Genomic DNA, 230,686 nt, shown 5'->3' with positions numbered 1-230,686 from the left:
CCGCTTCGATCAGAAGGCGTATCTAAAATCAACTGAAAGGACTCAGACATGAAAACATTAAAAAACTTTGTCGCCGTCGACTGGCGTGCAGGAAAAGATAGAATTTACTTTTTCTTCAAGGATGACAACACGTACAGCCGATTCGATATTGGTGAAAACGCAACACCCGATGAGTATCCTGCGCCGGCCAACTACAATAACTGGCACGACTTTCACAAGCACGTTAAAAATCTGCGATTTGGATTCACGACCACCAATATTGAGAATGAACCTTCAGGTGGAAGTGACCAGGATCATCTTTGGCTCTTCTATTATGAAGGCAGTACGCCCATGGTCTGCAAATATGACCAGGATGCTGACAAGGTCATCAGAAACTATCGCGTCGAATCTTCAGTATGGCACACCCTCCTTCCTTACTTTGATCGTATCGTCGCAGGAGTATGGTGGCGAACGTATGCTCCCGGCATCTCGGGAAAATTTCGATTCCTGATGAATGATGGCAACTCACTATTTCTTGATTTTAACTTCCCGCAGCGTCCGCCCCACTTCAAAGAAGGGATTCACGAACTGACAATAGCGCCCATAACCAACACCACATGGCGTGGGCTTTCGCCCTACAAGCATCGAATGATCAGCGCAGCACAAAACGATCGAACATTTGCCGACAGCTACCTGTATATATTCCTGACTGACAACGAGTATGTCACCTATAACATCGATGAGGACAAACTCGAATACGGTCCGAAAACAGTCGATGACCACACCTGGCCCGGACTGTTACGCGACTGAGCTTCCCAAGCCCATGGCAGCATTGCGCGGCGGTTAATCACCGGTTAATCGCCGCCCGCCATTGTGCACCTCACTTGCACAGGGACAAGGCTTACCCATGCGTCGACTGTTTCTATTTTTCGTTCTCCTGATCTCGGGCCTGGCCCAGGCCGGGACCAATCCGTTCGAAACCAAACCTGACTTTCTTCCCGTCGGCAAGGCGTTCGTCTTCACCTCTGAACGCCTGGAATCCGGGGAAACCCAGCTCTATTGGCAGATCGCGGATGGCTACTACCTGTACCAGCAACGGCTCAAATTCGATGGATTGCCGACAGAACACAAACCTGTACTGCCAGAGGGCGAATCGCACAGCGACGAGTTCTTTGGCGAGCAGCAGGTCTATCGCCAGGGCCTGGAGCTGAAGATTCCAGCGGGAGCCACGGGCCAGATCAAGGTGGGCTTCCAGGGTTGTGCCGACGCCGGACTGTGTTATCCGCCGCAAACCCAGATGGTGGATCTGGGTGGGAGCCCTGACACATCGGCCGTTGACGAAGCACCTGATCAAGCCTTGGCCAGCGGCCTGCAACAGCGAGCATTGGGCTGGAGCCTGCTGGTGTTCTTCGGTCTGGGGCTGCTGCTGGCCTTCACCCCTTGCACACTCCCCATGCTGCCGATCCTCGCCGGTTTGATTGTCGGCAGTGGCGCCACGCCCCGACGCGGGTTTGCCCTGGCCAGCAGCTATGTGATCTGCATGGCGCTGGTGTATGCGGCGATGGGAGTACTGGCGGCGCTGCTGGGCGCAAACCTGCAGGCATTGCTGCAGAATCCCTGGCTGCTGGGCACCTTCGCCGCGGTGTTCGTGCTGCTGGCGTTGCCGATGTTCGGATTCTTCGAGTTGCAATTGCCGGTAGCCGTGCGCGATCGCCTGGAAAATGTCTCTCGCAACCAGCGCGGCGGCAGCCTCATCGGCGCTGGCGTCCTGGGGGCCGTCTCCGGTTTGCTGGTTGGCCCCTGCATGACCGCTCCGTTGGCCGGCGCTCTGCTCTACATCGCGCAAAGCGGCAATGCGCTGCATGGCGGGCTGATTCTGTTCGCCATGGGCATCGGCATCGGCGTACCGCTGCTGTTGCTGGTGACGGTCGGCAATCGCTTCCTGCCTAAACCAGGCGCGTGGATGAGCCTGCTCAAAGGCGTGTTCGGTTTCCTGTTCCTCGCCACTGCGCTGCTGATGCTGCGTCCGGTGCTGGCACAATCGCTGTGGGTCGGGCTGTCGGGTGCATTGTTGTTGATCGCCGCCTACAGCGCCTGGAAGCAGTCGGAAGGGTTCGGGCGCATCGCTCACCTGTTCGGTGCCAGTTCGCTGTTGCTGGGTATATGGGGCAGCCTGCTGCTGATCGGTGCCGCAGGCGGCAGCGATGATCTGTTCAAGCCGTTGCAGGTCTACAGCGCTACAGGCTCAAGCAGCGCCGCAAGCCCTGTCGGTCACGACGCCTTCACCACCATCAAGGACCCCGCCTCCCTGCAACGGGAGCTCGATGCGGCACAGGCACAAGGCCAATGGGTGCTGCTGGACTACTACGCCGATTGGTGTGTGTCGTGCAAGGTCATGGAAAAACAGGTGTTCGGCAAAGCCCATGTACTGCAAGCATTAAGCGATGTGCGCTTGCTACGGCTGGACGTCACCGCCGACAATGCCGCCAGCCGCGAACTGCTCGGCCGTTATAAGGTGCCGGGGCCACCGAGCCTGCTATGGATCGGCGCCGACGGCATCGAGCGCCGCAGCCAGCGCATCACCGGCGAGGTCAATGCCGACACCTTCCTGCAACGTTGGACCACCACCCGAGACGCCCGTTAATGCTGACCTTTACCCTCGGCACCTTTGCCATTGCGCTTAATCACCTGCTGTTGATCGGCGCCCTGGCGCTGGCGACCTTTGTCGGCTGGCGGGTGGCCAAGCGCGGTGGCGAGAACCCCGAGTCGGTGCTGTTCAGTCTGTTCCTGCTGGGCATGCTGGCGGCGCGAGTGGGGTTTGTCGTCCTTTACTGGACCCATTATCGGGACGATCCGTGGCAGGTGATCGACCTGCGCGACGGCGGCTTTCTTGCCTGGCCGGGCGTGATCGTGCTGCTGCTCGCCGGCTTGTATCGAGGCTGGCGTCGCCCGGGCCTGCGTCGCCCCCTGGGATTCGGCGTGGCCAGCGGTCTGGCGTTCTGGCTGCTGGCGACGTTCTCCCTGACGATTTACGAGCAAGGCACACGCCTGCCGGAAATCACCCTGCGCAATGCCGCTGGCGAAACCGTGCAATTGGCCGACTACCAGGGCGGCCCGCTGGTCATCAACCTGTGGGCCACCTGGTGCCCGCCCTGTCGCCGGGAAATGCCGGTGCTGGAAGACGCCCAGCAACAGCGCCCGGACCTGACCTTCCTGTTCGTCAACCAGGCCGAAAGCATGCAAAGCGTCAGCACCTTTCTGGAAACCCAGGGCCTGAGCCTGTCCAACGTCTTGTTCGATGGCAGCGGCCGATTGGGCCAGGCCGTCGGCTCCATGGCATTGCCGACTACGCTGTTCTATAGCCCCGAGGGTCGCTTGCTGGGCAGCCATCTGGGAGAACTGTCGGAAGCCAGCCTGGCCCGCGCCCTGGAAAACTTCGACACCTCTAATCCTGCCACACCAGCCACTTCTTCAAGGAATCCGCCATGCCCCGCCTCCGCCACCTGTTGACGCTGACCCTGGGTGCCACCCTGCTGCACCTGCCGTCGGTGCAGGCTGCCGAAGAACTGCCCGAAGCGATCAAGAAGATCGAAGCCAAGGGCGCGAAAATCATGGGTCAATTCGACGCACCCGACGGTCTGCGTGGTTATGCCGCGCAGTATCAGAACCGTGGCATGGCACTGTACCTGACCCCGGATGGCAAACATGTGCTGCTGGGCAATCTGTATGACGCCCAAGGCAATGACCTGAGCAGCGCGCCGTTGCAGAAACTGGTTTACGCTCCGATGGCGAAAGAAGTCTGGGGCAAGCTGGAAACCAGCAGCTGGATCGCTGACGGCAACAAGGACGCACCGCGGGTCGTCTATATGTTCAGCGACCCGAACTGTCCTTACTGCAACATGTTCTGGGAACAGGCGCGGCCGTGGGTGAAGGCCGGCAAGGTGCAATTGCGTCACATCATGGTCGGCATCATCCGTGAAGACAGCCCTGGCAAATCTGCGGCGCTACTGGCCGCCAAGGATCCGCAGAAAGCGCTGCAAGACCACGAAGGTGCCGGCAAGGGCAGCTCGCTCAAGGCCTTGAAAGAAGTGCCGCCGGCGATTCAGGCGAAGCTTGCTGCGAACATGCAGTTGATGGAGGAGCTGGAGTTGTCCGCAACCCCGGCGATTTTTTATATGGATGACAAGGGTGAGCTGCAACAGCAACAAGGCGCGCCATCGCCGGACAAGTTGGTGAAGATTCTCGGGCCTAAATAATAGTTCGGCCGTTGGATTTGTGGTGTCAGCAATAACGCCATCGCGGGCAAGTCGGATCGCCGCACCGCACGCTCCCACAGGTTTTGTGTCGTTCACAATATTTACAAACGACACCCTACCTGTGGGAGCGTGCGGTGCGGCGATCCGACTTGCCCGCGATGGCGTCTGTGTGACCGACTAATTTCTCTCAGCCAAAAACGTCAGCAATGCATCTGTGACGAACGGCGGATTCTCCAGATTGGAGATATGCCCCGCCTCCGGCACCAGCACGTACGGGCAACCGATCAACTCGGCCATTTCGATGGTTTCCGCCGGTGGCCGCGGTTGATCCTGGTCACCACAGATCAGCAGCGTGGTGTCAGCGTTCAACTCGCCCAGGCGCGGCAACAGATCATCCCGGCCAAACGTAATCCGCCCCATCGGCACGATGCTTGTGCGCAGGCGATCCGACGGCAGCGCCGCCAACGAAGCACGGAAGTCCTGATAAAGCGCCGACTGCGGGTCGATACCGGGACGGAAGAAGATCGGCACAATGATATCCAGCAGCTGTGGCGTGATCACGCCGGCCTCTTCGATCTGCCTTAACAACGAGAAATAATATTCACGGGTCGGATCCGGCTCGTGACCGAGATAGGTGTCCATCAGCACCAGGCCGTCGACTCGCCATGGCGCCGACAAGGCCAGGCGCGCGCCCCACATGCCGCCGACCGAAAGCCCCACCAGCGTGACGCGTTCGATGTCCAGATGATCGAGCAAGGCCAATCCCTGGCGCGCGATGTCATCCAGTGACGTGGTCGTCTGCGGTATGGGCCCGGACTTGCCATGGCCCCACAGGTCCGGGGCGATCACCCGGTATTGTTGCGACAACGCGGCGATCTGTGGCGCCCACATGGCCTGGTCCCACAGATAGCTGCCAGCCAGCAGCACTGCCGGGCCTGTACCTTGATCGATGTAGTGAAGCGGTTGTCCATCTATTGTGACGAAGGGCATCGGCTGATTCCTTGGTGAAATTGGATTCACTAAAAGAGCAGAGGCAGCCTGAGCTGGCCGCAAACAGCAGTCAACGCGCAAATATGCGCAAAATGTGCCGGCCCCTTCGCGAGCAAGCCCGCTCCCACATTTGAACGCGTACTCATGGAGCATACGGTCTAATGTGGGAGCGGGCTTGCTCGCGAAAGGGCCCTTACAGACGCTAAAGAATCAAAACCCCTCCAACTCCGCCATCAGATCATTGAGGCGATCGACCTTCTCCTCGGTGATGTCACTCGCCGCCAACCCTTCGATGTACTCCGCCAATTCCTCCACCGTGCTGCACTCGAACATCGCACGCAGCGGCACATCGCGTTGCAAAGTTTTCTGCACCCGCGAAGCAATCTGCGTCGCCAGCAGCGAATGCCCGCCCAGCTCGAAGAAATTGTCGCGAACGCCGACCTTCCCGACCTTCAGCACTTCGGCCCAGATATCAGCCAACGTCTGCTCAAGCGTATTACGCGGAGCCTGGTAGTCCTGGCTCTGCAACTGACCGATCTCCAACACCGGCAGGGCCTTGCGATCGAGTTTGCCGTTGGCGTTGAGCGGCATCCGCTCGAGCCACAACCAGTGCAGCGGCACCATGTATTCCGGCAGCTCGGCGCGCAGGCGCTGCTTGATGCGCTCCAGGCGTTCGCTCGGACTCAGTGGCGATTCCGCCGCCACCAGGTAACCCACCAGATGCTTGCCGTTGCTGCCCTCCTGCACACCCACCGCCGCCTCACGGACTTGCGGTTGCTCGTGCAGACGCGCTTCGATTTCACCCAACTCGATGCGGTAACCGCGAATCTTCACTTGATGGTCGATGCGACCCACGTACTCCAGCACGCCGTCACTGCGACGACGGGCCAGGTCACCGCTGCGGTACAGGCGTTCACCCGGCGCACCGAACGGGTTCGGCACAAACACCTGGGCGGTGCGTAACGGGTCGCTGACATAACCGCGACCGACCCCGGTGCCTGCGACACACAACTCGCCCACCGCACCCAACGGCACCAATTCCAGTGCGCCATCGAGCAGGTATAAACGGTTGTTGTCAGTCGGCGTACCGATCGGTAGATAACTGCCACGCGTCGACGCCATGTCCACACGGAAGAAGGCCACGTCATCCGAGCATTCCGCCGGGCCATAGGCATTCACCAGTCCGATGTCCGGGTAACGCAGCAGCCATTGGTGTGCGAGTTCCGGCGGCATCGCTTCACCGGTCGGCAGCATCCAGCGCAGACCGTCGAGGCTCATGCGTTCCTGGGCGAGCATGCCCTGGATCAGGGACGGCACGCTTTCCAGCACGGTGATGCCCTGGCTCTGGACATGGGCCAGCAAACCTTGCGGGTCGTGGGCGATGGTGTTCGGCACGATAGCCACCCGCGCGCCGAACAACGGCGCGGCAAGGAACTGCCAGACCGAAATATCGAAGCTTTGCGAGGCGGTCTGGGCGATCACATCGGCTTCGCTCAGGTTCAGGTATGGCACCTTGCTCAGCTGGTTGTTGAGCATGCCGCGCTGCTCGACCATCACCCCCTTCGGCAAACCGGTGGAGCCCGAGGTATAGATCACGTAGGCGAGATTGTCCGGGCCGCTGTAGAGGCCAGGATTCACCACCGATACATCGCTCGCTTGCACCTCTTCCCAGACCAGCAACTTCGGTCGATTTGCGCACCCGAACTCATCAAGCAATGCCTGTGCCTGCTCGCGGCAAGCTTGAGTGCAGACCAGCAACGGCGTGCGGCTCAGGTCGATGATCCGGCTCAAACGCTGACTCGGCAGTCCCGGGTCCAGTGGCAGGTAACCCGCGCCCGCCTTGAAGCTGCCGATGATCATGCCCAGCAGATCGAGATTACGTTCGGCCAGCAACGCCACCGGTTGATCCAGCCCGACGCCGGCCGCGACCAGCGCATGGCCGAGGCGGTTGCTGCGCTGGTTCAGCTCAAGGTAACTGTGTCGCTGATCCAGGCAACTGGCGGCCATCCGCTGCGGATGCCGAGCCACCTGCGCTTCGAACAACTCGACGTAACTCTGCTCCAGCGGATAATCGTGCTCGCTCTGGTTACAGCCATTGATCAGGAACTGCTGTTCCTCGGCACCCAACAGCGGCAAGTCAGCCATGTCGCCATGGAAGCCTTCAACCAGTGCCAACAGCAAACGCTTGAACTCCCCGAGCATGCGCTCGACGGTCGACTCGTCGAAATAACGTTGGTCGTAGGACAGGTGCAGCCCGAGGTCATCGCCCGGATAGCACACAGCGGTCAGCGGGAAATTGGTGTGGGTACGGCCCGAATCCGAGGTCGCGTTGAGGCTCTGCGCACGGTCCAGCACCGAGACTTCCACCGGCGCATTTTCGAACACGAACAGGCTGTCGAACAACGGCTGGCCCTTGGGCAGCTCGCTGTTTTCCTGAATGTTCACCAGTGGCAGGTATTCGTACTCGCGCAGTTGCATGTTGCTGTCGAGCAAGCCGCTCAGCCACTGGCGCACGCTGCAACGCTGGTCGTCTTCCGGCATTTTCACCCGAAGCGCGATGCTGTTGATGAACAGGCCGACGGTGCGCTGCATCTCCGGCATCTCCACCGGACGTCCGGCCACGGTAACGCCGAACAGCACGTCGCGATCGCCGCTCAAACGCCGCAATACCAAGGCCCACGCCGCCTGGGCGAAGGTGTTGATGGTCAACTGATGCGCCTGGGCCAGCTCGCGCAGTTGCACGCCGTCACGGGCATCAAGTCTGGTGTAGCAGTCACCGACGATCATGCCACCGCTGTCACCGGCATGTTCACGCAGGAACGGCCGGTCACTCGGAATCGGCGTGGTGCGTTCGAAACCTTGCAGGTTGGTTTTCCACCACTGCCGTGCCTCGGACAGGCTCTGGCGTTGCAGCCAGCCGATGTAATCGCGATAACGCGACGGCACCGCCAGCTGCGCTTCCCGACCTTCGTCGAGGGCGGTATAGATCTCGAAGAAATCGTTCATCAACAGCGAACGGCACCAGGCATCGATCAGGATGTGATGGTTGCTCATCATGAACCAGTAGCGCGCCGCGCCGACCCGGATCAGGCGCAGGTGGAAGGGTGCCTGGTTGAGCAGATCGAAACCGGCCTCGCGCTCGCTTTTGAGCAGCGCCTGCAACGTCGGCTCTTGTTCGGTTTCAGCCATCGCCGTCCAGTCCAGGTACTCGATCGGCGTGTTGCCCGGTTTGTGGATCACTTGCAGCATGTCTTCGCCGACGTTCCAGCAGAACGACGCTCGCAAGGCTTCGTGACGGGCGATCACCGCTTGCCAGGCCTGGGCGAAACGCTGCGGGTCGAGCTCGCTGTTAATGCGGTAACGGTCTTGCATGTAGTAGAGGCCGGTGCCCGGTTCCAGCAGGGTGTGCAGCAACATGCCTTCCTGCATGGGCGTCAGTGGGTAGACGTCCTCGATGACGGCGGCGGGAACCGGCAGCGCATCCAGTTGCGGCTGGGTCAACCTGGCCAGCGGGAAGTCCGACGGCGTCAGGCCGCCCGAGTCGTCCTGCAGGCAATGCTCGATCAGGCTCTGCAATTGCGCGAGATAAGCCTGCGCCAATTCGCTGATGGTCTGCGGGTCGTGGCGTTCGGCGCTGAAGGTCCAGCGCAGCACCAGCTCACCCCCGTAGACCTGACTGTCGACGCTGAGCTCGTTGGGCAGCAGCGCTTTCGGATCGTGCGCGGCACCGACCGGCTCATCCAGCGGACGGAACATTGCATCATTGCCGAAACTCTGGTCGAACTGGCCGAGGTAGTTGAACGTGATCGGCGCCACCGGCAGTGCAGCCATGGCCTGGCGGCACAGATCATCGGCCAGGTAGCGCAATACGCCGTAACCCAGACCTTTGTGTGGCACCGCGCGCAGTTGTTCCTTGATCGCCTTGATCGAGGCGCCCTGCCCGGCGGCTTCTGCACTGTCGACTGGCGTCAGGCGCAGCGGATAAGCACTGGTAAACCAGCCGACGGTGCGGGTCAGGTCGATCTCGTCGAACAGGGTTTCGCGGCCGTGGCCTTCGAGTTGAATCAGTGCCGATTGCTCACCACTCCAGCGGCACAACACGCGGGCCAATGCCGTCAGCAACAGGTCGTTGACCTGGGTGCGATAGGCACTTGGCGCCTGCTGCAGCAATTGCCGGGTGCGGTCGCTGTCGAGGCGGACGCTGACGGTTTGTGCATGGCGATTCTGCCGACTGCCCTCGGGACGTTCACAGGGCAATTGCGCGGCCGGCCCTGCCAGCTGCGACTGCCACCAGCTCAGTTCTTCGCGCAGGGATTCGCTGCCGGCATACGCCTGCAAGCGTGCGGACCAGTCTTTGAAGGCACTGGTTTTTGCAGGCAGTTTGACCGACTGTTGCGCGGTCAATTGGCGATACGCGGTTTGCAGGTCGTCCAGCAACACCCGCCAGGAAACCCCGTCCACCACCAGGTGGTGAATGACGATGAACAGCCGTTGCCGATCCCCGGGCGCATCGACCAGCAATGCGCGCACCAGCGGTCCCTGCTCGAGGTCAAGGCTGCGCTGGGCATCGGCGAACAGCGCGGTGCATTTATCCATGGAGGATACGTACACTTGCCAGAGCACCGGCGCCTCGCAAACCGCCTGGTGTTCTGCCGTCCATTGCCCTGCCGCTTCAGTAAAACGCAAGCGCAAGGCGTCATGCTGATCGATCACGGCCAGCAGTGCCGCTTCAAGTCGATGGGGTTCCAGGGCCAGGGTCGGTTCCAGCAGCAACGCCTGGTTCCAGTGCTGACGCTGTGGAATTTCAGTGTCGAAGAACCAGTGCTGGATCGGCGTCAACCGCGACTCGCCGGTGATCAAACCCTGTTCGGCGCTGAGCTGCTCGACACGGGTCGCCACGGCCGCCAGGGTCTGCACGGTCTGGTGCTGGAACAGGTCCCGCGGACTGAAGTGGATGCCCTGCTGCCGCGCCCGGCTGACCACCTGGATCGACAGAATCGAGTCGCCGCCCAGTTCGAAGAAGTTGTCGTCGAGCCCCACCTGCTCGACGTTCAGCACTTCGCACCAGATGTCAGCCAGGGTCAGTTCAAGCGCGTTGCTCGGCGCCACGTACTGCTGGCGGTTCAGCTCCGGATCCGGTGCCGGCAGTGCGCGACGGTCGAGTTTGCCGTTGGCGTTCAGCGGCCAGTGAGCCAGCAAGATCAGGTGCGTGGGCACCATGTAATCCGGCAGTTGCGATTTGAGGTGAGCCTTGAGGGATTCGCGCAGTCGGGCCTGTTGCCTTTCGTCCTGCTCGGCGACCGCGGTGACCACGTAGCCCACCAGTTGTTTACCACTGGGTGCATCGAGCGCCAGCACCACCGCTTCACGTACCGCTTCGTGTTCCAGCAGACGGGTTTCGATTTCGCCCAGTTCGATGCGGAACCCGCGAATCTTCACTTGATGGTCAATACGCCCCAGGTACTCCACCAGACCATCGGCGCGCTGACGCACCAGGTCGCCGGTGCGGTACAGACGCCCGCCATCGACGGCGAACGGATCGGCGACAAAACGCTCGGCCGTCATGCCCGGACGCTGGTGATAACCCTGCGCCAGACCGGCGCCACCGACATACAACTCACCGGTCGCGCCTTGCGGGACCAGCGCCAGATCGGCGTCGAGGATGTAGGCCACGCGTGCGCCGATCACACTGCCGATCGGCACGCTGCCCAGCCCTTCCTCCAACTGTTCAGGCGCCAGGCTGGCCAGCGGCATGACCACGGTTTCGGTCGGGCCGTAGGCGTTGAAGAACAGGCTCGGCTTGAACGCCGCGCGGATCCGCTGCAGGTGTTCACCGGTCAGGGCTTCGCCGCCGGTGATGCACATGCGCACCGGTAGCGTCTCGTTTCGAGTCGCCAGCCATTGCGCCAACTGGCTGCCGTAGCTCGGAGTGAAGCCCAGGACGTTGATGTGGTGGCGACGAATCAGACCGCAGATTTCTTCCGCGTCCCACTGGCCTTGGGCGCGCAGAACGACCTGCGCGCCGCTCAACAGCGGCACCAGCAACCGTTCGGTGGCCGCGTCGAAGTTGATCGAATAGAAATGCAGCTCGCAATCGTCCGGGCGCATGCCGAAGCGCTCGATCACCGCGCGGCAGTGCATGGCGATTTCGCCGTGGGACACCACCACGCCTTTGGGTTTGCCGGTGGAACCGGAGGTGTAGATCAGGTAGGCCTGATGTTGCGGCAGACTGATAAACGGCAGCTCGGTAGCCGGGTAATCGACCAGATCTGCGGCGTCCTCTTCCAGGCACCAGCGGGCGACAGTGGATGGCAACTCACCGAGCGCTTCGAACATCACCGCATCGCTGAGCAGCAAACCGATGCCACTGTCTTCGATCATGTAGTGCAGGCGATCCAGCGGGTATTCCGGATCCAGCGGCACGTAGGCGCCGCCAGCCTTGAGGATCGCCAACAAGCCGATGACCATCTCCAGCGAGCGTTCCAGCGCCAGACCCACCCGGACCTGCGGCCCGACGCCACGCTCGCGCAACATCCAGGCCAGGCAATTGGCGCGGCTGTCGAGTTCGGCGTAACTCAGGGTTTGTCCGGCAAAGGTCAGTGCCGGTGCATCCTTGCGCACCAGCGCCTGCTCGCTGAACAGATGATGGATGCATTGATCCAGCCGATGCTCGCCCGTCTCGACGCCAAGGCTGTCGAGCAGGTTTTGCTGTTCGCTCGCTTCCAGCAACGGCAGCTCACTGAGGCGCTGTTGCGGATCCGCCAGCAACGCTTCCAGCACATTGCGCCAATGCCCGGCCATGCGCGCAATGCGCGGTTCGTCGAACAGGTCGGTGCTGTAGGTCAGGCAGCAACCCAGGCGGTGATCGAGGTCGGTGACTTCCAGGTTGAGGTCGAACTTGGTCGCGCGAGCATCGTTGGCCAGGTACTCCACGGTCATGCCGGCCAGGGTGCGGCTCTGTTGAAACTCCCAGCGCTGCACGTTGCACATCACCTGGAACAGCGGGTTGTAGGCAGCGCTGCGCGGTGGCTGCAAGGCTTCCACCAGATGATCGAACGGCAGGTCCTGATGGGACTGGCCTTCGATCACGGTGTGGCGAACCTGCTCGAACAGCTCGCCGACGGACATCTGGCCGTCGAGCTGGCAACGCAGCACTTGGGTGTTGAGGAACGCACCGATCAGCCCTTCGCTTTCCGGACGAATCCGGTTGGCGACAGGGGCACCGATGCGCAGATCGTTCTGGCCGCTGTAGCGGTACAGCAGCACGGCCAGCGCGGCGGTCATGGTCATGAACAGGGTCAGGCCGTTTTTTGCGTTGAAGGCGCGAACCCGGGCGGCAAGCTCATCGCTGAGGTCGAAACGGAACAATTCGCCCCGATGACTTTGCACCGGCGGACGCGCACGGTCAGCGGGCAATTCCAGCAGCGGATGTTCCAGGCCCAGTTGTGCGGTCCAGTAGTCGAGCTGGCGCTGCCGTTCGCCGGACTCCAACCACCGGCGCTGCCAGACGCTGTAATCCAGGTACTGCACCGGCAGCGGTGCCAGCGGCGATTCGCGGTCCTCGACAAAGGCTTCGTAAAGCGCGCTCAGCTCACGGGCGAAGATGTCCATCGCCCAGCCTTCGGTGACGATGTGGTGCAGGGTCAGCACCAGGTAGTGTTCCTGCTCGGCGGTCTTGACCAGGCAAGCGCGCAGCAGCGGTCCGGTTTCCAGATCGAACGGCCGGTGAGCTTCGTCATCGGCCAACTGCTGGACCTGCCATTCGCGGCCATCGGCATCCAGCGCGGTGAAATCCTTCCAGTCCAGGCGCATGCCGGTTTGCGGATGAACCTGTTGGCGGGCCACGCCGTCGATACTCGGGAATGTAGTACGCAGGGTTTCGTGGCGCATGATCAGCGCCTGCAGCGCCGCTTCGAAGCGCCCGACATCGAGCACCCCGCGCAGCCGCGCCATGCCGCCGACGTTGTAGGCCGGGCTGTCCGGTTCCATTTGCCAGAGGAACCACATGCGCTGCTGGGAATAGGACAGTGGCACCGGTTGGCTGCGGTCGACTGTTTCAATGGGCGGCTGTTGGTTGGTGTTGCCATTGGCCTGGATCAGTTGAACCTGATCGACGAATGCGCCCAGTTCACTGTTCTCGAACAGCGCCCGCAGCGGCAACTCGACGTCGCAGGCTTGTCGGGTGCGGGAAATGATCTGCGTGGCCAGCAGCGAATGACCGCCGAGGGCGAAGAAATCGTCGCGCAGACCGACTTGCGCAAGGCCAAGGACTTCGCGCCAGATAGCGGCGATTTTCTGTTCCAGCGCGGTCACCGGTTCGACGTGTTCGCGCACTTGCCACTGCGGCTCCGGCAAGGCACGACGGTCGAGTTTGCCGCTCGGGCCCAGGGGCATTTCGTCCAGGCGCATGAGCTGCGCCGGGACCATGTATTCAGGTAACTCGGCCGCCAACGCGGCTTTCAGGCGTGCGGTTTGAGCATCAATTTCTTCAGTGGCATCGGTTGCGGTGTAGTAACCGATCAACTGTCCACCGGCCGCTGTCTCGCGTACCAGCACCACGGCTTGAGCGATGCCATTACAGGCCAGCAATCGCGCTTCGATTTCTTCGGGTTCAACACGGAAACCACGCAGTTTGACCTGCTGATCGAGACGGCCGAGGTATTCGATCACGCCGTCGGCGGTCCAGCGTGCACGGTCGCCGGTGCGATACAGACGCGCGCCTTGCTCGTCCAGCGGATCGACCACAAAACGTTCGGCGGTCAGGCCTGGACGACCCAAATAGCCCCGAGCCAAACCGATGCCGCTGATGCACAGTTCGCCCGGCACACCGGCCGGAACCGGATTGAGATCATTGTCCAGCACCCGGCACACCACATTGCCCAGCGGCCGACCAATCGGCGAGCGTTCGCCATCAGCGGCCGTGCAATGCCAATGAGTGACGTTGATCGCTGTTTCCGTCGGACCGTAGCGGTTGTGCAATTGCACCGCCGGCAGGTGTGCCAGCACCCGGTTGCGCAGCTCGGCGGGCAAGGCTTCACCGCCGGAGAAAACCCGACGCAGGCTGGTACATTCGGCGGCCAGCGGTTCGTCGATGAATAACGCCAGCAACGGTGGCACGAAGTGCAGCGTGGTCACACCGTACGTTTGAACGAGTTGCGCAATGTGGTGCGGATCGCGGTGTTCGCCGGGACCGGCAAGCAGCAACCGACTGCCGGTGATCAGCGGCCAGAAGCATTCCCACACCGACACGTCGAAGCTGATCGGCGCCTTTTGCATCAGCACGTCGGTGTCGTTCAGGCGATAGGTGTTTTGCATCCATTGCAGGCGTTCGGCGAGGGCCGCATGGGTGTTGCCCACGCCCTTGGGCTGGCCGGTAGATCCTGAGGTGTAAATCACGTAGGCAAGGTTGTCGCCGTGCAAGTGCAGGTCCGGCGCATGGCTCGGCCAGCCATCCAGATGCAAGGCGTCCATGGCGATTACGCTGACGCCATCGGCAGCCGGCAAACGGTCGAGCAACCCGGTCTGGGTCAGCAGTAATTCGACGCCGCTGTCGTTGAGCATGTAGGCCAGGCGTTCGGCCGGATAATCCGGGTCCAGCGGCACGTAGGCGCCACCGGCCTTGATAATCGCCAGCAAGCCGATCAGCAGTTGCGGCGAACGCTCGGCGGCAATGGCCACGCAGACATCCGGCCCGACGCCTTTGTCGCGCAGGTAGTGGGCCAGACGGTTGGCCTGGGTGTGCAGCTCGGCGAAGTCGAGTTGGCCGCCGTCCCACATCAACGCGATGCGCTCGGGAGTCAGGCGCGCCTGTTCGTGGAGCAGCTCCGGCAGCCACTGGCTGGCCGGGGTGCAGGGTGCGGCGCTCCAGCTGGCTTGCTGCGCGTGCTCGCTCGGGGTCAGCAATCGCAGGTTGGCGATGGCGGTTTGCGGCTGGGCGCAAACCGCTCGCAGCAGGTTGCAGAAATGCTCGGCCAGGCGCTCGATGGTCGCGGTGTCGAACAGCTCGCTGGCGTAGTCGAAGGACAGGCTCAGTCGACCCTTCTGGTCTTCCTCACTGTGCAGTTGCAGGTCGAACTTGGCTTCGCGACTGTGCCACGGCAGTTCTTCGGCGAGCAGCCCCGGCAGACGTTTCAAGGCGCCGAGATCCCGTTGCTGGTGGTTGAACATGACCTGGAACAGGCCTTGTTCGCGCGCCTGCGGGAAGGCTTCGAGCAGTTGTTCGAACGGCAAGTCCTGATGGGCTTGCGCACCCAATGCCGCCTCACGGGTTTGCGCCAGCAGCGTCACGAATGGCAGGCGCGAATCCACCTCGGCGCGCAGCACCTGGGTGTTGATGAAGAAGCCGATCAGGCCTTGGGTTTCCAGGCGCGGACGGTTGGCATTGGGCACGCCGATGCGGATATCGCGCTGGCCGCTGTAGCGGTGCAGCAGGCTCTGGAACGCCGCGAGCAACAGCATGAATGAAGTGGATTGGTGAGCCTGGGCGGTCTGGCGAATGGCATCACTCAGGGTCGCGTCCAAACGCCGGGTATGGCGGGCGGCGCTGTGAGTGTGTTGCGCCGAACGCGGGTGGTCCGTGGCCAGGCTCAGTGTCGGATGCTCATCGCCCAACTGCGCTTTCCAGTAGGCCAGCTGACGCTCGCCCTCCCCTTGCGCCAGCCATTGGCGCTGCCAGCTGGCGTAGTCGGCGTACTGCGTGGGCAATGTCGCAAGCGTCGCTGTCTGTCCCTGGGAAGCGGCGGCGTACAAGCGCGAGAACTCGTCGATCAGCACGTTCAGCGACCAGCCATCGGCGATGATGTGGTGCATCGTCACCAGCAGCTGGTGATCCTCATCATCGAGGCGCACCAGCGTCACCCACAGCGGCGGGCCTTGCTCCAGGTCGAACCGGGTGCGGGCTTCGTCCTCACGGATTTGCCGCGCACGGGCTTCACGCTCGGCGACAGGTAAATCACTGATGTCGATCCGTTGCAGATTGAAGGCGGCGGCATCGACCTGTTGCAGCGCCACACCGTCACGCTCGAAAAACCGCGTGCGCAGGGATTCGTGGCGTTCGATCAACTGCTCAAAACTGGCACGCAACGCGTCTTCATCCAGTTCGCCGCGCAAGCGCAAGGCACCGGGAATATTGTAGGCAGTGCTTTGCGGGTCGAGCTGCCAAGTGATCCACAGACGGTTTTGCGCCAGGGATTGCGGCATGGCTTCGCTGCGCGACAGCGTGGCGATCGATCCTTGGGCCAGGCCACCGTCCTGTTGCTGTTGAACAACTGCAGCGGTAAATGCACCGAGGGTCGGCGCTTCGAATAACAGGCGCAGGTTCAGCTCCAGGCCAAGTGCTTCGCGCAGACGCGCGACCACTTGAGTAGCGGCGATGGAGTTGCCTCCCAACAGGAAAAAGTGATCGTCAGCGTTGATCTGCTTGACCTGCAATTGCTCGCACCAGATCTGGCCGATCAGGGTTTGCAGTTCGCAGGCTGATTCAGTTGCAGATTGACTGTCGATGTCTGCCGACGGGAACAGCGCATAACGGTCGAGGCTACCGTCTGCCAGACGATTGCGGCACGCCGAGCGTTGCAATTTGCCGCTGGACGTCTTGGGCAGCGCACCCGGATTGAGCAGCACCACCACGCTCGGCGCTTCCTGATACGCCTCGGCCACCGCTTGGCGAATGGCTTTGATCAACGCCTCGGGCGGGAGGATTTTTTGCACGCTGCGGCTGATTTCCGCCGCGATGCCGATGCCTTCTTGCCCTTCAATGTTCACGGCGAACGCGGCGACGCGACCTTTGCGCACCACTTCCACTTCGCGCTCGATCGTTTGTTCAATGTCCTGCGGATAGAGGTTGTGCCCGCGCACGATCAGCATGTCTTTCAGGCGCCCGGTGATGAACAGCTCACCGGTGCGCATGAAGCCCAGGTCGCCGGTGCGCAGCCAGGTGCGGCCGGCGTGCTGGACGAAGGTCTTGGCGGACGCTTCAGGGTTGCGCCAGTAGCCGTGGGCGATGCTCGGGCCGCAAGCCCAGACTTCGCCGACGGTGTTGTCGGCCAGTTCGTTGAGCGCGCAGGGATCGACGATCAGTACAGCGTGATCTGGTTGGCTGATGCCGCAGCTCATGATCGCGCCGCCCTCGCCCGGCTCGACCCGGTTTTGCGCCAACGCTTGATCGTCCACCCGCAGGTGGCCAATACCCTGGCTGCGAGGGCTGCCGGCGACGAACAGCGTGCCTTCGGCCAGACCATAGGACGCCATGAAACTGTCCGGGGTAAAACCGCTCGCCGCGAACTTCTCGGCAAAGCGTTGCAGCGTGTCGAGGCGAATCGGTTCGGAGCCGGAATACGCCACGCGCCAACCGCTCAGGTCGAGGCGCTCCAGGGCCGATTCGCTGACCCGTTCGCTGCACAGCCGATAGGCAAAATCCGGCCCGCCGCTGATGGTGCCGCCGTACTCGCTGATCGCCTCCAGCCAGCGCAACGGCCTTGCGAGGAAGTAGGCCGGCGACATCAACACGCAGGGCACACCGCTGAAAATCGGCTGCAGCAGACCGCCGATCAGCCCCATGTCGTGGTACAGCGGCAACCAGCTGACGATCACGTCGTCCGGGTTCAGATCGATACCGAAGCCGTGGCGAATCAGCAGCTCGTTCGCCACCAGGTTGCCATGGCTGACTTGCACACCTTTGGGCAAGGCGGTGGAGCCGGAGGTGTATTGCAGGAAGGCGATGTGGTCGTCTTGCAGGTCCGGCGCGACCCAACGCTCGGCCAGGGCGCTGTCGAGGGTATCGACGCACAACAACGGCGGCGCGCCTTCGATTTGCGGCAACGCATCGCGCAGATCGGCGCTGGTCAGCAGCAGACGCGGTTCGGCATCGCTGATGATCGACAGCAAGCGTTCCTGATGATGACGACGGGTCGACTCCGGCGGATAAGCCGGCACCGCGATCACACCGGCGTACAGGCAACCGAAAAATGCCGCGACGTAATCCGGGCCACTGGGGAACAGCAGCACCGCGCGATCGCCAAAATCAGCCTCGGCTTGCAAGGCGCCGGCAATGATGCGCGCTCGCTGGTCCAGTTCGCGATAACTGAGCACCACAGCCTGATCCTCGGTTTCGGCGAGAAAACGCAAGGCCATCCGGTCCGGCGTCAGGGCCGCGCGGCGCTGGAGGGCTTGGACCAGTGTGCTGGGGAGTTCGAACGCGTCGGTCATGGGGTTTCCTGCCTGAATTCGGCTGTAGGAGCGAGCTTGCTCGCGAAAAACCGGAGAACGCCGCGGGGTGTCAGGTGCCCATCGTCATTGTTAACGACCTTCGCGAGCGAGCTCGCTCCTACAGGGTTATGAGGATTGCGCTGTGCTATTCACCAATGAGAACGGATGACATCTGCAAATAATTAGTCGACAGGCCGAATAGCCAGACCCGCTGCTGTGTCGCAAGCGAGCGCGTCAGCGTGTCGCAGTTCTCACTTTGCACCTTTGGAGAGCATTAGTTCTCTTTCTCAATTGACAATCATTATCATTCAGCATAATTTGTCGCTCGATGTGTAGGACGGCCCCGGTCTTCCAGGCGTCCCACTAACCTATTTGCAGCAGGGTGATTTCCATGACGGAACAAGTGTCCACAAGCAGGTGCGATTCACCGCTACTTCAGGCATTCGTCGACAATCGATTGATTCTGGTCAAGATTGCAGCCCGTATCACCGGCTGCCGCTCGCGTGCTGAAGACGTAGTCCAGGATGCGTTCTTCCGCCTGCAATCGGCGCCGCAGATCACGTCCTCGTTCAAGGCTCAACTCAGCTACCTGTTCCAGATCGTGCGTAACCTGGCGATCGATCACTACCGTAAGCAGGCACTGGAACAAAAGTATTCGGGGCCTGAGGAAGAAGGCCTGAACGTGGTGATTCAAGGCGCTTCGCCGGAAACCTCGCACATCAATTTCTCGACCCTGGAAAACATTGCCGATGCGTTGACGGAGCTGCCCAGCCGCACCCGTTACGCTTTCGAGATGTACCGCCTGCATGGCGTGCCGCAGAAGGACATCGCCAAGGAACTGGGGGTCTCGCCGACCCTGGTGAACTTCATGATCCGCGATGCTTTGGTGCACTGCCGCAAGGTGTCGGGGAGTCGGGTGGATACCTTTGCCCGGCGTTGAGATCCGAAATTTGTGTCGCCCCATTCGCGAGCAAGCCCGCTCCCACAATTGGATCACCTGTGTTCACAAATTCTGTGTTCAATGGAGATCAAATTGTGGGAGCGGGCTTGCTCGCGAAGGCGGACTCAAGATCACAACGAATCTTGAGCCCTACACTTCAAACCAACTCACACCGATCAAAAAACCGCTCCCGCCCCAGCACCATCAACGCCGCGCGCTTATGCGGAAAATCAAACTCTTTCTCGCAATGGAAACGCTGACCCTGCATATACCCGATCATCTTGCCGTTGTCGGCCCGAGGCTCGGCCACCACCCGCCGGGTACGCGGGTCATCGAGAAACAGGTAATGCACCAGCGCCGATAACCAGCTCGCCACCTTGTGCGGGCCGCGGTGATGCTCTTCACCGACCAGCATGTGAATGCCCCGGTCGTAATCGTGCGCGTCATAGAAGGGCGCGATGCGATCTTCCTTGGCCCAATAGGCCTCGAAATAGGCAAACGGCTGATCATCGAAACAGCCGATCAGGGTCAGGGTGTGGGGGTCGGCCTCGAGCTTGCCCAGGTATTCGCGATGCTGTTCGAGACTGCCCTGCTCCTGCCAGAAACTCGCGACCCGCGCACTGTTCTGCCAACGATGGAACCGTTCAAGGTCATGGTCGATGTCCACCGTGCGCAGGGAAATCCACGCGCCCAGCCGTGCATCGAAACGTCGATAGACCTCACCTTGTGGTTTCAGCGGTCGCAACGGATGACGCTTGCCACCACTGATGACCATTTGTTGCGGATAGCTGCTGGCCAGGGACTGACCGAGCCAGGGCTGCGGCAACTGCCAGAACAGGGTGCGCTCGCAGCGATACTGGCCCGAGGTTTCAGTGGCGACCAGCAAGCCGTTGCGCAAGGCTTCGGCGGGAACGTCTTCCAGCTGCCAGGTCAGGCGATGACAGGCCGGATCGCGGGCAAACAGCCAATAACAGGCGGTGCGCAGTGCATCGCCATCGGGGCGGTCGAAGCCTTGCTCCAGCTGCACCAGCAGTTCGGGTTCGCGGGTCAGACGCAACCTGATCAGCGGCTGCCCATCCAGGCCGAGGCTCAGCCGGTTTTCGGTTTCATCAGCTACAAGACGGCTTCCCGTGGGCAACGCCAGGGCAGTCAGGTCATTCGGATCGGGCATGGGTCGGGCTCACGTTAATCGTCGACAGTTCAACGAGGTGACGTGAGCCAAGGCAGGAAATTTAAGAGAAGTCGGTCAATACGCGATCTGTGGCGCGATATCAGTTATCGAGCACCGGCACCACGGCAATCCTGTACGGATCGAAAATCTTCAGCATCTGGCCGTTTTCGCGCAAGTCTTGCAGCAACTTGCCAAATGCAGCACCGCTGATGGGCGCCGTCGGGCGGAGGATGGCGTAGTGGTGATAGATCTGATCGACCCGCTCGGACACCAGCAACTGATCGGCGACCTTTTCGTTGCGCAGCAGGTAATCGCTCAGGTACGAGCGCGTCACCAGGGCAATGTCCGCTCGCCCGCGCAGCACCATCAGCAGGTTGCTGTCATGGGAATAGGTCAGCGTGGCGTTGTAGTTCTGCGCGAGAAATTTCGGGTCGGCATTGAAATTGGAAAATTCGTAGTGATAGCCGCTGAACAGCGCCAGGCGTTTGCCGGTGAGGCTGGCAAAATAGCTTTGCTGACGATCGGGCTCGCGTTGCGCGACAAAAATCTCGGCGTCTTCCAGCCCCATGTCGACGGTGGTGTGGGGGATGCCCCTCCAGCCCCAGTCCGGGTTCTCGAAGATCGCCATGTCCACCCGGCCTTGCTTGAAGTCGCCGAAGCGCCGGGGAATGGAAGTCGGCACCAGGACAAATTGATAGTCGCTCTGCAAGGCATTGAGCGCCTCGACCAATTGCGGCAACAGGCCGGTGTCGACACCGGTTTCCGGGCGAACCGTGTAAGGCGGGAAATGCGCGGCGCCGATCCGCACCAGCTGTGCAGCCTGGGACGGTACTGTCCCTATCGACGAAAGCGCCGCCAGCAAAAGCACCGAGGCCGTCCGAATTGGCGAAGACATCAAACAACCCACTCCCCGGAAAATACGCTTCAATGCATTCAAGGCAGGCGTTTCAGCCACTTCACCAGTGTAGTTGTGTTTCGGACAACACTAGTGTTTCTCTGCCAGCACCAGAATCAACGCTTCATCGGCCAATTGATCGAGGCTCAGGCTGCCGCCGGCGCGAAACCAGGTAGTGGTCCAGGACAGTGCACCGGTCAGGAACCGCCGGGTAATGGACACATCGCCGCGGATAAACCCGGCGTCCTTGGCCTCGCCCAGCACCTGCAGCCAGAGGTCTTCATAGATGTCACGCAGGGCCAATACCCGCGCCTGCCCTTCTTCGGAGAGCGAACGCCATTCGTACACCAGCACCGCCATGGCCTCGCCGCTGCCGCCCATGATCGACTGCAATTCGCAACGAATCAGCGCCAGCACCCGCTCGCGCACGCTGCCGGCCTCGGCCAGTTCCGCACGCATCAACGCCGTGTTATAGCGAATGGTCTCCTCCATCACCGCTCGCAGGATCTCGTCCTTGCTTTTGAAGTGATGAAAAATACTGCCGGACTGAATGCCGACGGCACTGGCCAGATCCCGCACGGTGGTGCGCTCGTAGCCTTTGTTGCGAAACAGGTGAGCCGCCACTTGCAACAGTTTGCCGCGGGCGCTGTCCGGGTCGGTCAATTGGCCGTTATCGACCAATTCGCGCATGACCCTCAGGGCTTTTTGCTCGTCCACCCGTTCTCTCCTACAGTCGATCAATCCAATTTGCCGCTTTACCGCCAGAACAGCGGGGTTGCGCGGGCAATTTAAGCTGGCGGGAACGACCAAGCAAGCGCTCGGGCAGAAGATAGTTTAGTCGTTTACAAACCAAGCGCTTGCTTGGTAGTCTCGATCTACTGCTGTCGGAGGTGGCTATGGCGTTGACGGGGTCCAAAACAATTCGCATCGGTTGTGCCAGCGCCTTCTGGGGCGACACCTCGACCGCCGCCGCCCAACTGGTGGCAGGCGGGCGCCTGGACTATCTGGTGTTCGACTACCTGGCCGAGATCACGATGTCGATCATGGCCGGCGCGCGAATGAAAGACCCCCGGGCCGGCTACGCCAGCGACTTCATCGAAGTCCTCAGCCCCCTGCTCACTCAGCTCGCCGACCAGAACATTCGCGTCATCAGCAATGCCGGCGGGGTCAACCCACACGCGTGCGCCACGGCCCTGCAGGCAGCCTGCGACCAGGCCGGGGTGGCGCTGAAAATCGCCGTGCTGCTGGGTGACGACCTGCAACCGCAGTTCAAACAGCTGAGTGGCCTTGGCCTGCAGGAAATGTTCAGCGGCGCGCCACTGCCGCCGATGTGCGTCTCGACCAACGCCTACCTCGGCGCGCCGGGCATAGTCGAGGCCCTGCGCCTGGGCGCGGACATCGTGATTACCGGGCGCGTGGTCGATAGCGCCGTGGTCAGTGCCGCGCTGGTGCACGAATTCGGCTGGTCCTGGCACGACTACGACAAACTCGCCCAGGCCGCGTTGGCTGGCCACATCATCGAATGCGGCGCCCAGTGCACCGGCGGCAACTTTACTGATTGGCGCGACGTTCCCGACTACGAACACATTGGCTTTCCCATCGTTGAAGTCAGCGCCGACAGTCGGTTCATCGTCAGCAAACCCGAAGGTTCCGGCGGCCTGGTCACACCCCTGACCGTCGGTGAGCAACTGCTGTATGAAATCGGCGACCCGCAGGCTTATCTGCTGCCAGACGTGATCTGTGATTTCACTCAGGTAAAACTGGTGCAACAAGGCAAGAACGCAGTTCAAGTGCACGGCGCCAAGGGCTTTCCGCCGACCGGTCAATACAAGGTCAGTGCCACGTTCCCGGACGGCTTTCGTTGCACCGCCAGTTGCCTGATCGCCGGGATCGATGCGGTCGACAAGGCGCGCCGGGTCAGCGCAGCGATCATTGACAAGACCTCGGAAATCTTCAGGCAGCACGGCTGGGCGCCTTACAGTGAAGTGAACATCGAGCTGCTGGGCAGCGAGGCCACCTATGGCCCCCATGGCCAGCGCCAGGACAGCCGCGAAGTGGTGATCAAGCTCGCCGTGCGCCATCCGGACAAACAGGCACTGATCCTGTTCTCCAGGGAAATCGCCCAGGCCGCTACCGGCATGGCCCCCGGGCTGACCGGGATCGTCGGCGGGCGGCCGACGGTGTATCCGCTGATCCGGCTGTTCTCGTTCCTCATCGACAAAAGCGCTTGCACACTGGAGATCGACCTCGCCGGCCAGCGCCATCCGTGTGCCCTGCCCGCCGTCGATAGACTCGACACCGCGGATTTGCCCATCCCCCTGGCCCCACCCAAACCCACGGGCCCGGCCGATGCCAGCGTCGCCCTGATCAAACTCGCGGTGGCGCGCTCCGGCGACAAGGGCAATCACAGCAATATCGGGGTCATGGCACGCGAAGCCGACTACCTGCCGTGGATCGCCGAAGCCTTGACCCCGGAAGTGATCGTCGACTGGATGAGCCATGTCCTCGACCCGGTCCACGGACGTGTCGAGCGTTGGTACCTGCCCGCCACCCACAGCCTTAACTTTCTGCTGGAAAATGCCCTGGGTGGTGGCGGTGTGGCCAGTCTGCGCATCGATCCGCAAGGCAAGGCTTTTGCCCAACAACTGCTGGAAATCCAGATTCCGGTGCCTCAGCGCATCGCCGACCAGGTCAACTAGCCATGCCCGTGATCAAGTCGCAAGTGGACCCGTTCAGCGCACAGTTCGCCCGTCATCGTGCGGCGATGCTGGCGGGCATCGAGCACGTCCGCCAACTCGAACAAAACCTGCTGGACAAGGCTGAAGAAGCCAGGCCCAGGTTCGACAAGCGCGGACAACTGCTGCCCCGCGAACGCCTCAACCTGCTGCTGGACCCCGGCGCCCCCTTCCTCGAACTGGCGAGCCTGGCCGGCTATAAGTTGCACGACGACAAGGACGGCAGCTCGGCCGGTGGCGGCCTGATCGCCGGGATCGGTTACGTGTCCGGTGTCCGGGTACTGGTCGTGGCGAACAACAGTGCAATCAAGGGCGGGACCATTTCCCCCAGCGGTTTGAAAAAATCCCTGCGCCTGCAACAGATCGCCATGGAAAACAAACTGCCGGTGATCACGCTCGCCGAAAGCGGCGGCGCCAATCTCAATTACGCGGCGGACATTTTCGTCGAAGGCGCGCGCAGCTTTGCCAATCAGGCGCGGATGTCGGCCATGGGCCTGCCGCAGATCACCGTAGTTCACGGTTCGGCCACCGCTGGCGGGGCTTATCAACCGGGGTTGTCGGACTACGTGGTGGTGGTGCGCGGTAAAGCCAAGCTGTTTCTGGCCGGCCCGCCGCTGCTCAAGGCGGCCACTGGCGAAGTCGCCACCGATGAAGAATTGGGTGGCGCCCGGATGCACGCGCAAATCGCCGGCACCGCTGAATACCTGGCCGAGAATGATGCCGACGGCGTGCGCCAGGTCCGCGAGATTGTCAGCCTGTTGCCGTGGAATGCGCGGCTGCCTGCAATCCCTGCGCGACAGTGGGAAGAACCGCTTTACCCCATTGATGAGTTGCTCGGGTTGATTCCCGATGATCCGAAAAAACCTTACGACGTGCGCGAAATCATCGCGCGGATGGCCGACGGTTCGAACTTCCTCGAATTCAAGGGCGAGTTCGATCAGCACACCGTCTGCGGTCATCTGCAGATTCAGGGCCACGCCTGCGGCTTCATCGGCAACAACGGCCCGATCACCCCCAAGGGTGCGAGCAAGGCGGCGCAGTTCATTCAGCTCTGCGACCAGAGCCAGACGCCGCTGCTGTTTTTCCACAACACCACCGGGTTCATGGTCGGCACCGAAGCGGAACAGCAAGGCGTGATCAAGCACGGGGCCAAAATGATCCAGGCGGTGGCCAATGCCCGGGTACCGAAACTGACCATCGTTGTCGGCGGCTCCTATGGCGCCGGCAACTACGCGATGTGCGGCCGTGGCCTCGACCCGCGCTTCATCTTCGCCTGGCCCAACAGCCGCACGGCGGTCATGGGTGGCGCCCAGGCCGGCAAAGTGCTGCGCATCGTCACCGAGGCCAAACAGCTCAAGGACGGCCTGGTACCCGATCCGAACATGCTCGACAGGCTCGAACAGGTCACCGCGCAGAAACTCGATAGCCAGGCCACCGCGCTGTATGGCAGTGCCAGTCTGTGGGACGACGGGCTGATTGATCCGCGGGATACCCGGACCTTGCTCGGGTATTTGCTGGACATCTGTCACGAGGCCGAAGTGCGGCCGTTGCAGGCCAACAGTTTTGGCGTAGCCCGCTTCTAAGGGCGATCACAGGAGAACAATAAAAATGATCTTCACCCAGGAACACGAAGCACTGCGCCGCACCGTCCGCCAATTCGTCGACCACGAGATCAACCCTCACGTCGAAGAATGGGAAAAGGCCGGGGTTTCCCCATCCACGAGATTTTCCGCAAGGCTGGCGAGATCGGCCTGCTGGGGATTTCCAAGCCGGAAAAATTCGGCGGCATGGGGCTCGACTACAGCTATTCGATCGTCGCCGCCGAAGAGTTCGGCACCATTCATTGTGGCGGGATTCCGATGTCCATCGGTGTGCAGACCGACATGTGCACCCCTGCCCTCGCCCGTTTCGGCTCCGATGAACTACGCGAAGAATTCCTCCGCCCGGCGATCACCGGCGAACAGGTCGGCTGCATCGGCGTCTCCGAAGTGGGCGCCGGTTCCGATGTGGCGGGATTGAACACCAGCGCCCGCAAGGACGGCGATGACTACGTGATCAACGGCAGCAAGATGTGGATCACCAATTCGCCGAGTGCTGACTTCATGTGCCTGCTGGCCAACACCTCGGACGACAAACCGCACCTCAACAAGTCGCTGATCATGGTGCCGATGAACAGCCCCGGGATCAGCCTCGGCTCGCCCCTGGACAAGCTCGGCATGCGCAGTTCGCAAACCGCCCAGGTATTTTTCGACAACGTGCGCGTGCCGCAACGCAACCGCATCGGCCACGAAGGCGCGGGCTTCATGATGCAGATGCTGCAGTTCCAGGAGGAACGCCTGTTCGGCGCGGCCAACATGATCAAGGGCCTGGAATACTGCATCGACAGCACCATTGACTACTGCAAGGACCGCCAGACTTTCGGCAATGCGCTGATCGACAACCAGGTGATTCACTTCCGCCTGGCCGAACTGCAAACTGAAATCGAATGCCTGCGAGCCTTGGTCTATCAGGCCACCGAGCACTACATCAAAGGCCAGGACGTCACCCGCCTGGCGTCGATGGCCAAACTCAAGGCCGGTCGCCTGGGCCGGGAAGTCAGCGACAGTTGCCTGCAATACTGGGGCGGCATGGGCTTCATGTGGGCCAACCCGGTGGCCCGGGCTTACCGCGATGTGCGGCTGGTGTCGATCGGCGGCGGGGCCGACGAGATCATGCTGGGGATCATCTGCAAACTCATGGGCATCCTGCCGGGGAGAAAGCCATGAGCACCTTGCCGGTTTGCCAGACCCTGCTGCTGGAACTGCACAACGGCGTCCTGCACATCACCCTCAACCGCCCCGACAGCCGTAACGCCATGAGCCTGCAGATGGTCGCCGAACTGCGCGCGGTGCTGGCGGCTGTACAGGATGATCGCGCAGTTCGTGCCCTGGTCGTCGGCGGTGCCGGCGGACATTTCTGTGCCGGAGGCGACATCAAGGACATGGCCAACGCCCGCGCTCAAGGCCCGACTGCCTGCCGCGAGTTGAACCGTGCGTTCGGCACGCTACTGCAAGCAGTGCAACACGCGCCACAGGTGGTCATCACCGTACTGCAAGGCGCCGTCCTCGGCGGTGGTTTGGGCCTGGCCTGCGTCAGCGATGTCGCCCTGGCCGATCATCAAGCGCAATTCGGCCTGCCGGAAACCAGTCTCGGTGTGCTGCCCGCGCAGATCGCGCCGTTCGTGGTCCAGCGGATCGGGCTGACCCAGGCTCGTCGACTCGCCCTGACCGCGGCGCGCTTCGATGGCACCCAGGCCAAGCGGATCGGCCTGGTGCATTTTGTCGAACATGACGCGCAAGCCCTGGCCGAACGGCTCGATGAGGTGCTGGCCCATGTGTTGTGCTGCGCGCCGGAGGCCAATGCGCGGACTAAACAGCTGTTGCTGGCGAGTGCGGGGCAGCCGGCGGATGCATTGCTCGATGAAGCGGCCGAGTGGTTCAGCGAAGCGGTGACCGGGGCTGAAGGGGTCGAGGGGACCCAGGCCTTCGTGCAAAAGCGTAAGCCGGGGTGGGCCGTTTAAAAGCTTCGCGGGCAAGCCTCGCGCCTACAGGTCTTGTGTTGTTCACACATCCTGTAGGAGCGAGGCTTGCCCGCGAAGAGGCCCTCAAAATCACCGCAAGACGAAGGGAACAAACCATGCCCGCCCTCAAAAAAATCCTCATCGCCAACCGCGGTGAAATCGCCTGCCGCATCCAGCGCACCGCCCAGGCCCTGGGCTATCGCACCGTCGCGGTATTCAGCGATGCCGACGCCGATGCCCTGCATGTGCAGATGGCTGACGAAGCGGTGAACATCGGCCCGGCCCCGGTGCAGCAGTCTTACCTGAACATCCCGGCAATCATCGACGCCGCCCTGCGCACCGGGGCCGACGCGATCCACCCCGGCTACGGATTCCTCTCGGAAAACGCCGGCTTCGCCCTCGCCTGCCAACACGCCGGCATCACCTTCATCGGCCCCAGCCCCGACGCCATAGCGTTGATGGGCAGCAAACGCCTGTCGAAACTCGCCATGATCTATGCCGGTGTGCCCTGCATCAACGGCTATCAGGGTGCCGAACAGGACGACGCGACCCTGAGTCGCGAAGCCGCGCGCATCGGCTACCCGCTGATGATCAAGGCCAGTGCCGGCGGTGGTGGGCGCGGCATGCGCCTGGTCCAGGATGCCGGTCAATTGCTGGAGCAGATCCGCAGCGCGCGCTCCGAAGCGCAGCACGGGTTTGGCAGTGACGAGCTGATCCTCGAACACGCGTTGATGGATCCCCGGCACGTCGAGGTTCAGCTATTCGGCGACCGGCACGGCAACCTGATCCACCTCGGCGAGCGCGACTGTTCGATCCAGCGTCGCCATCAGAAAGTCATCGAGGAAGCGCCCTGCCCGGTGATGACCACCGAACTGCGCCAGGCCATGGGTGAAGCGGCGCTCAAGGCGGGGCGCGCGGTGAGTTACGTCGGCGCTGGCACCGTGGAATTCCTGCTGGATGCCAGCGGACAGTTTTACTTTCTGGAGATGAACACCCGGTTGCAAGTGGAGCACCCGGTGACCGAATTGATCACCGGCCTCGACCTGGTGGCCTGGCAGCTACAGGTCGCCGCAGGGCTGCCACTGCCGCTGCGTCAGGAGCAGCTGCAACTCAATGGCCATGCCATGGAAGTGCGCTTTTATGCTGAAGACCCGGCCCAGGGTTTTCTGCCACAGACCGGGCGCATCGCAACCTGGGAGCCCGCCTTGCAGGACGGCGTGCGGATCGACCATGGTCTGATCGAAGGCCAGAACATCAGCCCCTTCTACGACCCCCTGCTGGGCAAGCTCATTGCCCACGGCGCCACCCGCGAAGAAGCCCGGCGCAAGGTGTTGCGCGCCGTTCAGGACAGCGTGCTGCTGGGCGTACAGAGCAATCAGCGCCTGCTCGCCAGCTTGCTGCAACACCCGCAGTTCGTCAGCGGCGAGTTCAATACCGGCTTCATCCCCAGGTATTTTTCCGACCATGACTGCCTGCGTCCCCCGGTACCCGCAGCCGAAGAACTGGCGATCGCCGCGGCCCTGTTTTATCAGGCGTCGGCGCGGCACCACCGTGCACCCCTGGCCGGTTGGCGCAACAACGCCAGCGTGCCGTTGCACTATCGCATCGGCCTGGAAGATCAGGATTGCCCGGTGCAATTGCACGCAGTGCCTGGCAAACCCTACCGGATTCAAGTCGCCACCCGCACCCTCGAATTGAAGGTCGTTCAGTGCGACGGACGCTGGGCCACCCTGGAAATCGATGGCATCCGCCAACGTTATGCCTATCGTCTCGAATCCGCGCAGCTCTGGCTGTTCACCCGGCCCGGCAGCCTGCAGCTGGTGGATCGGACTCAAGCCCTGGTCAGCGCTCAGGCCAGCGTCAGTTCCGGCACGCTCAAGGCTCCGATGGCCGGTGCGATCGTCGACGTGCTGGTCACCGAAGGCAGCCCGGTCAGTAAAGGCCAGTTGTTGGTGGTGCTGGAGGCCATGAAAATGGAGCATCCCCTCAAGTCAGGCATCGACGGCGTGCTCAAACGCCTGCAGGTCAGGGTCGGCGACCAGGTGAAAAATCGTCAGATATTGTTGGAGGTCGAATAAGCCGCTAGGCGGATCCGCCGGGTTTGGCTACGCTCAAGCGCTATCAGGACGCGGATACCAGGAACCCTGCGATGCCTCACTGGCTGGTGATTGATCTGGAGGCCACCACCGATGAGGGGGGATGGCCAGTTACGGAAATGGAAATTATCGAAATCGGCGCCACGCTGGTGGATCGCAAGGGGCGAGAACTGGATGCATTCCAGCGCTTCGTGCGGCCACTGCGTCGGCCCTTGCTGACACCGTTTTGCCGGGAACTGACGCACATCACCCAGGCCAACGTCGACGGCGCCGAGTCGTTGAGCGAAGTCTGGGCGTCGTTCGAACGCTGGCTCGACCAGCATCACGCGCGGCTGGAAGGCTGGGTCAGTTGGGGCGACTACGACCGCAAGCAACTGCTTCAGGAATGGCAGCGCTTGCAGCTCGATAGCGCCCTGAGTCGAGTGCCGCACATGAACCTCAAGCAGCGCTTTGCCAAGGCCCGTCGGCTGGAACGCCCGCTGGGGCTCAACGGCGCCCTGCAACTGGCGGGCATGCAATTCACCGGGCAACAGCACCGGGCGCTGGAAGACGCGCGCAATACGGCACGCCTGTTACCCCTGGTGCTCCCCTCTAGCACGTGACGGCGCCAAGGGCCTTGTGCATACTGGCCAGCCCTTTTCAGCCCTTTTCGAGGAATCGCCCATGTTTAAAGTCAACGAGTACTTCGACGGCACCGTCAAGTCGATCGCCTTTGGCACTGTAGAAGGTCCGGCGACCATCGGCGTCATGGCTCCGGGCGAGTACGAATTCGGCACCAGCCAGCGTGAAATCATGCATGTGGTGACCGGTGCCCTGACCGTCAAACTGCCCGACAGCAGCGACTGGGAAACCTTCGCCGCCGGCAGCCAGTTCAACGTGCCCGCCAACAGCAAGTTCCAGCTGAAAGTGGCGGTCGACACCGCTTACCTGTGCGAATACCGCGGCTAAACCCCAGGGTTCACCGCGCAAAAAAATGCCCGTGTTCCAGGACACGGGCATTTTTTATGGTCGCGTTTAATCCAGGATCGTCACCGGCATGCCGATTTCGAGCTGACCATTGCCATCATTGACCAGATTCTGGCCGAACATCGCCCCCTCTTCCTGGGCACGGTATTTCTGCAAGGTCGCCAGAGGCTCGCGATCGTCGCTGCGTAACCCGGTTTGCGGGTCGACGGTGGTCAGAATGCAGCGCGAACAGGGCTTGACCACACGAAACTCGAGATCGCCGATACGGATACGCTTCCAGCCATCTTCAGCAAACGCTTCGCTGCCTTCGATCACCAGATTCGGTCGAAAGCGCAGCATCTGCAGCGGGCGCCCGACTTTTTGCGAAAGATCTTCAAGAGAGGCCTGCCCGATCAGCAACAGCGGGAAGCCATCGGCGAAGGCTACCTGATCGTCATCCTTGCCGTAGCCCGCCTGAGTGGTGCGCGCGCGATCAAGCGGGATTTGCACCAGGCGAGTCGGCTTGCCAATGAATTCACTGACCCAGGCACCCGCCTCATCACCGGCATCCGGGACCCGCAAACTCTCTCGGAAGATGGTCACGCCCCGCAGCTCGGCGTCACTGCCGGGCAAGGCGATATCAATCGCTTCGCGGCCCGGCGCACTCAGGGTCAAGCCGCCTTCGGCATTCCACAACGCCGCCAGCTGACTCATCTGCCCCACTACGCGCTGGCTCAGGAAACGCCCGCTGGCTTCGTCCACCAGCATCCAGCGTCGATCGCCTTCCAGCCCAAGCTTGTCGAGACCCACCTGTTGCAGGATCTCGCCCTTGCCGGATTTCAACGGATAACGATAAAGCGCGCTCAGACGCAGCATGGCCAGCTCCCTGGAGGGTAAAAACGCCACCCTATACGACCTCCAGCGCCGAATCAAAGGCTGAGAACGGACACGGTCTACGTTCGAGTACCGCCGAGCAGCGGCGAGTTTTCCGGCAGATGCACGCGCAGTGCCGCCGCCCGTGCAGAGAACCGCAGACTGTCGCCTTCCAGAGGTTCGCCATCAAGGTTGATGTACAGACCTTCCGCGACCTTGATCTCGACCCATGGCAAACGGGCGCGCACAAACATGTTGTCGATACCGAAACCGTCAGCCAACAGTGTTTTCAAGGTGCCGACCAGTTCCTGCGGCGCAGGCAAGATGCTGATATCCAACAGGCCATCGTCTGCCAGTGCGTCCGGGCACAACACATGCCCGCCGCCAGCCTGCCGGCCATTGCCGATACCCAATGCCAGCAGCTCGCCACTCCATTGGAAATCAGGGCCCTGCAACTCGCCGTAGGCCGCATGCAACTCACTGAAGCGAGATAAACCGGTGAATAGATAAGCCGCGCCGCCAAGGATTTTTTTCAGATCCTCGGAGGTATTGGCCGTCACCTGGCTGCCAAAGCCGCCCGTGGCCATGTTCAGGAACACCTGTCCGCCCACTTCGCCCAGATCGATGGCGCTCGGCGCGGTGTCCAAAAGATCCAGGGCCTGATCCGGTTCCAGAGGTACACCAGCGGCGCGGGCAAAATCATTGGCCGTCCCCAGAGGCATCAATACCAGGCTGGCCTGCGTCGGATGTGCGGCCATGGCCTCGGCAATATCACGCAAGGTGCCGTCACCGCCGCCGGCGATGATTTGCCTGTAGCCTGCCGTCAATGCCTCCTCTACCAGCCGTTGTGCGTCTCCGGCTTCCCAGGTCAGTCGAACGGCCAGTTCCCAACCCTGTTGGCGCTTGCCCTCGACGGCGGCGCGAACCGACTCGTTGAGCGCCTGCTTGCCATGCAGAATCAATAGCGCCCTGCGTTCGCTCATTGTGCTCACTCCCATGAATTGAATTCCGTACGGGAGATATGACCTCATCACCCTTCAGAAAAGTCGATGGAAGTTGAATTAATTCAAATCGAGCAGTGTTGCGCCTTGCAATAAGGAATTTTCTTACAAAACGTTAGGAATCGGCTCAATTGACCAGCCTGCCGTGATTGGTACAACGTGGCGACTGCAATTATCAGTCATCAGCAGAAACAAACAGGGACGTGCCATGCAAAACCATGACATCAGGCCACCGCTCAATACGGTCACACCACTCGCAGAAAAACGTTCCAGTCATCAGGCTGAATTAAAGAACAGCGCAGCACCCACCGGCGGGGTTGCCATGGACCCTCGCGTCACTGAAATGGAGACTCACCTCAACTACATTCGAAGAGACATGGATGAAATGCGTGACAACGTCAAATCAATCAAGCACCGGCTCGTTTATTCAGCTGGCGGAACAGCCGTGGTCCTCGGGCTTCTGGTGTGGATCGGCAATAGCCGTTTCGACCAGCTCGTGACGCTTCTTCTAGGTCGATAAGGATTCGCCATGAACGCACAATCCGCCGCCCCCGACCATGGATGGCCGATGGCGGCGGGCCCACGGAGCAGGACCGGAGCGGATCTCAGCCCAGGACTTCACTCAATGGGATGAAGCTGACCCAGTCCCCCTCGACCAGCGTGCGATCTTCCAGCACTTCAACCAGACCATCCGCCCACGCGGCGCTACGCAGCACCCCCGAACTCTGGTTCCTGTAAATGATGGCCCGGCCGTTCTCCAGCCGTCCGCGCAAATACTCGCGCCGATTCCCGGCTTTGGACCAGACAAATCCTGCCGGAACCTGAAACTTCAAGGGCTCGACTTCCTTCACCCCCAGACGGCGCATCAGATAGGGCCTTGCCAACAAGGCAAAGGTCACCAGGGTCGATGCCGGGTTGCCGGGCAAGCCGATCACCGGGACGCCGCGAAAATGCCCGACGGTCAACGGTTTTCCTGGCTTGATGGCAAGCTTCCACAAGGTCAACTCGCCCTCTTCCCGCAAGGCGATCCCGAGAAAATCGGCTTCACCTACCGAGACACCGCCCGTCGAGAGGATCAGGTCGACATCCTTCAACTCACCCAGACGGGTGCGAGTAGTCGCCAGGTCGTCCGCAAGAATACCGGCGTCTATCACCTCACAGCCCAGGCGCTGCAACCAACTGCAGAGCAACACTCGATTACTGTTGTAAATCTGCCCCGGCCCCAGCGCCTGACCCGGTTCAAGCAACTCATCCCCGGTAGACAAGACCGCAACGCGAACCTTGCGAATCACCTCCAGCTCTGCGCAACCCAGCGATGCCGCCAACCCCTGCTCGATCGGCCCCAGGCGCGTGCCGGCAGGCAGAATCAGTTCACCGACGGTGGTTTCCTGGCCTTGCGGACGGATGTTTTGTCCCGGGGTCATGGGTTCGATGAAACACACTCGCTCATCCGCCTGGACCTCGGCGTTCTCCTGCATCTCGACGCAATCGGCACCGGCGGGAACCGGCGCACCGGTGAAGATTCGTGCACAAGTGCCTGGTTTCAAAGGGCCCGGAGCCTGGCCTGCAAAAATCTTCTGACTGACCACCAACGGCTCTCCCGTCCAGTCAGCCACACGCAAGGCATAACCGTCCATGGCACTGTTGGGCCACGGCGGCAGGTCAAGCGTCGACACCAGGTCAGCGGCCAGTACGCGGCCCTCTACCTGCGCCAACGGCAAGCATTCACGCTCGCGAATCGGTGAGGCCTCGGCCATTTCGAGCAAGCGGGCCAGGGCCACCTCGACCGCCATCAGGCTGCCGGTCTTGCCTGGCTTACCCACGGGATTCACAGGGTGCCGCCTGTTTCAAATGAGGCACGAAATTGCACGGACGGTGCCGCGAATCCAGCTGCTCGGCGAGAATGCCGTCCCAACCGGTGCGTACGGCATTGGTCGAACCGGGCAAGCAGCAGACCAGCGTGCCATTGGCCAGACCGGCCAGGGCCCGGGACTGCACGGTCGAGGTGCCGATATCGGCCACCGATATCTGCCGGAACAGCTCACCAAAGCCGTCGACCTGCTTGTCCAGCAGGCAACCCACGGCTTCAGGGGTGCTGTCGCGTCCGGTAAAACCGGTGCCACCGGTGATCAGCACGACCTGCACGACATCGTCGGCAATCCACTGGGCGACTTGCGCCCGAATTTTGTAGAGGTCATCTTTGAGCAATACCCGGGCCGCCAGGTGATGGCCGGCGGCAGCCAGGCGGTCGACGAAGAGCTGGCCTGACGTATCGGTTTCCAGGTTACGGGTATCGCTGACAGTCAGCACCGCGATGTTGAGCGGCGCAAAGGGTACTTCAGCCTTGGCTTTCATAGGCTCGTCCAGTTGTAGGAGAAACAGCCCGGTGTTATATCACAGCACCTTATTTTTTTGCCGCCCCCAGGGAGACCTGCCATGACTTCGACTATGGATTTGCCGCCCTGCTCCATTCTGCTCCTGGCAGGTGGGCGCGGCCAACGCATGGGCGGTCAGGACAAAGGCTTGCTGGAGTGGCACGGTGAACCACTGATTGCTCATCTGCACCGCAAGACCCGCGCATTGAGCGATGACCTGATCATCTCCTGCAACAGGAACCCGGAACAGTACGCACCCTACGCCGACCGGCTGGTCCATGACGACGAAGGGGACTTTCCGGGGCCTTTGGCCGGTATCCGGGCAGGCCTGAAGGCCGCCAGGCATGCGCAGCTGATGATATTGCCGTGTGACGTCCCCCGCATCGATACCGCGTTGCTCCAGAGCATGCGCGAAACCGCCAGCCAGCATCCGGACAAACCGTTGATGCTGCGCCAGGGCGAACATTGGGAGCCCTTGCTGTGCATCATTCCCGTGGCACTTTCCAACGCGTTTGAACGTGCCTGGCACGACGGTGAACGCAGCCCGGGTCGTCTCATGCGCAAGCTGGGGGCCACTGCCCTGCAATGCCCCGACCATGACCCTCGCCTGGCCAACCTCAATACCCCGCAACTGTTAAGTAGCCACAACACTGTGTCAGACTGACATTAGCCATGGAACTTGCACTCGCTGTATACGTCTCAAGCACCGTAACCAAAAGAATTCAAATTCGGAGACACACTCATGACTCAACGGACCCTTGCCACTTTCATGCTCGCACTGGGCCTCGCCACCCTCGCCGGTTGCGCCTCGCCTACAGTGATCACCTTGAATGACGGTCGCGAAATCCAGGCCGTCGACGCACCAACATACGATGACGAATCAGGTTTCTACGAATTCGAACAACTGGATGGCAAGCATAACCGCGTCAACAAGGATCAGGTTCGTACCGTCAAGGAGTTGTAATTGTTGCGGTGACGACCGGAGACACAAAGCCCGCTCCAAGCGGGCTTTTTCGTGACCGAAGAACAGTGCTCACCACTGCAACGTGATCGCGCTTTCGAAGTTTCTTTCCTGCCCGCTCACCGGATCGACAAACTTCAGCCCCTGGGCGAGCAGCTTCAAGGGATTGGCATAGTCATCCACGACGTCCTTGAGCACCTGAGGATAGAAGGGGTCGTTGCAGATGCTCGCGCCCAGGGCGGTCATGTGCACGCGCAACTGATGTTTCTTGCCCGTCACCGGGTACAGCGCATACCGCCACAGATCACCGTTCATCTCCCGGACCTCGACCGCCGTCTCGGTGTTGCTGGCTCCAGGACCTTCCTGCATGCGGAAAAAAGGCTCGCCATCGATGAGCCGGCTCTTGTGCACCAGTGGAAAGGAGAGATCAGGCAATGCCCTGGCAATCGCCTCGTAGCGCTTTTCGATCTGCCGCGCGGGAAACAACGACTGATACGCCGACCGGCTCCGAGGGTTGGCTGAAAACAGCACCAGCCCCGCCGTATGCCGGTCAATGCGGTGCAATGGCACCAGATGCGGGTTATCCAGGCGGCGAATCAACCGTCGCAGCAGGGTCTGCTCCACGTATTCGCCGGCCGGCGTCACTGGCAGGAAATGCGGTTTGTCCGCCACCACCAGATGGTCGTCCGCGTACAGGATCGACTCGACCACCGGGATCGGCTTTTCGTCCGGCACCTCTCGAAAATAGTGAATCCGCAGGCCTTCCTTGTAAGGCAGATCGAGGGTGATCGGTGCGCCATGCCCGTCGAGGACGCGCCCACGGGCGATTCTGTCCAGCCATTGTTCACGGCCAATGGCGCTGAAGTGTTCACACAGGCAATCGAACACGGTCTGCCACGGACCCGGCGGCAAGTAGAGCGTGCTGGCCTGATTGTGTGCGGCAGAAAAAGTTGAAGTGGACATACGAACGTTCTGACCCTCGATACAGGGCGGCATTATCCGACAGCAGCCGGATCGAACCTAGAAGAGAATTCTCAAGCCGTTGAAACGAGAACGGCGACGGGTGGGCCGTCGCCGATAGCGTCCGGTCAACGCAGGAGTGCTACCACCTGTTCGGAACTGAATGGCCAGGCCAACTCGGCGCCGGTATCGACCCGCCGTAACACCGGGATTCGCAAACTGTAGGCTTCGAACCATGTTTCGTCTTCAGCGATATCCACCAGCTCCACCAGCAGACCGCGCTCGACGAATTCCATCAGCATGGCTTCGGCCACTTCACAAAGATGGCACCCCAAGGTGCCGAACAGCTGACATTCAGGAAGCATGAGCGCTCAACCGAAAAATTAAGTGACTATTCTAGGCCTGCCCTGAAAAGTCGTCGAGCCATTGAATTGGCTGCCCTGGAGAATGCTCGGCTACGACTGCGGCAAAACCCTGACGCACATCAGTCGCACCGAATGCCTTTTACGCGATGCTCAGGTTTTTTTGCCTCTACGCTTGAATAGCCGGCGCCCATACCTGGAGTTTCCTGTGTTCGCCAACCTGTTGATCATCTTCGCCGCCTCCCTGGTGGTGATTGCCCTGTTCCAGCGCCTGCGCTTGCCGCCGGTGCTCGGCTACCTGTGCGTGGGGCTGATGATCGGGCCGTCCGCATTCAATTGGGTCAATGAAAACGAAGACTTGCCGGACCTCGCCGAACTGGGGGTGGTTTTCCTGCTGTTCTCCCTCGGGCTGGAGTTTTCCCTGACGAAAATGCTCGCGTTGCGCCAAGTGGTGTTTGGCCTCGGCAGCCTGCAGGTGCTCGGCACCGCAATGTTGCTGGGTGGTTTTCTGATGTTGCTCGGCATCTCGACCACGCCTGCGTTGTTACTCGGCGCCGGCTTGTCCTTGTCCTCCACCGCCATCGTCAGCAAGGAGCTGGGCAGTCTCGGCGAGATTTTCAGCAGCCACGGCCAGAATGCCATCGCCGTTCTGCTGTTCCAGGATGTGGTGGCGGTGTTGCTGCTGACGATGGTGCCCGTGTTCGCCGGCAGCAGCGACCAGGCCTGGTACTGGGCGCTGCCACTGACGCTGGGCAAGACCGTGGTGCTGTTCGTCGGTCTGCTGCTGGCCAGTCGCTGGATACTGCCGCGGCTGTTCCATGAAGTAGCGGCGGCCCGCTCCGCCGAGCTATTCGTGCTGCTGGCGCTGGTCATCGTGCTGCTGACGGCCTGGTTGACTCACCTGCTCGGCCTCTCCCCTGCCCTGGGTGCATTTCTGGCCGGCATGTTGTTGGGGGAAAGCCACTACCGGCATCAGATCGAGGCCGACATCCGCCCCTTCCGCGACATCCTGCTCGGCGTGTTCTTTGTCAGTATCGGCATGCTGATCGACTTGCAGTTGTTCGCCAGCCACGGCCTGCTGATTCTCGGCCTGACCCTGGGGTTGTTGCTGCTCAAGGGCAGCGTCGTTGCGCTACTGGTCAAATGGCGTGGCAGCGATGGCGAAACCGCCTGGCGCAGCGGACTGGCATTGGCCCAGGGTGGCGAGTTCTGCTTTGCGCTGATGGCACAGATGCAGCAGGACAAACTGCTGCCCGCCGATTTTGGCGGCCTGCTGCTGGCGGCAACCTTCTGTTCGATGCTCGTCACGCCGTTGTTATTGCGCGCCGCGCCTCACCTTGCGACACGCCTGCACCGCAAGCCCAATGAAGAAGCGAAACTCGAGGAAATCAGCGCACTCAACGCCGACTTGCATAACCATGTAGTGATCTGTGGCTATGGTCGTGTAGGCCAGTCAATCGGACGCGCACTGCGCAATGCGCAGCAACCCTATATCGCACTGGATGCTGATCCGATGCGTGTCCAGGAAGCCGCCGTGGGTGAAACCTGTGTGCATTATGGCGACTCACGCCGCGGTGAACTGCTGGTCGCCATAGGGCTGGAGCGCGCCAGGCTGCTGGTGATCGCGGTGGATCAGACCGACATCGCTTTACTGATCCTCAAGCAAGCGCGGCGACTCAACGCGACCGTGCCGATACTGGTGCGCACGCGCGACGACAGCCAACTGGCCGAGTTGAAAGCATCCGGAGCCAGCGAAGTCGTGCCCGAACTGCTGGAGTCGAGCCTGATGCTCGCCTCCCACGCGCTGATCATGCTGGGATTACCCGCGCATCAGGTACAGGAGCAGGCCGACCGGATTCGGCAAGACCGCTATCGCCTGCTGCACGGGTTTTATCCCGGTGCAGACGATGACGCGCAGTGACTCAGTCCTGGCTGACAGCGCCGATCTTGTGCACCGACAAGTCCGCGCCGTAATACTCTTCTTCCTGACTCAGGCGCAAACCATGGAACGCCTTGATCACGCCATACACGACAAAGCCACCGACCAGCGCCACCACCACGCCCAGCGCGGTGCCGATCAATTGGCTGACCAGGCTTACCCCGCCCAGACCACCCAACGCGCCCTGGCCGAAAATGCCGCAGGCGATTCCGCCCCAGACGCCGCACAGGCCATGCAAGGGCCACACACCCAGGACATCGTCGATGTGCCATTTGCCCTGGGCCGCGGTAAAGCACCAGACAAACAGCGCACCGGCGACGGCACCGGTCACCAGCGCACCCACCGGGTGCATCAGGTCGGAGCCGGCGCAGATCGCCACCAACCCGGCCAGCGGGCCGTTATGCAGAAAGCCGGGGTCATTGCGCCCGACGATCAGCGCGGCCACGGTGCCACCGACCATGGCCATCAGCGAATTCACCGCCACCAGCCCGCTGATACCTTGCAGGGTTTGCGCACTCATCACGTTGAAACCGAACCAGCCGACGATCAGGATCCACGACCCCAATGCCAGGAAAGGAATGCTCGAGGGGGCGAACGCGACCAGTTTTCCGTCGCGATAACGACCATTGCGTGGCCCGAGCAACACCACCGCCGCCAGTGCCAGCCAGCCCCCCATGGCGTGGACCACCACCGAGCCTGCGAAATCATGGAAGCTGGCGCCAAAGCGTTCCAGCAACCAGGCTTGCAAGCCAAAGTTGCCGTTCCAGATCATGCCTTCGAAAAACGGATAAATGAACGCTACGATCAAGGCCGTCGCGCACAACTGCGGGACGAACCGGGCTCGCTCGGCGATCCCGCCGGAAATGATCGCCGGAATCGCCGCGGCAAACGTCAGCAGAAAGAAAAACTTCACCAATCCGTAGCCATGATCGGCATTGATCACCGCCGCCGGTTGCATGAAGCTGACCCCATAGGAAATCCAATAGCCTATAAAGAAGTAGGCCAAGGTCGAAATCGCGAAGTCGCTGAGGATCTTCGACAGGGCGTTGACCTGATTCTTTTGTCGGACCGTGCCGACTTCCAGAAAGGCAAAACCGGCGTGCATGGCCAGCACCATGATCGCGCCGCCGAGAATGAACAATGTGTTGGAGCTATGGATCAGACTGTCCACAGCGCTTTGCAGATTTTCCATGGATTGGCAGACCTGAAGGCTAAAAAAGCACCAAAGCAGTTCGCACAGACAATTCATGCACCAAGTTGCAACCTTCCTGGGTCGGCACAGGGATCCGATGAGCCACTTTGGCGCACAAGGTTGGAGCCTTTGCGCGAGTTTTCTTTATTTGAGATAAGGTTTTGCTCGAATCATGCCCGGCAACAGCGCAACGGTGCTGGCGGGACGCACCACGACGTAGCAAAAGTTGTACCAGTCATTTGTACTGAACCTTCACGCAAGGCTCATACTCGAACGCAACAGACGCCACTTACGGAGATCCACCCATGGCCAGCATCAAGGCAAAGACTGCTCAAGAAATTCTGATGAATGACTTTCAAACACTGGTCAGCGACACCGAGCGGTTGCTGGAACACACGGCGACGCTGGCAGGGGATCAGGCCGATGAATTGCGCTCGCAAATCCACGACAGCCTGCTGCGTGCCCGGGAAACCTTGAAACTGACTGAAGACTCCCTGCGCGAACGCGGCAAGGCCGCCGTAACCGCGACCGAAGACTATGTTCAGGCCAACCCATGGCAGTCAGTGGGAATAGCGGCTGGCGTGGGCTTCCTGATTGGCCTGCTGGCCACTCGGCGCTGATTATGGCGATCGGCGAATCCGGCTCGTCCGCGACGGGCCCAAGCTCCTCACCGCGGCGCCTGGGTGCCGCTTTTCTTGGATTGCTGCACAGCCATGTCGAACTGTTCGGCATCGAATTGCAGGAACAAAAGGCCCGCACCGTCAGCCTGTTGCTGTTCGCCGGCCTGGCGCTGGTGTTTGCCTTGCTGTTGCTGGTGGGCTTGTCGACGCTGGTGTTGATCCTGTTTTGGGACACCTATCGCCTGCCGGCCATCAGCGGGCTCTGCGTGTTCTATTCCCTCGCGTGCGTTTTCTGTGGCATGCGGTTGAGAGCGGCGATTTTCGATGAGTCCTCGCCTTTTCACGGCACGCTGGAAGAATTGGCCAATGATCGGGAGCGCCTGCTGCCATGAGCCTGCCTGCATTGCCTCAAAACAACTCGCGCACGGAAATGCGCAAGGCCTTGATCCGCCTGCGCATGGAAATGCATCGCCAGGAAATCCGCCACGAATCCGCGCAACTGCTGCAACCCTTGCAGCGTGTGCGCGGGATGACGCAAAACCTGCATGACGGCTTCGGCATTAAACACGCCCCGCTCTGGGGCGTGGCGGCCGTGACCTTGCTGGGTTTTCTGACCGGCAAGGGCGCCAGGAGTGGCGGCGCCAGCAGCCTGACCCGACTGGTTCGGCTGGGGACCACGCTGGGCCCGCTGATCAAGCTGGTCATGCAAGGCTCCTCGCGCAACCACTAGGCCACCCTCTGGCTGCATGCTTGCAACGTCACCGGAATGAACCTCTTTATCGAGGGGTTCATCCCGGCGTGCCTCCCCGGTCTCGGGTCTTTCGACAGTGCAGTGCCTGACACGCCGTCATCGCCGGCAAGCCGTGGGCCTACAGGTGTGTGCGTGTTTTCCCCTTGCAGGCCAAGGCGCGAACCCGGAAGCTTAAGGATTCAGTCACCTGACGGAGAGCACCAGCCTTGGATTGGCAAACCTTGCTTACTCGCGAACGCCTCGGAAAGCCACTGCACAGCCCGGAAGAACTCGGCCGCAGCCCTTTCCACAAAGACCACGACCGCATCATTTTTTCGGGAGCGTTTCGCCGCCTCGGGCGCAAGACGCAGGTTCATCCAGTCTCCAGTAACGATCACATCCACACACGCCTGACCCACTCGCTGGAAGTCAGTTGCGTCGGCCGCTCGCTGGGCATGCGCGTCGGTGAAACCATCCGCGGAGCCCTGCCCGACTGGTGCGAACCCAGTGACCTGGGGATGATCGTGCAATCGGCCTGCCTGGCCCACGACATCGGCAACCCGCCCTTCGGCCACTCCGGCGAAGACGCCATCAGGCACTGGTTCCAACAAGCCGCCGGCCGTGGCTGGCTGGATGCCATGAGCGAAGTCGAACGCGATGACTTCCTCAATTTCGAAGGCAATGCCCAAGGCTTCCGGGTCCTTACGCAGCTGGAATATCACCAGTTCGACGGCGGCACCCGACTGACCTACGCCACCCTGGGTACTTATCTGAAGTATCCATGGACGGCAAAACACGCGGACTCACTGGGCTACAAGAAGCACAAGTTCGGCTGCTATCAAAGTGAATTGCCGCTGCTGGAGCAGATCGCCCATAAACTCGGCCTGCCGCAACTCGAGGAACAGCGCTGGGCGCGTCACCCGCTGGTATACCTGATGGAGGCCGCCGATGACATCTGCTACGCGCTCATCGACCTGGAAGACGGCCTGGAGATGGAGTTGCTCGAGTATGCCGAAGTCGAATCGCTGCTGCTGGACCTGGTGGGTGACGATTTGCCGGAAACCTATCGCCAGCTCGGTCCGCAGGACTCGCGCCGGCGCAAACTGGCGATCCTGCGCGGCAAAGCCATTGAACATCTGACCAATGCCGCGGCCCGCGCCTTCGTCGAGCAACAGGACGCGTTGCTGGCGGGCCTGCTGCCCGGCGATCTGGTGGAGCACATGCATGGCCCCGCCAAGCGATGCGTGTTGAATGCCAAGGACATGGCGCGCAAAAAGATCTTCCAGGACAAGCGCAAGACCCTGCACGAAATCGGCGCCTACACCACGCTGGAAATCCTGCTCAATGCCTTCTGCGGCGCCGCACTGGAACAGCATGCCGGTCGCACGCCTTCCTTCAAGAGCCGGCGCATCCTCGATCTGTTGGGTAACAATGCGCCCGATCCCTGCGGTCCCTTGCACACTTCGTTTCTGCGCATGATCGATTTCATCGCGGGCATGACCGACAGCTATGCCAGTGACATGGCATTGGAAATGACCGGTCGCTCCAACCATTGACAGCAACCGTTGATCGGCCATTTCACCACCCGAAATGGCTGATCAACGCTTGAAAATCCAAGTACATTCAACGCTCGCTGAATCCCCCTACAGCTCGTGGTAAGTGTACTGATCGTCTATCCGGGATTCTCGCTCAATAATCACACTCCACTGTACTCGACAGATGAAGCGTGAGTAATCCTATGTTCGAAGACGATCTGCGCATCCTGCTGGTAGAAGATCACCCTTTTCAGCTCAGGGCGACCCAGTGCCTGCTTGAGAGTTACGGCTTCACTCAATTGACCCCCGCCGACAGTGCCGAAGGCGCGATGCAACATATGTTCAAGGCTGCGCAACCCTTCGATATTCTTCTATGCGATCAATGCCTGCCCGACCTTCCCGGCCTCGAGTTGATCGAGTACGCCAGTCACCGGGGAATGATCAGGCAAGCCATACTTCTAAGCAGCCTGACAGCCGCTGAACTGGACGGATTAAAACAATTGGCCAACGAACATCGGCTGCCATTATTGGGCTATCTGATCAAGCCGTTGAAACAATCCGAATTTCTAAATTTGTTGACCTTGGCCTCACGCTAAACAAAGTTGAAATCCAGACACTAAAACCCCGACTGAAACACAATTTGAAACTTCCGAAACAGAAGTTCAGATACCTCGTCTAAACATCCGCCATTGTCACCATCTCCACAAAAAATCCAGTTGATACGTAGTCCTAATCTTTTTTACCTGTAGGAATCTTCCTAGATTGCTGCAGCAGGTACGTCAGTTCATGCGTCACCTCAACTATCTGGGCTAAGGTGCGCGCTTTACTCGCGCTCGTATGGGATTTGATTATGAACTCCGTTTTTATCGTCGACGATCACCCTGTCATCCGTCTTGCCATCCGAATGCTGCTCGAACATGAAGGTTATAACGTCATCGGCGAAACGGATAACGGGGTCGATGCCATGCAGATGGTTCGCGAATGCATGCCTGACCTGGTCATTCTCGATATCAGTATTCCCAAACTGGACGGACTGGAAGTTCTCGCTCGTTTCAACCAAATGTGTACTCCGATAAAAACACTGGTACTAACGGGCCAATGCCCGAAACTGTTCGGTATTCGCTGCATGCAATCCGGCGCCTCCGGGTATGTGTGCAAACAGGAGGAGCTGAGTGAACTGGTCAGCGCCATCAAAGCGGTATTGTCAGGTTACAACTATTATCCGAGCCAGGCCCTGAACCCTGTTCGTGGCGATGATGCGCTTTATGCCGACCTGGAGTTATTCAAGGCAGTCAACGATCGCGAACTGATGGTATTGCAACTCTTTGCCCAAGGCCGCTCCAATAAGGAAATTGCCAAAGGCATGTTCCTGAGCAACAAGACGGTCAGCACCTATAAAAAACGACTCATGCAAAAACTCAAGGCCAAATCCCTGGTTGAACTCATCGAGATGGCAAAACGTAACGCGTTAGTGTGAGAAGCCGGATGCCCAGCCGCATAAAGGACTATCTGATACTCATCGCCGCTGGTTTAAGCCTGAGCACCTCGGTGCCCGCTGCACAGACCTCCAGCAAAAATCTCACGCTGCTCAGTCGTTCATCGGCCGGACACCTGGAAGTGCAACTGGATCAATCCCAACGACAATGGATCAAGAACAAGCGTGAACTGATTCTCGGCACTTCGGCCCCGGATTATCCGCCCTTTGATCTGACCCTCAGCGGTCACGAGTATGAAGGCTACACTGCCGACTATGCCGGCATCCTGGGCAAGTCCACCGGTTTGACCATCAAGGTCCAGCGCTTCGAGTCCCGGGGAGCTGCGATCGAGGCACTTGAAAACGGCGAGGTCGACCTGCTCGGCACCGCCAATGGGTTCGAAGCTCACAATGCCGACATCGTCCTGTCCGAACCCTACGCCGTGGATCAACCGGTGCTGGTGACCCGGGAAAACGAAAGCCGGTCCCTGAGCAATGGTCTCGCCGGTCTGCGGCTGAGCATGGTGTATCACTATTTGCCACTGGAGGAAGTCAGGGCCGTGTATCCCAAGGCGATCATCACGTCCTATCCGTCCTACCAGAATGCGATCAATGCAGTGGCTTTCGACCAGGCTGACGTCTTCCTCGGCGATACTATTTCAACCCACTACATGATCAACAAGGGCTATCTGAACAACATTCGCATGGCCAATTTCGGCAAACACGAAGCCCAGGGTTTCAGCTTTGCCGTGAACAAGAACAATCCCGAACTGCTCGGGATTATCAATGCGATGCTGATGGCTGTCCCCACCAGCGAGCGAGAAAACATTGCCAAGCGCTGGAGTGCTGGCAGTGACATTTTGCTCACCGATCAAAAATTGCAGCTCAGTGACAACGAAGAACGCTGGCTGGCGCAACACCCGGTAGTGCGTGTGGTGGTCAATGAAGCTTTTGCGCCGCTGACGTTTTTCGACAACGACGGCAACTTTCGAGGCATTACCGCAGATCTGCTCGAACTGATCAGGCTGCGTACAGGTTTGCGCTTCGACATCCGGCGCAGCCGCAGCGATGGCGAGATGATCGCGCAGGTCAACAACCAGCAAGCCGACCTGATCGCCGCCCTGCTCCCCAGCGCCCAACGTGAAGCGAACCTGAGCTTCACCCGTCCGTATCTGCAAAACTCCTTCATCCTGCTGACCCGAAAATCCGCCACTGGCCCGACAAGCCTTGCTCAATTTCAGAACAAACGCCTGGCCATCGCTCAAGGCAATCCAATGGTGGATGACTTGCGCCGCGAATTCCCGCAGATCGAGCTGATTGAAACCCCGGACACCTTCAGCGCTGCGGAATTGCTGGCCGAAGGCAAGGCACAGGGTGCGGTGAGCTCACTGGTGGTTGCCAACTACTTCCTGTCATCGCGGATTTTCGAGCACACACTGCGGATCAGCAGCACCCTCGGAACCCGGCAAGCCGCATTTTCCCTGGCTACCGGCCGGGACGCCCGAGAGCTGAACGCCATCCTCGACAAGGCGCTGCTGAGCATCACGCCGGAAGAACTGGGCATCATCAACAGTCGCTGGCGTGGTTATTCGGCGACCTCGCAAAATCCCTGGCGCAACTATCACCGACTGTTTTTTCAGATCGTCATCGGCGCCGGCGTGCTGCTGCTGATATCCGTTGCCTGGAACGCTTATATGCGTCGACAGATAAAGCAGCGTCAGGCGGCCGAGCGAGCGTTGAACGATCAATTCGAATTCATGCGATCCCTGGTCAACGGGACACCGCATCCCATCTATGTGCGCGATCGTCAAGGGCTGCTGCAAAGCTGCAACGACAGTTACCTGGAAGCCTTTTGCGCGAAACGTGAAGAGGTCATCGGCAAAAGCGTCATGCAGGGCAACATGAGCAACGCTTTCGAAGCGCGGGAGTATCAAGCCGACTACCAGCGCGTCGTGGCCGAAGGCACACCGCTGATTCTCGACCGGCCGCTGCACATCGGTGGCCGCCGGCTGACAATCTACCACTGGATTATCCCCTACCGCGATTCAAGCGGTGAAGTGCGAGGCATCATTGGCGGCTGGATCGACATCAGCGAGCGGCGGCAACTGTTCGATGAGTTGCGCTGTGCGAAAGACCGGGCCGATGAAGCCAACCGGGCCAAAAGTACGTTTCTGGCGACCATGAGTCATGAGATTCGCACGCCGATGAACGCGGTCATCGGCATGCTCGAACTGACGCTCAAGCGTATCGATCACCAGCACCCGGACCGTCCGGCGATCGATGTGGCGTACAACTCGGCAAAAGACCTGCTCGAACTGATCGGAGACATTCTCGATATCGCGCGGATCGAGTCCGGGCGCCTGAGCCTGAGCCCGGAACGCGTCAATCCCGCAGAAATAGTGACATCGGTGATACGGATTTTCGAAGGTCTGGCGCGTCAGAAAAATCTTGAACTGCTGTTGGAGTTTCACCCTGCCAACCCGCCGGTCGATGTCGTATTGGACCCGTTGCGCTTCAAGCAGGTGTTGTCCAACCTGGTCAGCAACGCCATCAAGTTCACAGAGCTTGGTCAGGTCAGGATCAGCGTGGACCTGCAACCCACCGACGACCCCGAGCGCGTCCGGATGTTGTTGCACGTCCAGGACAGTGGCATCGGCATCAGCGAACAGGATCGGCAACGGTTGTTCGAACCCTTTGCCCAAGCCGATCACTGTGAACGGTCAAGCAGAGGTGGCGCAGGGCTGGGCCTGGTGATCAGTCGCAGTCTGTGCGAGATGATGGGCGGCAGCCTGCAATTGAGCAGCCAGCCGGGTGTCGGTACCCGGGTCCAGGTTTCGCTGTGCCTGGCAACACTGCCACGCGAGCAGCTTCCTGAGGCTGTTGAAGCGCCCATTCATTGCGCAAGGTCTCCCCTGAACGTTCTGGTGGTCGACGATCATCCGGCCAATCGCTTGCTCATGTGTCAGCAGCTTGAGTTTCTGGGGCATCGATTCAGTGTCGCCGCGGATGGCGAAGCAGGATTCGAGGCGTGGACAGCACAGACGTTCGACCTGGTGATTGTCGATTGCAACATGCCGATCATGAACGGCTACGAATTGGCCCGCGCCATTCGCCGACAGGAACAACACACGCAACGCCCACCCTGTACCGTCCTGGGGTTCACCGCCAACGCACAGCCGGAAGAAATTCAGCGCTGCAAACAAGCGGGCATGGACGACTGCCTGTTCAAGCCCCTGACGCTGACAGCGTTGAGCCAATGGGTTGAAGGCATCGAGCCCACCGTCCGCGATCCGGCCTTCAGCCTGAAAGGGTTACACCAGTTGACGGGAGGCAACCCGGTCCTGGAACAGCGACTGTTGACTGAACTGTTCAACAGCAACCAGCTGGACCGACAAGCGCTGCTGGCATTGTCCAGGTCCGGGGATCGGCAGTCATTCCTCGATATTGCCCACAAAATCAAGGGCGCGGCCCGAATTGTCCAGGCTTCCCGCTTGATCGACAGCTGCGAGGCGCTGGAGAACGCCTGCCATGAAGTGTTCAATCGCGCCAAAGTCACCGAATGCAGCAAAGCCATGGACAGCGCCATGCTCGAATTGGAGCAGGCGCTGCAACAGCAACTTCGACAAAACGACAACAGCACAATGAAGGAGGCTTGACTGGCTGACCAGGGTAGTGCCGGGCCAGATCGACGCGGTGAACCCCTCAAGCCTGCTGGCCAAGGCAGGCTTGAACCCATGATCAGCAGTCGGTCAGGCGCAGGAAAATCGCCGCCAGTCGTTCGATACCGGCTTGATCTTCAGCAGTAAACCGTGCGAGCTTCGGGCTGTCGAGGTCCAACACGCCGATCAACCGGCCGTTTTTGACCAGCGGCACCACCAGCTCGCTATTGGACGCGCTGTCGCAGGCGATATGCCCCGGGAACGCGTGCACGTCTTCGACCAACTGGGTTTGCAAGGTCGCCGCCGCAGTCCCGCACACACCGCGACCGAACGCAATTCGCACGCAGGCGATCTGCCCCTGAAACGGACCCAGCACCAGCTCTTCATTGCGATTGAGGTAGAAACCGGCCCAGTTCAAATCATCGAGCTGGTTGTACAGGAACGCCGAAAACTGCGCGGCGTTGGCAATGAAATCCCGTTCATCCGCCAGCAATGACTCCAGCTGCGCCCACAGCATGCCGTAGCCTTCGAGGCCCTGGCCGCTCCTTTGCAAATCGATCATGCCTTGTGCTCCAACAGCTTGAGCCCCACCCAATAGCGGGCAAATTGATAGGCGCATCGTCCGTTGCGATTGCCCCGCCCCGTGGCCCAGCGCACGGCGAGGATGTCCAGAGCTGCATCACGCTGCCACTTGAGGCCGGCCTTGTCGGCCAGTTGACCAATCCAGTGCTCGACGACGTCGAGGAAGTGGTCCTGGGTAAACGGATAGAACGACAGCCACAGGCCAAAACGATCCGACAGGGCAATCTTGTCTTCCACTGCCTCGCTGGGATGGAGTTCGCCGTCGACCCTTTTCCAGTTTTCGTTATCGCTTTCCTTTTCCGGCACCAGGTGGCGGCGGTTGGAGGTCGCGTAGAGCAACACATTATCCGGCGCCTGTTCGAGAGAACCGTCGAGCACACTCTTGAGCACGCGATAATCACCTTCGCCCGCCTCGAACGACAGGTCATCGCAGAACAGCACGAAGCGCTGGGGCAATTTGCCAATCTGTTCGACTACCCGTGGCAAGTCCGCCAGGTGATCGCGTTCGATCTCGATCAGCCGCAGCCCCGCCTGGGCGTGTTCGGCCAGCAAGGCGCGCACCAGGGACGATTTTCCGGTGCCGCGCGAGCCCCAGAGCAAGGCGTGGTTGGCCGGCATGCCATCGAGGAACTGTTGGGTATTGCGCCCCAATTGCTCCACCTGCCGATCGACACCGATCAGGTCGGACAAACGCATGTCGAGGCTGACTTGCAGCGGCAGCAGAAAACCGCTGCGCCCTTCGCGTTGCCAGCGTGCGGCCAGGCAGTGCGTCCAGTCGATGGCTCGCCGGGGTGCAGGCAGCAGCGGTTCGATACGGGCCAGCACGGCATCGGCGCGTTCAAGAAAAGCATTCAATCGGAAATCCACGTCTTCTCCTCGGGCACGTTCACAGTAATGATGCGATACAGCGACGAAACACAGCGTACGATGTCCTGTTCAGCCCTTGAACAAGGGTTGTGCGCGGACATCGGGGTCCATGCATGATCGACTATGCTTGAGCAGCGAAGAGAGACGGAAGTGGTTCAACACCCCATGGATATCAAGTTCACCCACCGACTGTCCTACAAGCAAGCCCGGTTGACCGTGCTGGTCGGCTTCATTCTTGGCACGCTGCTCAGTCTGCTGCAAATAGGCATCGATTATGCCAGTGAAGATGCCTCCATCAACCGCGAAATCCTGTCACTGCTGGAAATCAGTCATAACCCCGCGTCGCGCATCGCCTACAACATCGACGCCGAACTCGCCCAGGAACTGACCCTGGGCCTGTTGCGCTCGCCCGCGATCATTGGCGCGCAATTGATCGACAACAACGGTACGGTGCTGGCCAAAGTCAAACGCCCTGGCCTGCAAAGCGGTTATCGGGTGATCAGCGACTTCCTGTTTGGCGCCAACCGGCACTTCGAAGACCGCCTGTACCTGGATCATCTACCTTCCGAATCCCTCGGCACCCTGCGCCTGGATGTCGACACCTTTTCATTTGGCAGCCGGTTCCTGAGTCGGGCCGAAGTGACCCTGCTCAACGGCTTCACCCGTAGCCTGCTGTTGACCGGCATTCTGCTTGCACTGTTCTATGTGATGCTGACCAAACCCTTGGTACGGGTGATTCGTGAACTCAGCAGCCGCAATCCGCGCAGCGTCGAACCGACGTGGCTGGAGTGCCCGGTCGGACATGAAAACGATGAGATCGGTGTGCTGGTCAAAGTTGCGAACCAGCAATTCGAAAACATCGCCACCGAAATCCAGCAGCGGCGCAACGCCGAAAACCGTCTGACCGACTACCTCGGACAACTGGAAAACATCGTTTCGGCCCGTACCGCGGAACTCAAGGCGATCAACTCCCGGCTCAGCCAATCCAATCAGGAACTGGAAGTCGCCCGCCGCACCGCCCTGGACATGGCCGAAGCGCGCTCGGTATTCCTGGCCAACATGAGCCACGAAATCCGCACGCCCCTCAACGGTCTGCTGGGGATGATCGCGCTCTCACTGGATGGCCCGCTCAATGCCGAGCAACAGCAACAGCTGTCCATTGCCCATGACTCGGGAAAAGTGCTGGTGGAATTGCTCAACGATATTCTCGACCTGTCGAAATTCGATGCCGGTCAACTTGAACTCGAACACATTCCGTTCGATCTCGGTTCGCTGATCGAAGACACCGCCAACCTGCTGTCGCAGAACGCCGCGCCCAGCGTCGAGCTGACCTGCCTGATCGATCCGCACTTTCCGGCGCTGGTGCTCGGTGACCCGACCCGGGTCCGGCAGATTGTCAGCAACCTGTTGTCCAACGCCCTCAAGTTCACCCGGTTCGGTCGGGTCGATGTACGCCTGTCTACGTTCGGGGACGGTGTCAGAATCGAGGTCTGCGACACCGGCATCGGCATCGCCCAGGACGCCCAGGTCAAGATCTTCCAGCCCTTCACCCAGGCGGGTGCCGGCATTACCCGACAATTCGGCGGTACCGGCCTGGGCCTGGCACTGACCTACAACCTCTGCGAAGCCATGCAAGGGCGCCTCACCATCAGCTCCGAAGCCGGCTTCGGCAGCCAGTTCTGCGCCGACCTGCCGCTGCCTTGCCACACCCGCGCCCTGGTGCCGGCAACGTTACCGGGCAAGGTCATCGCGATCACCGCCGCCAGCAGCGGCCTGGCAGAATTGCTCAAGAACCTGTTGCCGGGTTGGGGCCTCGACTATCAGCAACGTTCGATCGACGACTCGTTGATCGGACTGGACCCGGATGTGGTGATCACCGACTGCCCCGAATGCCTGTTCGGCCTGCGTCCCACCTGCACGGCGCCGATTTTGCTGGTGACCGCCTACGGCAGTTTCATGCCCACCGAAGAAGCCAGCGCCCTGGCGCCCTTGCAGCAACAGGCGCGGCCTCTGGCGCGTAATGCGCTGTACCAGACTCTGCGGCGGGTGTTGCAGCCGGACATCAACTCCATCAACGATGCCCGGCTCGATAATCGCTCACCCTTGCGACGCGGACGGGTGTTGTTGGTGGAGGACAATCCGGTCAATCAACTGGTGGCCAAGGGCATGCTTGGCAAACTCGGCTGCGAGGTGATCGTCGCCGCTCACGGTGGCGAGGCCCTGGATCAACTCGAGCACAGTGACTTCGATCTGGTGCTGATGGACTGCAACATGCCGGTGATGGACGGTTACGAAGCCAGCCGGCACATCCGTCGCAGCGGGCGCTGGCCACAGTTGCCCATTGTCGCCCTGACCGCCAATGCGATGTCCGAAGAACGCGAACGCTGCCGTGCCGCGGGCATGAGCGATTACCTGGCCAAGCCGTTTCGCCGTGAAGAGCTGGCCGCCCTGCTGGATTTGTGGATGCCGGCTACGACAGTGCCTTGATCTGGCCCAACAGATGATCGAGACCCTCCCGCAGATCATGCAGGCGATCCAGATCGACACCGCTGTCGCACAACAGACGCGCCTTGAGCGGCCCCACCTGGGCGCGCAACGCCTGGCCGCGAGGTGACAGGCTCAGGTGCACTTCACGCTCATCCCGCGCCGAACGCTGACGCTGCACCAGCTGCAACTGCTCAAGCCGCTTGAGCAGCGGGGTCAACGTGCCGGAATCCAGCGCCAGGCGTTCGCCCAACGCCTTGACCGTCGGCTGCTCCGGGGTCGCTTCCTGCCACTCCCACAACACCAGCATCGCCAGGTATTGCGGATAGGTCAGGCCGAGCTGATCGAGCATCGGCTTATAGGCGCGGATGACCGCCCGGGAAGCGGCATACAACTTGAAGCAGAGCTGGCTGTCGAGCTTCAGGGAATCGACGGACAAGGTATTCATTTGAGCAGGGCTTCGATCTCGCGGCTCAGGTCCTGCGGCTTGGTCGCCGGAGCGAAGCGCTTGACCAACTGTCCGTCCTTGCCAATCAGGAACTTGGTGAAGTTCCACTTGATGCCCCGGGAGCCCAGCACGCCCGGTGCGCGCTTTTTCAATTGCACGAACAGCGGATGGGCGTCAGCACCGTTGACTTCGATCTTTTTGAACAGCGGGAAGCTGACGCCGTAGTTCAACTCGCAGAATTCGGCAATTGCCCCTTCGTTGCCCGGTTCCTGCTGGCCGAATTGGTTGCAGGGAAAGCCGAGCACCACCAGACCTTGATCCTTGTAGGTCTGCCACAGCTCTTCCAACCCTTTGTACTGCGGGGTGAAGCCGCATTTGCTCGCGGTGTTGACCACCAATACGGCTTTGCCGGCGAAATCCGCCAGGGTCTTTTGCTCGCCCTTGATGGTGGTGCAGGGAATGCTCAGCAGGTTGTCGCTCATGATCTGGACTCTGAAGGTAAGGCAGGTCTGATTAACATAGCGAGCAATTGAATTGTGTGCAATTTAATAAATCAATAGTCGGCCGGGTTCGCTTTCTGTGGGAGCGTGGCTTGCCCGCGATGGCGTCCTGAAGGGCGATGGGTATGTTTGACCGTGTACATATCCGTTTCTACGGTCACGGGCACTTAGGGTTCCGAGGGGGCGTGCACCGCCAAAGCCAAAGCGAGGCGGCCTACGGGCCGACCTGTCCTTCAAGCGTACGAGTTCTCCTGTAGGAGCTGCCGGAAGGCTGCGATCTTTTGACTTTGATGCCCCACACCAGACTGCGATCGAACGAGCTTTTGATCTTCGTTCGCTGTTCAGAATCGGCCTACACAAAACAACGAAACATCTGATTTATCTGCCTTCACCGCCTCGCTTAGCGTGCCTGTCCCTTCGCTCAAACAAGGACATGCACCGCATGATGCGCTATCACATCACCGTCGGGGCCAAGACCACCGTCGACGGCACCGTGCTCACCGGCTGGGAATACAGCACCATCAATGGCCAGGCGATGGCCCGCGAGGGCGATGAAGTCAAATGCCCGGAATGCGACAGCACCGGGAAGATTGTCTGCGACGGTCCGCGTCTGGTGGATCTGCTGGATGGGCGTAATGCTGCCTTGGACGGCGACCTCTGCCACTGCAAGTGCGACCCACCGCCGCGGCTGATTGCCAACCAGACTTTCAGGTGTCAGGTGATCGAAGATGGGGCCATAGTGCCACGCGCTCAAACCGCCGCCCAACCGTTCACGCCTGCCGCAAACAGTCCCTCGCCAACGGCGCCGCGCCCCTCCGGCGAACGCGAGAGGCAGGAGACACTTCAGAAATACGAGCAAGCGCAACGGGACTATCAGCAGGCCCGCCGCAACAACCCAGTACCGAGCATCGACCTCAGGCGCGATGGTGAACCGTTGTCGTTCGTGCAACGGCAACTCCAGCATGTATACGAGATGCTGGCGATGGGCAATACAACGCTGTTTCTGGATGTGTTTCCGCTGCATGTTTTTTATCAGGAGCGGGGATTTACGTCGCTCAAGACTTGCCTGCGCTCACGGAGCAACATTTATGGGCATGATCAGCAACCAGTGCTTTGACCGGTAGCGCAGGGAAAGCTGGAGTTCGGTTATGACTACAAGGAAATCCTGCAAACTTTCGAGGCCATTGAGACTGGCAATATCGCCAAAAGTGTTGAGCATCTCGCCAAGCACGAACAGGTCAACATCTTGCAACCGGCAATGTACAGCGACCCGCAATTGGTACGTTTGCTTCGTGGCAACCATGTTTTCTACGTTACTGGCTTGCTCTCCAGTGCCACTCAAGCCATAGAACTTACCCTGGCCAGGCAGTGCCATCGCGTCGATGACGAGCGCACCATTGGCTTTGGCAGCAACCCCTTCGCCGATCTGTCCGATATCAATCAACGCATGCCTTTCGTACTTAAGGCCGCTGCGCAGTTTGACGAGCTATTGCACGACAGCAATCGCTACCTGATCGAACAGGCCATTCGAGATATCGAAGCGGGCCGGGGCGTGCGATGAGCGTGATGAAGCGTGTGGGCTGGAGACGTGGCATATTGGCGTTGGCGGGCGTAACCCTTCTTTCGGTTGCGGCCATCCAGGCGCTATCGGGTGAGCCAGAAATTGCACTGGTGATTGGCGAACCGTACGAGGCTATGCGCCAGCGTTCCAGCGCACCCATTGGCCCAGCTATTCCGGGTCACTCTTGGTTCAGTATTCCCAAGTCGGATGCCCGCCTCCGTTTTGTAGATACCCAATTCGGATTCGTGACCCCTCTGGCCCGCTATTTCACAGTTATGTTCGATGATGAATTGATCAACGGTGTGCGTATGTCCCCGCAAATCGAACCGCTGTTGCTCGACGATACGCTAAAGGTCGTACTGGATTTGCAGGCGCAATGGCGCAAAGGCGGCTGGAAGCCAATCTGGGTCACTGACTTTCCATCGTTTGCCGACACATCGCAATGGCGTGCCCAATTGCAAGACGGGCATAGAATCAGCAAAGCTTACTGGCAAGCGGACAACCAGTATCAAGTGATGCTGGCTATTAGACGCTTTAAAGATGATAAGCGCCCCACAGACGAGCGCTACCTCATCACGCTGGCACTTGCCAGTCCATGGGGTGAGTTTTGACCCTGCACCTGAATGATGGGCGCACCATTTAACAGCGCCAGGCCGGCCCGGTAGGCCGCCTCGCTTTTGCTTTTGCTTTTGCGGTGCACGCCCCCTCGAGAGGCCGAGCGCAGGTTCTGCGCAGTGGGCAACCCGGCATGGGGGTTAGCCGCGCACGGCCATGGATGGCCGATCGCGGCGGGCCCACGGAGCAGGACCGGAGCGAGGGCATGCCGAGCCTAGGCGAGTCACCGAACGACAGGGGCAAGAGCGCTTGGTTACTTGGCGCTTTTCCAAGTGACCCGCCGTAAGGGCGGAACCCTAAGTCGCCGTGACCGCAGAAACGGATATTGACAAGATCAAAAGCCCCGTCACCCCTGAGGACGCCTTCGCGGGCAAGCCTCGCTCCTACAGGTATTCGGGGCGTACACAAATTTCGAGTCGACAAAGTTCAATTGTGGGTGCGAGCCGGCTCCGGGCGGCGTTCCGACGAATGCGGATTCACACCCGATATTGATGTCGACTGCCACGCCCCCTTCGCCGGCAAGCCGGTCTCGCTCCCACAGATGGCCTGATCCCGTATTACTCGCGTGGCACCAGGTCCAGGCACACCGAGTTGATGCAATACCGCAGCCCGGTCGGCGGCGGACCATCCGGGAACACATGCCCCAGGTGCGCATCGCATTTGGCGCAAACCACCTCGGTGCGGATCATGCCGTGGCTGACATCCCGGATCTCGACCATGGCGCTGTCGCCGATCGGCGCGTAGAAACTCGGCCAGCCGCAGCCGGAGTCGAATTTGGTCTTCGAGTCGAACAGCGGCTCGTTGCAGCAGATGCAGTGGTAGACACCGTCGACCTTGCTGTCATTGTATTTACCGGAAAACGGACGTTCGGTGCCCTTGAGGCGGCAAACGTTGTACTGCTCCGGATCGAGCATCGCCTTCCATTCTTCCAGGTTTTTTTCCAACTTTTCCATCATCACACCTCGGCAGCTGAAAAAGCCCGATCTGTACCTTTTCCACGGATCGGGCGGCACGTATGATTGCGCCTCGTCAAACGCCAGTCTGGCAGCCAGACCACGCGCATTCAAACGGATTTATGGGTGCCGCTTCTCAAGGCGTCAGGCCTGTGTGAATACGCAGGATTCCCAGCACGGTCGTTCACACGCCGCCTGGATCGTTCATTTTCGGGAACACATCGCCATGCAGGTCAGCAAATCGAACAAGCTCGCCAACGTCTGCTACGACATTCGCGGCCCAGTGCTCAAGCACGCCAAACGCCTGGAAGAGGAAGGCCATCGCATCCTCAAGCTGAACATCGGCAACCCGGCGCCCTTTGGTTTCGAAGCGCCGGATGAAATCCTCCAGGACGTGATCCGCAACCTGCCGACCGCCCAGGGTTATAGCGACTCCAAAGGCCTGTTCAGTGCGCGCAAGGCCGTCATGCAGTACTACCAGCAAAAGCAGGTGGAAGGCGTCGGCATCGAGGACATCTACCTGGGCAACGGCGTTTCCGAGCTGATCGTGATGTCGATGCAGGCCCTGCTCAACAATGGCGACGAAGTGCTGGTGCCGGCCCCTGACTACCCGCTGTGGACCGCTGCGGTGAGCCTGTCGGGGGGCAACCCGGTGCATTACCTGTGCGACGAGCAGGCCAATTGGTGGCCGGACCTGGCCGACATCAAGGCCAAGATCACCCCCAATACCAAGGCGCTGGTGATCATCAACCCGAACAACCCGACGGGTGCGGTGTATTCCAGAGAAGTCCTGCTGGGCATGCTGGAACTGGCCCGTCAGCACAACCTGGTGGTGTTCTCCGACGAAATCTACGACAAGATCCTGTACGACGATGCCGTGCACATCTGCACCGCGTCCCTGGCGCCGGACCTGCTGTGCCTGACCTTCAACGGTCTGTCCAAGTCCTATCGAGTGGCCGGTTTCCGTTCCGGCTGGATCGCCATTTCCGGCCCGAAACACCACGCCCAGAGCTACATCGAAGGCATCGACATGCTGGCCAACATGCGCCTGTGCGCCAACGTGCCGAGCCAGCACGCAATCCAGACCGCCCTCGGCGGTTACCAGAGCATCAATGACCTGGTGCTGCCGCAAGGTCGCCTGCTGGAACAGCGCAACCGTACCTGGGAGCTGCTCAACGACATTCCGGGCGTGAGCTGCGTCAAGCCGATGGGCGCACTGTATGCGTTCCCGCGGATCGATCCGAAGGTCTGCCCGATCCACAACGACGAGAAATTCGTGCTCGACCTGCTGCTCTCCGAGAAGCTGCTGGTGGTGCAAGGCACGGCCTTCAACTGGCCATGGCCGGACCATTTCCGAGTCGTGACCCTGCCGCGGGTGGATGACCTGGAGATGGCCATCGGACGTATCGGCAATTTCCTCAAGTCCTATCGCCAGTAAGCGGACTGTCACCGTGCGAGCGTATTCGAGTCGCACGGTGATTGATTCAGCAACATATCTTTGTCCCCTGCCTTTCCTCATGCCTTCCACGGCTGATTGAGGACAGGTTGCCTGCTCGCGCCCAACAACGACGGGGCCTGCGACGTTAATGGGCTGACAGACACTTCCCCCTGTCGCCGTCGGAAATGTCCTTCAACCCGCTAGACTCTTGCTGTAGGACACAGTTTGAAATAGTCACTTGGTTGAATAGCCCGGTGCAGCACCTTATATACCCCGCAGTACGCTACATCTTTAGCATGAGGAGATTTCTACAACCATGATGCGCATCCTGCTGTTTTTGGCCACTAACCTGGCGGTCGTGCTGATTGCCAGCATCACCCTGAGCCTTTTCGGCTTCAACGGGTTCATGGCGGCCAACGGGGTTGATCTCAACCTCAATCAGCTGCTGATTTTCTGTGCGGTCTTTGGTTTCGCCGGTTCCCTGTTCTCGCTGTTCATCTCCAAGTGGATGGCGAAGATGAGCACCAGCACCCAGATCATCACCCAGCCGCGCACACGTCACGAGCAATGGCTGCTGCAAACCGTTGAGCAACTGTCCCGGGAAGCCGGGATCAAGATGCCGGAAGTCGGGATTTTCCCGGCCTACGAGGCGAATGCCTTCGCCACCGGCTGGAACAAGAACGACGCGCTGGTCGCGGTCAGCCAAGGCTTGCTCGAGCGATTCTCGCCGGATGAAGTCAAAGCCGTGCTGGCCCACGAGATCGGCCACGTGGCCAATGGCGACATGGTCACCCTGGCGCTGATCCAGGGCGTGGTGAACACCTTCGTGATGTTCTTTGCACGGATCATCGGCAACTTTGTCGACAAGGTGATCTTCAAGAACGAAGAAGGCCAGGGCATCGCCTACTACGTGGCGACCATCTTCGCCGAACTGGTCCTGGGCATCCTGGCCAGCTCCATCGTCATGTGGTTCTCGCGCAAACGGGAATTTCGTGCCGACGAAGCCGGTGCACGCCTGGCCGGCACCAGTGCAATGATCGGCGCTCTGCAACGCCTGCGGGCGGAACAGGGGCTGCCGGTGCACATGCCCGACACTCTGAATGCCTTCGGCATCAACGGTGGCATCAAGCAGGGGTTTGCCCGCATGTTCATGAGCCACCCGCCGCTGGAAGAGCGCATTGACGCATTGCGTCGTCGGGGCTGACAGGCTTCGCACTAAAAGAAAAGGCCCGCAGTGAATGCGGGCCTTTTTTTGTCTGCTGATTTTTGCAGTGTTCATTCGGACTCCATCGCGAGCAAGCTCGCTCCCACAGGTTTTGTGTTGTTCACAATATTGGCGAACGACACAAAAACCTGTGGGAGCGGGCTTGCCCGCGATGAGGCCCGAATGATCAACACAAATCTATCGGCTGGAAACCCGATACACCCGCTCTTCAAGCCGCGTCACACCGCTCTCGATAAACTTCCAGCTCTCACCCAGAACGTCTTGATCCTCGAGAATCTTCAATTCCCACGACGCCCCGAACAGTTTTTGCACTTCATCATCCAGCACGGCAAATGGCGGCCCGTCCATTTGCGCCTGGTCGTAATCCAAAGTAATCAGCAGCCCCAGCGAATCCTTCGGAAGAATCCGCTTCAGATGCTCGGCGTATTGCTCGCGCATTGTCGGAGGCAAGGCAATCAATGCAGCGCGGTCGTACAACGCACTGCAATCAGCGACATCGCCGGCCGTCAACGCGAAGAAATCACCACACCAGATCTCGATCGAGCCCGCCCGATAGACAGTGAAGGGGCCTTGGTCGCTGACGTCCGGATCAAATTGATGCTCGTGGAAAAAGTCTTCCACCGCTTTTTCCGACAATTCGACGCCCAGCACTTCGTGACCGCATTTTGCCAGCCACAGCAGATCCAGGCTTTTCCCACATAACGGCACCAGTACGCGCGAGCCCTCTTCCAGGCCCAGCTGCGGCCAGTACCGTTGCAGATATGGATTCACTTCCGGCAGGTGAAAGCCGATCTGATTCGACGTCCACCGCTTGTGCCAAAACTCCGGCTGCATAATTAATCCCGAAAATTCGATCAAAAGACCCTAAAACTTATATTAGATTTAGATCAATGATCTGACTGAAGATGATGCCATATTACCCCTCAGGAGCTCATTCATGTTCCCCAGCCTGTACATATCCCATGGCTCGCCCATGTTGGCACTCGAACCGGGCGCCAGCGGGCCCGCCCTGGCGCGCCTGGCCGCCGAATTGCCGAAACCCAGGGCCATCGTCATTGTATCCGCGCATTGGGAAAGCAATGAACTGCTGGTCAGCGGCAATCCACAACCCGACACCTGGCATGACTTCGGCGGGTTTCCACAGGCCTTGTTCGAGGTGCAGTACCCGGCGCCCGGTGACCCACTCCTGGCGACAGACGTTGTCGAACGGCTGGAGAACGCGGGCCTGCCTGCACGCGTCGACGCCAAGCGGCCGTTCGACCATGGTGTCTGGGTGCCCTTATCGTTGATGTACCCGCAAGCCGATATCCCGATTGTGCAAGTCTCACTGCCCACCCGCGGCGGCCCGGCCCTGCAAACCCGGGTAGGTCAAGCCCTTGCCGGCCTGCGCGAACACGGCGTGCTGCTGATCGGTTCCGGCAGCATTACCCACAACCTGCGCGAACTGGACTGGCACGCCGGACCGGAAAGCGTCGAACCCTGGGCCAGGGTATTTCGCGACTGGATGGTCGAGAAACTCGAGGCGAAGGATGACGTCGCGTTGCACGACTATCGTCGGCAAGCGCCGAACGCCGTGCGCAGCCATCCGAGTGATGAACATTTGTTGCCGTTGTACTTTGCCCGCGGCGCCGGAGGCAAATTCAGCGTGAGCCACGAGGGATTCACCCTGGGCGCCCTGGGCATGGACATTTATCGCTTTGGATGATGTAAAGAACGTGCAGCCTGGGGCGGCCAGGCTCAGACCACATCAACCCCGACATGAATTGCATCATGCCGCCAGAACTCCAGATCACAATCGATCAGCCGTTGATGCTGATCGTAATTGACCCGGGCAATCCGCAACCCCGGACTGCCCACTGACACCCGTAAAGCCGCCGCCGCATCCACCGACAGCGCCGTCGGCACGATCTCGAATCGCACCCGCCCGTAATGCAAATCGTAATGCCGGGCGTACAGCTCGGTCATCGACTGATTCAAATCAAACGCCAGAATCCCGGGGAAAAACTGCGGATTCAAATAGTGCTCCACATACAACACCAGCCGCTGATCAATGCGCCGCGCCCGGCAAATCTGAATCACGCTCGACAATGCCGGCAATTGCAACCAGGCACAGACTGCCGCCGATGCCGGCTGCAGCCGCGCCGAAATCACCTCGGTGGACGGTACTCGCCCCTGGGCGCTGACCATCGCGTGAAAATGACTGCGCTGCATCAGGTTATAGGCCAGGCGCGGTGGCGACACGAACCAGCCCCGGCGCTCCTCCCGATAAATCTGGCCCTGGGCTTCCAGCTGTAACAGCGCCTCACGCACGGTGATCCGTGTGGTACCGAACAACTCACTGAGCTTGCGCTCGGCCGGCAACTTGCTCCCGGGCGCCAACAGGCCATGGTCGAGCTGTTCCTGCAGGACCTGCCCGATCGCTGTCACCCCCTTGGTTGTTTCGATGCGCATCAACGTTACCTATCTGGACTAGACCAGCGCTGTTTCAGGGCAGAGCCGCGCGTCAAACCGGCTCCATCAGCTCTGTGCAAGCCTAGGCACTGCACATGACTGATAGATGACAAAGTTGCCGAACGGTTGCTCCAGTCACCTGCAATTTCATGGCCAAGTCCTTTCATTTCAGCCCTTTAGCCATGGTCTACGCTTATCTCCAATCCTGAGATTTCCTGCGCAGGAAATAGGGGCAGGCCAGCGATCGACATCAAAATGTCATCCCACCCGCCTAGATTGGCTCAGGTATTGCTGACCTAGACCAACACAACCGCAATCGCAGCGTTGAAAACGCCCAAAGGAGCTTCGGATGAAAAAGCTTTTCCTGGCATCACTGTTAGGCTCGACCATTGCCATGTGCACTGCCGCCATGGCCGCTGATACCGACCTGAAAACCCTGGAAGCCGCGGCGAAAGCGGAAGGTGAAGTCAATAGTGTCGGCATGCCCGATAACTGGGCCAATTGGAAAGGCACCTGGGACGATCTGGCCAAGAATTATGGCCTCAAACATATCGACACCGACATGAGTTCGGCCCAGGAAATCGCCAAGTTCAAAGCTGAAAAAGACAATGCCAGCGCCGACATCGGCGACGTCGGTGCAGCCTTTGGCCCGATTGCTATCAAGCAAGAGGTTTCGCAGCCTTACAAGCCGAGCACCTGGGATCAGATTCCCGGCTGGGCCAAAGACAAAGATGGCCATTGGGCTCTGGCCTATACCGGTTCCATTGCGTTCATCATTAACAACAAACTGCTGCACGGTTCTGACGCCCCCAAAAGCTGGGCTGATCTTGCGAACGGCAAGTACAAGGTCACCATCGGTGACGTGAGCACCTCCGCCCAGGCCATCAACGGCGTGCTGGCAGCGGCGCTCTCCCAGGGCGGCGACGAAAAGAACATTGAACCCGGCCTGCTGTTCTTCGCCGAACTCGCCAAACAAAAACGTCTATCGATGACGGATCCAACGATTGCCAGCATGGAAAAGGGTGAAGTCGAAGTCGGCGTGGTCTGGGACTTCAACGGCCTGAGCTACAAGGCCAAGATGGTGAATCCGGATGACTACACCGTCGTGATTCCATCCGATGGCTCGGTGATCTCCGGCTACACCACCATCATCAACAAATACGCCAAGCACCCGAACGCCGCCAAGCTGGCGCGCGAATACATCTTCAGCGATGCCGGCCAGATCAACCTGGCGCGCGGCAACGCCCGTCCGATCCGTGCCGAGCACCTGACCCTGCCGGCTGAAGTACAGGCCAACCTGTTGCCGAATGAACAGTACAAGCACGTAACGCCGATCAAGGACGCCGACGCCTGGGAGAAGACTTCCAAGTCCGTTCCTCAGAAGTGGCAGGAAGTCGTCATCATCGAAATGCAATGACACGGTATAGCTAACACCGGAGATCTAATGTGGGAGCGGGCTTGCTCGCGAAGACGGCGGCACATCCAACATCAATGTTGAATATAAGCCCGCCTTCGCGAGCAAGCCCGCTCCCACAGTGGACCGAGTGAATCCGAACACCTGTATTGCGGAGTTCCGCCCCTATGAAGCACAACGTCATCCTTGTCGTGCTCGACGGCCTCAATTACGAGGTCGCCCGTCACGCCATGGGCCATCTGCAGGCTTACGTCGGCGCAGGACGCGCGGCGCTCTACAAACTGGAGTGCGAACTGCCGGCCCTGTCCCGACCGCTGTATGAATGCATCCTGACCGGCGTCACGCCGATCGACAGCGGTATCGTCCACAACAATGTCTCGCGCCTGTCCAACCAGCGCAGCATCTATCACTACGCCAGCGATGCCGGCCTTACAACCGCCGCCGCGGCCTATCACTGGGTCAGTGAGCTGTATAACCGTTCGCCATTTGTTGCAGCACGGGATCGTCACACCGACAGCCCTGACTTGCCGATCCAGCACGGTCATTTCTACTGGAACGATCACTACCCGGATTCGCACCTGTTCGCAGACGCCGAAAATCTGCGACTGCGTCATGGGCCGAACTTTTTACTGGTCCACCCCATGAACATCGACGATGCCGGGCACAAGCACGGCCTCGACACCCCGCAATACCGCAACAGCGCCCGCTCGGCCGACATTATTCTGGCCGACTATCTGCACACCTGGCTCGACGCCGGCTATCAGGTGCTGGTGACCGCCGACCACGGCATGAACAACGACCGCTCCCACAACGGCCTGCTGCCCGAAGAACGAGAAGTGCCATTGTTCGTCCTCGGCAATGCTTTCAGTTTCAACACCAGCGCCGCACCGAAACAGACTGAAATCTGCGGCACCGTCTGCGAATTGCTGGGTGTGTCACACGACAAGCCTGTGTGCCGGGAGCTCCTCAAGTGAATGCCATGACTCGCGGAAAATGGCTGGCGGCGCTGTGCCTGGTGCCCTTCGCGCTGTTCTTTATCGTATTCGAGATCGCTCCGTTGATCTGGGTGATGATCAATAGCCTGCAATCGGAAGAGTTTGGCTGGGGCATCGCCAACTTCAGCAAAATCTTCAGCTCGAAGTTCTATCTGCAGGCGATCCGGCTCAGTCTCGAGATCAGTTTCTGGTCCAGCGTGTTCGGGATCATCATCGCAGTACTTGGCGCTTACTCCCTGCACCGGGTCGACTCGAAACTGCGCAACTTCGTCAACGCCTTCGCCAACATGACCAGCAACTTTTCCGGCGTGCCTTTGGCCTTCGCGTTCATCATCCTGCTGGGCTTCAACGGCAGCTTCACCCTCATGCTCAAGCAGGCCGGGATCATTCAGGACTTCAACCTGTATTCGAAATCCGGGCTGATCCTCCTCTACACCTACTTCCAGATTCCATTGGGCGTGTTGCTGCTCTACCCGGCTTTCGACGCCGTGCGCGAAGACTGGCGTGAGTCCGCCCAATTGCTCGGCGCCAACGGCTGGCAGTTCTGGCGGCACATCGGCTTGCCAGTGCTGACCCCGGCGCTGCTGGGCACTTTCGTGATCCTGCTGGCCAACGCCCTGGGCGCCTACGCCACGGTCTACGCGCTGACCACCGGCAACTTCAACGTGCTGCCGATCCGTATCGCCGCGATGGTCTCCGGTGATATTTCCCTGGATCCGAACCTGGCCAGCGCCCTGGCCGTAGTGCTCGTGGCGTTGATGACCCTGGTGACAGTCGTGCATCAGCTGCTGTTGAAGAGGAGCTACCATGTCTCGCGCTGAACCGGGCCCTGTCGGTATCTACCACCGGGTGGTGGTGTACCTGCTGTTTGCCATTCTGCTATTGCCGCTGATTGGAACGCTGATTTACTCAATCTCCACCAGTTGGTCGGCAACGATCTTGCCCAGCGGCTTCACTATCAAATGGTATGCGCAGTTGTGGAGTGATCCGCGATTTCTCCATGCGTTTGGTCAATCGCTTCTGGTCTGCGTCGGCGCGCTGATTTTGTCGGTGGTTTTGATTCTGCCGTTGCTGTTTGTGGTGCACTACCATTTCCCCAAACTTGATGCGCTGATGAACATCCTGATCCTGCTGCCTTTCGCGGTACCGCCAGTGGTGTCGTCGGTGGGTCTGTTGCAGCTCTATGGTTCGGGACCGTTCGCGATGGTCGGGACGCCGTGGATCTTGATCGGTTGCTACTTCACCGTGGCGCTGCCGTTCATGTACCGGGCAATCACCAACAACCTGCAAGCGATCAACCTGCGCGACCTGATGGACGCCGCCCAACTGCTCGGCGCCAGCACCTTTCAAGCGGCGTTCCTGGTGGTGCTGCCAAACCTGCGCAAGGGTTTGATGGTGGCGTTGCTGCTGTCGTTCTCCTTCCTGTTCGGCGAGTTCGTGTTCGCCAACATCCTCGTCGGGACCCGCTACGAAACCCTGCAGGTCTACCTCAACAACATGCGCAACAGCAGCGGCCACTTCACCAGTGCGCTGGTGATTTCCTACTTCTTCTTTGTGCTGGTTCTGACCTGGGCGGCCAATATCTTGAACAAGGACAAAAGCGAATGAGCTATGTCAGCGTCCAACATCTGCAAAAGAGCTACTTGGGCACCACGGTATTCAGCGACATCAACTGTGAAATCAAAAAAGGTGAGTTCGTCACCCTCCTCGGTCCGTCCGGTTGCGGCAAATCCACGCTGCTGCGCTGCATCGCCGGGCTGACCTCGGTGGACGGCGGCAAGATCCTGCTCGATGATCACGACCTCGTTCCACTGAGCCCGCAGAAACGTGGAATCGGCATGGTGTTCCAGAGCTACGCGCTGTTCCCCAACATGACGGTGGAACAGAACGTCGCCTTCGGTTTGCGCATGCAGAAGGTCAACGCCGACGACAGCCGCAAGCGCGTCGCCGAGGTGTTGAGGCTGGTGGAACTGAATGACTTTGCCGCCCGCTATCCGCATCAACTGTCCGGTGGCCAATGCCAGCGTGTCGCCCTGGCCCGCTCTCTGGTGACCCGTCCGCGCCTGTTGCTGCTCGACGAACCTCTGTCGGCGCTCGACGCGCGCATTCGCAAGCACCTGCGCGAACAGATTCGTCAGATCCAGCGCGAACTCGGCCTGACCACGATCTTCGTCACACACGATCAGGAGGAAGCGCTGACCATGTCCGACCGCATTTTCCTGATGAATCAGGGAAAGATCGTACAGAGCGGCGATGCCGAGACCCTTTACACCGCGCCAGTCGATGTCTTTGCCGCCGGCTTCATCGGCAACTACAACCTGCTGGACGCCGACAGCGCCTCGAAATTGCTGCAGCGGCCGATCACCCACCGCATCGCGATTCGACCGGAAGCCATCGAGCTGAGCCTCAATGGCGAACTCGACGCGCAGGTCCGCAGCCACAGCCTGTTGGGCAATGTGATTCGCTACCGGGTCGAAGCCCGGGGCGTGGAACTGGTGGTGGATGTGCTGAATCGCTCGGCGGCCGACCTGCACCCCGATGGTCAGCGCCTGGCGCTTTCCATCGATCCGACGGCCCTGTGTGAGGTGGCTTGAAAGCAGCGGCAAGCTTCAAGCCGCAAGCTTCAAGTTGTAGACTGCTGAGCACCTCAATCCATTCCTGCAGCTTTAAGTTTGAAGCTGTTCTCGAAGAGACCCCCACTAATGGCCCTGGCAATTTTTGATCTGGACGAAACCCTGATCCACGGCGACTGCGCCACCCTCTGGAGTGAGCAAATGGGCCGCCTGGGCTGGGTCGATCCCGAGTTTTTCATGCGTCGCAACAACGAAATGATGGACGCCTACAGTCATGGCAAGCTGGACATGGAGGCGTACATGAGCTTCAGCCTGGAGCCGTTGATCGGACGCACGCCCGACGAAGTCGCGCACTTGGTGGCGCCCTGGGTGGAAGACTACATCGAGCCGATTATCTTCAGTGACGCCACCAAGGCCATTGCCGCCCACCGCAAGGCTGGCGACCGGATTCTGGTGATTTCGGCTTCAGGAACGCACCTGGTCGGGCCCATTGCCGAACGGCTGGGTATCGACGAAATCCTCGCCATCGCGCTGGAAGTGGCGCATGGGGTGTATAGCGGCAATACCCTCGGCACCCTGACCTACCGCGAAGGCAAGATCACCCGTTTGCTGGAATGGCTGGATGCGGAGGAGGAAAACCTGGAAGGCGCGAGTTTCTACTCGGATTCACGCAACGATTTACCATTGCTGTTAAAGGTGGATTTTCCACACGTGGTAAACCCCGATCCGGTCCTGCTCGAACACGCCGAAAAAGCCGGCTGGCCGATCCATACCTGGAAATAACCCGCGGTCCTGTAGGAGCGAGGCTTGCCCGCGAAGGGCGCGACACGGTATGTCTGTCAGACCGCATTGCGCCCTTCGCGGGCAAGCCTCGCTCCTACAGGGGGGGTTACCTCAAGCTCTCGTCGATCAGCAGCACCAACTTTCCCGCCACCTTATTGCTCGCCAGCTCCGCAAACGCCGCTTCGGCATCCTTGATCGGAAAAGTCTTCGCCAGCTGCGGGCTCAAACGCCCTTCGGCAAACAACGGCCAGACATGCAGGCGTAGATCACTGAACAAATCCGCCTTGAACCGATCGTCGCGACTGCGCAGGGTCGAACCCAACAACTGCACGCGCTTGCCCAGCACCTGAGCCAGGTCCAGTTTAGCCTCACGCCCCCCCATCAGCCCGATCAATACCCAACGGCCATCCAGGGCCGACACCTTCAGATTCAGCTCGGCATAGTTGCCACCGACCGGGTCGAGGATCACATCGAACGGCCCCAGATCGCTCAAACTGTTGAGGTCGCCGTTGCGCACGACACCACCCTGAGCACCCAGCGCTTCACAGTAAGCCAGACGTTCGGCGGAACCGACGCTGACCCAGCACGGGTTGCCAAACGCCTTGCACAGCTGGATGGCCGCTGAACCGATTCCACTGGCTCCGGCGTGCAGGAGAACTTTCTCACCCGGTTTGAGCGCCGCAAGTTGAAACAAATTCAGCCAAACGGTCGCGTACACTTCGGGTAGCGCTGCCGCCTCGGCCAAGGACAAACCTTCGGGAACCGGCAACACATGCCGTCCGTCGACAACCACCTCTTCGGCCATCCCGCCCCCGGCCAGCAAGGCGCAGACCCGATCGCCGACCTGCCAGGAGGAGCCCGGACCCACCTCGCTGATCACTCCCGAACACTCAAGACCCAGTACCTGACTGGCTCCCGGCGGTGGCGGGTAAAGACCGGCCTTCTGTAACAAATCGGCGCGATTGAGACCCGCTGCCGCCACACGAATGCGGACTTGTCCTACATCACACGTAGGACTGGGCTCTTCCGCCCACTCCACTCGACCTTCCACGCCTTGCAATGCTTTCACAGTGCCTCCATAGTGAGTCTGGACTGAGCCCGTAGCTGTAGCGCCGGGCTTTTTGCATTATGCGACCGGCCTTTACGGAACCGGCGACTTCAAAGACGGCCTAATATGCGTTATCAATTGTCCCCGCGTCGAATCAGCATGAAGCATTTGTTCCCCAGCACCGCCCTTGCCCTGTTCATTGGTATCTGCCTGATGCCGATGTCGAGCAATTCATTCGCAGCCAATAGCTGGGACAAGCTTCAGCCTGACCGTGACGAAGTGATCGCCAGTCTGAACGTCGTCGAATTGCTCAAGCGTCACCACTACAGCAAGCCGCCGCTCGATGATGCGCGCTCGGTCATCATCTATGACAGCTACCTCAAGCTGCTGGATCCGTCGCGCAGCTATTTCATGGCCAGCGACATTGCCGAATTCGACAAGTGGAAAACCCAGTTCGACGACTTCCTCAAAAGCGGCGACCTGGACGCCGGGTTCACCATCTACAAGCGCTACCTGGACCGCGTCAAGGCGCGTCTGGACTTTGCCCTGGTCGAGCTGAACAAAGGCGTCGACAAAATCGACTTCACCGCCAAGGAAACCTTGCTGATCGATCGCAAGGATGCCCCTTGGCTCAAATCCACCGCGGACCTCGACGAACTGTGGCGCAAACGCGTCAAGGATGAAGTCCTGCGGATGAAGATCGCCGGCAAGGACTCCAAGCAGATTCAGGAAACCCTGACCAAGCGCTACAAGAACCAGCTGGCGCGCCTGGACCAGACCCGTGCCGAAGACATCTTCCAGGCGTACATCAATACCTTCGCCATGTCCTACGACCCGCACACCAACTATCTGTCGCCGGATAACGCGGAGAACTTCGACATCAACATGAGCCTGTCCCTCGAGGGCATCGGCGCCGTGTTGCAGAGCGACAACGACCAGGTGAAAGTCGTGCGCCTGGTGCCTGCCGGCCCGGCCGACAAGACCAAGCAGGTCGCACCGGCCGACAAGATCATCGGTGTAGCCCAGGGCAACAAGGAAATGGTCGACGTGGTCGGCTGGCGCCTGGACGAAGTGGTCAAGCTGATCCGTGGTCCGAAAGGCACCGTGGTGCGCCTGGAAGTGATCCCGGCCAGCAATGCGCCGAACGACCAGACCACCAAGATCGTGCCGATTACCCGCGAAGCGGTGAAGCTTGAAGACCAGGCGGTGAAGAAGTCGGTCCTCAAGCTCAAGCAGGATGGCAAGGATTACAAGCTCGGCGTCATCGAGATCCCGGCGTTCTACCTGGACTTCAAGGCCTTCCGTGCCGGTGATCCGGACTACAAGAGCACCACTCGCGACGTCAAGAAACTGCTGACCGAGTTGCAGAAAGACAAGGTCGACGGCGTGGTCATCGACCTGCGCAACAATGGCGGCGGCTCCCTGCAGGAAGCCACCGAGCTGACCAGCCTGTTCATCGACAAAGGGCCGACCGTGCTCGTGCGTAACGCCGATGGCCGGGTCGACGTGCTTGAAGATGAAAACCCGGGCGCCTTCTACAAAGGCCCGATGGCGTTGCTGGTCAACCGCCTGTCGGCCTCGGCTTCGGAGATTTTTGCCGGTGCCATGCAGGACTACCACCGCGCGTTGATCATCGGCGGCCAGACCTTCGGCAAAGGCACCGTGCAGACCATCCAGCCGCTGAACCATGGCGAACTGAAACTGACCCTGGCCAAGTTCTACCGGGTTTCCGGCCAGAGCACCCAGCATCAGGGCGTACTGCCGGACATCGACTACCCGTCGATCATCGACACCAAGGAAATCGGCGAAAGCGCCCTACCGGAAGCCATGCCGTGGGATACCATCCGTGCGGCGATCAAGCCTGCGCTCGACCCGTTCAAACCGTATATCACCCAGCTCCAGTCCGAGCATGACGTGCGCACGGCCAAGGACGCAGAGTTCGTGTTCATCCGCGACAAGCTGGCCCTGGCGCAGAAACTGATGGCGGAAAAAACCGTCAGCCTCAATGAAGCCGACCGTCGTGCCCAACACGCCGATATCGAAGCCAAGCAGCTGACCATGGAGAACCTGCGTCGCAAGGCCAAGGGCGAAGAGCCGCTCAAAGAGCTGAAGAAAGAAGATGAAGACCTGATCGCAGCCGAGCCGGACAAGACCAAGCCGGAAGACGATGCCTACCTGAGCGAGACCGGGCGGATTCTGCTGGATTACCTGAAACTCAACACGGCGGTGGCCAAGCACTAACTTGATTGCAATTTAATACTGACGCTCCCCGGAGCGTCAGTAGACAGTCATTCATCAAGTCGTGAATAAAGGACTGGGTGCACCTTGCACCCGGTCCTTTTTTTTATCGATTGATAGCCTCGCGGGGCTTGGGCGAGAGGATGAATTTCTGATAGGGCAGCGCTGATTGGTCGGACGCCTTCGCGGGCAAGCCCGCTCCCACAGATTTAGTGTCGTTTATAAATATTGCGAACGACACAAAACCTGTGGGAGCGGGCTTGCCCGCGAAGGCAATAGATCAGACACCTAAAACTTCTGAGGCTAATCTGCCGCTGACCGAGCCCGCAACCGCCGCCCAATCACATCCAGCACATCGCAGCCATCGCGCAATGGAATGGCACAGAGCAAAGAAAAGTCGCTGAGGATGAAGGAATCACACTCGATAGAACCGCGCATTGCCAGGTTCTCCAGCACTTGGGTTACCGCGCGAATTCGGTAGTTTGCTGCCTCATACAAAACATCAAGCGGCGCGTGGGTATCGACGAACAACGTGGGCATCTCGCTGCAGTTGCTGGTAAGCGCCATGAAGCGGTTTTCAGGGAGGGGAATTGGTTTTTCGTAGGGTGGATCAGGTGTAATTGCTGTCATCGCTTGATTCCTAACGTATGGAATGGAGCCGCCAGAAATCACTTCCACGCAATTGGTGGCGGCTGTACGCAGGTGTGGAAGACCGGGACGTTAGGCACCCGGCGCACTCGAAAGCGCCCCGCGCACAGCCACCATAAAACACAGACGGTAAAAAACGCCGGACTGGTGGCGCTTATGCGCCTAACGATAGAAGGGCTTCCACGCCCTGTCACTGAATTTGCAGTGACAGCCAAAAGACTATCGATGGACCCAGCTGCGCACCAGTTCATGCAGATCGCTACAACTTGAAGGAAATCTCCGACGAGCCTGTCCGGAATTGGCGCGCAAGACATTGAGGGGAATCAAACAGAAAAGAAGTCAGAAAGGGATGATGTTGATGTAGGGCAAATCTTTAATTCGCCACCATAAAAATGAATAGCCAGAAACGCAGACGTGGCGAGAGGTTCCCCTCACGCCACGTTTGTTTGCCAGATGCACAGATGGTTAATCCGCAGCACCGCGAGATGCCAACGCTTTAAGCTTGATCTCAGCCAACGGATGCCCAGCCTTCGCCGCCATCTCCCAGAACCGCGCCGCTTCAACCGGATCCGGCGCCTTGCTCGCCGTACCTGCCAGGCTGATCACGCCCACCTGATACGCCGCCTTGCCATCCCCCGCCAGCGCCGCCAGGCGCAACAAGCGCACGCCTTCCTCGCGTGCCCCAAGACCAACGCCGCGAAAGGTCAGGATGCGGCGGCGACGCCATCGGATGGCCCGCAAAAACGCCCCAGACGTTCTACACATTCAAAAAAGCCGGTGCGCGGCAGGCGACTGGCGCCCAGGCTGATCACCAGAGAACTGCGCAAAGGCTGTTCGGACTTGGCATCTAGCGCGGCCAGATGCTCAAGGGCGGCGGTCAAGGTTTGCATGGCTTGCAGAGACTACAATGGCAGCTTTTCTCCCGAGGCAAATCGATCAACACGCACCTCACCAGTTTGCTCTGTGTAGATATAGGCGTGTGCGCCAGGGAGTGAAGTGAAGACTTGAGCGCTATCATTATCCCAGAAGATTGCAGCCCCATTGTCACAAGCAACGGCCGTCTCCCCGGACGAACGAACAAGATTCAGCAGAGGTTCATGCCTCTGTTCTTTATCGAGGTGAGGGCAGAAAACGCCTGGCAGAAAGCCCAGCGCTTCAAGCCGCTTCAGGCTCCAGCTTGAAGCATCACTAACGGCGAAACGATCCGAGTCGCTAAGCCCTGCCTCATACCAGCAAATGGCTCCTGCACTCAGACCAGACAGAACGGTGCCATTTTGTCCAGCTTGGCGAAGGGCCACATCGATCCCGTGATCTCGCCATATTGCGAGCATCTTTTGTGTATTTCCGCCCCCGACATACACAAGGTCTGCATTAAGAATTTTTTGTATCGCATCTTGTTGGGAGAAGTTTGATTTTGTAGCCAGGAGAAAATCAACGTTGCATCCAAGCTGCTCGCCATAGACATGCTGAAAGGATTTGCAATATCCCTCAGCGTCGCCACTCGCGGTTGGGATGAAGAGGGCGTTCGGTTCTCTTTTACCTGTCTGGCTGCAAATAAAATAATCTAGTTCCAATGTTTCGAGTTGGGAAATTTCACCGCCGCCAATTGTTATAAGTTTCATTCTCACTCCTAACTCAAGAATGCTTCACGACGGGAAAATGGAATCCAAGATAAGCTAAGCCCACTATTTTTTTCACGCCAATATATACTTTCAGGGAATCCTATCGCATGAATTGCGGACGATGCGACCACACCGGCCACCTCTACATTTATCGGCCCAAAACTTGGGCCAATAAAATTTGGAGTCCTTGCCCATTCAATTGTGCAAGAATCATCATCTGCTTGAGCTTCCGACTTGCCGAACACTTTCACCAATGCTGTGCTCTGGTAATAGCCGCAGGAAATGGTTAAAAAATTCCTTTCCCGTGATAACTCCTGCAATTTTACTTGAGCAACGCCCAATGGTTCATCAGCCGACAACACAACCAAATCTACGTCCCTGGTCAACTCATCAAGTTGACTGTCGCTAACTTTCTGCACGAGCGCACGACAACTCCTCAATGAATAGCGACATTCTAAGGCATTTTTAAGCACTTCGACTTTTGGTCGACCAATATCATTTATTTCCCACAGGAATTGCCGATTTAGGTTACTCGCTTCAATAATGTCGGGATCAACAAGAACCAGATCTTCAATGCCGGCGCCAGCAAGCTGCATAGCAACTAGCGAACCGATCCCACCACATCCGACTATTAATGTCCGAGCATTTTTGATACGTTCAAAGGCGCTAATTAGCTCTTGGCAATTGCGAGAGACACAGCAAAAATATGATGCAGTTCTACTGGTCTTTTCATTGCGCAGCAGCTCACGTGCCGCGAAAACCTGCTCTTCATCTCCAAAAAGAATAGAGCGCGATAAAACCAGAGCTTCAAAGACGGCTTCCTGAGTGGCTGGAAGGGGGAGCTCTATAATTCCTTCTGGTCCAGCAATGTAGGCCGACTCTGTGCCCTTGCAACCCTCAATAACGGCCGGACGCACTATGCCGACCACTTCATTTTGCGCATAGACAATAGAGTCGAATATCCGTTCATTTCCGACGGATAGAGACTTGAATAGAGATTCCATTCCAGATTTCCATTAATATAAAGGAGAGGCCAGCAACTGCCAGCCTCGAGTGGCGCAAGCTTAGTTGCAGGCGAGCGGGTGCGGCTTCATGAACAGCTTGCAAGTAGTCCCAGCAACCATCTGCCCTACTTGTTGCTGACCTGGGGGAGTGCTTTTAGATGTAGGATTGGTAACCAAGACTTGCGACCGCTCCTTTACAATATTTTTGTCAAACGAAGTCTGATTTTCTGCCATAGCAGCAGCGTGGGCTGAAAGAAGGAGGGTTGCAGCAAAAGTTACCGATTTAACATGCATCTTCTATCTCCTGATAACGAATTGTTTGTTTGAATGGTACGTCCGCAGCGAAACTGAGGCACTCCAACTTAGCCACGTCGAAACGTGCCCCGCACACAGTCGGCATGAATGAGCACAGACACGAAGTGACGCTCAAACGCCAGCGATGATGCGCGTTGAAGTCTAAGGGTTCTTACACCTTACCCCTGTCTTGCAGTGACCGCTAAAGACTATCGATATATTCCACGTTCCGCCAGTTCACGCAAACCACTACAACTTGAAGGAAACTTCCGACGACCTTGTCCAGAAAATTCCTGGAAAGACATCAATGCTTCTGCAGCACAAACACGCGCGCCAATTTGTAGTCGATCGTTCAGGAAAGAAGTCAGTAAAATCGCATCTGTGCGTAGGACAAATTCCCAATCACCCGTATGTCAGAATTAATGGGGCGATCCACGCGATGCCAGCTCTTGCAGCTTCATCTGCGCCAACGGATGCCCCGCCTTCGCCGCCATCTCCCAGAACCGCGCCGCTTCAACCGGATCCGGCGCCTTGCTCGCCGTACCTGCCAGGCTGATCACGCCCACCTGATACGCCGCCTTGCCATCCCCCGCCAGCGCCGCCAGGCGCAACAAGCGCACGCCTTCCTCGCGTGCCCCAAGGCCAACGCCGCGAAAGGTCAGGATGTGCCCATAGAAGCTCTGGGCGCCAACGTCACCCAGGTTCGCCATGCGTGCGAACTGGCCCTCGAGCCAGCTCCAGCCACGGGGCTGGCGGACGAACCATGACCAGTGAAACAAGCGGCGCGCCAGCCAGTAACCGGCCCGCGCCTTGAGTCGCATAAACATTCAGGCTTCCGCCGACTCGGGGTATTCGTACTCGAACACCCGCACCACTTCCGAGGCATGCCAGGATGCAGCAGCGACACCATCGGACGGCCCGGAAAAGCGCCCCAGGCGTTCGACGCATTCGAAGAAGCCGGTGCGCGGCAGGCGACTGGCGCCTTGGCTGATCACCAGCGAACTGCGCAAGGGCTGTTCGGCCTTGGCGTCCAGCGCGGCCAGATGCTCAAGGGCAGCGGTCAGGGTTTGCATGGCCGGCGTCGGAAGCTGCAAGCGCTCCAGCACTGCGCGATAAGTCAGAAGGTGACGCTGACGACGCGCCTGGTCCAGCTCGCCGAGTAATCCGTCCCAATGGTGACGACTGATGCGTACGCTCACGATTCATCCCTCCACCCTGGCACCTTCAATTCCCAGGCCAGACTGCGGCGAATCGCAGCGTCGGGTTGACGCTCGCCACTTTCGATCAAGGCCAGATAAGACGGACTGATGCCTACCGTGCGGGCCAGCGCCTCAATGGCGATGCCCTTCCCTTCGCGCAAACTGCGTAGTTGATCCAGACCTGGAAGAATCGGGTCTGGTGGTGCCGCGTGACGCACTGGAGGCTCACTCGGCGGTTGCGATTTTTCGTTGATGCCTGCTGCTTTCAGTAGAGCCTGATACTGAGCCCACGGCAAAACCGCATACTCGGGCTCGCCTTCGCGTGTGATTATCTGAATATCCATGACTTCCCCGTAGGACAACGACACTTAGCGAGTCGGCACTTTTCCCTAGATGGAGTGTAATCCTAACAGCGGCCAAGGTCGCGAACCAAGGTTGCGAGGAGTTTGAATATAAGGACGTCCTGAATGGGCTCAGTGTTTTTTCGGGCGCTGAAGCTTGAGTTGCTCCGGGGTATCGGGCAGGCGCTCGACAATGGCGAGCTTCTCCGGCAGCTGGCGTTTGCGCCAGGCGCGGAACGCGTTGAGTTCGTCGTCGAGGACTTTCATCAGCCAGGCCAGCACGGCAATGTCATCGAGCATGCCGAACATTGGAATGAAATCAGGAATTGCATCCACCGGACTGAGGAAATACATTAAGCCTGCGACCACCGATATCAGCGCTTTCGGGCTGATGGCACGGTACTCGCCTCGCCAATAGGCCAGGCACAGCGCCTGCAACAAGCGCAGATCATCTTTGAGCTTGCCCAGCCGGTTGCCCTGACTGGCACCTTTGCTGGCGACAGCGAACAGCAAGGTCGGCAAACGTCCACGAGCGAGCAGACGTCCGGCGAGTGGCAGAAAACGAGCGAAAGTCCAGGGTGCTTTCATAATTCCTCCCACTGAAATGTTATCCACACAAATTGTGGATAACCTTGTGAACAGAGCTGCTTTTCGCGGCTGAAGGCCCCGTTTCATAAGGGCTGAACTCAGATCGGGCGTTTTTCACTCACATAAAAAAACCCAAGATTTCATTGACTTGGCGCTCTGGCGCGGATAGCACGGGCATCCTTAATGGCTATGACTCCAGCGTTCAGCATCCGTTCGCATTGTTTACCCTTGCTGAACGTCAGATGCAACAACGCCTCGCATAAACGAGGCGTTGTCGTTGGAACAGACGCCGATTACTTGGCAGCGTCGTCCTGTTTTGCCGGATCCTTGATCGCCAGCAGTTCCAGGTCGAATACCAGCACCGAGTTGGCTGGAATCGCCGGGCTCGGGCTTTGGGCGCCGTAAGCCAGTTCGCTAGGAATGTACAGCTTGTACTTCTCGCCGACATGCATCAGTTGCAGGCCTTCGACCCAACCCGGGATCACACCGCTGACAGGCAGATCGATCGGGCTGCCACGCTCGACGGAGCTGTCGAAAACGGTGCCGTTAGTGAGGGTTCCGGTGTAATGAACGGTCACTACATCGGTCGGCTTTGGCTGTGCGCCATCGGCTTTCTTGACCACTTCGTACTGCAGGCCCGAAGCCGTGGTGGTGATACCGGCTTTCTTGGCGTTGTCTTCGAGGAACTTCTTGCCGGCGCTTGCCGACTCTTCGCTCATCTTGGCCATACGTTCTTCAGCACGCTTTTGCAGTGCTGCGAAGGCTTCGACCAGCTCTTCATCCTTCAGCTTCTGTTCTTTCTTGCCAACGGCATCTTCGATGCCCTGGGCAACGGCTTTGGAGTCCAGATCATCCATGCCTTCCTGAGCGAGACTCTTGCCCATGTTCAGGCCAATCCCGTAGGAAGCTTTTTGCGCCGGGGTTTTCAGCTCTACGCTGGTCTGCGAATCACAACCCGCGAGTACCAGGCCAACCAGGGCCACCGCCGCCGCCAACCGATGCTGTTTCATGCTATTTCCTTGTTCATGCGCCTAAAGGGCAATCGAGTAAAGCCGCGAGCTTATCAGGCGGCCACGACCAATGGCTACCGGCATGAGAGCAGGAAATGACTGATAAGTTCAGGTGTTTCAACGCATTTCTGGAATCGGAGGGTGAAGCTTCTGTCATCTTCGCCTGTAGGAGCCGGCTTGTCGGATCGCCGCACCGTGGGGAAGGCGCCCATCCGGCCAGTGCATGCCTTGAGGCCGCCTTCGCCGGCAAGCCGGCTCCTACAGGTCGTATGGCCGTTATCTGCGGGACGCCGGCAAAAAGCTAATCTCCAGACAGCAAAAAGCCCGCACTAGGCGGGCTTTCCGTGTGGTTATCTGGCGTTCAGCATTCCAGATGACCGAATATGGCGCAGCGGACGGGACTCGAACCCGCGACCCCCGGCGTGACAGGCCGGTATTCTAACCGACTGAACTACCGCTGCGCGTAGCGTTGAAAGTAAATGGTGGGTGATGACGGGATCGAACCGCCGACATTCTGCTTGTAAGGCAGACGCTCTCCCAGCTGAGCTAATCACCCTTTACCTTCGTTGCGGGGCACATTATGCCACAGGTTTTTATAAAGTGTTGATTTAATTGATAAATTTTCAAAAAAATCTAAAAACCGGTGAAACAACGCTTCCTGCAGGAACTTCAGACAGAAAAAAACCCGCGTGAGCGGGCTTTTCCGTGGTGACCTGGCGTTCAGCGTTCCAGGTAACCGAATATGGCGCAGCGGACGGGACTCGAACCCGCGACCCCCGGCGTGACAGGCCGGTATTCTAACCGACTGAACTACCGCTGCGCGTAACACTGAATGCGAATGGTGGGTGATGACGGGATCGAACCGCCGACATTCTGCTTGTAAGGCAGACGCTCTCCCAGCTGAGCTAATCACCCTTCACGTTCGGTGTGGCGCGCATTCTACGGAGCAGCCCCACCTCTGGCAAGCACTTTTTTAAATAATTTTTGCAGGCCTTCCAAAGGCTTAGCTAAGGGTTGGCCTATGGCGCCGCGAAGAGAATAATGCCCCCCTTTGTATATAAGGAGAGACTCACCCCATGTGGTTCAAAAACCTGCTTCTCTATCGCCTGACCCAAGATCTGCCTGTTGATGCCGAGGCGTTGGAAACTGCACTGGCCACCAAACTGGCGCGTCCATGTGCAAGTCAGGAGTTGACCACCTACGGTTTTGTCGCGCCGTTCGGCAAGGGCGAAGATGCGCCGCTGGTACACGTCAGCGGTGACTTCCTGCTGATCAGCGCCCGCAAGGAAGAACGCATTCTGCCGGGCAGCGTCGTGCGCGACGCAGTGAAGGAAAAGGTCGAAGAGATCGAAGCCGAGCAAATGCGCAAGGTCTACAAAAAGGAACGTGACCAGATCAAGGATGAAATCATCCAGGCCTTCCTGCCCCGCGCCTTTATCCGTCGCTCGTCGACCTTCGCCGCCATCGCGCCGAAACAGGGCCTGATCCTGGTCAACTCGGCCAGCCCGAAACGTGCCGAAGACCTGCTGTCCACCCTGCGTGAAGTGATCGGTACGCTGCCGGTGCGTCCATTGACCGTGAAGATGTCCCCGACGGCGACCATGACGGAGTGGGTCACCACCCAGAAAGCCGCGGACGACTTCTTCGTGCTGGACGAGTGTGAACTGCGTGACACCCATGAAGACGGTGGCATCGTGCGTTGCAAGCGCCAGGACCTGACCAGTGAAGAAATCCAGCTGCACCTGAGCACCGGCAAAGTGGTGACTCAATTGTCGCTGGCCTGGCAAGACAAGCTGTCGTTCGTCCTCGACGACAAGATGGTGGTCAAGCGCCTGAAATTCGAAGACCTGCTGCAAGACCAGGCTGAACAGGATGGTGGCGAAGAAGCCCTGGGCCAACTGGATGCCAGCTTCACCCTGATGATGCTGACCTTCGGCGACTTCCTGCCGGCGCTGGTTGAGGCGCTGGGCGGGGAAGAAACTCCGCAGGGGATCTAAAGCCTGGTGATCACCCACTGTGGGAGCGAGCTTGCTCCGGGCGGCGTTCCGACGATAGCGTTGTAACAGTCAGCAACTATGTCGACTGACACTCCGCCATCGCGAGCAAGCTCGCTCCCACAATGGTTTTGTGGTGAGAAAGCAGACAGGGCGACAGCGGCCAAAGAGGCCACTGACTGATCCATGAACTTGATCCCCTGGTTAATATTGGGCACTATTCCGCGCAACGCGAGGACGACCTCGCGGCTCGATCGAGTCATTAATCTGGGGACGACCCCGTCAATCGATGGAGGTCTCTCATGTCCTGGATCATTCTGTTTTTTGCCGGCCTCTTCGAAGTCGGCTGGGCCGTAGGCCTGAAGTACACCGACGGATTCAGCCGCCCTCTCCCCACCGCCTTGACCGTTGCCGCCATGGCCATCAGCCTTGGCTTGCTGGGTCTTGCCATGAAGGAATTGCCGCTGGGCACCGCCTATGCGATCTGGACGGGTGTGGGGGCAGTCGGGACAGTGATCGCCGGGATCATTCTGTTTGGCGAATCCATGGCGCTGTTTCGACTGGCCAGTGTGGCGCTGATCATTGCCGGTCTGGTTGGACTGAAAGTCAGTGCCTAGCTATTCGCAGCAGTAACTGAAAAGCCCGCCTCCCTGCCGACGGACAGGGGGAGCGGGCTTTTTCAGTACGGTGAGTAACGGATCAGCTTTCGGCCAGCGCCATTCGCTCACGCATCACCGGGGCCTTCTGCTCATGCTCAAGCTGCATACAGCGCTCCAGAAACAGGAACATGTAGTCGTAGCTCTTGCAGACGGCCTGGCGCAACTCCACTTGCAGGGACTTGCTCGGGTTCATGCCCGCCAGCGTGCAGATGATTTCCAGCGCTTCCCACGGATGGGCATCGTCATACTGGGCATGCATCTTCAGCCACTTCATGGCCCGCTTGCGATCTTCCTCGGGGAACGATGCCGCGTAGACGCCACTGGAACATACCAGCGCCGACCACTCCCCGGTCGCGCCTTCGATGGCGTAGTTGGTGGCCGCAATGGCAACGATCAGCGAATCCGCCGAACTGGTGTGCCAACACCAGTGGCTCAACGCATGCAGTTCCGGGGCAACCTGTTGCGCTTGCAGATCTTCCAGGCTGACACCGTGCGCACGGCTCCAGTGCACCCAGTAATCGGCGTGATTGAGTTCCACGCGAATATTGCGCATCAGCCAGCGACGTGCCATGTCTTCGCCTGGATGGCGGGCAAAGCGCGTCTTGGTCAGGTTTTGTGCCATGTATAAAGCGAACTGTTCAACCACCGGCCAGCCACCTATCAGGTAGTGGCGCATGGTCTTTGCACTGAGTTTGTTATCACGCAGACGCTGGTACAGTTCGTGTTCGACAACCCGGCGCTTGCTCTCGCTGCAATCCTGGATCAGGCGCTGAGCCCAGGCGGGATAACTTGCAGCTTCCATGAGTGGTCCGGTTCTGTTGAATGTGTCGATCACTGTCGAGCTCCTTTTGATTGTGATTGTAAGGACCAGCGGGAGATTTCAGCGGAACGTGCCCGGCGCCTTGAACAACAAGGGCCGAGGCCGCGCAGGACGACTTTGCAGACTATCGCAGGTAAACGGATGCGGGCGTTCAATCACATACCCTTGAGCGTAATCCACCCCGATCTCCAACAATGCCTGCTCGATCTGGGGTGTCTCGACAAACTCTGCAATCGTGCGCTTACCCATGACATGCCCGATGTGATTGATCACTTCGACCATGGCGCGGTTAATCGGGTCGTCCAGCATATCCTTTACGAAACTCCCGTCGATCTTCAGGAAGTCTACAGGCAAATGTTTCAAATATGCGAATGAGGACATTCCGGCGCAAAAATCGTCCAGCGAAAAATGGCAACCTAACCCTTTGAGTTCATTGATAAATTTTATTGCACTCGACAGATTTGAAATCGCGCTCGTCTCTGTGATTTCAAAACAAATCATTTCAGGCGGAATCGCATATGCAACAAATTGTTCACGCAGGAAGTCCAGGAACGCCTCATCTCCAATAGTTGTGCCTGACAGATTTATCGCACACATGGCCAACGGCGGGCAGTTGCGCTTCTCGGCCATGCATTGGGCAATGATCTTGAACACGTTCTCCACGACCCAACGATCAAGGGACGTCATCAGTCCGTAACGTTCGGCGGCCGGAATAAAACTGTCGGGCAAAATCATCCGCCCGGCTTCGTCATGCAGGCGCAACAGGATTTCGATATGCCCGCCGTCGTGATCGGCATGGCCAAGGGGGGCGATTTCCTGGGCGTATAAACAGAAACGATTGTCTTCCAGCGCCATGTGCAAACGTTGCACCCAGGCCATCTCGCCAAAGCGCAGGGACAGCTCCGAATCGTCGGCATGATAGACCTGAACCCGGTTGCGCCCCTTTTCCTTGGCCATGTAGCAGGCCATATCCGCAGCGCGCAGCGACGTTTCGAGGGTGCTCGGGCTCTGCGTGACATGCACCAGGCCGATACTCACCGTGGTCATGAAGGGTCGGCCTTTCCAGACGAAATGCAGGTTCTGTACGGTCTGGCGCAACACCTCGGCAATTTTCTCCGCGGCTTGCGGGGCACAGTTTTCCAGGAGGATGCCAAACTCGTCACCACCCAATCGAGCCAGGGTATCGCCCTCGCGCAGGCTGGATTGCAACAACGCACAGATATGCCGCAGCAACTCGTCACCGGCCGCGTGACCGCAGGTATCGTTGACCAGTTTGAACTGATCCAGGTCAAGGAACATCAGCGCATGACGTCCCGAATGCCGCGTCAGATAGTGCAGCGCCTGCTCCAGGCGATACTCGAACTCGCGGCGGTTGACCAACCCGGTCAGCGCGTCGTGGGTCGCCTGCCAGGTCAGATTGGCAATGTATTGCCGCTCCTGGGTCATGTCGTGCAGTACCAGCACGGTGCCACTGACCTTGCCGGCATTGCGGATCGGCGCACCGACCAGCGTGACCGACACCGTACTGCCGTCCAGACGTTGAATCAATTTGGACTGTTCCCTGCCACCGCTGAGCTGTCCGCTCAAAATGTGCTCGATCAAGGTAAAATCGTCAGCCTCAGCGTTCTCATCGAGCAGATTGAACAGCGCTGCCAGCGGCAACCCTGTCGCCTGTTCCGCCTTCCAGTGCGTCAACGCCTCGGCGGCCGGGTTCATGTAGGCGATCGCGCCTTCTACATCCGTGGTAATTACGCCATCGCCAATCGATTGCAGCGTGATCTGCGCCCGGTCTTTCTCCAGTTGCAGAGCGTCGGCGAACGCATGGCGCTGCTTGAGCAACTTGTGGGTGCGCATCAGCGCCAAGACAATCAAGCCCAGGGCAGTGGCAAGATTGATCACCAGCAACAGCCGCAGTATCACCCGCGAACCTTCGCCCAAGGCATCACTGAACGCCTTCGCCGCCGGCGTCACGCCGTCATTGATGGCGAATATCTGCGCCTTCCAGTGTTTGATGTCAGCCTCTGTGGCTTGACTGGCGGCGATGCGCCGGTGCATCTGCTGCGCAACGTCATCGAGGCGCACCAGATAGGCGTCACCGTCCCTCCAGAGGTCGATGGCTTTTTCCAGGTAGCTGAAGTGCCGGAAGTTGAGGTACAGCCAGATCACACTGGAAACGTCATCCGGGTGATTGCCACCCTTGAGAATCGCCAATCGCGCCGCTTCGATGTTCGGTGGCTGACGATCCAGCGCCAGACGCAACTCGTGCCCACCCTCAGGCACGGCAATGGCGTCCTGGTATTTGCGAAAAATCGTTTCGTCACGACTGTCGGCGTAGAGGTTGAGGTAATAGATGGCGTCTTTTTGGCCCTTGGACCACAGGCTTTCACCGGCAACGTAGCCGCGAACCGCGGAAAGCGTGTACAGACTGACGCCTCCCAACAGCGCCTGAAACAGCACGACGGCGATAAACGGCCAGACGATGCCCAGCAGCCGTGGCGTTCCGAGAGTCCGAGATTGATTCATGAGGTCCCTTGCATTCGCACTGCCCGTTCGTCGTCCGGACGAAATCGCTACAGCTAGACTAGGGGGCGTTCACTCTCCCGGCAAGCCATAGCCACAATTTCCGGATTCCCCACGCACGCCCCGGCCGACTCGCACAGTTTATACGCGTTCCAGAAGGCATAACCCGAACAGGCAAAGGGACGCGTAGTAATACCTCCGAGCAACGACCCTTAAACCACCACGCCCATGCCCCGCACTCGACTTCACAATATATATATCTACTGCATTTTTTATTTTCCTGCTGGTACAACTCTTTACGCGCCCCACTATAAAAACCCACCTAGCTCTTTGTCGCATGCGCAACCCTCACAAATAAACCAAGCGAGAGATCACTAAAATGGATCTAACAACATCAGAATTGAGTGAGCACTCAATAACAGCTGCTTCAACACTCTCTGCCGCAATGGAACACCAAGGCACGCTGTTCGACTATGGCACAATGATTACCCACTTAGATACTCCCAACATCTCGTTAGCGGTTCTGCAAAGCATTCGCATAGTTCCCCACGCCTATTCTCCACTCGCGGGCCTCGGTGCCCCGGGCCAAAAACTATTGGAACCGCTTGTAAAAAATCCGGAATATCGAGCACATTGTCAGCAATCAGGTGCCAATCCCGATACGTTGGTGCTAACGGTCGACGGTAACAAGGTCAAGTACGAGGCCACCTCGGAAGATGGTACGCGAACGGTGATATTGGGCCTGCCGACCAAGCAGGAGTTGATTGACCTTATGCCGGCCATTAACCTTGCTGCGGTCAAACTGGGCGGCGTCATTCGCAGCGATGGTGCGATCAAGCTAGTGCAGATGATTAACTATTATGGCATTCTTCCCTGGAATCCAAAGGACACCACCGAACATCGCGCCACGATCCATAATCTGGAAGAAAAACGCGCCCGCCACTCGCTTCAGCTAGGCATCGGTGTCGATATCGACGCTTGCCCTCGTACGCCCAACCAGCACGACAAAAAAACGCTAAAAGCAATACAGCGAGTCAAACCAACGTTTACAATGGACAACCTGACATCCCAACTTACCAATAGTAAGATCACGGACATCGTTAAACAATTTCTTCCCAAAACAGAAAGTTCGCTGTTCCACCACCTCGAAAAAAACACATCCCCCAGAGCGACTGCCGATAAAGTCCGGACAACGCCAACCGTCGTTCTCGAGGACATCTTGCGTTCTCCCGAGTCCGAGCGATTGGGAAATGCATTACTGGAAGGCTTAAATTGGTACGGCGGCCAGCCGGACGAGGATGCCTCTGCGGAGGTTCGGATCAAACTGATCAGTAAAGCCATTCGTTTATGGACAAATATGTCAAGCAATGACAGCCCGGAAGATATCGCCGGTTACCCTTGGCACAAGCGTTCAAATTGGGGAAAAAGTTACCCACGTATTTGGGCCGAGTTCGAACGGCATCTATTCGACTCCAAACGAGCCTCTTCCATGACCGAGGCGCGCTTGCTCGCCCGGTTGTTCCAATCCGAGTTCCCCAGGGAGTTCCAGATTTCTGACACACCCGCCGATCTGCCGTACAGCAGTTCCGTTGTCTGGGTAAACTTCGTCCATGGTGTATTGATCGCCGAAGCCATGGAACCTGACCTGCTCCAGCGGATGACCTTTCAGCAATTGGTCGATTTACCGCTTCAGCGGTCTATGCAAGCCACTGCGGAAGAGCTGGAGCTTATCGCGCTGGCGAGAATTCCCCCGACTTTGGAATGGGCCATCACCAATGACGTCATCTTCGAGAGAGCCGATTCGGATTACTCACAGGAAGAAATAGAACGATCCGTCAAAGCGCTCGACGAGCACACGGATGCATTGAGAAAAGCCATCATTCAATTGGATGTCATGCATCCGGAAAGATCGGCCATCACCGAACGAGAAATGAAAGCCTATTTCGGGGGCGAACACCCTATCTCCTCTGCCACTATATTTGGAGAAACGCGGACAGTTTCTGGCAATATAAACACCAGTTCCGCGTTCACTTCGGATGGACGAAAACTGATAGAGGATTTCGGACCAATTGGTGGAGGGCGCCCAACTCGTCCTTTAGCAGACAAAGTCTACTCATTTAAAGATGTTTACATGTCGTGGAAATGGACAAAAAATAAAACCTGGTTCATAACCACAAGTGACGGAGTAAGCAGAAGCAAACACCGAATTAGTTTTAACGCGGACCGAACCATAAAAACCACCGCCCACTGGCTTCCTGAAACACTGACGCGAAACCCCTTACCCGACATTGAAAAAATATTTGAATCGGAATTTAATAATTACCTGACACTCACGAAAAGCGCCTATCAGACACTACTGAAAAGTCAGTTTTTTTCACTCCCCTACGATGATCGACAAGCCATCGAAAAAGGAGAGATCAAGATGTTCACCTTGAGAAAACCTACCGACGAGATAGGCAAAGCTAACGAGACGGCAGAAATCACACTCCCACTTCGACTCCGAATGGGATTCATTCTTCAGGTCGACTATAAAACAAAGATTTCCTATTATGAATGTTTACCGAAAGCCGGAATCATTCGAGAACGTACAGACGTTTCAGCATCCATGCTCGGTGGAAAAGAAGAAAAAGAACAGATCGAGGGGTCTTTCGTTCCCGATGTACCAGTCGTACGGGGAAAAAGTGTTCCATTTGATTGGGACGCTCATGAGACCGGTACCCCCCCAAAAAAAAATGCAACATGCACAGCCATTATTGATCAGTTTGGAGAAACGTTCTCGGCCCCATCACCAAGCCCAGACAGCGAGTATTCCTCGTCTGGAGTCTCGGGCTTTTCTCAAGCCTTGAAGCTCGCTGATTATATTGCCCATCATTTTTTCTATTATGACGAAAAACAATTTTACGCCGTGGCCAGAGGTACAACCGAGATAGAAAAAGTTAAAAACCGTCCTTATTTTACTCAGCGTATCAAAGATTTTATTCCGTTTTTTGGAAGTATCAGCGATCTGCTTTCCAACGACCCCAACAAACAACTTTGGGGTTTTTATGGATTGTTTTTCGATGTAGCCTCCTTTGCATTCCCTGTGGGAAAATTTACCTCAGGCTCCATGAAGCTGGCCTCCACAACAGTCCGATCCGGTATACGCGCTGCACTTCCGGAGTTCCGCATGCTTGTGACAAAGCTATCCATTTCACTCGTACAGAACACAATCCCGTTCTATGGTCTTCCGACACTCGGCCTGCGACTCTTGAGGGGGGCATTGCGGGGATTATATACAGGTTTTAAATCTCTGCTCAGGCCTGCATATAAGAGCATTCAGAACGCCGCTGGCAGAGCTGGTAGATACAGCGTCATCTCAGGTTTGCCTCAAATTGATCCGGGTCGCTGGACGCCCCTCACAAATAGTGACCGACTGGCGACTTTGCGAGGACTTCCAGACGTCCCTGTACGCAATGTCGGATCACCCACCAGGTCAGCCCATTATTTGATCGATCCCCTATCCGGCAAACCCTACGGGCGCAGATTGAAAGTGTCTGAAAGCGAATTATCCATCGGGCCATCGTTGTATCCAACCGTTGGCAAAAACAGCGATAGCGTGCTGTGCAACATCCCGGAAAATACACGCGTTCGAGAAATGCCTGAAGTCGATGGCCGGACCACGATGTATCTCGATGACGTCGCCTACCGGTTGGATGGCAACATCTTGCGCCGAGTCAGCCTGATCGATGACAGCGAAGCACTGAAACTGGTCCCGTGCCGTCTGACGCGAGTGATAGCCGAAACTGTCTGCATCAATAGTTTTGTCAGTACAACTCCCGCTCCGACCCCCTCGATCGGCTCAATCGACGAAACCAAGGGTTATGCACTGTGGTTTGGCGACCAGCTCTCTACACCTCAAACATGGCACCAGAATCAGTACCTCACACGCGATGGCGGGCTCTACCGAATTACGAACAATGTACCTCGCCGCGTTCATGACGATCTGAGAACCTTGGGTTTCAGCCAAAACTATCTGGTGCCCCGCAGGACAATTACCGCCACCATAGAGTTTCGAAAGGGTATTTACGCTCGCATTAACATTCCTGGAACCTATGAGCAGGCCACCGACATTCAACGGGTCGCGGCCGTTGTGGTTCCCGCCATCGATGATACGGCTATCCACGTTTTTACCCGGGTCAACACCGACAAGTACTATCTCGCGACAGTACCCAAGGGCAACAGTCTGAGCGAACCACTGAAATTCAAACGCCTGACGCCGGCCGAGATGGCCGACGACATGCTCGGCGGGGAACTATCACGGGTATATACCGGCTCGCTGAATGCAAACAACACCGCCCGACTCCACGGAGTCGAGGCCGTCGAACGCGCCATGAGAACCATGGAAGACATCGCGATCCCGCTTGGCACAGCGGCTGATCCTGCCCGTAATATGCGATGGCTGAAGGTGGACACCAGCCCGGGAGAGGCTTTAATGTTCGATCACTCGACCCGAATGATCGTCACCTCCCTACCGGAAGGGGCCGCTACCTGGACACGCAGTGGGGTAGCCTCACAACCCTTTCGGCAAAAAACAGCAGAAATCCTGGATACGCTTTTTCTGTCTCCAATAATCAAACCCAGGCTTGCCGATCCTTACTTACGGATCCAAGACACAATGTCTAGACTTCACCACCTGTTACCCAGATATGCACGCCCGGTCAATGCCAGAAACATTGCCTTCGCCGACGTGACGACTACTTCGGGGCAAAGGGAAATCTACGTCAGTGTTTCCGGGGCTCAGGGCAGCACCCTATTTGCCGTTGTTTCGGAGCTTGGGTGCCAATCAGGTACGGCAGGGTAATGCAACGTACTTCAACATCGACTTCAATCAGACTTTCCCGAAAACGAACCTCAATGTCACGCCAGAGGGAAAGATATTGGCCGTCCCCCTCACTATCAAAGATATCAAAACCTATAAACCAATAGATGCAACCCGGCCAACCTCGCTGGACAGCGAAAGCAAATTAATCAGGGTTATTCGTGAGAAGTATCCCGACCCGACGCAAATCCGCTCCATCGACATAGTGACGACCATGCGGCCCTGTGAGTCGTGCTCAGTGGTCATGCAACAATTCGGACATGATGGCGGAAGAGACGCGCTCAAGGTGCTCTGGAACTGATCTACATCTGCTGCAAATGCCCATACAACTTGGCGTACAACCCACCATCGGCAATCAATTGCTGATGGTCGCCATCCTCGGCAATTTGCCCGCCGTCGAACACCAGCACCCGGTCCGCCTGTTTCACCGCGGACAACCGGTGCGCAATGATCAAGGTGGTGCGATTGCTCAGGAACCGCGCCAATGCCTGGTGCAGGTTATATTCGGTGGCTGCATCCAGGGCGGAGGTGGCCTCGTCGAGGATCACCACCTTGGGCTCGGCCAGCACCATCCGCGCAATCGCCAGGCGTTGACGCTGTCCGCCGGACAAGCGCACGCCGGAACGGCCGACGATACTGTCCAGGCCATTGGGCAATTCACGAACCGTGGCGTGCAGCTGCGCAATTTCCAGCGCCTGCCAGCACGCCTCGTCGCTACGTTCGCGACCCATGGTCAGGTTGGCGCGCACGGTGTCGTTGAACAGCGCTGGATGTTGCAGGACCACGGCGACATTTTCCCGCACGGTTTCCAGGCCGATCTCCTGCTGGGTCGAACCGCCGAAGCGGATGGTCCCGGCAAGCGGCGTGTACAGGCCCAGCAGCAACTGCACCAGGGTGCTTTTACCGCCACCGCTGGCGCCGACAATCGCGACCTTTTCACCGGGGGCGATCGACAGGTTCATCTGATTCAGCACCAGCTCGTCGCCGTAGCCGAAACTCAATCCCTGGACTTCGATGCCGACGGTTTCGCGACCGTTGAACGGGTCGACACCCCCCGGATATTCAGGCTCGTCGGCCCGGGCCAGCAACTCGTTGATCCGCGACAGCGCGCCACCGGCAGCGTAAAAGGCGTATTGCAGGTTCAGCAGTTGTTCCACCGGACCGATCATGAACCACAGGTAGCTGAACACCGCCAGCATCTGCCCGATGGAGAGGTCGGAAAACAGTACGGTAAGCATGGCGGCGGCACGAAAAATATCGATACCGAACTGAAACAGCAAGCCGCTGGCACGGTTCGACGCATCGGTTTTCCACTGCGAGCTCACCGCGTAGTCGCGTACTTCACGAGCCCGTTGGCCGAGGCGCCCAAGGAAAAAGCCCTGACGGTTACCCGCGCGCACTTCCTGAATCGAATCGAGGGTTTCGGTCAGCGCCTGGGTGAAACGCGAGGTGCTGTCGTTCTCGAGTTTCTTCAGGTGCTTGACCCGCTTGCCCAACTGCACCGTGGCATAGATCACCAGCGGATTGAACAGCAGGATCAACAGCGCCAGTTTCCAGTGCATCCACATCAGAATGCCGGCGGTACCGACCAGGGTCAGCATGGCCACGAGGAAACGACTGAGGGTTTCGCCGACAAACTTGTCCAGTGTGTCCAGGTCGGTGACCAGGTGCGTGGTCACCGTGCCGCTGCCCAGGCTTTCGTATTCACCCAGCGAGATGCGTTTGAGTCGCTCGATCAGGCGTACACGTATGCGATACACGATGTCCTTGGCCAGCGCTGCGAACAACTTCGCCTGCACCACGTTGAACAGCAGCGCAGCGCAACGCAGGCCCAAGGTCACCAATAACATCAGACCTATATAGCCCGCGGCTTTCTGCCAGACTTCGGGCAGCGCGTGGTTCATGATTTTCAGCGCGGTGTCGCCGTGCCCCAGCAACACTTCGTCCACCAGCAGCGGCAGAAGCAAGGGGATGGGTACGCTGCACAGGGTCGCCAGTACAGCCACGCCGTTGGCGATCCACAATGACTTTTTATGCTGAAGGGCCAGACGCCGGATTTCCGCCCAGCTCAGACGATCGACGCGCTTGGGGACTGGCGCGTCATCGGGCAGGTCATGCACAGGCAGCACGCTCCAGCCAGCGACCGAGCAGCGGGGACAACACCTCCAGCGGCTGATAGCCATTGGTCAACAGCGCCAACTGACCATTACGCTCGGCCAGCAAGGTCGGGAAACCGGCGATGCCCAGGTCCTGGACCCAGGTGAAATCGGCCGCCGTAGCGGCATGCTGATCCGCACGATCGAACGCGGCGGCGAACTCGATGCGCGGCAGACCGGCTTGCTCCGCCAGTTCCACCAGCACGCTGGCATGCGTGACATCGCGCCCTTGCGCGTAGAACGCGTGCTGAATCAGCCCGAGCAGCTTCCACGCGCAATCCGGCGCCAGGCTGCGCGCCGTCACCAGTGCCCGACACGCAGGCTCTGTGTCGTAGACAAAGCCCTCGGGCAACGCGCCTTCCTGCTTGAACGGCTGGCCGGTGGCTTCGGTCACCGCCTGCCAGTGTTCAAGGATATAGCGCCGGGTCGTCGGTTCCAGCGCCGCGCCACTGCCGGTGCGCAAACCGCCGACCACCAGGTGCACCTCCACCCCCGCTGCGTGCGCCTGCTCGACCAGCGCGTTGGCCACCGGGGCAAAGCCCCAGCACCAGGAACACATCGGGTCCATCACATAGAGCAGGCGTTGCGCAGACATGGTTCAGGCCTCGGAAGGGGTTTGCTTATAGTTGTAGCCGATCGGGTGAGGCAGGTTGCGCGCCTTGGCCAATTCGATCTGCTTTTGCCGGTCAATGGCACTGCGACGGGTCTTCTCGCTCAGCTTATCCCAGCAATGCGGGCAACTGATGCCGGCCACGTAGTGCTCGGATGTGCGGTCTTCGACGCTGATCGGTGTGCGACAGGCATGACATTGATCGTAGTCGCCTTCGCTGAGGTCGTGACGAACGGTCACGCGGTTATCGAACACGAAGCAGTCCCCCTGCCATTTGGTTTCTTCCTGCGGTACCTCTTCCAGGTACTTCAGGATGCCGCCCTTGAGGTGATAAACCTCGTCGAAACCCTGGCTGAGCATATAGCTCGACGCCTTTTCACAACGAATGCCGCCAGTGCAGAACATCGCGACTTTCTTGTGCACGGCCGGGTCGAAATGGGCTTTGATGTAGTCGGGGAATTCGCGAAAACTGGTGGTCTTCGGGTCGATGGCGCCTTCGAAAGTGCCGATCGAGACTTCGTAGTCATTGCGGGTGTCGATCAACAGCACTTCGGGATCGCTGATCAGCGCGTTCCAGTTCTCCGGATCGACGTAAGTGCCGACCTTTTTGTTCGGGTCCACGCCTTCGACGCCGAGGGTGACGATTTCTTTCTTGAGTTTGACCTTGGTGCGATAGAACGGCTGGTCGTCGCAGTACGACTCTTTGTGGTCGATGTCGTCCATGCGCGGGTCGTTCTTGAGCCAGGCCATCAGCCCGTCGATGCCTTCGCGGCTACCGGACACGGTGCCGTTGATACCTTCTTCGGCGATCAGCAGTGTGCCTTTGATGCCGTTGTCGACCATCGCTTGCAGCAGGGGCTCGCGCAGGGCGACGTAATCTTCCAGGGTGACGAACTTATACAGTGCCGCCACGACAATCTGTTGTGTCATGGGTGATTCTCCAGGTGGCTACCCTCGTAAGGGGTGAACCGGATGCGAAAAAAAACGCGCCGGGTGAGCGGCGCGTTGCGGATTCTAGCAAAAATAACACCATCGCTGTAGGAGCCAGGCTTGCCGGCGAACCAGGCGCTGCGGTGCAACTGCTGTACCGCATAATCGTTCTTCGCCGGCAAGCCTGGCTCCTACAGGGAGGGTGTATCAGGATTTGCTGCCGCCAGCACAGGTCGGCGAGGCCGGGGCCGCGTCGATCCGGGTCCATTCCTCTGGCGTGTAGGTATGCAGCGCCAACGCATGGAACTCGCCCATCAGCTCGCCGAGCGTGCCGTAGACTTTCTGGTGACGCTTGACGCGATTGAGCCCTTCGAACTGCGCGCTGACCACCACAGCCTTGAAGTGAGTCTGTAACCCACGGCTGTGCATGTGGCTTTCATCCAGCACTTGCAGATGCTCGGGCTGTAACAGGCCCAGCGTCGATTCGATGCGTTGTTGCATGGTCATACCGAACTCCGCTTACGGCTTTTTCTTGGCTGGAGCGGCGCCTTTAGGCTCCAGCTCGGCAGTCATGTCGGCCAGCAGTTTGTTGACTACAGGCACTGCGCTTTCCAGCTTGGCCTGGGTCATCTGGGCGGATTGCTGGGTCAGCTGCGGCATTTTTTCCAGGACTTTCTTGCCCAGTGGCGACTGGTAGAACGCAACCAGGTCCTTGAGCTCGGATTCGCTGAAGTTAGTGGTGTAGAGCTTGACCATGTCCGGCTTCAGCTTGTTCCAGCCGATGGCTTGGTCCAGAGCGGCGTTGGCCTTGGCCTGGTAGGTTTCCAGCAGGGCTTTTTTCGACTCGGGGGCTTTGGTCTGTTCAAAGCGCTGAGCGAACATTTGCTGCACTTGCATGTACACCGGAGTGCCCAATTTGTCAGCGTGCGCCAGGGTCAGGAAAGCCTCGGCACTGGCGTTGTGGCTGGCGGTATCGGCAAAAACAGGGCCGCTGGCGCAAACCAGTGCAACCGCGGTACAGATGGCACGAAGACGAGTCATCGAGTTTCCTTTTCTAGCAGGCGAGGTAAAACCCCAAGGGCGACCATTCTGCGCCTAAAAAACCGTGTGGCTCAACCCCAAGCCTTGCGGGGCCTGATTTAGAGGGGGTGAACGGTCAAATTCCAGACTGATGGAACCACAGTGACAGATCACGGCCTAAACTGCGCTATCAGACCAACAGGAGTGTGCACGATGAGCCGTATCGAAACCGACAGCCTTGGCCAGGTTGAAGTCCCGGATGAAGCCTACTGGGGCGCTCAGACGCAACGCTCGCTGGTTAATTTCGCCATTGGCAACGAACGCATGCCGCTGGCGGTGCTGCATGCGTTGGCGCTGATCAAGAAAGCCGCGGCGCGGGTCAATGACCGTAACGGTGACCTGCCCGCCGACATCGCCCGGCTGATCGAACAGGCCGCCGACGAAGTGCTCGACGGCAGTCACGACGACCAGTTTCCGCTGGTGGTCTGGCAGACCGGCAGCGGCACCCAGAGCAACATGAACGTCAATGAAGTGATCGCCGGTCGTGCCAATGAACTGGCCGGCAACCCGCGCGGCGGCAAGACCCCGGTGCACCCCAACGATCACGTCAATCGCTCCCAGAGTTCCAACGACTGCTTCCCCACTGCGATGCACATCGCCGCGGCCCAGGCCGTGCAACGGCATTTGCTGCCGGCGATCAGCGAACTGTCCGGTGGGTTGGCCGAGTTATCCGTGCGGCACATGAAGCTGGTCAAGACCGGCCGCACCCACATGATGGACGCTACCCCCATTACCTTCGGCCAGGAACTGTCGGCGTTCATCGCGCAACTGGATTATGCCGAACGGGCGATCCGCAGCGCGCTGCCGGCCGTCTGCGAACTGGCCCAGGGCGGAACCGCCGTCGGTACCGGCTTGAACTCGCCCCACGGGTTTGGCGAAGCGATCGCCGCCGAACTGGCCGCCCTCTCCGGCCTGCCGTTTGTCACCGCACCGAACAAATTTGCCGCACTGGCCGGTCATGAACCCCTGACCACCCTGTCCGGCGCGCTGAAAACCCTCGCCGTCACCCTGATGAAAATCGCCAACGACCTGCGCTTGCTGGGTTCCGGACCGCGTGCCGGTTTTGCCGAGGTGAAACTGCCGGCCAACGAACCGGGCAGTTCGATCATGCCTGGCAAGGTCAATCCGACCCAGTGCGAAGCGCTGTCAATGTTGGCTTGCCAGGTCTTGGGCAACGACGTCGCCATCGGTTTCGCGGCGAGCCAGGGCCACCTGCAACTGAACGTGTTCAAACCGGTGATCATCCACAACCTGCTGCAATCGATCAGGCTGCTGGGCGATGGTTGCAGCAACTTCCAGCAGCATTGCATCGCTGGCCTGGAGCCGGATGCGGCGAAAATGGCGGAGCATCTGGAACGTGGACTGATGCTGGTGACGGCGCTGAATCCGCACATCGGTTATGACAAATCGGCGGAGATTGCCAAGAAGGCTTATGGCGAAGGGCTGACCTTGCGGGAAGCGGCGTTGCAGTTGGGGTATCTGACCGATGAGGAGTTTGATGCCTGGGTAAGACCGGAGAATATGCTGGAGGCCGGGGCCAAGGGCTGAGCCATGTAGCGCCTGGCAGTCAGCCTTCGCGGGCAAGCCTCGCTCCTACAGGTCATGTGTCGATCCTGAATGTTGTGAGCGACGCAAAACCCGTAGGAGCGAGGCTTGCCCGCGATGAACGATAACGCGGTCTAACGACCGATCGCCATCCGCATCCGCCGCGCCCTGATCCCGGCCATCAGCGAAGGCCCCAACGCCACCAGCGCCGACCCCAGCACCACCAGCACCGCCCCGCCATACCCCAAGCCATTGATCGTCTCGGCATGCACATACTCCGGCCACAACCACGCCGCCACAGCCACCGCAGCAAAGGTCACCAACGGCGTGATCGCCAGGGTGGCACTCACTCGCGAAGCTTCCCAATGCGCCAACGCCTCGGCAAACGCGCCATAGGCGATCAGGGTGTTCATGCAACACGCCAGCAGCAGCCAGCCTTGCAACGGACTGAGTTGCAGCGCCTCCAGCGGATGCACCCACGGCGTCAGCAACAACCCGCAAAACAGGTAGATCACCATCATCACCTGAAACGAATTCCACACCGTCAGCAATTGCTTCTGCCCCAGGGCATAGAAGGTCCAGACGGTGGAGGCCAACAGCACCAACAGGACGCCGGCCGTATAGTCAGTCAGGGACGTGAGCAACTCGACCAGCCGCTCGTTGAAAAACAACCCGAAACCGACCAGCAGCACCAGCAGGCCAATCCCCTGCCCCACGCTGAACCGCTCCTTGAACACAAACAGGCTGGCAATGAGCAGCATGATCGGCCCCGTTTGCACCACCAGCTGCGCGGTGCCTGGGCTGAGCAGGTTCAACCCCATCAGGTACAACACGTAGTTGCCCACCAGACCGAGCACCGCCATCAACACCAGCCAGCCACCGCGCGGGCCGAGAACCTTGCGACTGGGCAGGCGCCTGGTCGCCGCCAGGAAAATGAACAGGCACCCGCCGGACACCATCAGACGAAACCAGGTCACCGTCACCGGATCCATCACCAGCAGCACTTGCTTGAGCTTGATCGGCAGGATTCCCCACAACAACGCGGTCAAGATGGCCAGGAACAGACCATAAACCCAGCGACCCGATGAAATGTGCATGCGAACCCCGAAACCCATTGGCGAGAACCGCCATTCTAGGCGCAGAGCCGCTCGGCACACAGGGACAGTTGGCCACTGGCCGCGAATGAAACTGTGCAGGTCGCAACATTCAATGGGCGATAGGCCGTCGATCGGTTGGCGAGGCGTTGCAAGTGGTTCGTGCATAAGCTCATTGGATCCTTCAACGGCAACACCCTTCAGGAGATCGCCATGTACGGCATGCGCGCCCAGGACAACGCCCCCGCCACCCACTTTCGCAGTGACCGGATGTGCCGTGTGAACGGGGAGTTGTACTTCAGCACCCGGGAAAACACCCTGGAGGGGCCGTTTGAAAACCTGGAGAAGGCTGAGTTGGAGATTCAGGCTTATATAGAGCGGATGCTGCTTTTGCGGATGGACCGATAAACCGCGGCGCCTGCTTCGCGAGCAAGCCCGCTCCCACACTGGATCCCTGTCGCACACCAGATCCCTGAGGGAGAGCCTGACTCCACATTGGATCTGTGTTGCACACCAGATCCCTGTGGGAGCGGGCTTGCTCGCGAAAGCGGTCGATCAGACAACAAATATTTCGAATCTAACGCACCGCCTCAAACAACCCGGTAGCCCCCATCCCCCCGCCCACGCACATGGTGACAATGCCGTAACGCAAACTACGCCGCTGCAATTCCCGCACGAGATGCCCGACCTGCCGCGATCCGGTCATGCCAAACGGATGGCCAATAGAGATCGAGCCGCCATTGACGTTGTACCTGTCGTTATCGATCTCCAGCCGATTGCGGCTGTACAGGCATTGGGACGCGAACGCTTCGTTAAGCTCCCACAGATCGATGTCGGCCATCTGCAAGCCCTTCGCCTTGAGCAACCTGGGCACCGAAAACACCGGGCCGATGCCCATTTCATCAGGTCCACACCCGGCCACGGCAAAGCCGCGAAAGAAGGCTTTGGGCTTCAATCCCAACTCCAGGGCCTTTTCCAGGCTCATCACCAGGGTCATGGAGGCGCCATCGGACAGTTGCGAAGAATTGCCGGCGGTCACCGAGCCGTCTTCGGCAAAGACCGGTTTCAACCCGGCCAGGCTTTGCAGCGTGGTGTCCGGGCGGTTGCAGTCGTCGCGCTCGACGATGCCGTCGACGATCTGCACTTGACCGGTGGCCTTGTCATCAACCCGATACTTCACCGCCATGGGCACGATTTCATCATCGAACAACCCGCCAGCCTGGGCCTGAGCGGTACGTTGCTGGCTTTGCAGGGCGTACAGGTCCTGTTGTTCGCGGCTGATGTGGTAACGACGGGCGACGATTTCGGCGGTCTGGCCCATCGGGAAGTAAATACCCGGCATCTGCTCTTGGAGTAGCGGGTTGATCAGGTTGTCGGTGTTGACGCTTTTCATGGTCAGGCTGATGGACTCGACACCACCGGCGACGATGATGTCGCTGCACCCCGAGGCGATCTGGTTGGCGGCGATGGCGATCGCCTGCAAGCCCGAAGAACAGAAGCGGTTGAGGGTCATGCCGGCGGTGCCGACGCCCAAACGCGAGAGCACGGCGACATTGCGACCGATGTTGTAACCCTGGGCGCCTTCGTTGGAGCCGGCGCCGACGATGCAGTCCTCGACGCTGGCCGGATCGATCCCCGTGCGTGTCAACAAGGCGTCGACACAATGCGCCGCCATATCGTCCGGCCGGGTCATGTTGAACTTGCCGCGAAAGGATTTGGCCAGGCCGGTCCGCACGCTGTCGACGATCACCACTTCACGCATGGCATACCTCATTGTTGTTGTCGGTTTAGAGTGGACCGAGCATAAGTCCACCAAATGACCAACTGCGACAATCATTCACCTCGCGTATGCGCAACCATTGACTTAGCCCTTGTGTTTTTTCACCTTCTTGTCGGATTTCCTGAACGCTTGTTCCAGCGCCTGATTGATGGTGCGCAACACCTTGACCCGGGCCCAGCGTTTATCATTGGCCTCCACCAGGGTCCAGGGCGAGATCTCGGTGCTGGTGCGATCGACCATGTCGCCAACCGCGGCCCGATAGTCGTCCCACTTTTCCCGATTGCGCCAGTCATCTTCGGTGATCTTGAAGCGTTTGAACGGCGTCTGTTCACGCTCCTCGAATCGCTCCATTTGCGTCTGTTTGTCGATGGCCAGCCAGAACTTGACCACGATCACTCCGGCATCGGCGATCTGCTCTTCGAAGTCGTTGATTTCACCGTAGGCGCGTAACCAGTCTGCCGCGCTGCAAAAACCTTCGATGCGCTCCACCAGCACCCGGCCATACCAGGAGCGGTCGAACACGGTGAACTTGCCCCGCGCCGGAAGATGGCGCCAGAACCGCCACATATAGGGATGCGCCCGCTCTTCTTCAGTGGGGGCGGCGATTGGCACGATGCTGTACTGGCGTGGGTCCAGCGCCGCAGCCACCCGGCGGATGGCCCCGCCCTTGCCCGCCGCGTCATTGCCTTCAAACACGGCGATCAGCGCGTGGCGGCGCATGCGTTTATCGCGCAGAAGTCCGGAGAACCGCGCCTGCTCGGTGATCAACTGTTCTTCGTAATCGTCCTTGTCCAGATTCAGGGTCAAGTCCAGGCTGTCGAGCAGGTTCATCTGGTCGACGCTGCTGGCCAATGGCGCGGCGCTGACTTTGTCCGGGTGAATCCTGGAGCGCTTCAGGGCGCCTTGCAGGCCCTCGAGCAGAATCTTGCCCACCGCCAGACTGCGATAGCGCGGGTCCATCCCGGCGATCACATGCCACGGCGCGTAGTCGCGACTGGTGCGACGCAGAATGCGTTCGCCGTATTTCACGAACTTGCCGTAGGTTTGCGACTGCTGCCAGTCCAGCGGGCTGATGCGCCAACTGTGCAGCGGATCATCGGCCAGGGCCTTGAGCCGTGCTTTCATTTGTTTCTTCGAGAGGTGGAACCAGAACTTGAAGATCAGCGCGCCTTCGTCGCACAGCATCTTCTCCAGTCGCTCGGCGGCGTTGATGCCTTGATCGAGCCGCGGATTCTTGAATACGCCATGGACCCGGTCTTGCAGCATCTGGCTGTACCAGTTGCCGAAGAAAATCCCCATGCGGCCCTTGGCCGGGAGCATCCGCCAGTAGCGCCAGGCCGGTGGCCGCGCCAGCTCTTCGTCGGTCTGTTGATCGAAGGTGCGAACCTCGATCAGGCGCGGGTCCATCCATTCATTGAGCAGCTTGACCGTCTCGCCCTTGCCCGCGCCTTCGATCCCGTTGATCAGGATGATCACCGGGAAGCGCTTCTGCTGCTGCAGTTCGAACTGTGCCTCAAGCAAAGCCTGGCGCAGCGCCGGCACTTGCGCTTCGTAGGTTTCTTTGTCGATGACATGACCGATTTCAGCAGATTCGAACATGGACGGCTCCCTTCCCGGATTGAGCAAGACTAGCGGATTGGGCCATTAGTCAGCAGGGAAAATTCCCTGTGGTCGGCTAGAATGGCCGCCTTGCCGTTGCCGAGCCTGCCATGAAACCTGTATTGCCCCACGCCCAGCTCGACTGGGACGACCAGGGACTCCCGCGTTCGCGGGTGTTCGACGATGTCTATTTTTCGGATAAGTCGGGCCTCGATGAAACCCGTTACGTATTCCTCGAGCAAAATAATTTGCGTGAACGCTTTGCCGCGTTACCGGTGGGCGGCAGGCTGGTGATCGGTGAGACCGGTTTCGGCACCGGATTGAATTTTCTCTGCGCCTGGCAGTTGTTCGAACAGCACGCGGTGGCGGGTGCGCGGTTGCATTTTGTCAGTGTCGAAAAGTATCCGCTGAGCCTGCCGGACCTGCAGCGGGCGCTGGCCTTGTGGCCTGAACTCAAACCCTTTGCCGAGCAACTACTGGCGCACTACGTGGCGATCCATCCAGGCTTCCAGCGCCTGATCCTGGACAACGGCCGAGTCGTCCTGACCTTGTTGATCGGTGATGCCCTGGAGCAATTGCCGCAGCTGGATGCACAGATCGACGCCTGGTTTCTCGACGGCTTCGCCCCGGCGAAAAACCCCGACATGTGGACCGCCGAACTGTTCGCCGAGCTGGCGCGCCTGGCCGCGCCTGGCTCGACCCTCAGCACGTTCACCAGCACCGGTTGGGTGCGCCGGCTGCTCAATGCCGCAGGCTTCAAGATGAAGCGCACGCCAGGCATCGGCCACAAATGGGAAATCCTGCGCGGCACCTTCCTCGGCTGGCCTGAACAAACCCAGGCACCCGCGGTTGCCAAACCCTGGTTTGCACGTCCGACACCGCTGAGCGGCGAACGTCGGGCGCTGGTGATCGGCGCCGGCCTGGCCGGCTGTGCCAGCGCCGCCAGCCTGGCTGCGCGAGGTTGGCAAGTCAGTCTGCTGGAGCGACACGATGCGCTGGCGCAGGAAGCGTCGGGCAATCCCCAGGGCGTGCTGTATCTCAAGCTTTCAGCTCATGGCACGGCGTTGTCGCAATTGATCGTCAGCGGTTTTGGCTACACCCGACGCTTGCTCGAGCATTTGCAGCGGGGCGTCGACTGGGACGATTGTGGCGTCCTGCAACTGGCTTTCAACGCCAGGGAAGCCGAGCGTCAGGCGCAATTGGCCGCAGCCTTTGCGCCAGGCCTGGTGCACTTGCTCGATCAACCGCTGGCCGAGGCACAGGCCGGCATCGCCCTGGAGCATGGCGGATTGTTTTTCCCGGAAGGTGGCTGGGTGCATCCGCCAGCGTTGTGCCAGTGGCAGGCGTCCTCGGCGAACATCCAGTGGCTGCCCCATCGCGATGTACTGGAACTGCGCAAGGTTGACGATCAGTGGCAAGCCTGGGACGGTGATGATTTGCTGGCCAGTGCCCCCGTGGTGATCCTGGCCGGTGCCGCCGAGATCAAGCGTTTTCCACAGAGTGCCCAACTGCCCCTCAAACGCATTCGTGGCCAGATCACCCGACTGGCGCAAACACCGCAAAGCCAGAGCCTGACCACTGTCGTCTGCGCCGAAGGCTATGTCGCACCGGCTCGACTGGGCGAACACACACTTGGCGCCAGCTTCGATTTCAAGAGCGATGACCTGACCCCGACCCTCACCGAGCACCTCGGCAACCTGGCGTTACTCGAGGAAATCTCCCCCGACCTGGCCACTCGACTGCAGGCTCGGGAACTGGACCCGCAGCAGCTTGAAGGACGCGCCGCGTTCCGCTGCACCAGCCCGGACTATCTGCCGATCGTCGGCCCGTTGGCCGAGCCAGCAGCGTTCGCCGACGCCTACGCCGTACTGAGCAAGGACGCCCGCCAAGTACCGGGCACTGCATGCCCCTGGCTCGACGGTTTTTACCTCAACAGCGGCCACGGTTCTCGCGGCTTGATCACCGCGCCACTGTCAGGCGAACTGCTCGCGGCATGGATCGAAAACGAACCTCTGCCCTTGCCCAGGTCAGTCACCGAGGCCTGTCATCCCAACCGTTTTGCTGTGCGCCAATTGGTCCGCGGAAAAGTCTAAACTCTGCGCTTATAACTTATCGGTCTAAAACTACGGGGATTCACCCGGGTCAGTTTCTGAGTACCCGCATTTTTTGCGCGGTATCGCTTGACCCTCCCCAACGGAAAAACCGGTAAGGACTTTATGTGCGGATTAGCTGGCGAGTTACGTTTTGATCATCAACCTGCAGACCTTGCAGCCGTTGAACGAATCACCCATCACCTGGCCCCTCGCGGCCCTGACGCATGGGGCTTCCAGGCCCAGGGGCCGATTGCCCTGGGCCATCGTCGCCTGAAAATCATGGACCTGTCGGACGGCTCGGCGCAGCCGATGGTCGACAACCAGCTGGGCTTGTCCCTGGCCTTCAACGGCGCCATCTACAACTACCCGGAACTGCGCACCGAGCTGGAAAGCCTGGGCTACGCCTTCTATTCCGGCGGCGACACCGAAGTGCTGCTCAAGGGTTATCACGCCTGGGGCGAAGCGCTGCTGCCCAAACTCAATGGCATGTTCGCCTTCGCCATCTGGGAGCGCGATGCCAAACGTCTGTTTATCGCCCGCGATCGTCTGGGCGTGAAGCCGCTGTACCTGTCGCGCACCGGCCAGCGCCTGCGCTTTGCCTCGTCCCTGCCGGCGTTGCTCAAGGGTGGCGACATCCGCCCGATCCTCGATCCGGTGGCGCTCAATCATTATCTGAATTTCCACGCCGTGGTCCCGGCGCCGCGCACTTTGCTGGCGGGCATCGAAAAACTGCCACCGGCCACCTGGATGCGCATCGAAGCGGATGGCACCACCGAGCAGAAAACCTGGTGGACCCTGCCCTACGGCCCACACGCCGACGAGATGAACCTGACCCTCGAAGACTGGCGCGACCGGGTGCTCGACAGCACCCGCGATGCGGTGGCGATCCGTCAACGTGCGGCGGTCGATGTCGGCGTGCTGCTGTCCGGCGGTGTCGATTCGAGCATGCTGGTCGGCCTGTTGCGTGAAGTCGGCGTGGAAAACCTGTCGACCTTCTCCATCGGTTTCCAGGATGCCGGCGGCGAGCGTGGCGACGAGTTCCAGTATTCGGACCTGATCGCCAAGCACTACAACACGCAGCACCACCAACTGCGCATCGACGAAAAAGAGATCATCGAGCAACTGCCCGCGGCGTTCCGCGCCATGAGCGAGCCGATGGTCAGCCATGACTGCATTGCCTTTTACCTGTTGTCCCGGGAAGTGGCCAAACATTGCAAGGTGGTGCAGAGCGGCCAGGGCGCGGACGAGCTGTTTGCCGGTTATCACTGGTATCCACAAGTCGACGGTGCAGACGATCCTTACGCCGCCTATCGCGATGCGTTTTTCGACCGCAGCTATGACGACTACGCCGCCACCGTGCAGCCGAAATGGCTGACCGCCAATGACGCCGCGGGTGACTTCGTCAAAGAACATTTCGCACAGCCCGGCGCCGATGCGGCGGTAGACAAAGCCTTGCGTCTGGACAGTACGGTGATGCTGGTGGACGACCCGGTCAAACGCGTCGACAACATGACCATGGCCTGGGGCCTGGAAGCGCGCACACCGTTTCTCGACTATCGCCTGGTGGAATTGTCGGCCCGGGTGCCGGGTAAATTCAAACTGCCGGACGGCGGCAAGCAAGTCTTGAAAGAAGCGGCGCGGCTGGTGATTCCCAGTGAAGTGATCGACCGCAAGAAAGGTTACTTCCCGGTCCCTGGCCTGAAGCACTTGCAGGGCGACACGCTGAACTGGGTGCGTGACCTGCTGCTCGATCCCAGCCAGGATCGCGGTCTGTTCCAACCGCAGATGCTCGATCGCCTGCTAACCGATCCACAAGGACAGTTGACCCCGTTGCGCGGCTCCAAGCTGTGGCAATTGGCGGCCCTGAACCTGTGGCTCAGTGAACAAGGAATCTGATCGATGAAACCCCATGCCACGGCTTATAGCCAACGCCTGTTGCGCGGTCAGGCGCCCTCCTACGAACGCTTGCAGGCACGCCTGGCCGAAGACCGCAGTGAATTGGGCGCGGCGCCGATCGCCGTGCATTGCGGCTGGGGCCGGTTATTGATCGGCCACACCTTTGCCGACCCGGCGAGCCTCGCCCTGGAGTTGCTCAACGAGCATCCCGGCGAGCGCGATATTGCGCTCTACGTCGCCGCGCCCCAGCAAGTGCTGGGGCTGGAGCCGGCGCAATTGTTTCTCGACCCGTCCGACACCCTGCGTCTGTGGTTCAGCGATTACCGGCAGTCCACCCGGGTGTTTCGCGGCTTTCGCATCCGCCGGGCCCAGAGCGAGGCGGACTGGTCGGCGATCAACCGGCTGTACCAGCTGCGCGGCATGCTGCCGATCGACCCGAGTCTGCTGACCCCGCGTCACCAGGGCGGCCCGGTATTCTGGCTGGCCGAAGATGAGGACAGCGGCGCGATCATCGGCAGCGTCATGGGCCTCGATCATCACAAGGCGTTCAACGACCCGGAAAACGGCAGCAGCCTCTGGTGCCTGGCCGTCGACCCGCAATGTTCGCGGCCAGGCGTCGGTGAAGTGCTGGTGCGGCACTTGATCGAGCATTTCATGAGCCGCGGCTTGAGTTACCTGGACCTGTCAGTGCTGCACGACAACCGCCAGGCGAAAAGTCTTTATGCCAAGCTGGGGTTTCGTAACCTGTCGACCTTCGCCATCAAGCGCAAGAACAGCATCAATCAGCCGCTGTTCCTCGGTCCGGGTCCCGAAGCCGAGTTCAATCCGTATGCGCGGATCATCGTCGAGGAAGCGCACCGGCGCGGCATAGAAGTGCAGGTCGATGATGCCGAGGCCGGCCTGTTCACCTTGATCCATGGCAGTCGTCGGGTACGTTGCCGTGAATCCTTGAGCGATCTGACCAGTGCCATCAGCATGACCTTGTGTCAGGACAAGAGCCTGACCCACAAGGCGTTGAAAAAGGCCGGCCTGAAGCTGCCGGCGCAACAGCTGGCGGGTAACGCGGACGACAATCTGGCGTTTCTCGACGAGCACGAGCGGGTGGTGGTCAAACCCCTGGACGGCGAACAGGGTCAAGGGGTCGCGGTGGATTTGCGGACCATCGAAGAGGTCCAGCAAGCCATCGAGTCAGCCCGCCTGTTCGACAGCCGCGTGTTGCTGGAAAGCTTCCACGAAGGCCTCGACCTGCGGATTGTGGTGATTGGTTTCGAAGTGGTCGCCGCCGCGATCCGCCGACCGGCGCAAGTGGTGGGTGACGGTCAGCATTCCATCGCTGCGTTGATCGAAGCCCAGAGTCGACGGCGTCAGGCCGCCACCAGCGGTGAAAGCAAAATCCCGCTGGACCATGAGACCGAGCGCACCCTGCAGGCAGCGGGCTACGATTACGAAAGCCTGCTGCCGGCCGGCGAGCATCTGTTCGTGCGGCGCACGGCAAACCTGCATACCGGTGGCATTCTCGAGGATGTCACGGCAATCCTGCATCCGACCCTGGTCGATGCGGCAGTGCGCGCGGCGCGGGCGCTGGATATTCCGATGGTCGGACTTGACCTGATGGTGCCCGCGGCCGATCAGCCGGAGTATGTGTTTATCGAAGCCAACGAGCGCGCCGGGCTGGCCAACCATGAACCGCAGCCGACGGCGGAGCGGTTTGTGGATTTGTTGTTTCCCCATAGTCAGTCGGCGGTCCCTTAGTGGTGTAGTGCCTGGACTGGCGCCTTCGCGGGCAAGCCCGCTCCCACAGGGGAATGCGGTCAACTGTGGGAGCGGGCTTGCTCGTGAAGGCGGCCGGACAGGCAACACAGATTCATTCCCCCTCATCGAAACCATCGATGTGCTTAACTCATCAGGAGTTTCCATGACCCAAAAAATTCCCGAACCAGACCTCAATTACCTGCAAAAAGTCCTGCTGGAAATGCTCGCCATTCCCAGCCCGACCGGGTTTACCGACACCATCGTGCGCTACGTCGCCGAACGCCTTGAAGAACTTGGCATTCCATTTGAAATGACCCGCCGCGGGACCATCCGTGCCACGCTCAAGGGCAAGAAGAACAGTCCGGACCGGGCAGTGTCCGCGCACCTGGACACCATCGGCGCGGCGGTTCGCGCGATCAAGGACAACGGCCGCCTGACCCTGGCCCCGGTCGGGTGCTGGTCCAGCCGTTTTGCCGAGGGCAGCCGGGTCAGCCTGTTTACCGATAACGGTGTGATCCGCGGCAGCGTGTTGCCGCTGATGGCTTCCGGGCATGCGTTCAATACCGCCGTGGATGAAATGCCGATCAGCTGGGATCACATCGAATTGCGCCTGGACGCCTATTGCGCCACCCGTGCCGATTGCGACTCCCTGGGGATCAGCGTCGGCGATTTCGTCGCCTTCGACCCGTTGCCGGAGTTCACTGAAAGTGGCCACATCAGCGCCCGACACCTCGACGACAAGGCTGGTGTCGCTGCACTGCTGGCAGCGCTGAAAGCCATCGTCGACAGCGGCGAAGAGCTGATGATCGACTGTCATCCGCTCTTCACCATCACCGAGGAAACCGGCAGCGGCGCGGCGGCAGCGTTACCCTGGGATGTCAGCGAATTCGTCGGCATCGACATCGCTCCGGTCGCGCCGGGCCAGCACTCCAGCGAACACGCCGTGAGCGTGGCGATGCAGGATTCCGGCGGGCCGTATGACTATCACCTGTCGCGCCACCTGCTGCGCCTGGCCAGTGACAATGAGTTGCCGGTGCGCCGCGACCTGTTCCGTTACTACTTCAGCGATGCGCACTCGGCAGTGACCGCCGGCCATGACATTCGCACCGCCCTGCTCGCCTTTGGCTGCGACGCCACCCACGGCTATGAACGCACCCACATCGACAGCCTCGCCGCGCTCAGTCGTTTGCTGGGTGCCTACATCCTCAGCCCACCGGTATTCGCCAGCGATGCCCAGCCGGCGAAGGGGTCGCTGGACAGGTTCAGTCATCAGATCGAACATGACACGCAGATGGAAAGCGACACCCGGGTGCCGTCGGTGGATAGTCTGGTGGGGCAGCGGTCGGAGAGCTGACCCGGGCTTCTCATTGCCTGAGAGATTGCCTTCGCGGGCAAGCCTCGCTCCTACAGGTTTCGCGTCGATCACAATATCAGGTGTCGGCACATGCCCTGTAGGAGCGAGGCTTGCCCGCGAAGGCGGTAGATCAGGCGACATATGAGCCGCAGGCTAGCCGCAACCTGTCATTCGCCGTAGCATCGCGCCATTGTTTAGCCGAGGTGCCCATGCTGATCCCCCATGACCAACTTGAAGTCGACACCCTGACCCGCCTGATCGAGGACTTCGTGACCCGTGACGGCACCGATAACGGTGATGACACGCCGCTCGAAACCCGCGTACTACGGGTTCGCCAGGCCTTGACCAAGGGGCAGGCGCTGATTGTCTTCGACCCGCAAAGCGAGCAATGCCAGTTGATGCTCAAGCACGACGTGCCCAAGCATCTGTTCGACTGAAATCTTCAGTGCGCTTTGTTTTTCGGCAGTTTGAGCTGGATGCGTTCGTAGATCTCGGATCGGTGCACGTTGACGTCTCGTGGCGCTTCGACGCCAAAGCGCACCGTGCCGCCGTTGACCGCTACAATGCGCACGGAAATGTCGTCACCGATAGATATCAATTCGCCCACAACGCGACTGAGTATAAGCATGGCATTCGTCCTTCAGGATTAGTTGGCCCTGAAGATGCCCGGCGCACGGTAGGTCTTCAATGCGTCGGCGGCAAATCAGACCTCCCCTACAGCGCAAGAAGTAGGCCGACGAAGGAAAGGTCTGACAAATCACCGCAGTTGTAGGACCTATCCGTCAGGATGCGGCAAAGCGCGGCCCGAACAGGATGACACTGGCCCCGATCACGCACAGCGCCACTCCGACCCAGTCCGAGCCCAACGGACGAATCCGCTCGACCACCGCCAGCCAGCCAATCGACGCAATGATGTAGATACCCCCGTAAGCGGCATAGGCACGACCGGCATAGGTCGCTTCGATACGGGTCAGCAGCAGCGCAAACACCGTCAGGCTGAGCAACGCCGGCACTATCCACCAGGCACTCTTGCCCTGGCGTAGCCACACCCAGAAGGCGAAGCAGCCGGCGATTTCAAACAGCGCAGCGAGGAAAAACCACAGGTAATTGAGCATGCAAACGTCTCGCCAGGATGACCGGTTGCGGCCACCCTAGCGACGGTGATGCCCAAGGGCAAGTTCAGCCTGCGGTTTGCCTGGCCTTGGCGCGCATCTTGTCGGCCATGACGGTCATTTCGTCGTAGAGCAGTTGCGGGTTCTTCTGCTTGAGCGCCCAGGCCATACGGCCCTGCTCATGGGGCAGAATCATGAATTCGCCGGCGCCGACCTGTTGATGGATGTAGTCGGCAATGTCGGCAGCGCTGATCGGCGAGCTTTCCAGCAATTTACCGACCTGGGCCTTCATGGCCGGCGTCGGGCCACGGAAGGAATCGAGCAGGTTGGTCTGGAAGAATGACGGGCACACCACATGCACGGCGATTTCCTGCTGCGCCAGTTCGATCAGCAGGCTTTCGGACAAGGCCACCACGCCCGCCTTGGCGACGTTGTAGTTGCTCATGGCCGGACCTTGCATCAGAGCGGCCATCGACGCAATGTTGATGATCTTGCCTTTGCTTTTTTCCAGCAGCGGCAGGAAGGCCTTGCAGCCCTTGACCACGCCCATCAGGTTGATCGCGATCTGCCAGTCCCAGTCCTCCAGGGACAGCTCACTGAAGAACCCGCCAGAAGCGACGCCAGCGTTGTTGACGATGACATCGATGCCGCCCAGCTTCTCTTCACAGGCTTGGGCGAAGGCGGTCAACTGGCTGTAATCGCGTACATCGCAACGCTGGATGAAGCCGTCGCCACCGGCTTCGCGAACCTGTTTCAGGGTTTCTTGCAGACCGGGCTCGCTCACATCCGACAAGGCCAGTTGCCAGCCTTCACGCGCCCAGCGCAGCGCGATTTCGCGACCCAGGCCAGAGCCCGCACCAGTGATCATCATGCGATTTTGCATAGCAAACAGCCTTGTTGTTCCGGGGAAGATGTGTCGAGTGTAGCGAAGGACATTGCCCGACCCACGCTCCATCAGATTGCTGAATGGTCCAGGCAAACCCTGGAAGTGCCCCAACCAACTAATGCACTAAAACGAAATAAGCCTTTGTTCGAAAAACATTAAAAAAACTTGGAATTTTTGCTCACAGGCAACAGTCGGATTTTGTAAGCAGCCTGGTTTTATGGCATCGCGGCGGACCATTGAATGCCAGGTAGTTCCAGAACACTTCCAACAAGGAAATAAACATGGGCACAATTCTGATCATTATCCTGATCCTCCTGCTGGTGGGTGGTTTACCGGTCTTCCCGCACTCCAGAAGTTGGGGTTATGGGCCGTCGGGTATCATCGGCGTGGTGTTGGTGGTGCTGTTGATCCTGCTGTTGCTGGGTAAGATATAAAGGTTTAACAGGCAAAAAAAAGAGGCCCTTTTCAAGGGCCTCTTTTTTTATTTCGTTTCGACTATTCCGTCTGGCTTGCCGTCTACTACACCGGCGGTGTTGTCGATCAGGCTCTTGGTCGCCGTTTGCAGGAACGCTTCGAGCTTGAGTTTCAGCTCCGCCGTTCGTGACGCATCCGCAACGACCTCGGCGTGCGGCGTAGCACCGAGTTCATACCGGTACATTTTCGGCGCCATGTCCTTATCCTTCGGCAGCACCAGAATCTGGTCGGCCGTGATAATGGCCGTGGTCTGCTCGCTGCCCGACGGTTTGATCACGCCAAAACCGGTGTCGCCTTCGGGAAGGTTGAGCAGGTCACGCCCCCAGCACTGATGGCGCACTTCGCCACCGATCCGGCCCATGATGGTTGGCACGATGTCGATCTGAGTGCCCACGGTGTGGTCACGCTGGCCAAACTTTTCCTGGATACCCGGTGCGATGAACAGCATCGGCACGTTGAAGCGGCCCAGGTCCATTTCGGTGATCTGACGCTCGTTGCCAAACCCGTGGTCGCCCACGACGACAAACAAGGTCTCCTTGAAGTACGGCTCCTTGCGGGCCTTTTCGAAGAACTGGCCCAGCGCCCAGTCCGAGTAGCGCATGGCGGTCAAATGCTCGTTGAGGCTACCGCGATCGGTCACGCGCTCGACCGGCAAAGGTGTCGGCAAGGCGTAGGGCGTGTGGTTGGACAGGGTTTGCAGCAGGGCATAGAACGGCTTGCCGTTTTCCCGCGCCTTGAGCTCGACCAGACCACGGTCGAACATGTCCTGGTCGGACACGCCCCAGGTCGGATCGGAGAACACCGGATTGACGAAGTCGTTACGACCAATGAAGTTGGTCATGCCCTGGTTGCTGAAGAAACCCGACTGGTTATCCCAGGCGAAGTCACCGTTGTAGACGTACACGTCGTCGTAGTCACGGGCGCTGAGCAATTGCGGCAGGCCGGACAGCTTGTGGCTGCCCTCGGGCGTTTGCATCAGGTATTCGAAACCCGGCAGGTTCGGGAAGCAGGCCATGGTGGCGAACATACCCTGGTGGGTATGGGTGCCGTTGGAGAAGAAACGGTCGAACAACAGGCCTTCCTTCGACAGCTGGTCGAGGTATGGCGTGATATTGCCTGGGGCACCCAGCGCGCCCACCGAGTGACCCGCCATGCTTTCCATCAGGATCACGACGACATTCTTGATCGGCAGGGTCTTGTCGGTCGGCGGCGTGTAGTCGCGACGCACGGCGGCCGTCTCGACATCCACCAGCTTGTCATCCGGCATCACCAGCATGTCACGCACGACTTGCTGGGCTTGCGGCTGCGGCAGCGTGGCTTTCCAGATGTTGTCGCGGTCTTCGGACATCCGGCTCTTGGCCGCGGCGATCAGCGACAATGTACCGTTGAGGCCCAGCTGGTTGGCGAAGTTGGAGTCGGTGGTGTAGACGTCACCCCAACGCATCGGCGGGCCCTGGCGCAGGGTGCCACGGGCAGCGACTACGCAGACCAGCAGGCAGACCACGAACACCGCGATGCGCGAATACCACGGCGCGATCTGGCGCGTGCCGACGCTGCCGCCGCTGAATGGGCCGCGGGGACGGGTGGCCCGGTCGGCGCCCTTGAACGCCAGGGTCAGGATCACGGTGCCCACGGCCCAGGCCAACAGGTAGCGAACCACAGGGAAACCGTACCAGAGCATGCTGGTCACGGTTTTCGGGTCTTCCTTGATGTACTGGAACACCAGGCCGTTGAGGCGCTGGTGGAACTCGCGGTAGAAGTCCATCTCCATCAGGCCGAGGAACAATGCAATGCTCGAGACGACGGTCAGCCAGAGACGGAAGAACCCGCGGGCAGCCATGGCCCGGGCACTGAACAGCGCCAGCACCAGCGGAACGCTGAAGTAGACCACCAGTCGCAGGTCGAAACGCAGACCGTTGGTGAACGCTTCGAAAAAGGTCGAGGCCGGTGTGTCGAGCATCATCTCGCGGTTGTAGACCAGCAGCGCGACGCGCAGCAGGGTGAACATGACCATCATGACCAGGGCACACAGCAGCGTGTAGGCCAGATGCGATTTGACGGTCGGTTGCAGCAGGCGACTAGAAGCTCGCTGCTGACTCAGGGCGTCCGGGTTTGCCATGTCGTTTTAGGACCCATTGGAAGTTGAAGTTGCAAAAATACAGCGGCGCCTTGCCCTCTGTTGGCCAGGTTCTCGGCCCCGGGGCTTGCGCGGTGCGCAAATGTTGCACGATCGTCCGCGGCATTGCCATTGATTACTGCCCGGTATGCGCGGCGCGGGCATTGTCTTGGAGGGTTTGTGAAAATTTCGTGCAACGCATATCCGGAAACAAAATAATGGCCGTTGCGCCTATCCCCCTGTAGGAGCCAGGCTTGCCGGCGAAGAACGATAACGCGGTATAACAGATACACCGCAGCGCCTGGTTCGCGGGCAAGTCGGATCGCCGCCCGCTCGCTCCTACAGGCGAAGAACGGTAACGCGGTATTACAGATACACCGCAGCGCCTGGTTCGCTGTAGGAGCCAGGCTTGCCGGCGAAGAACGATAATACGGTGTATCTGATACACCGCGTCGTCTGGTTCGCGGGCAAGCCTCGCTCCTACTTCTCGGCGCGTTCTTTCAGGGCTTTCAAGGTATTGAACGGCGCATCGACCACAAACTTGTTGGCCACCATCGACGGGATGCTGCCGCCCGGCTCTGTGTGCACCTGATAAGTCACTTCGACCTGGTCGCCCTTGGGCACGAACTTCCAGAAACCGTCGACCTTGGTGACACGCACAAAGCCTTTTTCTTCGGGAAGGTACTTCGGTACGCCTTCGAGCTTGCGGGTCAGGCTGCCATCGGCGCCCTCGACGGTGGTGACATGCATCACCGAGTCACGCGGGGTAACCGGCCAGGGCGTATTGAACTGGGTGTAGGTCCAGCTCTGATTGCCTTCGTGCTTGAGCAACTTCAGGCTCTTGCATTCATGAATCCAGGCGCAAGTGCCTGGCAGGTCTTCCTGCAATGCACGCAGTTTGGCAATGGTGGTCTTCATCAGGGTGACGCCCTGGTAAGCCTTGTAATCGGAGCCAGCCACTTCACTGAGAGAGATCTTGATCCCGTCTTCGTTCTTGGCGACTTTCCAGTCTTCGGCCTGGGCGACCGATGTGGCCAGCACAACCGTCAACCCACAGAGCACAGCCATACGATGCAGCGAACCCATAATCTTATTCCTTATTGTTGAAGTTCCGTTCGTTGACCCCATCACGCCGCCGTCATTTGCTCCCACCATCCCAGCAATTTGATCGCTTCATCACTGCTGCTTCCGCAGACTTCGACATCGGCTGCAAACGCCGAACACACGGCAGGACGTTCCGCCTTGCCAAAAATACTGCACAAATTCTCCGCAGACAGCTGAACGCAACGTTCTCCCGCGGCCTTGCCATTGGGCATGCCGGGAATCGGTGAACTGATGGAAGGGGCAATGCAACAGGCGCCACAGCCTTCACGGCATTTCATGACGACGAGCTCCTCGCGACGGGCGACGGGTTAAAGACGAGGCACAGGGTAACCGTTAAAACGATCGTTTTAAATTGCCTGAACCCAGGTTTTTTCGCTCAAACGAACATGACTGACCAGTCTCCGACAAAGTGTCTGGCCAACAGGTCACAGATGGACGGCAATTACCGCTTGAATTCGAATTCCAGCGCAGCGCCTTCGACTTCCCGACGCTCTTCGTTACGCAGTTGTAACTGCATTTCGTTACTGATCAGCCTTCCGTTGAGCTGGAACGGCGTGCTGTCGGCCTTGTCACCGAACATTTGCGGCAATACCGGGTCGCGTCGTGGCAAGGGTACCGAACCGATGGGTTTCAGTTCCTCGGCCATCTCCTCGGGAAGGCTCAAATCCAGATGGGCCGAAGGCAGTTTGGTCTTCATCACTTCACTGGAGGGTTTGGACTTGGAAGCAATCGGCGCGCGTTTTTTCACCTTGGCCGCTTTCTTTTTGACCGCTGCGGCCTTCTTGGTCGGTGCCGGTTGTTTAGAGGTGGCGTTGGCTGCCGGTTTTTCTTGGACGGGAGCTGCCATGATGCTTTCTGCCTGAACAGTCATCAGCAGGCATATCGATAGCCATACGGCGGGGAAAATCGCTTTCATGGACCCAACGGCACAAACGGCACAAACGGCAGGAGTCATATGCTGGCCTGTTGCACGCAACAAGACAAGCACAGCCTGTCCCCCCGTCAAAAACCGCCGGCCATCTCCTGGCAGAGCTGGGTGGCGAGCATGCCCAAGGTCATCAATGCACGCTCGGCTTCCCGGTTCCAGGGGATGCCGCAGTTCAGGCGAATGCAGTGATTGAACTGCTCGGTATTACTGAAAATCAGCCCCGGCGCGATGCTGATGCCCTGCTGCAACGCGCGCACATGCAGTTCCTGAGTATTGACCCTTCCCGGCAGACTGACCCACAAAATGAAACCGCCGGTCGGTCGGGTCATCTGCGTGCCTTCCGGAAAATGCTGTTGCACCGCCAGCTGGAAGGCGCTGAGGTTCTTGCGGTACTCCTGGCGGATGTAGCGCAAATGCCGGTCGTAACCACCGTTCTCCAGATACGCTGCAATGCCCATCTGCGTGACGCTGCAGGCCGAATGGGTGCTGAAGGTCTGCAAGCGCTGGATTTCCTGCTGGTACTTGCCGGCAATCATCCAGCCGATCCGCACGCCCGGCGACAGGGTTTTGGAGAAGCTCGAGCAATAGATCACCCGATCCAGCCGATCGTAGGCCTTGAGCGCTTTGGTGCGACCCTGCTCGAACATCAGTTCGCCGTAGATATCATCTTCGACAACCTGAATATCGAAATCCGAGGCCAGCCGCAGCAGTTGCTTCTGTCGCTCTTCGGGCATGGTGCCGCCCAGCGGATTGCTCAGACGAGTGGTCAGCACCAGCGCCTTGATCGACCACTGGTTGGCCGCCAGTTGCAGGGCTTCGAGGCTCATGCCAGTCGCCGGATCGCTGGGAATCTCGATGACCTTGAGGCCCAGCAGGTCAGCCAGCTGCAGCAAACCGTAGTAGGTCGGCGACTCGGCGGCGATCAAGTCGCCCGGCCGGGTCAGGACGCGCAGGGACATCTGCAAGGCATCGACGCAGCCGTGGGTGATGACCACTTCCGAGGGATCGACCACCACGCCGGCGTCACGCATGCGAATCGCCACTTGGCGCCGCAAGGGTTCGAAACCGGGGCTGAACATGTAGCTGAATGCCCGCGGACTATGGAAACGGGTGACTTTGGCCAATTGCTGATGCAGCGCCCTTACCGGTAGATAATCGACACTCGGTACTGCTGCGCCCAAGGGAAACACACCCTCGCGGCGGGATTCGACCAGCACTTGCTGAATAATGCTGCTGCGGGTGACCAGGCCGGGACGCTCGACCCTGGCGATGTCCGGCGTCGGCGCGGTCAGCGCGGGGGTCTGGTGCACGTAGTAACCCGACTGCGGCCGGGCACGGATCAGCCCCTGATCCTCGAGATTGGCGTAGGCCTGCAACACTGTCGCATGGCTGACGTTGAGCTGCGAGCTCATCTTGCGTACCGAAGGCACGCGCTCCCCCGGTTGATAGACACCACGGCGGATGTCTTCGGCCAGTTGTTGAGCAATACGTTGGTAAAGCAAGAGATTGGTCATGACGCAGCACTCGATTTCACAGGCATTTTATTCTTGTGTGAAACATACCGGAACAGTTTAGAAGTGTACGGGGACAGTTGCCACAATAGTCGACAGTACAGTGCTGTGTCAGCAAAATCTGTACTGCTTTATGGGTTGGGCGCGAACGATTGTCAGACGCAAAAAAAACCCGGCGCTGCTGGGCAGGCCGGGCTCTCCAGGGACGCAACCCTTAGCGGGTAGCGCCGAGCTGGCCTGTTTCGTCGGAGAACACAATTTCCACCCGACGGTTCTGTGCGCGGCCCCGTTCCGAGGCATTCGCATCCACCGGGTATTCATCGCCGTAGCCTTCCACCTGGATACGTTTGTCGTCGATGCCCAGGTCCATCAGCACGTTCGCCACCGATTGCGCACGGTCGCGGGACAGTTTGAGGTTTTCCTGCTTGCCGCCGGTACTGTCGGCATAGCCTTCGATGCGCACGACGCGCTTGGGGTTGAGCTGCAGGAACTGCACGATTTTCAACGCCACGCGGTTGGCCGAACTTTTCAACTCCGCTTCGCCAGTGTCGAACAGCACATCGCCCAGGGTCATCACCAGGCCACGGTCGGTCTGGGTGGTGGCCAGCGCGAGAATCTGTTCTTCAAGCCACTTGCCCTGCTGTTGCACGCTGAGCAATTTGGATTCGCGCAGGGCCAGTTGCAGGCGCTGACGCTCCAGTTCGAGCTTCGCCGCGCGCTCTTCGTTGAGCACCTTGTTGGTGTGCTCCCGGGCGATTTCGCTGTAGCGCTGGCTCAGATACGCGTAATGCTGCACGTCGGATCCGCTGCCCCAATAACTGGACAGGCGATCGGCGCGGGCCAGGGACTCACCGGCGCGGATCACGTCCTTGGGCGCGATCCGCAGCACGCTGGAGTCTTCCTTGACCTTCTGGAAATCGACACCGGCCTGCTGCAACGCGGCCTCGCTGTGCTGACCGGCACAGCCATGGAGGCTTGCACAGCCTGCCAGGAGCAAACCGCCGAATACCTTGCTCTTGAGGCTCATTGGGCATCTCCCAATTGCTTGCGCAAGCGGGTGATGCGGGTATTGAGTACGTTCAACTGCTCTTCGCTCTTGCGGGTCAGGACCCGGGCTTCGGCCAGACGTGCGTCCAGCTCGGCCTGCTCGGCCCGCATGCGCGCATGTCTGTAGGACTGATCGGCCATGTCGCCCTGGGCTCGGCTGAATTTTTCTTCGGCCAGTTTCAATTCCGGCACGTCATCGACGGTGGCCCCCACGGCCTTGGCTTGTACAAGCGCCTGTTCGGTCAGGCGTATTTGTTCATTCGGCGCCGGATCGGCTGCACAACCCGCCAGAGCCAGAACGGCCAGGGCAGCGAAAAGAGGTCGAATACTCACTAAAAATCCCTACTGTTTTGGGGTACTGGCGGGTAGTTGCTGCTGCAGCTTCCAGCGCTCGACATTGCGCTGCAATGCCGCTTCCGTCAGTCCGGACGCGGGCAATTCTGTCATCTTTTTGGCCAGCTGTCCGCGTAACCACGGATCGTTGCAGGCAGAGTTATGGGAGACCGCGAGGAACAGGCCGGGTTTATCGACCGGTTGTGCACGCGCGACCAGGTCATTGGCCATGCTCAGCGACTGCGCGGCCGCCATGCCTGAGTAGCGTCCCGCAAGGACAAATTCCACCTCGCCCAACAGCAACTTCTGAAGGGCCTGGGTCAGGTTCGGCGTGCGCGCGAGGGTCAATTGCTGCTCGGCGAAGGTGTCGAATGCCGGGGTCATCCTGGACTTTTCCGACAGGGCGCCGGGATGACCGTGAAGGTCCTGCGCCTGGTTGTAGACCAGTGCCGAGTCTTTTCGGGTCCAGACCAGGTAATCGTTTTCCAGCAATGGCGGATGAATGTAATCCATGGACTCCAGCCCGCTCACCGTCAACGGCGCATCGGCCAGCATGTCCATGCGCCCGCTGCGCACTTCGTCCAGGGCCTGGGCGCGTTTGCCGGCGTAAAGCAGTTCGACCTTGATCCCCAACTCCCCCGCCACGTGCTGCAACAGATCGGCACTGGCACCGATCAGGTGTTTGGGGTTCTGCGGGTCTTGCCACAGGTAAGGTGGCGCATCGGGACTGCCGGTCACTACCAGGCGTTCACACTTGCCCGCGGCAATAGACAGCATCGGCAACACCGTCAGCCCCAACAGCATTGACCAACCGAACATGCGGCGCAGATCCATGGCAATACACTCCCCTTCAAACCCGGTTATATCTCCCTGTAGGAGCGAGCGGTGCGGCGATCCGACTTGCCCGCGAAAGCGTTGTCACAGCCAACATAAGTGTTGGCTGTGACGCCCCCTTCGCGGGCAAGCCTCGCTCCTACAGAAGAACAAAAAAAAAGCCCGACCAAAAGGTCGGGCTCTTTATAAGTCAGGCCGCTGGATTAGACCAGCTTCTCAAACTCGGGGATCGCTTCGAACAGATCCGCCACCAGGCCATAATCGGCCACCTGGAAGATCGGCGCTTCTTCGTCCTTGTTGATCGCAACGATCACCTTGGAGTCTTTCATGCCGGCCAGGTGCTGGATCGCGCCGGAGATACCGACGGCGATGTACAGCTGTGGCGCAACGATCTTGCCAGTCTGACCGACCTGCATGTCGTTCGGTACAAACCCTGCGTCGACCGCGGCGCGCGATGCTCCGACGGCAGCGCCCAGCTTGTCGGCCAGGGCGTACAGGTGTTTGAAGTTGTCACCGTTCTGCATGCCGCGACCGCCGGAAACGACGATCTTGGCAGCGGTCAGTTCCGGACGATCGGATTTGGCCAGTTCTTCGCCAACGAAGCTGGAGATGCCAGCGTCGTGAGCAGCGCCAACCGCTTCAACGGAAGCGGAACCACCTTCGGCGGCAACCGGGTCGAAACCGGTGGCACGCACGGTGATCACTTTCACTGCAGCGTTCGATTGAACGGTAGCGATGGCGTTACCGGCGTAGATCGGGCGCTTGAAGGTGTCGGCGCTTTCGACCGAGATGATCTCGGAGATCTGGTCAACGTCCAGCTGAGCGGCAACCCGCGGCAGGATGTTTTTGCCGTTGGACGTGGCGGCAGCCAGGATGTGGCTGTAGCCCTTGCCAAGCTCTGCGACCAGCGGAGCAACGTTTTCCGGCAACTGGTGAGCGTAGGCGGCGTTGTCGGCCACCAGCACTTTAGCCACGCCAGCGATTTTCGCAGCGGCTTCAGCCAAGGCGCCAACGCCCTGACCGGCAACCAGTACGTGCACGTCACCGCCGATTTTGGCAGCGGCAGCAACGGTGTTCAGCGTGGCCGGGGCCACTGCTTTGCCGTCGTGTTCAGCGATTACCAAGATAGTCATGATTAGATTACCTTCGCTTCGTTTTTCAGTTTCTCGACCAGTTCAGCCACCGACTTGACCTTGATACCCGCGCTGCGTGCAGCAGGCGCTTCGACTTTCAGGGTCTTGTTGGTGGAGGCGGTGGAAACGCCCAAAGCGTCCGGAGTCAGCACTTCGAGAGGCTTCTTCTTGGCTTTCATGATGTTTGGCAGGGACGCGTAGCGCGGCTCGTTCAAACGCAGGTCGGTGGTGACGATGGCCGGCAGTTTCAGGGAAACTGTCTGCGCGCCGCCGTCGACTTCACGGGTTACAGCAACGCTGTCGCCGCTGATTTCGACTTTCGAAGCGAACGTGCCCTGACCGTAGCCGCTCAATGCAGCGAGCATCTGGCCAGTCTGGTTGTTGTCGCTGTCGATGGCTTGTTTGCCAAGGATCACCAGCTGCGGCTGTTCCTTGTCGACAACAGCTTTCAACAACTTGGCAACGGCCAGGGAAGTCAGATCTTCGGCGGATTCGACAAGGATGGCGCGATCGGCACCCAGCGCCAGCGCAGTGCGCAGTTGCTCTTGAGCGGTGGACGGGCCGACGGAGACTACGACGATTTCAGTCGCAACACCTTTCTCTTTCAGGCGTACGGCTTCTTCCACTGCGATTTCGCAGAACGGGTTCATCGACATCTTGACGTTGGCGAGGTCGACGCCGGAATTGTCCGCCTTGACGCGAACTTTCACGTTGTAATCCACAACGCGTTTGACAGCTACAAGAACCTTCATGGATTCCTCGTTACTCTCCGGTGAAAAGAAGTCGCCTAGGCGAACCTGGCGGTTTGATGCTCATCGGCGCAAGGGCACCTCTAAAAACGCTGGCAGGTGTATCGGGTGAACCTTGCTCACGAGGTGGATGACCGTTTATCAGTGGTGACTGACGAGTCATTCATTAACGCGGCGTGTAAACTGCGCCCCTGGAGTCGCAACGCTTCACCTTGTACGGCCATCGCCCTGTCTTTAGAGGTGCTCTTGAAACCAACAGTCAGCCTACGGCGAGCGCAAAACCGCCCGTATATTGACCGGAACACCTATTCCGGTCAATACGGCAAAATGGCCAGAGATAAGCCGCGTGACTTTGATTTCTCTGGCCTCGCACCGATTCAAACAAACGTTTGTATTGGACGCTGAGAGCGGTGTAGATATAATGCGCCACCTTAGAGAGAAAGGTGGGTTATCGATTGTCCTTTTCCTGCCTCGAGCAGGCATTCATGGATGCGACACCAAACCTCCAATTAGAAAAAAAACTGTTGAGCCTTGAGTAGGAGATAACCTGTGGAACGCGAATACATGGAATTCGACGTGGTCATCGTCGGTGCCGGCCCCGCGGGTCTTTCCGCCGCCTGCCGCTTGAAGCAGAAGGCCGCCGAAGCCGGTAAGGAAATCAGCGTCTGCGTGGTCGAAAAAGGCTCCGAAGTCGGTGCACACATTCTCTCCGGCGCGATCTTCGAACCCCGCGCCCTGAACGAATTGTTCCCGGACTGGAAAGAGCTCGGCGCCCCGCTGAACACGCCGGTGGCCCGCGATGACATCTTCGTGCTCAAGAACGCCGACAGCGCGCAGAAAATTCCTGACTTCTTTGTGCCCAAGACCATGCACAACGAAGGCAATTACATCATCTCCCTGGGCAACCTGTGCCGCTGGCTGGCCCAGCAGGCCGAGAACCTGGGCGTAGAAATCTACCCAGGCTTCGCCGCTCAGGAAGCACTGTTCGACGAGAACGGCGTGGTTCGCGGGATCATCACCGGCGATTTGGGCGTTGACCGTGAAGGCCATCCAAAAGAGGGCCTGTACACCCCGGGCATGGAACTGCGGGGCAAGTACACCCTGTTCGCCGAAGGTTGCCGCGGTCACATCGGCAAGCAGCTGATCAAGCGTTTCAACCTCGACAGCGAGGCCGACGCCCAGCATTACGGCATCGGCCTGAAAGAAATCTGGGAAGTCGACCCGGCCAAGCATCAGCCAGGCCTGGTAGTGCACACTGCCGGCTGGCCGCTGGACATCATCGGCACCGAGAACACGGGCGGCTCGTTCCTCTATCACCTGGAAAACAACCAGGTGGTGGTCGGCCTGATCGTCGACCTGTCCTACAGCAACACCTTCCTGTCGCCATTCGACGAATTCCAGCGCCTCAAGCATCACCCGGTGCTCAAGCAATACCTGGAAGGCGGCAAGCGCATCAGCTACGGCGCGCGTGCCATCTGCAAAGGCGGCCTGAACTCGCTGCCGAAAATGGTGTTCAAGGGCGGCGCGCTGATCGGTTGCGACCTCGGCACCCTGAACTTCGCCAAGATCAAAGGCAGCCACACCGCCATGAAGTCCGGCATGCTCGCCGCTGAATCGGTGGCTGACGCGTTGTTCGCCGACAAAGATGGCACCGAAGAGCTGACCACTTACGTCGACGCGTTCAAGAACAGCTGGCTGCACGAAGAACTGTTCGCCAGCCGCAACTTCGGCCCGGCGATCCACAAGTTCGGCGCCATCGTCGGTGGCGGTTTCAACTGGCTCGATCAGAACATCTTCGGCGGCAAGCTGCCGTTCACCCTGCACGACACCAAGCCGGATTACGCGTGCCTGAAGCTCGCGGCCGACTGCAAGAAGATCGACTACCCGAAACCGGACGGCAAGATCAGCTTCGACAAACTCAGCTCGGTGTTCATCTCCGGTACCAACCATGAAGAAGAACAGCCGTGCCACCTGAAGCTGACCGATCCGAGCATACCGATCGCCAAGAACCTGCCGCTGTACGATGAACCTGCCCAGCGTTACTGCCCGGCCGGCGTATATGAGGTGGTAACCAATGAAGACGGCGAGAAGCGCTTCCAGATCAACGCCCAGAACTGTGTGCACTGCAAGACCTGCGACATCAAGGACCCTGCACAGAACATTACCTGGGTGGCGCCGGAAGGTTCCGGCGGCCCGACTTATCCGAACATGTAAGTCGCATCGCTGAACATCGAGGCTCCCGGAATGGGGGCCTTTTTGTTGCCCGGGATTCAAGCAACAATACCATTCAACTGTGGGAGCGGGCTTGCTCGCGAAGACGGTTTATCATCCAACATTGATGTTGACTGACACACCGCTTTCGCGAGCAAGCCCGCTCCCACAGGGGATCTGTGGTGGATCAGGCGGCGCGTTCGTCGCCGGGACTGCGCTCGAAGTAGCGCTTGTACTCGCGACTGAACTGCGACGTGCTCTGATACCCCACCCGATGCGCCACCTGTGCCACGCCCAACCCTTCGGCCACCAGCAACGCAGCAGCCGTTCCACACAGCGGATCGACGGTTCGTTGTCTTCCAGATCGAAAGCGTAACCGCCCGCAACATACTCGAGCATGCGCGGCTCAACCTGCTCCCAGGACTGCTCCGGGTGCTGCGGCCAGAATTGATTTTTCCCTCCTGCCGGCAGGCTGACTTCGTACAGACGCTGCCATTCTTCCTGCCTGTCATCCAGCATCAGCGCCTTGCCGATCCCGGTACGCGCCAACGGCATGCGGTGGCCGATCCGCGAACGCATTTCCGGGCCGTTGCGCCCAAAAGATCGCAGCCTCCGCCAGCTCCTGCACATTCGATGCACGCCACAATTTTGCGGTCGTTCACGAACCGTGCAGGAGCTGCCGCGTGCGATCAATTACCCGAAGCGAACCCCCTCAACACCGCCCCATCCATCCGATACCGCACCCACTCTTCTTGCGGCTGCGCGCCAAGGGATTTGTAAAATTCGATCGCCTGTTTGTTCCAGTCCAGCACGCTCCACTCGAATCGCCCGCAATCATTGGCGCAGGCGATTTTTGCCAGATGGCGCAGCAAAGTCTTGCCCGCGCCGCCACCGCGCTGTTCCGGGGTGATGTAGAGGTCTTCGAGGTACAGGCAGTTGCTGCCGAGCCAGGTGGAATAGCTGAAGAAAAACACCGCGAAACCGATTGGCGTTCCATTGCGCAGGCAGATCAGACCGTGGGCCGTGGCGCCTTCGCTGAACAGGCTGCGCTCGATGTCGGCGACACTGGCGATGACTTCGTGCCGGGCACGTTCGTAGTCGGCCAGCTCAGTGATGAACCCGAGGATTTGCGGTGCATCGCTGGGGGTCGCCGGGCGTATCTCGATGGTCATGGACGTGCCTTCGTCAAAATTGAAAACGCCATACTAAGTCGCCGCGCGGGTTGTGGCGAGGGAGCAAGCGCCCTCGCCGCAAAAGCTCTTCTGCCGGGTTGAACCGTTCGTCGCTCATCAGGCACCAATCCAAATCGGGGACGGACCAATATCAGGTAAGGACTCAGGGCAACCACGCGGGCCGACAAGGTGACATGAACCAGCCGGACACCCGGACACCCGACAACGCGCCGACACCGGCGTCGGCTCGAAAACCACCACCGGTGGTTCCGGCTCCGAAGGTGGTGTCCGCCAATAGTTAGTTCGCCCACGCGAGCGACTTATCCACCTGCATGAAGAGGTAAGCATGAACGTCGACAAAAACCTTGAAAAAGAAGTCCTGACCCGCCTGCTGCACGCCCATCCGAATGGCTTGGGCAAGGAGGTCCTGGACAATTACCGAGGGGAGAAAGTCGTGGCCAGCACCCTCGCCACGCTGCAGGAACGCGGGTTGATCCAACACGGTCATGTGAGCTGCAACGAAGCCGGTGAGCACTCGCTGAACCTGCCGATCAAACTCAGTGCCGCCGGGGTTGAAGCAGCGCGCAAGCTGGACATCTAAACGTTATGCAGGAGCTGGCGAAGCCTGCGATCGTTTGACCCTCGAGCATCAACGGCAAAAGATCGCAGCCTGCGACAGCTCCTGCGAGCATCAGGAGAAATCCCATGCCTCGTGGAAGCAAAGACAAGTACACCGCCGAACAGAAGCGCAAGGCCGAGCACATTGAAGACAGCTACGAGAAAAAAGGTGTCTCCAAAGATGAAGCAGAAGCTCGCGCCTGGGCGACGGTCAACAAGCAGTCGGGCGGCGGTGAGCGCAGCGGGGGTTCCGGGCGCAAGAAACCGGCGAGTGCCAAGTCCGAAGATCGCAAGGAATCCTCCCGACGCGCAGTGGCCAGTCGTGAAGGTCATTCGCGTAACAGCAAAGCTTCGCGCGATACCCAGACCGTGGACAGCTTGAGGAAGGAAGCCACGGCGAAGAACATTCCGGGGAGGTCGAGCATGCGCAAGCAGGAGTTGATCGAGGCGTTGCGCAAGACTGGGTAAGGCCAGAATTTGTATTGAATCTGAGGGCCCCTTCGCGAGCAAGCCCGCTCCCACCTTCGATCGCATTTCTTCAGGAAGAACTCGGTCAAATGTGGGAGCGGGCTTGCTCGCGAAAGCGGTCTGTCTGACACATGAATGTTGGATGTGCCGACGCTTTCGCGGGCAAGTCGAATCGTCGCACCGCCGCTCCTACTGGGGTGATGTGTTACGGCTCCAGACCGATGGGGAAGAACTCGCCACCACTCCACACACCCAACCAGCGCTGCCCGCCGATCTCCCGAGTCACCGCCAGTTCCACCAACTGATAGAACACATTGCGGTGGATCAGCGCTTCAAGGTTGGTGCGCACATGTACGTAGGGGGCCGGCTCTTGCGTCACCGGGTCGATCACTACCCGCATCGGGTGTTCGGCACCGGCCTCGGCGGTTTCCTCGACATTGGTGGTGAAGCGCAAGACCTGCGCCTCACCCTCGCCTTCCACCTCCACGGCAATCGCCACGAAAGGCGCATCGTCGACCTTGATCCCGACTTTCTCGACAGGGGTGATGAGGAAGTAGTCATCGCCATCGCGGCGCATGATGGTGGAGAACAGCTTGACCATCGGCTTGCGCCCGATCGGCGTACCCAGGTAATACCAGGTGCCGTCGCGGGCGATGCGCATGTCGATGTCGCCGCAGAAGTCGGGATTCCACAGGTGAACCGGTGGCAAGCCTTTGGTTTTGGGGATTTGCCCCAACAGGTCGTTGGCTTTTTGCGGGCCACTCATGGCGTTCTCCTTTTGAGTTACTGGTCGCTGAGCCCCAGCAAGCTACGAGCATAGTGCTCCAGCGGCGGGCCCATCAGGTCTTCCGGCTTGGTGTCGTGGAACGTCAGCAAACCGCCACGACTCTTGATACGTGCAGTATCAATCAAATACTGGGTGCTGGTCTCGATCAACATGATCTGAATGACGCCACTGTCGATACCGAGTCGATCCACAGCTTCCTGGTCGAGCCATTCGTCCGAGTTGCCGATACGATCGTCGGACTTGGCGAAGCGGGTATAGAGCAGGTAATGCGCACCGGCGGCACGGGCGTCCCGCATGGCCTGGTCGAGACCTTCGGGCATGCGGGCACGGCGCACCATCGGGAAGTATTCGATAAAGCCATCGAAGGCGACTTCGGCTATCACATTGGGTCGCGGATAGGCACTGCCCGGTGGTGCGAAGGCGCCTTGGGCGATGTAGACGAAGGAGTCCGGCTGAATGCGCAGATTATTGGCGCGGAGGCTGTCGCTATGGTCGAGCAGGCCCGCGTCGCTCATGTGGTAGCGAGTGCCTTCGGCCATGTCGCTGACATTCATGCAGCCACCGAGCGCTAAAACGGCCAGCAGCAAAACCAGGCTACGCATCCTTCTCTCCGGAGGCCGGTGACGGAAAACCGGCGAATGGGTTTTTGATGCAGCTTCCGCGCCAGTCCGGGAGTAGCGTCGCCTGATCCGACGCCATCGCGGGCAAGCCTCGCTCCTACAGTTCGTGCTAATCCCTGTAGGAGCGAGGCTTGCCCGCGAAGGGGCCGGATCAGCCGCCGATGATCTTCATGATGGTCGCGCCACCGGAGAACGCTACTTCCTGCTTGTCCCCCAAAGCCTTCACCAGCAATCGCTGCAACGCCGGCAATGCCTGATGACGAGGTTTGTCGAGCAGATCACCGACATAGTGCCGGTTACTCGATGACAGGCAGCCATGCAGCCAGCCAGTCGACGACAGACGCAGCCGTGAACAGGTCCGGCAGAACGGCACGCTTTCATTGGCGATCACGCCAAAATAGCCCTGCCCCGGAACCTCGTAGCGCACCGCCGTGGCGTCGACGGGGGCATCGGCCTGCAGGTATTCGTAACGCTCGCCGATCAGGCTCAGCAACTGCGCAAGACTGACGAACTGCTGCAGGAAGGCATTGGAGTCGCTGGCCAGGTGGCCCATGCGCATCAGCTCGATGAAACGCAACTCATAGCCGCGTTCCAGGCAGTAATCGAGCAGCGGCATCACCTGATCGAAGTTCTGCCCGCGCAGCGGCACCATGTTGACCTTGATTTTCATCCCGGCGGCGCTGGCCTGGTCCATGCCGTCGAGCACAGTCGCCAGATCGCCGCCACGGGCGATGCTGCGGAATGCACTGGCATCCAAGGTGTCGAGGGAAACGTTGATGCGATGAATTCCAGCGTCCACCAGCAGCGGTAGCTTCCTGGCCAGTAATTGGCCATTGGTGGTCAGGCTGATGTCTTCGAGGCCCAGCTGCCCGACAGCCGTCATGAAGGCTTCGAGTTTCGGGCTCACCAGCGGTTCACCGCCAGTAATGCGCAAGCGCTCGATACCTGCAGCTTCAATCAGATAGGCAACACCCCGTGCCATCGCTTCGGCCGACAATTCATCCTGCGCAGCCACCAATCGCTTGCCGTTGGGCACGCAGTAGGTACAAGCATAATTGCAGGCTGAGGTCAGACTGATACGCAGATTGCGAAAACGCCTGCCTTGACGGTCAACGATCATGATCACTCCGGCAAAAGGAAATTCGGACGTGCAAAACTTGACTCACAAATCAAGTTTTAGCAAGTCCTATGCCTGAGTATATTCCTGAGGTACTGCACCATGTAGCTAAATCATGGCGCCATAAGGCGACTGAATGGCTCAGCTGCCTGGGGTGTCGGTATCGCGCTTGCGTTTGTTGCCCATGCGCACGCCGATGTCCATCAGGAACTGGAAGAAGCCTTCCTGATCTTCCAGCACATTGCTCCAGAACGGCGAGTGATACAGCGCCACGGCACCGTGCACCAGCGCCCAGGACGCGCAGTAATGAAAGTAAGGTGGCACGTCTTCGAGTTTGCCTTCGCTGATCCGGCCCTTGATCAGCAGGGTCAGGCGCTCGAAGTTCGAGGCGCGAATCTTGTGCAGTTCCTCGACCATCTCCGGCACCTGGTTGCCCTTGACCACCTTTTCTTCCAGGCGGTCGAACAACCGATAGCGTTGCGGGTCACGCATGCGGAATTCGAAATAGGCCCGGGACAGCGCCTCCTTGTCCTTGTCGACATCGGCCGAATGCAACAGCTCGTTCAAATCGCGCTCGTAATCGAGCATCAGGCGCAGATAGATCTCCGCCTTGGACTTGAAGTGCTTGTAGATCGTGCCTTTGCCGATACCGACGGCATCAGCGATCATCTCGACGGTGACACTGTCTTCACCCTGGTCGAGGAACAGCTTGAGCGCGGTATCGAGAATTTCTTGCTCGCGGCGACGAAACTCACGGACCTTACGAGGTTCTTTATGCATAAGAAAAGGTCTGTAGGGGTCAAAATTCGAAGCCGCGTATTATGCCTAACTTGCGCCAAAATGCACGGATCATCCGACCATATCTATGTTTCATGATGATTTCTCGCCGATTGCCAGTTGATGAGAACGCTTCCGAAGCGGGCGTATTCCAAAATTGTTTAAAAATTCGCTCTGGTAAACTGGACTCGGCGCGATACTGATCAATACTTCAACTGTCGGCGAGGCATCTCCCCCAAGTGTCGCGCCGATATAGGTACCAACGGACCGCGTGCCTTTGTTTTACTCCTAATGGTCTTAACCCGGATTCACCCCCCAGAACCCGGGTTTTTTTTGCCTGCAATTTGACCTTGCGGGGGGCGAGCCTGCTCGCGAAGGCGGCTTTGAACCCTAAACTGATTTCACATGCGCCAACGGGAATAACCGCTTGAAGTTCTCCGTGGTCTGCTCGGCAAACCGCTCATAGGGCTCACCGCGCAACATCGCCAGAAACTCTGCCACTTCCCGCACATACTGTGGCAGGTTCGGCTTGCCACGATAAGGGATCGGCGCCAGGTACGGTGAGTCGGTTTCCACCAGCAAGCGATCGGCTGGAACCTTGCTCGCCACGTCGCGCAACGCGTCGGCATTGCGAAACGTGACAATCCCGGACAGGGAAATGTAATAACCCATGTCCAGCGCTGCCTTCGCCATATCCCAATCTTCAGTGAAGCAATGCAGGACGCCCGCCTGAGGCAGCGCCGCTTCACGCAACAGACTCAAGGTGTCGGCACGGGCGCCTCGGGTGTGGATGATCACCGGCTTGCCGGTCTGCTGCGCCGCTTGCAGGTGCAGGCGAAACGACGCCTGCTGCAACTCGGCCGCTTCCGGCTCGTAGTGATAATCCAGGCCGGTTTCACCGATCGCCACCACTCGCGGGTGGTTCAGTTCCTGCAGCAACCACTCCAGCGCTGGCGCCGCACCGGGTTGCACATCCAGCGGATGCACGCCCACCGAACAGTCGACGTCGTCGTATCGCTCAGCCAGGGCTTTGACGTCGGCGGCGTTGTCGACGCTGACGCCGATACACAGAAAGTGACCCACCCCGCGCTGGCGGGCGGCATCGAGCGCGGCATCCAGAGATCCGTCGTGGGCGGCGAGGTCGAGGCGATCAAGGTGACAATGAGAATCTACGAGCATAAAAGGGCTGCAACTTACATCGTATGGGTAGGACGGTCGGACTTCAGGGCTCCGGCCAGATGGGTTTCGATTCGACTGCGTGCGGTATTGTCGCCGTCATTGAATTGTACACCGACCCCCGCGGCCCGGTTGCCCTGGGCACCTTTGGGGGTGATCCAGGTGACCTTGCCGGCGACCGGGATTTTTTCCGGCTCGTCCATCAGGTTCAGCAGCATGAAGACCTCATCGCCCAACTTGTAGCTTTTGTTGGTTGGGATAAACAGGCCGCCGTTCTTGATAAATGGCATGTAAGCCGCATACAGCACGGATTTGTCCTTGATCGTCAGGGACAAGATGCCGTTGCGCGGCCCCGGATTGACGGCTTCATTCATACTGATCTCCACGGCTGATGTTCAGAGTCTAGGCGCGAACGGTCACTTCTGGCCAGGCAAGGACGCCCATTGCACCAATAGCGCCTCCAGCAACAGCGCCGGATTCAGGTTCGCTTTGTTCATCACTTTCTGACGCTGGGTGAGAATCCAGTCCTGAATGGCGAGCACTTTGTCCTGCGCGGCTTTCTGCGCGAGGTATTGAATGACCTTGCGCATGTCGGTCAGGCCCAGACCTTCTTCATCCTGGGTCAACTGGTAGCGCAGGATCAGGCTCGACCAGTCGCAGAACCAGTCGAACAACAGCAACTGCGGTATGGTTTTCCATTCTTCGGCCAGCTGGGTCGGCGACTGTTGCTGCTTGAGCAATTTCTTCACGCCGTCGACCACCAGCGCCCGCTGTTCGCGTACACCCCGGGCCTGCAACTTGACCGCGGCCAATGGGGACCCGGCGGCGAGTGTCAGCAACTCGACGCGTTCCTCTGGCGAACAGTCCGGCAGGGCCTTCGCCAGCCACGCCAGACTCATCGCCTCACTGGGCAGCGGACACGCCTGCTGCTGGCAGCGGCTCTTGATGGTCGGCAACAAACGACTGGTCTGGTGGCTGACCAGCAGCAACACGGTATCGCCGGACGGCTCTTCAAGGCTTTTGAGCAAGGCATTGGCGGCGTTGACGTTCATCGCCTCGGCCGGCTCGATCAGCACCACCTTGCGGCCGCCCATCTGCGCGGTCTGGACCACGAAGCCGACCAATTCGCGAACCTGATCGACCTTGATCGCCTTGTCCGCTTCTTCCGGTTCCAGGATGTAGTTGTCGGGGTGGCTGCCGGCCTTGAGCAACAGGCAGGATTTGCATTCGCCGCAAGCGCCCTGCGCGGTCGGCCGCTGGCACAGCAAACTGGCCATCAAGCGCTCGGCCAGCGCGCGCTTGCCGATCCCGGCCGGGCCATGCAGCAGATAGGCGTGAGCATGCTGCTTGCGCCCGACCAACTGCTGCCAGAGGCTGTCCTGCCACGGATAGGCTTCAGCCACGGGTCAACTCCAGCAAACGCGGGAGCAAGGCATCCAGCGCAAGCTGCACGTGCGCCAGCGGCTGGGCGGCATCGACCAGCACATAACGCGCCGGGTCCGCTTCAGCACGCTTGAGAAAGGCACTGCGCACCGCATCGAAAAAAGTCCGGCCTTCAAGTTCGAAGCGATCCAGACGACCGCGAGCGCTGGCCCGCGCCAGGCCCACTTCAACCGGCAGATCGAAAATCAGCGTCAGGTCCGGGCGCAGGTCGCCCTGGACAAAGGTTTCCAGGGTCGCGATGCGCTCCAGCGACAATCCGCGACCGCCGCCCTGATAGGCGTAGGTCGAATCGGTAAAGCGATCGCACAGGACCACGGCACCACGGGCCAGCCCCGGGCGAATCACCTCGGCCAGATGCTGGGCTCGCGCGGCGAACACCAACAGCAATTCGGTGTCGGGGTTCATGACTTCGTCGACGGGCGCCAGCAGCACCTCGCGGATCCGCTCGGCCAACGGCGTACCACCCGGCTCGCGGGTCAGCACCACCTCGATACCGGCGGCGCGCAGGCGCTCTGCCAGGTATTCGCGGTTGGTGCTCTTGCCGGCGCCTTCCGGCCCTTCCAGGGTAATAAACAAGCCAGTCACAGGCAGTCCTTAGTCAGAGTCATTGCGGGCTTTGCGGCGCGGTCGCATCCGGCTCGGGCACGGGCACGGGTGCGGCAGCGGGTTCTTGAGCGGGTTCTTGCGCCGGCGCTGGTAACGGCGCCTGTGGCAGCTCATCGACAGGCGCTGGTGATCCGGGTGACGCCACCTGAGCAGGCGCTTGCGGCAACACTGGCGACACTGGCGACAAAGCTTCAGGAGCTATATTGGGCGAAGCAGCCGGAATCGACATCTGCTCGTCCGGCGCTTCCGGCGCGATCGCAGGTGCCGGGCTGGAGCGGTAGTCAGCGCGGCGATTGAGCTGGAACTCACGCACCGCGTTGTTGTGGGCGTCCAGATCATCGGAGAACACGTGACTGCCATCACCCCGGGCAACGAAATAGAGGCTGTTGCCCGCCACCGGGTTGAGCGCAGCATGGATCGCTTCGCGCCCGACCATCGCAATCGGCGTCGGCGGCAGGCCGGAAATCATATAGGTGTTGTAAGGGGTCGCTTCCCTGAGGTGGGCACGGGTCAATTTGCCGTTGTAACGGTCACCGAGGCCGTAGATCACGGTCGGATCGGTCTGCAACAGCATGCCAATTTCCATGCGCCGCACAAACACGCCGGCGATCTGCCCGCGCTCCTGGGGCACACCGGTTTCCTTTTCCACCAGCGAAGCCATGATCAGCGCCTGATAAGGTTCTTTGTACGGCAGGTCGGCCGAGCGCTGCCCCCACTCCTTGGCGAGGACTTCGTCGAGGCGGTCGTAGGCTTTCTTCAGCAGCTCGGCGTCGGTCATGCCACGCACGTAGCGATACGTGTCGGGGAAGAATCGGCCTTCCGGAAAAATCCCGTCGTGACCGAGCTTCTCCATGACCTGGCTATCGCTCAAACCGGCGAGGGTCTGTTCGAGTTTTTCTTCTTTGGCCAAGGCCGCGCGGACCTGGTGGAAATTCCAGCCTTCGACCAGGGTCAGGCTGTACTGAACTATTTCCCCGCGCTTCCACAGGTCGATCAGCCCTTCGACAGTCATGCCGGGTTGCATGCGGTATTCGCCCTTGTGCAAGGGTTGCCGGGCGAGGTTGAAGCGCCAGTAAACCCGCAGCCAAAAAGCGTCCTTGATCACGCCATCGGCTTCGAGTCGATAGAGGGTACGGGTCGGCGTGGTGCCTTTGGGCACCTCCAGCAGTTCTTCCCGGGTGATATTCAGCGGCTGTTGCAGCGCCGAATGGATTTTCCAGGCGCCAGCGCCCAGACACAGCCCCGCCAGAACCAGTCCGGTTTCCAGCAGCAGCAAGAATTTACGTCTCACGAATCAAGTATCCAGTAGCGCGCGGGCAATAATTTGGAGTTTACGGGTGAGCGGCCCAACCGGCCAGCTCAGTGCTGCATAGGCGCGCACCGGCCAAACGCCATACACACTGTTGCAGACAAAGACCTCATCGGCCCATTGCAGCTGATCGAGGCTGATGTCGGTGATTTGCGTGGGGATTGCCAATGACTCGGCTTGAAACAATAATTCCGCACGCATCACACCGGCCACGCCGCAGCGCTTGAGATCGGCCGTGATCAATACCCCGTCGCGCACCAGGAACAGGTTGCTGAACACACCTTCGATCACGCGACCGACCTGATCGAGCATGAGGCCTTCTGCGTGGTCAGTGTCTTGCCATTCGGAACGGGCGATAACCTGCTCAAGGCGATTCAGATGTTTGAGCCCGGCGAGCAGGGGCTGTCTGGACAGGCGCGTCGAGCAGGGGAAAAGACGCACGCCCTGCTCCGCATTCGCCACTGGATACGCAGCGGGAGGATTGCCTTGCAGAATGCGCCGTGCCTGCGCCGAAGGATCCGGTGCGTAACCGCGCAGACCGTCGCCACGGGTGACGATCAGCTTGAGCACGCCGTCACCCAACGCTTGGGCATAGCTCGATAACTCGGTGCACAGCGCACTGTGGTCGAGGTTGATCGCCAAGCGCTGGCAACCCTTGGCCAAACGCACCAGATGCCGGTCCAGCAGCACCGGAGCGCCGTTGTGCACGGCAATAGTCTCGAACAGACCATCGCCGTAAGCCAGGCCGCGATCCTTCAGCGACAAAGCGTCAGCCGGCTGACCGTCGACCCAGCTGTCCATCAGTCGGCAAACCGGCGGAACACCAGCGAGCCGTTGGTACCGCCAAACCCGAAGGAGTTGGACAGCACCACATCGATCTCCATATTACGCGCGATGTGTGGCACGAAATCGAGATCGCAGCCTTCGTCCGGCTCATCGAGGTTGATGGTCGGCGGTGCGACCTGGCTGTTGATCGCCAGCACACTGAAGATCGCTTCGACCGCGCCCGCCGCACCCAGCAGGTGACCGGTCATGGACTTGGTCGAACTGACCGCCAGCTTGTAGGCGTGATCACCGAACACCGACTTGATTGCACAGGCTTCGGCAAGGTCGCCGGCCGACGTCGAGGTGCCATGAGCGTTGATGTACTGGACCTGATCGCTGTTGATCTTCGCGTCACGCAAGGCATTGGTGATGCAGCGAGCGGCACCCGCACCGTCAGCCGGCGGCGAAGTCATGTGGAAGGCGTCGCCACTGGTGCCGAAACCGATCAGCTCGGCGTAGATGGTCGCGCCACGCGCCTTCGCGTGTTCCAGCTCTTCCAGAACCAACGCACCGGCGCCATCGGACAACACAAAGCCGTCACGGCCCTTGTCCCATGGCCGGCTGGCGCGGGTCGGCTCGTCGTTGCGGGTCGACAGTGCGCGAGAGGCACCAAAACCGCCCATGCCCAGACCGCAGGCCGCCATCTCGGCGCCGCCGGCAATCATCACGTCGGCTTCGTCGTACATGATGTTGCGTGCCGCCATGCCGATGCAGTGCGTACCGGTGGTACACGCCGTGGCGATGGCGTAGTTGGGTCCCTGTGCGCCCAAATGGATCGACAGGAAACCGGAAATCATATTGATGATCGAGCCAGGCACGAAAAACGGAGAAATCCGCCGTGGGCCGGTCTCATGCAGCGTGCGGGCGGTTTCTTCGATATTGGTCAGTCCGCCGATACCCGACCCCATGGCCACGCCGATGCGTTCACGGTTGGCGTCGGTGACTTCCAGGCCGGCATTGCGTACTGCCTGGAAACCTGCGGCCAGACCGTACTGAATGAACAGGTCAAGCTTGCGAGCTTCCTTGACCGACAGGTATTCCTCGACATTGAAGCCCTTTACCGAGCCGCCAAAACGGGTGGAATAGGCAGAAAGGTCGGTGTGTTCGATCAGACCAATGCCACTGCGGCCAGCCAGAATGCCCTGCCAACTGCTCGGCACATCCGTGCCCAGTGGCGACAACATACCCATACCGGTGACTACGACGCGTCTACGCGACACAGCACTCTCCTTTTTCAAATGACGACTTTGCATCAGGCCTAAAGAAAAAACCGCACGCCATGATGGCAGTGCGGTTTTTCCATGACAGCAAGCAACGACTACAGGCTATTACGCCTGGTGGTTGGTAACGTAGTCGATTGCAGCTTGTACAGTAGTGATCTTCTCGGCTTCTTCGTCAGGGATTTCGGTCTCGAATTCCTCTTCCAGAGCCATCACCAGCTCAACGGTGTCAAGGGAGTCAGCACCCAGGTCTTCAACGAAGGAAGCAGTGTTGACCACTTCTTCTTCTTTAACGCCCAGTTGCTCGGCAACGATTTTCTTGACGCGCTCTTCGATGGTGCTCATACCTTGTTTTCACTCCTAATGGACAAATTCAGGCAGCTGGCCAGTGGGTAAGTGTATAGAAAGACTTTTCAGTTTTTCAACTGAAAGCTTCACTCCTCAAACCCGGTGGCCCTCTGCCTATAAATAGATTGCAGCTTTATAACGGATTTTAGACAGCTCGTATGACATTTTTTTGAAACGGTCCGTCACATTTAACTCATGTACATCCCGCCGTTCACCGGGATTGTAGCCCCAGTCACGTAAGCCGCACCGTCGGATGCAAGAAAAGCGACCACAGACGCGATCTCTTGAGCTTGTCCCAGACGGCCCAGCGGAATCTGCGCCTGCAAGGCTTCACGCTGTGCCTCGGGCAGTTCGCGGGTCATATCGGTGTCGATGAACCCTGGGGCCACCGAGTTTACCGTAATCGAACGCGAACCGACTTCACGGGCCAGTGCACGGCTGAAACCTTCCAGGCCGGCCTTGGCGGCAGCGTAGTTTACTTGGCCTGCGTTGCCCATGGCACCCACAACCGAACCAATACTGATAATTCGTCCCCAGCGGGCCTTGGTCATGCCGCGCAAAACACCCTTGGACAGGCGGAACAGACTGTTCAGATTGGTATCGACGACGTCATGCCACTCGTCGTCTTTCATCCGCATCATCAGGTTATCGCGGGTGATGCCGGCATTGTTGACCAGGATCGCCGGTGCACCGAACTGTTCCTGAATGCTCGCCAGGACAGCAGCGACGGATTCATTGCTGGTGACATTGAGCTCCAGGCCAGTGCCCTGAATACCGTTTTCCTTCAGCGTAGCGGCGATGCGCTCGGCACCCGAAGCGGTGGTCGCGGTGCCGACAACGATGGCGCCCTGACGACCCAGCTCCAGGGCGATAGCCTGGCCGATACCGCGGCTCGCACCGGTGACCAGTGCAACTTTACCTTGCAGACTCATGCAAGCTTCTCCTGATTCAGGCCAGCGCTGCACGGGCGGCAGCGAAAGCGTCTGGGGTATTGAGGTTGGATGTCGATACGCCTTCGGCGCAGCGTTTGTTCAGACCGGCCAGTACTTTGCCGGGGCCGCATTCGACCAGTTGGGTCGCGCCTTTGGCAGCCAGCGCCTGGACCGACTCGACCCAGCGAACAGGCTTGTAGAGCTGCTCAAGCAGATCGCGCTTGAGGGTTTCCAGATCCGCCGGCACGTTGGCGCTGACGTTTTGTACCACTGGAATCTGTGGTGCCTGCCAGTCGATCGCAGCGATCGATTCGGCGAAACGTTCGGCTGCCGGACGCATCAGCTCGCAGTGCGACGGCACGCTGACCGGCAATGGCATGGCGCGCTTGGCGCCACGAGCCTTGCAGCCTTCGATGGCGCGCTCGACCGCCGCCTTGGCACCGGCGATAACCACCTGGCCTGGGGAATTGAAGTTGACCGCGCTGACCACCTCGCCTTGCGCCGCTTCGGCACAGGCCGCCAGCACGTCGGCATCTTCCAGGCCGAGGATCGCGGCCATGCCGCCCTGCCCGGCCGGAACGGCTTCCTGCATCAGCTGACCGCGGCGCTCGACCAGCTTCACCGCGTCGCCCAGGCTCAGGCTGCCTGCGGCCACCAGTGCGCTGTATTCGCCCAGGCTGTGACCGGCCACATAAGCCGGACGCGCGCCGCCTTCAGCCAGCCACAGACGCCACAAGGCGATCGAGGCGGTCAAAATGGCCGGCTGGGTTTTATCGGTTTGATTGAGTTGTTCTTCCGGCCCTTGCTGGGTCAGTGCCCACAGGTCGTAACCCAGGGCATCGGAAGCTTCTTTGAAGGTGTCGAGGACGACCGGATGTTGCGCGCCCAACTCGGCCAGCATGCCGAGGGACTGCGAACCCTGTCCCGGAAAGACGAATGCGAGGGATGCAGACATGTAACAAGCCCCTAATGATCTTGTCGCCGAAGAATTGGCGTCCCGCCCGGGGACGCAAGAAAACTGACAATTGGATAGCCAATCTAACCGAGCGGTCACATTTAAGCATTGTCCGACGAAAACGCCTAAAGCAACAAATCCTCCAGACGACCGTGAATCCTTTCCGGCAGGTTTTCCTGAATCTCGATCAACGCCCGGGCAATGGCACTCTGAAAGCCCTGAACCCCGGCCGAGCCGTGGCTTTTCACGACGATCCCCTGCAACCCGAGGAAACTGGCGCCATTATGCCGCGCAGGCGCCAGATCGGCTTGCAGCCGCTTCATCAGCGGCAGCGCCATGGCGCCAACTACTTTTGATGCAAGGTTTTTTTTGAACAGGGCTTCGATGCGCCCGGCAATCATGGTCGCCAGGCCTTCGCTGGACTTGAGCAGGATGTTGCCGACAAACCCGTCACACACCACCACATCCGCCTCGCCGCGGTACAGACCGTCACCCTCGACAAAACCGATGTAGTTGATGCCGCGGGCGCTCTGCAACAAGGTCGCTGCCAGCTTGACCTGTTGATTGCCCTTGATATCTTCGGTACCGATATTCAGCAACGCGACCCGAGGACGAACGATACCCAGGGTTTCTGCCGCGACCGAACCCATCACCGCAAACTGCAACAGATGCTCGGCACTGCAATCGACGTTGGCACCCAGATCGAGCAACTGGCAGTAACCCTTCTGTGTCGGAATCGCCGCCACCATGGCCGGCCGATCGATGCCCGGCAGGGTCTTGAGCACAAATCGCGACAACGCCATCAACGCGCCGGTGTTGCCGGCACTGACGCAGGCCTGGACCTTGCCATCGCGCAACAACTCCAGCGCCACGCGCATCGACGAATCAGGCTTGCCACGCAAGGCCTGGGCCGGTTTTTCGTCCATGGTGATGACTTCGCTCGCCGGCACAATCGACAGGCGCGCGCGATCCACAGCCGATTGGCCAGAGAGCAATTCTTCAAGGAGTGAGGGTTGACCGACAAGGGTCAGGTGTAACGAGGGCGTGGCATTCAGACAAGCAAGGCTGGCCTGGACAATGCTGCGGGGACCGAAGTCCCCGCCCATTGCGTCAATCGCGATGACTTGAGCGGACAAGGATTACTCGTCAGCGCCCTTGTCGATCACTTTACGGCCACGGTATACGCCTTCTGGCGATACGTGGTGACGCAGGTGAACTTCACCGGTGGTTTTTTCTACAGACAGCGTGCTTGCCGTCAGGGCGTCGTGCGAACGACGCATGTCACGGGCAGAGCGGGATTTTTTGTTCTGCTGAACAGCCATAATTGATTAACTCCTAAACGTTTGGGTCACGCTTTAACTGCGCCAATACACTGAACGGGTTGGACCGCGTTACCTCGTCCTCGCTCGGTTCGGGCTCATCGAGACCCGCCGGCTGCTGGCATTCTTCCGGATGATGAGCAGGCACAATGGGCAAGGCGAGCAGAAGCTCCTCCTCGATCAGTGACTGCAGATCCAATGGATCTTCGCCCAGTTCCAGCACGTCATAACCTTTCGGCAACGACTGGGTATTCGCACCCTCCTTCACCACAGCATAACTGCATTCGCTATGGATCGGCAGGGTGACCAGCTCAAGACAACGCTGGCAAACCATTTTGACCTCGGTGTCGATAAAGCTGTGGATGACCACAGACTTACGTTCATCTCGTTCAAAAACGAATTTAGCCTGCACCGTACCGACAGTATCGGAAAGCGGGTCGCAGAGTCTCTCCAAATCGGCCAGCAGCAGTTCACCTTGAAGGGTGGTGCCACGGTCAGCCAATTTGCGCGGGTCAACGTGAGGTGGAATCGGGTCATTCAACATAGGCGCAGCATTATAGGGATGCCCCCGGGCATGTCAAAGGAAATTCAGCCCTGTCCGTCACTTGGTCACCTCGTTAGAATTCGCACCTGCCTTATGGAGATGCGCATGCTGCCTTTATTACTCGCTTCAAGCTCGGTTTATCGCCGGGAGTTGCTGGCCCGCCTGCAGCTGCCGTTTACCTGCAGCTCACCGGATATCGACGAAAGCCATCGCCCGGAAGAGTCCGCGATCGAGCTGGTAAAACGCCTCGCCGAGGCCAAGGCCCGCGCACTGGCCGATAGCCATCGCGATCACCTGATCATCGGTTCCGACCAGGTCGCCGTGCTGGGCGAGCGGATCATCGGCAAGCCCCATACGTTCGACAAGGCCCGGGAGCAGCTCCTGGCCGCAAGCGGTGCCAGTGTCACCTTCCTGACCGGCCTGGCCCTGCTCAACAGCCAGACGGGCGACTGTCAGGTCGACTGTGTGCCGTTCACCGTACATATGCGCCCACTCGATACCGCGCGCATCGAACGCTACCTGCGCGCCGAACAACCCTATGACTGCGCTGGCAGCTTCAAGGCCGAAGGGTTGGGGGTGAGCCTGTTTCAAAGCACCGAAGGCCCTGACGCCACCAGCCTGATCGGCCTGCCGCTGATTCGCCTGATCGATATGCTGCTGGCCGAAGGCGTGCAGATTCCATAAATAACAAACCGCCCGCCCTGCAGGAGCTGGCTTGTCGGATCGCCGCACCGCAGCGAAAGCGTCCGTCCAGGCGATGAATGCGTCAATTGATCCACCGCTTTCGCTGGCAAGCCAGCTCCAGTTAACCGGTGCAAGGCCCAAATGGCGAGGCTACGGACAGCCCCCCACCAGACAACGATAAAATCAGCGCAGCGACGGCCCCTGAAACCCCATCCACATCGCCAAATGCTCAGCCACACTGGCACCGAGCTTTTTCGAGAAGCGATCGAACGGCGACTCCTGAACAGTGAAGTCCACCAGCTCTTTCTCGCCAATCACATCACGCGCCACGGAACTGGCACTGCCCAGGCCATCGATCAGCCCAAGCGGTAGCGCCTGCTCGCCAGACCAGACCAGGCCGGAGAACAGCTCCGGATGTTCCTTGTCCTTGAGGCGGTCGCCACGCCCTTTCTTGACGCTGGCAATGAACTGCTGATGAGTGGTATCGAGCACACCCTGCCAGAACTGCGTTTCTTCAGGCTTCTGGGGCTGGAACGGATCGAGGAACGACTTGTGCTCGCCCGAGGTGTAGGTACGCCGCTCGACACCCAGCTTTTCCATGGTGCCGACAAAACCATAACCGGCCGCCGTCACACCGATGGAGCCCACCAGGCTCGCCTTGTCGGCATAGATCTGATCGGCCGCACTGGCGATGTAGTAAGCGCCGGAAGCCCCCAGGTCGGAGATCACCGCGTAAACCCTGGTATCCGGATGCAGACCGCGCAAGCGAAGGATCTCGTCATAGACGTAACCCGACTGCACCGGACTGCCGCCCGGACTGTTGATTCGCAGGATGACGCCCTTGACCTTTTCATCCTCGAAGGCGGCACGCAGGCTGCCGACGATGTTGTCAGCGCTGGCGGGCTCCTTGTCGGCAATCATGCCGGTCACGTTGATCAGGGCGGTGTAGTTGCCACTGCGAGTCGCGGCTTTTTCCATGTCCATCAACGGCGTGAACAGGATCAGCGCGCCAATCAGGTACACAAAGGTCAGCAACTTGAAGAAGATCCCCCAGCGACGGGACCGACGCTGCTCCTGCACGCTGGCCAGCAGAGTCTTTTCCAGCAGCTTCCAGCTTTTCTCGTCACCGCTCTCTGCGCTCGCCTTGGCGGGCGCTTTCCATTCGTCAACCATGACATCTACCCCAGCAAAAACCTGTTAGACCCGCTGACTCAGCCAGGTATGTAATTCTGAAAATCGATCGATAGCCAGGCACGGCTCGAACAGCTTCAGCGCCTCGATCGACTGGGCACCGTAGCTGACGGCCACCGAGTCCATGCCGGCGTTGCGCGCCATCTGTAGATCGAAGGACGAATCGCCGACCATCAACGCCTGCTCCGGACGGACACCGCAATGCGCGACAATCTGCTCCAGCATCAGCGGATGGGGTTTACTGGCCGTTTCATCGGCGGCCCGGGTGATATCGAAATAATCTTCCCAGCCATGGGACTTCAGCACCCGATCCAGCCCCCGACGGGCCTTGCCTGTGGCAACTGCCAAGTGATACCCGTCGGCGCGAAACGCTTCCATCGACTCGACCACACCCTCGAACAATGGCGAGGGCACGGCTTCGGAGGCGATGTAGTGGTCGGCATAGTGCTGACGGAAGGCGACCAATTCATCATCGCCAATTTCCGGATACAAGGTACGAATCGCCTCCGGCAAGCCCAGGCCGATGATGCCCTTGACGGCAAAATCATCGCGCAACTGAAACCCTGATCGCTCGGACGCTACGTGCATCGCCTCGACGATCCGACCAATGGAGTCGGCCAGCGTGCCATCCCAATCGAAAATCAGCAGCTTGTAATCAGATGGGCGCACTCAATCGCTCCACGGTCTTGGCCCACATCTCGTCGACCGGTGCCTGTAATTTCAGTTCGCCACCATCGGGCAACGGCACGGTCAACAGATAGGCGTGCAGGAACAGGCGCTTTCCGCCCAGATCGCGAATCTCTTTACTGAAACCTTCATCGCCGTACTTGGTATCGCCAGCGATGCAATGCCCGGCATGCAAGGTGTGAACCCGAATCTGGTGGGTGCGGCCGGTGATCGGCTTGGCTTCGACCAGGGTGGCAAAGTCGCCGAAGCGACGCAGGACCTTGAACACGGTCACAGACTCCTTGCCCTCCTCCTCGTCGACCTCGACCATGCGCTCGCCGGAGCGCAAATTGCTCTTGCCGAGCGACGCTCGGACTTGCTTGATCGAGGCCGCCCAGTTACCGCGAACCAGCGCCATGTAGCGCTTGTCGACACCATCGCCGCGCAAGGCAGCGTGCAAGTGGCGCAACATGCTGCGCTTCTTGGCGATCATCAACAGGCCGGAGGTATCACGGTCGAGACGGTGAACCAGTTCGAGCTCCTTGCAATCGGGACGCAACTGACGAAAGGCTTCGATCACCCCGTAAGTCAAGCCGCTGCCACCGTGAACCGCGATGCCGCAAGGCTTGTTGATCACGATCAGCGCCTTGTCCTCGAAGACAATCGAGGCTTCGAGTCGCTGCAGCAGGCCCTGGGCCAGAGGCACCGGCTCATCGCGCTCAGGCACCCGAACCGGCGGCACGCGCACGATATCGCCCGCCTGCAGCTTGTATTCGGGCTTGATCCGCCCCTTGTTCACCCGCACTTCGCCTTTGCGCAAAATGCGGTAAATCAAGGTCTTGGGCACGCCTTTGAGCCGAGCGAGAAGGAAATTATCAATACGTTGGCCGGCATATTCCGGCGAGACCTCCAGCAGTTGTACCGCTGGGGTCGAAGGGGCAGTAGTCGTCATGCCGCGATGATAACAATTTTTTATGGAATTGAAGCACTTAATCATTACTGCTATAGTCGCGAACGCCGCCAAAAGTGGCATGGACAGCGGACCAACGGTCAAAAACCGGCCCTGACCATCGCAATTCACGAGGACGAGAGGCCGTCCTACGGGGCTTTCGCTACGTAACGGTAGAGTTTGCAGTTGTAACAAGCGCAGGTGACATGAGGCCTGAATCACGCCGCAAAGCAGAGTGTTCACTCGCCTTGCGAGCAAATATTCACGGCCAGTTCACAAAGTGCAGTCAGCTACGAACGACCCCGAGCGAACGCTTCGGAAACAACGCCTAAATTAGCCATGATGCGTGACCTCCCCCTTCGGAGCTCACGGTAAATGCCAACCCGCTGCGGATTCTGCGCGCGGCAGCACCCGAATTATCAGGGATACGTGTAGGGTGGAGATGCACAACCGCTGGACTGTGTAGCACTAGGCTTTATCAAGACGCTTCATCTCGTCCACAGCCGCCGGTTGATTCCTCCTCCTGACTGAGTGCTTAAGTAGCCACAGCAAGCAGGACGCGTACGTCGCGATCAAGGCCCACATTGGCCGGACTTCGCTGGACACGGGAATGGCCAACCACTCCCGACGCACCTGACACCGACCATGAGAAGTCGTGTGTGCCGAACGCCGTTTCCGGCAGCCCGGAAACCGACGGTACTACATGAAAAGAATGCTGATTAACGCAACCCAACCCGAAGAGTTGCGTGTTGCACTGGTAGACGGCCAGCGCCTCTATGACCTGGACATCGAATCCGGTGCACGCGAGCAGAAAAAGGCCAACATCTATAAAGGCCGGATCACTCGCATTGAACCAAGCCTGGAGGCTGCCTTTGTCGATTTCGGCTCTGAGCGCCATGGCTTCCTGCCCCTCAAAGAAATCTCCCGCGAATACTTCAAGAAAGCCCCCGAAGGCCGCGTCAACATCAAGGACGTCCTGAGCGAAGGCCAGGAAGTCATCGTTCAGGTCGAAAAAGAAGAACGTGGCAACAAGGGCGCCGCCCTGACCACCTTCATCAGCCTGGCCGGTCGCTACCTGGTGCTGATGCCGAACAACCCGCGTGCCGGCGGTATCTCCCGTCGCATCGAAGGTGAAGAACGCAACGAACTGCGTGAAGCCCTGAACGGCCTGATTGCCCCGGCTGACATGGGTCTGATCGTGCGCACTGCCGGCCTTGGCCGCAGCAGCGAAGAAATGCAGTGGGACCTCGATTACCTGCTGCAACTCTGGACCGCCATCAAGGAAGCGTCGCTGGATCGTTCCGCGCCTTTCCTGATCTACCAGGAAAGCAACGTAATCATCCGCGCCATCCGCGACTACCTGCGCCAGGACATCGGCGAAGTGCTGATCGACAGCGTTGAAGCCCAGGACGAAGCCCTGACCTTCATCCGCCAGGTGATGCCGCAGTACGCCAGCAAGATCAAGCTGTACGAAGACAGCGTTCCGCTGTTCAACCGTTTCCAGATCGAAAGCCAGATCGAGACCGCCTTCCAGCGCGTCGTCGAACTGCCTTCCGGCGGCTCCATCGTGATCGATCCGACCGAAGCCCTGGTGTCCATCGACATCAACTCGGCGCGCGCCACCAAAGGCAGCGACATCGAAGAAACCGCCCTGCAGACCAACCTTGAAGCCGCCGAAGAAATCGCCCGTCAGTTGCGCCTGCGCGACATCGGCGGCCTGATCGTCATCGACTTCATCGACATGACCCCTGCCAAGAACCAGCGCGCCGTGGAAGAGAAAGTCCGCGAATGCCTGGAAGCCGACCGCGCTCGCGTGCAAGTCGGTCGCATCTCGCGCTTCGGCCTGCTGGAAATGTCCCGTCAGCGCCTGCGTCCATCCCTGGGCGAAAGCAGCGGCATCGTTTGCCCGCGTTGCAACGGCACCGGCATCATCCGTGACGTCGAATCGCTGTCGCTGGCGATCCTGCGCCTGATCGAAGAAGAAGCCCTGAAAGACCGTACTGCCGAAGTTCGCGCTCAAGTGCCGATCCCGGTGGCTGCGTTCCTGCTCAATGAAAAACGCAACTCGATCACCAAGATCGAACTGCGCACCCGTGCCCGCATCGTCATTCTGCCGAACGACCACCTCGAAACGCCGCATTTCGAAGTTCAGCGTCTGCGCGATGACAGCCCGGAAGCCGCAGTCGGCCAGTCCAGCTACGAAATCGCGGCTGCCGCCGCCGAAGTCGAAGAAGTCCAGCCTGCCGCGGCGACCCGCACCCTGGTTCGCCAGGAAGCCGCGGTCAAGACAGCTCCGGTCCGCGCCAACGCTCCGGTTCCGGCCGAAGTCGTCGCTGCCGCCCCGGTTGCCGCACCGGCCGCCGTGCCAGAGCCAAGCCTGTTCAAAGGCCTGGTGAAATCGTTGGTCAGCCTGTTCGCTTCCAAGGAAGAGCCGGCCGCTCCGGTTGTGGTTGAAAAGCCAGCGACCACCGAGCGTCCAGCCCGCAACGAAGAGCGTCGCAGCGGTCGTCAGCAAAGCCGCAACCGTAACGGTCGCCGCGACGAAGAACGCAAGCCTCGTGAGGAACGTGCACCGCGTGAAGAGCGCGCACCCCGTGAGCCACGCGAAGAGCGTCAACCACGCGAAGCCCGTGAAGAGACCCCGGTCGTCGTCGCTCGCGAAGAACGCGCTCCACGTGAAGAACGTGCGCCGCGCGCCCCCCGTGAAGAACGTGCACCACGTGTTCCTCGCGAAGATCGCAAGCCCCGTGGCGAGCGTGAAGAACGGGTTCGTGAACTGCGTGAACCGCTGGATGCCACCCCCCCGGCCGTTGCTGTTGCCGCTGCCGCTACTGCTACCGCCGAAGAGCGCCCGGCACGCCAGCCACGCGAAGAACGTGCTCCACGCCCACCGCGTGAAGAACGTCAACCGCGTGCAGAGCAAGCCGCTGCTGCCGTGGCCGAAGAAGAACTGACCGGCAACGAAGAGCAACTGCAGGAAGACGGTCAGGAAGGCGCCGAAGGCGATCGTCCGCGCCGCCGCTCCCGTGGCCAGCGTCGTCGCAGCAACCGGCGCGAGCGTCAACGCGATGCCAATGGCAACGTGATCGAAGGTTCGGAAGAATCCGAGTCCGCCGAAGGCGAAGCCAGCGAAACCCGCGAAGCGCCAAGCGCTGCCGATCTGGCCGCCGGCCTGGCGGTTACCGCAGCCGTTGCCAGCAGCGTGATCAGCGCGCCAGCCGAGGCCCAAGCCAACGAGCAAGCCGAACGCGCCACTGCCGCCACACTGGAAACCGCTCCAGTAGAAGCGCCAGTCATTGAAGCGACCACGCCTGTGGAAGCGACTTCCGCGCCGGAAATCGAAGTGGCACCGGTTCAAGAAGCACAGCCTGAAGTCGAAGCTGCCGCTGAACCAGCCTTCGTTGCTCAAGCCCCTGCCGTGATTGCAGAGCCAGCCGTTGAAACCGTCGCTGAAACAGTGACCGAAACGGTTCGTGAAGTTCGCGAAGAGCAAACAGCGTTCAACTGGGTTGCCGAGGCAGCTGTTGTCGAAACGCCAGCTCCAGCGCCAGTCGCTGAGAGCGAGACGACGCAAGCCATGGTTTCCGAGCCCGTCGTGGCTGCTGCCGAACCTGCTCCGGCGGTTGAAGCGCCGGTTGTCGCTGAAGCGGTTGCACCGGTAGTTGAAGCTGCCCCGGTCAGCGCCCTGACGCCAAGCGGCCGTGCGCCGAACGACCCACGTGAAGTGCGTCGTCGCAAGCGTGAAGCCGAACGTCTGCAGAAGGAAGCCGAACTGGCTGCCGCTGCTGCACCGGCTGTGGTCGAGGCCGCACCGGTTGTTGCTGATGTGGTCGAGGCGGCTCCTGCCCCGGCTGCTGAAGTCGCCGCCGAGCCGGTTGACTCCGCGATCGACGAAGCGCCGCGCTCCGTTCAGGAAGCGGTAGAGCAACGCGAGCAAGCCCTGGAAAAAGAGCACGAGCCTAAACCTCTCGTCTGATTCCATCGGCCATTAAAAAGCCCCGCCTGGTGATCCCGGGCGGGGCTTTTTTTATGTCGGCGTTTAAATAGGTAAACCGCGTTATCGTTCTTCGCGGGCAAGCCTCGCTCCTACAGGACCCAGGCGTTCGCATGATGGGTGAACGACACGAACCTGTAGGAGCGAGGCTTGCCCGCGAAGACGGTCTGTCAGGTAAATACTAATGCAGCAGGCACATCCACATCCCACAACACCCCGGGATCATCCACCGCCACCTCAACCATCCGCGCCTGCGCAAGCAACGGCTTGGCCCCATGATCACCCGATAACGCCATCAACCCCGGCCCGAACGTTCGCCCAAACCCCACCGGATGCCCGTACTCACCGTCCTGCACCGGCACACTGACAGCCTCATCGGCCATCCCGCTCAGCACCCGTTCGATGCTCGACGGCAGGACAAACGGCATATCCCCCAATACAATCAGCCAGCCACCAAGCTGCGGACACGCCGCCACCCCGGCCGCAATGCTGTCACCCATGCCGGTGGACTCGATCAGCACAACCTCACAACCATAAGCCTGGGCCATGCGAATCACTTGCGGGCGGTCTGCGGTCGTCACCAGGACACGCTTCTCGAGACTAGCCGGTAAATTGACCAGCACCTGTTCGATCACCGAATGAACAGCGCCATCCCGCCCGGCACAGTCCGCCAACAACTTGTCCTTCCCGGCACCCGCCACCTCTCGGAAACGGTTGCCCTGCCCCGCCGCCAGCACGATCACGCCGATGGGTTCGCTCATACGTCCTCCTGCAACGGCCTCTTCTGCTTCAGCTCGATACCGTTCTTTCCCGTCGAACGTCAGCGCATCGGTCTTGCTGGCCGGTTGCAAAACCACGCTTCAATAACGATTAGGCTCCATTTCCAGGTCGACATGGAAACGTTCGGAAATGTCTTTCTGAATGCGCTGCGCCAGATGCAGCAGTTGCAGGCCGGTTGCGTTGCCGTAGTTGACCAGCACCAGCGCCTGCAATTTGTGCACACCGGCGTCGGCATCGCGGAAACCTTTCCATCCCGCACGCTCGATCAGCCAACCCGCCGCCAGCTTCATTTGCCCGTCGGGTTGCGCGTAGGCCACCAGGTCCGGGAATTCACCCTTCAACTGCGCCACCAGTGCGGCGGGCACCAAGGGGTTCTTGAAGAAGCTGCCGGCATTGCCGAGCACCGCCGGGTCCGGAAGCTTTTCGTTGCGAATGCTGCAAATCGCCTGGCTGACATCGGTAGCGGTCGGGTGATCGATGCCCTGCTCGGTCAGGCGCTGACGCACCGGGCCGTATTCCAGATGCAGGTGTGCGGCGCGGTCCAGGAGGAAACGAACCCGCAGGATCAACCAACGCCCCGGCTCCTGCTTGAACAGGCTGTCGCGGTACGCGAAATTGCATTCGGCCAGTGTGAAGTCCCGCAGTTCACCGGTGTGGCGATCCAGCGCGGTCAGGCCGGCGAACACGTCCTTGATTTCCACGCCGTAGGCGCCGATGTTTTGCATCGGTGCCGCACCGACGGTGCCGGGAATCAGGCTGAGGTTCTCCAGCCCCGACAACCCTTGGGCCAGGGTGTGCTGCACGAACGGATGCCAAGGTTCGCCAGCCTCGGCCTCGATCACGACCTTGCTGCCATCGTCGCTCAGGAGGCGAATCCCGCGCGTGGCCATGCGCAGCACCAACGCCTGGATATCGGCGGTCAGCAGCAGGTTGCTGCCGCCGCCGATCACCAGCAATGGCACCGCATGCTCCGCCGCATAGGCCAAGGCTTCGCGCACGTCGGCGTCGCTGTGGGCCTCGGCGAACAACCGGGCCTGAACGTCCACCCCGAAGGTGTTGAAGGGTTTGAGCGATACCTCGGGCAGTACCTGCAGACTCATAACCGCCCCTTCAATTCGATCACCAGCCTGTCGGTCGCGGCTTCGATCAGGTCCAGCACCTGTTCGAAGCCCTGGTCACCGTCGTAGTAAGGGTCCGGCACTTCATCGACTGGCGACTGGTAACGACGCAGGAACAGGTCCAGCTCGGCCTTGCCCTTGGCCGGTTGCAGGGCCTCGAGATTGCGCAGGTTGCTGTGGTCCATCGCCAGGATCAGGTCGTAGCTGGCGAAATCGGCACGGCTCACTTGCTGGGCTCGCTGGGCGGACAGGTCGTAGCCGCGCAGCTTGGCCGCAGCCTGGCTGCGCCTGTCCGGGGCCTTGCCGACGTGCCAGTCGCCGGTGCCCGCGGAGGCGACTTCGATGTGATCGGCCAGCCCCGCTTCGCGCAGTTTATGCCGCAGCACCCCTTCCGCCGTGGGAGAACGACAGATATTGCCCAGGCACACGAACAAAACCCGCATCAGGCCTCCAGCAGGCGACGAACGCGCTCGAGGTCTTCGACGGTGTCGACACCGGTGGGCGGTGCGATCAGTGCGTCGGCGACGTGGATCCGCACGCCGTGCCACAGGGCCCGCAGCTGTTCCAGGGATTCAGTGTTTTCCAGCCAGCACGGGCCCCAGCTGACGAAGTCATGCAGGAAACCGGCGCGGTAGGCATAGATGCCGATGTGGCGGCGATACGGCACGCCTTCCGGCAGTTGCTCGCGGCTGGTGGCGAAGGCATCACGGGCCCATGGCAACGTGGCACGACTGAAGGTCAGCGCCAGGCCGTTGAGATCGCTGACGACCTTGACCACGTTAGGGTTGAACAGGGTTTCCACGTCTTCGATCGGCTCGGCCAGGGTGGCCATGCGCGCTTCGGTGTGGGCGGCCAGGTTGGCGGCGACCTGATCGATCACGCTCGGCGGGATCAGCGGTTCGTCACCCTGGACGTTGACCACGATCGCGTCGGGCGCCAGGCCCAGTTTCGCGGCGACTTCGGCCAGACGATCGGTGCCGGAATTGTGGTCTTCACGGGTCAACACCACCTCGGCGCCAAAGCCCTTGCAAGCCTCGACAATGCGCGCGTCGTCAGTGGCGACCACCACGCGCTCGGCACTGCTCTTGCTGGCCTGTTCCCAGACGTGCTGGATCATCGGCTTGCCGGCGATCAGCAGCAGCGGTTTGCCCGGCAAACGGGTGGAGGCGTAACGCGACGGGATGACAACGGTAAAGGCTGTGGTCATTTATCCAGGCGCTCGTCGGTGGTCAGGGTGCGAGCTTCGGTTTCGAGCATCACCGGGATGCCGTCACGAATCGGGTACGCCAGACCCGCGCCTTTGCTGATCAGCTCGGTCTTGTCGGCGCTGAGTTTGAGCGGGCCTTTGCAGACCGGGCAAGCGAGGATATCGAGCAATTTGGTGTCCATGAGCATTCCCTGGATAAAAACGGATTAAGGCAAAAGACGAGCCGGCAACAGGCGCATCAGCTGCGTATCGAACCAGGCCACGAAGGCCGGCGATGGCGCAGCATCGACCGCCAGGTACCACCAATCGGCGGCGGCGAAGGCACGGCACTTCACCGCGTCCTTTTCGGTCATCACCAACGGCAATGACGGAGTGAAATTCAAGGCCTGGACGCTGTATTCGGCGTGGTCGGCAAACGCATGGGGCACGGGCTGCCAGTGTAGCGTTTCGAGGGTCGTGAAGAAACGCTGCGGATTGCCGATCCCGGCCACCGCATGCACGGCCTGGCCGGCGGCAAAGTGGTCGAGGGGACGCCGTTCGCCGCTGTGCAGGTTGACCAGTGCGGTAGGCCGTAGCTGGAAGGCAAAACCGTCGTCGCGGTCGTCCGTGGCGCCGTTGTAGAGCACCGCGTCGACGCTTTGCAGGCGCTCGACTGGCTCGCGCAACGGCCCGGCCGGCAAGCAGCGTTTATTTCCCAGGCCTCGGGCGGCGTCGATCAGCACCAGTTCCAGGTCGCGGGCCAGGCGATAATGCTGCATGCCGTCGTCGGACAGGATCAGGTCCAGCGGCTCACTCGCCAACAAGGCTTTGACCGCGCGGCTGCGGTCCGGGTCGATCATCAACGGCACGCCGGTGCGCTGGACGATCAACAAAGGCTCATCCCCGGCGATGTCGGCGCCCTGCTCGGCTGCGACCCGCCACGGCAGGTGCGGTGGTTTGGCGCCGTAACCGCGGCTGACCACGCCGACCCGCAACCCGCTGCGCTGGCAGTGCTGGATCATCCACAGAATCAAGGGCGTCTTGCCGGTTCCGCCGACGGTGATGTTACCGACCACGATCAACGGCACCGGCGGCTGGTAGATCTCGCCCTCACCCGCCAGAAAGCGCTTGCGCTTGTTCATGACCACGCGCCGATACAACCACTCCAGCGGCTGCAACAGCTTCAGGGCCGGATGACCTTCGTACCACGCGGCAAGCAAGCGATCGGACATGGCCATCAGGGCGCGGGCGGCGCCGCCTCGACAGTGGTCATGCGCAGGTGACTGAAGCCGAGTTTGCCGGCGGCGTCCATGGCGGTGATGACCGCCTGGTGCTGGGTCTTGCCGTCGGCGCTGATGGACAGCGGCAGGTTGGTGTCACCGCTGGATTCTTTCTGCAGCGCGTCCATCAAAGTGGCCAGATCGTTCTTCGGCAGGATCTGGTTGTTCACCGAGAACACACCCTCGGCACTGATTGCGACGTCCAGGTGCCTGGTCTGCTGGTCGTCGGCGGGCGCGCCGCTGACCGCTTCCGGCAGATCGACGCGCAACTGGGTTTCACGGGTGAACGTGGTGGTCACCACGAAAAACAGCAGCAGGATAAACACCACGTCGATCAGCGACGCGAGGTTGATGTCCACATTCTCCCGTTGCTTGCGGCGGAATTTCACGCTTTTTTGCCCTCGGACAGGTCCACGTCACGGTCGCCCTGTACGACTTCGACCAGCTTGATCGCTTCCTGCTCCATGCCCACCACCAGTTCGTCGATCCGGCGTTGCAGGAAGCGGTGGAAGAATACTGCCGGGATACCGACCATCAGACCCGCAGCCGTGGTGATCAGGGCTTTGGAGATACCACCGGCCAGCACCGAGGCGTTGGTGGTCATGCCCGTGCCCATGAACGCACTGAAAATATCGATCATGCCCAGCACGGTGCCGAGCAAGCCCAGCAACGGGGCCATGGCGGCGATGGTGCCCAGGGCGTTGATGTAGCGCTCGAGTTCGTGAATGACCCGCGCGGCAGCCTCTTCGATGCACTCTTTCATGATCTCGCGACCATGCCTGGAGTTGGCCAGGCCTGCCGCCAGGATCTCACCCAACGGCGAATTGGCGCGCAGCTGCTTGAGCTTATCTTTATTGAGTTGCTTGTCCTTGATCCAGACCCAGACCTGCCCGAGCAAGTGCTCCGGGGTCACGCGGCTGGCGCGCAGGGTCCAGAGACGCTCGGCGACGATCGCCATGGCCGCGATGGAACTCAGGATGATCGGCAGCATCATCCATCCGCCGGATTTGACCAATTCCCACACAGTGACAGTCCCCTCGAAAAAGTGCGCCACTCTACCATAGGGGGTGGGCGCACCGAAGACCGGGATGTCGCATCCGGTCGGGCTTCGTTAGCTCGCGATCAGGGTGCAGGTCGCCAGAAACGCCGTTCCTGGCGCACTGCCCACGCCGGCTTGAATTGCCCCAGTTGCAGACGGATGGCACCTTGTTCGGCGCTGTCATGGATCGCCATGCCACGCTGTTTATAGCGCGCTATTACCGTGGGATGGGGATGGCCGAAGGCATTGCCCTGGCCACGGGAGATCAGCGCCGCCGCGGGTTGCAACGCGGCAAGCAGCGCCGGCGAAGATGAACTGCGACTGCCATGATGCGGCGCCTGCAACCAATCGGTGGTCACCGCCAGGGGACTGTCGAGCAAGGCTCGCTCGGCCGCGGTGTCGATGTCACCGGTCAGCAGCAGCCGCTCGCCGTTGGCTTCGATCTGCAACACGCAGGATTTTGGATTGCTTTCGCGGGCTGCTGCCCATTGCCAGAGCGCGAACTGCACACCGTCCCAGGTCCATTGCCGGCCGCTCTCGCAGGCCTCGGCTTGCAGCACGGCGGGCAACTCCAGGGGTTCGCCACTGAGTACGCGCATCACCGGCAACCCTTTGGCGACAGCCTGCGCCCCGCCGGCGTGATCGGCATGGGCGTGGCTGATCAGCATCAGGTCGACAGCATTCACGCCCAGCTTGCGCAGCGTCGGCAGCACCACGCGCTCACCGAGGTCGTTATCACCGAAACGTGGCCCGGCGTCATACAACAGCGTGTGATGACGGGTGCGCACCAGGATGGCCAGCCCCTGGCCGACGTCCAGTTGCCAGATTTCGGCCGTGCCCTGCGGCAGCAGTTGCCGGGGTGGAAATACCAGCAACAGCAGCAGCGGCCAACCCAGCAGGCGAATGGGCACGCCTCGAGGCATTAACAGCAGCAAGGCACCCAGTGCGCCCAAGCCCCCTATCCACACCGGCACCGCCGCCGGTACCCACGCGGGGAAACGCCCGGCCATCAGTGCAAGCCCCTTGAACAATAGATCGATCAAGCCACCCGCCACCCACAGCAAGCCTTCGCCGACATAAGGAACGGGCAACAGCAGTGTCCCCAGCAAGGCTGGCGGCAGCACCACCAGACTGATCCAGGGCACGGCCAGCAGATTGACCAGCGGCCCGCTGAGACTGATCGGCAACCCCAGTAGCAGCAATATCGGGCCCAGACCGATCGCGATCAGCCACTGGGCGCGGGTCCAGGATTGCCACCAGCGCCAGGGACCCAGGCGGCCGCCGAAAATGAAAATCAACACGGCGACCGCCGCAAAAGACAGCCAGAACCCCGGTTGCAGACTCGCCAGCGGGTCCAGCAGCAGAACGCCGTTGAGCGCCAGCAACAATGGCCACCAGGCACCGAGGTGACGAAAGCGCAGCCGCCACAATAGCACCAGGCCGATCATCACGCAGGCGCGCCGCACGGGCACGTCGAAGCCGGCCAGCAACCCATAACCGAGCGCTGCGCCAAAGGCCAGCCCGCAGGCCCATGGCAGCCAGGGCCAACGGCTTGGCCACAGGCCATAACGGGCCAGGCCGGCGATCAGCAGGTACACCAGCCCCGCCAGCAAGCCGATGTGCTGCCCGGAAATCACCAGCAAATGCACAGTGCCGGTGTCTTGCAACACCTGCCAATCCGCGCGGCTGAGCCCGGCGCCATCCCCCAGCACCAAGGCCGTCAGCGCCCCCGTTCGACCTTGGGCATCCACGGCCTGCAAGCGTTGGCGGATGCCGTCGCGCCAGGCCCATCGGGCTTCCTTCAGGCGCACGCCATCCTTGACCGTCCCGGTGGCGCCGATGCGTTGTGCCAGCAGCCAGGCGTCGTAATCGAAGGAATGGGGATTGAGCAGCCCGGCAGGACGTTTGAATTTCACCGCCAGTCGCCAGTGTTCGCCGCTGTTGACCGGGGGCCCGCCGTACCAGGCCAGGCGCAACAATGGCGGGACAGTCTCGCGTCGCGAGCGGGCGTCCGCCAATTCGAAACGCACCACCGCCTCTCCGTTCTGGGGCAATCCCACCACCCGCCCTTCCACCCAACGGGTTTCGCCATCCAGATTGATGGGCAGGCGATCATCCAGGGCCCACTGCGCATTCGCACATGCCCAACTGAAGCCGAACAGGAAAAAGGCCAATGGATACGTCCGAAACGGCAGCAACATCAAAGCCGCTACCGGCAACGACAGCCAAAACCAGACCGGCGGTAGTACCGGTAAAAAACGCAGGGTCAGCAGACCCAGCGCCAGCGCCATCATCCCTATGCGCATAAGCCCGTCCTTGAGAGTTCCATCCCTAGGCATAGCTAACTTATCGCACGACCACGGTTATCAATTGTCACAAAGTCTGAATGGGCGGTTCATGGAATCCAGACATACTTGCCGCCTTGACCGACCGAGAAGCCTTATGCCCCGGCGCTTATTCAAACGTTACATGCCAGACCCGACGAGCATCAGGGAACACAAGTCCTTACGCTTTCTCGGCACTCTGCTGCATGACCCGAACCTCTGGCACCTCAACCGACACTCCGTCGCCCGGGCCATGGCAGTGGGTCTGTTCGCGGCTTTTCTGCCGATCCCCTTGCAAATGCTGGTGGCCGCCATCCTCGCCATCATCGTGCGCGGCAACATGCCGATCGCCGTCAGCCTGGTCTGGCTGACCAACCCGATCACCATGCCGGCCGTGTTCTTCTGCACGTACCAGACCGGTGCCTGGTTGATGGATGTCCCTGCCCGGCATTTGCCGGATGCACTGACCTGGGAGTGGATCAGCGGCCAACTCTCGACATTGTGGCAGCCGTTTTTGCTGGGATCGGTGGTGGTGGGGCTGGTGCTCGGAGGCTTGGCTTATTGCCTGGTGATGATGTATTGGCGCTGGTGGGTGAGTCGGCAATGGGCGCGGCGCAAGAAAAAGCGGATGCAGTGAATGCAAAACGGCCTCCTTGTTGGGGAGGCCGTTTTTTTGTGGTGTCCGGGCTGACGCTTTCGCTGTAGGAGCGAGGCTTGCCCGCGAAGCAGACGACGCGGTCTCTCGTCAGGTACGCATCCCGCGCCCACTCACCAGCAACCGCGCACAACCGATATACAACACCACAGTCGCCACCAGCATGAAGGTAATCGCCACGCTGATCCGGATATCCGAAACGCCCAGAATCCCGTAGCGGAAAGCGTTGACCATGTGCAGCACCGGGTTGGCCAGTGACACGGTCTGCCAGAACGGCGGCAGCAAGCTGATCGAGTAAAACACCCCGCCCAGGTATGTCAGCGGCGTCAGCACGAAGGTCGGGATAATCGAGATATCATCGAAGTTGCGCGCAAACACCGCGTTGATGAAGCCCAGCAGCGAGAAAATCGTAGCGGTCAGCACCACCACCAGAATGGTCACCCCCAGATGATGCACCTGCAAATGAGTGAAGAACAGCGACAGCAGCGTCACGATGACCCCGACCATCAATCCGCGCAGCACGCCACCCAGGGTGTAGCCGATCAGAATCGTATGCGGCGACACCGGCGACACCATCAATTCCTCGATGGAACGCTGGAACTTGCTGCCGAAGAAACTCGAGACCACGTTGCCGTAGGAGTTGGTGATCACCGACATCATGATCAGTCCCGGCACGATGTACTCCATGTAGGTGAAGCCACCCATGTCGCCGATCTGCCGACCGATCAGATTGCCGAAGATCACGAAGTACAGAACCATGGTGATGGCCGGCGGCAGCAAGGTCTGCGGCCAGATCCGGGTAAAGCGCCTGACCTCACGGTAGACGATGGTATTGAGTGCAACGAGATTGGGTTGCAGCTCGGAACTCATACCGCCACCTTCGACAGATTTTTCTCCACCAGGGACACGAACAACTCCTCGAGGCGATTGGTTTTGTTACGCAGGCTCAGCACTTCGATGTTCTGCTGCGCCAGCTGGGTGAACAGCGCGGTGATGCCCATGGCCTTGTCCACCTGGACTTCCACGGTGTGGCTATCGAGCAGCCTGGTCGGGTAACCGAGCAATGGCGGCGCGACACTCAGATTGTTTTTAATGTCGAGCAAGAAGGTTTCGACATGCAGTTGGCCGAGCAACTGCTTCATGCTGGTGTTCTCGACAATGGTGCCGTGGTCGATGATGCCGATGTTGCGGCACAACTGCTCAGCCTCCTCCAGGTAGTGGGTGGTGAGGATGATGGTGATGCCTTTCTTGTTCAGCTCGGTAAGGAAGGTCCACATCGAGCGACGCAGTTCGATGTCCACACCCGCCGTCGGTTCATCGAGGATCAGCAGGCGTGGTTCGTGGACCAGCGCACGGGCGATCATCAGTCGTCGCTTCATGCCGCCGGACAGCGAACGCGATGGCACATCGCGCTTGTCCCACAGGCCAAGCTGGGTCAGGTATTGCTCGGCGCGCTCCTTGGCGATTTTCGGCGGGATCCCGTAGTAACCGGCCTGGGTCACGACAATGTCGAAGGTCTTTTCGAACTGGTTGAAGTTGAATTCCTGGGGCACCACGCCTATGGAGCGCTTGAGCTGCGCCGGGTGCTTGTCCAGGTCGTTGCCGAAGATATTCACCGTGCCGCCGGTCTTGTTCACCAGGGTCGAGAGAATGCCGATGGTCGTGGATTTGCCAGCGCCGTTAGGGCCGAGCAAGGCGAAAAAATCACCTTCGGCGACGTCCAGATCGATACCACTCAAGGCCTGGAAACCGTTGCCGTAGGTTTTGGTTAGCTGCCGGATGGACAGAGCGGAACTCATATCGGATTTACGCACCAAGAAGTGAAGAAAAGAATAAACAAGGGCGGGCGGCGAGCAATGCAACCGCAGCGCATGGACGCAATGGTGCTTGTCGCCGCCACACAAGTACAGTCAAGTGTGTCGATAGTGAGTATTAAGTCAACGCGGTCATGACGGCTTTCTTGTAGGCCGGACGCTGCTTCAGTCGTGCGTACCAGCCTTCAAGATTAGGCTGTGGCGCACGCTCGATCGGCATCTCGAACCAGGCATAAATGAAACTGCCGAGGGGAATGTCGCCCATGCCGATTTCATCGCCCGACAGGTAAGGTTGGGTCGCCAGCGCTTGATCGGCCATCGATAGCAGATCGTCACACTCCTTGATCGCAGCCTTGATGGCGGACCAGTCCTGCTTGTCTTGCGGCGTGCGCAATACGCCCCAGAACACCGTGCGGAACGGGCCGGCAAAACTTGAAGTGGTCCAGTCCATCCACTTCTCGGCGGCCGCGCGGGCTTGCGGATTCTCCGGGTACCAGGCAGTGCCGTTCGCGTGCAGGGCCATCAGGTAACGCACGATGGTGTTGGATTCCCACAGCACGAAACCGTCGTCTTCAATCACCGGCACGCGACCATTGGGATTCATCGCGCGGTACTCCGGTGTATCGACTACACCAAAGGCGCCGCCGGCATCGATCGCTTCATAGGCCAGGCCCAGCTCCTCGGCGGCCCACAAAGGTTTTCTGACATTCGACGAATTTTTCCGACCCCAGATCTTCAGCATGACCGCCTCTTTATGGATGAATGCGCAGGCAGCATACGCCGGATCAGGCGCGACTCAAATCGCTCTGCATAGCCCCCGGCAGCACCGGCAGTTGCTCGCTGAACAGATGCGGGTAGCACTTTTCCAGGTGCTCGAAAAAGAACGTTTCAGGGGCGCGACTACTGCCCCGATGTTTTTCGGCGAACTCCACCACCGACGGGTGGTCACTATCGAGGAAGCGGCCGGGACTCGCCCATCAGTCCTACAAAATTCATCACGGTTTCCTACGAATTCAATCACATCGCTCTGACCACCCTGTTTTACGGATGCCGTCTAAGCTCTGAAGGCTGGTTTTGCCCTGGTTTCACGGAGGATTAAATATGCTGCTGTTGTGGATACTGGTTCTGGTTGTCGGGATCGCTTATTTGGCTCACCGCCGCATCGCCCCGCTGCCCGCCATGGGCATCGTTGCTGTCTATCTGTTGGCGATGGGCATTTTCAGCCGTGCACCGGGTGGGTTGCTGCTGATTTTCTGGGTGTTGCTCGCGGCCACCGCGGCCCCGCTATTGCTGCCCGACCTGCGCCGCAAATATTTCAGTGCGCCGATGTTCAACTGGTTCCAGAAAACCCTGCCGCCGATGTCGCCAACCGAACGCGAGGCCATCGACGCCGGTACGGTGTGGTGGGACGGTGAACTGTTCAGCGGTCGTCCGGACTGGGACAAACTGCTGTCCTATCCCAAAGCGCAACTGAGCGAAGAAGAACAGGCCTTTATCGACGGCCCGACCGAAGCACTGTGCGCCATGGTCAGCGACTGGCAGATCGGGCAAGACATGGACCTGCCGCCAGAAGCCTGGGCCCACATCAAGGAAAACGGCTTCTTCGCCCTGATCATTCCCAAGGAATTCGGCGGCAAAGGCTTCTCTGCCTATGCTCACTCCCAGGTCGCAATGAAACTGGCTACCCACAGCGGCGACCTCGCCTCCACGGTGATGGTCCCCAATTCCCTCGGCCCGGCCGAACTGTTGCTGCATTACGGCACCGACGAACAACGCAACCACTACCTGCCACGACTGGCACGGGGTGACGACATCCCCTGTTTCGCATTGACCGGCCCTCTGGCGGGTTCCGACGCTGGCGCGATGCCCGACACCGGGGTGATTTGCAAAGGACAATGGGAAGGCCAGGAAACCCTTGGCCTGCGCCTGAACTGGGAAAAGCGCTACATCACGCTGGGCCCTGTAGCCACCCTGCTCGGTCTGGCGTTCAAGGCCTACGACCCGGATCACCTGCTGGGCGGCGAAGAAGATCTGGGCATCAGCCTGGCGCTGATCCCGACCGACACCGCCGGCGTCGAAATCGGCCGCCGTCACTTGCCCCTGGGCGCTTCGTTCATGAACGGCCCGAACTCGGGCAAGGATGTGTTCATCCCTCTGGACTTCCTCATCGGCGGCCAGGAAATGCTCGGCAAAGGCTGGATGATGCTGATGAACTGCCTGTCGGTCGGGCGTTCGATTTCGTTGCCGGCAGTGGGCACCGGCGCGGCGAAGTTCACCAGCCTGGTGACCGGCCAATACGCGCAGGTTCGGGAGCAGTTCAACGTGCCGCTGTCGGCCTTCGAAGGTATCCAGGAAGCCATGGCGCGCATCGGCGGCAATGCCTGGATGATGGACGCCGCGCGGATGCTGACCGCCAACGCAGTGGACCTCGGTGAGAAACCGTCGGTACTGTCGGCGATTCTCAAGTACCACCTCACCGAACGCGGTCGCGAGTGCATCAGCCACGCCATGGACGTGCACGGCGGCAAGGCGATCATCATGGGGCCGAACAACTACCTCGGTCGCAGCTGGAATGGCGCGCCGATCTTCATCACCGTGGAAGGCGCGAACATTCTCTCGCGCAACCTGATGATCTTCGGCCAGGGCGCGATTCGCTGCCACCCTTTCGTGCTCAAGGAAATGGCCCTCGCCAGCCGCGAAGACAAGGACCAGGCACTCACCGAGTTCGATGGCCTGCTGCTCAAGCACATCGGTTTCGCCGTGGGCAACGCCGCCAGCACCCTGGTGCTGAACCTCGGCCTGGGGCATTTCGAACACGCGCCCGGCAACACGCTCAGCCAGGGTTACTTCCGTGCCCTCAATCGCCAGGCCGCTGCGTTCGCCATGCTCGCCGACCTGAGCATGATGCTGCTGGGCGGTGAACTGAAACGCCGCGAACGCTTGTCGGCGCGCCTGGGGGATGTACTCAGCAACATGTACCTCGCCTGCGCCGCACTCAAGCGCTACCACGACCTCGACTCACCGGACCATATGGCACCGTTGTTTACCTGGGCCATGGAAGAAAGCCTGGGGCAGTCCGAGCGCGCACTCGATGAGCTGCTGAGCAACTTCCCGAACAAGGTGCTGGGTTGCCTGCTGCGGGCGATCGTATTCCCGCTTGGTCGTCGTCACAAAGGCCCCTCGGACAAGCTCGGCGCAGAAGTCGCGGCGGTGATTGGCCGGGCCAAGGGCGATCCGACCCTCGAAGAATTGCTCGGCGGTTGCTACCGTCCGCAATCGGCCGATGACGCTGTCGGCGCACTGCAACACGCCTGCAACCTGTTGAACGCGGCGCAGCCCTTGCAGAAAAAACTGCATGAGGCGCTCAAAAGCGGTCAGGTCAAACCGGCGGTGGGCGAACCTGTCATCGATGCAGCGCTGGAAGCCGGCGTGTTGCAGCCTGTGGAGGCGCAAACCCTGCGTGATGCCGAAGCAGCGCGGCGCAAGGTGATCGATGTCGATGATTTCGACAAAGAGGAACTGGCGCTGACCAAAGGAAAGGTCCGCTGATCCCGTCCACCATGTAAAAAACGGCGCGGGCGCTTTATACTCCCGCGCCCGTTTTGCTCTTGAGGACTTATCTCGTGTCCAACATCGTTGCCGATCATCTCGTTTTGCTCGACCACCTGCGCAGCATCCTGGTCGCCGTAGGTGAGGCCGATCAGGTTCCCGAAGAAAGCCATGCCTTGTTCCTGGAGCGCTTCGACGAACTGCGCGCGTTGCTGCCGGTCGATCCGATCGAAAGCCAATACCTGGGCCAGGACATTTTGTGCCAGGTGATTACCCGCTATCCGCAAATCGCCCACCTGGTCCCGCGCGACCTGCTGTGGTACTTCGCCGGTGACTGCCTGCACTACATGCCCGACGATGAGATCGACCTGTACCAGGCACTGGAAGAGCGTCGTTTCGAAGCCGAACAGAACGACGAACCCTTCGACTGGAACCAGGAAAAACAGCTGCTGGCGATGTCGAACGACGACAGCAAGCACTGATTCGCGGTCAGCAATCAAAAGGCCTGCATGGTGATTCATGCGGGCCTTTTTTTGGCATTGCCGAATTATGCAGTGACCGGGCGGGCGCCTTCGCGGGCAAGCCTCGCTCCTACAGGTTTTGCGCTACCCCTGTAGGAGCGAGGCTTGCCCGCGAAGGGGCCCGTCAGAACAACCCATCACTCTCGGGCAACTCATATTGCGCCGCGACTTTGGCCGACGCCCCTGGCTTGCCCGGCTTACTTAGGGTCGGCTCCTTCTCCAGGCACTCCACCAGATAATCGATCAACACCCGAAGCTTGGGCGGTAGATAACGGGTCGGCGAATGCAGCAGCCAGGCACCGCCGTGGTAGGACGCGAGGAAGGTCCAGTCCGGCAACACCTGCACGATGAGCCCCTGCTCCAACGCATAACGCGCAGTGAAATACGGCAGGCTGCCAATCCCGATGTGCTGCAGCACTGCGCCCAGTCGCACACCGGTGTGATTGGCCGCATAACGTCCGCGTACACCGACGGTCACAGCCTTGGTGCCTTTCTTGAATTTCCACCGCGCATCGCTCGGGGTTTCGCCCAGGTAGATGCAACTGTGCTCGAGCAAGTCGTGGGGGTGGGTCGGCGTGCCGTGTTCGGCCAAATACTGCGGCGTTGCGCAGAGCAAATGGTCGATGGTCAGCAGTTGCCGTCCCACCAGACCGGCGGGTGGCCGATCGGTAATGCGAATCGCCAGGTCGACGTTGTCGTCGATCAAGTCCACCTGACGGTCTTCGAGCAACAACTCCACATCGACTTTGGGATAACGCCGCAAAAATTCCGGCATATGCGGATGAATCACGAACCGACCCACCGCTTTAGGCACGCTGACGCGCACCAGCCCTTGCGCTTCGTGGGTGAACTGGCCGCTGATTTCCATCACCGACTTGGCCGCGCTGACCATTTCCTGGCAGCGCTTGAACACTTCCTCGCCACCGTCGCTCAGGCGCAATTTACGGGTGGTGCGTTGCAGCAAACGGGTGGCGAGCGCCTTCTCCAGACGCGAAATGCTGCGACTGATTGCCGAGGGCGAGGAACCCAACTGGCGAGCGGCCTCGGAGAAACTGCCGGTCTCGACGACCTTGACGAAAATCGCCATTTCACCCAGCAGTGGCAGTGGAAGATTTATGCTCAAAACGCAACAGTCCTTTGATGTTTGAACGGATTATCACGCAATTGTGCTCTCCATATAATAAAAAATAGAAACTTCAATAAGGTCATGGACTATGACGCTTCGCCTGTTTTTCCATAGTGATGATCTCAAGGCCGACGTGGAAGTGCTGGATTGCACGCCCTGCGAGCACGAATTCGCGGTGGTGCTGCGCGCCACGCTGTTTCATCCTCAAGGCGGCGGACAGCCCTTCGACACGGGCTGGATCGGTGAAAGCCAGGTGTTGCGCGTGGTTCAGGATCCGGGCCGGATCATCCATTTCGTCGATCGCCCGGTAAAACTCGGCATGGTCCAGATTCGGGTCGACGAACAGCGTCGCCAGTTCAACACACGCATGCACTCCGCCGGCCATCTGATCGGTCACTTTGTTCAGGCCATGGGCTGGATGCCGATCAAGGGGCATCACTGGCCAGGCGAAGGACGAGTGCAGTTCAAACCCGAAGATTCGGCACAGGACGTTGATGCCCGGACTGTTCAGCACGGCATCGAGCAGTGGATTGCCCACGACCTGCCACGCCTGACGTCATTGCGCGAAGGCGCCAGGGAAATCGGTTTCGGTGACTTGCCTGCCTACGGTTGCGGCGGCACCCATGTACGTAGCCTGAAGGATCTGGGCTCGGTTTCGATCGCTGCCGTTTCGCAGAAGAAGGGCACGCTGTCAGTTCACTACGATGTGAACTGAGCATTTTGGCGATGCCGAGCCGGCATCGCCTGACGCCGGCGCAACCCGCATCCGCAGGTTCCGCTGCCTCTGATAGATGGACCTGAACCATGATGCTTGACGTCGAGCGTCTCGATGAGACGTGCATAAAAAAACTGGCCCACGAAGAAGTCCTCGCCATTCGCGTCAAAGGCTTGCTGCCCCGATCGATGGCGATTCAGATTGGCGACAAGATCCTCGCCCCCGGCTTCGAAGGCTACATCAACGCGCCCAGCATCGGTCGCATCGGCATGGCGTTTTATGAAGCGGAAAACCGGCCGCTGTTGATCGAGGATTATTTCGCACGCGCCACCCGCAACATGGCGGAATTGCGCAACCGATGTGCGCCCTACTCGTCCCCGGTCGACACCCTGCGCTGCATGCTCGACGAATCCTGGCCAGCGGGTGCGCACCTGGAAAACCTTTACGGACGCAAAATGTTTGTCGGGCTGTCCCGGGTGGTGAAGCCTGGCGTGTGTTTCCTCGCCCACCATGACATTTTCGCCAAGGACGCCCCGGACAGTTACCAGGCCAGAAGCCTGGAAGCACAATTCGCCTGCAACGTTTACCTGAACATGCCCACCGAGGGTGGTGCATTGCAGATGTGGGACGACGACATTTCCCCGGACCAATTCGACGAGATGCGTGGCGACAGCTACGGCATCGACCCGTCCCTGCTCGGCCCTGCGACTCTGGAGATTCGCCCTGAGCCCGGTGACTTCATCATGTTCAACTCGCGCCGCATGCACTCGGTGACGCCGGGAGTGGCCGACCCGCGCTTGAGCCTTTCCTTCTTTGTCGGCTATCGCGGCAATGCTTCACCCCTTACTTTCTGGAGTTGAGATGCTTTCGAATTACCTTGGCGAGTTTCTGGCGCTGGCGACCATCCACTTCCTCGCCGTGGTCGCACCCGGACCGGACTTCGCGGTGACCATCCGTCAAAGCGTGCGTTTCGGCCGCCTGGTCGGGATCTGCACGGCGCTGGGCATCGGTGCGGGCATTTCCGTGCATGTGCTTTACACCCTGCTCGGTGTCGGCGCATTGATGCACTCCACCCCCTGGCTGTTGACGGTGGCCAAGGTGGTGGGCGGCGCCTACATTCTGTACCTCGGCGTCAGCCTGGTGCGCAGCCAACCCAAAACCGTACTGGAAGGCGACAAAGGTGCGGACCAACCGGTGATCGAGCAAACGCTGTTGAAGGCGTTCACCACAGGTTTCCTGACCAACGCCACCAATCCCAAGGCCACGTTGTTTTTCCTGGCGATCTTCACCAGCCTCATCAGCGCCACGACACCTCTGAAGATTCAGGCACTGTATGGCGTCTGGATGTGTTTCGTGAATGCCCTGTGGTTTGTCATCGTCGCCCTGTTTTTTTCCAGTGCCCGGGTGCGATTGCTGTTCATGCGCATGGGGCACTGGTTCGAGCGGTCGATGGGGGTGATTCTGATTTTGTTTGCCGGGCGTTTGATTCTGTCGATGTAGAAAACACCGAACATGCAAAAAGCCCGCACAGTCTGACTGGCGGGCCTTTTTTATTGTCGCGGCTATATATCGCGCGCAAACAAAAACGCCGCTCCATGAGCGGCGTTTTTGTGAAATTGGAGCGGGAAACGAGACTCGAACTCGCGACCCCGACCTTGGCAAGGTCGTGCTCTACCAACTGAGCTATTCCCGCAAATGGCGTCCCCTAGGGGACTCGAACCCCTGTTACCGCCGTGAAAGGGCGGTGTCCTAGGCCACTAGACGAAGGGGACACGCTGCCCGGAACACATGGTGTGTGTTTCGGTGCCCAGACCCGCATCCGAAGACTTGGTTCTGGTTTCACTCAGCCCTGCCCGAAAGCAACGCTGTTTAAAAATGGAGCGGGAAACGAGACTCGAACTCGCGACCCCGACCTTGGCAAGGTCGTGCTCTACCAACTGAGCTATTCCCGCATTGGCGTCCCCTAGGGGACTCGAACCCCTGTTACCGCCGTGAAAGGGCGGTGTCCTAGGCCACTAGACGAAGGGGACACACGTACAACATTCACTCCCTACCGCGTTTCGCTGTTTGCTTTCCGCTGTAAGTGGCGCGCATTCTATGGATGGATTGAGGGGTCGTCAACCCCCAGATATAAATTTATTTAAATCAATGACTTCGCCCTGCTTTCGGACACCGACCCGGCTTGTCCGTGGCCCGCTGTTTGACGTCTATATTCTGACGCCTGCCAAGGCGTTATAGTCCACCCACGGCTTGAATGATGGCAATATGCCCATCAACCTACTATTACTTACATAAGCAGGGTTGCAGCCGATACAAGCACAACGGTAACCGATCCACCCCGTCGAGCGGTCCTGGGCGCTCCCTGCCAAGCCACTAAACTCGCACGCGAACCCCATAAAGAGGCCTTACCCGTGACACCACTCATGATCACCTTGCTAGCCATAGCCGGGATCGCACTATTGATCGCCATTGGCTACATGAACCATGTGGTGGAAAACAACAAACTGGAAAAGGCCCGTACCCGGATCGAGCTGAACGATCGCCTGCGCCGCTGTGGCGAAATCACCGAGACTTTTCCCGGTCAGTTGATGACACCTGCACTCAAACTGCTGTTGACCCGTCTGGAACTGAACGTCTGCCAGCGCCTGCTCAACCTGGAAAAATCCAACACCACGATGAAGGCACGGATTGCCGAACTGGATGCCTTGGTCGCCCAGGGCGAATCGATCCCGGTCAACAATCCTCCGGCACCGATCCAGACCGAAGCCAAAGCCAGGGACGTACGTTACCTGCTCGAAGCCCTGCACGGCCAGATCACCCGCGCCGCACATGATGGCTTCCTGCCAACCAACGAAGCCAAGCGCTGGATCCGCGAAGTCCGCCACCTCCTGGTCCTGCTGCACATCGAACTCTTCAATAACCTTGGCCAACACTCCCTGCAACAGAACCAGCCCGGTCAAGCCCGCCTGGCGTTCGAACGCGGTGTGCAATACCTGCGCAAACAGCAGGAACCCAAGGTGTATGCCGAACAACTGGAATACCTGGAAAAGCTCCTGGCCCGGGCCAACGCCCAGGTCATGGATAACATCACGCTGGCTGAAGGCGAAGTGAACCAGCTGACCGAAGGCCTCAAGGACTTCGAGGCTGATGCGGACTGGAAGAAGAAAGTGGTTTACGACTGATTCGCGTAGGAGCCAGGCTTGCCGGCGAAGGCGTTTTGCCAGTTCCAGATAGATCCCACGTTACTACGTCGCGGGGTCACGGCTACCAGGCCGCCAAGTTCAAAAGACCGCATCAGCGCCGAAAGTGCGCTGTCAGAACGCTTGAGGTCGATCCACAGTGGTGGCTTGAAAAAACGCCCGGGCTCGCGGATCACCGGCATAGGCCACATTGATACGCTGCCAGTCACCGGGCTCGCCGGTGGGACTGAAGGCCGTCGCAGAAGACAGCAGGACGCCGAAGCGCTGTGCCTGCGCCCGCACCTGAGCGTAGTCGGCCATCCGCGATCGCGCCCAGATGAACAAGCCCCCGGCGGGCTTGCCGAAGACCTCCCACTCGGCGTCTTCGAGCACTTGCAAGGCGGCCTCGCGGTCGCTGTTCAAACGCTGGCGTTGTCGCTGTACCAGCTTGCGGTAGGCACCACTGGCCAACAGGCAAGCCAGCACCGATTCGCAAAACCGTGAGGTGCCCATGCTGCTGATCATCTTGACCTCGGCCAGTCGCGAAACAACCCCGGTGCCGGCTACTACAAAACCGACCCGCAACGAGCTGCTGAGGGTTTTGGAGAAACTGCCGACGTAGATCACGATGTCCGCGGTATCCAGCGCGGCGAGCCGCGTACCGGGTCCGCTGGATAAATCCGCATAGACGTCATCTTCGACGACCAGCGCACCGTGGGTTTTCGCCAGTTGCAGAACCCGCCGGGCCACCTTCGGCGCCAGGCTGCTGCCCGTTGGATTGTGATAGAAACTGTTGATGAACAATACACGGGGCCGGTACTGCAGGAGCAGCGCCTCGAGCACTTCGATATCGGGCCCGCTCGGCGTTCGCGGCACCTCGATCATGTTGACGCCGTGCAGCCTGAGCAGCTCGAACAGCGTCGAGTACCCGGGACTTTCCACCACCACGCACTCCCCCGGCTTGAGCAAGGTGCGCACAATCAGATCAAGCCCCTGGCTGGCGCCCGCCGTTGTCAGGACCTGGCGCTCCTGCACGGCGATATCCAGTTGTAGCAGGCGCTTGATAATTTGTTGGCGCAAGGCTGGCAGACCCAGCGGGGTGCCGTAGTTGAAAAGACCCGCCATGTCGGTGCGACTGACCTGACGGATCGCGTACCCCAGGTCGTCAGTCTCGCGCCAGCTGACGGGCAATCCACCACAGCCCAGCTTCAGTTCACCAAAGACGCCATCGTGCCTGACCGCCGCGCCTTCGAACCAGGGGTAATCCCGTTGCCTGCGAACAGCCAATGCCGGGTCGGCAACAAAAAAGCCGCTACCCTGACGCGACGCCAGTACCCCTTCAGCGACCAGGCGCTCACACGCCTCAACGACGCTGGACTGACTGAGCAGATTATCCCGCGCGATTTGCCGCGCAGAAGGTAAACGCGTGCCCGGCAATACCTCGCTTTGACGGAGCCAGCCCGCCAGCGCATCGACAATTTGCTGGACGAGCGGCACCAAGGCCTGTCGATCGATTCTCAATTCCATGAGCATGCAACTCCTGTTTGTTCTGCTGGAACAGTTAATCACAGGAATGCTGAACGGGACGTGCGACAACGCCGCCAGAATCTTCGGTTCTAACCATTGGAAACACATTGTCCGGCGCCATCGCCGAAGCTGAAAATCACATGAAGGTGGGTAATACCCTGTAGGAGCAGCCGGTCGACGCTCGATTGCTCGCGAAGAACCAGAGGGCGACGCGTTCTTCCAGACAGCACGCGTCATCGTTAACGTCCATCGTCGGAACGCCGCCCGGAGCAAGCTTGCTCCTACCCCCCGGCAGTGCCTGGTCAGAATGCCGTGACACCTCCGTCCACCGCCAACGAGTGGCCGGTGGTGAACGCTGCACCGTCGCTGCACAGGTACAGCACCGCGCTGGCAATCTCCTCGACCTTGCCAATGCGACCCACCGGATGCATGGCATTGGCGAATTCGCCCTTCCTGGGATCCGCCTCATGGGCGCGGCGGAACATGTCGGTATCGATCACCGCCGGACACACCGCATTCACGCGAATCTTTTTCTTGGCGTATTCGATGGCCGCCGATTTGGTCAGGCCGATCACTGCATGTTTCGAGGCCGCGTAGATACTCATCTTCGGCGCAGCGCCCAGGCCGGCCACCGAAGCAGTGTTGACGATCGCACCACCGCCCTGAGCCAGCAGCAAGGGCAATTGGTACTTCATGCACAGCCAGACACCTTTGACATTGACGCCCATGATCGCGTCGAATTCGTCGATCGTACCTTCGGCCAGTTTGCCTTTCTCGATCTCGATGCCGGCGTTGTTGAAGGCATAGTCGAGACGGCCGTAGGCATTCACTACTGCGTCCATCAGATTTTTTACATCGCTCTCCAGCGTCACGTTGCAACGCACGAACGTTGCTTCACCGCCCGCTGTGCGAATCAACTCCACCGTGCCCTCGCCACCCGCCAAGTCGAGATCGGCAACCACCACTTTCAAGCCTTCGGCGGCGAACGCCTGGGCAGTTGCGCGACCAATACCGGCGGCCGCTCCTGTCACCACTGCCACCTGGCCGGAAAACCTCATGCTCATTGTTATGTCCTTGTAGAGAAGATGCGGGGGTTCGTGTGCCGCAGTCTAGCCACAGGCATCCGTAGCACGGCAGCACTATCAGAAGGCCGGTTGAGTGCCCATGAGTGGCAGTGATAAAACCACCAGGCCAGCCATCACTGTTCTGGATCAGACTGTATTCGCAGCATCGGCCCGACTTGCGGCATCGATCATGAAGGGCTATCAACAAGACTTCATTCATCTTGAGTGCCTGTCATGACTACCCAGACCAATCGCCAGTTCCTGCTCGCCAAACGTCCGGTGGGTGCGGCAACCCGCGAGACCTTTACCTATCAGCAAGTACCGGTCGGCGAACCGGCCGCGGGTCAGATTCTGGTCAAAAACGAATACCTGTCCCTGGACCCGGCCATGCGCGGCTGGATGAACGAGGGCAAGTCCTATATTCCGCCAGTGGGTATCGGCGAAGTCATGCGTGCATTGGGTGTCGGCCAGGTCATTGCTTCGAACAATTCGGGTTTTGCGGTCGGGGACTACGTCAACGGTCCCTTGGGTGTGCAGGATTATTTCCTCGGCGAGCCACGTGGTTTCTACAAAGTCGATCCGAAACTGGCACCGCTGCCGCGCTATCTTTCGGCCCTGGGCATGACCGGGATGACCGCCTACTTCGCCCTGCTCGACGTCGGTGCGCCCAAGGCCGGTGACACCGTGGTGCTCTCGGGTGCGGCCGGCGCGGTGGGCAGCATTGCCGGGCAGATTGCCAAGCTCAAGGGTTGCCGCGTCGTCGGCATCGCGGGCGGTGCCGACAAGTGCCGGTTCCTGATCGACGAACTGGGCTTTGACGGTGCCATCGATTACAAGAACGAGGACGTCCACGCCGGGCTCAAGCGCGAGTGTCCGAAAGGTGTGGATGTGTACTTCGATAACGTCGGCGGCGATATCCTCGACGCCGTGCTGAGCCGCCTGAACCTGAAGGCACGGGTGGTGATTTGCGGCGCCATCAGCCAGTACAACAACAAGGAAGCGGTCAAAGGCCCGGCCAACTACCTGTCGTTGCTGGTCAACCGCGCGCGGATGGAAGGTTTCGTGGTGATGGATTACGCCGCACAGTTCGCCGCAGCCGGGCAGGAAATGGCGGGCTGGATGGCCAAGGGGCAGCTCAAGAGCAAGGAAGACATCGTCGAAGGACTCGAGACGTTCCCGGAGACGCTGATGAAATTGTTCAGCGGGGAGAATTTCGGGAAGTTGGTGTTGAAGGTTTAAAAGCTTCGCGGGCAAGCCTCGCTCCTACAGGTCATGTGTCGTGACCATGTCATGCGATCGACACAAGACCTGTAGGAGCGAGGCTTGCCCGCGAATGGTTTAGCAGGCGCCGCTTAAGCCAGTTCGGCCACTACGGCCGCGAGGGCCTTGGCCGGATCCGCCGCCTGGCTGATCGGCCGGCCGATCACCAGATAGTCGGAACCGGCATCCAGCGCTTGACGCGGGGTCAGAATACGGCGCTGATCGTCCTGGGCGCTGCCCGCCGGACGAATCCCCGGGGTCACCAGTTGCAGCGACGGGTGAGCCGATTTCAGGGCCTGGGCTTCCAGGGCCGAACAGACCAGACCGTCCATCCCGGCTTTTTCCGCCAGTGCGGCCAGACGCAGCACCTGCTCCTGCGGCTCGATGTCCAGACCGATACCCGCCAGGTCCTCACGTTCCATGCTGGTCAGCACGGTCACACCGATCAACAGCGGCTTCGGGCCGGTGCGCTGGTCGAGCACTTCGCGGCAGGCGGCCATCATGCGCAGACCACCGGAACAGTGAACGTTGACCATCCACACGCCCATTTCCGCAGCCGCCTTGACGGCCATGGCGGTGGTATTCGGGATGTCGTGGAACTTGAGGTCCAGGAATACTTCGAAACCCTTGTCACGCAGGGTGCCGACGATTTCCGAGGCGCAACTGGTAAACAGTTCTTTACCGACTTTGACCCGGCACAGCTTCGGGTCCAACTGATCGGCCAGCTTCAGTGCGGCGTCACGGGTAGGGAAATCCAGGGCGACGATGATAGGCGTCTGGCAGGCGGACATGAGTGGGCTCTCAGGCAGGTCGAAATCGGCGCGCATTGTAGCGGAACCAACGGCGCTGCGGGACCCGATGATCGGTAAATCATCGAGGCGGCTCCAGCAAGACTAGCTCCTGCGCCCATTGTGTCGAGTTCGATACACACCTGACACGCCCACAAACAACATCACCTGCCTGGATGAACAGCGCACCAGCGAGACCACTCAAGGCCGGCGATCGTCAACCCGAGCCTGACTCTTGCTCCAGTCGGTCAGCAAGCTGTAAGCCACGGCCAACAAGGTCGGCCCGATAAACAAACCGATGAACCCAAACGCAATCAGCCCGCCAAACACCCCGAGCAACACAATCACCAAGGGCAAATTACCGCCCCGACTGATCAGGTAAGGCTTGAGCACGTTGTCGACCCCACTGATGATGAACATCCCCCAGCACCCGAGGAACACCGCCATCCCGTATTCACCCTTCCAGGCCAGCCAGGCCGTGGCCGGAATCCACACCAGCGGTGGCCCCATCGGAATCAGACTCAGCAAAAACGTGACGACCCCCAGCACCAGCGCCCCGGGAACCCCGGCAATCAGGAACCCGATCAACGCCAGAACCGCCTGAGCCGCCGCCGTCCCGATCACCCCGTTCACCACGCGTTGCACCGTTCCCGCCACCAGTTCGATGTAATAGCCGGCTCGATCACCGATCAGCCGCTGCAGCAAGCCATGAACAAACGCCGCCAACCGCGGCCCGTCGCGGTAGAAAAAGAACACAAAGACAATGCTCAACGTCAGTTCGAGAATCCCGCCGCCGATCTGCGCACTGCGCGCCAGCAACCAGTTACCGACCTGGCCCAGATAGGGCTTGATCGCCAGCATCATCGCCGCGCCCTGCTGATCGATACTGTTCCAGATCCCCACCAGCCGCTCCCCCACCAAGGGAATACTGCCCAGCCAGACCGGTGCTTCGGGCAAGCCATCGACCTGCACATCCTTGATGAACGCCGTGGCATCGCGCACATGGTCCGCCAGGTTGAACCCCAGCCAAACCAGCGGCGCCGCCACCAGCACCATCCAGCCCATGGTCAGCAGCGCCGCCGCCAGGGATTCGCGCCCGTTGAGCCAGCGGGTCAGCAAACGCATCAGCGGCCAGCTGGCGAACGCCAGCACCGCGCCCCAGAACAACGCTGACCAGAACGGCGCCATCACCCAGAAGCTCGCGCCAAACAGCACCAGGAGCAGGATCTGCACCAACAGCCGATCGTTATTGATCATCCCAGTCTCGAAAAAAGTCAGTCCGCAAAAAAGTAGGTGAACATGCGAGCATGTTCACCCAATAGAGCTTATCGCAACAGCTCGAGGTGCAGGCCAGAGCCTTCGACACTGCCGGCTTCCATTCTGGCCGTACGCACACCCTGCCCGATCAGGGCCTGGCGCCAGGCTTCGGCCTGAGGCCCGGAAACACTGACCCGCAAGGTTGTGTCCAGATTCAATCCACGGGAGATCAAGCGCAGCCAGGTCTCGTCAGGATCGCCGGTCAGCTTGGGGAAATCGAGCTCACCGGTGCTCTTGAGCTCGCGCAGCAAGGTCGCGGAAGTCGGCAGCAAATTGCCCAGCGGTGCCGCGGCGTCGAATTGTTCGACGTGCAGATAGGCTTTGCGATTGCCGCGAGTGATGCTGTAAAGCGCCACCAGTGTGTTGTCCTGCGGCGCCGCCAGACGCAACAGAAGATACGCTTGCCTATCGTCGGCGCCATAGAGCTTGGCGTTGCCGAAGACATCATTGGCCCACAAACTGCTTTCCCCGCAATCCCGGGCCTGGCACCAGAACAGCAACTCGGCATCCTGCTTCTGCAGGGCTTCGCGGGCGGCCGTGAAGGCTTCGATCGAAGAGTGCTCCGGTGGCAGCTCGTAGGTGACCGAGGTCGCATTGCCACGGGCGCTGACCTGACCATCGAAGCGCAGCTGGCCGCTGATCTTGCGGATCGAACCCAGCGGATAGATTCGCTCGAGCTCGGCCGTCGGGCGATAGTCGACGATCTGCGCATCGGTAACGCGCGGCACGATGGGCAGGTCCTGACTGCCCGGGACATCGGCGGCAAACAACAGAGGACTGAAACAGCACAGCGCCAGCAGACTGAATGAACGCATGGCCAGGCTCATCGGATCAGCATGGCCTGGGCACCTTTGACAATGCTGGCCTCATCGATGCGTTCGGGCACCAGCAGACCACGCTGTACTGCCGGGCGCGCCTCCATGGTCGCCATCCAGCGCTGCAAGGCGGACAAGCCCTGCACTTCGACACCGGACCACTCGTGACCACGAACCCATGGAAAGGTCGCAATATCGGCAATGCTGTACTCGCCCGCCAGAAACTCTACCGCTTGCAGGCGCGTGTCGAGCACTTCATAAAGACGACGGGTTTCATGCTGGTAACGGTCGATGGCGCCCTGCAGCTTCTCCGGAAAATATCGGAAAAACACGTTGGCCTGTCCCTGCATCGGGCCGATTCCGCCCATCTGGAACATCAGCCACTGCAGGACCACCGAGCGCCCTTTCGGGTCCCCGGGCAGCAGCTTGCCGCTCAGTTCAGCGAGATAAATAAGGATGGCGCCGGATTCGAACACGGCAAAATCGCCGTTGGCACGATCGACAATCGCCGGAATCCGGCCATTGGGATTGATCTTGAGGAAGTCCTCGGATTTCTGTTCCTTCTTGTCGAAACTCAAGACGTGCACCCTGTAGGGCAGGCCGAGTTCCTCGAGCACGATAGAGACCTTGTGGCCATTCGGGGTCGCAGCGGTGTAGAGATCTATCATGGTTGTCTCCCATTTCAACCCGCCCAGCCTCGACAGTTGCCCGGCGCAAGTCAAGGAACGGCGAAGAACCGATTGAAACAGTCTGCGACAAGATCGGCGCCGGTTGCGTCATTCAAGTGCAAATGATGGCCGCCAGGCAGCTGTTCATGGCTGAAGGGTAGACGTTCCAGCAACTCGGGATGTTTGGCGAGCATGCCGTCGGCCGCGACCACCAGTTTGGCAGGACAGCTGACCCGCTGGACGAAGGCCATCGCCTGTTCGGTGGTCAGACGCAGCGGCGATGGCAATGTAAGACGGTTATCGGTGCGCCAGGTGTAACCGCCCGGCACCGGCATCAGGCCCCGTTGTGCCAACAGCTCGGCGGCCTCGCGACTGACCGCCACCAGACCTTTCATCCGTGCTTCGATGGCGCGATCCAGGGTGTTGTAGACCGGTTTGCGTTTCTCCCGCAGATCCAGTTGGGCTTGCAAGGCCATGCCCATGCGCTCGGCGGCATTTTCGCTTTTGTCTGCAGGAGGAATGATGCCGTCGATCAAGGCCAGGTGGGTTACCCGCTCCGGCAATGACCCGGCCAGCACCAGAGAAACAATCGCCCCCAACGAGTGCCCCAGTAACCCGAAGCGTTTCCAGCCCAGTTGTTCGGCCACTTGCAACACGTCATGGGCGTAATCCCAGAGCGCGTAACCGGCACCCGCCGGCCGATGCCCGGAGTGACCATGACCGGCCATGTCCAGGGCGACGATGCGCAGCCCCTTGAGCTTCGGTGCCAGCCGGGCAAAGCTGTTGGCGTTGTCCAGCCAGCCGTGCAAGGCGATCACCGGCCATCCGTCCTCGGGGCCAAACAGGTGCGCCGCCAATTCGATATGTGGCAGGCTCAGGCGAACTTCTTCGACGACATGGCTCATGCGCAATCCTGCTGGCGGCGATCTTCCCAGCGGCTGAACAGATTCTTCAGCAGCATGGCCGTATCCTGGGGACGTTCCAGCGGAAACATGTGGCCGCCGGGCATGGTCAATGACTCACCCAGCGGCATGCGCCCGACTGTGCTTGCTTGATGACGCATGACCACCCGACTCTTGTGCCCGCGAACCACCGCCAATGGCACTTTCAACTGCCGGGCCCGGCCAGGGCTGGTGTGGGGCACGCCTCGGTAGATGCTGATTTCCGTGGCCGGGTCGAAACGCAGGCGCAGCTTGTCGCCAGCCTTTTGCAAACCGTGTTGCAGATAAGCATCGAAGCATTCCGGGTCGAAACCACGGAACAAGGTCTTGCCGGCGAAATACAGTCGTGCAGCTTGCAGATCGGCGAACTCTTCGCGACGGCCCAGGGTGCGACCGGCCGGGGTCAGGCGGTCGATGAAACCAAAGCGCTTGGCGGCGCGGATGACCCATTGATCAGTACGGGTCAGCACCGGCGAATCGAGCATCACCACCCCGCGATACAGCTCGGGGCAACGCAGGGCCCCATGCAAATGCAACACACCGCCGAAGGAGTGGCCGACACCCCACACCGGTTCCGGTTGCTGCCTGAGGTGATGAATCAACTCGTCGACCAGGTTGTGCCAATTGTCGTCCACCGGGAAACGCGGGTCGTGGGCGTGCTGCTCCAGATGCGTCACCTGATACTCGGGCGCCAGCGCCGCGAACAATTTGCCGTAGGTTCCCGAAGGAAAGCCATTGGCGTGGGCGAAAAAAATCTGTTGCGACATACCGGCAAATCCATGAGCTAGAACAGGCGTTGATTGTCCGTAAGACGAGGGCCTACAGCAATGACCATAACTGTCAGCAATGGTGGTAGGAAATGTCGCAAATATCAAAAGATCGCAGGGTACGCGGTGTAGGAGCTGCCGCAGGCTGCGATCTTTTGACCATCAATCAACCATCAATCAACGCGCCGGCGGATTCTCACCCAACGGCACCACCGCCATGGTCAACCGCGATACACAACTGGCCTTGCCCTCGTCACTGCTCAGCCGAATGTCCCAGACATGGGTTGTACGTCCAATGTGAATCGCCCTGGCCACCGCCGTCACCCGCCCGCTGCGTAGTCCACGCAAATGGTTGGCGTTGATTTCCAGGCCCACGCAATAAAACTTGCTGGTGTCGATGCACAGGTAACTGGCCATGGAGCCAACGGATTCGGCCAGCACCACCGAGGCGCCGCCGTGCAGCAAGCCGTAAGGTTGGTGAGTGCGGTGGTCGATGACCATGCTGGCGGTCAGGGACGCTTCATCGAAGGCTTCGAAGCGGATATCCAGCACTTCGCCGATGGTGTTTTTCTGGATTGCGTTCAACTGCTCGATGTTGGGAGTGGTACGCCACAAACTCATTGCTGATTTTCCTTTGTTGGTTTTATTCGCGACTCAATCCTGCCACAGCACCGTCCCGCTGCGCTCGCTCCATTCTGCGAACCGGGCACCGTAAGCCGCTTCGATCATGTTGCGCTTGATCTTCAGGGTCGGCGTCAGAAAGCCGTTTTCCACGGCCCAACTGTCCTTGACCACCACCAGCCGCCGCAAGCGCTCATGATTGTCGAGCACCGCGTTGACCTCCTCCAGGAGCTTTTCCAGGCTGGAATGCAGGCCTGCGCGCGCGGTGCCGCCCGCGTCCTGTTGCCCGACCGCCGAGAGCACGCACAAACCCAGCGGCGCACTCAATCCATCGCCGACCACGCACACCTGCTCGATCCGCGAATGCACCGCCAGCCGATTTTCGATCGGTGCCGGGGCGACGTATTTGCCGTTGCTGGTCTTGAAGATTTCCTTCAGGCGCCCGGTCAGGCGCAGATTGCCTTCGGCGTCTTCCTCACCCTTGTCACCGGTGCGCAGGAAGCCGTCTTCAGTGAGGGTCTCGGCGGTTTTTTCCGGCTCCTTGAAATACCCGAGCATGGTCGCACCGCTGCGCACCAGGACCTCGCCCGATCCGGCTATGCGCACTTCAACCTCCGGACAAGGCTTGCCGATCCAGCCAGGCTTGTTCTCACCGGGCCGGCCAACGTGCGAATAGCCGCAGTTCTCGGTCATGCCGTAGACCTCCAGCACATCCAGCCCCAGCTTTTGGTACCACAGCAGCAAGGACTGCGGCACGGGCGCGGCGCCGGACAAGGCCACGCGCAAGGCATCCAGCCCCAATCCGGCAAGGACTTTGTGCCCCACCTGCTTGCCGATGACCGGCAAGCCCAGCAGAAAGTCGAGACGCTTTGCCGCAATTTTGCTGTACACGCCCATCTGGAACCTGGTCCAGATTCGCGGCACACCGAACATTACGGTCGGCCGCGCACGCTGCAGATCGGTCAGGAAGGTGTCTAGGCTCTCGGCAAAGAACACGGTTTGCCCGCTATAGATCGACGCCAGTTCGACGAACATCCGCTCGGCAACGTGGGACAGCGGCAGGTAGGACAGCAGCCGGTCCGACTCGTTGAGACCGAACAATTGCGTGCCACGGGTGGTGGCAAACCCCAGGTTGGTGAAGCTGTGCATCACGCCCTTGGGCAGGCCGGTGGTGCCGGAGGTGTAAATGATCGTCGCCAAGTGGTCGGCGCAGGGCTTGGGATCATCCTGGATCGGCGAGCTCGCTTGCAGGTCGGCCCAGCTGAAATCGAAAGTGCCGGGCGGGTGCAATGGCAGGCTGATGGTCGGCAGATCGGAATTGACCCCGCGGGACATGCCGGGCCAGTCATCGAGTTTGCCGATGAACGCCAATGCTGCTTCCGAATGTTCCAGTACCTGGGCGACGGACTCGGCCGTGAGATTCGGGTACAAAGGCACCGAGACATGCCCGGCCATCCAGATCGCCAGGTCGGCGATGATCCAGTGCGCGCAGTTTTTCGAGATCAGGGCGATGTGGCTGCCTTGGGGCAGTTCCCGCGCGCGTAGCCAATGCGCGGCGCATCGGGCCTGATAACCGACGTCGGCCCAGGTCAGGGTCTCGACCTGTCCGCCGCCCATGGGCTGGACCAGGAAGCGCTGGCGGGGATGACGGGCTTCGCGCTCGTAGAAGACGTCCAGCGGCAAACGAAAAGCGGCTGACATGCGACTCGCTCCTTTGTTTGTGGTCTGGACCAAGCGTAGTCAACCAAGCGGTTGCTTGGTCAACTATTTCACACAAAAACCAGCAACGCCGCCGCCCCTGTAGGAGCGAGGCTTGCCCGCGAAGAACGATGACGCGGTCCAGCTTGCGTACTGCTGCACCACCCCTGGCGGATCCAGCGCCCGATCCACCACCCCCTCTCCCCCGCATAAATAAATCACACCCAATAAATATGTACCGCACCTGACCATCACCCCATCGACATGCTGTGCCCTACAGACAAGGAGAGACTGTATGGCACAGCGAACATCGAATGATGGATCAACAGGGGATGTTGTCATCAGGCCGGGACCGCCGGCCCCGAGTGGCGGCGGTTCAGGAAGCGGTGGCAATTTCGGGGGTAACCGCGTCGGCGCTTCAGGGGCATTCAGTGGCCCCAGCCAAAAAACCAAAGAGGCCAGGCGGCGGGCCAAGCAAGAATACCTTCAAGCCGAGGAACAAAAGCGAATACAGGCGCAGGCTGCTGCCGCGCAAGCCCAGGAGCAGGCCCGCCTTCAGACACGACAGCAACTGCTCGCGGGGATGGTGCAACGCCATGACGCTATCCGGGCCGAATTCGATCGTAACTTTGCGGCCAGGACCGAGCAGCTTGCGCCAGCGCTTGAACGCGAAATTACAGAGGCGCGACGATCGCCTCGTAAGGACTCCAGCGAGCGCTGGCAGCTATACCTCATCACCAAAGAAAAAAATGCAATCGACGGGCTGATCGCCAGTAAAACAGCAGAGCTCAACACGAAGAACGCGGCTGCCCGTGCGTTCGATGGGCACGATCCACTCTCACGTAGTGCGAACGATTACCTGGCGCGACTGGACCAGTTCGGCCAAGCGCTTGATGCCGGTCATCAGAGTTGGGAAAACGCCTACAGCGCAGCGCATGAAGCCCGGTGGTTATTGGCTCAGATCAACACGCTGACAGATAAATCCGCCGCCCTGGCCAGGCATCATGCCGAGCAGACAGTGGTCTGGCGTGAACGGGAAGCTAATTGGGAACGCCACCGCCAGCAGGCCGAACAGCGTGAGGCGCGCATTCGGTTCAAGCAGCAGGCCGACGAAAATACACGTGTCGAACGGATCCGGCAGGCCAAGACGCTGAAGGTACCCACCCCTGCGCTGGCGGCTGGCGGGATGGTGTTGACCCCGGAGGGTGTACGCATTGCGCAAGAAGTTGCGGCGGTACTCGAAAGGGCGATAGCGGCCGGCGTCGATTTGCTCGACGACATCGGGCGCATTGCCGTAAAAACAGGGCCGGTATTTGTCACGGCGATGGTGTACTCACCGACCCTGGGCGACGGCGAGTTGACGCCCGAGCAACGTCATCGATTATTCCAGGCCATCGGCGTCCCGGCTCAAGCGCTGGACCTGCATGACCGTGGCGAACTGCAAGCGGTCGCCGACGCAGGCGGTTCGGTGGAGGTGGAATACCGCCTCAAACAGGTTGCCGTGCCGGAAGGGACCGCGATCGTCGTCGCCAGTACCGGAGGCGAGATAGATTCCCGGGTTCCGGTGGTGAATGCGCTGCTGGATCCGTTGACCGGCCTCTACACGGCCGAGATCCCTGGAACACCGACCAGACACCTGCAATTCGCTGCCGATGCCGCACCTCAAGCGACCACGACAAGCCTGACCGCCCGGCTGGCCGTGATGGAACCGCAGGTACAGGACATCCCGACGGGTGTCGACATGCGCATCCAGGACTGCATTGTCTGCGTGCCTGGCCTGCCACCGCTGTATCTGTCCTTCAACGTACCGCCCATGGGCACAGGCGTCGTCACCGGAACCGGCCAAGCAATTACGCCTGACTGGTGGAAAAGCGCCAGCGGGGTCAAGGGTGCCGCCATCCCGACGCAAATCGGCGACCAGTTCCGGGGGCGGGAAATCAAATCGTTCGGTGCCTTCGACGCAGCGCTGTGGCGAACTTTCGGCGATCAACCGGCGCTCTCCAGCCAGCTGGATGAGCTGAACCGAAAGCGAGTCGAAGAAGGCTTTGCACCCTATGCACCGAAAAGCACATGGACGGGTGAAAATCGAGAGTTCGAACTGCGGTACCAGGAGCGGACGGAGTTCTGGACCGATCCGTTCAACCTTGATCAGATCAGCATCAAGACCCCGGACAGTGCAGAGGGATGGCTGGGAGTGGCACCCGCTGTCCTGCCCTGGCCGATCCGACCCGTCGGCGTTGGCACCTGGACACCCTTGGTGCCGCCGGGCAGCGAACACATTGGCGCGACGACATCGCCGATCGCGCCCATTGTTCCAGTGGTTCACCCCGGCAGCCCGGCGATCCCGGTCCTACCGGAAAACGAGACGTTTCCGGCTGTTGATGAAGGGGAGATTGGTGCGAAAATTCCTGGGTTTCCGGGAGATGCGGACTTGCCTTCGCCCGGCTTGGTTTTCGTGGGGCCGCCGGTTGAGCCGCTGGAGGTTGGGCCGTATAAAGAGATGAGTCGTCGGAGCTATAAGGATGGGATGGATATTGACCATATACCTTCAAAAAAGGCATTGGAGATGCACATAAAACAAGAATTTCCTAACTTGGACGCCCATGAAATTAAAATTTTATTAAATAATGCCCCAGGCATAGCAATACCCACGGAAGTGCATCGTAATTTTAGCGAAACGAACGGCTGGCTAAATACCCCTTCCAAAATAAAAAATGACGCACTCGATTTACGAGCTGCAGTAGATGGGAATTTCGATGCCATCAAGGAAGGGCTCCTGAAGCTTGGATTTGAAGAGGCAGAGCTCGAAATCGCGCGAATGGCATTACACAAACTCCATAATGACCAAGGGTGGTACTAATGAGCGCAGCATCAATATCGAACTTGATTAACAAGCTGGGTGAAAGTCACGAAAACTTGGTTGCTCAAGGCCTAATCTCTAGCGAAAAATTACACGAACTCTATCCTGGACGCGATCTACTGCATATCGACTTGGAGGCCGGGCTGAATCTATCGTTCTGGGCTGAGACCAAGCAGTTTGAAGCATTATTTATAACTCTAAAAAAGGTAATGTCAGGAATTGTCGAATACACAGGAGAACTTCCACCTCCTTACTCTTCGGAAATGACCCAATCTGATGTTCATGCGATTTTCGGCCAACCCATGGAATCAAGAGGCCCGATAAAAATGCCGAAACCAATGGGCCAAACAGGTGGCTGGGAATCGTACCCTCTGGATCCCGCCATCTATCCGGGCAAGAAGATTGTGTTTCAATATACCGCCGCGATGGAAGTCAAAACTCTGATCTTTACCTTGATTGATAAGGGTCACGATTAAAATTGAGCTTTTAATAAAAGCATCAATGAACGGTGCACATCTGCTCATCAGGAATGAGCAGATGCCATCGCCTTCGGCTGACGTACCAACAAACAAGAAAGCACTTAAGATGGAACTTAAAGCGATTCAAGTGCACAAGGAATAACAAAGATGATTTTTAATGAAAAATTAGAGGACTACACCGAAGCTGAGTTTTTGTCGTTTCTGCGAAGGTTTCGCGATTATCCCGACGGGTTGCACGGCAGAGCGCTGGAGCTATATCTAGACCGTCTACTTACGCACTTTGAACTCATCACAGAACATCCCGGCCGCTCAGACGTCATCTTCTACCCTAAGGAAGGTCAAGAAGACAGTCCTGAAGGAATCTTGAAAGAGGTCAAACAATGGCGCGCAGCCAATAACAAACCTGGTTTCAAACCGGAGTAACTCACGTATTCACCATCGTTAGCTGGCATCTGCTCACCGCGTATAGATGCCAGCTTCTTCGGCAGTTTGCCCAAGAGCAACAAGGAAGTACTAAAGATGGAACTTAAAGCAACCCTCAAGGATTACACCGTAGCGGAATTCCTGGCACTGCTCGACAAAATCTGGGCCGTCGACCTACCGAAACTGGATCATGACCGCCTGATCAATCATTTCGACCGCATCGTCGGTCATCCCAAGGGGGCAGACCTGCTGTTTTATCCTGACAACAGTTTCGACTCCGGCGCGGCTTTAGGTGTGGATTGGGTCCTGCATCACGTCAGGGACTGGCATCACAAACAAGGCATGGCGGCGTTCAAGGGAGAAGTTTTTCCCCCAGCTGCCAGGCCAGCGCCACTGAGCCCCGTTGACCGAAATCTCGCCAAGCTGCAAAAAATCAGTACCGACGTCGCCGTGTCGGAGCAGGCCCTGGAAACAGCAATTGGTCATTTCCAGAGGACTATCAACGACCAGCGCGGTCAAAAGAGGCTTAATGCAAATGTCGCTGAGCTGGAGACGACCATTCGTTCCCTGGAGCGTGCCCAGGAGGAAACGCATACCGCCGTCAAAAAACTCGGGTTCTGGAAAATGAGTGTGGAGTTCGCCATGAGTGATACTCAGCGCGATTACAACTTTGCACGATCCGATCAGGCACAGTGGCAGATCCAGGTGCAGCAGATCACTGGAATTCAAGCCCGCTATATGGCGCAGTTGGCAAGCACCGCCCAGCGATATCGCGCGTTACACGATGAAGCGGAGGTACTGCTGGTCGCGGCACAACAACAGCTGGTGCGTTCGCGCACTCTGGCCGGGGTCGGCCCCGCACAGGCCGCCATTGCGATGACTGCTTCAGTAGACTTTGCCGACAAATATCCCGATGTTTTGTTGGCTGGAGGGCCCGCGAAGTTGTGGTTGTCTCAACAGAAGGATCTACAAAAGTCCATCCGCTCCGCAGTTGCCGAATTCACCTGGCAGCACACTGCCGGCGAGTCAGTTGAAGGACACGCGAGTGCGGCGGTGCTGCACTTTGAATTTTCCAGTCGGGCAGATACTCAGGTATATGGTCTTAGTGTTCCCTTGGCTGAACTGGTGGTTAGCGAAGGTCGGGATTGGCAAAGTCTTGCGGCGAACAAGGCCGAGGTGGAATTGCCTTTCAGGATAAATACGCAAGTAGTCCCTGCCAAACCCGGAACGATGTTCAAGGGGTTGCGCGAGGTCAAGACCCTGTCGCAGGTGTATATCAATGCGCTGCAGGGCGCTCATCCATCCGGGGTTCGAGTCAGGGCGGCGCGACAAGAGGAACAATCAGGGGCGCTCAGTTTTACGGCTGATGGCGATGCACCCATCACTGTTTCCTGGCTTGACCAGGTTGCGCTTGAAACCGACTCATCGATGGCTGGAAAACCGAATCGATTGGGTTTTATTTATTCCTCACCGGTGCCGCGGCTCGAACCTCCTATCGACAAGGAAAACCTTCGTTTCGACGACTACATTGTGGTCTTCCCCATAGAGTCAGGGCTGGATCCTTTGTATGTCATGTTCAGAGACCGACGTGAGTATCCGGATTAGGCCCTTTGGCCGATCAGAGAAGCAAGCAGACAGCGTCCTATGCGTAAGCGACGGGTGTCCAGCCCAAATGGGAGCGTGATTGCCATCCGGGACGATGACGCGGTCAGGCTGTTACACCGCGGCGTCTGCATCGCGGGCAAGCCACGCTCCCACAGGGGCCGGTTTCTTCAGCCAGGGTGCTTGATGCCTTTGAGTTTCATCGCGCCCGCCAGCGGTCCGTCGCCTTCCAGCTCGGCAAGGCCGGCGGTTGGCACCGCTTCCGGGTCCTGCACATGGCCATTCTGAAGGTAGCCCAGCAGGTTGCCCACCAGCGGGTTATGACTGACCAGCAGCGCATGATCGACCGACACCAACTGTTCCGCCACCGCTTGCGGGCGGTTGTCGGGTGTCAACCATTCGACGGTGCGAATCTCCGGTTGAAAGCCCAGCGCGTCACGCACCAGCAAGGCGGTTTCCTGCGCTCGCAGGAAAGGGCTGGCATAGATGGCCGTAATCGGCTGGCCGATCAACACGGCGGCGGAGCGCAGCACTTCTTCACGACCGTGGGCGGTCAGCGCCCGCTCGGAATCGGGACGTTTGCCGTGTGGCTCGGCTTCACCATGACGCAATACCCAGAGTTTCATAATTTCGGTTCCTCATCTCGAGCCGGATGCGGCGCGGGCGCCACAACGTGCGGCGCTTCGCCTTCCGGCGTACGCGGCATCGGCCAGTCGGCGAACGGCCAGGGTTTCTGGTCGCTGTGAAAACTGCCGAAACGACCGATCTGCGCCAGGAACTGGCTCAGGCTGTCGCCGAAGTTCATCAGGCTGGCGCTCGGGGCGCCATAAATTAAACGATAGATCAGTTGCACCAGCACCACCGCGCCGAGGATGAATTGCGCCACTTGCCAGACCAGCAAGAAGACGATCATCCACAGCACGCGCAGCAGGATGGATTCGTACCTGGCTTCTACTTTCGGATCGTTCATGTCTCGCTCCCTGCCCTGTAAATTGAGTGCTCAGTTGAAACCACTAGTGGAAATAAAGTCGACGTCGGTTTTCGGCTCGGCACGCATCAATAGACCGATCACCTGCTCCAGCGTGCGCCCTTCGAACAGGATGGCATGGAGCCCGGCGACCAGCGGCATATACACGCCCACTTCCTGGGCCTTGGCCTTGAGCACTTTCAGGGTGTTGACGCCTTCGGCCACCTCGCCCAGGCGCGTCACCGCATCTTCCAGGCTCAACCCCTGGCCGAGGGCGAACCCGACCTGGTAGTTACGGCTTTTCGGCGACGAACAAGTGACGATCAAATCGCCCACGCCCGCCAGCCCGAGGAAAGTCATGGGGTTGGCCCCCTGATTCACCGCGAAGCGGGTCATTTCCGCCAACGCCCGGGTGATCAACATGCTCTTGGTGTTTTCGCCCATGCCCAGCGCCACCGCCATGCCGGCGATGATCGCGTAGACATTTTTCAGCGCCCCGCCCAACTCCACGCCGAAGCGGTCGGCGCTGGCGTAGACGCGAAAGGTGCGACCGTGCAGCGCGGCCTGGACCTGTTGGCAGAGGTCTTCGTCCTCGCTGGCGACCACCGTGGCGGTCAATGCATGTTCGGCGATTTCACGCGCCAGGTTTGGCCCCGACAGTACGCCGATGCGCGCTTGCGGGGCAATCTCTTCGAGGATTTCGCTCATCAGCTTGAAGGTGTGGGCTTCGATGCCTTTGGTCAGGCTCACCAGCAATTTGCCGCGCAAACGTTCGGCATGCGGCGCCAGCACCGAGCGCAGCGCGCTGGACGGCAGCGCAACGAAACTCAGGTCGCAGGCTTCCAGGGTGGCTTGCAGGTCGGTGACCGCTTCCACCGCCGACAGAATCTTGATGCCTTTGAGGTAACGCGGGTTTTCGCGATTGACCCGAATGGCCTCGGCCTGCTCGGGGTCACGCATCCACAGCCGGACCTGATGCCCGTTTTCGGCCAGCAGATTAGCCACGGCGGTACCAAAACTTCCGCCTCCCAGGACCGCAATTGGGCGCTGTTGAGTCATATGCAATCCGTTAATCCATACCAGTGGCGATGTCGGCATTATACGGAGCAGCCCAGTGGCGGCCAGCCCCTGTATCAATTTCCGACACTTGTACGAAGAAGACCAATAAATCCGCGGAAAATGCCGCCATCGTCACTGGAAAAGTCGAGCGGCTCGGTTAACATGCGCGCCAATTGTTCGCTAGCGAGGATGTGTCGTGTCGTTTGGCTCCCCATCACCCCGTTCGCCGCTGGTTCTGGCGCTGATTTTCCACCCATGACTTTCCATCGTCGCTTGGACATCAGCACCCGCACGCAAATCATCAGCCTCGGCCCTGCCCTGCTGCTGACCTTGCTGTTGATCAGTTTCTTCACCTTCGTGCGAATCCAGGACCTGCGCCAGGAACTCAATCACACCGGTCAGTTGATTGCCAACCAACTGGCGACGGCCACCGAGTACGGGGTGATTTCGGGCAACAACGAGGTGCTCGACAGTTTGCTCAAGGCCACGCTGGCCACGCCCAATGTGCGCTTCCTGGAGGTTCAGGACAGCGCCAACCGGATTCTGGTGTACGTCGAACAACCGTCGCAAACCCACACCCGCTCGCATCAGGTCGAAGTCTTCCAGGCACCGGTGCGGCTGCAACGCATCCCGTTGCACAATGATTTTTTCCAGGGCAGCAAAGTCGCCGGCACCGTCTCTGCCGAGGATTATCTGGGGCGGGTCATTGTCGGTCTGTCCAACGATGCCTTCAGCCAGCGCCAGCAGGAAATGCTGTTCAAGGCAGGGATTCTGGCATTGTTCGCCCTGCTATTTACCTTTCTGATCGCCCGGCGCCTGGCGGGTAGCCTGTCGCAGCCGATCCGCGACATCGGCAATGCAGTCAAGGCGATCCAGGACGGCGACTACAATACCCCGCTGCCCATTGTCGACGACACCGAACTCGGGGCGCTGTCGCAACACATCAACAACCTCGCCAGCGGTCTCGAACAAGCCAGCCGCGAACAGCACCAGGCGATGGCGCAGTTGATCCAGACCCGCGAAGAAGCGGAAAAGGCCAACAACGCCAAATCCGATTTCCTCGCGATGATGAGCCACGAACTGCGCACCCCGATGAATGGCGTACTGGGCATGCTGCAACTGCTGGAAACCACCGACATGACCGAGGAACAGCTCGAATACGCGGCGCTGGCTTCGGAGTCCACCGAACACCTGCTCAAAGTCATCAATGACATTCTCGATTTCTCGCGCATCGAGCGCTCGGAACTGGAGCTGGAGCACATTCCATTCAACCTCGCGGACCTGATCGGCAGTTGCGCCCAGGCGTTCTCGCACAGCGCGGCGCAGCGCGGGCTGGACTTGGCACTGCTGATTCCCGATAACATGCGCGAATTGCAGGTCCAGGGCGACCCGACGCGGATCCGGCAGATCCTGGTCAACCTGGTCGGCAATGCGCTGAAGTTCACCGAGCAAGGTCGCATCACGATCGAGCCGCAATGGCAATCGCTGGATCACGAACTGCTCTGGTTTACCTGCACGGTGCGAGACAGCGGGATCGGTATTTCCAGCGAAAACCTGGAATCGATGTTCAATGCCTTCCAGCAGGCCGACAGTTCCATTTCAAGGCGCTACGGCGGCACCGGGCTGGGCCTCCCCATCGCCCGCACCCTGGCTGAGCGCATGGGCGGCACCTTGCGTGCCCGGAGCGAAGAAGGCCGCGGTTCGGTGTTCACGCTGGAAATCCCGCTGGCGCTTTACAAACAGACGCTGCCGATACTGACGCCACGGGTGCCAACCGGCACCGGTGATAGTGACGGTGACGGTGACGGTGACGGGCGCAATGTGCTGCTGGTCGAGGACAATCCGGTCAACCAGACCGTTATCGAGGCCATGTTGCGCAGCCTGGGCTTTACTGTCAGCGTCGCGACCGATGGCGCACAAGCGGTGCGCAGTGCCGAGAGTCTGATTTTCGAAGCGATCTTGATGGATTGTCGATTGCCGATCATCGATGGCTATGAGGCGACCCGCCAGATTCGCCAATTGCCCGGCTGCGCGGGCTTGCCAATCATCGCCCTAACCGCCAATGCCTTGCAGGGCGACCGGGAAGCCTGTTTATCGGCGGGAATGAACGATTACCTGGCCAAGCCCTTCAAACGTACAGATCTGCAGCAAATTCTGCAGCGATGGGTGCAGTAGTGCTGGCCTTTCGGCTATCTGCGACTGGCGTGAAAGGCGAAAGTGCGGCAGTCTTAGGCACCCGAACAGGCCCGAAAAGGGGCTTGAATAATAATTTCAGTGCACAAGTGTACATTCGTGTCCTTGGTGCTGTGACTTTCACCACAACGCAATAGTCTATGAGTAGGCTGCTGACTCGAGGCATGAATGCTTCGACCGGCCGGGAAGATTTGCCCCACCTGCCGCACGGGACTATTGAGGAGCTCGCATGACCAAACAAAACGCCTTTACCCGGGAAGACCTGCTGCGCTGCAGTCGCGGTGAGCTGTTCGGCCCAGGTAACGCGCAACTGCCCGCCCCGAACATGCTGATGGTCGATCGCATCACCCTGATCAGCGAAGAAGGCGGCAAGTACGGCAAAGGTGAATTGGTCGCCGAGCTGGATATCACTCCGGATCTGTGGTTTTTCGCCTGTCACTTCGAAGGCGACCCGGTGATGCCAGGCTGCCTGGGCCTCGACGCCATGTGGCAACTGGTCGGTTTCTTCCTCGGCTGGCAAGGTCTGCCGGGCCGCGGCCGCGCCCTGGGTTCGGGCGAAGTGAAGTTCTTTGGTCAGGTTCTGCCGACCGCGAAGAAAGTGACCTATAACATTCATATCAAGCGCGTCCTCAAAGGCAAGCTGAACCTGGCCATCGCCGATGGTTCGGTGACTGTCGACGGTCGCGAGATCTACACCGCCGAAGGCCTTCGGGTCGGCGTTTTCACCTCCACTGACAACTTCTAAGGGTTATCCGCATGCGCCGCGTCGTTATCACTGGTCTGGGCATCGTTTCGTGCCTGGGCAATGACAAAGAGACCGTCTCCGCTAACCTGCGTGCAAGCCGCCCTGGCATCCGGTTCAACCCGGAATATGCCGAAATGGGTCTGCGTAGCCAGGTTTCCGGCTCCATTGACCTTCCCCTCGAAGAGCTGATCGACCGCAAGATCTTTCGCTTCGTCGGCCACGCGGCGGCCTACGCCTACCTGGCCATGAAAGACGCCATCGCCGACTCAGGCCTGAGCGATGAGCAAGTCTCCAACCCGCGTACCGGCCTGATCGCCGGTTCCGGTGGTGCCTCCACGCTGAACCAGATGGAAGCGCTGGACATCCTGCGCGAGAAAGGCGTCAAGCGCGTCGGCCCATACCGTGTGACGCGGACCATGAGCAGCACCGTTTCCGCTTGCCTGGCCACGCCGTTCAAGATCAAGGGCCTGAACTACTCCATCGCGTCTGCCTGTGCCACCAGTGCTCACTGCATCGGTACTGCCATGGAACAGATCCAGATGGGCAAGCAGGACATCGTGTTCGCCGGCGGCGGTGAAGAAGAGCATTGGAGCCAGTCGTTCCTGTTCGACGCCATGGGCGCCCTGTCCAGCCAGTACAACGAAACCCCGGAAAAGGCTTCCCGTGCCTACGACAACAAGCGTGACGGTTTCGTCATCGCCGGCGGTGGCGGCATGGTCGTGGTCGAAGAGCTGGAACACGCTCTGGCCCGCGGTGCGAAGATCTACGCCGAAATCGTTGGCTACGGCGCGACCTCCGACGGTTACGACATGGTCGCCCCAAGCGGCGAAGGCGCCATCCGCTGCATGCAGATGGCCATGTCCACCGTTGACGCTCCGATCGACTACCTGAACACCCACGGCACCTCGACTCCGGTCGGCGATGTCATGGAGATGAAGGGTGTACGTGAAGTGTTTGGCGACAAGGCTCCGGCCATCAGCTCCACCAAGAGCCTGTCGGGTCACTCCCTGGGCGCCGCCGGCGTTCACGAAGCGATCTACTGCATGCTGATGATGGAAGGCAACTTCATGGCGGGCTCCGCCAACATCGACGAACTGGACCCGGAAGTGGCTGACATGCCGATCCTGACCAAGACGCGCGAAGACGCCACCATCAACACTGTGATGAGCAACAGCTTCGGTTTCGGCGGCACCAATGCCACGCTGGTACTGAAGCGCTGGTCGGGTAAGTAATACCCCGCCGCTCTGCTGCACACAAAACGCCCCGACTGGTTCGGGGCGTTTTTTTTGCCTGGAAATTGGTCCCGCGAATTGCTTTTTGTAGGAGCCAGGCTTGCCGGCGAAGGGGCACTCGAAGACGCCTTTGCCGGCAAACCTGGCTCCTACAGGTACCGGTTTCAATCCGCGATTTTTTCTTCCAGAACATGAAGCTTTTGTCATGAAACTTAACGCCCTGCGACCAAATGCCGCGTGTTTGGCGGGCTGCAGGACTTTTACCCATTTCGCAAAAATACGTTATCGAATCCAGTCGTTTACTTAGCAAGCTACCAAAATATATAACAGAGACCTGCACACGCCTTGCTGCAGATAACAGAGATTGGAGCTAGCAGATGACTGTAAAAGTAACTGAACGCGACGATTCACATAAATCCCATGAAGGCATAGCCGCCGGTATCCGGATCTGGGATGTCCATCAACAGGATATGCTGGTGGGGATGTTTCATTCCGAGACTGACGCCCATAATTACAAGGCAGAACTCGAAATACTGGAGCAGCAACGCGAACGGCTATCCGCCTAGGCACTGCGCATAAGCAATGACAGCATTGAAAACGACAAACCCCGCCATGAGCGGGGTTTGTCGTTGTGGCAGCCTTTAACGGCTTACCACATCAGATCATCCGGGATCTGATAGGCCGCGTACGGATCGTCTTCGGCTGCGACTTCTTCGGTCTGCACATTCAACTGCACGATACGTTGCGGATCGCGCTCCTGGATCTTCAGGGCCGCCTCACGCGGGATCACCTCGTAGCCGCCGGCGTGGTGCACGATCCCCAGGGAGCCGCTGCTGAGCTTGTTGCGCATCAGGGTGTTGACGGAGATGCGCTTGACCTTCTTGTCATCGACGAAGTTGTAGTAATCCTCGGTGGTCAGCTTCGGCAGGCGCGAGACTTCGATCAATTGCTTGACCTGGGCGGCGCGGGCTTTCGCTTCGGCCTTCTCCTGTTGCTGACGGTTCAGCTCCTGGTCGCGCTTGACCTTCTCGGCCATGGCTTCCTGAGCCGCCCGCTGCTGCGAGTCATCCAGTTCGATCTGGCCTTTGTGGGCCAGACGTTGCTGCTTCTGTTTCTCTTTGCCAACCTGCTTGGCCTGCTTCTGGTTGACCAGCCCTGCTTTGAGCAACTGGTCGCGAAGGGAAATGCTCATGGTGCTTGGTTCTCACTTAGGCAACTGCTCAACCGCAGCTGGGCATATTCTTTTCCTGACGTTTGGCTTCGCCCCACAAGGCGTCCAACTCTTCGAGGGTGCAATCTTCCATGGGACGGTGGGTGTCGCGCAATGCCTGTTCGATAAATCGGAAGCGTCTTTCGAACTTGCTGTTGGCACCACGCAAGGCAGTTTCCGGGTCGACCTTGAGATGACGTGCCAGATTGACCACGGAAAACAGCAGATCGCCGACCTCATCGGCAATCGCTGCCGAGTCATTGTCAGCCATGGCTTCAAGCACTTCATCGAGTTCTTCGCGAACCTTGTCCAGCACCGGCAAGGCGTCCGGCCAGTCGAAACCGACCTGCCCTGCACGCTTCTGCAACTTCGCCGAACGGGACAGCGCCGGCAGTGCCGCGGGCACGTCGTCGAGCAAGGACAGTTGCTCAGGCGCGGATGATTTCTCGGCGCGCTCTTGGGCCTTGATCTCTTCCCAGCGCTGCTTGACCTGCTCTTCACTCAGGCGCGGAACATTCAGCGGCGCGTACAGATCGCCAGTAGGAAACACGTGCGGATGGCGGCGAATCAACTTGCGGGTGATGCTGTCGACCACGCCGGCGAATTCGAAGCGCCCTTCTTCCCGGGCCAGTTGGCTGTAATAAACCACCTGGAACAGCAAATCCCCCAACTCACCCTGCAAGTGATCGAAGTCACCGCGCTCGATGGCGTCGGCGACTTCGTAGGCCTCTTCGAGGGTGTGCGGGACGATGGTGGCGTAGGTTTGCTTGATGTCCCACGGGCAGCCGTACTGCGGGTCGCGCAGGCGGTTCATCAGGTGCAGCAAGTCTTCAAGTGAATACATCAATCAATCTCTACATCTGCAACGCGCTATGTCAGGCAAACCGTACCCCTGTAGGAGCGAGGCTTGCCCGCGAAGAAGTTGACGCGGTCTTTCTGAAAGACCGCGTTATCTTCTTCGCGGGCAAGCCTCGCTCCTACAGGGGTCGCCATCACGGCGTGCGGTTACGCCGGGTTTCGATGATGTTCGGCAACTGGGAGATCCGTCCCAGCAACCGTCCCAGTGCATCCAGCCCCGGAATCTCGATGGTCAGGGACATCAACGCGGTGTTGTCCTCCTTGTTCGAGCGGGTGTTGACCGCCAGCACATTGATCCGCTCGTTGAGCAGCACTTGCGATACGTCACGCAGCAAGCCGGACCGGTCGTAGGCGCGGATGATGATGTCCACCGGGTAGGTGAGCACCGGCACCGGGCCCCAGCTGACCTGGATGATCCGCTCAGGCTCGCGCCCGCCCAATTGCAAGACCGAGGCGCAGTCCTGACGGTGAATGCTCACACCGCGGCCCACGGTGATGTAACCGACGATCGCATCCCCCGGCAGTGGCTGGCAGCAGCCGGCCATCTGCGTCATCAGGTTGCCGACGCCCTGGATCTGGATATCGCCGCGCTTGCCCGGTTTGTAGCCAGTGGCCTTGCGCGGGATGAGTTCAAGCTGTTCGTTGCCGCGTTCCGGCTCCACCAGCTGCTGTGCCAGGTTGACCAGTTGCGCCAGGCGCAAATCGCCTGCACCCAACGCGGCGTACATGTCCTCGGCCGTCTTCATGTTGGCCTTGTCGGCCAGCTTGTCGAAGTCCACCGCGGGCAGGCCCAGACGACTGAGTTCACGCTCGAGCAAGGTTTTACCCGCTGCGACGTTCTGATCCCGCGCCTGCAGTTTGAACCAGTGAACGATCTTCGCCCGTGCCCGCGACGTGGTGATGTAACCCAGGTTCGGGTTCAGCCAGTCGCGACTCGGCGTGCCGTGCTTGCTGGTGATGATCTCGACCTGTTCACCGGTTTGCAGGCTGTAGTTGAGCGGTACGATCCGTCCGTTGATCTTCGCGCCACGGCAGTTGTGACCGATCTCGGTGTGCACCCGGTAGGCGAAGTCCAGTGGCGTCGCGCCCTTCGGCAAATCGATGGCGTGACCGTCCGGAGTGAAGATGTAGACCCGGTCCGGTTCGATATCGACCCGTAGCTGGTCTGCCAGACCGCCGATGTCGCCCAGCTCTTCATGCCATTCGAGGACCTGACGCAGCCAGGAGATTTTCTCTTCGTAGTGGTTGGAGCCGGATTTGACGTCTGTGCCCTTGTAGCGCCAGTGGGCGCAAACGCCCAGCTCTGCCTCTTCGTGCATCGCGTGGGTGCGGATCTGCACTTCCAGCACCTTGCCCTCGGGCCCGATCACCGCGGTGTGCAGCGAGCGGTAGCCGTTCTCCTTGGGGTTGGCGATGTAGTCGTCGAATTCCTTCGGGATGTGCCGCCACAACGTGTGGACGATGCCGAGTGCGGTGTAGCAGTCGCGCATTTCCGGCACCAGTACACGAACGGCGCGCACGTCGTAGATCTGGCTGAATTCCAGACCCTTGCGCTGCATTTTGCGCCAGATCGAATAGATGTGCTTGGCCCGGCCGCTGATATCGGCATCGACACCGGTGGCCTGCAATTCCACTTTCAGCTGGTTCATCACATCGGCGATGAAACGCTCGCGATCCAGGCGCCGCTCGTGGAGCAGCTTGGCGATCTGCTTGTACTGGTCAGGCTCGAGGTAACGGAAGGACAAATCCTCCAGCTCCCACTTGATGTGACCGATACCGAGACGGTGAGCCAGGGGCGCATAGATGTCGAAGACCTCACGGGCCACGCGGTTGCGCTTCTCGTCGTCGGCGGTTTTCACCGCACGGATCGCGCAGGTGCGTTCGGCGAGCTTGATCAGCGCGACGCGTACGTCATCGACCATGGCCACCAGCATCTTGCGCAGGTTTTCCACCTGGCCCTGGGTGCCCAGCACCAGGGATTGACGGGGGCTGAGGCTGGCGCTGATCGCCGCCATGCGCAACACACCGTCGATGAGTTTGGCGACCACCGGACCGAAGCGCTGGCTCACCGCCGGCAGTTCGATCTGGCCTTCGCGCACGCCGCGGTACAAGACCGCGGCAACCAGCGAATCCTGATCGAGTTTGAGGTCGGCGAGAATTTCGGCGATCTCAAGGCCGGTGCGGAAACTCGAGGTCCCTTCGGACCAGAGATTTTTCGCCGCATTGGCTTGTTGTTCCGAAGCGCGAGCGAACTCGCATGCTTCCTTCAAGGCTTCGCGATCCAGTGCCAGATCGACACTGACCGCGTGATCGAGCCAAGCCTCGAGATTGATACTGCCGTCGGTGTTGATCGGCTGGTGTGCTCTCACCTGTACCATCTTGCTTACCTTCCCTACGACGCAGATTCAATGCGTCAAAATCGCTGACCTTCGCTGCCCATGAGCCCACATCGGGCTGGTGCGCGGCTGCACGGGCGGGCCAGTCGGACCAGACGAGCCTTCCTAGCTCGCTTCAAATAACGCCATGGCCTCGACATGTGCCGTTTGAGGAAACATATCGAGAATCCCGGCACGTTTTAACCGGTAGCCCTGCTTGATCAATTCAACCGTATCGCGCGCCAGCGTTGCCGGGTTGCACGACACGTACACCAGCCGTTTGGCGCCCAGGGACGCCAGCTTGCGCACGACCTCGAAAGCACCGTCACGCGGTGGGTCCAAGAGTACCGCACAAAAGCCTTCGCGCGCCCATTCGGCATCGGTCAAAGGCTGGGATAAATCTGCCTGAAAAAATTTCGCGTTATGCAGATTGTTGCTGGCGGCGTTGGCGGCTGCCCGCTCGACCATCGCCTGCACGCCTTCCACCGCCACGACTTCGCGAACGGCCTTGGCCAGCGGCAGTGCAAAGTTACCCAAACCACAGAATAGATCGAGAACTCGCTCATCCGCTTGCGGTTTCAGCCAGTCCAGTGCCTGGGCAACCATCGCTTCGTTGACCCCGGCGTTGACCTGGATGAAATCCCCCGGCCGATACGCCAGGTTCAGATCCCACTGTTCAAGGCGATAGCCCAGAGACTGATCGGGCTCGACCGGATGGGGTTCGCCGTCACCGTGCAACCACAATTGAGCGTCATGGAAGGCGCAGAAATCCTTGAGAATCGTCATGTCGGCGTCGGACAACGGCGCCATGTGTCGCAGCAACACTGCCAGTGACGAGCCGCTGAACAATTCCACGTGCCCCAACGCCTGAGGCTTGCTCAAGCGCCGCAACATCTCCGGCAAGCGGGTCATGATCGGCTGCAAGGGTTGTACCAGCACCGGGCATTCGTTGATCCCAACGATGTCCTGACTGCCCGCCGCGCGAAAACCGACCTCGAGTTTTTTCGCCTTCTTGCCCCAACGCACGGCCACCCGGGCACGACGGCGGTAACCGAATTCCGGACCGCTCAACGGCGCTGCCCACTCTTGGGGTTCGACGCCGGCGACCTTCGATAATTGTTCGGTGAGCATGCGCTGTTTCAGGGCGAGTTGTTCGTCATGGGGCAGATGTTGCACGCTGCAACCGCCGCAGCGATCGGCGTGCGGGCACGGTGCCGGACGACGCAATTCGCTGGCCCGGAACACACGTTCGGTGCGCGCTTCGACCACCTTGCCGTGAGCGCCCAACACCCGCGCCTCGACTTCTTCACCGGCCAATGCGCCGATGACGAACCAGGTGCGACCTTCGTAAAACGCGATGCCGCGACCGTCATTGGCCAGGCGCTCGATGGTCAGGCGCTGCTTTTTGCCGGTCGGGATTTGCGCGGCCTTGCTGCCGCCGGTGGGCTGGAAGCGCAGGCCTCTCTCTTGTCTGGCCATCAGTTGGGCGCGTCGAAAATGCCGGTCGACAGGTATCGGTCGCCACGGTCGCAGATGATCGCGACGATCACCGCGTTTTCAACCTCTTTGGACAGACGCAGCATCGCCGCCACGGCACCGCCGGAGGACACGCCACAGAAGATGCCTTCTTCGCGGGCCAGACGACGAGTCACGTCTTCGGCTTCGCTTTGTGCCATGTCGACGATCCGGTCCACGCGATCGGCCTGGTAGATCTTCGGCAGGTATTCCTGCGGCCAGCGACGGATACCCGGAATCGCCGAACCTTCCATCGGTTGCAGACCAATGATCTGCACGTTGTCGTTCTGCTCTTTCAAGTAGCGCGAAACACCCATGATGGTCCCGGTGGTGCCCATCGAACTGACGAAATGCGTGATGGTACCTTCGGTCTGACGCCAGATTTCAGGGCCGGTGGTGGTGTAGTGCGCCTCGGGGTTGTCCCCGTTGGCAAACTGATCCAGCACCTTGCCACGGCCTTCGGCCTGCATCCGGTCGGCGAGGTCGCGGGCACCTTCCATGCCCTCTTCCTGGGTGACCAGAATCAGCTCGGCGCCATAGGCGGTCATCGCCGCCTTGCGCTCGGCGCTGGAGCTGTCGGGCATGATCAGGATCATCTTGTAACCCTTGATCGCGGCGGCCATCGCCAAGGCGATCCCGGTGTTGCCCGAGGTCGCCTCGATCAGCGTATCGCCGACGTGGATCTGCCCGCGCAACTCGGCGCGGGTGATCATCGACAGCGCCGGACGGTCCTTGACCGAACCCGCCGGGTTATTCCCTTCGAGCTTGAGCAAAAGGGTGTTGCTGGTGGCGCCGGGCAGGCGCTGCAAACGGACCAGCGGAGTGTTGCCGACGCAATCGGCGATGGTTGGGTACTGCAAGATCATGGCGTATTCGCAATCCAGACTGCGGGGGCGCCTATCATACCGGCAAACGTTCGCAGGCCATATCACGCAAAGTGCGGTGCTTATGGCTTATGGGAATAAGCGGATTATCCAGTTCCCTCTCCCTGTGCAATATTCAGGGCCTAGAACTCATGCAACTTGGCTTGCAACAACTGTTTGTCCGGTAGCTGGTATCAGGATAATTGTCGCACCAGTGGTGCGACTTTCTCTTCAGCATGGTAAGTCTCATAGAACTGGATCTGCGGTGATCACACAATGTGTGGCCGACATCCGTCCCCTGTGGGAGCGGGCTTGCCCGCGAAGGCGGCATCACTGACGCCATCGACATCAGCCAATAACCGTATATTCAGCCGCAAACCCCTGCCAGTATTTTCAGCCCAAAGCCTCCCCCCCTGTCGCTGCACCGCATTCCTGGCAATGCTCAACCCCAATCCAAACCCACCATCCCCCGGCCGCGACCCATCGAGCCGGATGAACGGCGAAAAGATCCGTTCCAGATTTTCAGCAGCCACGCCGCCGCCCTCATCTTCCAGCCACAGATGCCAGAAGTCGCCGTCACGCCGCCCATCGAGACGTACAACGCCGCTCTGTGGGGAGTGACGAATGGCATTGCGCAGAATGTTCTCCAACGCCTGGGCCAGGGTGTTGAGATGGCCGCGCACCCAGCAGGACGAATCCACCGTGCATTGCAGTTGATGGGCCGGCCAGCCACTTTCATAACAGGCGTTTTCCGTGAGCATTTCCCACAGTGCCTGGATCTGGATGGCTTCGTCGGGCAATGGCGCGCGCTCGGTGTCGAGCCAGGCCAGTTGCAGGGTGTCCTCCACCAGCCGCTGCATCCCATCGACTTCCCGGCCAATGCGTTCGCGCAATTGCGCCAGTCCCTGCTCGCTCTCGCTGGCCACCCGCAGGCGGCTCAGCGGCGTGCGCAGCTCGTGGGACAGATCACGCAACAATTGTTGTTGCAGGGCCACGGTGCCTTGCAGGCGTTCGGACATGTGATCGAAAGCTCGGCCCAGCTCACCCAGTTCATCGCAACGGTTGGTCGTACGGCGCGACAGTCGCACGCCCAACTGGTCGGCGCGCCAGGCATTGGCTTGCTCACGCAGACTGTTCAACGGCACGACCAGCAACCGATACAGCCCCACGCACAGCAGCAAGGTGAACAGGCCAGGGATGACGCCGTTGGTGATCACCCGCCAGAACACCCGATAACGCCCGGGCACGAAACGCTGGGGCAGCTCGATCACCAGGCTGCCGGCGGACGAGTCGCCGGGAAACGGCACCCGCAGCCACGGCCGACCTTTTTTATGGATGGGCCAGTCCAGGCCGCGCAGAAAGGTCAGGCGCTGGATGTCCTTGTCCGATAGCGGCAGGCTGCTCAACGACTGCAAATCACCGCCAATGACGCCCACCCAGCCCGTTTCGCGCTGTTGCATCTCCTGCAGCCAGGCATCGATGCCCGCGTGCTGCCGCTCCTGCCACGCTTGCTCGGCCTCGGCGGCATAGCGCGTCAGGGTGGCTCGGGCGTCATCCGACAGGAACTGGTTCCGCTGCTCCATGTAGCGGCCCCAGTACCAACTCAACCAGATCATCAATAGACAGAACGCCACCAACAGACACGCCAGCTTCCAGAACAGCGAATGCCGGCCCGGCAGATCAGACCACTTCATCGACAGCACTCAATACATAGCCCTTGCCCCAGACCGTGCGCACTTCCCGCTCGGTGTAGCCGATGACCTTGAGCTTGCGGCGGATCTGGCTGATGTGCATGTCGAGGCTGCGGTCATGGGCCGCGTAACCGCGTTGCAGCACCTGCTGATAAAGGAAGGCCTTGCTCAGCACTTCATCGCCATTGCGGTTCAGGGTTTCCAGCAGCCGATACTCGCTGCGGGTCAGGCCGGCAGCCTGGGCGGCGTAAAAAACCTCAAACAGCTCATCATCGAACCGCAGGCCGTCCGCCGAGGCAACGATCGATGCTGGCTCCGGCCGCCGGTCGAGCGCCACCCGCCGCAGGATCGCTTCGATGCGCACCCGCAACTCCGCCATGCTGAAGGGTTTGGGCAAATAATCATCGGCGCCCAGGCGAAAGCCGCTGATGCGATCCGCCTCGGCCCCGAGCGCGGACATCAGCACCACTGGAGTCGAATGGCTCTGGCGCAATTGCGTCAGCACGTTCAGCCCATCCATACCCGGCAACAGAATGTCCATCAGCACCACATCGAAGGCTTGCTGGCGGGCTATGGCCAGGCCTTCCTGACCGTTCTGGCACCAGGTCACCTGAAACCCGCAACGCCCCAGGTGCTCATGAACATAGGCACCGAGCACGAGGTCGTCTTCGATGGAAAGGATGCGAGGCAGGCCAACAGAGATGGGAGTCATGAGTATCTGCAAATAATTCTCAGTTGGCGATTATTCAAGATTGCCTCGCCAGGGGCAACCCAAGGTTTGCCCGTGACGCAAAAGCAGGCCTGCGGCCGACGAATGACTGCATCGATTTTTACCGGGATGGCCCGCGATCAAATCGCTACACTGCGCAGGTGGTGCGTGCCGGACGTACGTGCAGGTCATTGACTAGCTGGATGCAGGAGAGAGGCGTGCTCAAGAAACTGGGAATCAAAGGCCGCGTGCTGTTACTGACCCTGTTGCCTACCAGCCTGATGGCGTTGGTACTGGGTGGCTACTTTACCTGGATGCAGCAGTCCGACCTGCAAGCCCAACTCATGCAGCGTGGCGAAATGATCGCCGAACAGCTGGCGCCCCTGGTGGCCCCGGCCATGGGCCACCAGAACAACGAGCTGCTGGAGCGCATCGCCACCCAGTCACTGGAGCAGCCGGACGTTCGCGCGGTGACCTTCCTCGCGCCCGACCGCACGCTACTGGCCCATGCCGGCCCGATCATGCTCAATCCAGCCCCTCTGGGCGACGGCTCGCAGCTGCTGCGCCGCAGCGGCAACGATGCGACTCGCTACCTGTTGCCGGTATTCGGCAAGCACCGCAATCTGGCCGGCGACTTGATCCCCGGTGAAGCCGACCGCCTGCTCGGCTGGGTGGAACTCGAACTGTCCCACAACGGCATGCTGCTGCGCGGTTACCGCAGCCTGTTCGCCAGCCTGCTGCTGATCGGCGCAGGCCTGGGCGGTGCCGCGCTGCTGGCGTTGCGCATGGGCCGGACCATCAACCGGCCGCTGAGCCAGATCAAGCAAGCCGTGGCGCAACTCAAGGACGGGCATCTGGAAACCCGCCTGCCGCCCCTCGGCAGTCAGGAGCTGGATGAACTGGCGTCCGGCATCAACCGCATGGCCGGCACCCTGCAAAACGCCCAGGAAGAATTGCAACACAGCATCGACCAGGCCACCGAAGATGTACGGCAAAATCTGGAAACCATCGAAATCCAGAACATCGAGCTCGACCTGGCGCGCAAGGAAGCCCTGGAAGCCAGCCGGATCAAATCCGAATTCCTGGCCAACATGAGCCATGAAATCCGCACGCCGCTCAATGGCATACTCGGCTTCACCCATCTGCTGCAAAAAAGCGAGCTGACCCCGCGCCAGCTCGACTATCTGGGGACCATCGAAAAGTCCGCCGACAGCCTGCTGGGGATCATCAACGAGATCCTCGACTTTTCCAAGATCGAGGCCGGCAAACTGGTGCTCGACCATATTCCGTTCAATCTGCGCGACCTGTTGCAGGACACCCTGACCATCCTCGCCCCGGCCGCCCACGCCAAACAACTGGAGCTGGTGAGCCTGGTGTATCGCGATACGCCGCTGTCGCTGGTGGGTGATCCGCTGCGGCTCAAGCAGATCCTCACCAACCTGGTCAGCAACGCGATCAAATTCACCCGCGAAGGCACCATTGTCGCCCGGGCCATGCTCGAAGAAGAGCATGAGGACAGCGTGCAGTTGCGCATCAGCATCCAGGATACCGGCATCGGCCTGTCGAGCCAGGACGTGCGCGCGCTGTTCCAGGCGTTCAGCCAGGCCGACAACTCGCTGTCCCGACAGCCTGGCGGCACCGGGCTTGGCCTGGTGATATCCAAGCGCTTGATCGAACAGATGGGCGGCGAGATCGGGGTCGACAGCACCCCGGGCGAAGGTTCGGAGTTCTGGATCAGCCTGAGCCTGCCAAAAACCCGCGACGACGCCGAAGACCTGCCGGGTCCGCCGCTGCTCGGGCGCCGGGTGGCGGTGCTGGAAAACCACGAGTTGGCCCGTCAGGCGTTACAGCATCAACTGGAGGACTGCGGCCTCGAAGTCACCCCGTTCAATACCCTGGAAAGCCTGACCAATGGCGTGACCGGCGCGCATCAGACCGATCAGGCGATTGACCTGGCGGTGCTGGGCCTCACCAGCAACGACATGCCGCCGGAGCGCCTCAACCAGCACATCTGGGACCTCGAACACCTGGGCTGCAAAGTGCTGGTGCTGTGCCCGACCACCGAACAGACGCTGTTCCACCTCTCGGTCCCCAGCCCCCACAGCCAGCTGCAGGCCAAACCGGCCTGCACCCGCAAACTGCGCCGGGCCCTGTCCGACCTGGTCAACCCGCGCCAGTTGCGCAGCGAGCCGGGCGAACCGGTGTCCAGCCGTGCGCCGAAGGTACTGTGTGTCGACGACAATCCGGCCAACCTGTTGCTGGTGCAGACCCTGCTCGAGGACATGGGCGCCAAGGTGCTCGCGGTGGAAAGTGGTTACGCCGCGGTCAAGGCGGTGCAGAGCGAGACCTTCGACCTGGTGCTGATGGACGTGCAGATGCCAGGCATGGACGGGCGCCAGAGCACCGAAACAATACGTCAGTGGGAAAGCGAACGGCATTGCACGCCGCTGCCGATCGTGGCCCTCACCGCCCACGCCATGGCCAACGAAAAACGCGCGCTGCTGCAAAGCGGCATGGACGATTACCTGACCAAACCGATCAGCGAACGGCAACTGGCGCAGGTGGTGTTGAAGTGGACCGGCCTGGCGCTGCGCAATCATGGGCCGGAGCGTTCCAGCGACCGCCATGGCGGCGACCATGAGTTGCAGGTGCTCGATCACGAAGAAGGTTTACGCCTGGCCGCCGGCAAGGCTGATCTGGCGGCCGACATGCTGGCGATGCTGCTGGCGTCATTGGAAGCCGACCGCGAAGCCATTCGCAGCGCTCGGGAAACCAATGACCAGAACGCCCTGATCGAACGCGTTCATCGTCTGCACGGCGCGACCCGCTATTGCGGCGTGCCGCAACTGCGCGCCGCCTGCCAGCGCAGCGAAACCCTGCTCAAGCAACAGGACCCCAAAGCCCCCCGCGCGCTGGAAGAACTCGACCGGGCGATCAACCGCCTGGCCGCCCATGCCCGTATAAATGCTTGAAGCACGGTCCAGGAGGACAAGATGCGCACCATTCTTTTCAGCAGCCAGACCTACGACCGCGACAGCTTTCTCGCCGCCGCCCTGCCCGCCGGCATCGAGTTGCACTTTCAATCGGCGCGATTGAGCCTCGACACGGTGGCGCTGGCGGAGCAGCACGAGGTGGTCTGCGCGTTCATCAATGACGATCTCAGCGCCCCGGTGCTCGAACGCCTGGCCGCCGGCGGCACCCGTCTGATCGCGCTGCGTTCGGCCGGTTACAACCATGTCGACCTGGCCGTGGCCAAACGGCTGGGACTGACGATCGTACGGGTCCCGGCCTACTCGCCCCATGCGGTGGCCGAACATGCGGTGGCGCTGATCCTGGCGCTCAACCGCCGCCTGCACCGCGCCTACAACCGCACCCGCGAGGGCGATTTCACTCTGCATGGCTTGACCGGTTTCGACCTGGTCGGCAAGACCGTCGGCGTGGTCGGCACCGGGCAGATCGGCGCAACCTTCGCCAAAATCATGCATGGCTTCGGCTGCCGGCTGTTGGCGTACGACCCCTGCCCCAATCCTCAGGTCCAGGCCCTCGGTGCCCGATACTTGAGCTTGCCGCAGTTACTGGCCGAGTCGCAGATCATCAGCCTGCATTGCCCGCTCAACGAGCAGAGCAAACACTTGATCAACGGTGAGTCACTGGCGCACATGCAGGCCGGCGCGATGCTGATCAATACCGGTCGCGGCGGGCTGGTGGATACCCCCGCGCTGATCGATGCGTTGAAAGACGGCCAACTGGGTTATCTGGGGCTGGACGTGTATGAAGAGGAGGCGCAGCTGTTCTTTGAGGATCGCTCCGACCTGCCGCTGCAGGACGATGTGCTGGCGCGCCTGCTGACTTTCCCCAACGTGATCATTACCGCACACCAGGCCTTCCTGACCCACGAAGCCTTGGGTGCGATTGCCGCAACCACCCTGCAGAACATCGCGGCCTGGGCGGTCGGTAATACCCGGAATCAAGTTGCTGCCGACTGAACCAGATCGAAGGTCAGTCGCCCGCGCGGTGCTGTGTTGATGTCCGTGCTAGCATGCCGCGCATATTTGGAGGACCCATGGTCGAACACGATTTTCGCTATAGCCTGATGAACCCGCAACACACCCTCACCGAATGCCGCGCCCTGGTGCCGGGGCGTTATCAAGTCACCGGCAACGGCGGCTCGATTCGCAATAACGACGTGTTGGTCGTGACCCTCAAAGGCAGCAAGGACTTGTCCATGCGCCTGACCGTCGAAACGGTTCGCCACCTGATCAACCCGCCCGGCCAATGGGTCGCGGTGGCCAGTGGTCCGGTGTTCGGCGAACTGGCGATCCACACCTGGAAAGTGAACTGCGACAGCTGCGCCAAAGCGCTGAGCTTCGAGTTTGCGGTCGACGCCAAGCTGGGCATCAAGGCCGAAAAGCCAGCCGCCACGGCGCGGATTGCCGAGTTGGGCTGGACCACTGCTGGCGAAAAGCACCTGTGCCCGACATGCCAGGAGCCTGCGTGATGAAACGCCTTGTTCTGAGCGCCATGCTTGGCGCCAGCCTGCTGGGCTGCGCCGCCGAACCGGTGAAGTTGCAACAGAACCGCAGCTACATACTGGAGTGGATCGGCGAACGTCCGTTGATGGATTACAGCCACCTGACCATCACCCTCGGCGAGGACGGTCGAGCCTACGGTAACGGCGGCTGCAACCATTGGTTCGCGCCCTACACCCTGGACGGCGACAAGCTGAGCTTCGGCAAGGTCGGCAGCACCCGCAAAATGTGCGCACCGGCGTTGATGGAGCAGGAAAAGCGTTTTCTCCAGGCGCTGGAGAATGTGCAGCGCTGGGATGTTTCGCCGATCGAGCAGATGCGTTTCTGGCCGGCCCAGGGCAAGCCGTTGCGCTGGTGGCTGGAAGAGGGTTGATCCGACGCGAACCTGTGTAGGAGCCGGCTTGCTGGCGAATGCGGTGTGTCAGGCAACATGTATGTTGGCTGTTCCACCGCCTTCGCCAGCAAGCCGGCTCCTACAGGGGATCGCAGCTGCGCACAGGTGAGGACGATCAGTTTGTCGCCTGCAACGCCTCCAGCTTCGCCATCACCCCCGCCGCCGTCTGCTCACCCATCAACTGTTCCCGCACCTTGCCCTTGTCATCGATGATGTACGTCACCGGCAACGCCTCACTGCGCGGCAGTTCGAACAGGTCGGCCGGGTCTTGCGCCAGCACCGTGAATTTGATCCCCAACTTCTCACTGGCGCTTCTCAGCTCTTCGCCCTGCACATTGTCGAAGTTGACCCCGAACACATCGATCTGCCGGTCCTTGAGCTGATCAGCCAGCGCATTCAGCTCCGGGATCTCGGTACGGCACGGCCCACACCATTCGGCCCAGTAATTGAGCACCAGCCATTGCTTGTCCAGACGCTCGGCAGCGATTTTCCGACCGTTCTGGTCGATGCCATAATCGTTGCCACAGCCCCCCAGCACCAACGCCCCGATGATCGCCAATGCCGCCGCCAGTCGTCTTGTCATGTCGTGATCCTTGTCAAAAAAAGAATACTGCCCCGACCCATTGCCTCCCAAGGTTCTGGATTACGCGCTGCCCAGTTAGAATAGCCGCCACCTTACGCAAGATGCGACCCGCACATGACCGATCTGACGCTTTATCACAACCCGCGCTGCTCGAAATCCCGCGGTGCGCTCGAACTGCTTGAAGCCCGGGGCCTGGCTCCGACTGTGGTCCGTTATCTGGAAACCCCGCTGGACGCCGGGCAAATCCAGAGCCTGCTGACCAAGCTCGGCATCAGCGCCCGGCAACTGCTGCGCACCGGCGAAGACGAGTACAAAACCCTCAACCTGGCCGATAGCAGCCTCGGCGAGGCGCAATTGATCGCCGCCATCGCCGCGCACCCGAAACTCATGGAGCGACCGATTCTCGAAGTCGGCGACAAAGCCATCATTGGCCGTCCGCCGGAGAATGTGCTGGAGCTGCTGCCGTGAGCGCACCGTATATCCTGGTCCTGTATTACAGCCGCAGCGGTTCGACCAATGAAATGGCCCGGCAGATTGCCCGGGGCGTCGAGCAGGCCGGTCTTGAAGCCCGGTTACGCACGGTGCCGGCGATTTCTACCGAATGCGAAGCCGTGTCGCCGGACATCCCCGACGAGGGCGCACTGTACGCGACCCTCGACGACCTGAAGCACTGCGCGGGCCTGGCCATGGGCAGTCCGACCCGGTTCGGCAACATGGCGGCGCCGCTCAAATACTTCCTCGACGGCACCAGCAACCTGTGGCTGACCGGCGCACTGGTGGGCAAACCGGCCGGGGTGTTCACCTCCACCGCGAGCCTGCACGGTGGCCAGGAAACCACGCTGCTGTCGATGATGTTGCCTCTGCTGCACCACGGCATGCTGATCACCGGCCTGCCTTACAGCGAGTCGGCATTACTGGAAACCCGCGGCGGCGGCACGCCCTATGGCGCAAGTCACCACGCCGGGGCCGATGGCAAAAGCGGCTTGAATGAACATGAAGTGGCGCTGTGCCGAGCCTTGGGTCTGCGCTTGGCGCGGACTGCGCAGAAACTGGAGAGCTGACGTGGCCAGGAAGCCGAAGATTCTGCCCGCCATCGAGTGGCTGGAACCGCGCGTACGGGCGATGCGAGCCATCAGCCTGCTGTGTTTTTTCGCCCTGGTGGGGCTGCTTTGCGCCTACTACCTGGTAGTCGCCGACCTGCACGGCGCACGGCCCTGGGTCATTCTGCTGATCGAACTGGTGCCGCTGCTGTTGCTGGCGCCGGGAATGATCATCGGCAGCCCGCGCGGGCATTCGTGGATGTGCTTTGTCGTGAACCTGTATTTCATCAAGGGCGCATTGGCCGCGTTCGACCCGAACCGGCAGCTGTTCGGTTTGCTGGAGATGGGGGCGAGCCTGGCGGTGTTCTGCTCGGCGCTGTTGTATGTGCGGTGGCGGTTTCAGCTGAATCGCCGGTTGGCGGGTGAAGGCGAGATCCGCGTCGCCTGATCTGACGCCTTCGCGGGCAAGCCTCGCTCCTACAGGGGATTTGCGCCGCTCCCAAATCTCCTGTAGGAGCGAGGCTTGCCCGCGAAGGCCGCGACTCGATCTCAATGATTCACGGTGTAAGCCAGCATCATCGAAATCTGGCTCATCGGCCGCCCGCCACTCTCTTCATGCCACTGGTTGAACACGTTCTGCACCGTGGCCAGGTCCCGCAGACTGGTCGGCACCTTGTCGACGACCTTCTGCGCATTCAACGCCGCCACCACGTCATAGCTCGGCACAAAGGTGTCCTTGCCAACCATGCGCAAGAACCGCGGCGCCGACAACCCGCCCAACTGATGCCCGTGCTTTTTCAGGTAAGTCCACAGGCCGACGATATCGGTCACCGGCCAATCGGCGATCAAGGCGCCGAAGCTGCCCTTCTCATGCGCCACATCCAGGATGAACTGCGCATTGCGCGGCACGCTCTTGAGCTTGCCCAGGTGACGGATAATCCGCGCGTCCTGCATCAACCGCTCCAGGTGTTCGGCACTCATCAGCACGACTTTTTCCGGGTCGAACCTGAAGAACACCTCTTCGAACGACGGCCACTTGGCGTCCACCAGGCTGTGCTTGAGCCCGGCACGGAACACCCGCAACGCCATGGTCGACAGGTAACGGTCATCACTGATCTTGCGCAGTTGCGCCGGGGTCTTGGGGACGGGCAGATGGGCTTCCAGTTCAGCCGCTGAACCGAAACGGTTCAGACAGTATTCGTGCAGCCACTTGTAATCGCGCATGCCCTCTCCTGAGGATTGAAATGAAGCCGACACCTGTAAACAAAAAACCTTGTGGGAGCGGGCTTGCTCGCGAATGCGGTGTGTCATTCAACATTGATGTCGTCTGGCACTACGCATTCGCGAGCAAGTCGGATCGCCGCACCGCCGCTCCCACAGGTTTGCTCAAAGGTTGACGACGTTGACGAACCGCGAAGCTGCGGTTTCGTCGATCTTGAGGCTCGTGAAGTCGAACAGGTTGCGGTCCGCCAATTGCGACGGGATCACGTTCTGCAGGCTGCGGAAAATGCTTTCAGTGCGACCCGGTGTCTTGCGTTCCCACTCCTGGAGCATGTCCTTGACCACCTGACGCTGCAGGTTTTCCTGGGAACCACAGAGGTTGCACGGGATGATCGGGAATTGCTTGAAGTCGGAGTAGGCCTGGATGTCTTTTTCGTTGCAGTAGGCCAGCGGGCGGATCACCACGTTGCGACCGTCGTCGGCCCGCAGCTTCGGCGGCATGGCCTTGAGCGATCCATTGAAGAACATGTTCAGGAAGAAGGTCTCGACGATGTCGTCGCGGTGATGACCGAGGGCCATTTTGGTCGCGCCGATTTCGTCGGCGAAGGTGTAGAGCGTGCCACGACGCAGACGTGAGCACAGCGAACAGGTGGTCTTGCCTTCCGGGATCAGCTCCTTGACCACCGAGTAGGTGTCTTTCTCGACGATGTGGTACTCGATACCCAGCGTCTTGAGGTACGCAGGCAGTACGTGCTCGGGGAAGCCCGGCTGCTTCTGGTCCATGTTCACGGCCACGATCTCGAACCTGATCGGTGCAACCTTCTGCAAGTGCATCAGCACGTCGAGCAGGGTGTAGCTGTCCTTGCCTCCGGACAGGCAGACCATGACCTTGTCGCCGTCTTCAATCATGTTGAAGTCGGCGACAGCCTCACCGGCCTGGCGGCGAAGGCGCTTTTGCAGTTTGTTCTGGTTGACCGTAAGAGTGCCCATGACGCGAAATCCGTGAGGTGTGACGAAAGCCCGCCATTTTACGCAAAAACCCTTCCAGGGCGAAGTGCCCATCATCCCCTGAAATGCCCACAGGGATTGAGGTGACAGACCCTTCAGCGATTACCCTTCGCTTTTACAGCGCGATTTGCTCTAAGCCCTCGGGTTAACTCCTTTCTATACTGCGACATAAGGTCGCACACATATCCAGACCTTTCTTACTCGGCCACTTTGGCCCGTAGGCGCTCCACTGGGGGGCGACGGTAAAACAAGAGGAGTGACTGGCATGATCCATCACGTAGTGGGCCTATTCACCCACCCAGACCAGGAATGGAAAGAAATTCGTGGCGATCAGGAGGAAAGCATCAGCCACATGTACCTGACCCACACGCTCATCCTGGCGGCAATCCCGGCGGTGTCGGCGTTTATCGGTACCACACAGGTCGGCTGGGTCATCGGCAATCGAGCGCCGGTGATGCTGACGACAGAGAGTGCGCTATGGATGACGATCATGTCGTACCTGGCGATGCTCGGTGGCGTTGCGGTGATGGGCGCGTTCATCCACTGGATGGCCCGTACCTATGATGCCAACCCGAGCCTGGCCCGCTGCGTCGCGTTTGCGACCTATACCGCGACTCCGCTGTTCATTGGCGGCCTGGCGGCACTGTACCCGCACATGTGGCTGGGGATGATCGTCGGCACTGCGGCCATCTGCTACACGGTGTACCTGCTCTATGTCGGGCTACCGACGTTCATGAACATTCCGTCGGATGAAGGATTTCTGTTTTCGAGTTCGGTGCTCGCCGTAGGCCTGGTGGTGCTGGTAGCCATCATGGCGTTCACCGTGATTGTCTGGGGACTCGGCGTGGGGCCGGTCTATACCAATTAACAATGCTGCCAACCTAAAAACCAGATCTGCCAATACAGGCCGCCACCAGGCGGCCTTTTAAGGTTTTCAGGATAGTGGGCGGTGAGTCCATTCGGCGCCTCGACGATTCGCAAGTCCTGAGGGTTGCGGCATACTCGACGTCTCTGGAGATCCATCAAGCATGCCCGAGCAACTCAATACCCGCGTCGAAGACTGTTTCCAACAAGCTGAATCCTTTTTCAAACGACCTTTCAAACGCCCCGTGGTGAGTTTCAAGCTGCGCGGGCAAAAAGCCGGTGTCGCGCACTTGCACGAGAATATGCTGCGTTTCAATCCGCAGCTGTACCGGGAAAACACCGAAGATTTTCTTAAACAGACCGTGGCCCACGAGGTTGCCCACCTGGTCGCCCATCAGTTGTTCGGCGACCGCATCCAGCCCCATGGCGAAGAGTGGCAATTGATCATGCGTGGCGTGTACGAACTGCCGCCCAATCGCTGCCATACCTATGACGTCAAACGCCGCCGCATGACCCGCTACATCTACAAATGCCCGTGCGCCGACAGCGATTTTCCGTTTTCGGCGCAGCGCCATGGGTTGGTGCGGCAAGGGCGGCGGTATTTGTGTCGGCGGTGTCGGAGCACCCTGGTGTTCAGTGGGGAAATGCGGGTTGAATAGTTGGATGTGTGGTGCCTCGGCCGGCCTCTTCGCGGGCAAGCCCGCTCCCACAGGATCTGTGTCGTACACAAAATCTGCAAACGACACTGCCTCCTGTGGGAGCGGGCTTGCCCGCGAAGAGGCCAGTACAGGCGCTAGATAATCACCCTGGCACGCCGCAACTCTTCGATCCGCTCAGCGCTATACCCCAACTCCCCCAACACCTGATCGGTATGCTCACCCAGCGCCGCGCCGATATGTCGCGGCTCGGGCAACCCGTGCGAAAACTTCAACGGACAGGCCATCTGCGCTTGGGTCGACCCGTCGTTGCGCGGCACTTCAGTGACCAATTGCCGCGAGCGCAATTGAGGGTGCTGAACCGCTTCGCCCAGATTCAATACCGGTTCGACACAGGCATCGAGCTCGGCAAACAGCGCGCACAATTCACCAAAGTCGTGTTTCTCGAACTCGCTCTTCAGCGCTTCCTTGAGCGTCTTCTGCTGCGCCGGTTCAGGCGACAATCCCAAGGTTGCCAGCTCCTCCAGCCCCAGCGCCGTACACAGTTGTTTCATGAACGCCGGCTCCAGGCTGCCCACCGATAACCAGCGGCCGTCCCGTGAACGGTAATAATCGTAGAAGCTGCCACCATTGAGCATCTGGTCCTCCGAGTGCGGCTCCGCACCACAAGCCAGGTAGCCGGCGCCGGCCATGGCATTCAGACTGAACACGCAATCGGTCATGCTCACATCCAGATATTGCCCTGACCCGCTTTGTTGACGGGCGATCACCGCTGCCAACAGGCCTATCACCCCGTGCAAGGAACCGCCGGCAACATCCGCCACTTGCATGCCCAAGGGCAAGGGTCCGCTGTCGGCGCGACCGGTGTAGCTGGCCAGCCCTGCCAGCGCCAGGTAATTGATGTCATGGCCGGCGCGATCCTTGTAAGGGCCGGTCTGACCGTAACCGGTGATCGAGACGTAGATCAGTTTCGGATTGATCGCCTTCAAGGCTTCATAACCCAGGCCCAGACGCTCCATCACCCCGGGGCGGAACTGTTCCAGCACGATGTCGTAGTCCTGCAGCAACTGCTTGATCACCTCCAGCGCTTGCGGCTGCTTGAGGTCCAGCGCGAGGCTGCGCTTGTTGCGATTGAGGTAGGCGTGGCTGGCCGAGACTCCCTGGTCTTGGGGCGGCAGCACCCGCAACAGGTCCATGCGGTTCGGCGATTCGATACGCAACACCTCGGCGCCCATGTCCGCCAGCAATAACGAGGCAAACGGCCCCGGCAACAATGTCGAGAAATCCAGAACCTTGAGGGATGCCAGTGGACCGAGCATGGGTCTTCTCCGTAAACGATACCCCAGACTAGGCAGCCATCGGCATTGCGGCAATCACCTTTTGCGTCAGTTGCGGTGACCGTTGCGCTCAAATCGCAGCCAACAAAAACCCGCCAAAAGCGGGTTTTTGTTGCAGCCTGAGTCGCAGTGAAGCGAGCGTTACTTGACGCTGTTCGGGGTTGGGCCTTCGGCCACGCCCAGGTCATCCTCTTCACGCTCGTCGGCGATACCGCGACCACCGGAAGCCAGTTCGGCTTGCATCACATCGACATCCAGTTCCTTGACCCACTTGGCCACCACCAGGGTAGCCACGGCATTGCCCACCAGGTTGGTCAGGGCACGGGCTTCGGACATGAAGCGGTCGATACCCAGGATCAGCGCCAGGCCGGCAACCGGCAGATGGCCGACCGCAGACAGGGTCGCCGCCAGCACGATGAAGCCACTACCGGTCACGCCCGCGGCGCCTTTGGAGGACAGCAGCAATACCACCAGCAGCGTGATCTGGTGAGAGAGGTCCATGTGAGTGTCGGTGGCCTGGGCAATAAACACCGCCGCCATGGTCAGGTAGATCGCAGTACCGTCGAGGTTGAACGAGTAACCGGTCGGGATCACCAGGCCTACCACGGATTTCTGCGCGCCCAGACGCTCCATCTTGATCAGCATGCGTGGCAGTACCGATTCCGAGGAGGAAGTACCCAGCACGATCAACAGCTCTTCACGGATATAACGAATCACTTTCAGCACGCTGAAGCCGTGAGCGCGAGCGATACCGCCCAACACCACCAGGACGAACAGCAGGCAAGTGATGTAGAAGCAGGCCATCAACTGACCCAGCTGCACCAGCGAGCCGACACCGTAGGCGCCGATGGTGAACGCCATGGCACCGAAGGCACCGATCGGCGCGAGCTTCATGATCATGTTGATGATGTTGAACATCACGTGGGCGAAGCGATCGATGAAGTCCAGGATCGGCTTGCCGTATGCACCCAGGCGATGCAGGGCGAAACCGAAGATCACCGAGAACATCAGCACTTGCAGGATGTCACCCGTGGCGAACGCGCCGACGATGGTGGACGGAATGACATTCAGGAGGAAGCCGACCACGCTTTGATCGGCACCGGCGGATACGTACTGAGCGACTTTTGAGGCATCCAGGGTGGTGACGTCGATGTGCATGCCGGCACCGGGCTGCACGATATTGACCACCACCAGACCGACCAGCAATGCAATGGTCGAAACGATTTCGAAGTACAGCAGCGCGTAACCGCCGGTCTTGCCGACCGACTTCATGTTCTGCATGCCGGCGATACCGCTGACAACGGTGCAGAAGATGATGGGCGCGATGATCATTTTGATCAGTTTGATGAACCCGTCACCCAGCGGCTTGAGGGCCACACCAGTCTGCGGGTAGAAGTGACCAAGCAGGATGCCGATGGCGATAGCAACGATCACCTGGAAGTACAGGGATTTATACAGTGGCTGACGAGTCGTCATTGCAAAGTTCCTCAAGAGCGTCCGGCGACAACATCCATCTGTTATCGGCGACACCTCATTTGCGAACCCTCCTGCACTGGAGGGATTTGTTTTGTCGAGCTGCGCTTCGGCAGGCATCTGCTGGTTGTATCGCAAAGCCCGTGCCACCTTTGGCGAAATGTCCTACAGCCTTTTCACATCAAGGGTTACAGGTTTTTCTCTGGTCACTGGGCAATCACACTGGCGTGGCGGAATCCCGCCAATCGGCCAAACCCTGTCCTGCAATTTGGCGGATATCCGCCTTGTTGATCTCCCGTGCGCCCGGCTACCATCCGCTGCTCAATGGACGGACCTGCCTCTATGCGCGAACGCACCATCGCCAGTCATTTCGCCCGCGCGGCCTTGGGAGGGGCGCGCCAGCGTGGGTACGACTATTCGAACCTGCTGCAGCGATTGGGGATCAGCGCCGAATTGCTCGACGAGCCGCGTGCACGCATCGCGCCCGAGCAATTCACCCGGTTGATCCAGGGATTGTGGCTGGCACTGGACGACGAGTACCTGGGTTTCGGGGCGACCCCGAGCAAACCAGGCAGCTTCGCGATGATGTGTCATGCGGTGATCCATTGCCGCAACCTGGAAAGCGCGCTCAATCGCGGCTTATTGTTTTATCGCTTATTCTCCGGGGCTCCACGCCTGAGCCTGACCCGCGAAGACGAATGGGTGCGCCTGAGCCTCGACAATGCGCAGCTGTGGGACCCGGACCATTTCCTCAGCGAGAGCCTGCTGATGATCTGGCATCGGCTTGGCAGCTGGATGATCGGCCAGCGCATTCGTCTGGAGCAGGCAACCTTCAGCTATCCGAAGCCCGAACACGGCGCGGAATACGATTTGCTGTTTTCATGCCCGCTGCAGTTCAAGGCGGCACAGAACAGTCTGCTGTTTCACAGCCACTACCTGAGCATGCCGCTGTTGCAGGACGAGCGAACCCTCAAGCATTTCCTCGAACGGTCCCCCGCCGACCTGTTGTCGCGCCCGGATGACGGCGACAGCCTGAGTAGCCAGCTGCGGCGTTTGCTCAGCCGCGACAGTTCATGCTGGCCTGACCTGGAAACGGTGGCCGCGCACCTGCACATCAGCCCGCAGACGCTGCGTCGACACTTGCGCGAAGAGGGCTCGAGCTTTCAGGAACTCAAAGACCAGTTGCGCCGGGACATTGCGATTTATCACTTGGGGCGTGCGGATCTGTCGTTGCAACAGATTGCCGAACAGCTGGGGTTTTCCGAGCCTTCGGCGTTTCATCGGGCGTTCAAGAAATGGACCGGGCTTACCCCGGGGGCCTACCGCGCCCGGGAGAACTGAATGTTCAAAGCCTATTTCTTTGGTGTGTTTACCGGCCTCTTCGCGGGCAAGCCCGCTCCCACAGGGTTCATTGCCGTTCACAAATAATGTGTCCAAGGAGATCCCTGTGGGAGCGGGCTTGCCCGCGAAGAGGCCCGAAAGTGCACCAATTAACTCCCAGTCATACCACTGGAATCTGAATCCGGAACGCCGCTCCGCCCAAAGGTGAATCCTCCAGGGTCAGTTTCGCGCTGTAGCTTTCGATGATGTCCTTGACCACCGCCAGACCAATGCCCTGCCCCGGATGCTGGCGGTCCAGTCGTTCGCCGCGTTGCAGAATCCGCGCGCGCTGATCCGGCGGCACCCCGGGGCCGTCATCCTCGACGCACAACTCGATCCCGTCCTGGGCCTCGCTTGCGCTGATGCGCACTTCGCCGAGACACAGGCGATAGGCGTTTTCCAGCAGATTGCCCAACATCTCCAGCAAGGCGCCCTGCTCGATCGGCACGTAACACTGCACCGGGAGATCGATGATCACCCGCACGCGCTTGTCGCGATAGACCTTGTCCAGCGTGTCGCAAAGGCTCTGCAATACCGGACGCAAGCGCACCTGATGTCGCACAAGTCCGCTTTTGCGCAGGCTGGCGCGCTGTAGCTGGTAACCGATCTGCTGGCTCATGCGCTCGATCTGGGTTTGCAGGAGCCAGGCCTGATCGCGATCCGCCGGCCGCAGGGCCATGTCCTCGCTGACGCCTTGCAGCACGGTCAGCGGGGTTTTCAGGCTGTGGGCCAGATCATCCAGGGAATCTCGATAGCGGCTGCGCTGTTCGCGCTCGCCGTGCAGCAAGCGGTTCAGGGAACCGGTCAGGCGCAGCAATTCGCTGGGGTGTTGTTCGCTGAGGCTTTCGCGGGTGCCGCTTTCGATCTCGTCCAGTTCCTGACTCAGCCGGCGCAACGCCTGCAAGCCCCAGGTCAGACCGATCCACAGCAACGCCAGCAACACCAGCAAGGCCGCGCCGAAGCCCAGGTAAAGGTTTTCCCGCAGGCCTTCAAGGGTGATTTCGTAGTCGCGCAGCGGTTGCAGCGCGACAAAGCTGAACGCCGCACTTTTGCCGCCGAGCAGTTTGACCTCGACGTCATAGACGAAGAATTCCTGACCATTGTCTTCGCGAATTCTCGCGAACTCGTTACCGTGCCCGTCGTAACGCGGTGTGTAATTGATGTTCTCTTCAAGGGTGTCTTTCGAGCGCCAGACCAGACGACCTTCACGGTTGTAGATATAACCGAGCAAACGGCCGTCGGCCAGGTTGAAGCGCTCATCGGGCAATTGTGCCGGCATCTGCAAGCGGTTGTTCTCCACCCGTGCCGCGGAGATCAACGTGGTGACATCCGACGCCAGACGCTGCTCGATGGCATCCTGCAGCGCCAGGCTGAACGCGCTCTGCATCGCCGGCAGCAAGGCCAGCATGAACAATACCGCCAGGATCGTGGCGGCGAGCATCAGACGAATTCGAAGAGAACTGATCAAGTGCAGCGCTCATTGAACAGATAGCCGAGGCCACGCACGGTATCGATCGGCTTGAAGCCGGCCGGTCCCTCCAGCTTTCGGCGCAGACGGCCGACCAGCACTTCGATCACGTTCGGATCGCGTTCGTCGTCGTCCGGGTAAAGCTGCTCCATCAAGCGGTCCTTGGGCACCACTTGCTGGTGATGGCGCATCAGGTACTCGAGTATCCGGTACTCATACGCAGTCAGCGCCAGCGGCTGTTCATCGAGGGACGCCTGCTTGCGATTGAGGTCCAGCAGCAGCGGCCCGGCAACAATCGTCGACTGGGTGAAGCCGCTGGAGCGACGGAGCAAGGCATTCAGCCGAGCCTCCAGCTCTTCGAACTGGAATGGCTTGACCACATAGTCGTCCGCACCGGCCGCAAGGCCTTCGACCTTGTCCTGCCAGTTGCCGCGTGCGGTGAGAATCAGTATCGGAAAGGTCTTGCCCTGCGAGCGCAGCTGACGGATCAGGTCCAGCCCGCCCATGCCCGGCAAGCCGAGATCGATCACCGCCAGGTCATGGTTGAATTGCCCGGTCTGATACAGCGCCTCGGTGGCGTTGGCCACGGACTCGACCACATGGCCGCTATCCGTCAGGCGGGTTTGCAGGTGATGGCGCAACAGCGCTTCATCTTCGACGACCAGCAGTTTCATAACGCCCTCCCGGGCCAATCAACATCGTGAGGCATGAACGGCGCACCTCGATAACTGACAGGGCAATGCCGGATCAGCCTCCTGGGTTGATCCGGTACCGGCCTGCCGCGAACGCTTTTTCAGAAAGCGTAGTTAGCGGAAATGTACGTCTGGGCGCTGCTGTTCATGCCCAGCGAACCTTGTTTACCGCCGCCGCGCTCGCTTACCTCGGTGCTGGCATTAGTGCGCAGGTAACGGTAACCCAGTTCAACCGACGTGTTTCGGGAAACCTGTTGCAAAACGCCCACCTGTCCGCCAAAGGTATAACCAACGTTGGTGTCACGGCTGAAGCCTGTCGATTCCTGGGACATTTTGGTCAACCCGGCCGAGACGCCGCCGAACAGCTTGGTGCTGCCGCCGCCCGGGTAGAAAAGATCATAGCTGCCCAGCAGGTTTTCCTGACGCAGTTTAATGCCATTGTGTGAGCCCGAGACGTTGTCGTAAGTGGCGTAGTAACGGCCATCCTTGTTTTGCCGACCCAGGCGCATGCCCCAGGTGTTGTCTTTGTCGATCACGCCGTTGGCGTTCGGGCGATCGAGGTTATCGTTCAGGGCGCGGGACTTGTTGACCTTGTCGCTGGTCTGTCCAAAAGTAAGGCTGGCAAAATTGTCGTCGGAGGCGAACGCTGCCGTGCTCGCGCCCATTACGGTGATTGCCATAAGCAGTTTTTTGAATCCAGTCATGGGTGAAACTCCTGGTGAGTGACGTGTTGTTTGGCTACGGGGCAAGATTACTGACCCCGCCCTGAACTCCCCCTGAACACGCGCTTAACCTGAGCTGAACGAGATCCACCCTGCTGCTTCGATGACTTTCCTGCGCCGGCTCGCGCCCACATTTGATCTCAGGTATTCACAAATATTGTGTTCACAGAAGATCCAGTGTGGGAGCGAGCCTGCTCGCGAATGACCGCACCTCGGTTTTACGGCAGGACTACCCAGCACCCGGGCTACCCGGCAAAATGCCCGACATGAATCCCACCCCCGCCCTACCCGCCTGCTGCACCCCACTCGATGCCGATTGGCCGCTACCCTTCGTGCTGCCCGATACGGTCCTGTTGGCCACTCACTTCGATACCGCGCAATTGGCCAGCGATGATTTTCAACGCAGTGCCATCGAGCCGCCGGCCAGCATCCAGCGCTCGGTCGCCAAGCGCCAGGCGGAGTTTCTCGCTGGACGGGTCTGCGCTCGGGCGGCATTGCAAGCATTGGAAGGACTGAACTTTATCCCGGCCATCGGTGAAGACCGGGCACCGGTGTGGCCGTCACATATCGCCGGCTCGATCACCCACAGCACCGGCCGGGCGGCGGCGATTGTCGCGAAGAAAAGCCACTGGCGAGGGCTGGGCATGGACCTGGAAAACCTGCTCGACCCTGAGCGGGCCGAACGCCTGGCCGGGGAAATCCTCACCGCGCCGGAGTTGCAGCGTATGAGCGCAGGCCGCCGGGATCAGCTGGCGCTGCTGGTGACGCTGACGTTTTCGGTGAAGGAAAGTTTGTTCAAGGCGCTGTACCCGATCGTGCAGCAGCGGTTCTATTTTGAACATGCGCAAGTGCTGGAGTGGAGCGAGAAGGGTGAAGTGCGGCTGCAGTTGCTGACGGATCTGTCCAGTGAATGGCGCAGCGGCACCGAGCTGGATGCGCAGTTTGCGGTGAAGGATGGGCAGTTGTTGAGTCTGGTCAGTTTCAAGGCCTGAGGGTTTTCAGTGCCTGACAGGGCCTCTTCGCGGGCAAGCCTCGCTCCTACGAGTATATTTCCCCTGTAGGAGCGAGGCTTGCCCGCGAAAGCGATAGACCAGGCAACCAAAGATCTCAGCCCTTCTCCTGATTGCGCGGCCAACTCAGGCTGAAACACGCCCCGCCCAGGCTTTTGCTCTTGCTGATCAACGCCCGCCCGCCATGCCAATGGACGATCCGTCGCACGATGGACAACCCCAACCCATGCCCGCCCGAGGCACGGGTGCGGCTGTCATCAAGGCGCAGGAACGGGGTGAAGATCTTCTCCCACGAAGATTCCGGCACGCCCGGCCCGTCATCCTCGACATCCACCCGACAGCGCTGCTGACCCACTTGATAACTGACAGTCACCCGCGATTGAGCGTGGCGCATGGCATTGCTCACCAGATTCTGCAACGCCCGGTGCAGGTAGCGTGGCTCGGCCTCGACCCAGGCGTCGTCGCAATCGGCTGCCGACAGGCACAGACCGCGCCGCACCGTGACTTGCGCTCGCAGCGGTGCCAGTTCCTCGATCACCTGATTGACCAATGCATCCAGATCGATGCGCTGGAAGTTCAACGCCGGCGAGCCCTGCTCCAACCGCGCATACGTCAACATCTCGTCCACCAGCCGATCGAGGTCCTCGATGTCATGGTCCATGCCCTCGCGGTATTTTTCCAACGCTTGTGGGGTGGTGGCCGAGCCGATCATCTCCAGGCCAAAACGCAGGCGTGCCACCGGGGTGCGCAACTCATGGGACACGGCGCGTACCAGTTCGCGCTGAATCGCCAACAACTGCTGCAAATGCTCGGCCATGCCGTTGAACGCCGAGGCCAGGCGCCCTACCGAGTCCGCACCGCGTGCCGGCACCCGGGTTTCCAGGCTGCCCTTGGCGATGCGCGTGGCCGCGGCTTCCAGGCCACGCAAGCGGCGCTCCAGCTGACGCACCAATAAATAGACAATCAAACCGATCAGGCTCAAACCCAGGGCTGCGATCAGCACCAGCCACTCTGGCGGGTAAGGATTCATCTGATACAGCGGGCCGATCTCCAATACCCAGGGCGTGCCGACCATGCCGGCAAACACACGGATCGAATCGCCGCCCTTGCCCAGAGCCATCACCGTATCGCCTTCGGCCACCCGGCGACTCTGGTCTTCGTCCATGTCGGCCTGGTCGACCGTGACCAGCTGCAGATCAAAGCCGAAGCCCTTCTCTTCCTTTAATTGCGCCAGGCGCCCGGGCTGCTCGGCCACCGGGACGCGCACCAGTTCATCCGCCAGCAGGTAAATGGTCGCACGCGCCAATTGCTCGCTGATCTGCTGCACCTCGCCCGTCAGTACCAACTGCTCCTTGTCACTGACCAGGCGGTAAACCTTCGCCGCGTGCGGGCCGGTCTGCTCCACCAGCGCCTGACCACGCAGCACGCGGGTGCGCTGCGTGAGGTCGAGGCCGGTCTGGTCGAAGGTCTTCAACGCCAGGGGAATCCCGAGCAGTCGCTCCCACACCAACAGGGTTCGGTGGCGCTCCGTGGGGTTCATCGGTTGCAGATTGTCGGCCATCAGTGCAAACGTGCCGTGGGCCAGGCGTTCACGGTATTGCTCGCTGCGCACCTGGTTGAGCATGTGCAAGGCCAGTACGCCCAGTACCGCCACCAGAATCAACGCCGCGCACATGCCACCGTAGATGCGCAGGAAGATTGAATTCACAGGGTGCAGGCCTCTGGAACGAACAAATAGCCTTTGCTGCGGATGGTCTTGATCAGCCGCGGATGCTCCGGGTCATCGCCAATCTTGGGGCGAATGCGCGAGATGCGCACGTCGATCGAGCGATCCTGGCCGTCATAGCCGATGCCACGCAGCGCGGTGAATATTTCTTCCCGGGACAGAATGCGCCCGGCATTGGCCACCAGCAGCCAGAGCAGGTCGAACTCGGCGCTGGTCAGCTCGATGCCGTTGTCATTCAGCCAGGCTTCGCGCAACGCATTGTCCACCACCAGCGGACCGAATTGCAGGCGCCGAGGGTTTTGCGGGGTTGCTTCGGGCACTTCACTGCGCCGCAGCAATGCCTGGATGCGCGCCAGCAGCAACCGAGGACGAACCGGTTTGCAGACATAATCGTCGGCACCCAGGTCCAGGCCCATGATTTGATCGGTGTCGTCGCTTCGAGCAGTGAGCATCAGGATCGGGCCATCAAAACGTTCGCGGACCTTGCGGCAGATGCTCAAGCCATCCTCGCCCGGTAGCATCAGGTCGAGGATCACCAGATCCGGTTGCTCATTGATGATGCGGGCCGCGGCCAAGGCGCCATTGCCCTCGATCGACACACGCAGGCCATTGGCCTCGAGGTATTCGCGGGTCAATTCGGCCAGACGCTGGTCATCCTCCACAATCAATACCTGCCAGGCTTCTTGCTCCAAGGTGACCTCTGCTTGCCAACAACACGAAATAAGGAAGGATCCGCCCGTTTTTTTGTAATGACCAGGGGGGATAAGAATGCGTAGGCATTGGCCGATTGTATAAACGCCACTCGCCGAGAACACAAGCCGGCAAATGCGTTCGGCCCAGTCGGTTTTTTGTGGTAGGGTTCGCGCCCTTAAAAATCCAACAGACCGTTTTCAAACATTGAAAATCCGTGAAAAACGGTCCGCTCCAGTGGAGTCGCGGCCTACACGCACGTTCCAACTTTCACACACAATTTACGCACAGGTTTATCCACAGGTAGTACGTTGCAACACCCCCTAAAACGCATTATCTTGTACCCCGGCGCGAAAAAAACCCTACATGTAGGGTTTTGCATAAAAAACCCAACACAAAGCAGACACCGATTTCAAGCGCTTTTATTGCCTCTGTCCGGTTGACCAAACGTATTTTCGAAAGACCAGACCGTGCGTGCGGATGGCTACTGTTCTTGAGCCGAAAACGGCGATAACGGTACGGGTGTTGCAGTCAGTTACTGTCACTCAAAAGAATCCAAACATAGAGAATGTGGAGACAACCCCCCATGCAAACCGACACAACTCGCGAGAACCCGCAGGGTACCTTGCCGCAGGCCGCTGATTCGACTTCGGATCTGTCCGCGACCGCGCCGGGTCAACTGCGCGTGATCAAGCGAAACGGCACTGTCGTTCCTTACACCGATGACAAGATTACCGTCGCGATCACCAAAGCGTTCCTCGCAGTTGAGGGCGGCACCGCTGCCGCTTCGTCGCGAATCCACGACACCGTTGCCCGCCTGACCGAACAGGTCACCGCGACCTTCAAGCGTCGCATGCCATCGGGCGGCACGATCCACATCGAAGAAATCCAGGACCAGGTCGAACTGGCCCTGATGCGTGCCGGCGAGCAGAAAGTGGCTCGCGACTACGTGATCTACCGTGACGGCCGCTCGAAAGAACGCGCCGCCCACGCACCGGCCGAGGCCGCGGTCGATGCTCACCCGTCGATCCGCATCACCCGCGCCGATGGCACGTTTGCACCGCTGGACATGGGTCGCCTGAACACCATCGTCACCGAAGCGTGCGAGGGTCTTGCAGAAGTCGACGGCGACCTGATCCAGCGCGAAACCCTGAAGAACCTGTACGACGGCGTGGCCCTGACCGACGTCAACACCGCCCTGGTGATGACCGCCCGTACGCTGGTCGAGCGTGAGCCGAACTACTCGTTCGTGACCGCCCGCCTGCTGATGGACACCCTGCGTGCCGAAGGCCTGAGCTTCCTGGAAGTGGCCGAAAGCGCGACTCACCACGAAATGGTCGACCTGTACGCCAAGGCGCTTCCAGCCTATGTCGCCAAAGGTATCGAATTCGAATTGCTGAACCCGGTCCTGGCCACCTTTGACCTGGAAAAACTCGGCAAGGCAATCAACCACGAGCGCGACCAGCAGTTCACTTACCTGGGCCTGCAAACCCTGTACGACCGCTACTTCATCCACAAGGATGGCGTGCGTTTCGAACTGCCGCAGATCTTCTTCATGCGCGTGGCCATGGGCCTGGCGATTGAAGAAAAGAACAAGGAAGACCGTGCGATCGAGTTCTACAACCTGTTGTCGTCCTTCGACTACATGTCCTCGACCCCGACCCTGTTCAACGCCGGCACCCTGCGTCCACAGCTGTCGAGCTGCTACCTGACCACCGTGCCGGATGACCTGTCGGGCATTTATCACGCGATCCACGACAACGCCATGTTGTCGAAATTCGCCGGCGGCCTGGGCAACGACTGGACCCCGGTTCGTGCGCTGGGTTCGTACATCAAGGGCACCAACGGCAAGTCCCAGGGCGTTGTACCCTTCCTGAAAGTGGTGAACGACACCGCCGTTGCCGTCAACCAGGGTGGCAAGCGCAAAGGCGCTGTCTGTGCCTACCTGGAAACCTGGCACATGGACATCGAAGAGTTCATCGAGCTGCGCAAGAACACCGGTGATGATCGTCGTCGTACCCACGACATGAACACTGCCAACTGGATCCCTGACCTGTTCATGAAGCGTGTCTTCGATGACGGTCAGTGGACCCTGTTCTCGCCATCCGAAGTGCCGGACCTGCACGACCTGACCGGCAAGGCCTTCGAAGAGCGCTACGAGTACTACGAAGCCCTGTCCCAGTACCCGGGCAAGATCAAGCTGTTCAAGACCATCCAGGCCAAAGACCTGTGGCGCAAGATGCTGTCCATGCTGTTTGAAACCGGCCACCCATGGCTGACCTTCAAGGACCCGTGCAACCTGCGCAGCCCGCAGCAGCACGTCGGCGTGGTTCACAGCTCGAACCTGTGCACCGAGATCACCTTGAACACCAACAAGGACGAAATCGCCGTTTGCAACCTGGGCTCGATCAACCTGCCGAACCACATCGTCAACGGCAAGCTGGACACCGTGAAGCTTGCACGCACCGTGAACACCGCCGTGCGCATGCTCGATAACGTGATCGACATCAATTACTACTCGGTGCCGCAAGCGAAGAACTCCAACTTCAAGCACCGTCCGGTCGGTCTGGGCATCATGGGCTTTCAGGATGCGCTGTACCTGCAGCACATTCCTTACGGCTCCGACGCTGCCGTCGAGTTCGCCGACAAGTCGATGGAAGCGGTCAGCTACTACGCGATCCAGGCTTCCTGCGACCTCGCGGACGAGCGTGGCGCCTATGAGACGTTCCAGGGTTCGCTGTGGTCCAAAGGCATCCTGCCGCTGGATTCGCAACAGATCCTGATCGAGCAACGTGGCCAGCAGTACATCGATGTCGACCTGAAAGAATCCCTGGACTGGGCGCCGGTTCGTGCCCGCGTACAGAAAGGCATTCGTAACTCCAACATCATGGCCATCGCACCGACCGCCACCATCGCCAACATCACCGGCGTGTCGCAGTCGATCGAACCGACCTACCAGAACCTCTATGTGAAATCGAACCTGTCGGGCGAATTCACCGTGATCAACCCGTACCTGGTTCGCGACCTGAAGGCTCGCGGTCTGTGGGACTCGGTCATGATCAACGACCTGAAGTACTACGACGGTTCGGTGCAGCAGATCGAGCGTATCCCGCAAGAACTCAAAGCGCTCTACGCGACCGCCTTCGAAGTGGACACCAAGTGGATCGTCGACGCCGCCAGCCGTCGCCAGAAATGGATCGACCAGGCTCAATCGCTGAACCTGTACATCGCCGGCGCTTCGGGCAAGAAGCTGGACGTGACCTACCGCATGGCCTGGTACCGTGGTCTGAAAACCACCTACTACCTCCGTGCCCTGGCCGCGACCAGCACCGAGAAGTCGACCATCAACACCGGCAAGCTGAACGCGGTTTCCAGCGGCGGCAACTATGGTGACGACTCGGTCCAGGCAGCGCCTGCCGGCCCTGCTCCAGTGCCAAAGGCGTGCGCCATCGACGAGCCGGATTGCGAAGCTTGCCAATAAGCTGAGCCGGTAGGCGCCGAAAGGCGCTTTACCTGGATAACCCCCGATCAGTCCTCTGGATTGTCGGGGGTTTTCTTTTGCCCGGAGGAATGTGGTGGCCGACCTACGCCATCTGAATGATGGTCTGCATGATGGTGCTCTGGGTGGAGATGGTCTTGGCATTCGCCTGGTAGTTGCTCTGCCCCTTGATCAAGTCGACCAGTTCGTTGGTCAGGTTGACGTTGGACTCTTCCAGGGCGTTGGATTCGATCACCCCCAGGGTACCGCTTTGCGCCGAATCAAAGCCGGGAATGCCCGACGCATAGGTTTCTTTCCAGCTGGAGCCGCCCACAGGCTGCAAACCTTGTTCGTTGGTGAAGCTGGCCAGCGAGATCTGACCGATAGCCTTGGTCTGGTAGTTGCTGAAACTGGCCAGCAACACCCCGCTGCCGTCGATGGTCAGGCTGGTGATCTGGCCGGTGGCGTAACCGTCCTGGGCAGGAATCGAACGCGCGGTATCGGCGTTGAACTGCGTGGTGTTGCCCATCGAGATGGTCAAGCCCTCCGGGTTGTCGTCGGCGCCGTTGGCTGCCCACACGCCATCGGTCACCTTGCCGGGAATCCAGCCTGTGATCTTCAGGTCAGGGCTGACGATCGGTGTCGGGGTGGCCGGAGTGGTCACCGAAACCAGCTTGCCTGAGGCATCGAACACCATGGTCGAAGCGACCGGTGGGGAAGCTGCAAGAGCAGGGTCACTGCCATTGGGATTGCGACCATCGATCAGGGTGTAGGTCTTCCAGGTATTTGCGTCAGTCTTGACCATGAATTGATCCATGGTGTGCTGGTTACCCTGACTGTCGAAAATCGGGGTGCTGAACTGCTTTGTGAAGGTTGCCGCCTTGGTCGGATCGAATGTAAGGGTCGGATCGATCACCGGTTCTGTGGAGTTCAGGTTGATTGTCGACGACACGGTGGCGGTAGTTTTCGGCGCCAGGCTCGAGGTGTCGATGCGCAGGTCGGTCAACACACCGTTCTGAATCTTGCCATTGGCATCCACACCGTAGCCCTGCAGACGCGAAGAGCCGTCGGTGTTGGTGACGTACCCTTCCTTGTCGACCTTGAACGTACCGGCACGGGTGTAGGACAGCGAACCGCCGTCATTGAGTACGAAGAAGCCGGAGCCGTTGATGCCCATGTCCAACACGTTACCGGTGTTGCTGATGTCGCCCTGGGTGAACTGCTGGGCAACGTTGGCCAGCCGCACCCCGCTACCGATGGCCTTGCTGCCGGTACCCAGCTTGCTCGCCGAGTAAACGTCCTGGAATTCGGCACGGGACGATTTGAAACCGGTGGTCGCGACGTTGGCGATGTTGTTGCCGGTCACGTCCAGTTGTTTGTTGGCTGCATAGAGACCGCTAAGGCCGATATTGAAAGACATATTCCACTCCTTTGTGCCGTGTTAGTCGGCTCTACATACCAATGGTTTGTACTTTGGACAGGGCGATGCTGCCCAGCCCGGCCAGGTTGAGCATCAACTCACCGCCGGTCTGGCTGATGGTCACGCTGTTGACGGTCGCCGGCAGATGGGTGATCAGCGCCACGGCTTGATCATCGATGGTGGTCGCAGCGGTGAAAGTGTACGTACCCGACTCAACCGTTTTGCCTGCATCGTCCTTGCCGTCCCAAATAAAGCTGGCATTGCCGGCCGACTGACTGCCCAGGTCGATGGTGCGAACGGCTTTGCCGTCCTTGTCGGTAATTCTCAAGGTGGCACCAGCCACTGAATCCGGGATCACCACCGTGCCGGTCATACTCTTCGACGTGTCGACCACGGCTTTGTCGCCCGGCGCGATGACCGAACGCCCCACCAGCGACGAAGCCTGCAATGCCTGGGACGAGTTGTAGTTGCCGGCAATGCCCGTCACTGTGTCGTTGAGCGCGGTGATCCCCTCCAGGCTGCTGAACTGCGCCAACTGAGCGACGAACTCGCCGTTGTCCTGCGGCTCCAGCGGGTTCTGGTTTTTCAGCTGCGTGACCAGCAGCTGCAGGAATGCATCCTTGCCCAGGGCGTTTTTGCCGGTGGCGCTGTTCGTTGCCGACCCCAGGCCGTCGGTGCTGGTGTTTGTCTTGATCGAGGAGTTGGCCAGGATGTCGTTGAGGTTCAAACCACTGGTGGTATCAATCACACTCATCTGAGTCGTCCCTTATCACTGACCGAGGGTCAGGACCTTCTGCATCATGGTCTTGGCGGTGTTCATCATTTCGGCGTTGGTCTGGAACGAACGGCTCGCGGAAATCATGTCGGCCATTTCTTCCACCACATTGACGTTGGGGTAGTAGACATAGCCCTTGGCGTCGGCCGCCGGATGGTTCGGCTCGTAGCGTGCGTCCAGATTGCTCTGGTCTTCGACCACGCCCAGCACTTGCACGCCCTGGCCGGCAGCGTCCTGGTTCTGGAACAGCGAATCGCTGCCGCCACTCTGGGCGCCCTGAAACATGGTGGCGAACACCGGATGACGCGCGCGGTAGGTCTGGTCGATGCTCGACGAGACGGTCTCGGCGTTGGCGATGTTACTGGCGACGGTGTTCAAGCGAGTGGTCTGGGCACTCATGCCGCTGCCGGCAATGTTGAAAACGCTGGCGAGGGACATGAATCATTCTCCACGAAGGGCTGAGATCAACCCTTTGAATTTGCTGTTGAGCAGGGTGAAGCTGGCCTGGAAGTTGACCGAATTTTCCGCATAGGCCGATTGCTCAAGCTGAGCATCCACGGTGTTCTGGTCGATCGACGCTTGCATCGGCGTGCGATACAGCAGCGATTCAGCGCCATTACCCAGGCCTTCGGCTTCGATATGACGGTTGTTGGTCATATTCAAGGCGAAAGAGCCGCCCTTGGTCTTCTCGTTCTGCTCGGCGAGCACTGTCGAGAAGTCCAGGTCCCGAGCCTTGTAGTTCGGGGTGTCGGCGTTGGCGATGTTGTTGGCCAGGACTTCGGCACGCCGGGCGCGAAAGCCCAGGGCCTGTTCGTGGATACCGAGCGCTTTATCGAAGCTGATGCTCATGTCGCGTACCTTCGGGTGACCTGATTTTTCGTAGGATGACTTTTGCAAAAGCAAGCGTCGTGCCAAATCAAGAAGCGCCCGTAAACCGGGGCTTTGCGGGCAGTGGCAAGCCGGCAATGCCAGAAAAGCGGCAACCGGTATCCGCTGCCTGCCGCTTTTCTGCCGCTTGACATGGCTAAAGAACACACATGGCCCTGTAGGAGCGAGGCTTGCCCGCGAAGGCGTCGTGTCAGTCGATATCAACATTGCTGACACACCGCCTTCGCAGGCAAGCCTCGCTCCTACAGGGTCATGTGGTGTTGATGGGATATTGGCAGGCATAAAAAACGGGAGTCGCTGAGGACTCCCGTTTTTTGATGCTGCCAGTCAATCACTTCGCCTGGTAAATGATCCCCGGACTGCACTGGACCATCTGGTAATGATCCGGCAAACCGTTCAGTGCTTCGGAAGCGCCCAGGAACAGATAACCGCCGCGCTTCAAGGTCCCGTGAATCCGCAACAGGATGTCTTTCTTCAACTGGGCGGAGAAGTAGATCAACACATTGCGGCAGAACACAATGTCGAACTTGCCCAGGCTCGCGTAGCTGTCCAGCAGGTTGAACGAGCGGAACTCCGCCCGGCTCTTGATCGGTGCCTTGATGGCCCAGCGCCCCGGCCCTTTGGGGTCGAAATAACGCTGCAGGCGTTCGGGTGACAGACCGCGGCCGATGGCCAGGCTGTCGTACTCGCCGCTCTTGCAATGGGTCAGCATGGTGCCTGACAGGTCGGTGGCAACGATCTGCACCCCCATTTTCAAGTGGCCCATGTTGACCCGCTCGAACTCATCGATCGACATCGACAGCGAATACGGTTCCTGCCCCGACGAGCACGCCGCCGACCAGATCCGCAGGCGCTGGCCAGGGGCGCTCTTGATCGCTTCGGGCAACACCTTGTTCTTCAACACTTCAAACGGATAGGTGTCACGAAACCACAGGGTTTCGTTGGTGGTCATGGCATCCACCACCCTCTCGCGCAAACCGCTGCGCGGCTGGGTCTGGATGCGCTGGACCAGCTCACCCAGGGACTTGATGCCTTGCTGTTCCATCAGTTTGTTGAGACGGCTCGAGACCAGGTACTGCTTGTTTTCACCGAGCAAAATGCCACAGGCTTTTTCCAGGAAGACCCGGAACTGTTCGAAATCCAAATTACCCGTAGACAAAAATGCCGCCTCTTAAATCGTGTTGACCGCCAGGGGCAGAAGGCCCCTAGCGGATGTCTGCTGCTTTGATCCGGTCGACTACCCGGGATGCCAGGTCATCAGGATGGAATTTTGCAAGGAAATCATCGGCACCGACTTTCTTGACCATCGCCTGATTGAACACACCCGACAACGAAGTATGCAGGATGATATGAAGCTTTTGCATGCGCGGGTCGTTGCGGATCTCGGCCGTCAGGGTGTACCCGTCCATTTCCGGCATTTCGATGTCGGAAATCATCATCAGGAACTCTTCCTCCGGCTTCTTGCCCTCCTCGACCAACTTGCGCAGGTAATCCAGCGCTTGCCGGCCGTCGTTCAACGCCACCACTTCGACACCGACCGTTTGCAGGCAACGCGAGACCTGCTTGCGCGCCACCGACGAGTCGTCGACCGTCAACACGCGCAAGGACAACGCCTTGTACCGGGTGTCGACATCCACCACGCCGACGGAAATCGCTTCCGGTGTCGGCGCCACTTCCGCCAGCACCTTTTCGACGTCGATGATTTCGACCAGCTGATTGTCGACCCGGGTCACCGCCGTCAGGTAATGATCGCGCCCCGTGCCCTTGGGCGGCGGATGGATCTCCTCCCAGTTCATGTTGACGATGCGCTCCACCGAGCGCACCAGGAAACCCTGGGTCTTGGTGTTGTACTCCGTAATGATCACGAAGGGATTGCTTTGATCACGCAACCGACCGGAACCGGTCGCCATCGCCAGATCGAGAATCGCAATAGTCGCCCCACGAATACTCGCCACACCGCACACGACAGGATTGGACTTGGGTATCAGGGTCAGTTTGGGGCATTGCAGCACCTCACGAACCTTGAATACGTTGATCCCATACAGCTGCTGGCCGTCGAGACGGAACAACAACAGCTCAAGGCGATTCTGCCCAACCAGTTGCGTGCGTTGATTTACCGAATCCATTACACCAGCCATGCCCAGACTCCTACACCAACGCCAAGTGTGTTGCGACGCGCATTCATCAATAAACGGCACGGCGCTTGCTTTTTAAGGCTTATGAACACAGACCCGACATTTTTCCGACGCCTGACCTCCAACTGCCACCCATGGTGCGGCGTGCTGGCGGCCGTGTGCCTGTTCAACGCCGGCAGCCCTGCCATTGCTGACACGGTTACCTTGCCTGACAGGCTTATCGGCGTCACTCAGGGTTTTCTTGAATTCACCGTTGAAGACTATCTGGCGAGCAGCCAGACGGAAGGCCGTTACGAGATCCAGGTCAACCCGCTCGACCCGCGCCTGCGCATGCCGATGTGCGACAAGGAATTGACAGCCACCCTCGAGAGTCCGGCCAGGCCGCTGGGTCGGGTCACGGTCAAGGTTCGCTGCGAGGGCGCCTCCCCCTGGACAGTCTTCGTGCCCGCTCAAGTACGCCTGTTTCGCGACATTGTGACCACCACCCGCCCCCTGCGTCGCACGGGTATTGTCGAGCCCGAAGACGTGACCTTGCGTGAGCGTGACATCAGTCTGATCAATCAGGGTTACCTGACCTCGGTCGATCAGGCGATCGGGCAGAAACTGACCCGACCCATGGTCGCTGACCAGGTCATTACCCTGGTGCATCTGGAACAGGCTGAAGTCATCAGCAAGGGCGACCAAGTGATGATTACCGCCCGCAGTGGTACGCTCAGCGTGCGCATGCCGGGTGAAGCACTGTCCAACGGCGGCATGCGTGAACAGATCCGAGTGAAAAACCTCAACTCCCAGCGGGTCATCAAGGCGCAAGTCATCGCGCCTGGCCAGGTGGAAGTGGCCATGTAGGGTCCTCTGTCGGTGGACTCCGTGTGGGTGAAGATGTAGCGCGCCACCCGACTGTTCCCTAAACTGTGCGCCATGCAGGGCACGCGCTGACGCGCGCAATCTCATTGAGAAATGGGCCTAAAGTTTTGCCGGGTATGGCCGAAAACATGGCAAGCGTCCAAATACCCAGAGGTTTATGATCATGGTCATCGATATCAACCGATTGAACAGCTCCTCGTTACCGACGGGCAGTACACGTACCAGCGCTGCCAGGGAAACTGCCGAAACCGGCAAATCCGCGCCGCGCAGTACCCCGGCCGAACAGGCCAGTACCGTCAAGAGCGGGGAATCGGTACACATCAGCAACGAGGCTCAACAGTTGCAGAAGGCCACTAACACGCTGCGCGATCAGCCTGCCGTCGACAAAGCCCGAGTGGCCGAGTTGAAAGCAGCGATTGCCGATGGCAGCTACAAAGTCGACAGCAACCGCGTCGCCAGCAAACTGCTCAACTTCGAAGCCCAGCGCTAGGCCACGGCCCGCGCCAGGCTTTTGGACGCTTAAACCCCAAGGCCAGCCATGCACGACACTCATCTGCTGCAATTGATCACCGACGACTTTGCTCCCGCACAACACTTGCTGCAGTTGCTGCAAACCGAATCCGTCGCCTTGCACGGTCGCGACATGCCGCTGCTCGAAGAGATTCTGGCGCAGAAACAGGCATTGATCGTTCTGCTTGAACAGCATGGCCGCAAGCGCAGTGAGATCCTCGCCAGTCTCAACCTTCCCACCAACCGCCAGGGCCTTGAGCAACTGGCCAGCCAGTCGAGCATCGGTGATCAATTGCTGGTGCAAAGCGATGTGCTGACCGACCTTCTGGCCCAATGCCAGGCCGCCAACCTCAACAATGGCCAGTCTATTGTGATGCAGCAGGCTGCCACGGCCACCCAGCTGAAAATCCTCACCGGCGGCGAGCCGCCAGCGCTCTACAATGCCAGCGGATCATTCTCCACGCTTGTGAAGCCGCGCCCGCTCAGTCAGGCTTGAGCCTGCTGCTGAGCACGCCCTATCAAGACGCGAAACACGCTGGCAAAATGATGGCTAGCCGCAGTCATATTTTGTCTGGAGATTGATGAACCGTGCCCAATGCCTTAGCTCCGCAGCCACCCAAGGTGCTTACCACGCCTCTGGAGATCTCCGGCAACCTGGCGATACCCGCTGCTACCGCGATACCTGCACTTCGAAGAAAGAATCTCTACCACCTTCGCCGGTGTACGCTTTCACAACATGAGCGGATTGGTGCAGCGTCAGGTCGAGCGGTTCGTCTATCAGCTTCAGCGCGAAGCGCGGCGCTTCGACAAAGACGATCTTTGACACGGCGCTCCAAAAAAACGGGCAGCCCCTTGCGGTGACTGCCCGTTTTTTGTGCCCGGATGTTAAGGCCTGGCCTCGGAAAAGCTTTGCTCACGGCCCAGGTCAGCGTCATCCGGGGACGAATCGGCTTCAGTCTGCGGTTCACGCTCAGGCGCGGGGTCTGGTTCAGGTTCGACCGGGTTCTGCATCTGCTCCTGCACCACCTGCTCATCGACCCGTGGATCGAGGCACACCACCAGCGGTGAACTCGACATACTGTCCGGCATGGCGACGTGATGCAGCGGCGCATCGTCCACCTGGTGCAGATTGGTGACCGCTTTGGGGCGAATCCGCCATACCAGCACCAACGCGAAGAAACTGAAGAAGGCATACAGCATCTGGCTGCCGAACAGCTTCATCAGCACCCCCGCCACCAGCGGTCCGATACTGGCGCCGACGCCATAGGTCACCAGCAGCATCGCCGTCAGGGATACCCGACGATCACCTTCGACATGGTCATTGGAGAACGCCACCGCCAACGGATACAGGCAGAACTGCACCAACGAGCAAAGGAAACCGGCGAGGAACAGCACCTCCAGCGGCACCTGCTTCATGATCGCCAGCGGCAATGCAGCCAGTGCGAGACTGAAGGCAAAACAGCGGATCAACAGCGCCCGGTCATAACGATCGGACAGCCACCCCAGCGGCCACTGCACCAGCAGGCCGGCGAAAATGCAGCTACCCATGAACAAACCGACTTGCTCCGTGGACAAGCCTTGCTGCGAGGCGTACAGCGGCGCCAGACCGTAGAACGAACCGACGATCAACCCCGCCCCCAGCACCGTGCTCAACGATTGCGGCACGCGCTTGATGAAGAACCGTGGTTCCATCGGCGCCGGGTGCAAGGCCGCCGGGTGAATCCGCTGGGTCAGGGTCACCGGCACCAGGCACAGGGCGAAGCACAGGGCGACCAGCATCAGCAACTCCAGGCCCAGCCCCGGATGCATGACCAGAATCAGCTGGCCCAACACCAGCCCCAGGTATGACGCGATCATGTAGCCGCTGAACACGATGCCGCGTTGCTTGGCTTCCGCCTGCTCGTTGAGCCAGCTTTCGATGACCATGTACTGGCACATCATGCCGAGGCCGACGATGACCCGCAGAAACAGCCATGCGGGCAGCCAGTCCACCAAGCCATGGCCAAGCACCGCCGCACCGACGATCCCGGCACACGCCGAATAGGCTCGAATATGCCCGACCCGCGCAATCAGCCGATGGCCGATCTTGCCACCCAGCACCAGGCCAAAATAGTTGGCCGCCATCAACGCACCGACCCACAGGCTGTCGACATGATCGGCGGCCAGGCGCAAGGCCAGGTAAGTACTCAGCAAGCCCGAGCCGATCAACATCATCAGCGAGGCGAAATATAACGCTCGAAAGGGTTTCCAGATTTGGCGCATCGGCGTTCCGAGCGGCTCCTTGCAGTGAGAAACGGGCTAACCGAAAAGATAGCCCGAAGTCGACGAATCGTCAGGCCTGGGCCGCTAAAACACGCCGTTCCCAGGGAGTAATTTCATCAAGAAAACTGGTCAACTCCAAGGTCTTCGAAGCGATGTAGCCTTCGATGAACTCCTGGCCAAACAGTTCCTTCGCCAATTGACTACGTGTCAGACGCTCGAGGGCGGCATGCAAGGTACACGGCAATAAAAGATTATCCGGCACCTCGAATTCACCCTGAATCGCCTCGCTCGGCTGCAGTCGATTTACGATGCCATATAACCCCGCCGCCAGGCTCGCGGCAATCGCCAGATACGGATTGGCATCCGCCCCCGGCAAACGGTTCTCGACCCGACGGGCGAGCGGCGAACTGGCCGGAATGCGCAAACCGGCCGCCCGGTTGTCGTGGGACCAGCAGGCATTATTCGGTGAGGCGAACGGATGGCACAAGCGCTGATAGGAGTTCACATTCGGCGCGAACAACGCGGTGAAGTCCGCCATGCCCGCCTGCTGACCGGCAATGAAGTGACGGAAGGTCGCGGTCGGCTCACCGCTTTCGTCGCTGAACACGTTACGCCCGGTGCCGATCTCGACGATGCTCTGGTGAATGTGCATCGAACTGCCCGGCGTGTGCGCCAGCGGTTTGGCCATGCAGACCACGATCAAGCCATGCTTGAGCGCGACTTCCTTGAGCAGATGCTTGAACAGGAACGTCTGGTCGGCCAGCAGCAACGGATCGCCGTGCAACAGGTTGATCTCGAACTGGCTGACGCCCATCTCGTGCATGAAGGTATCGCGCGGCAAGCCCAAGGCCGCCATGCATTCATAGACTTCCCTGAAGAACGGCCGCAAGCCATTGTTGGAACTGACGCTGAAGGCCGAATGACCGTCCTCGCGACGACCGTCCAGGCCTACCGGTGGTTGGAAGGGTCGAGTCGGGTCGTTGTTGGGCGCGAAGACAAAAAATTCCAGCTCGGTTGCCACCACCGGTGCCAGGCCGAGGGCTGTGTAACGCGCGATGACGGTCTTCAGCTGGCCGCGGGTCGACAGACTCGAGCGGTCGCCGGTCAACTCATCCGCATCACAAATGGCCAAGGCTCGCGGTTGCTTGCTCCAGGGCAAACGGTGGATCTGCTCAGGATCGGCCACCAACGCCAGGTCGCCGTCATCGCTGCCGTAGAAACGCGCTGGCGGATATCCGCCCATGATGCATTGCAGCAGCACCCCTCGCGCCATCTGCAAACGTCGCCCTTCGAGAAAACCTTCGGCGGTCATTACCTTGCCACGGGGTACGCCATTCAAGTCCGGCGTGACACATTCAATCTCATCAATGCCCGTCAATCGCTGCGCGAGTGAACGCTGGCCATCGGTCGTCATGACGCAATCCTTGTTATTGTGCGAGCCGCGAACGGCGACCCGTACAAAATAGGCTCCGCGTGTTCGGAATATCAAGCACCGGCACACAAATACTTCATGGCGTATACGCAGCCCCCCCTGTAGGAGCCGGCTTGCTGGCGAAAGCGGTGGTTCAGTCGACATCTTGGCTGGATGTGAAGACGCCTTCGCTGCGGTGCGGCGATCCACAAGCCAGCTCCTATGTATGGACTCGCCCCCACTGTCTACCCGCTTTCAAAAAAAACTGCCGCCCCGTTGCATCTATGTATTAGGCCTATTCGAGGAAGCCGTCATCGGCTTCTGGCCAAAATTGGAAGAGCTCGTGGCATGCCGATTACAGTCAGGCCTCGAAGGCCAGTAGGAG

At 59.8% G+C, this 230,686-nt stretch carries 207 protein-coding genes, 8 tRNA genes and 8 pseudogenes; 85 read left to right on the top strand and 138 right to left on the bottom strand.

What is annotated here, in order from left to right:
- Nucleotides 1-48 precede the first annotated feature (48 nt).
- The 4 genes from F8N80_RS11190 (at nt 49) to dsbG (ending at nt 4,235) form a co-directional block, all read left to right on the top strand.
- A complete protein-coding gene (locus tag F8N80_RS11190) occupies nt 49-789 on the top strand; it encodes a hypothetical protein (protein WP_150748653.1) in 741 nt (246 codons plus the stop codon).
- A gap of 97 nt (nt 790-886) precedes the next feature.
- Nucleotides 887-2,623 (top strand): protein-disulfide reductase DsbD, encoded by a 1,737-nt coding sequence (dsbD, locus tag F8N80_RS11185; RefSeq protein ID WP_150783863.1) that lies wholly within the window; start codon nt 887-889, stop codon nt 2,621-2,623.
- A complete protein-coding gene (locus F8N80_RS11180) occupies nt 2,623-3,489 on the top strand; it encodes a TlpA disulfide reductase family protein (protein WP_150748655.1) in 867 nt (288 codons plus the stop codon). Before dsbD ends, F8N80_RS11180 begins: the two co-directional genes overlap by 1 nt.
- On the top strand, nt 3,465-4,235 hold the full coding sequence (gene dsbG / locus F8N80_RS11175; RefSeq protein WP_150748656.1) for a thiol:disulfide interchange protein DsbG: 771 nt from the start codon (nt 3,465-3,467) through the stop codon (nt 4,233-4,235). Before F8N80_RS11180 ends, dsbG begins: the two co-directional genes overlap by 25 nt.
- 177 nt (nt 4,236-4,412) lie before the next feature.
- Here the strand turns inward: dsbG and F8N80_RS11170 are convergent, their stop codons facing one another.
- The gene (locus F8N80_RS11170; protein ID WP_150783862.1) at nt 4,413-5,225 is read right to left on the bottom strand and encodes an alpha/beta fold hydrolase; all 813 of its coding nucleotides are present in this window, start codon (nt 5,223-5,225) and stop codon (nt 4,413-4,415) included.
- A 210-nt stretch (nt 5,226-5,435) separates the two neighbouring features.
- The gene (locus tag F8N80_RS11165) at nt 5,436-18,431 is read right to left on the bottom strand and encodes a non-ribosomal peptide synthetase (RefSeq protein WP_150783861.1); all 12,996 of its coding nucleotides are present in this window, start codon (nt 18,429-18,431) and stop codon (nt 5,436-5,438) included.
- A 391-nt stretch (nt 18,432-18,822) separates the two neighbouring features.
- Here F8N80_RS11165 and F8N80_RS11160 point away from each other — a divergent pair, with 391 nt between their 5' ends.
- On the top strand, nt 18,823-19,371 hold the full coding sequence (locus F8N80_RS11160) for an RNA polymerase factor sigma-70 (protein WP_033059180.1): 549 nt from the start codon (nt 18,823-18,825) through the stop codon (nt 19,369-19,371).
- Nucleotides 19,372-19,528: 157 nt separating this feature from the next.
- On the opposite strand, the gene F8N80_RS11155 is transcribed toward F8N80_RS11160, so the two are convergent.
- From F8N80_RS11155 to F8N80_RS11145, 3 genes are all read right to left on the bottom strand, one after another.
- On the bottom strand, nt 19,529-20,542 hold the full coding sequence (locus tag F8N80_RS11155; protein ID WP_150783860.1) for a GNAT family N-acetyltransferase: 1,014 nt from the start codon (nt 20,540-20,542) through the stop codon (nt 19,529-19,531).
- 100 nt (nt 20,543-20,642) lie between these two features.
- Complete coding sequence (locus F8N80_RS11150; RefSeq protein WP_191632900.1) at nt 20,643-21,437, bottom strand: substrate-binding periplasmic protein; 795 nt, start codon at nt 21,435-21,437, stop codon at nt 20,643-20,645.
- 90 nt (nt 21,438-21,527) lie between these two features.
- A complete protein-coding gene (locus tag F8N80_RS11145) occupies nt 21,528-22,154 on the bottom strand; it encodes a TetR/AcrR family transcriptional regulator (protein ID WP_150744513.1) in 627 nt (208 codons plus the stop codon).
- 179 nt (nt 22,155-22,333) lie between these two features.
- Here F8N80_RS11145 and F8N80_RS11140 point away from each other — a divergent pair, with 179 nt between their 5' ends.
- From F8N80_RS11140 to F8N80_RS11110, 7 genes and pseudogenes are all read left to right on the top strand, one after another.
- The gene (locus F8N80_RS11140; RefSeq protein ID WP_150744512.1) at nt 22,334-24,136 is read left to right on the top strand and encodes an acyclic terpene utilization AtuA family protein; all 1,803 of its coding nucleotides are present in this window, start codon (nt 22,334-22,336) and stop codon (nt 24,134-24,136) included.
- 2 nt (nt 24,137-24,138) lie between these two features.
- Nucleotides 24,139-25,755, top strand: a complete 1,617-nt coding sequence (gene atuC / locus F8N80_RS11135; protein WP_150783859.1) for a geranyl-CoA carboxylase subunit beta — start codon at nt 24,139-24,141, stop codon at nt 25,753-25,755.
- A 25-nt stretch (nt 25,756-25,780) separates the two neighbouring features.
- Nucleotides 25,781-26,937, top strand: a pseudogene (gene atuD, locus F8N80_RS11130) (citronellyl-CoA dehydrogenase).
- Nucleotides 26,934-27,731, top strand: coding sequence for an enoyl-CoA hydratase/isomerase family protein (locus F8N80_RS11125; protein WP_150744509.1), 798 nt, complete (start codon nt 26,934-26,936; stop codon nt 27,729-27,731). Before atuD ends, F8N80_RS11125 begins: the two are co-directional and overlap by 4 nt.
- 116 nt (nt 27,732-27,847) lie before the next feature.
- Nucleotides 27,848-29,809, top strand: a complete 1,962-nt coding sequence (locus F8N80_RS11120) for an acetyl-CoA carboxylase biotin carboxylase subunit (RefSeq protein ID WP_150783858.1) — start codon at nt 27,848-27,850, stop codon at nt 29,807-29,809.
- A 71-nt stretch (nt 29,810-29,880) separates the two neighbouring features.
- Nucleotides 29,881-30,429 carry an exonuclease domain-containing protein gene (locus F8N80_RS11115; protein ID WP_150783857.1) on the top strand — a complete coding sequence of 183 codons (549 nt, stop codon included), beginning with the start codon at nt 29,881-29,883 and terminating at the stop codon, nt 30,427-30,429.
- Between the two features lie 61 nt (nt 30,430-30,490).
- The gene (locus F8N80_RS11110; protein WP_054052109.1) at nt 30,491-30,775 is read left to right on the top strand and encodes a pyrimidine/purine nucleoside phosphorylase; all 285 of its coding nucleotides are present in this window, start codon (nt 30,491-30,493) and stop codon (nt 30,773-30,775) included.
- 66 nt (nt 30,776-30,841) lie between these two features.
- Here the strand turns inward: F8N80_RS11110 and F8N80_RS11105 are convergent, their stop codons facing one another.
- Together F8N80_RS11105 and yegS are read right to left on the bottom strand one after the other, a co-directional pair.
- Entirely contained in the window at nt 30,842-31,648 is an 807-nt protein-coding gene (locus tag F8N80_RS11105) for an MOSC domain-containing protein (protein WP_150783856.1), read from the bottom strand.
- Between the two features lie 77 nt (nt 31,649-31,725).
- A complete protein-coding gene (gene yegS, locus F8N80_RS11100; RefSeq protein ID WP_150783855.1) occupies nt 31,726-32,628 on the bottom strand; it encodes a lipid kinase YegS in 903 nt (300 codons plus the stop codon).
- Nucleotides 32,629-32,854: 226 nt separating this feature from the next.
- Here yegS and F8N80_RS11095 point away from each other — a divergent pair, with 226 nt between their 5' ends.
- A complete protein-coding gene (locus tag F8N80_RS11095; protein ID WP_150744504.1) occupies nt 32,855-33,166 on the top strand; it encodes a hypothetical protein in 312 nt (103 codons plus the stop codon).
- A gap of 85 nt (nt 33,167-33,251) precedes the next feature.
- Here the strand turns inward: F8N80_RS11095 and F8N80_RS11090 are convergent, their stop codons facing one another.
- Nucleotides 33,252-34,439, bottom strand: coding sequence for a molybdopterin molybdotransferase MoeA (locus tag F8N80_RS11090; RefSeq protein WP_191632904.1), 1,188 nt, complete (start codon nt 34,437-34,439; stop codon nt 33,252-33,254).
- Nucleotides 34,440-34,461: 22 nt separating this feature from the next.
- Entirely contained in the window at nt 34,462-35,001 is a 540-nt protein-coding gene (moaB, locus tag F8N80_RS11085; protein WP_150744502.1) for a molybdenum cofactor biosynthesis protein B, read from the bottom strand.
- 81 nt (nt 35,002-35,082) lie between these two features.
- On the opposite strand from moaB, the gene mobA reads away from it, so the two are divergent.
- A complete protein-coding gene (gene mobA / locus F8N80_RS11080; protein ID WP_150744501.1) occupies nt 35,083-35,685 on the top strand; it encodes a molybdenum cofactor guanylyltransferase MobA in 603 nt (200 codons plus the stop codon).
- 78 nt (nt 35,686-35,763) lie between these two features.
- On the top strand, nt 35,764-35,985 hold the full coding sequence (locus tag F8N80_RS11075; RefSeq protein WP_138964868.1) for a YgdI/YgdR family lipoprotein: 222 nt from the start codon (nt 35,764-35,766) through the stop codon (nt 35,983-35,985).
- Nucleotides 35,986-36,054: 69 nt separating this feature from the next.
- Here the strand turns inward: F8N80_RS11075 and F8N80_RS11070 are convergent, their stop codons facing one another.
- Complete coding sequence (locus tag F8N80_RS11070) at nt 36,055-36,945, bottom strand: pseudouridine synthase (protein WP_150783853.1); 891 nt, start codon at nt 36,943-36,945, stop codon at nt 36,055-36,057.
- Nucleotides 36,946-37,070: 125 nt separating this feature from the next.
- Complete coding sequence (locus tag F8N80_RS11065; protein ID WP_150744499.1) at nt 37,071-37,307, bottom strand: glutaredoxin family protein; 237 nt, start codon at nt 37,305-37,307, stop codon at nt 37,071-37,073.
- Between the two features lie 205 nt (nt 37,308-37,512).
- Between F8N80_RS11065 and F8N80_RS11060 the strand changes: the two genes are divergently transcribed.
- Entirely contained in the window at nt 37,513-39,225 is a 1,713-nt protein-coding gene (locus tag F8N80_RS11060; protein WP_150744498.1) for a cation:proton antiporter, read from the top strand.
- A 1-nt stretch (nt 39,226) separates the two neighbouring features.
- Here the strand turns inward: F8N80_RS11060 and F8N80_RS11055 are convergent, their stop codons facing one another.
- Nucleotides 39,227-40,435, bottom strand: a complete 1,209-nt coding sequence (locus F8N80_RS11055; RefSeq protein ID WP_150744497.1) for an ammonium transporter — start codon at nt 40,433-40,435, stop codon at nt 39,227-39,229.
- Nucleotides 40,436-40,740: 305 nt separating this feature from the next.
- Here F8N80_RS11055 and F8N80_RS11050 point away from each other — a divergent pair, with 305 nt between their 5' ends.
- The 7 genes from F8N80_RS11050 to F8N80_RS11020 all read left to right on the top strand — a co-directional run bounded on the left by F8N80_RS11050 (nt 40,741) and on the right by F8N80_RS11020 (nt 48,450).
- Nucleotides 40,741-41,055 carry a DUF883 family protein gene (locus F8N80_RS11050; RefSeq protein ID WP_128871571.1) on the top strand — a complete coding sequence of 105 codons (315 nt, stop codon included), beginning with the start codon at nt 40,741-40,743 and terminating at the stop codon, nt 41,053-41,055.
- 2 nt (nt 41,056-41,057) lie between these two features.
- Nucleotides 41,058-41,447, top strand: a complete 390-nt coding sequence (locus F8N80_RS11045) for a phage holin family protein (RefSeq protein ID WP_150744496.1) — start codon at nt 41,058-41,060, stop codon at nt 41,445-41,447.
- Complete coding sequence (locus tag F8N80_RS11040; RefSeq protein ID WP_150744495.1) at nt 41,444-41,785, top strand: hypothetical protein; 342 nt, start codon at nt 41,444-41,446, stop codon at nt 41,783-41,785. The genes F8N80_RS11045 and F8N80_RS11040 overlap by 4 nt, the downstream gene beginning before the upstream one ends.
- Nucleotides 41,786-42,012: 227 nt before the next feature.
- Complete coding sequence (locus tag F8N80_RS11035; RefSeq protein WP_150783852.1) at nt 42,013-43,341, top strand: deoxyguanosinetriphosphate triphosphohydrolase; 1,329 nt, start codon at nt 42,013-42,015, stop codon at nt 43,339-43,341.
- Nucleotides 43,342-43,523: 182 nt separating this feature from the next.
- The gene (locus F8N80_RS11030) at nt 43,524-43,916 is read left to right on the top strand and encodes a response regulator (RefSeq protein WP_150744520.1); all 393 of its coding nucleotides are present in this window, start codon (nt 43,524-43,526) and stop codon (nt 43,914-43,916) included.
- A 254-nt stretch (nt 43,917-44,170) separates the two neighbouring features.
- Nucleotides 44,171-44,797 carry a response regulator transcription factor gene (locus F8N80_RS11025; protein WP_150744493.1) on the top strand — a complete coding sequence of 209 codons (627 nt, stop codon included), beginning with the start codon at nt 44,171-44,173 and terminating at the stop codon, nt 44,795-44,797.
- Between the two features lie 8 nt (nt 44,798-44,805).
- Nucleotides 44,806-48,450, top strand: a complete 3,645-nt coding sequence (locus F8N80_RS11020) for a transporter substrate-binding domain-containing protein (RefSeq protein ID WP_150783851.1) — start codon at nt 44,806-44,808, stop codon at nt 48,448-48,450.
- Between the two features lie 82 nt (nt 48,451-48,532).
- Here the strand turns inward: F8N80_RS11020 and F8N80_RS11015 are convergent, their stop codons facing one another.
- Together F8N80_RS11015 and F8N80_RS11010 are read right to left on the bottom strand one after the other, a co-directional pair.
- A complete protein-coding gene (locus F8N80_RS11015; RefSeq protein WP_150783850.1) occupies nt 48,533-49,015 on the bottom strand; it encodes a GAF domain-containing protein in 483 nt (160 codons plus the stop codon).
- The gene (locus F8N80_RS11010) at nt 49,012-49,902 is read right to left on the bottom strand and encodes an ATP-binding protein (protein WP_150744491.1); all 891 of its coding nucleotides are present in this window, start codon (nt 49,900-49,902) and stop codon (nt 49,012-49,014) included. The genes F8N80_RS11015 and F8N80_RS11010 overlap by 4 nt, the downstream gene beginning before the upstream one ends.
- Nucleotides 49,903-50,067: 165 nt before the next feature.
- Here F8N80_RS11010 and F8N80_RS11005 point away from each other — a divergent pair, with 165 nt between their 5' ends.
- Nucleotides 50,068-52,389, top strand: a complete 2,322-nt coding sequence (locus tag F8N80_RS11005; RefSeq protein WP_150744490.1) for a hybrid sensor histidine kinase/response regulator — start codon at nt 50,068-50,070, stop codon at nt 52,387-52,389.
- Here F8N80_RS11005 and F8N80_RS11000 read toward each other — a convergent pair.
- Together F8N80_RS11000 and F8N80_RS10995 are read right to left on the bottom strand one after the other, a co-directional pair.
- Nucleotides 52,373-52,834, bottom strand: coding sequence for a MarR family winged helix-turn-helix transcriptional regulator (locus tag F8N80_RS11000; RefSeq protein ID WP_150744489.1), 462 nt, complete (start codon nt 52,832-52,834; stop codon nt 52,373-52,375). The genes F8N80_RS11005 and F8N80_RS11000 overlap by 17 nt on opposite strands.
- Nucleotides 52,831-53,316, bottom strand: coding sequence for a glutathione peroxidase (locus F8N80_RS10995; protein WP_150744488.1), 486 nt, complete (start codon nt 53,314-53,316; stop codon nt 52,831-52,833). The genes F8N80_RS11000 and F8N80_RS10995 overlap by 4 nt, the downstream gene beginning before the upstream one ends.
- A gap of 451 nt (nt 53,317-53,767) precedes the next feature.
- On the opposite strand from F8N80_RS10995, the pseudogene F8N80_RS32145 reads away from it, so the two are divergent.
- Both F8N80_RS32145 and F8N80_RS10980 read left to right on the top strand, forming a co-directional pair.
- Nucleotides 53,768-54,895: pseudogene (locus tag F8N80_RS32145) on the top strand (PAAR domain-containing protein).
- Nucleotides 54,892-55,506 carry a hypothetical protein gene (locus F8N80_RS10980; protein WP_150783849.1) on the top strand — a complete coding sequence of 205 codons (615 nt, stop codon included), beginning with the start codon at nt 54,892-54,894 and terminating at the stop codon, nt 55,504-55,506. The pseudogene F8N80_RS32145 and the gene F8N80_RS10980 overlap by 4 nt, the downstream one beginning before the upstream one ends.
- A gap of 561 nt (nt 55,507-56,067) precedes the next feature.
- On the opposite strand, the gene msrB is transcribed toward F8N80_RS10980, so the two are convergent.
- Nucleotides 56,068-56,463 (bottom strand): peptide-methionine (R)-S-oxide reductase MsrB, encoded by a 396-nt coding sequence (gene msrB / locus F8N80_RS10975; protein ID WP_150744486.1) that lies wholly within the window; start codon nt 56,461-56,463, stop codon nt 56,068-56,070.
- A gap of 226 nt (nt 56,464-56,689) precedes the next feature.
- On the opposite strand from msrB, the gene F8N80_RS10970 reads away from it, so the two are divergent.
- Both F8N80_RS10970 and htpX read left to right on the top strand, forming a co-directional pair.
- Nucleotides 56,690-57,901 (top strand): pyridoxal phosphate-dependent aminotransferase, encoded by a 1,212-nt coding sequence (locus tag F8N80_RS10970; protein WP_150783872.1) that lies wholly within the window; start codon nt 56,690-56,692, stop codon nt 57,899-57,901.
- Nucleotides 57,902-58,217: 316 nt separating this feature from the next.
- Nucleotides 58,218-59,105: a protease HtpX gene (htpX, locus tag F8N80_RS10965; protein WP_064676487.1), complete on the top strand. Its 888-nt coding sequence runs from the start codon at nt 58,218-58,220 to the stop codon at nt 59,103-59,105.
- Nucleotides 59,106-59,303: 198 nt separating this feature from the next.
- Here htpX and F8N80_RS10960 read toward each other — a convergent pair whose 3' ends face one another.
- Complete coding sequence (locus F8N80_RS10960; protein ID WP_150744485.1) at nt 59,304-59,960, bottom strand: thiopurine S-methyltransferase; 657 nt, start codon at nt 59,958-59,960, stop codon at nt 59,304-59,306.
- A 103-nt stretch (nt 59,961-60,063) separates the two neighbouring features.
- On the opposite strand from F8N80_RS10960, the gene F8N80_RS10955 reads away from it, so the two are divergent.
- Nucleotides 60,064-60,831: a DODA-type extradiol aromatic ring-opening family dioxygenase gene (locus tag F8N80_RS10955; RefSeq protein ID WP_150783848.1), complete on the top strand. Its 768-nt coding sequence runs from the start codon at nt 60,064-60,066 to the stop codon at nt 60,829-60,831.
- A 32-nt stretch (nt 60,832-60,863) separates the two neighbouring features.
- Here the strand turns inward: F8N80_RS10955 and F8N80_RS10950 are convergent, their stop codons facing one another.
- Nucleotides 60,864-61,577 carry a UTRA domain-containing protein gene (locus F8N80_RS10950; protein ID WP_150744483.1) on the bottom strand — a complete coding sequence of 238 codons (714 nt, stop codon included), beginning with the start codon at nt 61,575-61,577 and terminating at the stop codon, nt 60,864-60,866.
- Between the two features lie 349 nt (nt 61,578-61,926).
- Here F8N80_RS10950 and F8N80_RS10945 point away from each other — a divergent pair, with 349 nt between their 5' ends.
- The 6 genes from F8N80_RS10945 (at nt 61,927) to F8N80_RS10920 (ending at nt 67,342) form a co-directional block, all read left to right on the top strand.
- Nucleotides 61,927-62,994: an ABC transporter substrate-binding protein gene (locus F8N80_RS10945; RefSeq protein WP_150744482.1), complete on the top strand. Its 1,068-nt coding sequence runs from the start codon at nt 61,927-61,929 to the stop codon at nt 62,992-62,994.
- 164 nt (nt 62,995-63,158) lie between these two features.
- Nucleotides 63,159-63,965, top strand: coding sequence for an alkaline phosphatase family protein (locus F8N80_RS10940; RefSeq protein ID WP_150744481.1), 807 nt, complete (start codon nt 63,159-63,161; stop codon nt 63,963-63,965).
- A 5-nt stretch (nt 63,966-63,970) separates the two neighbouring features.
- Nucleotides 63,971-64,807: an ABC transporter permease gene (locus F8N80_RS10935; protein WP_412071170.1), complete on the top strand. Its 837-nt coding sequence runs from the start codon at nt 63,971-63,973 to the stop codon at nt 64,805-64,807.
- Nucleotides 64,794-65,594 (top strand): ABC transporter permease, encoded by an 801-nt coding sequence (locus tag F8N80_RS10930; RefSeq protein ID WP_150783847.1) that lies wholly within the window; start codon nt 64,794-64,796, stop codon nt 65,592-65,594. The genes F8N80_RS10935 and F8N80_RS10930 overlap by 14 nt, the downstream gene beginning before the upstream one ends.
- On the top strand, nt 65,591-66,580 hold the full coding sequence (locus F8N80_RS10925) for an ABC transporter ATP-binding protein (RefSeq protein ID WP_150744478.1): 990 nt from the start codon (nt 65,591-65,593) through the stop codon (nt 66,578-66,580). The genes F8N80_RS10930 and F8N80_RS10925 overlap by 4 nt, the downstream gene beginning before the upstream one ends.
- 108 nt (nt 66,581-66,688) lie before the next feature.
- The gene (locus tag F8N80_RS10920; protein ID WP_150744477.1) at nt 66,689-67,342 is read left to right on the top strand and encodes an HAD family hydrolase; all 654 of its coding nucleotides are present in this window, start codon (nt 66,689-66,691) and stop codon (nt 67,340-67,342) included.
- Nucleotides 67,343-67,448: 106 nt separating this feature from the next.
- Here F8N80_RS10920 and F8N80_RS10915 read toward each other — a convergent pair whose 3' ends face one another.
- A complete protein-coding gene (locus F8N80_RS10915; RefSeq protein ID WP_150783846.1) occupies nt 67,449-68,411 on the bottom strand; it encodes a zinc-binding dehydrogenase in 963 nt (320 codons plus the stop codon).
- 138 nt (nt 68,412-68,549) lie between these two features.
- Here F8N80_RS10915 and F8N80_RS10910 point away from each other — a divergent pair, with 138 nt between their 5' ends.
- The gene (locus tag F8N80_RS10910) at nt 68,550-70,631 is read left to right on the top strand and encodes a carboxy terminal-processing peptidase (protein WP_191632899.1); all 2,082 of its coding nucleotides are present in this window, start codon (nt 68,550-68,552) and stop codon (nt 70,629-70,631) included.
- A 300-nt stretch (nt 70,632-70,931) separates the two neighbouring features.
- Here F8N80_RS10910 and F8N80_RS10905 read toward each other — a convergent pair whose 3' ends face one another.
- The 15 genes and pseudogenes from F8N80_RS10905 to F8N80_RS10835 all read right to left on the bottom strand — a co-directional run bounded on the left by F8N80_RS10905 (nt 70,932) and on the right by F8N80_RS10835 (nt 78,249).
- On the bottom strand, nt 70,932-71,258 hold the full coding sequence (locus tag F8N80_RS10905) for a hypothetical protein (protein ID WP_150783845.1): 327 nt from the start codon (nt 71,256-71,258) through the stop codon (nt 70,932-70,934).
- A gap of 483 nt (nt 71,259-71,741) precedes the next feature.
- Nucleotides 71,742-71,987: pseudogene (locus F8N80_RS10900) on the bottom strand (sel1 repeat family protein); the annotation flags it as partial.
- Nucleotides 71,981-72,169, bottom strand: a pseudogene (locus F8N80_RS10895) (hypothetical protein); the annotation flags it as partial. The pseudogenes F8N80_RS10900 and F8N80_RS10895, both read right to left, overlap by 7 nt.
- Before the next feature lie 9 nt (nt 72,170-72,178).
- On the bottom strand, nt 72,179-72,898 hold the full coding sequence (locus F8N80_RS10890) for a peptidase E (RefSeq protein WP_150783843.1): 720 nt from the start codon (nt 72,896-72,898) through the stop codon (nt 72,179-72,181).
- An 8-nt stretch (nt 72,899-72,906) separates the two neighbouring features.
- Nucleotides 72,907-73,902 carry a ThiF family adenylyltransferase gene (locus F8N80_RS10885; protein ID WP_150783842.1) on the bottom strand — a complete coding sequence of 332 codons (996 nt, stop codon included), beginning with the start codon at nt 73,900-73,902 and terminating at the stop codon, nt 72,907-72,909.
- A 60-nt stretch (nt 73,903-73,962) separates the two neighbouring features.
- Entirely contained in the window at nt 73,963-74,196 is a 234-nt protein-coding gene (locus tag F8N80_RS10880; RefSeq protein ID WP_150783841.1) for a hypothetical protein, read from the bottom strand.
- 419 nt (nt 74,197-74,615) lie between these two features.
- The gene (locus tag F8N80_RS10875) at nt 74,616-75,023 is read right to left on the bottom strand and encodes a sel1 repeat family protein (protein WP_150783840.1); all 408 of its coding nucleotides are present in this window, start codon (nt 75,021-75,023) and stop codon (nt 74,616-74,618) included.
- Nucleotides 75,024-75,395, bottom strand: coding sequence for a hypothetical protein (locus F8N80_RS10870; RefSeq protein WP_150744472.1), 372 nt, complete (start codon nt 75,393-75,395; stop codon nt 75,024-75,026).
- Nucleotides 75,392-75,739 carry a helix-turn-helix domain-containing protein gene (locus tag F8N80_RS10865; protein ID WP_150744471.1) on the bottom strand — a complete coding sequence of 116 codons (348 nt, stop codon included), beginning with the start codon at nt 75,737-75,739 and terminating at the stop codon, nt 75,392-75,394. The genes F8N80_RS10870 and F8N80_RS10865 overlap by 4 nt, the downstream gene beginning before the upstream one ends.
- A 129-nt stretch (nt 75,740-75,868) precedes the next feature.
- Nucleotides 75,869-76,324: a YkvA family protein gene (locus F8N80_RS10860; RefSeq protein ID WP_150744470.1), complete on the bottom strand. Its 456-nt coding sequence runs from the start codon at nt 76,322-76,324 to the stop codon at nt 75,869-75,871.
- A 293-nt stretch (nt 76,325-76,617) separates the two neighbouring features.
- A complete protein-coding gene (locus tag F8N80_RS10855; RefSeq protein ID WP_150744469.1) occupies nt 76,618-77,334 on the bottom strand; it encodes an FKBP-type peptidyl-prolyl cis-trans isomerase in 717 nt (238 codons plus the stop codon).
- A 384-nt stretch (nt 77,335-77,718) separates the two neighbouring features.
- Nucleotides 77,719-77,795, bottom strand: a tRNA-Asp gene (locus F8N80_RS10850).
- Between the two features lie 19 nt (nt 77,796-77,814).
- Nucleotides 77,815-77,890, bottom strand: a tRNA-Val gene (locus tag F8N80_RS10845).
- A gap of 187 nt (nt 77,891-78,077) precedes the next feature.
- A tRNA-Asp gene (locus tag F8N80_RS10840) sits at nt 78,078-78,154 on the bottom strand.
- Nucleotides 78,155-78,173: 19 nt separating this feature from the next.
- Nucleotides 78,174-78,249 (bottom strand) — tRNA-Val (locus F8N80_RS10835).
- 161 nt (nt 78,250-78,410) lie between these two features.
- On the opposite strand from F8N80_RS10835, the gene rdgC reads away from it, so the two are divergent.
- On the top strand, nt 78,411-79,331 hold the full coding sequence (gene rdgC / locus F8N80_RS10830; RefSeq protein ID WP_150744468.1) for a recombination-associated protein RdgC: 921 nt from the start codon (nt 78,411-78,413) through the stop codon (nt 79,329-79,331).
- 299 nt (nt 79,332-79,630) lie between these two features.
- Complete coding sequence (gene sugE, locus F8N80_RS10825) at nt 79,631-79,945, top strand: quaternary ammonium compound efflux SMR transporter SugE (protein ID WP_027922462.1); 315 nt, start codon at nt 79,631-79,633, stop codon at nt 79,943-79,945.
- Between the two features lie 82 nt (nt 79,946-80,027).
- Here the strand turns inward: sugE and F8N80_RS10820 are convergent, their stop codons facing one another.
- Both F8N80_RS10820 and F8N80_RS10815 read right to left on the bottom strand, forming a co-directional pair.
- On the bottom strand, nt 80,028-80,789 hold the full coding sequence (locus F8N80_RS10820; protein WP_412071169.1) for a TenA family transcriptional regulator: 762 nt from the start codon (nt 80,787-80,789) through the stop codon (nt 80,028-80,030).
- Nucleotides 80,790-80,867: 78 nt separating this feature from the next.
- Entirely contained in the window at nt 80,868-83,330 is a 2,463-nt protein-coding gene (locus F8N80_RS10815) for an EAL domain-containing protein (protein ID WP_150783839.1), read from the bottom strand.
- A 376-nt stretch (nt 83,331-83,706) separates the two neighbouring features.
- Between F8N80_RS10815 and F8N80_RS10810 the strand changes: the two genes are divergently transcribed.
- Both F8N80_RS10810 and F8N80_RS10805 read left to right on the top strand, forming a co-directional pair.
- Nucleotides 83,707-88,167, top strand: a complete 4,461-nt coding sequence (locus tag F8N80_RS10810) for a hypothetical protein (RefSeq protein WP_150783838.1) — start codon at nt 83,707-83,709, stop codon at nt 88,165-88,167.
- Nucleotides 88,139-88,486, top strand: a complete 348-nt coding sequence (locus F8N80_RS10805) for a deaminase domain-containing protein (RefSeq protein WP_191632898.1) — start codon at nt 88,139-88,141, stop codon at nt 88,484-88,486. The genes F8N80_RS10810 and F8N80_RS10805 overlap by 29 nt, the downstream gene beginning before the upstream one ends.
- Nucleotide 88,487: 1 nt before the next feature.
- On the opposite strand, the gene F8N80_RS10800 is transcribed toward F8N80_RS10805, so the two are convergent.
- From F8N80_RS10800 to F8N80_RS10775, 6 genes are read right to left on the bottom strand one after another with little or no spacing between them, the layout of a single operon-like run.
- Nucleotides 88,488-90,305 (bottom strand): ABC transporter ATP-binding protein, encoded by a 1,818-nt coding sequence (locus tag F8N80_RS10800; protein ID WP_150744464.1) that lies wholly within the window; start codon nt 90,303-90,305, stop codon nt 88,488-88,490.
- Nucleotides 90,298-90,900, bottom strand: a complete 603-nt coding sequence (locus F8N80_RS10795) for a DsbA family protein (protein WP_191632903.1) — start codon at nt 90,898-90,900, stop codon at nt 90,298-90,300. The genes F8N80_RS10800 and F8N80_RS10795 overlap by 8 nt, the downstream gene beginning before the upstream one ends.
- Before the next feature lie 39 nt (nt 90,901-90,939).
- Nucleotides 90,940-91,881 carry an oxygen-dependent tRNA uridine(34) hydroxylase TrhO gene (gene trhO, locus F8N80_RS10790; RefSeq protein WP_150744462.1) on the bottom strand — a complete coding sequence of 314 codons (942 nt, stop codon included), beginning with the start codon at nt 91,879-91,881 and terminating at the stop codon, nt 90,940-90,942.
- Entirely contained in the window at nt 91,878-92,063 is a 186-nt protein-coding gene (locus F8N80_RS10785; RefSeq protein WP_064676462.1) for a hypothetical protein, read from the bottom strand. Before F8N80_RS10785 ends, trhO begins: the two co-directional genes overlap by 4 nt.
- 25 nt (nt 92,064-92,088) lie before the next feature.
- Nucleotides 92,089-92,388 (bottom strand): BolA family protein, encoded by a 300-nt coding sequence (locus F8N80_RS10780; protein ID WP_150783835.1) that lies wholly within the window; start codon nt 92,386-92,388, stop codon nt 92,089-92,091.
- Between the two features lie 12 nt (nt 92,389-92,400).
- Nucleotides 92,401-92,922 (bottom strand): DUF2059 domain-containing protein, encoded by a 522-nt coding sequence (locus F8N80_RS10775; protein ID WP_150631677.1) that lies wholly within the window; start codon nt 92,920-92,922, stop codon nt 92,401-92,403.
- A 192-nt stretch (nt 92,923-93,114) separates the two neighbouring features.
- Between F8N80_RS10775 and F8N80_RS10770 the strand changes: the two genes are divergently transcribed.
- A complete protein-coding gene (locus F8N80_RS10770) occupies nt 93,115-94,509 on the top strand; it encodes a class II fumarate hydratase (RefSeq protein ID WP_150744460.1) in 1,395 nt (464 codons plus the stop codon).
- A gap of 131 nt (nt 94,510-94,640) precedes the next feature.
- Here the strand turns inward: F8N80_RS10770 and F8N80_RS10765 are convergent, their stop codons facing one another.
- Nucleotides 94,641-95,603: a DMT family transporter gene (locus tag F8N80_RS10765; protein ID WP_150744459.1), complete on the bottom strand. Its 963-nt coding sequence runs from the start codon at nt 95,601-95,603 to the stop codon at nt 94,641-94,643.
- 210 nt (nt 95,604-95,813) lie between these two features.
- Here F8N80_RS10765 and F8N80_RS10760 point away from each other — a divergent pair, with 210 nt between their 5' ends.
- Nucleotides 95,814-96,008 carry a DUF6316 family protein gene (locus F8N80_RS10760; RefSeq protein WP_150744518.1) on the top strand — a complete coding sequence of 65 codons (195 nt, stop codon included), beginning with the start codon at nt 95,814-95,816 and terminating at the stop codon, nt 96,006-96,008.
- 169 nt (nt 96,009-96,177) lie between these two features.
- Here the strand turns inward: F8N80_RS10760 and F8N80_RS10755 are convergent, their stop codons facing one another.
- Complete coding sequence (locus F8N80_RS10755) at nt 96,178-97,362, bottom strand: thiolase family protein (RefSeq protein ID WP_150783834.1); 1,185 nt, start codon at nt 97,360-97,362, stop codon at nt 96,178-96,180.
- 102 nt (nt 97,363-97,464) lie between these two features.
- Nucleotides 97,465-98,979, bottom strand: coding sequence for a polyphosphate:AMP phosphotransferase (gene pap / locus F8N80_RS10750; RefSeq protein ID WP_150744457.1), 1,515 nt, complete (start codon nt 98,977-98,979; stop codon nt 97,465-97,467).
- A 110-nt stretch (nt 98,980-99,089) separates the two neighbouring features.
- Between pap and mnmC the strand changes: the two genes are divergently transcribed.
- The 5 genes from mnmC to F8N80_RS10725 all read left to right on the top strand — a co-directional run bounded on the left by mnmC (nt 99,090) and on the right by F8N80_RS10725 (nt 106,511).
- The gene (mnmC, locus tag F8N80_RS10745) at nt 99,090-101,072 is read left to right on the top strand and encodes a bifunctional tRNA (5-methylaminomethyl-2-thiouridine)(34)-methyltransferase MnmD/FAD-dependent 5-carboxymethylaminomethyl-2-thiouridine(34) oxidoreductase MnmC (protein WP_150783833.1); all 1,983 of its coding nucleotides are present in this window, start codon (nt 99,090-99,092) and stop codon (nt 101,070-101,072) included.
- A 123-nt stretch (nt 101,073-101,195) separates the two neighbouring features.
- Entirely contained in the window at nt 101,196-102,968 is a 1,773-nt protein-coding gene (locus F8N80_RS10740; protein WP_150783832.1) for an N-acetylglutaminylglutamine amidotransferase, read from the top strand.
- A 3-nt stretch (nt 102,969-102,971) separates the two neighbouring features.
- A complete protein-coding gene (gene ngg, locus F8N80_RS10735; protein ID WP_150783831.1) occupies nt 102,972-104,720 on the top strand; it encodes an N-acetylglutaminylglutamine synthetase in 1,749 nt (582 codons plus the stop codon).
- A 163-nt stretch (nt 104,721-104,883) separates the two neighbouring features.
- Nucleotides 104,884-106,074, top strand: a complete 1,191-nt coding sequence (locus F8N80_RS10730; RefSeq protein WP_150744453.1) for an osmoprotectant NAGGN system M42 family peptidase — start codon at nt 104,884-104,886, stop codon at nt 106,072-106,074.
- Nucleotides 106,075-106,283: 209 nt separating this feature from the next.
- Nucleotides 106,284-106,511: a YheU family protein gene (locus tag F8N80_RS10725; RefSeq protein WP_150744452.1), complete on the top strand. Its 228-nt coding sequence runs from the start codon at nt 106,284-106,286 to the stop codon at nt 106,509-106,511.
- A gap of 5 nt (nt 106,512-106,516) precedes the next feature.
- On the opposite strand, the gene csrA is transcribed toward F8N80_RS10725, so the two are convergent.
- The 3 genes from csrA to F8N80_RS10710 all read right to left on the bottom strand — a co-directional run bounded on the left by csrA (nt 106,517) and on the right by F8N80_RS10710 (nt 108,069).
- On the bottom strand, nt 106,517-106,702 hold the full coding sequence (csrA, locus tag F8N80_RS10720) for a carbon storage regulator CsrA (protein ID WP_150744451.1): 186 nt from the start codon (nt 106,700-106,702) through the stop codon (nt 106,517-106,519).
- A 154-nt stretch (nt 106,703-106,856) separates the two neighbouring features.
- Nucleotides 106,857-107,189 (bottom strand): YnfA family protein, encoded by a 333-nt coding sequence (locus tag F8N80_RS10715; RefSeq protein WP_150744450.1) that lies wholly within the window; start codon nt 107,187-107,189, stop codon nt 106,857-106,859.
- Nucleotides 107,190-107,253: 64 nt separating this feature from the next.
- Nucleotides 107,254-108,069: an SDR family oxidoreductase gene (locus tag F8N80_RS10710; RefSeq protein ID WP_150744449.1), complete on the bottom strand. Its 816-nt coding sequence runs from the start codon at nt 108,067-108,069 to the stop codon at nt 107,254-107,256.
- 278 nt (nt 108,070-108,347) lie between these two features.
- Between F8N80_RS10710 and F8N80_RS10705 the strand changes: the two genes are divergently transcribed.
- Nucleotides 108,348-108,506, top strand: coding sequence for a DUF3309 family protein (locus F8N80_RS10705; protein WP_178084746.1), 159 nt, complete (start codon nt 108,348-108,350; stop codon nt 108,504-108,506).
- 47 nt (nt 108,507-108,553) lie between these two features.
- Here F8N80_RS10705 and F8N80_RS10700 read toward each other — a convergent pair whose 3' ends face one another.
- The 10 genes from F8N80_RS10700 to F8N80_RS10655 form a co-directional block, all read right to left on the bottom strand.
- Nucleotides 108,554-110,665, bottom strand: coding sequence for an LTA synthase family protein (locus F8N80_RS10700; RefSeq protein ID WP_150744448.1), 2,112 nt, complete (start codon nt 110,663-110,665; stop codon nt 108,554-108,556).
- A 477-nt stretch (nt 110,666-111,142) separates the two neighbouring features.
- Nucleotides 111,143-111,748 carry an START domain-containing protein gene (locus F8N80_RS10695; protein ID WP_150744447.1) on the bottom strand — a complete coding sequence of 202 codons (606 nt, stop codon included), beginning with the start codon at nt 111,746-111,748 and terminating at the stop codon, nt 111,143-111,145.
- Nucleotides 111,749-111,789: 41 nt separating this feature from the next.
- Nucleotides 111,790-112,044: a YkgJ family cysteine cluster protein gene (locus F8N80_RS10690; RefSeq protein ID WP_150744446.1), complete on the bottom strand. Its 255-nt coding sequence runs from the start codon at nt 112,042-112,044 to the stop codon at nt 111,790-111,792.
- A 164-nt stretch (nt 112,045-112,208) separates the two neighbouring features.
- Complete coding sequence (locus F8N80_RS10685; RefSeq protein WP_150744517.1) at nt 112,209-112,682, bottom strand: translation initiation factor 2; 474 nt, start codon at nt 112,680-112,682, stop codon at nt 112,209-112,211.
- Nucleotides 112,683-112,768: 86 nt separating this feature from the next.
- The gene (locus tag F8N80_RS10680; protein WP_064676444.1) at nt 112,769-114,208 is read right to left on the bottom strand and encodes an aminotransferase-like domain-containing protein; all 1,440 of its coding nucleotides are present in this window, start codon (nt 114,206-114,208) and stop codon (nt 112,769-112,771) included.
- Between the two features lie 211 nt (nt 114,209-114,419).
- Nucleotides 114,420-115,232, bottom strand: coding sequence for an OmpA family protein (locus tag F8N80_RS10675; RefSeq protein ID WP_150783830.1), 813 nt, complete (start codon nt 115,230-115,232; stop codon nt 114,420-114,422).
- Nucleotides 115,229-115,585 carry a DUF4398 domain-containing protein gene (locus F8N80_RS10670; protein ID WP_150783829.1) on the bottom strand — a complete coding sequence of 119 codons (357 nt, stop codon included), beginning with the start codon at nt 115,583-115,585 and terminating at the stop codon, nt 115,229-115,231. The genes F8N80_RS10675 and F8N80_RS10670 overlap by 4 nt, the downstream gene beginning before the upstream one ends.
- 9 nt (nt 115,586-115,594) lie before the next feature.
- Entirely contained in the window at nt 115,595-116,419 is an 825-nt protein-coding gene (locus F8N80_RS10665) for a substrate-binding periplasmic protein (protein WP_150783828.1), read from the bottom strand.
- Between the two features lie 203 nt (nt 116,420-116,622).
- Nucleotides 116,623-117,552, bottom strand: a complete 930-nt coding sequence (locus tag F8N80_RS10660; protein WP_150744441.1) for an electron transfer flavoprotein subunit alpha/FixB family protein — start codon at nt 117,550-117,552, stop codon at nt 116,623-116,625.
- A gap of 2 nt (nt 117,553-117,554) precedes the next feature.
- Nucleotides 117,555-118,304 (bottom strand): electron transfer flavoprotein subunit beta/FixA family protein, encoded by a 750-nt coding sequence (locus F8N80_RS10655; RefSeq protein ID WP_150753971.1) that lies wholly within the window; start codon nt 118,302-118,304, stop codon nt 117,555-117,557.
- 546 nt (nt 118,305-118,850) lie between these two features.
- Here F8N80_RS10655 and F8N80_RS10650 point away from each other — a divergent pair.
- Nucleotides 118,851-120,515 carry an electron transfer flavoprotein-ubiquinone oxidoreductase gene (locus tag F8N80_RS10650; RefSeq protein WP_150744439.1) on the top strand — a complete coding sequence of 555 codons (1,665 nt, stop codon included), beginning with the start codon at nt 118,851-118,853 and terminating at the stop codon, nt 120,513-120,515.
- A 184-nt stretch (nt 120,516-120,699) separates the two neighbouring features.
- On the opposite strand, the pseudogene F8N80_RS10645 reads toward F8N80_RS10650, so the two are convergent.
- The 3 genes and pseudogenes from F8N80_RS10645 to F8N80_RS10635 all read right to left on the bottom strand — a co-directional run.
- A pseudogene (locus F8N80_RS10645) lies at nt 120,700-120,837 on the bottom strand (helix-turn-helix domain-containing protein); the annotation flags it as partial.
- Nucleotides 120,828-121,121, bottom strand: a pseudogene (locus F8N80_RS10640) (IclR family transcriptional regulator domain-containing protein); the annotation flags it as partial. The pseudogenes F8N80_RS10640 and F8N80_RS10645, both read right to left, overlap by 10 nt.
- A gap of 80 nt (nt 121,122-121,201) precedes the next feature.
- On the bottom strand, nt 121,202-121,684 hold the full coding sequence (locus F8N80_RS10635; RefSeq protein WP_150783827.1) for a GNAT family N-acetyltransferase: 483 nt from the start codon (nt 121,682-121,684) through the stop codon (nt 121,202-121,204).
- A gap of 346 nt (nt 121,685-122,030) precedes the next feature.
- Between F8N80_RS10635 and F8N80_RS10630 the strand changes: the two genes are divergently transcribed.
- Both F8N80_RS10630 and F8N80_RS10625 read left to right on the top strand, forming a co-directional pair.
- Nucleotides 122,031-122,285: a hypothetical protein gene (locus F8N80_RS10630; protein WP_150744436.1), complete on the top strand. Its 255-nt coding sequence runs from the start codon at nt 122,031-122,033 to the stop codon at nt 122,283-122,285.
- A gap of 104 nt (nt 122,286-122,389) precedes the next feature.
- On the top strand, nt 122,390-122,770 hold the full coding sequence (locus F8N80_RS10625; protein ID WP_150744435.1) for a Rho termination factor N-terminal domain-containing protein: 381 nt from the start codon (nt 122,390-122,392) through the stop codon (nt 122,768-122,770).
- Between the two features lie 205 nt (nt 122,771-122,975).
- On the opposite strand, the gene F8N80_RS10620 is transcribed toward F8N80_RS10625, so the two are convergent.
- From F8N80_RS10620 to F8N80_RS10540, 17 genes are all read right to left on the bottom strand, one after another.
- On the bottom strand, nt 122,976-123,536 hold the full coding sequence (locus F8N80_RS10620; protein ID WP_150744434.1) for a DUF1285 domain-containing protein: 561 nt from the start codon (nt 123,534-123,536) through the stop codon (nt 122,976-122,978).
- A 17-nt stretch (nt 123,537-123,553) separates the two neighbouring features.
- Nucleotides 123,554-124,159 (bottom strand): DUF4823 domain-containing protein, encoded by a 606-nt coding sequence (locus tag F8N80_RS10615; RefSeq protein ID WP_150783826.1) that lies wholly within the window; start codon nt 124,157-124,159, stop codon nt 123,554-123,556.
- Nucleotides 124,160-124,328: 169 nt separating this feature from the next.
- Nucleotides 124,329-125,297 carry a GTP 3',8-cyclase MoaA gene (locus tag F8N80_RS10610; RefSeq protein ID WP_150783825.1) on the bottom strand — a complete coding sequence of 323 codons (969 nt, stop codon included), beginning with the start codon at nt 125,295-125,297 and terminating at the stop codon, nt 124,329-124,331.
- A 138-nt stretch (nt 125,298-125,435) separates the two neighbouring features.
- A complete protein-coding gene (locus F8N80_RS10605; protein ID WP_123364802.1) occupies nt 125,436-126,074 on the bottom strand; it encodes a TetR/AcrR family transcriptional regulator in 639 nt (212 codons plus the stop codon).
- 387 nt (nt 126,075-126,461) lie between these two features.
- Nucleotides 126,462-127,250, bottom strand: coding sequence for a TatD family hydrolase (locus F8N80_RS10600; RefSeq protein ID WP_150783824.1), 789 nt, complete (start codon nt 127,248-127,250; stop codon nt 126,462-126,464).
- 14 nt (nt 127,251-127,264) lie between these two features.
- Entirely contained in the window at nt 127,265-127,621 is a 357-nt protein-coding gene (locus F8N80_RS10595) for a PilZ domain-containing protein (protein ID WP_150744430.1), read from the bottom strand.
- A 42-nt stretch (nt 127,622-127,663) separates the two neighbouring features.
- Nucleotides 127,664-128,650 carry a DNA polymerase III subunit delta' gene (locus tag F8N80_RS10590; protein ID WP_150744429.1) on the bottom strand — a complete coding sequence of 329 codons (987 nt, stop codon included), beginning with the start codon at nt 128,648-128,650 and terminating at the stop codon, nt 127,664-127,666.
- On the bottom strand, nt 128,643-129,275 hold the full coding sequence (tmk, locus tag F8N80_RS10585; RefSeq protein WP_150744428.1) for a dTMP kinase: 633 nt from the start codon (nt 129,273-129,275) through the stop codon (nt 128,643-128,645). The genes F8N80_RS10590 and tmk overlap by 8 nt, the downstream gene beginning before the upstream one ends.
- 19 nt (nt 129,276-129,294) lie before the next feature.
- A complete protein-coding gene (gene mltG, locus F8N80_RS10580; RefSeq protein WP_150744427.1) occupies nt 129,295-130,587 on the bottom strand; it encodes an endolytic transglycosylase MltG in 1,293 nt (430 codons plus the stop codon).
- Between the two features lie 3 nt (nt 130,588-130,590).
- Nucleotides 130,591-131,406: an aminodeoxychorismate lyase gene (gene pabC / locus F8N80_RS10575; protein ID WP_150744426.1), complete on the bottom strand. Its 816-nt coding sequence runs from the start codon at nt 131,404-131,406 to the stop codon at nt 130,591-130,593.
- Entirely contained in the window at nt 131,406-132,650 is a 1,245-nt protein-coding gene (gene fabF, locus F8N80_RS10570; RefSeq protein WP_150744425.1) for a beta-ketoacyl-ACP synthase II, read from the bottom strand. The genes pabC and fabF overlap by 1 nt, the downstream gene beginning before the upstream one ends.
- A gap of 108 nt (nt 132,651-132,758) precedes the next feature.
- Nucleotides 132,759-132,995, bottom strand: a complete 237-nt coding sequence (gene acpP / locus F8N80_RS10565; protein WP_003442511.1) for an acyl carrier protein — start codon at nt 132,993-132,995, stop codon at nt 132,759-132,761.
- A gap of 191 nt (nt 132,996-133,186) precedes the next feature.
- Nucleotides 133,187-133,930, bottom strand: a complete 744-nt coding sequence (fabG, locus tag F8N80_RS10560) for a 3-oxoacyl-ACP reductase FabG (RefSeq protein WP_150744424.1) — start codon at nt 133,928-133,930, stop codon at nt 133,187-133,189.
- A gap of 16 nt (nt 133,931-133,946) precedes the next feature.
- On the bottom strand, nt 133,947-134,885 hold the full coding sequence (fabD, locus tag F8N80_RS10555; RefSeq protein ID WP_150783823.1) for an ACP S-malonyltransferase: 939 nt from the start codon (nt 134,883-134,885) through the stop codon (nt 133,947-133,949).
- Nucleotides 134,886-135,010: 125 nt separating this feature from the next.
- On the bottom strand, nt 135,011-136,021 hold the full coding sequence (gene plsX / locus F8N80_RS10550) for a phosphate acyltransferase PlsX (protein ID WP_150744422.1): 1,011 nt from the start codon (nt 136,019-136,021) through the stop codon (nt 135,011-135,013).
- A gap of 3 nt (nt 136,022-136,024) precedes the next feature.
- A complete protein-coding gene (gene rpmF / locus F8N80_RS10545) occupies nt 136,025-136,207 on the bottom strand; it encodes a 50S ribosomal protein L32 (RefSeq protein ID WP_004371305.1) in 183 nt (60 codons plus the stop codon).
- A gap of 13 nt (nt 136,208-136,220) precedes the next feature.
- The gene (locus F8N80_RS10540; protein ID WP_004371317.1) at nt 136,221-136,748 is read right to left on the bottom strand and encodes a YceD family protein; all 528 of its coding nucleotides are present in this window, start codon (nt 136,746-136,748) and stop codon (nt 136,221-136,223) included.
- Nucleotides 136,749-136,853: 105 nt separating this feature from the next.
- Here F8N80_RS10540 and F8N80_RS10535 point away from each other — a divergent pair, with 105 nt between their 5' ends.
- Nucleotides 136,854-137,432, top strand: coding sequence for a Maf family protein (locus tag F8N80_RS10535; RefSeq protein ID WP_150744421.1), 579 nt, complete (start codon nt 136,854-136,856; stop codon nt 137,430-137,432).
- Between the two features lie 183 nt (nt 137,433-137,615).
- On the opposite strand, the gene F8N80_RS10530 is transcribed toward F8N80_RS10535, so the two are convergent.
- From F8N80_RS10530 to rluC, 3 genes are read right to left on the bottom strand one after another with little or no spacing between them, the layout of a single operon-like run.
- The gene (locus tag F8N80_RS10530; RefSeq protein WP_150783822.1) at nt 137,616-138,605 is read right to left on the bottom strand and encodes a S49 family peptidase; all 990 of its coding nucleotides are present in this window, start codon (nt 138,603-138,605) and stop codon (nt 137,616-137,618) included.
- A gap of 24 nt (nt 138,606-138,629) precedes the next feature.
- Nucleotides 138,630-139,292, bottom strand: a complete 663-nt coding sequence (locus F8N80_RS10525; RefSeq protein ID WP_150744419.1) for an HAD-IA family hydrolase — start codon at nt 139,290-139,292, stop codon at nt 138,630-138,632.
- On the bottom strand, nt 139,279-140,241 hold the full coding sequence (gene rluC, locus F8N80_RS10520; protein WP_150744418.1) for a 23S rRNA pseudouridine(955/2504/2580) synthase RluC: 963 nt from the start codon (nt 140,239-140,241) through the stop codon (nt 139,279-139,281). Before rluC ends, F8N80_RS10525 begins: the two co-directional genes overlap by 14 nt.
- A 700-nt stretch (nt 140,242-140,941) precedes the next feature.
- Here rluC and rne point away from each other — a divergent pair.
- Complete coding sequence (rne, locus tag F8N80_RS10510; protein WP_150783821.1) at nt 140,942-144,214, top strand: ribonuclease E; 3,273 nt, start codon at nt 140,942-140,944, stop codon at nt 144,212-144,214.
- A gap of 188 nt (nt 144,215-144,402) precedes the next feature.
- Here the strand turns inward: rne and F8N80_RS10505 are convergent, their stop codons facing one another.
- The 9 genes from F8N80_RS10505 to F8N80_RS10465 all read right to left on the bottom strand — a co-directional run bounded on the left by F8N80_RS10505 (nt 144,403) and on the right by F8N80_RS10465 (nt 151,941).
- Nucleotides 144,403-144,993, bottom strand: coding sequence for a nucleotidyltransferase family protein (locus F8N80_RS10505; protein WP_150783820.1), 591 nt, complete (start codon nt 144,991-144,993; stop codon nt 144,403-144,405).
- A gap of 99 nt (nt 144,994-145,092) precedes the next feature.
- The gene (gene murB / locus F8N80_RS10500; RefSeq protein WP_150783819.1) at nt 145,093-146,112 is read right to left on the bottom strand and encodes a UDP-N-acetylmuramate dehydrogenase; all 1,020 of its coding nucleotides are present in this window, start codon (nt 146,110-146,112) and stop codon (nt 145,093-145,095) included.
- Nucleotides 146,109-146,573 (bottom strand): low molecular weight protein-tyrosine-phosphatase, encoded by a 465-nt coding sequence (locus F8N80_RS10495; protein WP_150744413.1) that lies wholly within the window; start codon nt 146,571-146,573, stop codon nt 146,109-146,111. The genes murB and F8N80_RS10495 overlap by 4 nt, the downstream gene beginning before the upstream one ends.
- Nucleotides 146,573-147,337, bottom strand: a complete 765-nt coding sequence (gene kdsB / locus F8N80_RS10490) for a 3-deoxy-manno-octulosonate cytidylyltransferase (protein ID WP_150744412.1) — start codon at nt 147,335-147,337, stop codon at nt 146,573-146,575. Before kdsB ends, F8N80_RS10495 begins: the two co-directional genes overlap by 1 nt.
- Nucleotides 147,334-147,519, bottom strand: coding sequence for a Trm112 family protein (locus F8N80_RS10485; protein WP_007945752.1), 186 nt, complete (start codon nt 147,517-147,519; stop codon nt 147,334-147,336). The genes kdsB and F8N80_RS10485 overlap by 4 nt, the downstream gene beginning before the upstream one ends.
- A 24-nt stretch (nt 147,520-147,543) precedes the next feature.
- A complete protein-coding gene (gene lpxK, locus F8N80_RS10480; protein ID WP_150783818.1) occupies nt 147,544-148,554 on the bottom strand; it encodes a tetraacyldisaccharide 4'-kinase in 1,011 nt (336 codons plus the stop codon).
- Entirely contained in the window at nt 148,554-148,985 is a 432-nt protein-coding gene (locus F8N80_RS10475) for an ExbD/TolR family protein (protein ID WP_150744410.1), read from the bottom strand. Before F8N80_RS10475 ends, lpxK begins: the two co-directional genes overlap by 1 nt.
- Nucleotides 148,982-149,620: a MotA/TolQ/ExbB proton channel family protein gene (locus F8N80_RS10470; RefSeq protein ID WP_191632897.1), complete on the bottom strand. Its 639-nt coding sequence runs from the start codon at nt 149,618-149,620 to the stop codon at nt 148,982-148,984. Before F8N80_RS10470 ends, F8N80_RS10475 begins: the two co-directional genes overlap by 4 nt.
- A 98-nt stretch (nt 149,621-149,718) precedes the next feature.
- Nucleotides 149,719-151,941 carry a DNA internalization-related competence protein ComEC/Rec2 gene (locus F8N80_RS10465; RefSeq protein ID WP_150783817.1) on the bottom strand — a complete coding sequence of 741 codons (2,223 nt, stop codon included), beginning with the start codon at nt 151,939-151,941 and terminating at the stop codon, nt 149,719-149,721.
- Between the two features lie 136 nt (nt 151,942-152,077).
- Between F8N80_RS10465 and F8N80_RS10460 the strand changes: the two genes are divergently transcribed.
- On the top strand, nt 152,078-152,596 hold the full coding sequence (locus F8N80_RS10460) for a DUF2062 domain-containing protein (RefSeq protein ID WP_150744408.1): 519 nt from the start codon (nt 152,078-152,080) through the stop codon (nt 152,594-152,596).
- A gap of 108 nt (nt 152,597-152,704) precedes the next feature.
- On the opposite strand, the gene F8N80_RS10455 is transcribed toward F8N80_RS10460, so the two are convergent.
- The 4 genes and pseudogenes from F8N80_RS10455 to F8N80_RS10440 all read right to left on the bottom strand — a co-directional run.
- Nucleotides 152,705-153,484 carry an ABC transporter permease gene (locus tag F8N80_RS10455; RefSeq protein WP_122839120.1) on the bottom strand — a complete coding sequence of 260 codons (780 nt, stop codon included), beginning with the start codon at nt 153,482-153,484 and terminating at the stop codon, nt 152,705-152,707.
- Nucleotides 153,481-154,413 carry an ABC transporter ATP-binding protein gene (locus F8N80_RS10450; protein WP_150749030.1) on the bottom strand — a complete coding sequence of 311 codons (933 nt, stop codon included), beginning with the start codon at nt 154,411-154,413 and terminating at the stop codon, nt 153,481-153,483. The genes F8N80_RS10455 and F8N80_RS10450 overlap by 4 nt, the downstream gene beginning before the upstream one ends.
- A gap of 133 nt (nt 154,414-154,546) precedes the next feature.
- Complete coding sequence (locus F8N80_RS10445) at nt 154,547-155,170, bottom strand: glutathione S-transferase family protein (RefSeq protein WP_150783816.1); 624 nt, start codon at nt 155,168-155,170, stop codon at nt 154,547-154,549.
- A gap of 43 nt (nt 155,171-155,213) precedes the next feature.
- Nucleotides 155,214-155,321 (bottom strand): annotated as a pseudogene (locus tag F8N80_RS10440) (cysteine protease); the annotation flags it as partial.
- A gap of 208 nt (nt 155,322-155,529) precedes the next feature.
- On the opposite strand from F8N80_RS10440, the gene F8N80_RS10435 reads away from it, so the two are divergent.
- Nucleotides 155,530-157,977 (top strand): acyl-CoA dehydrogenase, encoded by a 2,448-nt coding sequence (locus F8N80_RS10435; protein WP_150783815.1) that lies wholly within the window; start codon nt 155,530-155,532, stop codon nt 157,975-157,977.
- A gap of 74 nt (nt 157,978-158,051) precedes the next feature.
- Nucleotides 158,052-158,459 (top strand): PA2817 family protein, encoded by a 408-nt coding sequence (locus F8N80_RS10430; RefSeq protein WP_008032949.1) that lies wholly within the window; start codon nt 158,052-158,054, stop codon nt 158,457-158,459.
- 163 nt (nt 158,460-158,622) lie between these two features.
- Here F8N80_RS10430 and F8N80_RS10425 read toward each other — a convergent pair whose 3' ends face one another.
- Nucleotides 158,623-159,621, bottom strand: a complete 999-nt coding sequence (locus F8N80_RS10425; RefSeq protein ID WP_150749033.1) for a LysR family transcriptional regulator — start codon at nt 159,619-159,621, stop codon at nt 158,623-158,625.
- A 91-nt stretch (nt 159,622-159,712) separates the two neighbouring features.
- Here F8N80_RS10425 and F8N80_RS10420 point away from each other — a divergent pair, with 91 nt between their 5' ends.
- The 3 genes from F8N80_RS10420 (at nt 159,713) to F8N80_RS10410 (ending at nt 161,839) form a co-directional block, all read left to right on the top strand.
- Nucleotides 159,713-160,339, top strand: a complete 627-nt coding sequence (locus tag F8N80_RS10420; protein WP_150783814.1) for an alanyl-tRNA editing protein — start codon at nt 159,713-159,715, stop codon at nt 160,337-160,339.
- Between the two features lie 89 nt (nt 160,340-160,428).
- Nucleotides 160,429-161,199, top strand: coding sequence for a 2OG-Fe(II) oxygenase (locus F8N80_RS10415; RefSeq protein ID WP_150749035.1), 771 nt, complete (start codon nt 160,429-160,431; stop codon nt 161,197-161,199).
- 1 nt (nt 161,200) lies between these two features.
- On the top strand, nt 161,201-161,839 hold the full coding sequence (locus F8N80_RS10410) for a LysE family translocator (RefSeq protein ID WP_150749036.1): 639 nt from the start codon (nt 161,201-161,203) through the stop codon (nt 161,837-161,839).
- A gap of 117 nt (nt 161,840-161,956) precedes the next feature.
- On the opposite strand, the gene F8N80_RS10405 is transcribed toward F8N80_RS10410, so the two are convergent.
- From F8N80_RS10405 to F8N80_RS10390, 4 genes are all read right to left on the bottom strand, one after another.
- Nucleotides 161,957-162,032, bottom strand: a tRNA-Gly gene (locus F8N80_RS10405).
- A gap of 3 nt (nt 162,033-162,035) precedes the next feature.
- Nucleotides 162,036-162,111 (bottom strand) — tRNA-Glu (locus F8N80_RS10400).
- A 104-nt stretch (nt 162,112-162,215) separates the two neighbouring features.
- Nucleotides 162,216-162,291: transfer RNA gene (locus F8N80_RS10395), tRNA-Gly, on the bottom strand.
- Between the two features lie 2 nt (nt 162,292-162,293).
- Nucleotides 162,294-162,369: transfer RNA gene (locus F8N80_RS10390), tRNA-Glu, on the bottom strand.
- Between the two features lie 393 nt (nt 162,370-162,762).
- On the opposite strand from F8N80_RS10390, the gene F8N80_RS10385 reads away from it, so the two are divergent.
- Nucleotides 162,763-163,521: a hypothetical protein gene (locus F8N80_RS10385; RefSeq protein WP_191632902.1), complete on the top strand. Its 759-nt coding sequence runs from the start codon at nt 162,763-162,765 to the stop codon at nt 163,519-163,521.
- 132 nt (nt 163,522-163,653) lie between these two features.
- Here F8N80_RS10385 and F8N80_RS10380 read toward each other — a convergent pair whose 3' ends face one another.
- Nucleotides 163,654-165,045, bottom strand: a complete 1,392-nt coding sequence (locus tag F8N80_RS10380; RefSeq protein WP_150783812.1) for an aminotransferase-like domain-containing protein — start codon at nt 165,043-165,045, stop codon at nt 163,654-163,656.
- A gap of 302 nt (nt 165,046-165,347) precedes the next feature.
- Entirely contained in the window at nt 165,348-166,109 is a 762-nt protein-coding gene (locus F8N80_RS10375; RefSeq protein ID WP_150783811.1) for an SDR family oxidoreductase, read from the bottom strand.
- Between the two features lie 234 nt (nt 166,110-166,343).
- Here F8N80_RS10375 and F8N80_RS10370 point away from each other — a divergent pair, with 234 nt between their 5' ends.
- A complete protein-coding gene (locus F8N80_RS10370) occupies nt 166,344-167,348 on the top strand; it encodes an NADP-dependent oxidoreductase (protein ID WP_150746699.1) in 1,005 nt (334 codons plus the stop codon).
- A gap of 113 nt (nt 167,349-167,461) precedes the next feature.
- Here F8N80_RS10370 and pyrF read toward each other — a convergent pair whose 3' ends face one another.
- From pyrF to F8N80_RS10330, 8 genes are all read right to left on the bottom strand, one after another.
- Nucleotides 167,462-168,160: an orotidine-5'-phosphate decarboxylase gene (gene pyrF / locus F8N80_RS10365; protein ID WP_008148060.1), complete on the bottom strand. Its 699-nt coding sequence runs from the start codon at nt 168,158-168,160 to the stop codon at nt 167,462-167,464.
- A 198-nt stretch (nt 168,161-168,358) separates the two neighbouring features.
- Entirely contained in the window at nt 168,359-169,414 is a 1,056-nt protein-coding gene (locus tag F8N80_RS10360; RefSeq protein ID WP_150746700.1) for an AI-2E family transporter, read from the bottom strand.
- Nucleotides 169,415-169,482: 68 nt separating this feature from the next.
- Nucleotides 169,483-170,289 carry a DUF4892 domain-containing protein gene (locus F8N80_RS10355; RefSeq protein WP_150783810.1) on the bottom strand — a complete coding sequence of 269 codons (807 nt, stop codon included), beginning with the start codon at nt 170,287-170,289 and terminating at the stop codon, nt 169,483-169,485.
- Nucleotides 170,290-170,297: 8 nt separating this feature from the next.
- On the bottom strand, nt 170,298-170,957 hold the full coding sequence (locus F8N80_RS10350) for a glutathione S-transferase family protein (RefSeq protein ID WP_150783809.1): 660 nt from the start codon (nt 170,955-170,957) through the stop codon (nt 170,298-170,300).
- A gap of 50 nt (nt 170,958-171,007) precedes the next feature.
- Nucleotides 171,008-171,862 (bottom strand): alpha/beta hydrolase, encoded by an 855-nt coding sequence (locus F8N80_RS10345; protein ID WP_150746703.1) that lies wholly within the window; start codon nt 171,860-171,862, stop codon nt 171,008-171,010.
- Entirely contained in the window at nt 171,859-172,665 is an 807-nt protein-coding gene (locus F8N80_RS10340; RefSeq protein WP_150783808.1) for an alpha/beta fold hydrolase, read from the bottom strand. The genes F8N80_RS10345 and F8N80_RS10340 overlap by 4 nt, the downstream gene beginning before the upstream one ends.
- Nucleotides 172,666-172,842: 177 nt before the next feature.
- Nucleotides 172,843-173,286 carry a hotdog fold thioesterase gene (locus F8N80_RS10335; RefSeq protein ID WP_150746705.1) on the bottom strand — a complete coding sequence of 148 codons (444 nt, stop codon included), beginning with the start codon at nt 173,284-173,286 and terminating at the stop codon, nt 172,843-172,845.
- A gap of 33 nt (nt 173,287-173,319) precedes the next feature.
- Nucleotides 173,320-174,987 (bottom strand): AMP-binding protein, encoded by a 1,668-nt coding sequence (locus tag F8N80_RS10330; RefSeq protein ID WP_150783807.1) that lies wholly within the window; start codon nt 174,985-174,987, stop codon nt 173,320-173,322.
- 292 nt (nt 174,988-175,279) lie between these two features.
- On the opposite strand from F8N80_RS10330, the gene F8N80_RS10325 reads away from it, so the two are divergent.
- The 4 genes from F8N80_RS10325 to F8N80_RS10310 all read left to right on the top strand — a co-directional run bounded on the left by F8N80_RS10325 (nt 175,280) and on the right by F8N80_RS10310 (nt 180,351).
- Entirely contained in the window at nt 175,280-177,844 is a 2,565-nt protein-coding gene (locus F8N80_RS10325) for an S-type pyocin domain-containing protein (protein WP_150783806.1), read from the top strand.
- Complete coding sequence (locus F8N80_RS10320) at nt 177,844-178,320, top strand: DUF6392 family protein (RefSeq protein WP_150746708.1); 477 nt, start codon at nt 177,844-177,846, stop codon at nt 178,318-178,320. Before F8N80_RS10325 ends, F8N80_RS10320 begins: the two co-directional genes overlap by 1 nt.
- A gap of 150 nt (nt 178,321-178,470) precedes the next feature.
- Nucleotides 178,471-178,746, top strand: coding sequence for a bacteriocin immunity protein (locus F8N80_RS10315; protein WP_150746709.1), 276 nt, complete (start codon nt 178,471-178,473; stop codon nt 178,744-178,746).
- 96 nt (nt 178,747-178,842) lie between these two features.
- Nucleotides 178,843-180,351, top strand: coding sequence for a bacteriocin immunity protein (locus tag F8N80_RS10310; protein ID WP_150783805.1), 1,509 nt, complete (start codon nt 178,843-178,845; stop codon nt 180,349-180,351).
- 167 nt (nt 180,352-180,518) lie between these two features.
- On the opposite strand, the gene sixA is transcribed toward F8N80_RS10310, so the two are convergent.
- Genes sixA through F8N80_RS10295 form a run of 3 tightly spaced genes read right to left on the bottom strand, consistent with a single transcriptional unit; the run spans nt 180,519 to nt 182,374 of the window.
- Nucleotides 180,519-180,974, bottom strand: a complete 456-nt coding sequence (sixA, locus tag F8N80_RS10305) for a phosphohistidine phosphatase SixA (RefSeq protein WP_150746711.1) — start codon at nt 180,972-180,974, stop codon at nt 180,519-180,521.
- The gene (locus tag F8N80_RS10300; RefSeq protein ID WP_150746712.1) at nt 180,971-181,318 is read right to left on the bottom strand and encodes a DUF4389 domain-containing protein; all 348 of its coding nucleotides are present in this window, start codon (nt 181,316-181,318) and stop codon (nt 180,971-180,973) included. Before F8N80_RS10300 ends, sixA begins: the two co-directional genes overlap by 4 nt.
- Nucleotides 181,319-181,348: 30 nt before the next feature.
- Complete coding sequence (locus F8N80_RS10295) at nt 181,349-182,374, bottom strand: NAD(P)H-dependent glycerol-3-phosphate dehydrogenase (RefSeq protein ID WP_150746713.1); 1,026 nt, start codon at nt 182,372-182,374, stop codon at nt 181,349-181,351.
- 255 nt (nt 182,375-182,629) lie between these two features.
- Here F8N80_RS10295 and F8N80_RS10290 point away from each other — a divergent pair, with 255 nt between their 5' ends.
- The 4 genes from F8N80_RS10290 to F8N80_RS10275 all read left to right on the top strand — a co-directional run bounded on the left by F8N80_RS10290 (nt 182,630) and on the right by F8N80_RS10275 (nt 187,110).
- Nucleotides 182,630-184,549, top strand: coding sequence for an ATP-binding protein (locus F8N80_RS10290; RefSeq protein ID WP_150783804.1), 1,920 nt, complete (start codon nt 182,630-182,632; stop codon nt 184,547-184,549).
- 247 nt (nt 184,550-184,796) lie between these two features.
- Complete coding sequence (gene fabA, locus F8N80_RS10285) at nt 184,797-185,312, top strand: 3-hydroxyacyl-[acyl-carrier-protein] dehydratase FabA (protein WP_003179264.1); 516 nt, start codon at nt 184,797-184,799, stop codon at nt 185,310-185,312.
- A gap of 11 nt (nt 185,313-185,323) precedes the next feature.
- Nucleotides 185,324-186,544: a beta-ketoacyl-ACP synthase I gene (gene fabB / locus F8N80_RS10280; protein WP_128872124.1), complete on the top strand. Its 1,221-nt coding sequence runs from the start codon at nt 185,324-185,326 to the stop codon at nt 186,542-186,544.
- 377 nt (nt 186,545-186,921) lie between these two features.
- Nucleotides 186,922-187,110: a hypothetical protein gene (locus tag F8N80_RS10275; protein ID WP_150746716.1), complete on the top strand. Its 189-nt coding sequence runs from the start codon at nt 186,922-186,924 to the stop codon at nt 187,108-187,110.
- A gap of 83 nt (nt 187,111-187,193) precedes the next feature.
- Here the strand turns inward: F8N80_RS10275 and F8N80_RS10270 are convergent, their stop codons facing one another.
- From F8N80_RS10270 to F8N80_RS10240, 7 genes are all read right to left on the bottom strand, one after another.
- On the bottom strand, nt 187,194-187,736 hold the full coding sequence (locus tag F8N80_RS10270) for a DUF2058 domain-containing protein (protein ID WP_150746717.1): 543 nt from the start codon (nt 187,734-187,736) through the stop codon (nt 187,194-187,196).
- Between the two features lie 28 nt (nt 187,737-187,764).
- Nucleotides 187,765-188,598, bottom strand: coding sequence for a nucleoside triphosphate pyrophosphohydrolase (gene mazG, locus F8N80_RS10265; protein ID WP_150746718.1), 834 nt, complete (start codon nt 188,596-188,598; stop codon nt 187,765-187,767).
- A gap of 148 nt (nt 188,599-188,746) precedes the next feature.
- Complete coding sequence (gene relA, locus F8N80_RS10260) at nt 188,747-190,990, bottom strand: GTP diphosphokinase (RefSeq protein WP_150746719.1); 2,244 nt, start codon at nt 190,988-190,990, stop codon at nt 188,747-188,749.
- A 123-nt stretch (nt 190,991-191,113) separates the two neighbouring features.
- On the bottom strand, nt 191,114-192,466 hold the full coding sequence (gene rlmD / locus F8N80_RS10255; RefSeq protein ID WP_150783803.1) for a 23S rRNA (uracil(1939)-C(5))-methyltransferase RlmD: 1,353 nt from the start codon (nt 192,464-192,466) through the stop codon (nt 191,114-191,116).
- Nucleotides 192,466-193,368, bottom strand: a complete 903-nt coding sequence (gene cysM, locus F8N80_RS10250; RefSeq protein WP_150746721.1) for a cysteine synthase CysM — start codon at nt 193,366-193,368, stop codon at nt 192,466-192,468. The genes rlmD and cysM overlap by 1 nt, the downstream gene beginning before the upstream one ends.
- 266 nt (nt 193,369-193,634) lie before the next feature.
- Nucleotides 193,635-195,059, bottom strand: a complete 1,425-nt coding sequence (locus F8N80_RS10245) for a sensor histidine kinase (protein ID WP_150783802.1) — start codon at nt 195,057-195,059, stop codon at nt 193,635-193,637.
- Nucleotides 195,046-195,768, bottom strand: coding sequence for a response regulator transcription factor (locus F8N80_RS10240; RefSeq protein ID WP_150746723.1), 723 nt, complete (start codon nt 195,766-195,768; stop codon nt 195,046-195,048). The genes F8N80_RS10245 and F8N80_RS10240 overlap by 14 nt, the downstream gene beginning before the upstream one ends.
- A 215-nt stretch (nt 195,769-195,983) precedes the next feature.
- On the opposite strand from F8N80_RS10240, the gene F8N80_RS10235 reads away from it, so the two are divergent.
- The 4 genes from F8N80_RS10235 (at nt 195,984) to F8N80_RS10220 (ending at nt 200,667) form a co-directional block, all read left to right on the top strand.
- Nucleotides 195,984-198,737, top strand: coding sequence for a response regulator (locus F8N80_RS10235; protein ID WP_150746724.1), 2,754 nt, complete (start codon nt 195,984-195,986; stop codon nt 198,735-198,737).
- Between the two features lie 21 nt (nt 198,738-198,758).
- Nucleotides 198,759-199,751, top strand: coding sequence for a 2-hydroxyacid dehydrogenase (locus F8N80_RS10230; protein ID WP_150746725.1), 993 nt, complete (start codon nt 198,759-198,761; stop codon nt 199,749-199,751).
- A gap of 77 nt (nt 199,752-199,828) precedes the next feature.
- Nucleotides 199,829-200,263 carry a hypothetical protein gene (locus tag F8N80_RS10225; protein ID WP_150746726.1) on the top strand — a complete coding sequence of 145 codons (435 nt, stop codon included), beginning with the start codon at nt 199,829-199,831 and terminating at the stop codon, nt 200,261-200,263.
- Nucleotides 200,263-200,667, top strand: coding sequence for an META domain-containing protein (locus F8N80_RS10220; RefSeq protein WP_150746727.1), 405 nt, complete (start codon nt 200,263-200,265; stop codon nt 200,665-200,667). The genes F8N80_RS10225 and F8N80_RS10220 overlap by 1 nt, the downstream gene beginning before the upstream one ends.
- A 136-nt stretch (nt 200,668-200,803) precedes the next feature.
- On the opposite strand, the gene F8N80_RS10210 is transcribed toward F8N80_RS10220, so the two are convergent.
- Nucleotides 200,804-201,271: a TlpA family protein disulfide reductase gene (locus F8N80_RS10210; protein WP_150746728.1), complete on the bottom strand. Its 468-nt coding sequence runs from the start codon at nt 201,269-201,271 to the stop codon at nt 200,804-200,806.
- Between the two features lie 114 nt (nt 201,272-201,385).
- On the opposite strand from F8N80_RS10210, the gene arsC reads away from it, so the two are divergent.
- The 3 genes from arsC to F8N80_RS10195 are packed head-to-tail and all read left to right on the top strand — an operon-like array spanning nt 201,386 to nt 202,759.
- Entirely contained in the window at nt 201,386-201,739 is a 354-nt protein-coding gene (arsC, locus tag F8N80_RS10205; protein WP_150746729.1) for an arsenate reductase (glutaredoxin), read from the top strand.
- Nucleotides 201,736-202,332, top strand: coding sequence for an NAD(P)H:quinone oxidoreductase (wrbA, locus tag F8N80_RS10200; protein WP_150746730.1), 597 nt, complete (start codon nt 201,736-201,738; stop codon nt 202,330-202,332). The genes arsC and wrbA overlap by 4 nt, the downstream gene beginning before the upstream one ends.
- A gap of 1 nt (nt 202,333) precedes the next feature.
- Nucleotides 202,334-202,759, top strand: coding sequence for a DUF2069 domain-containing protein (locus tag F8N80_RS10195; RefSeq protein WP_150746731.1), 426 nt, complete (start codon nt 202,334-202,336; stop codon nt 202,757-202,759).
- 101 nt (nt 202,760-202,860) lie between these two features.
- On the opposite strand, the gene F8N80_RS10190 is transcribed toward F8N80_RS10195, so the two are convergent.
- Entirely contained in the window at nt 202,861-203,535 is a 675-nt protein-coding gene (locus F8N80_RS10190; protein ID WP_150746732.1) for a DNA-3-methyladenine glycosylase I, read from the bottom strand.
- A gap of 162 nt (nt 203,536-203,697) precedes the next feature.
- The gene (gene ttcA / locus F8N80_RS10185) at nt 203,698-204,522 is read right to left on the bottom strand and encodes a tRNA 2-thiocytidine(32) synthetase TtcA (RefSeq protein WP_150783801.1); all 825 of its coding nucleotides are present in this window, start codon (nt 204,520-204,522) and stop codon (nt 203,698-203,700) included.
- Nucleotides 204,523-204,805: 283 nt separating this feature from the next.
- On the opposite strand from ttcA, the gene F8N80_RS10180 reads away from it, so the two are divergent.
- Both F8N80_RS10180 and F8N80_RS10175 read left to right on the top strand, forming a co-directional pair.
- Nucleotides 204,806-205,408 (top strand): Yip1 family protein, encoded by a 603-nt coding sequence (locus tag F8N80_RS10180; protein ID WP_017340184.1) that lies wholly within the window; start codon nt 204,806-204,808, stop codon nt 205,406-205,408.
- A gap of 160 nt (nt 205,409-205,568) precedes the next feature.
- The gene (locus tag F8N80_RS10175) at nt 205,569-206,063 is read left to right on the top strand and encodes a SprT family zinc-dependent metalloprotease (protein ID WP_150783800.1); all 495 of its coding nucleotides are present in this window, start codon (nt 205,569-205,571) and stop codon (nt 206,061-206,063) included.
- Nucleotides 206,064-206,197: 134 nt separating this feature from the next.
- Here the strand turns inward: F8N80_RS10175 and F8N80_RS10170 are convergent, their stop codons facing one another.
- Nucleotides 206,198-207,379, bottom strand: coding sequence for a CaiB/BaiF CoA transferase family protein (locus F8N80_RS10170; RefSeq protein WP_150783799.1), 1,182 nt, complete (start codon nt 207,377-207,379; stop codon nt 206,198-206,200).
- Nucleotides 207,380-207,538: 159 nt separating this feature from the next.
- On the bottom strand, nt 207,539-208,873 hold the full coding sequence (locus tag F8N80_RS10165; RefSeq protein WP_150746736.1) for a dicarboxylate/amino acid:cation symporter: 1,335 nt from the start codon (nt 208,871-208,873) through the stop codon (nt 207,539-207,541).
- A 339-nt stretch (nt 208,874-209,212) separates the two neighbouring features.
- On the opposite strand from F8N80_RS10165, the gene F8N80_RS10160 reads away from it, so the two are divergent.
- Nucleotides 209,213-210,211, top strand: coding sequence for an AraC family transcriptional regulator (locus F8N80_RS10160; protein ID WP_150746737.1), 999 nt, complete (start codon nt 209,213-209,215; stop codon nt 210,209-210,211).
- A gap of 160 nt (nt 210,212-210,371) precedes the next feature.
- Here the strand turns inward: F8N80_RS10160 and F8N80_RS10155 are convergent, their stop codons facing one another.
- The 3 genes from F8N80_RS10155 to F8N80_RS10145 form a co-directional block, all read right to left on the bottom strand.
- Nucleotides 210,372-211,718, bottom strand: coding sequence for an ATP-binding protein (locus tag F8N80_RS10155; protein WP_150783798.1), 1,347 nt, complete (start codon nt 211,716-211,718; stop codon nt 210,372-210,374).
- Nucleotides 211,715-212,392 carry a response regulator gene (locus F8N80_RS10150; protein WP_150746739.1) on the bottom strand — a complete coding sequence of 226 codons (678 nt, stop codon included), beginning with the start codon at nt 212,390-212,392 and terminating at the stop codon, nt 211,715-211,717. The genes F8N80_RS10155 and F8N80_RS10150 overlap by 4 nt, the downstream gene beginning before the upstream one ends.
- A 119-nt stretch (nt 212,393-212,511) precedes the next feature.
- On the bottom strand, nt 212,512-213,114 hold the full coding sequence (locus F8N80_RS10145) for a hypothetical protein (RefSeq protein WP_150783797.1): 603 nt from the start codon (nt 213,112-213,114) through the stop codon (nt 212,512-212,514).
- Nucleotides 213,115-213,398: 284 nt separating this feature from the next.
- Here F8N80_RS10145 and F8N80_RS10140 point away from each other — a divergent pair, with 284 nt between their 5' ends.
- Entirely contained in the window at nt 213,399-214,124 is a 726-nt protein-coding gene (locus tag F8N80_RS10140) for a 4'-phosphopantetheinyl transferase family protein (RefSeq protein WP_224790666.1), read from the top strand.
- A gap of 115 nt (nt 214,125-214,239) precedes the next feature.
- Here the strand turns inward: F8N80_RS10140 and F8N80_RS10135 are convergent, their stop codons facing one another.
- Both F8N80_RS10135 and F8N80_RS10130 read right to left on the bottom strand, forming a co-directional pair.
- Nucleotides 214,240-215,850, bottom strand: coding sequence for an ATP-binding protein (locus tag F8N80_RS10135; protein WP_150746742.1), 1,611 nt, complete (start codon nt 215,848-215,850; stop codon nt 214,240-214,242).
- Nucleotides 215,847-216,560, bottom strand: a complete 714-nt coding sequence (locus F8N80_RS10130) for a response regulator (protein WP_150746743.1) — start codon at nt 216,558-216,560, stop codon at nt 215,847-215,849. The genes F8N80_RS10135 and F8N80_RS10130 overlap by 4 nt, the downstream gene beginning before the upstream one ends.
- Before the next feature lie 584 nt (nt 216,561-217,144).
- On the opposite strand from F8N80_RS10130, the gene F8N80_RS10125 reads away from it, so the two are divergent.
- Nucleotides 217,145-220,039 (top strand): ribonucleoside-diphosphate reductase subunit alpha, encoded by a 2,895-nt coding sequence (locus F8N80_RS10125; RefSeq protein WP_150783795.1) that lies wholly within the window; start codon nt 217,145-217,147, stop codon nt 220,037-220,039.
- A gap of 103 nt (nt 220,040-220,142) precedes the next feature.
- Here the strand turns inward: F8N80_RS10125 and flgE are convergent, their stop codons facing one another.
- From flgE to F8N80_RS10095, 6 genes are all read right to left on the bottom strand, one after another.
- Entirely contained in the window at nt 220,143-221,456 is a 1,314-nt protein-coding gene (gene flgE, locus F8N80_RS10120; RefSeq protein ID WP_150783794.1) for a flagellar hook protein FlgE, read from the bottom strand.
- Nucleotides 221,457-221,487: 31 nt separating this feature from the next.
- Nucleotides 221,488-222,210 carry a flagellar hook assembly protein FlgD gene (gene flgD, locus F8N80_RS10115; protein ID WP_150783793.1) on the bottom strand — a complete coding sequence of 241 codons (723 nt, stop codon included), beginning with the start codon at nt 222,208-222,210 and terminating at the stop codon, nt 221,488-221,490.
- A 15-nt stretch (nt 222,211-222,225) separates the two neighbouring features.
- Nucleotides 222,226-222,669: a flagellar basal body rod protein FlgC gene (gene flgC, locus F8N80_RS10110; RefSeq protein WP_150746747.1), complete on the bottom strand. Its 444-nt coding sequence runs from the start codon at nt 222,667-222,669 to the stop codon at nt 222,226-222,228.
- Nucleotides 222,670-222,672: 3 nt separating this feature from the next.
- Nucleotides 222,673-223,080: a flagellar basal body rod protein FlgB gene (gene flgB / locus F8N80_RS10105; RefSeq protein ID WP_150783792.1), complete on the bottom strand. Its 408-nt coding sequence runs from the start codon at nt 223,078-223,080 to the stop codon at nt 222,673-222,675.
- Between the two features lie 370 nt (nt 223,081-223,450).
- Nucleotides 223,451-224,278: a protein-glutamate O-methyltransferase CheR gene (cheR, locus tag F8N80_RS10100; RefSeq protein ID WP_150783791.1), complete on the bottom strand. Its 828-nt coding sequence runs from the start codon at nt 224,276-224,278 to the stop codon at nt 223,451-223,453.
- Nucleotides 224,279-224,324: 46 nt separating this feature from the next.
- Nucleotides 224,325-225,257: a chemotaxis protein CheV gene (locus F8N80_RS10095; protein WP_150746750.1), complete on the bottom strand. Its 933-nt coding sequence runs from the start codon at nt 225,255-225,257 to the stop codon at nt 224,325-224,327.
- An 81-nt stretch (nt 225,258-225,338) separates the two neighbouring features.
- On the opposite strand from F8N80_RS10095, the gene flgA reads away from it, so the two are divergent.
- The 4 genes and pseudogenes from flgA to F8N80_RS10075 form a co-directional block, all read left to right on the top strand.
- Nucleotides 225,339-226,100: a flagellar basal body P-ring formation chaperone FlgA gene (flgA, locus tag F8N80_RS10090; protein WP_150783790.1), complete on the top strand. Its 762-nt coding sequence runs from the start codon at nt 225,339-225,341 to the stop codon at nt 226,098-226,100.
- A 181-nt stretch (nt 226,101-226,281) separates the two neighbouring features.
- On the top strand, nt 226,282-226,608 hold the full coding sequence (flgM, locus tag F8N80_RS10085) for a flagellar biosynthesis anti-sigma factor FlgM (RefSeq protein ID WP_150783789.1): 327 nt from the start codon (nt 226,282-226,284) through the stop codon (nt 226,606-226,608).
- Between the two features lie 48 nt (nt 226,609-226,656).
- Nucleotides 226,657-227,124: a flagella synthesis protein FlgN gene (locus tag F8N80_RS10080; RefSeq protein WP_150746753.1), complete on the top strand. Its 468-nt coding sequence runs from the start codon at nt 226,657-226,659 to the stop codon at nt 227,122-227,124.
- A gap of 207 nt (nt 227,125-227,331) precedes the next feature.
- Nucleotides 227,332-227,451 (top strand): annotated as a pseudogene (locus F8N80_RS10075) (pilus assembly protein PilZ); the annotation flags it as partial.
- 62 nt (nt 227,452-227,513) lie between these two features.
- Here F8N80_RS10075 and F8N80_RS10070 read toward each other — a convergent pair.
- Both F8N80_RS10070 and F8N80_RS10065 read right to left on the bottom strand, forming a co-directional pair.
- Nucleotides 227,514-228,890: an MFS transporter gene (locus F8N80_RS10070; RefSeq protein ID WP_150783788.1), complete on the bottom strand. Its 1,377-nt coding sequence runs from the start codon at nt 228,888-228,890 to the stop codon at nt 227,514-227,516.
- Nucleotides 228,891-228,960: 70 nt separating this feature from the next.
- A complete protein-coding gene (locus F8N80_RS10065) occupies nt 228,961-230,202 on the bottom strand; it encodes a glutamine synthetase family protein (protein ID WP_191632901.1) in 1,242 nt (413 codons plus the stop codon).
- Nucleotides 230,203-230,686 lie beyond the last annotated feature (484 nt).

Origin of the sequence: Pseudomonas fluorescens, from assembly GCF_902497995.1 — a bacterium.
GTDB classification, from domain to species: domain Bacteria; phylum Pseudomonadota; class Gammaproteobacteria; order Pseudomonadales; family Pseudomonadaceae; genus Aquipseudomonas; species Aquipseudomonas fluorescens_BK.
Note: the sequence above shows the minus strand (reverse complement) of the source record. Positions and strands in the feature narration are given on the sequence as shown.

Bases quoted from the DNA above. Each gene is read 5' to 3' on its own strand.
- F8N80_RS11190 (WP_150748653.1), top strand. From the start codon at position 49: ATGAAAACATTAAAAAACTTTGTCGCCGTCGACTGGCGTGCAGGAAAA.
- dsbD (WP_150783863.1), top strand. From the start codon at position 887: ATGCGTCGACTGTTTCTATTTTTCGTTCTCCTGATCTCGGGCCTGGCC.
- F8N80_RS11180 (WP_150748655.1), top strand. From the start codon at position 2,623: ATGCTGACCTTTACCCTCGGCACCTTTGCCATTGCGCTTAATCACCTG.
- dsbG (WP_150748656.1), top strand. From the start codon at position 3,465: ATGCCCCGCCTCCGCCACCTGTTGACGCTGACCCTGGGTGCCACCCTG.
- F8N80_RS11170 (WP_150783862.1), bottom strand. From the start codon at position 5,225: ATGCCCTTCGTCACAATAGATGGACAACCGCTTCACTACATCGATCAA.
- F8N80_RS11165 (WP_150783861.1), bottom strand. From the start codon at position 18,431: ATGACCGACGCGTTCGAACTCCCCAGCACACTGGTCCAAGCCCTCCAG.
- F8N80_RS11160 (WP_033059180.1), top strand. From the start codon at position 18,823: ATGACGGAACAAGTGTCCACAAGCAGGTGCGATTCACCGCTACTTCAG.
- F8N80_RS11155 (WP_150783860.1), bottom strand. From the start codon at position 20,542: ATGCCCGATCCGAATGACCTGACTGCCCTGGCGTTGCCCACGGGAAGC.
- F8N80_RS11150 (WP_191632900.1), bottom strand. From the start codon at position 21,437: ATGTCTTCGCCAATTCGGACGGCCTCGGTGCTTTTGCTGGCGGCGCTT.
- F8N80_RS11140 (WP_150744512.1), top strand. From the start codon at position 22,334: ATGGCGTTGACGGGGTCCAAAACAATTCGCATCGGTTGTGCCAGCGCC.
- atuC (WP_150783859.1), top strand. From the start codon at position 24,139: ATGCCCGTGATCAAGTCGCAAGTGGACCCGTTCAGCGCACAGTTCGCC.
- F8N80_RS11125 (WP_150744509.1), top strand. From the start codon at position 26,934: ATGAGCACCTTGCCGGTTTGCCAGACCCTGCTGCTGGAACTGCACAAC.
- F8N80_RS11120 (WP_150783858.1), top strand. From the start codon at position 27,848: ATGCCCGCCCTCAAAAAAATCCTCATCGCCAACCGCGGTGAAATCGCC.
- F8N80_RS11115 (WP_150783857.1), top strand. From the start codon at position 29,881: ATGCCTCACTGGCTGGTGATTGATCTGGAGGCCACCACCGATGAGGGG.
- F8N80_RS11110 (WP_054052109.1), top strand. From the start codon at position 30,491: ATGTTTAAAGTCAACGAGTACTTCGACGGCACCGTCAAGTCGATCGCC.
- F8N80_RS11105 (WP_150783856.1), bottom strand. From the start codon at position 31,648: ATGCTGCGTCTGAGCGCGCTTTATCGTTATCCGTTGAAATCCGGCAAG.
- yegS (WP_150783855.1), bottom strand. From the start codon at position 32,628: ATGAGCGAACGCAGGGCGCTATTGATTCTGCATGGCAAGCAGGCGCTC.
- F8N80_RS11095 (WP_150744504.1), top strand. From the start codon at position 32,855: ATGCAAAACCATGACATCAGGCCACCGCTCAATACGGTCACACCACTC.
- F8N80_RS11090 (WP_191632904.1), bottom strand. From the start codon at position 34,439: ATGGCGGTCGAGGTGGCCCTGGCCCGCTTGCTCGAAATGGCCGAGGCC.
- moaB (WP_150744502.1), bottom strand. From the start codon at position 35,001: ATGAAAGCCAAGGCTGAAGTACCCTTTGCGCCGCTCAACATCGCGGTG.
- mobA (WP_150744501.1), top strand. From the start codon at position 35,083: ATGACTTCGACTATGGATTTGCCGCCCTGCTCCATTCTGCTCCTGGCA.
- F8N80_RS11075 (WP_138964868.1), top strand. From the start codon at position 35,764: ATGACTCAACGGACCCTTGCCACTTTCATGCTCGCACTGGGCCTCGCC.
- F8N80_RS11070 (WP_150783853.1), bottom strand. From the start codon at position 36,945: ATGTCCACTTCAACTTTTTCTGCCGCACACAATCAGGCCAGCACGCTC.
- F8N80_RS11065 (WP_150744499.1), bottom strand. From the start codon at position 37,307: ATGCTTCCTGAATGTCAGCTGTTCGGCACCTTGGGGTGCCATCTTTGT.
- F8N80_RS11055 (WP_150744497.1), bottom strand. From the start codon at position 40,435: ATGGAAAATCTGCAAAGCGCTGTGGACAGTCTGATCCATAGCTCCAAC.
- F8N80_RS11050 (WP_128871571.1), top strand. From the start codon at position 40,741: ATGGCCAGCATCAAGGCAAAGACTGCTCAAGAAATTCTGATGAATGAC.
- F8N80_RS11045 (WP_150744496.1), top strand. From the start codon at position 41,058: ATGGCGATCGGCGAATCCGGCTCGTCCGCGACGGGCCCAAGCTCCTCA.
- F8N80_RS11040 (WP_150744495.1), top strand. From the start codon at position 41,444: ATGAGCCTGCCTGCATTGCCTCAAAACAACTCGCGCACGGAAATGCGC.
- F8N80_RS11030 (WP_150744520.1), top strand. From the start codon at position 43,524: ATGTTCGAAGACGATCTGCGCATCCTGCTGGTAGAAGATCACCCTTTT.
- F8N80_RS11025 (WP_150744493.1), top strand. From the start codon at position 44,171: ATGAACTCCGTTTTTATCGTCGACGATCACCCTGTCATCCGTCTTGCC.
- F8N80_RS11020 (WP_150783851.1), top strand. From the start codon at position 44,806: ATGCCCAGCCGCATAAAGGACTATCTGATACTCATCGCCGCTGGTTTA.
- F8N80_RS11015 (WP_150783850.1), bottom strand. From the start codon at position 49,015: ATGATCGATTTGCAAAGGAGCGGCCAGGGCCTCGAAGGCTACGGCATG.
- F8N80_RS11005 (WP_150744490.1), top strand. From the start codon at position 50,068: ATGGATATCAAGTTCACCCACCGACTGTCCTACAAGCAAGCCCGGTTG.
- F8N80_RS11000 (WP_150744489.1), bottom strand. From the start codon at position 52,834: ATGAATACCTTGTCCGTCGATTCCCTGAAGCTCGACAGCCAGCTCTGC.
- F8N80_RS10995 (WP_150744488.1), bottom strand. From the start codon at position 53,316: ATGAGCGACAACCTGCTGAGCATTCCCTGCACCACCATCAAGGGCGAG.
- F8N80_RS10980 (WP_150783849.1), top strand. From the start codon at position 54,892: ATGAGCGTGATGAAGCGTGTGGGCTGGAGACGTGGCATATTGGCGTTG.
- msrB (WP_150744486.1), bottom strand. From the start codon at position 56,463: ATGGAAAAGTTGGAAAAAAACCTGGAAGAATGGAAGGCGATGCTCGAT.
- F8N80_RS10970 (WP_150783872.1), top strand. From the start codon at position 56,690: ATGCAGGTCAGCAAATCGAACAAGCTCGCCAACGTCTGCTACGACATT.
- htpX (WP_064676487.1), top strand. From the start codon at position 58,218: ATGATGCGCATCCTGCTGTTTTTGGCCACTAACCTGGCGGTCGTGCTG.
- F8N80_RS10960 (WP_150744485.1), bottom strand. From the start codon at position 59,960: ATGCAGCCGGAGTTTTGGCACAAGCGGTGGACGTCGAATCAGATCGGC.
- F8N80_RS10955 (WP_150783848.1), top strand. From the start codon at position 60,064: ATGTTCCCCAGCCTGTACATATCCCATGGCTCGCCCATGTTGGCACTC.
- F8N80_RS10950 (WP_150744483.1), bottom strand. From the start codon at position 61,577: ATGCGCATCGAAACAACCAAGGGGGTGACAGCGATCGGGCAGGTCCTG.
- F8N80_RS10945 (WP_150744482.1), top strand. From the start codon at position 61,927: ATGAAAAAGCTTTTCCTGGCATCACTGTTAGGCTCGACCATTGCCATG.
- F8N80_RS10940 (WP_150744481.1), top strand. From the start codon at position 63,159: ATGAAGCACAACGTCATCCTTGTCGTGCTCGACGGCCTCAATTACGAG.
- F8N80_RS10935 (WP_412071170.1), top strand. From the start codon at position 63,971: ATGACTCGCGGAAAATGGCTGGCGGCGCTGTGCCTGGTGCCCTTCGCG.
- F8N80_RS10930 (WP_150783847.1), top strand. From the start codon at position 64,794: ATGTCTCGCGCTGAACCGGGCCCTGTCGGTATCTACCACCGGGTGGTG.
- F8N80_RS10925 (WP_150744478.1), top strand. From the start codon at position 65,591: ATGAGCTATGTCAGCGTCCAACATCTGCAAAAGAGCTACTTGGGCACC.
- F8N80_RS10920 (WP_150744477.1), top strand. From the start codon at position 66,689: ATGGCCCTGGCAATTTTTGATCTGGACGAAACCCTGATCCACGGCGAC.
- F8N80_RS10910 (WP_191632899.1), top strand. From the start codon at position 68,550: ATGAAGCATTTGTTCCCCAGCACCGCCCTTGCCCTGTTCATTGGTATC.
- F8N80_RS10905 (WP_150783845.1), bottom strand. From the start codon at position 71,258: ATGACAGCAATTACACCTGATCCACCCTACGAAAAACCAATTCCCCTC.
- F8N80_RS10890 (WP_150783843.1), bottom strand. From the start codon at position 72,898: ATGAAACTTATAACAATTGGCGGCGGTGAAATTTCCCAACTCGAAACA.
- F8N80_RS10885 (WP_150783842.1), bottom strand. From the start codon at position 73,902: ATGGAATCTCTATTCAAGTCTCTATCCGTCGGAAATGAACGGATATTC.
- F8N80_RS10880 (WP_150783841.1), bottom strand. From the start codon at position 74,196: ATGCATGTTAAATCGGTAACTTTTGCTGCAACCCTCCTTCTTTCAGCC.
- F8N80_RS10875 (WP_150783840.1), bottom strand. From the start codon at position 75,023: ATGTTTATGCGACTCAAGGCGCGGGCCGGTTACTGGCTGGCGCGCCGC.
- F8N80_RS10865 (WP_150744471.1), bottom strand. From the start codon at position 75,739: ATGGATATTCAGATAATCACACGCGAAGGCGAGCCCGAGTATGCGGTT.
- F8N80_RS10860 (WP_150744470.1), bottom strand. From the start codon at position 76,324: ATGAAAGCACCCTGGACTTTCGCTCGTTTTCTGCCACTCGCCGGACGT.
- F8N80_RS10855 (WP_150744469.1), bottom strand. From the start codon at position 77,334: ATGAAACAGCATCGGTTGGCGGCGGCGGTGGCCCTGGTTGGCCTGGTA.
- rdgC (WP_150744468.1), top strand. From the start codon at position 78,411: ATGTGGTTCAAAAACCTGCTTCTCTATCGCCTGACCCAAGATCTGCCT.
- sugE (WP_027922462.1), top strand. From the start codon at position 79,631: ATGTCCTGGATCATTCTGTTTTTTGCCGGCCTCTTCGAAGTCGGCTGG.
- F8N80_RS10820 (WP_412071169.1), bottom strand. From the start codon at position 80,789: ATGGAAGCTGCAAGTTATCCCGCCTGGGCTCAGCGCCTGATCCAGGAT.
- F8N80_RS10815 (WP_150783839.1), bottom strand. From the start codon at position 83,330: ATGAATCAATCTCGGACTCTCGGAACGCCACGGCTGCTGGGCATCGTC.
- F8N80_RS10810 (WP_150783838.1), top strand. From the start codon at position 83,707: ATGGATCTAACAACATCAGAATTGAGTGAGCACTCAATAACAGCTGCT.
- F8N80_RS10795 (WP_191632903.1), bottom strand. From the start codon at position 90,900: ATGTGTTCCTGGTGCTGGGGCTTTGCCCCGGTGGCCAACGCGCTGGTC.
- trhO (WP_150744462.1), bottom strand. From the start codon at position 91,881: ATGACACAACAGATTGTCGTGGCGGCACTGTATAAGTTCGTCACCCTG.
- F8N80_RS10780 (WP_150783835.1), bottom strand. From the start codon at position 92,388: ATGACCATGCAACAACGCATCGAATCGACGCTGGGCCTGTTACAGCCC.
- F8N80_RS10775 (WP_150631677.1), bottom strand. From the start codon at position 92,922: ATGACTCGTCTTCGTGCCATCTGTACCGCGGTTGCACTGGTTTGCGCC.
- F8N80_RS10770 (WP_150744460.1), top strand. From the start codon at position 93,115: ATGAGCCGTATCGAAACCGACAGCCTTGGCCAGGTTGAAGTCCCGGAT.
- F8N80_RS10765 (WP_150744459.1), bottom strand. From the start codon at position 95,603: ATGCACATTTCATCGGGTCGCTGGGTTTATGGTCTGTTCCTGGCCATC.
- F8N80_RS10760 (WP_150744518.1), top strand. From the start codon at position 95,814: ATGTACGGCATGCGCGCCCAGGACAACGCCCCCGCCACCCACTTTCGC.
- F8N80_RS10755 (WP_150783834.1), bottom strand. From the start codon at position 97,362: ATGCGTGAAGTGGTGATCGTCGACAGCGTGCGGACCGGCCTGGCCAAA.
- pap (WP_150744457.1), bottom strand. From the start codon at position 98,979: ATGTTCGAATCTGCTGAAATCGGTCATGTCATCGACAAAGAAACCTAC.
- mnmC (WP_150783833.1), top strand. From the start codon at position 99,090: ATGAAACCTGTATTGCCCCACGCCCAGCTCGACTGGGACGACCAGGGA.
- F8N80_RS10740 (WP_150783832.1), top strand. From the start codon at position 101,196: ATGTGCGGATTAGCTGGCGAGTTACGTTTTGATCATCAACCTGCAGAC.
- ngg (WP_150783831.1), top strand. From the start codon at position 102,972: ATGAAACCCCATGCCACGGCTTATAGCCAACGCCTGTTGCGCGGTCAG.
- F8N80_RS10730 (WP_150744453.1), top strand. From the start codon at position 104,884: ATGACCCAAAAAATTCCCGAACCAGACCTCAATTACCTGCAAAAAGTC.
- F8N80_RS10725 (WP_150744452.1), top strand. From the start codon at position 106,284: ATGCTGATCCCCCATGACCAACTTGAAGTCGACACCCTGACCCGCCTG.
- csrA (WP_150744451.1), bottom strand. From the start codon at position 106,702: ATGCTTATACTCAGTCGCGTTGTGGGCGAATTGATATCTATCGGTGAC.
- F8N80_RS10715 (WP_150744450.1), bottom strand. From the start codon at position 107,189: ATGCTCAATTACCTGTGGTTTTTCCTCGCTGCGCTGTTTGAAATCGCC.
- F8N80_RS10710 (WP_150744449.1), bottom strand. From the start codon at position 108,069: ATGCAAAATCGCATGATGATCACTGGTGCGGGCTCTGGCCTGGGTCGC.
- F8N80_RS10700 (WP_150744448.1), bottom strand. From the start codon at position 110,665: ATGGCAAACCCGGACGCCCTGAGTCAGCAGCGAGCTTCTAGTCGCCTG.
- F8N80_RS10695 (WP_150744447.1), bottom strand. From the start codon at position 111,748: ATGGGTTCGCTGCATCGTATGGCTGTGCTCTGTGGGTTGACGGTTGTG.
- F8N80_RS10690 (WP_150744446.1), bottom strand. From the start codon at position 112,044: ATGAAATGCCGTGAAGGCTGTGGCGCCTGTTGCATTGCCCCTTCCATC.
- F8N80_RS10685 (WP_150744517.1), bottom strand. From the start codon at position 112,682: ATGAAAGCGATTTTCCCCGCCGTATGGCTATCGATATGCCTGCTGATG.
- F8N80_RS10680 (WP_064676444.1), bottom strand. From the start codon at position 114,208: ATGACCAATCTCTTGCTTTACCAACGTATTGCTCAACAACTGGCCGAA.
- F8N80_RS10675 (WP_150783830.1), bottom strand. From the start codon at position 115,232: ATGAGCCTCAAGAGCAAGGTATTCGGCGGTTTGCTCCTGGCAGGCTGT.
- F8N80_RS10665 (WP_150783828.1), bottom strand. From the start codon at position 116,419: ATGGATCTGCGCCGCATGTTCGGTTGGTCAATGCTGTTGGGGCTGACG.
- F8N80_RS10660 (WP_150744441.1), bottom strand. From the start codon at position 117,552: ATGACTATCTTGGTAATCGCTGAACACGACGGCAAAGCAGTGGCCCCG.
- F8N80_RS10655 (WP_150753971.1), bottom strand. From the start codon at position 118,304: ATGAAGGTTCTTGTAGCTGTCAAACGCGTTGTGGATTACAACGTGAAA.
- F8N80_RS10635 (WP_150783827.1), bottom strand. From the start codon at position 121,684: ATGACCATCGAGATACGCCCGGCGACCCCCAGCGATGCACCGCAAATC.
- F8N80_RS10630 (WP_150744436.1), top strand. From the start codon at position 122,031: ATGAACGTCGACAAAAACCTTGAAAAAGAAGTCCTGACCCGCCTGCTG.
- F8N80_RS10625 (WP_150744435.1), top strand. From the start codon at position 122,390: ATGCCTCGTGGAAGCAAAGACAAGTACACCGCCGAACAGAAGCGCAAG.
- F8N80_RS10620 (WP_150744434.1), bottom strand. From the start codon at position 123,536: ATGAGTGGCCCGCAAAAAGCCAACGACCTGTTGGGGCAAATCCCCAAA.
- F8N80_RS10615 (WP_150783826.1), bottom strand. From the start codon at position 124,159: ATGCGTAGCCTGGTTTTGCTGCTGGCCGTTTTAGCGCTCGGTGGCTGC.
- F8N80_RS10610 (WP_150783825.1), bottom strand. From the start codon at position 125,297: ATGATCGTTGACCGTCAAGGCAGGCGTTTTCGCAATCTGCGTATCAGT.
- F8N80_RS10605 (WP_123364802.1), bottom strand. From the start codon at position 126,074: ATGCATAAAGAACCTCGTAAGGTCCGTGAGTTTCGTCGCCGCGAGCAA.
- F8N80_RS10600 (WP_150783824.1), bottom strand. From the start codon at position 127,250: ATGCTCGTAGATTCTCATTGTCACCTTGATCGCCTCGACCTCGCCGCC.
- F8N80_RS10595 (WP_150744430.1), bottom strand. From the start codon at position 127,621: ATGAATGAAGCCGTCAATCCGGGGCCGCGCAACGGCATCTTGTCCCTG.
- pabC (WP_150744426.1), bottom strand. From the start codon at position 131,406: ATGGACAGCTGGGTCGACGGTCAGCCGGCTGACGCTTTGTCGCTGAAG.
- acpP (WP_003442511.1), bottom strand. From the start codon at position 132,995: ATGAGCACCATCGAAGAGCGCGTCAAGAAAATCGTTGCCGAGCAACTG.
- fabG (WP_150744424.1), bottom strand. From the start codon at position 133,930: ATGAGTCTGCAAGGTAAAGTTGCACTGGTCACCGGTGCGAGCCGCGGT.
- fabD (WP_150783823.1), bottom strand. From the start codon at position 134,885: ATGTCTGCATCCCTCGCATTCGTCTTTCCGGGACAGGGTTCGCAGTCC.
- rpmF (WP_004371305.1), bottom strand. From the start codon at position 136,207: ATGGCTGTTCAGCAGAACAAAAAATCCCGCTCTGCCCGTGACATGCGT.
- F8N80_RS10540 (WP_004371317.1), bottom strand. From the start codon at position 136,748: ATGTTGAATGACCCGATTCCACCTCACGTTGACCCGCGCAAATTGGCT.
- F8N80_RS10535 (WP_150744421.1), top strand. From the start codon at position 136,854: ATGCTGCCTTTATTACTCGCTTCAAGCTCGGTTTATCGCCGGGAGTTG.
- F8N80_RS10530 (WP_150783822.1), bottom strand. From the start codon at position 138,605: ATGGTTGACGAATGGAAAGCGCCCGCCAAGGCGAGCGCAGAGAGCGGT.
- rluC (WP_150744418.1), bottom strand. From the start codon at position 140,241: ATGACGACTACTGCCCCTTCGACCCCAGCGGTACAACTGCTGGAGGTC.
- rne (WP_150783821.1), top strand. From the start codon at position 140,942: ATGAAAAGAATGCTGATTAACGCAACCCAACCCGAAGAGTTGCGTGTT.
- F8N80_RS10505 (WP_150783820.1), bottom strand. From the start codon at position 144,993: ATGAGCGAACCCATCGGCGTGATCGTGCTGGCGGCGGGGCAGGGCAAC.
- murB (WP_150783819.1), bottom strand. From the start codon at position 146,112: ATGAGTCTGCAGGTACTGCCCGAGGTATCGCTCAAACCCTTCAACACC.
- F8N80_RS10495 (WP_150744413.1), bottom strand. From the start codon at position 146,573: ATGCGGGTTTTGTTCGTGTGCCTGGGCAATATCTGTCGTTCTCCCACG.
- kdsB (WP_150744412.1), bottom strand. From the start codon at position 147,337: ATGACCACAGCCTTTACCGTTGTCATCCCGTCGCGTTACGCCTCCACC.
- F8N80_RS10485 (WP_007945752.1), bottom strand. From the start codon at position 147,519: ATGGACACCAAATTGCTCGATATCCTCGCTTGCCCGGTCTGCAAAGGC.
- lpxK (WP_150783818.1), bottom strand. From the start codon at position 148,554: ATGGCCATGTCCGATCGCTTGCTTGCCGCGTGGTACGAAGGTCATCCG.
- F8N80_RS10465 (WP_150783817.1), bottom strand. From the start codon at position 151,941: ATGCGCATAGGGATGATGGCGCTGGCGCTGGGTCTGCTGACCCTGCGT.
- F8N80_RS10460 (WP_150744408.1), top strand. From the start codon at position 152,078: ATGCCCCGGCGCTTATTCAAACGTTACATGCCAGACCCGACGAGCATC.
- F8N80_RS10455 (WP_122839120.1), bottom strand. From the start codon at position 153,484: ATGAGTTCCGAGCTGCAACCCAATCTCGTTGCACTCAATACCATCGTC.
- F8N80_RS10450 (WP_150749030.1), bottom strand. From the start codon at position 154,413: ATGAGTTCCGCTCTGTCCATCCGGCAGCTAACCAAAACCTACGGCAAC.
- F8N80_RS10445 (WP_150783816.1), bottom strand. From the start codon at position 155,170: ATGCTGAAGATCTGGGGTCGGAAAAATTCGTCGAATGTCAGAAAACCT.
- F8N80_RS10435 (WP_150783815.1), top strand. From the start codon at position 155,530: ATGCTGCTGTTGTGGATACTGGTTCTGGTTGTCGGGATCGCTTATTTG.
- F8N80_RS10420 (WP_150783814.1), top strand. From the start codon at position 159,713: ATGACGCTTCGCCTGTTTTTCCATAGTGATGATCTCAAGGCCGACGTG.
- F8N80_RS10415 (WP_150749035.1), top strand. From the start codon at position 160,429: ATGATGCTTGACGTCGAGCGTCTCGATGAGACGTGCATAAAAAAACTG.
- F8N80_RS10410 (WP_150749036.1), top strand. From the start codon at position 161,201: ATGCTTTCGAATTACCTTGGCGAGTTTCTGGCGCTGGCGACCATCCAC.
- F8N80_RS10385 (WP_191632902.1), top strand. From the start codon at position 162,763: ATGATCACCTTGCTAGCCATAGCCGGGATCGCACTATTGATCGCCATT.
- F8N80_RS10380 (WP_150783812.1), bottom strand. From the start codon at position 165,045: ATGGAATTGAGAATCGATCGACAGGCCTTGGTGCCGCTCGTCCAGCAA.
- F8N80_RS10375 (WP_150783811.1), bottom strand. From the start codon at position 166,109: ATGAGCATGAGGTTTTCCGGCCAGGTGGCAGTGGTGACAGGAGCGGCC.
- F8N80_RS10370 (WP_150746699.1), top strand. From the start codon at position 166,344: ATGACTACCCAGACCAATCGCCAGTTCCTGCTCGCCAAACGTCCGGTG.
- pyrF (WP_008148060.1), bottom strand. From the start codon at position 168,160: ATGTCCGCCTGCCAGACGCCTATCATCGTCGCCCTGGATTTCCCTACC.
- F8N80_RS10360 (WP_150746700.1), bottom strand. From the start codon at position 169,414: ATGATCAATAACGATCGGCTGTTGGTGCAGATCCTGCTCCTGGTGCTG.
- F8N80_RS10355 (WP_150783810.1), bottom strand. From the start codon at position 170,289: ATGCGTTCATTCAGTCTGCTGGCGCTGTGCTGTTTCAGTCCTCTGTTG.
- F8N80_RS10350 (WP_150783809.1), bottom strand. From the start codon at position 170,957: ATGATAGATCTCTACACCGCTGCGACCCCGAATGGCCACAAGGTCTCT.
- F8N80_RS10345 (WP_150746703.1), bottom strand. From the start codon at position 171,862: ATGAGCCATGTCGTCGAAGAAGTTCGCCTGAGCCTGCCACATATCGAA.
- F8N80_RS10340 (WP_150783808.1), bottom strand. From the start codon at position 172,665: ATGTCGCAACAGATTTTTTTCGCCCACGCCAATGGCTTTCCTTCGGGA.
- F8N80_RS10335 (WP_150746705.1), bottom strand. From the start codon at position 173,286: ATGAGTTTGTGGCGTACCACTCCCAACATCGAGCAGTTGAACGCAATC.
- F8N80_RS10330 (WP_150783807.1), bottom strand. From the start codon at position 174,987: ATGTCAGCCGCTTTTCGTTTGCCGCTGGACGTCTTCTACGAGCGCGAA.
- F8N80_RS10325 (WP_150783806.1), top strand. From the start codon at position 175,280: ATGGCACAGCGAACATCGAATGATGGATCAACAGGGGATGTTGTCATC.
- F8N80_RS10320 (WP_150746708.1), top strand. From the start codon at position 177,844: ATGAGCGCAGCATCAATATCGAACTTGATTAACAAGCTGGGTGAAAGT.
- F8N80_RS10315 (WP_150746709.1), top strand. From the start codon at position 178,471: ATGATTTTTAATGAAAAATTAGAGGACTACACCGAAGCTGAGTTTTTG.
- F8N80_RS10310 (WP_150783805.1), top strand. From the start codon at position 178,843: ATGGAACTTAAAGCAACCCTCAAGGATTACACCGTAGCGGAATTCCTG.
- sixA (WP_150746711.1), bottom strand. From the start codon at position 180,974: ATGAAACTCTGGGTATTGCGTCATGGTGAAGCCGAGCCACACGGCAAA.
- F8N80_RS10300 (WP_150746712.1), bottom strand. From the start codon at position 181,318: ATGAACGATCCGAAAGTAGAAGCCAGGTACGAATCCATCCTGCTGCGC.
- F8N80_RS10295 (WP_150746713.1), bottom strand. From the start codon at position 182,374: ATGACTCAACAGCGCCCAATTGCGGTCCTGGGAGGCGGAAGTTTTGGT.
- F8N80_RS10290 (WP_150783804.1), top strand. From the start codon at position 182,630: ATGACTTTCCATCGTCGCTTGGACATCAGCACCCGCACGCAAATCATC.
- fabA (WP_003179264.1), top strand. From the start codon at position 184,797: ATGACCAAACAAAACGCCTTTACCCGGGAAGACCTGCTGCGCTGCAGT.
- fabB (WP_128872124.1), top strand. From the start codon at position 185,324: ATGCGCCGCGTCGTTATCACTGGTCTGGGCATCGTTTCGTGCCTGGGC.
- F8N80_RS10275 (WP_150746716.1), top strand. From the start codon at position 186,922: ATGACTGTAAAAGTAACTGAACGCGACGATTCACATAAATCCCATGAA.
- F8N80_RS10270 (WP_150746717.1), bottom strand. From the start codon at position 187,736: ATGAGCATTTCCCTTCGCGACCAGTTGCTCAAAGCAGGGCTGGTCAAC.
- mazG (WP_150746718.1), bottom strand. From the start codon at position 188,598: ATGTATTCACTTGAAGACTTGCTGCACCTGATGAACCGCCTGCGCGAC.
- relA (WP_150746719.1), bottom strand. From the start codon at position 190,990: ATGGTACAGGTGAGAGCACACCAGCCGATCAACACCGACGGCAGTATC.
- rlmD (WP_150783803.1), bottom strand. From the start codon at position 192,466: ATGGCCAGACAAGAGAGAGGCCTGCGCTTCCAGCCCACCGGCGGCAGC.
- cysM (WP_150746721.1), bottom strand. From the start codon at position 193,368: ATGATCTTGCAGTACCCAACCATCGCCGATTGCGTCGGCAACACTCCG.
- F8N80_RS10245 (WP_150783802.1), bottom strand. From the start codon at position 195,059: ATGAAGTGGTCTGATCTGCCGGGCCGGCATTCGCTGTTCTGGAAGCTG.
- F8N80_RS10240 (WP_150746723.1), bottom strand. From the start codon at position 195,768: ATGACTCCCATCTCTGTTGGCCTGCCTCGCATCCTTTCCATCGAAGAC.
- F8N80_RS10230 (WP_150746725.1), top strand. From the start codon at position 198,759: ATGCGCACCATTCTTTTCAGCAGCCAGACCTACGACCGCGACAGCTTT.
- F8N80_RS10225 (WP_150746726.1), top strand. From the start codon at position 199,829: ATGGTCGAACACGATTTTCGCTATAGCCTGATGAACCCGCAACACACC.
- F8N80_RS10220 (WP_150746727.1), top strand. From the start codon at position 200,263: ATGAAACGCCTTGTTCTGAGCGCCATGCTTGGCGCCAGCCTGCTGGGC.
- F8N80_RS10210 (WP_150746728.1), bottom strand. From the start codon at position 201,271: ATGACAAGACGACTGGCGGCGGCATTGGCGATCATCGGGGCGTTGGTG.
- arsC (WP_150746729.1), top strand. From the start codon at position 201,386: ATGACCGATCTGACGCTTTATCACAACCCGCGCTGCTCGAAATCCCGC.
- F8N80_RS10190 (WP_150746732.1), bottom strand. From the start codon at position 203,535: ATGCGCGATTACAAGTGGCTGCACGAATACTGTCTGAACCGTTTCGGT.
- ttcA (WP_150783801.1), bottom strand. From the start codon at position 204,522: ATGGGCACTCTTACGGTCAACCAGAACAAACTGCAAAAGCGCCTTCGC.
- F8N80_RS10180 (WP_017340184.1), top strand. From the start codon at position 204,806: ATGATCCATCACGTAGTGGGCCTATTCACCCACCCAGACCAGGAATGG.
- F8N80_RS10175 (WP_150783800.1), top strand. From the start codon at position 205,569: ATGCCCGAGCAACTCAATACCCGCGTCGAAGACTGTTTCCAACAAGCT.
- F8N80_RS10170 (WP_150783799.1), bottom strand. From the start codon at position 207,379: ATGCTCGGTCCACTGGCATCCCTCAAGGTTCTGGATTTCTCGACATTG.
- F8N80_RS10165 (WP_150746736.1), bottom strand. From the start codon at position 208,873: ATGACGACTCGTCAGCCACTGTATAAATCCCTGTACTTCCAGGTGATC.
- F8N80_RS10160 (WP_150746737.1), top strand. From the start codon at position 209,213: ATGCGCGAACGCACCATCGCCAGTCATTTCGCCCGCGCGGCCTTGGGA.
- F8N80_RS10150 (WP_150746739.1), bottom strand. From the start codon at position 212,392: ATGAAACTGCTGGTCGTCGAAGATGAAGCGCTGTTGCGCCATCACCTG.
- F8N80_RS10145 (WP_150783797.1), bottom strand. From the start codon at position 213,114: ATGACTGGATTCAAAAAACTGCTTATGGCAATCACCGTAATGGGCGCG.
- F8N80_RS10140 (WP_224790666.1), top strand. From the start codon at position 213,399: ATGAATCCCACCCCCGCCCTACCCGCCTGCTGCACCCCACTCGATGCC.
- F8N80_RS10125 (WP_150783795.1), top strand. From the start codon at position 217,145: ATGCAAACCGACACAACTCGCGAGAACCCGCAGGGTACCTTGCCGCAG.
- flgE (WP_150783794.1), bottom strand. From the start codon at position 221,456: ATGTCTTTCAATATCGGCCTTAGCGGTCTCTATGCAGCCAACAAACAA.
- flgD (WP_150783793.1), bottom strand. From the start codon at position 222,210: ATGAGTGTGATTGATACCACCAGTGGTTTGAACCTCAACGACATCCTG.
- flgC (WP_150746747.1), bottom strand. From the start codon at position 222,669: ATGTCCCTCGCCAGCGTTTTCAACATTGCCGGCAGCGGCATGAGTGCC.
- flgB (WP_150783792.1), bottom strand. From the start codon at position 223,080: ATGAGCATCAGCTTCGATAAAGCGCTCGGTATCCACGAACAGGCCCTG.
- F8N80_RS10095 (WP_150746750.1), bottom strand. From the start codon at position 225,257: ATGGCTGGTGTAATGGATTCGGTAAATCAACGCACGCAACTGGTTGGG.
- flgA (WP_150783790.1), top strand. From the start codon at position 225,339: ATGAACACAGACCCGACATTTTTCCGACGCCTGACCTCCAACTGCCAC.
- flgM (WP_150783789.1), top strand. From the start codon at position 226,282: ATGGTCATCGATATCAACCGATTGAACAGCTCCTCGTTACCGACGGGC.
- F8N80_RS10080 (WP_150746753.1), top strand. From the start codon at position 226,657: ATGCACGACACTCATCTGCTGCAATTGATCACCGACGACTTTGCTCCC.
- F8N80_RS10070 (WP_150783788.1), bottom strand. From the start codon at position 228,890: ATGCGCCAAATCTGGAAACCCTTTCGAGCGTTATATTTCGCCTCGCTG.
- F8N80_RS10065 (WP_191632901.1), bottom strand. From the start codon at position 230,202: ATGACCGCCGAAGGTTTTCTCGAAGGGCGACGTTTGCAGATGGCGCGA.